We start from the raw sequence: 227482 nt of genomic DNA, 5'->3' as shown, positions 1-227482 counted from the left end.
ATAGGCGCCGCGCTGATCCTGCTGATGGCCATGACACGTGGTCAACATTTCGCCAGCGTCGAGAATCTGCCCAGCGCCAGCTGGTCGATCTTCTTCCTGGCCGGCTTCTACCTGCGTTCGCGCTGGATGTTCGTGCTGCTGTTCGCCGTGGCATCCGCGCTGGACTTCGGCTCTCTCGCCAGCGGCAGCATCAGTGACTGGTGCTTGTCGCCGGCCTACTGGGCACTGGTGCCGGCCTACGGCAGCCTGTGGCTGGCGGGACGGTTGTTCGCCGGCTGGCAGCGCGACGATCTGCGCAGCCTGGCCGTGCTGGCGCTGACGCTGCTGGTCGCGGGTTTCGTCGCCTACCTGATCTCCGGCGGGGCATTCTACTTCTTCTCCAGCCGCTATCCGGAGCCGACGCTGGCCGGCTTCCTGCCGCGCATCGCCCAGTATGTGCCGCGTCACCTGAGCAACCTGGCGTTCTACGTCGGCACGGCGCTGGTGCTGCATGTCGGTATCGTCTCGGCGCTGCGCCTGATGCGCGCGCGGGAGGTGCATTGATGGACGACCGCGACGCACGACACAAGGCACGGATGCAGCGCAAGAAGGCGGTGGTCGATGCGAAGATCGCCGAGGCCCAGGACGAGTACGGCCTGCTGCTGGTGCACACCGGTAACGGCAAGGGCAAGAGCAGCTCGGCCTTCGGCATGGTCGCCCGCGCGCTGGGCCACGGCATCAAGGTCGGCGTGGTGCAATTCATCAAGGGCGCGGCCAGCACAGGGGAGGAAAACTTCTTCCGGCGTTTCCCCGACGAAGTGCGCTATCACGTGATGGGCGAAGGCTTCACCTGGGAAACCCAGGATCGCCAACGCGACATCGCCAAAGCTCGCGAAGCTTGGGCCGTCGCGGCCGAGTTGCTCGGCGATCCGGAGATTGGGCTGGTGGTGCTGGACGAGCTGAACATTGCGCTGAAGTACGGCTATCTGGAACTGGAGCCGGTATTGGCCGATATCGAGTCGCGACCCATGTTGCAGCACGTGGTAGTCACCGGTCGCGGCGCGCCGCCCGGGCTGATCGAGGCGGCGGATACCGTGACTGAAATGAGCCTGGTCAAGCATGCGTTCAAGGCAGGTGTGAAGGCCCAGAAGGGCGTGGAATTCTGATGTCTGCGATCCAGACATGCGTAGGGTGGATGACGCTTTTTTCATCCACCGTTGGCGTTGGTGGATGGGTAGAGCGTCATCCACCCTACGATGATCAGAGGCCGCGATGAATAGCCGAAGCTGCCCGGCACTGCTGATCGCCGCGCCGGCGTCCGGCCAGGGCAAAACCACCGTCACTGCCGGCATGGCGCGCTTGCATACACGACTGGGCAAGCGCGTGCGGGTGTTCAAATGTGGTCCTGACTTTCTCGATCCGATGGTGTTGGCGCGTGCAAGTGGCCATCCGGTCTACCAGCTCGATCTCTGGATGGTGGGCGAAGCCGAGAGTCGCCGGCTGCTATGGGAAGCGGCCGGCGAGGCCGATCTGATTTTGATCGAAGGGGTGATGGGGCTGTTCGACGGTACGCCGTCGGCCGCCGATCTGGCGCGGCACTTCCGCATTCCTGTATTGGCAGTGGTAGACGGTTCGGCCATGGCGCAGACGTTCGGCGCATTGGCACATGGTTTGGCCAGCTATCAGCCGGACCTGCCATTTGCCGGTGTGCTGGCCAATCGAGTAGGCAGCAGCCGTCATGGCGACATTTTGCGGGACTGCCTGCCGGAGCGAATGCATTGGTTTGGCGCCTTGCCGCGCAACGAATCCATAAATTTGCCGAGCCGGCATCTGGGGCTGGTACAGGCGCAGGAGCTGGCGGATCTTGATGCTCGGCTCGATGCGGCTGCCGATGCGCTGGCGGCGAGTGCAGACGGCGCACTGCCGGAAAAGGTGTGCTTTCCACCGCCGGAGCCCTTGACCATCCCGCCGCTGCTGCAGGGCGTGCGGATCGGTGTCGCGCGGGATGCCGCCTTCGCCTTCATCTACCAGGCCAATCTCGATCTGCTGCATTCGCTTGGCGCCGAGTTGCTGTTTTTTTCTCCGCTCCATTTTTCCAAGCTACCCGCGGTGGATAGCCTATATCTGCCAGGCGGTTATCCCGAATTGCACATGGAGACCTTGGCTCGCAATCGCTCAATGGGCGAGGCGATCAGGGCGCATCACGCGGCGGGCAAACCGATCCTCGCCGAATGTGGTGGGATGCTTTACCTGCTCGACGGGCTGACCGATCAGGCCGGCACGCGCGAAGACATGCTCGGCCTGCTGCCTGGCGAAGCGAAGATGCAGAAGCGCTTGACCGCTTTGGCGCTGCAGGAAGTCGAACTGCCGGAAGGGCGCTTGCGCGGCCACACCTTTCATCATTCTTCACTCGATTCGACCATGCAGCCCATCGCCCGTGGCGAGTGCCCGAACTACAAACGCACCGCCGAAGCGGTGTTCCGGCAGGGCCGGCTGACGGCCTCCTATATTCACTTCTATATGCCGTCCAATCCCCAAGCGGCTGCGGCGTTATTCAAGCCATGAGCGAGCACGCCTTCACCGAGTTAGAGCGCGCGGGTGTCTATCGCGCCATTGCCGAGCGGCGCGACATGCGGCATTTCAGCGGCGGCGACGTCGCACCCGAGCTGCTTGCGCGATTGCTCGAGGCCGCGCATCAGGCCCCTAGTGTCGGTCTGATGCAACCCTGGCGATTCATCCGTATCCGGCGCGCCGAGCTACGTTCGGCCATCGCTGAGTTGGTGGAGCAGGAACGTGTGCTGACTGCCGAGGCGCTGGGCGAGCGTGGCCGTGAATTCATGCAATTGAAGGTCGAGGGCATTAGGGATTGCGCCGAACTGCTGGTGGTCGCGTTGATGAACGGGCGCGAAACCCACGTATTCGGCCGTCGCACCATGCCGCAGATGGACCTGGCCTCGGCGGCCTGCGCGATCCAAAACCTCTGGCTCGCCGCGCGCGCCGAAGGATTGGGAATGGGCTGGGTGTCATTGTTTGATCCGCAGGCACTGGCCGAACTGCTAGAAATGCCCACCGGTGCCGAGCCGGTGGCGGTGCTCTGCCTCGGGCCTGTCGATGCGTTCTATCCGGCGCCGATGTTGGCGCTGCAGGGCTGGACGCAACCTCGGCGGTTGCAGGAATTGCTGTTCGAAGACGGCTGGGAGGAACAGCCTTGAGCGTGGTGCTGAGCTGCCTCGCCGGGGTCGGGCTGGATGCGTTGCTGGGCGAGCCTCGGCGCAGTCATCCGTTGGTGGTCTTCGGCCGGCTGGCTGATCGATTGGAACAGCACTTCAACGGCCCGGACGGCCGCGGTTGGCGTAGCCATGGCGTCACCGCCTGGTGCCTCGCGGTGTTGCCGCTAACGGTCATCGCATGGCTGCTGAGTCTGTTGCCAGGCGTTGGTTGGCTGGTAGAAATCCTTCTGCTGTATCTCGCGCTCGGCCTGCGCAGCTTGGGTGAGCATTTGATGCCGGTTGCGCTTGCCTTACGCAGTGGCGATCTGACCGAGGCGCGGCGACATGTCGGTTTCATCGTCAGTCGCGACACAAGCGAGCTGGACGAGCAGGACGTGGCCCGCGCGGCGACCGAATCGGCGCTGGAGAACGGCAGCGATGCAGTTTTCGCGGCGCTGTTCTGGTTCGCGATTGCCGGTGCGCCTGGTGTCGTGTTGTACCGCTTGAGCAATACGCTGGATGCCATGTGGGGCTATCGCAGCGAGCGCTTCGAGCGTTTCGGCTGGGCCGCTGCGCGCATCGATGACGCGCTCAATTTCATTCCCGCCAGACTGGTCGCGCTGACCTACGCCGTGCTGGGCCAAACGCGCACAGCCTGGCGCTGCTGGCGACGTCAGGCACCCTTGTGGGACAGCCCCAACGCCGGGCCGGTGATGGCCGCGGGTGCCGGCGCGCTGGGTGTGTCGCTGGGCGGGCCGGCGATCTATCACGATGAGCTGCATCAGCGCCCGACCTTGGGCGAGGGCGAAGATCCCAGCGCGCGCGACATCGAGCGCGCATTGGATATGGTCTGGGCTGGCGTCGGCCTCTGGTTGTTGGCATTGCTGCTGGGAGGCTGGCTGCATGCTTGAACATGGCGGACGGCTGCGGGCAGCGGCGCGCGATTTCGCTATCCCGCTGACGGATTGGCTCGATCTGTCCACTGGCATTGCACCTTATGGATTCAACCTACCAGTCGTCCCCGCTGATGCCTGGATGCGGCTGCCGGAAACCGAGGACGACTTGGCCGCTGCGGCCCGCGATTATTACGGCGTCGAGTCGCTGCTGCCGGTGGCAGGTTCGCAGGCGGCGATACAGGTGTTGCCGCGGCTGCGTCGGTCGCTTCAGGTTGGCATCGTATCGCCTTGTTATGGCGAGCACGCCGAGGCCTGGCGTCGGGAGGGGCACTGCGTCAGCGAGTTCAGCGAAGGGTCCGTACCGCGGGCGCTCGATCAGCTCGACGTCCTAGTAATGGTCAATCCGAACAATCCCACCGGGCGCCTATTGCCGCCCGAACAGCTGCTTGACTGGCATGCGCGGTTGGCAGCACGCGGCAGCTGGCTGGTGGTCGACGAAGCCTTCATGGACCCGACGCCGGAATTCAGTCTGGCAACTCATGCGCACCTGCCGGGGCTGATCGTGTTGCGCTCGTTCGGCAAGTTCTTCTCCATGGCCGGTGCGCGGCTCGGCTTTGTCCTGGCTGAAGCCGAGATATTGCGTGCAATGGAAAATGCGTTGGGCCCCTGGCCGATCGCCGGGCCGTCACGGTTTGTCGCCACGGCGTTGCTCGCTGACCGCGAAGGTCAGCATCGACAGCGTGCCCGACTGCTGGCAGACGGTGAGCGGTTGGCGCGGCTGCTGTCATGTTCCGGGTTGCCGCCTACGGGCGGTTGCGGCCTGTTCCAGTGGGTCGTAACCGAAGAGGCGGCTCTGCTGTACGAGTTTCTCGCTTGTCAGAGCATTCTGGTTCGCCGTTTTCACTATCCACCGAGCCTGCGTTTCGGTCTGCCGGCAGACGAACCGGGCTGGGCCCGCCTGGCTTGCGCGCTGGCCCATTACAGAGAAATTAGCGCATGAGCACTTTGATGATTCAGGGCACCACTTCGGATGCCGGTAAAAGCACTTTGGTGACCGCGCTGTGCCGTTGGCTTCGCCGACAAGGCGTGTCCGTAGCGCCGTTCAAACCGCAGAACATGGCACTCAACAGCGCGGTCACCGCCGAGGGCGGGGAGATCGGCCGCGCCCAGGCGGTGCAGGCCCAAGCTGCCGGGTTGGCGCCGCACACTGACATGAATCCGGTGCTGCTCAAGCCCAACAGCGATATCGGTGCGCAGGTAATCATTCACGGTCGCGCCGTCACGAATATGGATGCCGCGGCGTACCACGACTACAAGCGTGTGGCGATGGACGCGGTGCTTGAATCGCATCGGCGCCTCGGTGCTGCGTATCAGGTCGTGGTGGTCGAAGGTGCCGGTTCGCCCGCGGAAATCAACCTGCGGGCCAACGACATCGCCAACATGGGCTTTGCCGAGGCGGTGGATTGCCCGGTCATCCTCATTGCCGATATCGACAAGGGCGGGGTCTTCGCCCATCTGGTCGGCACGCTGGAACTGCTCAGCCCGAGCGAACAGGCGCGGGTGCGAGGCTTCGTGATCAACCGTTTTCGCGGCGATATCGCGTTGTTACAACCGGGCCTGGACTGGCTCGAACAGCGCACCGGTAAACCGGTGCTGGGCGTGTTGCCCTATCTGATGGATTTCCATCTGGAAGCCGAAGATGCAATCGACGTGCGCCAATCCGCCAAAGCGGAGCAGAGCCTGAGGGTGGTGGTGCCGGTGCTGCCTCGCATCAGCAATCACACCGACTTCGACCCGCTACGCCTGCATCCTCAGGTCGATCTGCGTTTCGTCGGTCCCGGCCAGGCAATTCCGGGCGCGGACCTGATCATCCTGCCGGGCTCCAAGAGCGTCCGCGCCGACCTTGCCTGGTTGCGCGATAACGGTTGGGAGGCTGCGATCCGTCGTCACCTGCGCTACGGCGGCAAGGTGCTCGGAATTTGCGGCGGGTTGCAGATGCTCGGTGAAAGCATCGCCGATCCCCTTGGGCTCGAAGGCGCGGCGGGGCAGAGCGATGGGCTCGGGTTGCTGGCCTTGTCGACCGAACTGGCTGCTGAGAAACAATTGCGCAACGTGCGCGGGCGACTCTGTCTGGGCGATGCCGACATCAGCGGCTACGAGATCCACGCCGGGATCAGCAGCGGCCCGGCACTCGAACGAGCCGCCGTGCACCTCGACGACGGCCGAATGGATGGAGCTATCAGCGAGGACGGTCAGGTACTCGGCACTTATCTGCACGGTTTGTTCGAATCGCCTGCGGCCTGCGAAGCGCTATTGCGCTGGGCCGGGTTAGAGAACGCGCAGCGGGTGGATTATCACGCGCTGCGCGAACGTGACATCGAGCGCTTGGCCGACCTGGTCGAGGCGCATCTGGATACCGCACGGCTGCACGAACTCTGTGGGCTGGGAGGCGAGCATGCTTGAGCTGATCCTCGGCGGCGCGCGTTCCGGCAAGAGCCGCCTGGCCGAACGCCTGGCCGCCGAAAGCGGGCTGGCAGTGACCTACATCGCCACCAGCCAGCCGCTGGATAGCGAGATGAGCGAGCGTATCGCCCATCACCGCGCGCGACGACCGTCGAACTGGGCACTGGTGGAGGAACCGCTGGCGCTGGCCTCAGTGCTGCATGAGCACGCCGGCGCTGATCGATGCCTGCTGGTGGATTGCCTGACGTTATGGCTGACCAACCTGCTGATGCTGGACGACCCGGCGCGTCTGGCCGAAGAGCGCGACGCACTGCTCGAATGTCTGGCGGAGTTGCCGGGGCGCGTACTGCTGGTCAGTAACGAAACCGGAATGGGTGTGGTGCCGCTGGGTGAGCTGAGCCGGCGCTACGTCGACGAAGCCGGTTGGCTGCACCAGGCTCTGGCCGAGCGCTGCGAGCGGGTGGTGTTCGCCGTCGCAGGCCTGCCCATGATTTTGAAAGGAGAACCGTTGTGACCGAACATTGGTGGCAAGCGCCTTGCCACGCCCTGAATGAACGTGCTCGCCAGGCGGCGCTGGCGCGCGATGCGCAACTGACCAAGCCGGACGGTGCTTTGGGTCGCATCGATGCGTTGGTGCCGCAGCTGGCGGCATTGCGGGGGCACGAGCGTCCGAGCGTGGACCCGGTCTGGATCAGTATTTTCGCGGGCGATCATGGCGTCGCCGCAGAAGGTATTTCCGCGTATCCGCAATCGGTGACCGGGCAGATGCTCGCCAACTTCGTCAATGGCGGCGCTGCGATCAGCGTGCTGGCTCGTCAGCTCGGCGCGAAGCTGGAAGTGGTCGACCTGGGGACCGCTTCGCCGATCGGCCCTTTGCCCGGCGTTCGTCACTTGGCGCTAGGAGCGGGCACGGCAAACTTCGTCGAGGCGCCGGCGATGAGTACGAAGGTCTGTCTACAGGCGATGCAGGCCGGGCGCGAAAGCGTAATGCGTGCACACGGGGAACAGTGCGCATTGTTCATTGGTGGGGAAATGGGCATCGGCAATACCACCACCGCAGCCGCTCTGGCCTGCGCACTGTTGGCATGTGATCCCCGCGATCTGGCTGGGCCTGGGACGGGCCTGAATGCGGCCGGCGTGGCGCACAAATGCGCCGTGATCGAGCGCGCACTGGCGCTTCATGCCGGTTGTCACGATACCTTGGGTTGGATGCAGCGCCTGGGTGGCTTCGAACTGGCGGCGCTGACCGGCGCCTATCTGGCCTGTGCTCAGCAAGGCATCGTGGTGTTGGTGGATGGCTTCATTTGCAGCGTGGCGGCGCTTTGCGCGGTACGTCTGAATCCCGCCTGTCGCGACTGGATGCTGTTCGCCCATCGCTCGGCGGAGCCCGGCCACCTGGTGGTACTGGAAGCACTCGATGCCCGGCCCTTGCTCGGCCTCGGCCTGCGGCTGGGCGAGGGCAGCGGCGCAGCGTTGGCCGTCCCTCTGCTGCGGCTCGCCTGCGCGCTGCACAAGGAAATGGCGACCTTCGCCGAAGCAGCCGTCGCCGGGCAGAGCGCATGAGCCTGCATCTGGACATGCTGCGTCACGGCGAGACGGTTTGCGGCGGCGGCTTTCGCGGGCGTCTGGACGACGCGCTCACGGAGTTTGGTTGGTTACAGATGCGCCAAGCGGTCGCCGGCGCGGGACCCTGGGACCGGATCATCAGCTCGCCCTTGCGTCGCTGCGCAGCCTTCGCCGTGGAATGGGCCGAGCAGTGCAAGCTGTCGCTGGAACTCGAACCCGACCTGCGCGAACTCGACTTCGGCGATTGGGAAGGGCGTACGGCTGCCGAGCTGATGGTCGATCAAAGCGACGCCTTGGGTCGCTTCTGGAGCGATCCCTACGGTTTCACGCCGCCAGGCGGCGAGCGGTTGATCGAGTTCGAGGCGCGTGTGCTGACGGTGATCGAGCGAATCACCGACCGCTTTGCAGGCGAGCGCATCCTCTTGGTCACTCATGCCGGCGTGATGCGCCTGCTGTTGGCCGAGGCGCGTGGTCTGCCGCGCGGGCAGTTGCTGCAGGTCGAGGTGAGCCATGGCGGAATGTTCGGGCTGAAAACCGGCTTCGCCGACGCCACGCTCTGGTTGGAAGAAGCATGCAGCCCTTTCTGATCGCGCTGCAGTTTCTCACCAGCCTGCCGGTGCGGCTGAGCGGTATGCCCGCGCCGCAGGCGGTTGGCCGATCGCTGCTTCATTACCCGCTGGTGGGGTTATTGCTGGGGGCGATTCTCTGGCTTGGCAGCTTCGCAATCGGAGGGGCTGCGGTGCCGCTGCAGGCGGCATTGTTGCTGGCAGCCTGGGTGGCGCTCACCGGCGCGCTGCACCTCGATGGCCTTGCCGACAGCGCCGATGCCTGGCTCGGCGGTTTCGGCGATCGCGAGCGCACCCTCGCGATCATGAAAGACCCGCGCAGCGGTCCGATTGCCGTGGTGGTTCTGGTGTTGCTGCTGTTGCTCAAGTTCGTCGCGCTTTGGACGCTGCTCGCACAGGGCGACCAGCTAGCCCTGTTGCTTGCACCGTTGCTCGGGCGAAGCGTATTGCTGGGGTTGTTTCTCACCACGCCATACATGCGGCCCGGTGGCTTGGGCCAGGCGCTGACCGACCACCTGCCGCGTGGGCAGGTTCGCGTCGTGTTGATGGTGATCTTCGCGTTCTGCTTGGCGCTTGGCGCGAGTGGCTGGTTGGCGCTGCTGGTAACGATGGTCATCGGGGTGCTGGCGCGGCGTGCTATGTGCCGCCGTCTGGGCGGTACAACTGGCGACACGGCCGGTGCGCTGCTGGAGTTGGTGGAGTGCGGCGTGCTGGTCGCGCTGGCGTTACAGGTGTGAATCTCAGCCGAGCAGGGCGACGGCCTTGATCTGCGCCCATAACGCTTTGCCTTCCACGACGCCAAGCTGATCCGCCGAGCGGCGGGTGATACGCGCCAGCAGCGGCGTGCCTTGGGCATCCAGGCGCACCAGAACGTGCGCGGGCGTATCGGCATCGGCGATCTGTTCGACGCGGGTCGGCAGCAGGTTGCTGATGCTGGTGCCTTCGGCGCGTTCCAGCGTCAGGCTGACGTCCCGCGCATGGACACGAAAGCGCAGGCGCTGGCCGATCGCTTCATCACGCTGCCCCACCAGCACTTCGCCGCCGGTAAACACCAGGCGTGTGAGGTGATAGGCCGGGTCATGTTCTGCAACCTGCGCCTCGATGACTACGCCCGCGTCTTCACTGAAGGCGGTCGGCAAGTCGAGGCGGGCAAGGGTTTCCAGCAGTCCGCCCTGAGCAATCGCGCGCCCATTTTCCAGCAGCACCACATGATCGGCGAGTCGCGCCACTTCGTCCGGCGAGTGGCTGACATAAAGGACGGGAATCTCCAGCTCGTCATGCAGCCGTTCCAGATACGGCAGGATTTCCTGCTTGCGTTTGAAGTCCAGCGCCGCCAGCGGCTCGTCCATCAGCAACAGTCGCGGGCTGGTCAGCAGAGCGCGGGCAATGCCGACACGCTGTCGCTCACCGCCCGACAGGCGTTCGGGCATGCGGTCGAGCAGATGACCTATACCGAGCAGTTCGACCGCCTGCTCCCAGATCACGCGGCGCTCGTTCCGCGCGACACGCTTCATGCCGAATTCCAGGTTGCGCTTCACCGAAAGATGGGCGAACAGGTTGGCGTCCTGAAACACATAGCCGATCGCACGCCGGTGCGGCGGTACGAAACAGCCGCTGGCCGAGTCTTGCCAGCACTCGCCATTGATCTCGATCAGCCCGGTTGCGTTGCGCTCCAAGCCCGCGATGCAACGCAGGCAACTGGTCTTGCCGGAGCCCGAAGGGCCGAACAGGGCAGTCACGCCGCGTCCGGGCAGCTTCAGATCCACGTCCAGCCGGAAGCCGGGATGGTCCATTCGCAGCTGCGCCTGAATGCTGCTTGATCCGTTCATCCGCGCCACCCTTGCTTGAGGCGGCTGTTGTACAGCGCGAGCAGGACCAGGAAAGAGAACAGCAGCATGCCGCCCGCCAGCCAGTGCGCTTGCGCATATTCCATGGCCTCGACGTGATCGTAGATCTGCACGGACAGCACGCGGGTTTTCTCGGGGATGTTGCCGCCGATCATCAGCACCACGCCAAATTCCCCGACGGTATGGGCGAAGCCGAGGATGCTGGCCGTGACGAATCCAGGGCGAGCGAGCGGGAGAACGACGCTGAAGAAGGTATCCAGCGGCCCGGCACGCAAGGTCGCGGCAGCCTCCAGGGGGCGTTCGCCGATGGCCTCGAAGGCGTTCTGCAGCGGCTGCACGACGAAGGGCATCGAATAGAACACCGAGCCCACCACAAGACCCGCAAAGGTAAACGGCAGAGTGCCGAGCCCGAGGCTTTGCGTCAGCTGTCCGACCGGACCGTTCGGGCCCATGGCGACCAGCAGATAGAAGCCCAGCACGCTTGGCGGCAGCACCAATGGCAGCGCCACCACCGCACCGATCGGCCCCTTGAGGCGTGAACGGGTACGCGCCAGCCACCAGGCGATCGGCGTGCCGATCACCAGCAACAACAGCGTGGTAATGCCGGCAAGCTTGAGTGTCAGCAGGATGGCTGCCAAGCCTGCGTCGTTCAGCGGCATCATGGCGACGTCATTCCAGGCTGTAGCCGTATGCCTCGATCACCTCGGCGGCTTTTGCGCTTTTGAGGTATTCGAGCAGAGCCTGAGCGGCGGGGTTGTCGCGGCCCTTGTTCAGCAGAAGGGCATCCTGGCGAATAGGTGGATGAAAAGAAGCCGGTACGATCCAGCCGGAACCTTCGCCGATCACACCCTTGTCTACGACCTGAGAGAGGGCGACGAAACCGAGTTCGGCGTTGCCGCTGGCCACGAACTGATGCGCCTGGGCGATGTTTTCGCCTTGCACCAGCCGGCCACGCGTTGATTCGGTCAGGCCGAGCTTCTCTAGCGTGGCCATGGCCGCGGCGCCATACGGTGCGGTTTTCGGATTGGCGATGGAAAGATGTCGATAGGGTTGCCGAGTCAGTGTGGTTTGGTCATCGATGTAATCGCTGCGTGCCGACCACAGCACCAGTGTGCCGATGGCGTAAGGGAAGCGGCTTCCGGCAACGCCCAGGCCCTCGCTTTCAAGCTTGGCTGGGACCGCTTCGTCAGCAGCCAGCAGCACGCCGAACGGCGCGCCGTTGTGAATCTGCGCATAGAACTTTCCGGTCGCGCCAAAGGCGAGCACGGCTTTGTGCCCGGTGTCCTGTTCGAAGCGTTTGGCGATGGCCTGCATCGGCTTGGTGAAGTTCGACGCCACCGCGACCTGCACCTCAGCGGCGTGGCCGGCTATAGGCAGCAGCGCAATCGTAAACAGGGCGGCGATTGTGCAAAGACGTTTCATCCGTATTTCCTTAGTCCACGGCGATGATGACGTGAGACGCCTTGATCAGCGCCGTACAGGATTGTCCGAGTGCCAGGCCCAGCTCCTCGGCGCTCTCGTTGGTAACGACCGCGCCCAGCGTGCGGTTGCCGGGCAGCAGCAACTTGACCTCGCAGTTCACCGCGCCGGGCGTCAATCCGTTGATGGTGCCGGTCAGGCGATTGCGGGCGCTAATTTTCACCGCCGGGTCGGGCGACAGCAGCACGAAGCTGGCCTTGATCAGCGCCATCGCGGTCTTGCCTGGCGCCAGGTGAAGTTCGTCGATGCTGTCGTTGGTCAGGGTTGAGGTAATCGTCTGGCCTTCACCGATATCTAGGCTCAGGCTGCCGTTCACTGCGCCTTTTTCGACACGGGTGATGCGTCCGCGAAACTGGTTGCGCGCACTGGTTTTCATGGCGATTGCCCGGAGTAGTTTGTCGATGTCGTCGAAGCCTTCGATGCCATGTGCCACCTGGGCGAGAAAGCGTTCGTATTCCTGTTGCATGCGCTGCCAGACGTGCAGCATTTCGCGACCGAAGTCGGTCAGCTGGGTACCGCCGCCTTTGGCGCCCCCAACTGCGCGAATCACCAGCGGCCGTTCCGAGAGATTGTTCATCGCGTCCACAGCATCCCAGGCGGCCTTGTAGCTGAGGTTAATGGCCTTTGCCGCGCGGCTGATCGAGCCGGTCGCCTCGATCTGTTCCAGCAGTTCGATGCGTTTGCCGCCGAGATAACCCTTCTCGCCGCGGTTGAACCAGAGTTGCCCGTCGATGCGCAATGGCCCGAGATGCTGTGGATCGTTCATGTTTGGCCCTCGTGAATGCGGGCCATTCTGCCAATCGTTATATAGATTTGTATATAGCGTAAACGAAGCTGTCTGGAATTTGCTGCGTTGGCTGAAAAGGCAGGCGTTGCCGGTTGGATGGCTCAGGCGTAGCGTGTGGCGACCCTGCTCGGAGATTTGCCATGAGAATCCAACTAATCGTTGCCTCACTCGCCCTCACGCTGCTGGCCGGCAATGCCACGGCGGATCAGTGCCCGGCCTTGCTGCAGCATGACCTGCCGAAACTGCGTTCGAAGGAAACCATCGATCTTTGCCAGCAGTTCCAGGGCAAGGCGTTGGTGGTCGTCAACACCGCCAGCTTTTGTGGCTTCGCACCACAGTTCAAAGGCCTAGAAGCGCTTTATCAGCGATACAAGGACGAGGGATTGGCGGTTCTAGGTGTGCCGTCCGATGATTTCTTTCAGGAGTCGGACGATGCTGCCGAGACGGCTGAAGTCTGCTATGTCAATTACGGCGTGACCTTCCCGATGGCGCAAACGCAACCGGTGCGCGGTAGCGATGCGACGCCGCTGTTCAAGGAATTAGCCGAGCAGGCCGGAGGCGCGCCGCGCTGGAACTTCTACAAGTACGTGGTGGATCGCAACGGTCAAGTGGTCGACTATTTTTCCAGCAAGGTCGAGCCGGATGACCCTGAGCTGATCGCTGCGGTGGAAAAAGCGTTGGGCAAATAGCGGGGGGATGCCCCGACCGAGCGGCCGGGGCGGGGTGCATCAGAAGCGGTAGGTCATGGCTGCGCCGAAGCCATGGGCGCTGTTTTCGTAGGTGGCGTTGTAGGCGCCATGCGTAGCGCTTGCCTGACTGATTTTGGTGTCCTCTTCCCATAGATAAGAGTAGGCCAGATCAACAGTCATATCGTCGGTTGGGTTCCATGCCAGACCAAAGCTCACCGCCGTGCGATCGCCAGTCGGGATGCGCGGGGAGCGGTGGGTATTGTTGGTCGGGCTCTGATCAAGCGCCACGCCAGTACGCAACGTCCACTGCTTATTCAATTTGTAAGCCGCGCCGAGGGCGTAGGACCAAGTGTCATGCCAGTCCTGTTCTTCGGAAATCGTTCCGAAAAGACCTGAGGCTGGGCCAGGCGCCACACCTTCGTTTTCCACAACGATCGATTCGAGACGGCTCCAGCGGGTCAGCGTTGCGCCGCCGTAGATCGTCCATTGATCGTTCAGCTCATGGGTGAGTGAGAAATCGATGGATTCCGGCGTCTCCAGATCAAGCGAGGCATCGTATTTGCCATAGGCGCCAAAAGATCCCAAAGCCAAATCGCTTCCGGTGATCTCGGTATCGCCCTCTAGCTTGTAGTCGACTTTTGAGTGATAGGTTAACCCCGCCCGTGTATGCGGGCTGAACTCGTACAGCATGCCGATGTTGAAACCAAGGGCGGTATCGTCGCCTTTGATTTTTACTCGGCTATCGCTCGCACCAAGCACGGGTGGTACTGCACTCTCCAGCTGTCCATCGATACGGTTGATCGTCGGGCCAAAGCCGACCGAGAATTTCTCGTTGAATCGATAGCTGACGGTGGGCTGTACGGTGATTACACGTACTTCGCTGTAGTCACCGAAATAACGGCCTTGAAAGCCATTTTCATAGTCGGTAATCAGCCCGAATGGAACATAGACGCCTAGACCCAGCGCCCATTTATCGTCGATTGGCTTGACGTAATAGCCCATCGGAACGGCTGTTACCGGGACCATGTCACCGTCATTGCTGCCAGTAGGCGGAACGCCACTGGCATCCTTAATATCTGTCTTGGCATTGATCGCAGCCATGCCGACGCTGACCTGCTCGCGCTTGAGCAGTGCCATACCTGCAGGGTTACCAAAGACCGTAGTAGCGTCATCGGCAGAAGAGGAGCGACCTGCGAATGAGGTGCCCATGCCGCTGACGCTCTGCTCGTTGAGGGCGAAACCGGCAGCGAGAGCCTGAGTGGAAAGCGCACCTACAGCCACCGCTATCGCGGTCTTCAACCATGTTGTTTTCATTGTGGACTCCTGGGAAAAAGCGGGTCGGACCCTACCAAGGTTTTCAGATTCCTCGCAAACGGAAGAGTGCAATTTTTCGTAAATATCACGACGATCGGCAGAGATTTATTCCGAAATTCGTTAAAACCGTTTGGGCAGAATATGACCGATAAGCCACCTTCCGGCAGAGCGAAATTCACGCAACGGGCCGCTGCGAATCGGTGATCCACTCGCTCCAAGACCCTGGATACAGTTTCGCCAAGGGATATCCAGCCAGGCACAGCGCAAACAGGTTGTGACACGCGGTCACGCCCGAACCGCAATAGGCCACCAGCGATTCAGGTGACCTGTCGGTCAGTAGCTGATCGAAACGAGAGCGCAACTGATCGGATTGCAGAAAGCGCCCCGTGGCGTCCAGGTTTTCGGTGAATGGGGCGCAGCTTGCGCCAGGAATGTGGCCCGCAACCGGGTCGATTGGTTCGACTTCGCCAAGAAAGCGCGGCAGAGCGCGTGCGTCGATAAGGGTCAGTTCTGGCGTCTCGAGCCGATTCGACAGCTGAGCTGCTTCTATGATCAGGCTGTCATCCGGGTGGCCTGAAAAACTACCGACTCTATCAGCAGGAACGCTCGCATCCAGCGACAGCCCGGCCTCGCGCCATGCCTTGAAACCGCCATCGAGCAGATAGACACCGTCACGCTTGCCCAGCCAGGCCAGCAGCCACCACGCCCGAGCGGCGAACGCGCCTGGGCCGTCATCGTAGAGCACGATATCGCTGTCGTTGTGCAGTCCCCAATTCCTGAACTTCTCTACCAGATCCTGCGGCCGCGGCAGCGGATGCCGGCCGGTAACGCCTGGGACTATTTCTCCTGACAGGTCGCGTTCGAGATCGGCATAGCGGGCGCCAGGAATATGCGCCTCGGCATAGCTGCGCCGTCCATATCCAGCGTCGTCGAGGGCGAAGCGGCAATCGAGAATGCGTAGACCTGATTGTTGCAGACGCTTGGACAAATGTTCCGGACTGATCAGTTGAGCGATGGGCATGGTGGGGCTCCTTCTGTAATCGCGAAACGTTAGCACGCAGGTCCTCGCCGATGTTTGCGCAGCGATTAGACGGTCGCGATATATACTGCGCGCCTCTTCGATCGGACGCCGATCGCAAGCCGAATAACAAAGGAGGGCCTAGTGGCCATCGAAACTCAATGGGTCCTGGATAACGCTCATCTGGCCCGCCTGTGCGCCGAATGGCGCCAGTTGCCATATGTCGCGGTGGATACCGAGTTCATGCGGGTCGATACCTTTTACCCGATAGCTGCCTTGCTGCAGGTTGGCGACGGGCGCTGTGCCTATCTGATCGATCCATTGCTGATTACCGATTGGGCTGCCTTTGCCGGTTTGTTGGAAGACCAGGCGGTGGTAAAGGTTCTACATGCCTGCAGCGAAGACCTCGAAGTGCTCTGGCGTCTCACTGGCAGCTTGCCGACACCGTTGTTCGATACGCAGCTGGCCGCCGGTTACCTGAATATCGGTTTTTCCATGGGTTATTCGCGGTTGGTACAGGCGGTGTTAGGTCTCGAATTACCCAAAGGAGAGACGCGTTCCGATTGGCTGCAGCGACCGCTCAGCGAGACCCAGATTCAATACGCCGTCGAAGATGCGCAGCACCTGGCCGAACTGTACGAAGCGCTGATGCCAAAGCTATCCGAAGACAAGCGCGCATGGGTGCTGGAGGACGGCGCTGAGCTGGTGACGAACCTGCAGCGTGAAACCGATCCTGACGAGGCTTACCGTGAGGTCAAGCAGGCCTGGCGCCTCAAGCCGAAACAACTGGCGGTGCTGCGCGTCTTGACTGCGTGGCGTGAGCGCCAGGCGCGAGAGCGCAACCAGCCGCGGAATCGGGTCCTGCGCGAGCATAGCCTGTGGCCGCTGGCTCGTACCCAGCCCTCCGATCTGGTCGGCCTGGCGCGCATCGAGGACATGCATCCGCGCACCGTCAGGCAGGATGGCGAAACGTTGCTCGAACTGATCCGTACCGCTGCCACCACGCCTGAGCAGGATTGGCCCGAGCCTTTACCCGAGCCCTTGCCGCTGGACGCATCGGGCCTGTTGAAAAAGCTCCGTGCTGTTGGACAGCATGAAGCTCAGACTCTGGATATCGCTCCCGAGCTGATGCTGCGCAAGAAAGTGCTCGAAGCGTTGTTAAAAAGTGGCTATCCCGATGGCCCCTATCGCTTGCCCGAGTCGCTGCGGGGATGGCGCCGTGAGCGAATGGGGCAAGCCCTTCTCGATGTACTGGAAAAGAAGTCATGAAACGCATTTGCTCTATTTATAGAAGTCCGCGAAAAAACGAGATGTATCTGTACGTCGAACGCAGCGAGGCGCTGGCGCGTGTACCCGAAGCGTTGCTTACCGCCTTCGGTCCGCCGCAGCACGCCTTCGATATTGTTCTGACTCCGGAGCGCAAGCTGGCGCGCGAAGACATCGCGACGGTGTTCGATAACCTGGATAAACAGGGCTACCACCTTCAGATGCCACCGCCTGAGGAGGAATACATCGAACATTTGCCAGACGAACTGCTGCGCCGCAACGACCCTGTGTAATGTCACGAGCAGGCACAGCCGCCGGTCGGCTGCCGGCCTTCTTAATCGCTCCGCGCGCAGCCAAGCTTGACAGGCCATATGGCGACGGATAGCAGGCCGTTGAAACGTAGGCGAGGCAGGCAAGACAAGGCAAAAAACAGCCGAAAAAGCGGAGTTTACGTACTGTAAATGAGCATTTTGAGGCTGTTTTTAACGCAGTATTGCCAACGTAGGTAGTTCTCCAACGGCCTGCTAGACTCGCGTCTTTTAATGAGACGGCAATTTCATGGCGGCAAAAGTCGAACCCTTCTGGAAGCGCAAAACCCTCGCCGAGCTGGACTCGGCCGAATGGGAGTCGCTTTGCGACGGCTGCGGGTTGTGCTGCCTGCAAAAGCTAGAGGATGAGGAAGACGGCAGCGTCTACTACACCCGTATCGCCTGCAAGCTGCTTGACCTGAAAACCTGCCGCTGCACCGATTACCCCAATCGGCGCGCCAGCGTGCCTGATTGCGTTCAGTTGACTGCTACCGATGCAGCTCAATTCAAATGGCTGCCGCCCACCTGCGGCTATCGACTCGTTGCCGAAGGCAAGGACCTCCCGCTTTGGCATCATCTGGTTTGCGGCGACCCGGATGCCGTGCATGTCGAGCGTATTTCCCAGTCCGGACGAATGATTGCCGAGGGAGCGGTCTCCGAGGATGACTGGGAAGATCATCTGATTTTCCGGGCCGGTTGAATCAACATCTGACCGCGTCGTCATAGCACTGAATTTTATCTGGAGCCGCTCGATGTCCCTCCGTCAACTACCGCTGCTAGCCGTTCTGTTGTTGCTGTTCACCGCTCAGGCGCAAGCGGCCAAGCGCGTCGATCTGGATTTCAACGTCAAGTTCGTCCCTGAACAGGGCGTGGCTGAGGTCGAGCTGATTGTCGAGGACGGCAGTGCCATCAGATACCTCGATTTCAATCTCGGCGACGAGGGGCTTTATAGCGGTTTCGAGACCAACACCGAAGGCGGTTGGCAGGAAGAGGGTGGTCGCGGCGTTTGGCGGCCAGGTGCTGGTAAAGCTCGGCTGAGCTATCGGATGAAAGTCAGTCATCAGCGAAAAAGCGGCCGCTTCGATGCGCGGATGACCGATGACTGGGTGTTGCTGCGAGGCGACGATCTCATACCTGCCGGTCGCGTCGATCAGCAGGACGGCGTCAGGCTGATCTCGCGTATGAAGATTGAACTGCCTAAGGGCTGGAAGAGTGTAGAAACTGGCTGGCCGCGGGTAGGCGAAAATCGGTTTCGCATCGATAACCCCGAGCGCCTTTTCGATCGCCCGACCGGTTGGATTCTTGCCGGCAAGCTTGGCAGCCGCCGGGCCAGACTCGGTGAAACCGACGTAACGGTAGCCGGCCCGGTAGACGAAGGGCTGCGTCGGATGGATATCCTCACGCTGCTGACGTTCGTCTGGCCCGAGGTTCAGAACGTATTTCCCCGTGATCCGAAGAAGTTGTTAATTGTCGGTGCCGGCGACCCTATGTGGCGGGGCGGCCTTTCTGGCCCGAATTCCTTGTTCATGCACGCGGATCGTCCGTTGGTCAGCGAGAATGGCACTAGTTCGCTGGTCCATGAATTAGTGCATGTGTTCAGCCGAATCACCGATGCCGATCGCAGCGACTGGATCAGCGAAGGGTTGGCCGAGTACTACGCCATCGAGTTGATGCGCCGCGCAGGCGGCATGAGCGAGGATCGCTACCAACTGGTTCGTGAGCATCTGACAAAGTGGAGTCGTAAGGTCGACAGCCTGCGCACAGAACGTTCCAGTGGTCCCGTCACGGCCAGGGCGGTGTTATTGCTGCAGGAGCTGGACCGCGAAATCCGACAGCGCAGCAAGAACCGTCACTCTCTGGATGACGTCGCACGCGGGCTGATGCGCCTCGACAAGGTCACCACTGACGACTTCGTCAATATCACCGAAACGATGTTGGGTAGAGGCTCGGCCGTTCTGGATACCCGCCTGTTGCGTTGAATTGGGCGAACCTGGCACCAATGCATCAGCGGTATGAGTTCCAATCCAATAAGGAATTGCCATGAGTCTCATCGATCTTCGCAGCGATACGGTCACCCAGCCCACTCCGGGTATGCGCGAGGCGATGCTGAGCGCACCGACGGGTGACGACGTCTATGGCGAAGATCCGACGATACGCCGGCTGGAGCAGACCCTGGCGGCGCAATTGGGGATGGCCGCGGGCTTGTTCGTGCCCAGCGGCACCATGAGCAATCTATTGGCGCTGATGTCGCACTGCGAGCGCGGAGACGAATACATCACCGGCCAGTTGGCCCATACCTACAAATACGAGGCGGGTGGCGCTGCGGTGCTGGGCTCGATCCAGCCCCAGCCGGTCGAGATGGAAGCTGATGGGTCGCTGGATCTGGAGCGAGTGGCCGCCGCGATCAAACCGGACGATTTCCACTTTGCGCGCACCCGTCTGCTGGCGCTGGAAAACACCATGCATGGCAAGGTCCTGCCACTGACTTATCTGGCCGAGGCGAGAGCATTCACGCGCGAACGCGGGCTTGCCTTGCATCTCGACGGTGCTCGGATGTTCAACGCCGTAGTCAAGTTGAAATGCACGCCACAGGACATCAGCCGCCACTTCGATTCGGTATCGGTGTGTCTATCGAAAGGCTTGGGTGCGCCGGTCGGTTCAGTGCTTTGCGGCGACGAGGCCTTCATCGCAAAGGCAAGACGGCTGCGCAAGATGGTTGGTGGCGGCATGCGTCAGGCTGGCGTGCTGGCTGCCGCCGGGCTCTATGCACTGGAGCATCAGGTGCAGCGTCTGGAGCACGATCATCAGCGCGCCCTCGAAATAGCCAAAGGCCTTGAAGCGCTAGGGTACGTCGTCGAGCCGGTGCAGACGAATATGGTTTATGTGCAGATGGGGGCTCGGGCCGGGGCGCTTAAAGCGTTCTGCGCGCAGCGCGGAATAATCCTCACTGCAGCACCGCGGTTGCGAATGGTGACGCACCTAGACGTGCTTCCCGAGCATGTCGAATCCATTCTTGAGAGCTTCGCCGCATTTACCAGGGCATAGGCCAGAATTGCTGTCGAATAGCTTGATTCAATCTTACTTATCCTCTATGCGCGCGGCGTAGGCCCGATATAATGCGGCCCTTTGCCGGCTATCCATTGGGATAGTTGCGAACCGGCTCCCGGTGCCGCCTCGCCGTGTCGTTTTGCAGCCGTTCGGCCGCAGTCTTCTGGAAGAAATCTATGAAAAGCGCAGAAATCCGTGAAGCCTTCCTCCGCTTCTTCGAAGAGAAGGGCCATACCCGTGTGGCCTCCAGTTCGCTGATTCCGGCGAACGACCCGACCCTGTTGTTTACCAACGCCGGCATGAACCAGTTCAAGGACTGCTTCCTCGGCCTGGAAAAGCGCGCCTACACCCGCGCCACGACCAGCCAGAAATGCGTACGAGCCGGCGGTAAGCACAACGATCTGGAGAACGTCGGCTATACCGCGCGTCATCACACCTTCTTCGAGATGCTCGGCAACTTCAGCTTTGGCGACTATTTCAAGCGCGACGCGATTAGCTATGCCTGGGAATTTCTGACGTCTGAGCAGTGGCTGAACCTGCCCAAGGAAAAACTCTGGGTTACCGTCTACGCCAGCGATGATGAAGCCTACGACATCTGGACCAAGAACGTCGGCGTGCCGGCCGAGCGCATGGTGCGCATCGGTGACAACAAGGGCGCGCCATACGCTTCGGACAACTTCTGGGCGATGGGCGACACCGGCCCCTGCGGTCCTTGTACCGAAATTTTCTTCGACCACGGCGAACACATCTGGGGTGGCCCGCCCGGTTCTCCAGAAGAAGATGGCGACCGTTACATCGAGATCTGGAACAACGTGTTCATGCAATTCAACCGCACCGCGGACGGCGTCATGCACCCATTACCGGCGCCAAGCGTGGATACCGGCATGGGGCTGGAGCGCATCAGTGCGGTGCTGCAACACGTCAACTCGAATTATGAAATCGATTTGTTTCAGAGCTTGCTCGATGCGTCCGCGCAAGCCATCGGTTGCGGCAATGACGGTCAAGCTTCGCTGAAGGTCGTCGCCGACCATATCCGCTCCTGCGGTTTCCTCATCGCCGATGGCGTGACGCCGTCCAACGAAGGCCGCGGCTACGTGCTGCGGCGGATTGTCCGCCGTGCCTGCCGACACGGAAACAAGCTCGGCGCCAAAGGCAGCTTCTTTTACAAGATCGTCGCCGCGCTGGTTGCGGAAATGGGCGAAGCGTTCACCGAACTAAAAACCCAGCAGGCACATATCGAACGCGTGCTGAAGACCGAGGAAGAGCAATTCGCCAAGACACTTGAGCAAGGGCTGAAGATTCTTGAACAGGATCTGGCAGAGCTGAAGGGAAATGTCATTCCGGGCGAAGTGATTTTCAAGCTTTACGATACCTACGGCTTTCCCGTCGATCTCACCGGTGACATCGCGCGGGAGCGCGAACTGACGCTGGACGAAGCAGGCTTCGAACGCGAAATGGAAGCTCAGCGCGAGCGCGCGCGTTCGGCCAGCGCCTTCGGCATGGACTACAACAATCTGGTCAAGGTAGAGGGTGAGACCCGCTTTACCGGTTACCTGAGCACTGCCGGCCGCGGCAAGGTGCTGGCGTTGTTCAAGGAAGGCATGGCCGTACAGAGCCTTTCGGCGGGCGAGGAGGGCGTAGTCGTTCTCGACGAGACGCCATTTTATGCTGAATCCGGTGGCCAGATCGGCGACTGCGGTTTCCTGTCAGATGAGGGGCTGCGCTTCGATGTTCGCGATACCAGCAAGGCGGGCGGCGCATTTCTCCACCACGGCATTCTCGATAGCGGCAGTTTGGCGGTGGGTGCGACAGTCGATGCCACCGTCGACGCTTCGGTTCGCCAGGCGACAGCGCTGAACCACTCGGCAACACATCTGCTACATGCAGCGTTGCGGCAGGTTCTCGGTGAGCACGTCAGTCAGAAAGGCTCGCTGGTGGATAGTCAACGTCTACGCTTTGACTTCAGTCATTTCGAGGCGATCAAACCTGAACAGCTTAAGGCGCTCGAGGACAAGGTAAACGCTGAGATTCGCGGCAACTCCGTCGTTGAAATCGAGGAAACCGACATCGAGACGGCCAAGGCGAAAGGTGCCATGGCGCTGTTCGACGAGAAGTATGGCGATCAGGTGCGGGTCCTGACTATGGGTGGTGGCTTCTCGGTCGAGCTCTGTGGCGGTACCCATGTCAAGCGTACCGGCGACATCGGCCTGTTCAAGATTGTCAGTGAAGGCGGGGTCGCGGCCGGTGTGCGTCGTATCGAAGCGGTCACTGGCGAGCAGGCGTTGGCCTATCTGAATGGTGCCGAAGACCAGTTGAAAGAAGCGGCCGCACTGATCAAAGGCAGTCGCGACAACCTATTGGATAAGCTGGGTTCAGTGTTGGAGCGCAATCGCCAGCTGGAGAAGGAGCTCGAGCAGCTCAAGGCCAAGGCAGCCAGCGCTACCGGTAACGACCTTGCCGGCTCTGCTGTCGATATCAAAGGCGTGAAGACGCTGGCCTCGAGGGTGGACGGCCTGGACGGTAAGGCATTGCTGGCATTAGTCGACCAGCTGAAGAACAAGCTCGGTAGCGGCGTGATCCTTCTTGGCGGTGTGCAGGACGAAAAAGTCGTGCTGGTGGCTGGGGTGACTCAGGATCTGACCGGCCGGCTGAAGGCGGGCGATTTGATGAAGCAGGCAGCTGCCATTGTTGGCGGCAAAGGCGGTGGTCGGCCTGACATGGCGCAGGGTGGCGGGACCGATGCCGGCCGCCTCGATGAAGCGTTGGCGCTTGCCCAGTCCTTCGTCGAGCAAAGCCTGTAGCCAGCAGTACAAGGCCGGCTAGAAAAGTATTACGACGTATGGCGCACCGGGCAGGCCGCTGTCCGGTGTACTTGGCGGCTTGGGTTGATTGTTTAATGAGCGCCCGTGACGGGCTTAGGCGGCTATGAAATGGCTTTGATCGTACAGAAGTTTGGAGGTACCTCGGTGGGCTCCGTCGAGCGCATCGAGCAAGTGGCGGCAAAGGTCAAGAAATTCCGCGACAACGGCGACGATATTGTTGTAGTGGTCTCGGCAATGAGCGGTGAAACCAATCGCTTGATCGATCTGGCCAAACAGATCATTGAGCAGCCAGTAGCTCGTGAGCTGGATGTGATGGTTTCGACCGGCGAGCAGGTGACTATCGCCTTGCTGGCGATGGCGCTGATCAAGATTGGCGTGCCGGCGGTGTCTTACACGGGCAGTCAGGTTCGTATCCTGACCGATAGCGCTCACACCAAGGCCCGCATTCTCCAGATCGATTCGCAGAGCATCCACAAGGAGCTCAAGGCGGGCCGTGTTGTTGTGGTCGCCGGTTTCCAGGGCGTGGACGAAGGCGGCAACATCACTACGCTCGGACGTGGTGGCTCGGATACCACGGGTGTAGCGCTGGCCGCGGCGCTGAAGGCCGACGAATGTCAGATCTATACCGATGTCGATGGCGTCTACACAACCGATCCCCGTGTCGTTGCAAAGGCCCAACGCCTCGACAAGATCACGTTTGAGGAAATGCTCGAGATGGCGAGTCTCGGCTCCAAGGTGCTGCAGATCCGCGCCGTGGAGTTTGCCGGTAAATACAGCGTGCCCTTGCGCGTGCTGCACAGCTTTCAGGAGGGTCCGGGAACCCTCATTACCCTTGATGAAGAGGAATCCATGGAACAGCCCATTATTTCCGGCATCGCTTTCAATCGTGACGAAGCCAAGCTGACCATTCGTGGTGTGCCGGATACGCCCGGAGTGGCCTTCAAGATTCTCGGGCCGATCAGTGCGGCGAACGTCGAGGTCGACATGATCGTGCAGAACGTCGCGCACGATAACACCACCGATTTCACCTTCACTGTGCACCGGAACGACTACCATAACGCGCTACAGGTGCTCGAAAGCATCGCGCGAGAAATGGGTGCCCGCGAGGTCATCGGCGATGTTGATATCGCAAAGGTGTCGATCGTTGGTGTGGGCATGCGCTCACATGCGGGCGTCGCCAGTCGCATGTTCGAAGCGCTGGCCAAGGAAAACATCAACATTCAGATGATCTCCACCTCAGAAATCAAGGTGTCGGTGGTAATCGAAGAGAAGTATCTAGAGCTGGCGGTGCGGGCGCTGCACACCGCTTTCGAGTTGGACGCTCCGGCTGGAAAAGTGGAGTGATTGGCAGAAGGTGCGACCAATTCGCACCTTCCGTCGATTTGAACAGCGTAAAAGGAACTTTAGACTCGTTCCTACTGGTCAATAGCTGGTGAAAGGCTCTAGGGTCGATGTCTCACGGAACATTATCCGTTTTTATCTTTGCAGACTGTTTACTGAATTGAATCCGTTTTTAAGGAGAAAGGAATGCTGATTCTGACTCGCCGGGTCGGAGAGACCCTGATGGTGGGTGACGATGTGACTGTCACTGTACTGGGTGTTAAGGGAAATCAAGTGCGTATAGGAGTGAATGCACCCAAAGAGGTAGCGGTGCATCGCGAGGAGATTTATCAACGGATCCAAAAAGAGAAAGATCAAGAACCAAGCCATTAATTTTTATCTGCTTTTTGGCTTTGCAAGCGGGGTAAAGATGGGTATTATGCGCCCCGTGTTGCGGAGAGGTGGCCGAGTGGCCGAAGGCGCTCCCCTGCTAAGGGAGTACATCTCAAAAGGGTGTCGGGGGTTCGAATCCCCCCCTCTCCGCCATTTGCATAGTCGGATCGTGAGTTGGTTTAGCAATGAAATTTGATGAGAAATCATTGAATTAAAGAACTTGACCGATAAAATCACGAACTTATAATGCGCACCCTCAGTGCACTCATAGCTCAGCTGGATAGAGTACTCGGCTACGAACCGAGCGGTCGGAGGTTCGAATCCTCCTGAGTGCACCATATTAAAACAAGTCGCAGAAATGTGATTTGTTGCTGTAACCAGCGGTGATCTGGTTTATCAAGCGCTAATGCACTCATAGCTCAGCTGGATAGAGTACTCGGCTACGAACCGAGCGGTCGGAGGTTCGAATCCTCCTGAGTGCACCAAAAAATGAAAAAGGGCCTGCAGCGATGCAGGCCCTTTTTCGTTTGCGCTTCTTTCAGCGCTTGCCGCGAACGCATCCATGCTCATCGAAGCTGACGGTTCTTGTCCGGCCTTTGTCAGCGATGTAGCGATACTGCACCTGTCCGTTGCGGCCGGTGACAGTGTCCGGTGTGCCGAAAGTGCTTTCGATGTCGGCGCGGGTCATGCCGGGAAGGGCCTGCTGGCTAATCATTGCATGGCGTCTTGCGCTGCCCGTCACGCGGTTACCACACCCGTCGTCCTGTATGCCTACGACGGTGAGCGATCTGTCTGGTTCTGCGTGGCTTATCTTGCGTCGCGGTTTTGGCTTTGCCATGGGAACGGCCTTGCCGGAGCTTGGTGTTGGATTCAATGCTTCTTGTAACTGCCCAGACTGATTCGTTGGACAGCCTTGTCGGGTGAAGGTCAGGTGACCTGCTTCGTCGACGCAGCGATAAATGTTTACGGCGAACGTTGGGGTGGCAGTGAGAAGCAGCGCGCAACAACTTGCTGTGAGTAGATTGTTCATTAGTTGTCCTCCTTGACGATTGCCGAGCCAGCCTAGCTAATAATTTCTGTCGCTGCAGTCGTGCCTTCCTGCAACGTGAATGCGTCGACACTGGTAGTAAGCAATCCTTACTGAGATTGCGGTGCAAGCGATTGTATTGCTTGTATTTCGTGGTCTGGCTTGGCGGTTGCGGTGGTATTATTGCGCGGTCCGCCCTTCCGGGTTTCTGGATTCCTCTCATGGATTTGCCCAGTAGTCGTATAAAAGTTTCGCTTGCCAATCACGAATCGAATGATTGATCCCCTGGCGCGCTCCGACCGCTGGGGGTGGAGTGCGCCATGACTGAAGTAGAAGCAAAAAAACCGCAAGAAAGTCTCCAGGATCGCCTGGCGCAAGTCGTCGAGCTGCTTCATCGCCATAAGATCGTTGAAGATCTGGCTCATCGCCAGGGGCAGGAAGGGCAGCATCAGGAGTTGGTCGAGAATCTGGTGCATCGCCAGAACCTCGTCGAACTACAGCGCAAGCTGGAAGCACTACACCCGGCCGACATCGCTCATATTCTCGAAGCGTTGCCGCTCGATGATCGTCTGACGGTATGGCAGCTGGTCAAATCGGACCGGGACGGCGACATTCTGCTTGAGGTCTCCGACGCGGTTCGCGAAACGCTGATCGCCGACATGGACGATCACGAACTCCTCGCCGCTGCCAAGGAAATGGACGCCGACGAGCTGGCGGATCTAGCGGCGGAGCTGCCTCGCGACGTTGTTCACGAACTGATGGAAACTCTCGACGCGCAGCAGCGTGAGCGTGTCCGCTCGGCCTTATCCTATGAAGAGGATCAAGTTGGTGCGCTGATGGACTTCGAGATGGTCACGATCCGAGAGGACGTGAGTCTTGAGGTGGTTCTGCGCTACCTGCGACGACTGAAGGAATTGCCTGGGCATACCGACAAGCTGTTCGTAGTTGATTACGACGGTGTGCTCAAGGGGGTTCTTCCCATCAAGCGGCTGTTGGTCAACGACCCCGAGAAGCAGGTCGCCGAGGTAATGGCCAGCGATCCGGTGACCTTCCATCCAGACGAGGATGCCTACGAGGCGGCGCAAGCATTCGAGCGCTACGACCTGGTTTCAACGCCTGTGGTGGACAAGAGCGGTAAGCTCATTGGCCGTTTGACCATCGATGAGATGGTCGATCTGATTCGCGAAGAAAGCGAAAGCGAAGTGCTCAACATGGCCGGTCTGCGCGAAGAAGAAGACATCTTCGCCTCGGTCTGGAAGTCGTTGCGCAACCGTTGGGCGTGGCTGGCGGTGAATCTAATCACGGCATTTATCGCCTCGCGCGTGATTGGTCTTTTCGACGGTTCGATCGAAAAATTGGTGGCACTCGCCGCGTTGATGCCGATCGTTGCCGGGATTGGCGGCAATTCGGGCAATCAGACCATCACAATGATTGTCAGGGCGATGGCGCTAGACCAAATGGGGACCGGCAACAGTGCTCGCCTGCTGCGTAAGGAAGCGGGTGTTGGCATGCTGAATGGCCTGATATGGGGTGGGGTTATCGGCACCGTGGTCTATTGGCTGTATGGCAGCTGGTCGCTCGGTGTCGTGATGACGGCAGCAATGACGCTCAACTTGCTGCTGGCAGCACTGATGGGCGTTCTGATTCCGGTGACTCTGGCCCGCATGGGGCGGGATCCTGCGTTGGGTTCCAGCGTAATGATCACAGCTGTAACCGACAGTGGCGGTTTCTTCATTTTTCTAGGACTGGCGACACTTTTTCTTCTTTGATTCCTTCAGTTTGCTGCAGCTTGGCGTTTACCTTGTATCTGTTTTTCGGGCTACCGATCAAGCGAATAAGCAGTTCGCAACCGGAATGAAGAATAACGCCTGTATCAATAGATGCGGACATTCGTACCTGACGGCCCTCGGAGCGGTGCTCAGGTTTTCCTGGATGATCTGGGCGGCTAGGAACAGAACTTCAGGAGCCAAACGACAAACGCCCCGACCGAAATCGAGGCGTTTATGACAGTATTCCGCAGGCTGGCATTCAGGTGAACCGTTTAACCACCCCTGAATGGTTAATCGTCTTCTTTTGCGGCTTCGGTGTCTTGCGCAATCAGAGCGATAAGAGCGTTCTGCTGGCGATGGGCAAGCTGACGGAAACGTTGAAGCAGCTCGCGCTCGTGAAGCGTCAGTTCCGGGCTATCCAGGCGCATGTTCAAATCATCATCGAGCGCACCTTCTTGCAGAAGGCTTTGCTCCAAACGGGCGATAATTTCTGAATTCATGCTGCGATGATGGTTACGTGCAACCTCAGCGATACGCTCACGCATTCCGTCTGGTAGCCGAACCACGAATTTGTCAGCCGTGCGGCTGGAATAAACTGCCTGCTTCATAGGGCGCATATTAAACCGGTTAGTCAGGTGGACGATGGTGGCTTATTGCCGTTCTAGTCACCGGTCTGACAACCAAACAGCGCTCGCTGTTCCACGACCTGTAAAAAAGATACTAGGCGGCTTAATGACGCCAATTATACGGCGACAAAAAAGCGAGTAAAGGCACTGTGGTGTCAAATTGCCTTTACTTGTGACTTACCTCTGATCTTTTCACTTCAATTGGCTTTACTAGCGCATCACGGGATCGAATTTGAAGCGCCGACCGACCAGCAGGGATGCGGCAAATAGCGTTCCGAAAAGCACCGCACCACTTTTAGCGGCGATCTCCCAGGCACCAGAAAGATCGACGCCGACACTCAACACCCCACAAGCGATGCTAAGCAAAAAGAACACGAAAGCATAAATCGACATTTCCTTATCTCCTGATAAACCTTCGACGGCAAAAAATTGTCTTTAAAACCCAGCGACGTGATCGCCATTCATACGCCAATAGTTGTTCTGAGCCGGCGACCGTTGGATACGCAAGAGCGAATTTGCTCGGTCTGGTTGAGCTGTGAACGATCCATGCCAAGGGTCGTGTCTTCCCTATTGAGCTACCGCGACAAAAGCCAAATATGCACAAGCAAGGTGGGCGTAGCATCAATGCCTTCGCTAATGGTCGGCTTGACTTAAGCATTCCACATGCCAGCTTTTCAGCCGGTAAAATCCTTTAATTTACAGTGGCTTGGTGATAGGGAGGCTTAGACTGATAATGCGCTTTGCATGTTTTGGCTAGGTTTTTCGTGCATTTTGCAATTTCGCGCTTCGACTGCGGCGATGCAGTGAGACGGTCCTGTCCGGCTGCACGGCAGGCTTTATGCCGGCCGCGTGCATGACAAATGCATGCAGGCTCGCTAACATGCTGCCCCGCCTAATACGTCCCAGTAGCTCAATTGGATAGAGCATCCCCCTCCTAAGGGGAAGGTTGTGAGTTCGAACCTCGCCTGGGACGCCAAGTTTTCATATCCATTTTTATACGAATCGCTTCATCGATGCGTGTTCGCATGATAGGCATGACCATGGCGGAAATTGCCCTGGGGTTGTCCAGCGCGAAGCTCTGCTTATTGGATGCTGGAGATGATAGGTTGGAACTAGTGGCCAGCTAGTTCTGAAAGATCTGCACGACACGTCGACTATCTGGGGTGTCAACTGAAGCGATCAGCCGCCTGGTCGCGACGTGCTTCGCGTTGGAGTTGATAGACGAATCGTTCAATCTGGCGTTGCGTCAGGCCGCTAATACGGTAGAAGCGCATGCCACAGAAGGTTACGTCGAGCTTCTCGTCGAAGACGAGGTGCCGAAGCTCTGCTGCTGTTGTGATGGTGCCGAAGGGCAGCTTGGCGGAAAGCTGTTCATAGACACGCCCAGTCTGCAGGCCGCTTTGTACATCTCCCTGAAAGCTCAGCTTGCAACCGGTTGCCGACATATCCAGCAGTTTGCCTTCCAATGGCTTTTTGATTGCCTTGCCACTTAGCGCTGCGCTGATAGGCTGTCCTAGTAGCGGGGCGCGATAGGCGTTACGACGTTGGTGATAGAGGATTTCGCCAGGTAGCGGAGCCCAGTAGCAACGCGCATCGTCCAGCTCACCGAGGTGTATCGGATGGTTGTTTTCCCAAGCGATACGCACGCCCTCATAGAAGCCTTCGGCATGGAACGATTCGCCGGAAAGTAGCAACCGTTCACCGTCGCTCGGTATCAGCTCGTCGAATGCGATCCAGCCCTTCTCCCGATTTACCTCCACCAGATAAGTCTGATAGCGCTGGCTGCGTTCGGCGAAGCGGACCAGTAACGGGATGTGATTATCCAGAAGAAGCCGCAGGTTGGCATGAACCTCAACCGCAGTTTTGAGGGTTTGCGGAGGCTGGGGGCCTTCTTCCTCTATAAAAGGGTTAGACACTTTGCGTTGCTCTCCGGCACATAACGAACACTAGCCGCATAGTAGCATTTTGCCTCTATTGGCTGCGTGTTTGTGCTTTAAGCCTGGCTAAGTGGGCGATGATGCGCGCTTTTTGCGGCAGCGCCTCGGCGATCGTACAAGTCTGGCGTCTGGTTACTGCCCTGCAATAGCTGCAGCATGCTGCCAACTGCGCTCTGGTTCGCGCGGATAAGTTTGCCGTTGCGCTCATTGGAGCTTCTGCAGGCTTCAAGGATGGCATCGAGCTGTTCTGCCTGGACCATGATTTCCTGAGCTGCCTTGGATTCTTTGACAAATGCTATCAAGCCGCTCCGATCAGCGCTGAGCTGTGCCTTTGTAAGCGCCTGGCTGCGGAGGGTGCCGTGTTGCCCCAGCAGTGCTAGTAGCGCCTGCTTTTGCGTGAGTAATTGTTCCAGGCCCGAGAGATCGCGCTCGGCGAGTGCCTGATACTCCGCATTGGTGAGCTCCAGAAGTTTTCTGGCAGTGTCGATATCCTCAATGAGCTGCTGAAGCAATTCGGTATCTTGCATAGTGGCCTCTGACGCGTTGACGCTTGGTTACCACTTATCGCCAAGGCTTCAACGCTGGCTTTCGAACGCTAGCAGCTTCGACGCTACTCGCTGATTATCTATCTGGTAGCTTCCATCGGCGATGGCTTGCTTGATTTGAGCTACACGCTCCTGATCGACGGAGGGCTGCTGATTCAGCTTTTCCGTTGCTTGTTGCAGACGCTGCGCTTCAGGGCTCAGTTGAACACTCTCGCCGGTTACCGGTGCGCTGTCGGCCGTGCTTTTGGTCGCTTCAGTCGTTGGGTTCTGCTGGACTGTCGATCGCTCAGCGTTCTGGACGCTACTGTTGCGTCCGCTGCTCGGTGGATTGGCGGCGCTATTTGGCCGGTTGAAATCGATAACCATGATCGAAACCTCGAATAAGTCAGGACGCTTGCCTGCTTTTCGGCAAAGCTGCTAGAAACTTTAGCCTTTTTTTTTGTGAGCGGATGCGGCATAGCATGCGTCGCCCTACATCGCCACTTGTACCTGGCCGGGGCCGGTTACTCGCGCTTTGATCACTCTCCCGGATCGTTGGTTTTTGACCCGGATCTGGCTTCCAAGTGCACCGTCGGATAAAGCTTCGCCCGGCATTCTCACATCTATCGTCGAGTTTTGCGCGCTGATTACCACCTGGTCGCCTTTGTGCACCACCTCCGCAAGTGAAACATAGCTTGGTGGAAGCACTTGATCGGGAAGGGCGCTACGGGTGAGTTTGTTGCCCAGTACCTGATCGAATGCCGTCAGGTAGCCCTGGGTCAGTAGGCTAACGTCCCGTTCGGCAAGCATGACGTCGGCTTGCTCAAGAATGCTTTCACGTTTTAGTGGCCGTCTTGCGACTATCACCTCACGGAACAAATGGACCTGTCCGGGGACGAAAACGGACCAGGGCGAGGAGCCCCGGCAGCTGACCCGCACAGTGGTGCGTCCGACCGGCTGTGCCGGGCTTTCGAGTTCAGTCGTCAAAGGCTGATCGCATGCCGCCAGACGCAAGCGCGGATCGAGTCTGTTGACTTCGATCTGGTGGCGAGCCTGGATTTGGCTACGCTGCAAGTAGTCGCTCACTTCGCGCTCAAGAAACCCACGGGTCGCGTCGATAAGCTGTTCGGGCCGTGTAACGGTTGCCGAATCAGCATACTGGCTCAGCCCACATAAAGCCGGTAAAAGGATTGCGCGGCAAAGGGCTTTACAAGGTCGCCGGAAAAAAGTCATCTGTTCGCTCATGGCAGACAAGAAGCAAGGGGCGTGCCGTTATGTCCCCCGTTGCCACAACGTCTGAATGCCTATCTCGCAAGCAAGAGGAAAACTGGCATGGCCGGTGTATTGGATTCGGTTAACCAGCGTACCCAACTGGTCGGGCAAAACCGCCTGGAGTTGTTGTTGTTCCGTTTGGATGGCAAGCAGCTCTATGGCATCAATGTATTCAAAGTCAAGGAGGTGCTGCAGTGCCCCCGGCTGACTATCATGCCCCGGTCGAGTCCGGTTGTTCGCGGAGTTGCGAATATACGAGGCAGCACGCTTTCCATCCTTGATCTCTCTCTGGCGACTGGAAAACCTGCGCTGCTGGATCTCAATAACAGCTTTGCCGTTATTGTCGAATACAACACCAAGGTGCTCGGTTTTCTGGTGCGCTCCGTAGAGCGGATCGTCAACATGAACTGGGAGGATATCCTTCCGCCTCCTAAAGGCGTTGGGAGTGATCATTATTTGACGGCTGTGACGCACGTCGATGATCAGATGGTCGAAATCATCGATGTGGAAAAAGTGCTAGCCGAGGTGGCTCCTGTTTCGGAGCTATTGTCTGTCAGCATCGCGGACGAGGAAACGCACACCAAGGCGTCGTTCAGTCGCGTCCTGGTCGTTGATGATTCTTCCGTTGCGCGAAAGCAGATAATCCGTTGTCTACAGAATCTAGGCATCGAAACAGTCGCACAGAACGATGGTCGCCAGGCGCTGAACTATCTGAAGGGACTCATTGCTGACGGCAAGAAGCCGTCCGAGGAATTCGTGATGATGATTTCCGACATCGAGATGCCGGAGATGGATGGCTATACGCTTACGACCGAGGTTCGTCAGGATCCGGTTATGCGTGATATGCATATTCTGCTGCATACCTCGCTTTCTGGTGTGTTCAACCAGAGCATGGTCAAGCGCGTCGGAGCGGATGATTTTCTCGCCAAGTTCCGTCCAGACGATCTGGCTAATCGAGTAATAGAACGGATCCGAGCTGCGGACGGAAACTGAGGCGTTGTCCTCTCAATTGACTGGTGGGGCATTATTAGTGTCAGGTGATCCGGATTTCGATCAGTTCCGAATATTCCTAGAGAAAACTTGCGGCATCCTTCTGGGTGGTAACAAGCAGTACCTTGTGGCCAGCCGGCTTAACAAACTGATGGAGCAACAAGGGCTCAAGAGTCTGGGAGATCTGGTCAGGAAAATTCAAGCTCAGCCACGCAGCGGTCTGCGCGAGCAGGTCGTCGATGCGATGACGACTAACGAAACGCTCTGGTTCCGCGATAGCTATCCGTTCGAAGTGCTCAAGAGCCGTGTCTTGCCGGAGCTATTGAGAAGTGCGGCGGGTCAACGCTTGCGTATATGGTCGGCCGCCTGTTCGTCAGGGCAGGAACCGTATTCGCTATCAATGACGATCGACGAATACGAGCGCAGCAACTCTAATCAACCAAAACCTGCGGTTCAAATCGTAGCGACTGAGCTTTCCGGTGCCATGCTTGCGGCCAGCAAGGCGGCCGAATACGACAGCCTTGCGATTGCGCGGGGATTGTCGAGTGAGCGCTTACAGCGCTATTTCGACGTCAAGACGCCGGGTCGCTGGGCAGTCAAGCCGCCGATACGGAGTCGGGTGGAGTTCCGCGTGCAGAATCTTCTCGACAGCTATGCCGTGTTGGGTAAATTCGATGTGGTCTTCTGCCGGAATGTGCTTATCTATTTTTCCGCAGATGTGAAAAAAGACATTCTCAAACGCATCCATGCCACGCTCAAGCCTGGCGGTTATCTATTCCTGGGTGCCTCCGAGGCGCTCAACGGCTTGCCTGAGCTATATCAGATGGTTCAGTGCAGTCCGGGTATCATTTACAAGGCCAAATAAGCCTTCGCTCAATTTCGTGATCTGCTGTTTACAGTGAGGCGGCGGCAGAAATCTGTCGGAACCGGCGAATCGGGCGGCAAAAACATGGAAAAGCTTTGCCGCTTTTGACGCGAAATTGATTCTTTCCTCATAAATTCCCTTATTTTCAGTAACTTAACTAAATGGCACGGCCTTTGCTGCTGGTTTGCTAAGGCAGACTTGTATCCGGCAGAGGGCCAGATCATGAGCATCAGTTTCGACAAGGCACTTGGCATTCACGAAAAGGCGCTCGGCTTCCGCGCTCAGCGTGCCGAAGTGCTCGCCAACAACATCACCAACGCCGACACGCCTAACTACAAGGCGCGCGATCTAGAATTCAGCGCCGTTCTCGCTGCGCAGAACAGCAAGAGCCAGGGCGGATTCGGTCTTAGCGTCACGAGTAGCAAGCACATCGCCGCCGAGGGGATGGAAATTGCCGATCCGGGCCTGCGCTTCCGTACGCCAGCACATGCCTCGTTGGATCAGAACACCGTCGATGCTCAAGTTGAACAGGCGGCCTATGCCGAGAATGCCATTGACTTCCAGGCAAGCTTTACCTTGCTCAACAGTAAGTTCAGGGGGCTGATGAGCGCCCTGCGCGGCGAATAAAAGGAGCGAAGCCCATGTCCCTTAGCAGCGTATTCAACATTGCCGGCAGCGGCATGAGTGCCCAGAGCACTCGCCTAAACACCATTTCCAGCAACATCGCCAACGCCGAGACCGTTTCGTCTAGCGTTGATCAGACCTATCGTGCTCGGCATCCGGTTTTCGCCACCATGTTGCAGCAGGCAAACGGGCAGCCGGACCAGTCTCTCTTCGCCGAGCAGAATCAGGCCGGTGCCGGAGTTCAGGTGCTCGGCGTGGTCGAGGATCAGAGTGAGCTGCAGGCTCGTTATGAGCCCAACCATCCGGCCGCGAACGAAGAGGGCTATGTCTACTACCCGAACGTCAACGTAGTGGAAGAAATGGCCGACATGATTTCGGCTAGCCGTTCTTTCCAGACCAATGCCGAGCTTATGAACACAGCCAAGACCATGCTGCAGAAAGTGCTGACCCTGGGCCAGTAACCCTTTACGAGAGATTGCCATGAGCACAACAGGCGGCGTCAGCGGTACCGGTTCGGTACTCGACCAATACCAAATCAAAGATCGCGAAGTTAAAAGCAACGATCTCGGCAAGAACGAGTTTCTCGAGCTGCTGGTGACTCAGTTAAACAACCAGAACCCGCTGGAGCCTCAGGAAAACGGCGAGTTCATCGCACAGTTGGCGCAGTTCAGCACAGTGGAAGGTGTCGAGAAGCTGAACTCCAGCATGGAAACCATGCTGTCGGGTTATCAGTCTTCGCAGGCCTTGCAGGCGTCTTCATTGGTTGGTCGCAAAGTCATTGTGCCCACCGAAAAGGCTGTCGTCGACACTAGCGAAACCTTCAAGGCCAGCTTGGTATTGCCAACTACCAGCAGCAACGTATCCGTCAACGTGTATGACAGTGCCGGTACGGTCGTTAACCGGATCAACATGGGTCAGCAGGAAGCCGGCAACGTTTCGTTCATGTGGGATGGCAAGGACTCGAGCGGCAATACATTGCCGCCGGGGACCTATCGATTCGAAGCACAAGCCACTTACCAAGGCGAGACCAAGGGCCTATATACCTTGCTCCCTGCCAACGTAGACAGCGTTACCCTCGGGCAAAACGGCGGGGAGCTGATGCTCAACCTGGCCGGTGTTGGCAGCATTGGGCTGTCGCAAGTTCAGGTCATCGGTCAGTAACTGCCGGCACATCCGGTAACAGGAGCAAATCATGTCGTTCAATATCGGCCTCAGCGGCATGCGTGCCGCCAGCAAAGATCTCAATGTGACAGGTAACAACATCGCCAACGCCGGGACTGTTGGCTTCAAGCAGTCACGTGCGGAGTTTGCCGATGTATATGCCTCTTCCGTGCTCGGGACTGGCAAGAATCCGCAGGGAAGCGGCGTTCTGTTGGCCAACGTGTCTCAGCAGTTCAACCAGGGCAATATCAACTACACTCAGAACGCGTTGGATTTGGCTATCAATGGCAACGGCTTCTTCCAGGTCAGCAATAACGGCGCGCTGAGTTATACCCGTGCAGGTTATTTCGGCACGGATAAGGAAGGTAATCTGGTCGATAACTTCGGTTATAACCTTCAAGGATATTCGGTTGATGGCAACGGCAATATTCAAACCGGCCAGGTGAGTGATCTGAAGATTCAGACCGCCAGTCAGGAGCCAAAGGCGACAACGCAAATCACGCAGGGCTTCAATCTCAACTCGACGAATAACCTACCTGCCAATACGCCCTTTGATCCTGCGGATCCGTTGAGCTACAACTCGTCGACTTCAACCAATATCTATGACGAGCAGGGTAACGCGCATGTCATGACTCAGTATTTTGTTAAAAGCCCGACGGCTAATACTTGGCAGATGAATGTGTTAATCGACGGGCGTAACCCGCAGACGCCTACGGACCCGGTAAGCGGGACCACACCGAGCTCGATTACCCTTGAATTCAGTCCGTCTGGCAGCTTGATCACGCCGGCCAGCGGCAGCATGGCGATAGCGGGATGGCAACCCGCGGTGGAAAACAGCGATGGTACCTGGTCGTTGAACAACGCGGCGCCAGCGGGGGGGTTGAACATGACTCTGGATATGCGTGGGTCAACGCAGTACGCCAGCTCATTCGCCGTCAACCAAGTCAGCCAGGATGGCTATACCACTGGCGAGCTGGCAGGACTGGAAATTAGCGAAACCGGTGAAATTTTTGCCCGCTACACCAACGGTCAATCCAAGGTTCAAGGGCAGATTATTTTGGCCAATTTTGCCAATGTTCAAGGTTTGACTCCGGTAGGTAAGACCCAGTGGGTACAGTCCTTCGAATCGGGTGAGCCGGTTCGCAACCCGCCGGGTAGCGGCACGCTCGGTGCATTGCAAGCCGGAGCGTTGGAAGACTCCAACGTTGAGCTATCGGACCAGTTGGTCAATCTGATTGTTGCTCAGCGCAACTACCAGGCGAACGCTAAAACCATCGAAACCGAAAGCGCGATCACTCAGACGATCATCAACCTACGCTGATCATTATTCGCGACGGCAATCGTCGCATGGCGGGATTCTGCCGCTTCGCTTTTTGAAGGCCCTTCGGGGCCTTTTTTTTTATGAATATTCCAATATAAATCAAATAGTTAGCCGATTATCTGGGCGTTGGCATGTGCATTGCTTCCTAAACCTCCATAGAACAGCAAGCGTCAATTCCTGCGTCTCGGAGGTTCGATGGACAAGATGCTCTATGTGGCAATGACGGGTGCGAGCCAGAACGCTCGCGCGCAGCAGGCCCATGCCAACAACCTGGCGAATATCTCGACCACCGGCTTCCGTCGTGACTTTGAGCAAGCGCGGTCGATGCAGGTTTTCGGCGACAGTTTTCCGGCACGCGTATATGCCATGACTGAGCGTCCAGGCACGGATTTCAGTGCCGGTGCGCTGCAGGAAACCGGGCGGGATTTGGACGTGGCCGTGGAAGGCGATGGCTGGATAGCGGTGCAGGCGCCTGATGGCAGCGAAGCCTATGCCCGAACCGGCAGTCTCAACATCGACACCCTGGGCATGCTGCGGACCGGCGATGGTTTGCCGGTGCTCGGCAATGCCGGGCCGATTGCCGTGCCGCCGGAAGAAAAAGTTGAGATTGGCGCTGATGGCTCCATCAGCATCCGCGCGCTAGGCGAAGATCCGAATGTGGTGGTGACGGTTGATCGACTCAAGTTGGTCAACCCGGACCCGAAGCAGCTGGAGAAGGGCACCGATGGCCTTATTCGCATGAAAGATGGCCAGCCCGTCGAGGCGGACGCCGCAGTTCGCGTGGTCTCTGGCTTTCTCGAGGCGAGCAACGTCAACGCGGTGGCGGAGATGACTTCGATGCTGGCGCTGTCCCGACAGTTCGAGCTTCACGTGAAGATGATGCGTACCGCCGAAGAAGATAGTGCCGCTGCGGCTCGAGTCTTGCAGATCAGCTAAGTAAACAACGCGCTGCGCCCGAATATCGGCGCACGAGGAGAAGAACATGCTTCCAGCACTTTGGGTGAGTAAGACCGGTTTGTCCGCCCAGGACATGAACCTGACCACCATTTCCAACAACCTGGCCAACGTTTCAACCACGGGTTTCAAGAAAGATCGTGCCGAATTTCAGGATCTGCTTTATCAGATTCGCCGGCAGCCGGGCGGCCAGTCGACCCAGGACAGCGAGCTTCCCTCCGGTCTTCAGCTGGGTACGGGTGTGCGCATCGTCGGTACGCAAAAGCAGTTCACCGCCGGCAGCTTGCAGACCACCGAGCAACCGCTCGATATGGCAATCAATGGCCGTGGCTTCTTTCAGGTCTTGCTGCCTGATGGCACCGTTTCCTACTCACGTGACGGTAGCTTTCATCTGAACGCCGATGGCCAGATCGTGACCTCTAATGGATACGCGTTGGAGCCCGCGATTGTCGTACCGCCGGAAACCCAGACGTTCACCGTAGGTGAGGACGGAACCGTTTCCGTAACCACGCTCGGTAATCCGGCGCCTCAGATCATCGGCAACCTGCAGACCGCCGACTTCGTCAACCCGGCCGGCTTGCAGGCCATGGGCAGCAACCTGTTCCTGGAAACCGCGGCCAGCGGTGCGCCGCAGGTCAGTACTCCCGGCCTCAACGGACTTGGCACGGTGCTGCAGAACACCCTGGAAAACTCCAACGTCAGCGTCGTCGAGGAGCTGGTGAATATGATCACCACGCAGCGCGCCTACGAGATGAACTCCAAGGTCATCTCTACGGCCGACCAGATGCTGTCCTTTGTTACCCAGCAGCTGTAATAGCTGATCAGCCGCTGGATTGAGGTGAATATGCGCCGCTTGTTGACTGTCCTTCCGTTGATGTCCGCTGTGATCCTTTCGGGATGCATGGCGCCTGCGCCGAAGGCGAATGACCCCTACTACGCGCCGGTGCTGCCGCGCACGCCGCTACCGGCCGCGCAGAATAATGGCGCAATCTATCAAGCGGGTTTCGAGACCAATCTCTACGATGATCGAAAGGCCTATCGAGTCGGCGACATCATCACGATCACGCTCAATGAAAGGACTCAGGCAAGCAAGAACGCCAGCTCGCAGCTCTCCAAAGACAGCAGCGCCAATATCGGACTTGGGTCGCTGTTCGGTGGCGCCGTTTCGATGGCCAACCCGCTCACAGGCAACAGCATGAGCCTTGGTGCTGAATACGAGGCGGCCCGTGATACTTCTGGCTCCGGCCAGGCAGGACAGAGCAACAGCCTATCCGGCTCGATTACCGTCACCGTGTCGGATGTGCTGCCGAATGGGATTCTCGCTATTCGCGGCGAGAAGTGGATGACGCTCAACACTGGCGACGAGTTGGTGCGCATTGCAGGCCTGGTGCGTTCGGACGACATCGCCACCGACAACACGGTGCCGTCGACGCGCATCGCTGATGCCCGCATCACTTATTCGGGTACCGGCGCTTTCGCCGATGCCAGCCAGCCCGGTTGGCTGGATCGTTTCTTCATTAGCCCGTTGTGGCCGTTCTAAGCAGGTGCAGGCAATGAAACTGTTCAGCTCGATCGTAGTTGCCTTGCTGTGTCTGGTCGCCGTCCCGGCCCAAGCCGAGCGGCTCAAGGATATCGCCACCATTCAGGGCGTTCGTAGCAACCAGTTGATTGGCTACGGCCTGGTGGTCGGCCTCAACGGCAGCGGCGACCAGACTACGCAAACGCCGTTCACGGTGCAGACCTTCAACAACATGATGGCGCAGTTTGGCATCAAGATGCCGGCGGGTGGCAACGTCCAGCTGAAGAACGTCGCGGCTGTGTCCATTCATGCTGATCTGCCGCCCTTCGCCAAGCCTGGCCAGACCATCGACATCACCGTTTCGTCGATCGGTAACGCCAAGAGCTTGCGCGGCGGCAGTCTGTTGATGGCGCCACTGAAGGGGATCGACGGGAACGTCTATGCGATCGCCCAGGGTAATTTGGTGGTCGGAGGCTTTGACGCCGGCGGCGCGGACGGTTCGCGCATTACCGTGAACATTCCGTCCGCGGGCCGTATACCGAACGGCGCGACGGTCGAGCGGCCGGTGCCGAGCGCTTTCAATCAGGGCAACACGCTGACGCTGAACCTCAACCGTCCAGACTTCACCACCGCCAAGAATATCGTTGACCATATCAACGAGCTGCTTGGCCCAGGAGTCGCACAGGCGCTTGACGGCGGTTCGGTGAGCGTCAGCGCGCCACTGGATCCGAGCCAGCGCGTTGACTATCTGTCGATCCTGGAAAACCTGGAAGTCGACGTCGGTCAAGCGGTCGCCAAGGTGATCATCAATTCGCGTACCGGCACCATTGTCATCGGACAAAACGTGCGTGTGCAGCCTGCGGCAGTGACCCATGGCAGTTTGACCGTGACCATTTCCGAAGACCCGCAGGTCAGCCAGCCAAACCCGCTGTCGGACGGGCAGACGGTGGTCGTTCCCAATTCCACAGTGAAAGCGGAGCAGGAAGCCAAGCCGATGTTCAAGTTCGGTCCTGGTACCACGCTTGATGAGATCGTTCGGGCAGTGAATCAGGTGGGCGCAGCGCCCAGCGACCTGATGGCCATTCTCGAGGCGCTCAAGCAAGCCGGCGCGTTGCAAGCCGATCTGATTGTGATCTGAGGACGACCAGATGGAAAATCGACTGGGACTTGGCCGGCGCACGCCTGACAGCGGTAGCTATTCCGACCTGAATCGCCTGAATCAGCTCAAGGTGGGCAAGGACCGTGACGGCGCGGAGAATGTGCGCAAGGTCGCGCAGGAGTTCGAGTCCCTGTTCATGAACGAGATGCTCAAGTCGATGCGCTCGGCCACTGAGGTGATGTCCAAGGACAATCCGTTTAACAGTCAGGCCAGCAAGCAGTACCAGGACATGCACGATCAGCAACTCTCGGTCACCCTATCTAAAGAAGGCGGCGGCATTGGTCTGGCCGACGTTCTGGTTCGTCAGCTGAGCAAGCTGCAGGAGCCCAGCGAAAAGCCGAATCCGTTTGCTCAGGTAGCGCGGACCGAAGGCGCAAAATGGTCGAGTAATCCTAACGCCGCCGTGGCGCCGGTAGACCCAGCGCGAAATGACTCGCAGTTGCTCAATCAGCGGCGGCTTGCGCTGCCTGGCAGGCTCGCGGAGCGTCCACCTGCCGAAGCCGCAACAAATAGCTCCGACGCCGAACAGGCGGGTAAGCCACAGCCGCTGGTAAATCTCGACTGGAAACCTGCAACGGCCTTCGCTGCGCCCCAGGATGCACCGCTAATCGTCAACGGCGTCGAAGCGACGGTGCCGAGCGCACCGAGCAAGACGCGTTTCAACTCGCCGGAAGAATTCATCGCCACCATGCTGCCCATGGCTGAAAAGGCCGCAAAACGGCTTGGCGTCGAACCGCGCTTTCTCGTGGCACAAGCTGCGTTGGAAACCGGTTGGGGCAAATCGATGATTCGCCAGAAGGACGGCAGCAACAGCCACAACCTGTTCGGCATCAAGGCCAACGGCTGGGATGGAGAATCCGCCCAGGTGAAAACCACCGAATACATCAACGGCAAGGCAACCAAGCAGATGGCGGGCTTCCGCGCGTACGACTCGTTCGAGCAGAGCTTCAACGATTACGTCCGTTTGCTCGAAAATAACGACCGATACCAGTCGGCGATTCAGGTCGCGAGCACGTCCGGCGACTCAAAGCGCTTCGTCAACGAATTGCAACGGGCTGGTTACGCAACCGACCCGCAGTATGCGAACAAGATCAATCAGATCGCCCGCAAAGTGCAGACCTATCAGACAATCGCCGACGCCAGTTCGGCTCCCGCCATGCGGACTAGAGGCTAATCATGGCTGACCTACTGAATATCGGCCTGTCGGGCCTGAGCGCGAGCAAGACTCAACTATCCATCACCGGCCACAACATCAGCAACGTCAACACCCCTGGCTATAGCCGTCAGGATGCGTCCCAGGCAACCCGCACACCGCAATTCAGCGGCGCCGGTTATATAGGCTCGGGCACGACGCTGGTGGAAATCCGCCGTACCTACAGCGAGTTCCTGACCAGCCAGCTGCGCAGCAGTACGTCGCTGAGCAGCGACGTCGAATCCTATAAAAGCCAGATCGACCAATTGGATTCCCTGCTCGCCGGCAGTACGACCGGTATTACCCCATCACTGCAAAAGTTCTTCTCAGCCCTGCAAACGGCGGCGGAAGACCCCGCCAATATCCCGGCACGCCAGCTCGTCTTGGCGGAGGCTGAAGGGCTGGCGCGTCGATTCAATACTGTTTCGGATCGCCTGACAGAACAGAATAACTTCACCAACAAGCAGATGGCGGCGGTGACTGATCAAGTCAACCGTCTGGCGGGAACTATAGGTAGCCTCAACCAGGCTATCGCGACCGCTTCCGCTAATGGCAAGCAACCCAATGATTTGCTGGACGCTCGGGATGAAGCGGTGCGTCAGCTTTCCACCTATATCGGTGTCACCGTAACGCCGCAAGACGATAACAGTTTCAACATCTCGGTCGGAACCGGGCAACCGCTGGTAGTTGGCAATAGTGTCAGTCGCTTGGAAGTGGTGCCTGGGCAGAGCGACCCTAATCGTCACGAGATACAGTTCGTCAGTGGCGGTTCGCGTCAGGGCATCACCTCGCAGATCACCGGAGGTGAGCTGGGCGGTCTGATTCGCTACCGCGAAGAGGTCCTGGACTCGACGATGAACTCGCTCGGCAGGCTAGCGCTTGCGGTAAGCGATCAGATCAACGCTCAGCAAACTCAGGGTCTGGATCTGAAGGGGGAGGTAGGTGCAGCGTTGTTTGGTGATTTTAATGCCGCTTCGTTGATGGACCTGCGCGCGACACCATTCAGTGGAAATACCTCAGCAGCCGATGCATCTCTCCAAATTACCGACACCGGCAGCCTTACCATCAGCGATTATCGTCTGGAGTTCGACGGCACCAATTACTCTGCGAGACGCTTGAGTGATTCCGCCAGTATTGCGGTTACGCCCAACGCCGGACCGCCAGCTTATCTGAGCTTTGCCGACAGCGCTGGCAACGATCAGGGCTTTACCGTTGCAATCAGCGGCACGCCGCAAGCGGGTGACAAGTTCTCATTGCAACCCACAAGGCGCGGCGCGACCGATATCACATCGGTGCTGGACCAGGCTGATCAGCTTGCATTCGCCGCGCCTGTACGAGCACAAAGCGATCTGCAGAACGCTGGCACTGGCGTTATCAGCCAGCCGGAAACTTCTGAGTCAGTTGATATGGCAGCGTTGAAGGCAGCGCTTCCGGCTGACATTACCTTGACCTATAACAATGGCACTCCCCCAACCATTAGTGGTGCTGGTGTAACCCAGGTAAGCCCTGCCGTATTTACCCCAGGGCAAACCAACGAGCTAGCCATCACCATAGATGGCCATAGCTTCACTTTCACAGTCAGTGGCCGCCCTCAGGAGGGTGACACGTTCACCATCGGTTTTAATCAGCATGGCGTTTCGGATAACCGCAACGCTCTGAAGATGGTTGACCTGCAGACCCGCCAAACAATCGGCGCCGACGCGAACGTACCCGGTTCTGGAAAGAGTTTTACCGATGGATACGGCGAGCTGGTAGAGCGCGTGGGGACGCTGACCGCCCAGGCAAGAATGGACAGCGAAGCGACGGGCGCAATCCTTAAGCAAGCCACCGATAATCGGGACTCGTTGTCTGCGGTCAATCTAGACGAAGAGGCGGCGAATTTGATCAAGTTCGAGCAGTACTACAACGCGTCCGCCCAGATCATTCAAGTTGCCCGCACCTTGTTCGATACACTGATCAGCACCTTCAGGTAACAGGCCCGCCCATGCGCATCTCGACCTTGCAAGCATTCAACAATGGCGTTAACGGCATACAGCGAAACTATGCCAACGCAACGCGTACCCAAGAACAGATCAGCACCGGGAACCGCATTCTCACGCCAGCAGATGACCCGGTTGCTTCGGTACGCCTGCTGCAGTTGGAGCAGCAACAGAGTGTGCTGAGCCAGTATGACGCCAACCTGACGGCTGCTAAGAACAGTCTGACCCAGGAGGAGGTGACGCTAAACTCAGTCAATACCGTGCTTCAGCGTGTGCGCGAGTTGGCCGTGCAGGCCGGTAACGGTTCGCTCGATCCACAAGATCGCAAGGCCATTGCTGCCGAATTGGGTGAGCGTGAGGACGAGCTTTTCTCTTTGATGAATACTCGCAATGCTCGCGGCGAATATCTTTTCTCTGGTTTTCAAGGCAAGACGCAGCCTTTCGTGCGGAGCGCGGATGGAAGCTACAGCTACGCTGGCGATGAAGGCCAGCGAACATTGCAGATTGCCAGCTCGTTGAACATTCCCATTAGCGATAATGGCAAATCGATCTTCGAAAGCGTAACCAACGCAGGTCGTTTGCAGGCTGGTTTCGATAACACGCTTACACCTGGTTCATCGCTTGATGTCTCTGCACCACTGATACAGGACGAGGTGGCTTTTGCAGGTAACCCGTCATTCCCGGCTGCAGGTATTGGCATTCGGTTCACCTCTGAGACGGAGTATGTGATTTACGATTTGGATGCCCCACCAGCCGATCCGTCTGATCTGTCTGATCCATTGATTCTTGGGTCCGGAAAGCTGGACGGTGACTCGGATCGGACCGATAAGCTAGTGTTTCGAGGTGTCGCCTTGCAACTCGATGGGGCCGCCGTAGGTGGTGAGGTCATTGACGTCACGCTCACACCAGATTCGAACAAGCAGGGATTGCTCAACACTATCGCAGGGCTGAGAAAAGCACTGGAGGAGCCGGATACAGATGATGGCGGGGTGCGCGACGCTGTCGCCGTTTCCCTCACCAACCTCGACCACGGCATGGTCAGTGTCGACGCGGCGCGCGGCAATATCGGGGCGCGGCTGAATACGATCGAGACCACGCAAACGGATAACGAGGATGTCACGCTGGTCAACAAAGGCGTCCAGGCCGAGCTGCGCGAAGTGGACTACGCCGAGGCATTGTCACGGTTGTCGATGCAGACTGTCGTGCTCGAAGCAGCGCAGCAGAGCTACGTGAAGATTGCCGGTCTAAGCCTGTTCAACGCTATGCGATAGGTCGTCTAGCGGGGCGTGGGTCACAGAACCGACGCCCCAATTTGACTTGCCAGTGTTGCGGCTTAAAGTGTCGATGCGGCGCATGGAGTACCGCGCCGGATAATTCCGACACTCAAAGGGACGTGAACCAATGACCAAGTCTTTTCTCTCCGCAGCGGTCTTCGTACTGCTCACCAGCATTTCCGTCGGCAGCTACGCTGATAAAGCACAGCCTGCCGTCGAACCGGTAAAGGTTGCGGTAGCCGAAGCTGCGGCAGTTAACCTCAACGCGGCCGACACCGACACCCTGACCCGTGAACTCAAAGGCATCGGTGCGACCAAGGCCAAAGCCATCGTTGAATACCGCGAAGCACATGGCCCATTCAGTTCGGTCGATGAACTGCTGGAAGTCAAAGGCATCGGCGCGGCGACTCTGGAAAAGAACCGAGCCAAGCTGAGCATCAACTGATCAGGCGAGCCAGCGACAAAAAAAACCGGTCTTTCGACCGGTTTTTTTATTTAAGCATTAATCCCAAGGCTGATAATTCTTGGCTACTCAACCGCCGCGAAAGCCTGAAACATTACGTAGCTGCGAACATAGCCAGTTCTGGCGTTGTCCCTGTTAGAACGCTAAGAGGGTTCTGTGCGGGCTCTTTGACGCCAAAATCGCCTTAGAAAAATATTGACATGTTACGGTTATGCACATTCTGAGGTCGGCTCGTTGCAAACTTTCACTATCGCTAAGTTTGTTAGCCGATGAATTCTTAAGCTATTGTTTTTTAAAGATTTTACTGGGGTGAGCAAAAACCCATCGATCTGATTGAAACCCGCATCAGGCGGGCGTTTGAGGCAATCATCCAGAATCTGTTCACAAGGTTATCCACAGCTTTTGTGGATAAGCCGCTAGGCCCAAATATGGCGGGCCTTTGAGAGAGGTAGCAGATGAAAGCACCTTGGAAATTTATGAAATATCTGCCGGTCGCACAGCGTGTTCTCGCCCATGGACGACTACCGGCGGTGCTCATTGCTGTAGCACATAAGAGTTCGTCTCGTGGTGGGTTCGTCAAAGGACTCAAGGAAGACTTAGGTTTACTCCAGGCGCTATGCGTAGCCTGGTGGAAAGGCGAGTACCGAGCGATTAGCAGGCCGGCCTTGGTAGCTGCAGTCGCCGGACTGCTGTACTTCCTTTCGCCCTTGGATGCGATACCAGACTGGCTTCCAGGGCTTGGATTCATTGATGACTTGGCTGTCCTTGGATGGGTGATGCGTAAGTGGTCTGATGAGTTGCAGGCGTTCCGCATTTGGCGAGATAGCCAATCGGCTGAGGTACAGGCAGAGATTGATCGCCTGCCAACGTCGGACGAGCCCATGGCTAAGGAAGTCAGCAGGCGCGAGCAGCGGCCGAACGTGAAGCGATACGACGAGAATTAATCCTTTAGTGCACTTAAATGCGCACGTCCCTTTCACTCTTTAGTGCGGTCTCTTTGGCTAAAAATACACGCACAGGCTGTTAATATCCGTTTTTGGATTGAGCAGTGAGCGAAGTAGGAAATGAACCTTCAGGTCATCATGCGTGACGGTATGCCGGAGTATGCCGTACTGCCTTGGGATGAATATCAGGCTCTTCTGAAGGCCGTTGGCAGACCTGCTGCGGCGTTGGCCGACACTGGGGCTCCAGTCGCTCTGCCACGTTTCAGTGAACTATCCGCCATGCGGGAGGCCAAGGGGATAAGCCAGGGGGATTTGGCTCGTTCCGTCGGCATCAGCCCTGCCTACCTGGCACTTATCGAAAGCGGTGATCGTGACCCCGATGAGGCCATACGCCGCGCACTGGCCCGCGCGATGGAGATTACGGGATGGGAGCAGGAAGCCTGAGAGACGCTGCGGCGTCGATTCGCATAAGTCGACCGCATTGGCAGGCCTTGCTGGATGAGCTGGCTGGCGCGCGGCGGCAACGTCATCTGGTTACCTATCGTGCTCTGGTCGAGCGACTTGAGCTTCCGGTGCCCGCCATGCAGACATTGACGGCTGCGCTAGAACACTTGGCGGCGCTTGATGCGCGCGCTGATCGCCCGTTGCGCAGCGCGCTGGTGATCAGTCAAGGCGCCAGCAGGCTACCTCGGACAGGCTTTTTTGAATGCGCCGCTCGCCTCGGGCGATTTTCAGGTTCTTCGGATGGGCCGGCTGCTGCCTCTTGGCATGCCGGAGAAGTCGCACGGGTATTTGAGTTCGATTACCCGGAGGTGCCGTGATGCTGCAGAAAATTCGGGCCCGAGCCGGTTACGTGATCGCACGCAAACTGATGGGCGCGCGCTGGGCTGTGCAGCAGCCAACGCTGTGGCGCTGGATGGAAGGCCAGTTTTCTCGCATGGCAGCGATCGGAAATACGAAAGCACAAAGTTTTTATGGCCACATCCTGCTTTTTCGCGGGCAGGGATACGGGGCCAGGAAAGAAGGCATCCGCTTGCTTCGCCTGGCTGCCGAGGGTGGTGACGCCAAAGCGGCTTATCAAATGGGCGTCGTCAGTCTCAGTGAGGACGCTACACATGGCCCGGATGGCGTTCAAGCGGCGCATTGGTGGTCACTTGCCGTCAAGGCTGGACATCCTTTGGCCGCGACCCGTCTGGCTCAGCTGTACGCAGTTGGCGGTCACGGGCTTACGGCTGATAAACAACAGGCGGAACGCTACAAGGCCAGCGCTGCGAAACTCGGACTTTGATCGCCAGGCTGGCGCTGCTCCGCATCGATAGTGTGAAGACTAAAGCCGGGCTTCTGTTTGGCCTGGCGCTTGGCTTCGGAGGCCAGCGCGGCGAGGCATGCGGCGTCGAGTTCGGCAACGGGATTTGGTCTGAGATGCACGGCACCAACCGAAAGTGAAAGCAAAGGATAGCGCTGCTGGCCGCCTTGCCGTCCCTCGGCAATGAAGCAACCTTGTGCGAGATGTTCGTTGCGGTAGAACGGCCGGCAACGCCGCTCGAACGCTTCGAACAGCCCGCGGATTCTTACTGGCCAGTCCTTTGAATTCATTACCAGCATGAAGTCATCGCCACCAATGTGGCCGACGAAGTCACAGCTCGAATCGACCTGCTCATCGAGGCAATGAGCAAGACACAACAGGATTTCATCACCCTTGGCGTAACCGTAGAGATCGTTGAAAGGCTTGAAGTGATCAATGTCCACGTAGCAGATCACTGCTTCATGGCCTTGTCGTAACAGGCGCATCAGGCACTGCTGAATCGGCACGTTTCCGGGTAGCAGAGTTAGCGGATTGGCGTGGCGCGCCTGTTGGATCTTCATTTCAGTGATCAGCTTGAGCACGTCGATTACTCGCCCCAATCCGTGATAACAACCGTTGCAGGTGATCACGAAGTCTTCGTCGATGCGCTGCCGGGCTCGGCTGGTCAGCAGCCGACTGACTTGTTGCAGGGATTGGCCTAGTTCTACCGCGAGAAAGTCATCGCTCATCAGTCTGCTGATGGGTTTGCGCGCCAGCAGGTCGGTTGCGAAGGGCTTGAGCAGGGCGTCGGACAGCAGGCTTCGATGGACGATGCCTACTGGAGTGTTCATCGCGTCGACCACCGCGACGGAGTTCAGATTCGCCTGCAGACGGAACAGCTCCAGCACATCGGCTATCGGGTGCGAGGCGGCAACCGAAGATTGTTTCAGTACCAGCGCGGACAGGTCTGGACTGTCCTCGTCGAGCCCCCCGCCGTTGTTGTCGGTGTTCGGAAGGAGAACGGCTACATCGGTGCCTGGTTCTTCTACGGGTCGACCCAGCAGATAACCCTGCACCAGATCGATGCCCATGTCCGACAAGATCCTGAGCTCTTCGCTCAGCTCGATACCTTCGGCAATTACCTGTGCTCGCGACGCTCTCGCAATCTTCATGATCGACTCGACGAATTCGCGTTTGACGGCGTCCCGGTGAATACCGTCGATGAAGTAGCGATCGATTTTGACGTAATCCGGGCGCAGCTCCGACCACATGCGCAGGCTGGAGTAGCCGGCGCCCAGGTCATCCAGCGCGATGGAGAACCCCATGTCGCGATAGTGATGCAGGGCCGCGTCAAGCAGTCCGAAATCGTCGGTAGGTGTCTGCTCGGTCAGCTCGATCACTACCTTGGCTGCAGGGATGCCATATTTCTGCAGAAGCTCCAGGGTGCGGCCCGGTTTATGGGTGGCGTCGAGCAAGGTTTCCGGCGACGCATTGAGGAACAATTTTCCCTGCAGCTGTTGCTGGCTGTAGCGGCGGCAGGCATTTTCGCGGCAAGTCATTTCCAGGTCGTTGAGCCGACCCGCGTGGCGAGCTGCAGCGAGCAGATTGATTGGCGAGTGAAGCGGCGTATTTGAGGGGCCGCGTGTCAACGCCTCGTAGCCGAGAATACGTCGCTCGGAGAGCGAAACAATGGGCTGGAAGAGGGTGGTGATGTCGCCGTGAGCGAGGATGTTATCCAGCGTGCTCAACTGCTCGGTGACGGTCATGGTGGTCTCGTCGGGGGTTGTTGAAATGCAAAAGGCCGCACAAATGGCGGCCCTTCGTATTTCACGACGCGATGATGTCATTTTGATGACATTGCGGTGCTACCGCTCGACAGAACCGTTCTTGGCCATCGCGTCCTGAAGCCCTAGATAGTCCAGCAGGATTCGCCCGCTCTCGGAGAGATAGGCGTCATCCTCGGGCTTGATCTTCTTTTCTTCAATTTGCGGTGTTGTTTCATCTTCCCGTTCGAGCTTGGCCAGCGGTTCCTCGCCTTTGGCCTTGCGCAGTGCGTTTTCGAGCGCAAGCTGGCGCTTCTCGATGCGCTGCTGCTGCGCCCGTCGTTTCTCTTCGTTGAGGCTCACGCTGGTCTCGTGCATGAGTTCCTGAGTCAGGGCGAGACGATCACGGGTGAATACGAAATCGGGGTTGTCACCGGTGCGTGCCTCGTGGCGCGCCTTGAGCTCAGCAAGAAATGGTTTGAATGGATTTATGTCCGGGTTGACTGCGGCGCGAATGCTGTCCCATGGCAGCGCCTCGGGTAGCGCGCTTTCGCCGATTTCCTTGGTGTCGACTTCGGCCGGATAAGAGATGTCCGGAATCACGCCCTGGTGCTGGGTGCTTTGCCCCGATACTCGATAGAACTTGGCGAGCGTGAGCTTCAATTCACCATGATTGAGTGGCTGCACGGTCTGCACGGTGCCCTTGCCGAAGGTCTGGCCACCGACAATCAGTGCTCGATGGTAGTCCTGCATCGCGCCAGCGAAAATCTCCGAGGCTGATGCTGACAGCCGGTTCACCAGTACGGCCAGCGGCCCCTTGTAGAAGGCTCCGACCTGCTCGTCCGCAAGTACATCGACACGACCATCACTATTACGAACCAGCACGGTCGGACCCTGATCGATGAACAGGCCGGTCAGCTCGGTAGCTTCTTGAAGCGAGCCGCCGCCATTGTTTCGCAGGTCAATGACGACGCCGTCGACCTTTTCCTCCTCCAGCTCGGTCAACAGTTTTTTTACGTCCCGGGTAGTGCTCTTGTAATTCTCGTCTCCGGCGCGAAGTGCTTTGAAGTCGAGATAAAACGCCGGAATCTCGATGATGCCAAGTTTGTACTCTCGGCCGTCGTGCTCGAGGTGGAGCACCGATTTCTTCGCCGCTTGTTCTTCGAGCTTGACGGCCTCGCGGGTAATGGCCACGACCTTGCTGCTTTGATCGTTAGGCGCGTTGCTTGCCGGAATGACTTCGAGACGAACAACCGAACCCTTGGGTCCACGGATCAGTTTTACTACCTCATCAAGGCGCCAGCCGATAACGTCGACTATCTCTTCGTTATTTTGGCCAACGCCGATGATCTTGTCGGCGGGCGCAATTTGCTTGCTCTTCTCGGCAGGTCCGGCTGGAACCAGGCGCACCACCTTGACGTGCTCGTTATCGCTCTGCAGCACGGCGCCAATGCCTTCCAGCGATAGGCTCATATTGATGTCGAAGTTTTCCGCATTGTCGGGCGAAAGATATTGGGTGTGCGGATCGTAGGATTGCGCGAACGCATTGATGTAAGTTTGAAATACATCTTCGCCACGGGTCTGCTCCAGGCGCGATAGCTGGTTCTTGTAGCGCTTGGTGAGTAGCTCCTCGATGGCCTTGGGTTCCTTGCCAGCGATCTTCAATCGCAGCACCTCATCCTTGACGCGTTTGCGCCAGAGCTCATCGAGCTCGGCAGCATTTTTGGGCCAGGCGGCATTCTCGCGATCGACGAGCAATTCTTCGTCAATGCTGAAATCGAAGCTGTCCACACCTTTTTCAAGCAGGCTCAGAGCGTATTGAAGTCGGCCTTGCAGGCGCTCCAGATGGACCTTGTAAATTGCAAAGCCGGGCTCTAGGTTGCCGTTCTTCAGAAAATTGTCGAATTCGCTGCGCCAGGCCTCGAACTCCGCCAAGTCGCCGGCTGTGAAATAGCTGCGCGATGGATCGAGCATTTCGATATAGCTGTCGAAGATCTTTGCCGAGCGGGCGTCGCTGAGCGGCGGCTTGTTGTAATGATGGCGCTTGAGCAGCTCGACCACGTTGAGGCTGGCAATGACCTGGTCACGGTCGGGTTGCAGATAATCCCAGTCATGTCCGTCGGCTGGTTTGGCCAGGATAGAGCTGGCCTGAAGACCTAGCAGCAGGGCTAGAAAACCAGCAGTCAATGATCGTTTCATTTCCAAGGGGCGACGCAAGGCTGGGTAATAACGCATATTAGGCCATCAATCAGGCGCCGGACGGGGGCCGCCCAGCGGAAAAAACAGCAGCCCGATGGTACCTGGCGGCTAGCACGCCGTGATGGAGATCGCGCCAGGCTGACAGGGCGAACCCCGGCCAAGACCTTTACCGGATCGGTAAACGATGGTTTTAGACGGGTGTAGCGCTATGTAGCCTGACGCAGCATTCATCAGCGGCCTGCACTGCCGACGAGTAACGGTTGAGCGGGCGCAGGTACGAACCACTATGGAGGCAGCATGAAGGCATTGCAAGGCGTTGAAGGACAGGTCGAGTGGGCAGAGCGCGTGGCTCCGGCGTGCGGTGAAGGGCAGGTGAGGATTCGGGTGGCGGCGGCGGGCCTGAACCGGGCGGATCTGTTGCAGCGCGCCGGTCATTATCCACCACCACCGAGCGTGACCGATATTCTTGGCTTGGAATGCGCCGGGGTGATCAGTGAAGTAGGTGCCAACGTTTCGCACAAGATTGGCGACCGGGTTTGCACATTGCTGGCAGGTGGCGGCATGGCGGAGGAGGTCGTGGTCGACGGCCGTCACGTGCTTCCGGTTCCGCAGGGACTATCCCTGACGGAGGCTGCGGTGATCCCAGAGGTCTATTCCACCGCCTGGCTGAATCTGTTTCGCCTGGGCGCGCTACAGCCTGGCGAAAAGGTCCTGCTGCATGCTGGTGCCAGTGGCGTCGGTTCGGCCGCGATTCAGCTCTGCAAAGCGTTCGATAATCCGTGCTGGGTCAGTGTCGGTTCGGCTGAACGTCTGGCCTATTGCGAATCGCTGGGTGCGCGTGGCGGCGTGCTGCGAGAGGAGTCGCTAGAAGCGCTTCGCGATTTCGGGGCGTTTGACATGATCCTCGATCCGGTCGGCGGCAAGTACGCGGCAATCAATACACAGCTGCTCGCAACGGACGGGCGTTGGGTAATCATCGGTCTGATGGGCGGGCGCAAGGCGGAGATGGATCTGGCCGGTCTGCTGGCCAAGCGCATCCAGCTGATTGGCTCGACGCTGCGCAGCCGCGACGCCGATTACAAGGCCGGCTTGCTGGCGGAAATGTACGAGAAGTTGTGGCCGCTGTTTGCTGACAAGACGCTTTCGCCTCAGCTGGAGCGGAGTTTCCCAATTCGCGATGCGGAGGCCGCATTCGCTGCCTTGGCTAGCAATCAGGTCTCGGGCAAGGTTGCGCTGGTGATTGACGGCAGTCTCAAGTGAGCGACCCGGGCACGGATTACGTGCCCGGATGTGCGCTGGTCAAGGTAGCTCAGTGCTCGAATAAAAGGCGCTGAGCACTTTGACCAGGTGTGCCAGATCTTGACTACCAGCCAGCTCTCGAATGGAGTGCATGCCGAAGGTCGGCAGGCCGATGTCCACGGTTCGCACGCCAAGCTGGCTGGCCGTGATGGGGCCGATGGTCGAGCCGCAACCCATGTCGCTGCGGGTGACGAAGCTTTGTACCGATACCTCGTTCTCCAGGCAGAGATGACGGAAGAAGCCTGCGGTTTCGCTGCTGGTGGCGTAACGCTGATTGCTGTTGACCTTGATCACCGGACCGGCGTTTAGTTTCGGCCCGTGGTTGCCGTCGTGCTTGTCGGCGTAGTTGGGGTGCACCGCATGCGCGTTATCGGCCGAAATCAGCAGTGAGCGGTTGATGCTGCGCTGAAATGCTTCGCCTTCGGGCAACACGCGACGCAGCACCTGCTCCAAGAAAGGCCCGTCCGCACCGCACATCGAGGTGGAACCCACTTCCTCGTGATCGGTGCAGACCAGCACGCAGGTTTCGTCCGAGCCGGCCCGCAGCAGCGCTTGCAGCCCGGCGAAGCATGACAACAGGTTGTCCAGTCGGGCACCGGCAATAAACTCACCGTTGAGGCCGATGACCGCGGCGGACTGGGTGTCGTAGAAACTCAACTCGAAGTCCAGCACCACGTCGGCGACCAGGCCGTGTTCGCGGCTGAGCTGGTCGGCCAGCAATGCCCGGAAATCTGGGCTTTCCTCGCTGGCGATTTGCGCCAATATCGGCGGTAGCTCGTTCTGCGGGTTGATCGCCCAGCCCTGGTTGGCTTCGCGGTTCAGGTGAATGGCGAGACTTGGGATCACGGCAATCGGTAGCTTGAAATCGATCAGCTGGCTTTCGATCCGACCGTCGCGACTGTAGGTGACGCGCCCGGCCAATGACAGATCGCGGTCGAACCAGGGCGCCAGTAGCGCGCCGCCATAGACTTCCACGCCCAGCTGCCAAAACCCTTGGCGCTGCAGTTCCGGCTGCGGCTTGACCCGCAAGCAGGGACTGTCCGTGTGGGCGCCAACCAGGCGCATCCCATGCTCGATAACCGACTTGCTGCCAAGCTGGAAAGCAATGATCGCGGAGTCGTTACGAGTGACGTAATAACGACCGCCAGGCTCGGTGTGCCACGTCTCGCTTTCGTCCAGCGCCTTGTACCCGGCTGCCTGCAAATTGCGGGCGAGACTACGAGTGGCATGAAACGGTGTGGGAGAGGCCTTGAGGTAATCGATCAGACCCTGGTTGAGTTCTTCGCGCATGATTGGCTCCAGACGGCAATGGCTTGGAGTTTATCGTATTGGGAAGCCTCAGGAGGCTAGGGACTGCGCAGAACGCATCAGGCAACGAAGATATGGGCTGCCTTTTGTTCAGCCTCCAGCCTCAGCGGCTTCCTAGAAGGGTGCCGGGCAATCGAAGCGTAAACGCACGCCCGTTTGCGGGTGGGTCAGAGCGAGCATGCTGGCGTGCAGGCATAACCGATCATGTGCGGCCAACGCTTGTTCGTGTGCATAGAGGCGGTCGCCGAGCAGCGGATGACCGATCGATAGCATATGCACGCGCAGCTGATGCGAGCGTCCGGTGATCGGTGTCAATTCGACTCGACTGTAATGGCCGCAGCGTTCGAGCACGCGCCAGTAAGTCAGTGCGTGCTTACCCAGCTCATGGTCTACGACGTGCCGCGGTTTGGTCGGCGGATCGTAGCGCAGCGGCAGGTCGATGCTTCCACTGTCCTGTTCCGGCTCGCCCCAGCACAGCGCGGTGTAGGCCTTTTCCGTCTCGCGATCGTGGAACTGTCGTGACAGCTCGCGATGAGTGTCCGCGTCGCGCGCCAGCACGATCAGGCCGGAGGTTTCCCAGTCCAGACGATGGACGATACGGGCTTCCGGGTAGCCGTTCTCCTGCAAGCGGGTAACCAGGCAATCCTTATTGTCATCGGCGCGGCCGGGGACGGAGAGGAGCAGGGTGGGTTTGTTGATCACCAGCAGGGCGGGGTGCTGGTGGACGAACTGGATATTGCTCAGAGGCATCTTGGAATTCCGGAAACGAAATCGGCGACCGAAGTCGCCGATGAAACCTGTCGCAGCACAAGCGAGCCTGCCGCTGCCAGGGATCGATCAACGATCCGGCAGGGTGATGTTCAGCTCGAGGATCGAACAGCTGCCCTGATCTTCCAGGGCGACCTGAACTTGATCGCTGTCGATGTTGACGTACTTGCGAATCACCTCGACCAGTTCCTTCTGCAGGGCTGGTAGGTAATCCGGCTGTGTACGCTGGCCGCGCTCATGGGCGACGATGATCTGCAGGCGTTCCTTGGCGATGTTGGCAGGCGTTTCCTTCTTCTTGCGTTCACGAAAGAAGTCGAGGAGGTTCATTCGCGGCCTCCAAACAGGCGTTGCAGGAAGCCCTGCTTCTTCACGTCAAGGAAGCGATGATCCACATCCTTGCCCAGCAGTCGGTCGACGGCGTCGCTATAGGCCTGGCCGGCGTCGCTCTGGTCATCGAGGATGACCGGTACACCCTGGTTGGATGCCTTGAGTACAGCTTGGGATTCAGGGATAACGCCCAGCAGGCGGATAGACAGGATTTCTTCGACATCCTCGACGCCGAGCATTTCGCCTTTGACTACCCGTTCAGGGTTGTAGCGGGTCAGCAGCAGATGTTCCTTGATCGAATCTTCACCGTTTTCAGCGCGGCGGGACTTGCTCGCCAGCAGACCGAGCATACGATCCGAATCGCGAACCGAGGACACCTCGGGGTTGGTCACGACGATGGCTTCATCGGCGAAATACATCGCCAGGTGTGCGCCTTTCTCGATACCGGCAGGGGAGTCGCAAATGACGAACTCGAAGGTTTTGGCCAGCTCGTCGATTACCTTGCCGACGCCTTCGAGTGTCAGAGCGTCCTTGTCACGAGTCTGGCTGGCGGCCAGTACATAAAGGTTCTCGAGACGCTTGTCTTTGATCAGGGCCTGGGTGAGGGTGGCGTCGCCCTGAATGACGTTGACGAAGTCATACACTACACGGCGCTCGCAGCCCATTATCAGGTCCAGGTTACGCAGGCCAACGTCGAAGTCGACGATGACGGTCTTGTGGCCGCGCAGGGCGAGGCCGGTACCGATGGCGGCGCTGGTAGTGGTTTTACCGACGCCACCTTTGCCGGAAGTGACTACGAGGATCTTGGCCAAGGTGATTCACCCTAAATATGGAAATCGGGACCGTAGCCGATTCGGCTCACGGTAAGCCCGTTTTGGTGCTTGAAAATTCGCGGAAGTATCCGTTAAAGGCGGGTGATGTTCAACACGTCGCCAGATAGCTTCATCTGTACTGCTTCGGTCCATAAAGGGTCGCGTCGCAGGTCTTCTGCGACCTTGTACTGACCGGCGATGGAGACCATCTCGGCGGCAAGCTGCTGACAGAATATTCGCGCGTTGGTGTCGCCCTTGATGCCGGCGAGGGCGCGACCGCGCAACGGACCGTAGACATGGATGTTTCCATCGGCGAGAAGTTCCGCGCCTGGGCTGACAGCGGCAAGTACGACCAGATCGCCACCCTGGGCATAGACCTGTTGGCCGCCGCGGATCGGCGTGGTGACGACGCGAGTAGGCCGGTAGGCCGGTTCGGCGGGCTTGGCCGGTTGCGCAGCGGCCTTGCTGGAGATGTCCAGCTTGCGTTCCTTGGCTCCAGACGGCGGCAATACGGGTAGATCAAGCGTGCCTGCTGCTGCGATGATCTGCGGGTCGCCGGCACGCAGCGCCAGAGTGCGCAGGCCGTGCTTGCGGCAGAGAGCGATGAGCGCGGGAAGATCGAGATCGCAGTTGGCCGGAAGCTTGTCCAGCGCGAGCACCAACGGCGTGTTGTTGAAAAAGTCCGGTGCTTGTTCGACCTTCACGGCGAGCTGCCGATCGAGACGCTCCAAGTCGTTCTGTGCCAGTTCCAGTATGGTGATGGCCAGCATGCTGCCCTTGAGCTGGAATACGGGGGCTTGGTCGGAAAGATCGGCTTGGCTCATGGTCTGCCTGCTGCGGTAAATGGCGAGGACTTATAGCGGGGCAAGCCGCGGCCTGCAAGTGCCGTCAGCCTGATCGGACGGATGCCGTGCATCGAGACGCAGCCGCATGCGTAGGCGATTTATCGCTAGAATGCGCGCTTTTACCGGTTCGAGCTTGCTGATGGATCGTCCTCGTTTTCACACATCCTTTCTTCATCCACGTTTCTGGCTGCTTTGGCTGGGCCTGGGTTTGTTGTGGCTGGTGGTCCAGCTGCCTTATCGGGCATTGCTGCTACTTGGGCGCGGCCTCGGTGCGCTGATGTACCGCGTTGCCCGTTCGCGTCGACATATTGCGCGGCGCAACCTGCAATTGTGTTTCCCCGAGATGAACGAGAAAGAGCGCGAGCGGCTGTTGCGCGAGAACTTCGCCTCGACCGGTATCGCCTTTTTTGAAATGGCCATGAGCTGGTGGTGGCCAAAGGCGCGCTTGCAGCGATTGGCGCAAATCGAGGGTCTGGAGCATCTGCAGCAGGCGCAGGCCGAGGGGCAGGGCGTAATCCTCATGGCGCTGCATTTCACCACGCTGGAAATCGGCGCAGCCTTGTTGAGTCAGCGTCACACCATCGACGGCATGTATCGTGAGCACAACAATGCGGTGTTCGACTTCGTCCAGCGACGCGGGCGCGAGCGGCACAATCTAGATGCCAGCGCCATCGAACGTGAAGACGTACGGGCGATGCTCAAGGTACTGCGTGCCGGTCGGGCTATCTGGTATGCGCCGGATCAGGATTACGGACGCAAGCAAAGCCTTTTCGTCCCCTGGTTCGGCATTAATGCAGCAACCGTGACGGCTACTACCAAGTTTGCCCGCCTCGGCAAGGCGCGTGTCGTTCCGTATACGCAGGAGCGCCTTGGCGATGGCTCCGGCTACAGATTGGTGATTCATCCGCCGCTGGCTGATTTCCCCGGTGAAAGCGAGGAAGCCGACTGCCGACGCATCAACGAGTGGGTCGAAGACGCGGTTCGGCAACGTCCTGAACAGTACCTTTGGGCTCACCGCCGCTTCAAGACGCGCCCGGTGGGTGAGCCGAGTCTTTACCGTAAGCTGCCGAAAAAGCCCATCACTCCGTAAGAATGCCGTCGCGGAAATCGCGCAAGGCCTGTTCGATCTCCTCCCGGCTGTTCATCACGAAGGGACCGTACTGGACGATCGGCTCGCCTATGGGGCGGCCTGCCAGAAGCAGCACACGAGCCCCCTGGCCGGTTGTCAGCTCCAGCTCGCCCTGCTCGGACAGCCTGGCCAGCTGATTCCTGGCAATGCTTTGCCCAGCAACCGAAATTTCGCCCTCGAACACATAAAGCATCAGCCGATGCCCATCGGCAATTCTCGGGCTTATGCGAGCGCCGGCAGGCATGTGCAAATCGAACAGCTGCGGGTCGGTGTCTGGTCGTTGCACTGCGCCTGGCTGCTCGATGCCTTCGGCCTGGAATCGCCCAGCGATGATCACCGCTTCGACGCCGCTCGACAGCCTGACATGAGGTATTTCCGCAGGCGCGAAGTCCCGGTAGTCCGGGTCGCTCATCTTGCTTTTCGCCGGTAGGTTCAGCCACAGCTGAAAGCCACGCATCACGCCGCGTTCCTGCTGCGGCATTTCACTGTGAACCACCCCGCGCGCCGCAGTCATCCATTGCACGCCGCCGCTTTCGAGCAAGCCGACATTGCCCAGGTGGTCTTCGTGGCGCATGCGGCCCTCGATCATGTAGGTGATCGTTTCGAAGCCGCGGTGCGGGTGCGGCGGGAAGCCAGCGATGTACTCATCCGGGTTGTCCGAGCCGAACTCGTCGAGCATCAGAAAGGGATCGAATCGCTCCGGCGTGGCGCCGCCGAACAGGCGGGTCAGGCTTACACCGGCGCCGTCAGAGGTGGCGCGGCCGGTGCTGATGGCGAGAATTTCACGTATGGGCATGACAGGTCACTCCGCTGCTGATTGAGCGAAGATTACCTCTCACTAGCCGATCGAAAGATGCGAAATTCCTGTGCTTCCTATCGAAGCATTCGATTACTCCTCGATTTGCAGCTCCCGCGCCCGAGTGTAGACGTAGCGGACTTTTTCATACTCGAAGGGCGAGTTGAGCTGGCCATAGCGAAGATTCGTGGTGTGACGGATGTCGATCAGCCGCAGCGCGGTAAGGCCGAACTCGCCGCCGCTGGCCTCGGCGTAGTTGAAATAGTCGACCTGCTGCTCGATGCCGAAATCTGCTACCTGCCCGGCGGTGTCCCGCAGGTTCGACGGGCCAAGCGCCGGAAGAATCAGATAGGGCCCGTGCGGGACGCCATAAAAGCCTAGTGTCTGGCCGAAGTCCTCGTTATAACGTGGGAGCCCCATCAACGTGGCCGGGTCCCAGATGCCGCCTACGCCGAGGATCGTGTTGAACAGCAACCGCGCCGTGGTACTCATCGCGCGCTCGCCCTTGAGTTGCGCAACGCTGTTGAACAGTGTCGGTATCTCGCCGAGGTTGTCGAAAAAGTTGCTCACGCCGGTGCGCACGATACGCGGGGTGACATAACGGTAGCCGCGGACCACCGGCAGCATCACCCACTGATCCAGGCGATAGTTGAAGTAATACATGCGCCGGTTCAGCGACTCCCAGGGATCATAGATGTTCAGGGCGTCGAAGGTGGCGCGCTCGAACTCCTGCTGGTCCAGCCCCGGGTTGAACTCCAAATTGCGCAGCGGATGGGTGAAACCGTCCTCATCGGCAATTGGCGTCTGGGCATGGGCGATGCCGCTAGCCAACAGCAGCAGTGCAAGCAGTTGACGTCTAACCACGGAAGAACTCCAGCATGTCTTGGGCGTTGACCCGGTAATTGAGGTTGCCGCAATGGCCTCCTCGTGGGTAAAGCGTCATGCGGTCGCCGAATGTCCGTCGCAGGAAGCCGAGATCGCCGGCGCCGAGGATGATGTCGTCAGCGTTGTGCATGACAGCAATCTTCGGGCTCGTACGCAGGTAATCTTCCAGTGCGTAAAGGCTGACCTGATCTATTAGCTGTGCCAGGCTGCCGCCGTCCTGCTGTGCGCGCCACATGGGGATGAGCTGTTCGGTGATGTAGCAATCGAAGTCACAGAGCAGTGAGCGGCGAAAGAACGGTTCGAGGCTGGTGCCCTCGTCGATCGGGTACTCGGGTGGCACGATCAGTCCGCGTCGGTTGATCAGATCGGAGGTAAAGACAATGTCGGCAGCGGAAAAGCGGAACACCGAGCCGATCAGCATCGCCATTTGCTCGTCGGTCAGTCGCAGGGCCGATTGCTGGAAGTCGAATAGCATGGCCTCATCGAGGTTGATCGCACCTTTCTCACGGTAGTAGCGCGTGAGCTTTTCCAGAATGACCTCATAAAAGGTGGTGGTGCTGTCGATCGCCTCGACCTGGGTCTGCACCAGCTTGTCGAGATTGTTGATGGAGGTGTAGAGGTTCACCGGCGGGTTGAGCATCAGCACCCGCTTGAAGTTGAAGCTCTGTCGGGTCTCGTCGAGTTTGCTGACGAAAGCCGCATTGAGAGCGCCGAGGCTGTAGCCGGTGAGATTGAATTCGGTTACCGGCAGGTCATGCTGCTGCGCCCGGACCGCCTGCATTACTCGATACAGGTCCTTGGCATCGCCAGGGCTGTAGCCTGGGGTGGCGTAGCGCGAGGCGGCGGCGATGAAGTCGAAGCTGGTCGGCGAGGACAGCTGTACCACGTGGTAGCCAGCCCCGTAGAACAATCGCTTCAGCGACTCGGTTTTTGCCGACGCGTAGCTCGCACCAGTGCCGGAAATGATGAACATCAGCGGGGCTGGGCCGGGTTGCCGAGCCAAGCGGTAGGTCAGCCGCGTAACTGCCCAGAAGTTTTCCGGCAGGATGAATTCGCGTTCGGGGCGCAACCGCAGGCTGTAGTCCGCCTGATCGATGTCGTCATCACTGGGTACGTCGGCGCGCAACGCGGCGGGAGTCGTGGCGATCGTCGCTTCGAATGGGTTGCTCAACGGGTAGCCATACTCCTCGATGCTGATATCCGCAGCGTGGGCAGGCATTACGACCAGCGTGAGCAACGCGGTCAGGCACAGCAGCAATCGCATGAAAGGGTTCTCCGGTGACGGCTTTGAGTGGTCGAAAAGCTCGGGATGCTTCGGGTTCAGCCGCTGATTGTACGGGTTGTAGTCGTCGCCGAATCTTGGCGTGGCAGGCTTCGGGCGACGCCATCAGCGTTCTGGTCATTGAGCCCTTGCGATAGCACGCTCGGCGCAAGCGCGCCCATCATTGACCACAATTAAGCCGTCTGGTTGCGCTGAGTGCCAGCCGAGATGGCAAAAAGCCTGTTCACGGTGCGCTACGACTGAGACCGTAGCGATTAACGAAGCTGGAAGGCTAGGGCGCATCTACCCAAGCCGCGTCCTATTTGCCGCCGCTGCGAACCGAATCAGGCCTGATGATGCAGCCAGGCATGGGCGGGAATTGCGCCGCGCGCGCGCTGACGCTTATCCAGGCGCTGCCAGATCTTCTCGTGAAAATAGAAGCCCACCGAATTGCAGAGCGGTTCGATCGCCGCTACCAGACCACCCGCAGCGAGGCTTCCCGTCAAGGCATAGGTCACCGAAAAGGCGATGCAGAAGTGCATCAAAGTGAAGGTTATGGTCTTGGTCATGGGCGGCTCCGAGCGGTAATCGAGAATAGTTCTCTGTTGTTGTGAAGTCTGGCCCCGCCATGCTGCGGTGAGAAATCGTCGCGTTTGATACCCGGCATAGGCGTGCTCTATACCGACTCACAATGCTGCTAGATGCGTCTATTCCGGCTGTTTCGCAAAAGAAAAACCAGACTATGGTCGAGTGGTGTTCGCTCTGTCGGGCTCTAAAGTAGCCGCCCTGCCCTCATCAGTGGGCGGAGATCGTGTGGAGACAATCAATTGAATAACGAAAATATCTACCGGCAGATCTATGCCAATCCGCGCTTCCAGGAACTGGTCACAAAGCGCAACCGTTTCGCATGGCTGCTGTCGGCCGTCATGCTCGGTGTCTACCTCGCCTTCATTCTTGTGATCGCGTTCGAACCCGCGATTCTCGGTGTTCCGCTTGCCGCCAATACAGTCACCACCTGGGGCATCCCGGTGGGCGTCGGTGTGATCTTCATGGCGTTCATTCTCACGGGCGTTTACGTCAAGCGCGCCAATGGCGAGTTCGATCATATCAACCAGGAAATCCTCAACGAGGCTCAGCAATAATGATTGTGCGTCTATTGATGGCAGCCGCTCTGCTGGCTGCCTCGCCCATGTTGTTCGCCGACGCCCTGACCGGCGACGTGCAGAAGCAGGCGATCAACTACACGGCGATCGCCATGTTCGTTGCGTTCATCGTGTTCACCATGGGTATCACCAAGTGGGCGGCCAAGCGCAACACGTCCACCTCCGACTATTACACCGCTGGTGGCAGCATCACAGGTTTTCAGAACGGTCTGGCGATTGCCGGCGACTTCATGTCCGCGGCGTCCTTCTTGGGTATTTCTGCGCTGGTTTACACCAGTGGCTACGATGGTTTGATCTACTCAATCGGATTCCTGGTCGGCTGGCCGATCATCCTGTTTCTGATGGCCGAACGCCTGCGTAACCTGGGCAAGTTCACCTTCTCGGACGTGGCGTCCTATCGCCTCGGCCAGACCCAGATTCGCATTCTGTCTGCATTCGGCTCCCTGATCGTGGTGGCCTTCTACCTGATCGCGCAGATGGTTGGCGCCGGCAAGCTGATCCAGCTGCTGTTCGGCCTCGACTACTACGTGGCGGTGGTTCTGGTTGGCGTGCTGATGGTCATGTACGTGCTGTTCGGCGGCATGCTGGCAACGACCTGGGTGCAGATCATCAAAGCGGTTCTGCTGCTGTCCGGTGCCAGTTTCATGGCAATCATGGTGATGAAGGCGGTCAACTTCGACTTTGGCAGCCTGTTCGCCGAAGCGGTGAACATCCATGAGAAAGGCGCTGCGATCATGAGCCCTGGCGGCCTGGTTTCCGACCCGATCTCCGCAATCTCTCTCGGTCTGGCGTTGATGTTCGGCACCGCGGGTCTGCCGCACATCCTGATGCGCTTCTTTACCGTTGCCGATGCCAAGGAAGCGCGCAAAAGCGTGTTCTACGCCACCGGCTTCATCGGCTACTTCTACATCCTGACGTTCATCATCGGCTTCGGCGCGATCCTGCTGGTCAGCACCAATCCGGAATTCAAGGACGCAGCGGGCGCCATCGTTGGCGGCACCAATATGGTTGCCATCCACCTGGCCAACGCCGTTGGCGGCAACCTGTTCCTCGGCTTCATCTCCGCGGTGGCCTTCGCAACCATCCTAGCAGTGGTGGCTGGCCTGACCCTGGCGGGCGCCTCGGCGGTTTCCCATGACCTTTACGCCTGCGTGATCAAGAAGGGCAAGGCCAAGGAAGCGGAAGAGATGCGCGTCACCAAGATCACCACGCTGACTCTGGGCGTCGTGGCGATCCTGCTGGGCATCATCTTCGAGAAGCAGAACATCGCGTTCATGGTGGGCCTGGCGTTCTCCATCGCGGCCAGCTGCAACTTCCCGGTGCTATTCCTTTCCATGTACTGGAAAGGCCTGAGCACTCGCGGTGCGCTGATCGGTGGCTCGCTGGGCTTGGCTACCGCGCTGATCCTGACCATCATCAGCCCGACCGTATGGGTCGACGTGTTCGGTTATGCCGAGGCGATCTTCCCCTACAAGTATCCAGCGCTGTTCTCGATGATCGTCGCGTTCGTGGGGATCTGGTTCTTCTCGGTCACCGACAAGTCCAAGGCGGCGGGTCTCGAACGCGAGCGTTTCTTCGCGCAGTTCGTCCGTTCCCAAACCGGCCTGGGTTCCAGTGGCGCAGTAGCCCACTGATAGCGGGTCGAGCATCGAACGAAAGGCAGCCTGCGGGCTGCCTTTCGTCGTTTTCGGCACTGGCGAAGACGCTCTGGGCTGAATGTCGGTAGCGTCAATCGGGCGCGGAACATGCCCGTCATTCAGCATTTCGATAGAGGCCGGAGCCGGCGTCCGCTTTCGCTAGACTCGGTGCAACCCAACGAACAAAAGGTTACAAACGATGCAAAACCGCATGATGGTCACTGGCGCCGGTTCCGGTCTGGGTCGCGAGATTGCCTTGCGCTGGGCGCGTGAAGGTTGGCAACTGGCGCTTTCCGATGTTAATGAGGCCGGCCTGGCCGAAACCCTGAAAATGGTTCGTGAAGCGGGTGGCGATGGCTTCACCCAGCGCTGCGACGTGCGCGACTACAGCCAGCTGACGGCGTTGGCTCAAGCCTGCGAGACCAAGCTCGGCGGTATCGACGTGGTGGTGAACAACGCCGGTGTCGCATCTGGAGGCTTCTTCGAAGAGCTGTCGCTGGAAGACTGGGATTGGCAGATTGCAATCAACCTGATGGGCGTGGTCAAGGGATGCAAGGCCTTCCTGCCGCTGGTGCAGAAGAGCCAGGGCAAGATCATCAATATCGCGTCCATGGCGGCGCTGATGCAGGCGCCGGGGATGAGCAACTACAACGTGGCCAAGGCCGGTGTGGTGGCGCTTTCCGAGAGTTTGTTGGTTGAGTTGAAGCAGCAGGACGTCGGTGTCCACGTGGTTTGTCCCTCATTCTTCCAGACCAACCTGATGGACTCCTACCGGGGCCCGACGCCGAACATGAAGGCGCAGATCAGCAAGCTGCTCGAAGCGTCACCGATTACCGCCGCCGACATCGCTGACTACATGTACCGTCAGGTTGCCGAAGGTGTGTTCATGATCCTGCCTCACGAAGAAGGGCGCATGGCCTGGAAAATCAAACAGCAAAACCCGCAGGCAATCTACGATGAGATGGCCGCGCTGGCGGAGAAGAAGCGCGGCAAGAGCAAAACCTGACTTGTGAGTCCATGAGGCTTGCCCGAGCAGTGGGGCGGGAGTAGGGTTGCCAGTCCGCTCCGCTCCTAACCTCATGGATTAACAGTGAAAAACCCATCCCGCTGGCTGCTCATGCTGGCCTTGGTGCTTGCCGCCATCAATCTTCGTCCCGGCATCACGTCCTTTGCGCCCCTGATCGAGCGCATCGCCGAAGCGCTCGACCTCAGCCGCGGACTGATCAGCCTGACCACGGCCTTGCCAGTGCTGCTGATGGGCTTGCTGGCACCGCTGGCGCCTCGCCTGGCAGTGCGGTTCGGCCTGGAACGGACCATCGCGATGTGCCTCGGTTTGATCGGCGTGGCGCTGACCCTGCGCCTGTTTGGCGATAATGCTGTGGTGTTAATTGGTACCGCGGCCATTGTCGGTGCCGGTATCGCCATCGCCGGGCCGCTGCTGTCGGGCTTCATCAAGCGCCACTTCCTGGAGCGTATGGGCAAGACCGCCGCGTTCTATTCGCTGAGCATGGCGGTGGGCGGCACCATCGGCGTGGTGCTGACCGCACCGGCGACGGAGTTGCTGGACCAACGCTGGACCTGGGGGTTGGCGCTCTGGGCCATCCCGGCCGTGCTGGCGCTGGCAATCTGGTGGCGGTTGCCGAATCAGCCGGAAGCGGCCGTCGAGCATCGCGCCGGATTGCCTTGGGGCGAGCCGCGCGCCTGGCTGGTCAGTATCTACTTCGCGCTGCAGGCCGGTTTGTTCTACGCCCTGGCCACCTGGTTGGTGGCGCGCTACCACGAGGCCGGTTTCAGCTTGCTGCAAAGCAATGCATTTTTCAGTGGCTTCATGTTGATCGGTTTGCCGAGCGCTTTCGCTATGCCCTGGTTGGCCCAGCGCTTCGGCAAGCGGCATCTGTTGATGGCCTGTTGTGGCGTATTGGCGACGGTTTGCTTGTTGGTGATCGCCTGGGTTCCGCAGGTCCAACCTCTAGTGGTCTGCATGCTGTTGGGCGTGGCCCTGAACGGCACTTTTTCCATGTCGCTGGTGCTGCCGATGTATGAAGCAAGCACGCCGCTGGCGGTGAGTCGCCTGACCGCCATGATGCTCTGTACCGGCTATTGCCTGGCCTGCTTCACGCCGGTGCTGACCGGGCTGGGGCGGGACATAGCTGGTGATTACCGCTGGCCCTTCCTGGTGTTGGCGATCATGTCGGCGGTAATGTCGATCCTTGCCTTGCGCCTGGCTCCGCGGCGCGATCTGGCTGCCGCTACTGCCGCCTGAAGAGACTGACTACAGTTGCGCGGTGTGGCCTGCGTCACTACTGCGCAGCACGAAGGTGGCCATGTCGGCACCGGGTGCTGGAACGCAGCGCGTAATTGTTTGAACATGTTGGGCTTTCGCCTGGAGTGAGTGACCCTGTGGAGCCGGAATCCATTGTCTACGGCAGCATCCGTGACTGGCCATCAACCGACGCAGAGCAGTGCCGGCTGCGCCGCGCGGTCAACCGCCGTGCACTGGACGGCCTGCCGCAAGGGGAGGGCTGGCCCTTCATCGGCCGGGAAATGTTTTCCTGCTGCGCGGACGAGGGCGTGTATCAGACGCAGGTGATCCATTTCGGCGCCAGCTATCGCGCCGTGGAATACGAGTGGGCGCTGTGGGTACGCAATTTCGAAGCGTTGCTCGATGAACTCTATTGGACCAGCGCAGTGGTGCATCTCGAGACCGAACTCAACGGCATCCATACCTTCCGCTGGGAAACCGAAAGCGGCTCGCACAGCCCCCACCAGCGCGATTTGCGCATGCGTTGCGCGTGGGAGCGCGACGGTGGCGTGCTGGGCTGAGGCTCGGTTTTCACTTAGTCTTCCAGCCACTCCTTCGGCACGTCGCGCCTGAGCGCCAGTTGGCATTGCTGGTGATCCGCATCGAAGACGATCACGGCTGTACCCTTGCCCAGCGCCTGGCGTACCCGTTCGACACGAGTCTCCAGCGGCGTCTCGTCACCGTTGTCGGTGCCGTCGCGCGTAACGAAGTCTTCGATGAGACGGGTGAGTGTGTCGGGTTCGAGCTGGTCGTGAGGGATGAGCATAAATTCACATCAGGTGGGATGGCGCAAGTCGGGTTCGGTTATCGGAGCGCCGAGAAAACGATCCAGGCAAGCATAAAGCTGCTCGCTATCCAGGGGCTTGCCGATGAACTCATTCATCCCCGCATCGCTACCTTGCTGGCGGTGATCCTCCAGGACATGCGCGGTGAGAGCGACGATCGGCACTGGCGTGAGCCCCTGCTCAGCTTCGAGGCGGCGAATCTGTCGGCTAGCCTCGAAACCGTCGAGCTCCGGCATTTCGCAGTCCATCAGGATCAGCTGAACGGCCGCAGGATTCTCACTGTAGGCCGCGACGGCCTGACGACCGTTTTCTGCGACCACGACGTCATAACCTCGCTTGCGCAGCAAGCTCGAAACCACCATCTGGCTGACCGGGTTGTCCTCGGCGGTGAGGATTCTTGGGCAGGACGCCATCTCGTTGCCTTCGAACTCAATCGAATCGGATTGTGCAGTGCGCGGGGGTTGATAGAGCCGATGCAGCGCATCGCGCAGCGGGCCGAGCAGCAATGGCAACGGCAGGCTGGCTAGGCGCAAGGTCGGCGCCAACACCGGATACTCGCTCTGCGGTGGATAGAGAAGCATCACGCGTTGGTTCGGTTCGAGCTGGTTGCTCAGCGCGGTCAGCCAGTCCTGCGGCTTGCCGCGCCATGGCGCCATGACGACTAGCAGCGGAGCTGTGGCGTGGTCGTCGAGGTAGTGCGGCAGTCGTTGCGGCTCTTCGCAGCGCACGACCCGCATACCCCAGCGTGTCAGCAAATTGCTCATGGCATCCAGCGCGTGGACATCCTGAGAGGCGATCACGGCGGTGCGACCTTCGAGCAGCGCCGTGAGCGGGTCATGGTTGCCGCCCGCACCGCGCAGCGGAATATCGAAGCTGAAGCGGCTGCCTTGACCAGCCGTGCTCTGCACGTCGATTTGGCCGCCCATCATTTCCACCAATTCCTTGCTGATTACCAGCCCGAGACCGCTGCCACCATAGCGCCGCGTGGTGCTGGAATCGCCCTGAGCGAAGGATACGAACAGCTGAGCGAGCACCTCGGCACGCATGCCGATGCCGCTATCGATAATGGAGAACACCAGACGTCGTGCATCGGCCGGCCCTTGGCGATTGATCTCCAGCATGACGCCGCCGTTCTCGGTGAACTTCAGCGCGTTGCTCAGCAGGTTCAGCACGACCTGCTTGAGCCGGGTCGGATCGCCACGTACCCGCCGCGGCACGCCCGCCGCAAAGCTAACATGCAATCTGAGTTGCTTTTCCAGTGCCTGGGCTGTGAACAGGCTGACCGCCTCGGAAACCAGCGCTTCGAGATCGAACTCGATATCTTCCAACACCAGCTTGCCGGCACCGATTCGTGCGTAGTCGAGGATGTCGTTGATGACCGACATCAGTGAGGAGCTGGAGCTGGAAATGGTGTCGAGGTAAAAGCGTTGATTGCGATCCAGCGGTGTTTCGCGCAGCAGTTGCAGCATGCCCAGAACGCCGTTGAGCGGCGTGCGGATCTCGTGACTCATCTTCGCCAGGAAGCGGCTTTTTGCTTGATTTTCACTTTCCGCCCGCTCGGCTGCCTGGCGCGATCGAAAGCCTTCTTCCTTGAGCAGGTTGATACGGTCGGCAAGACCGATGGACAGAGTGATCAGCTCGAAGGCGATACCAATCTTCACGATCGAAGCGCCATACAAGCCAAGCAGATTGACGCCCAGGGAGCCGGCCGTGACGATGGCGAAGGTTGCCAGCAGTACGCCCCATGCCAGTGTGTAATAGAGCCCGTAACGAACGCCGCGCCGCCAGACGAAAGCGCCCGTCAGCAATAGCCCGATGGAGGTGCTGATTACCATGACGCTGGCCAGAATGCTCCAAACTTGCAGCTCCAGGACCAGCCCGGACAGCAAGGCGCCGAAAGATGTCAGCAGCGCCACACGCAGCGCGAAATCAAGGCGTGGAAAATATTCGCGGGTGTGCAGGAAGTGGCGGCTGAACTGTATAGAGACCAGGCAGTGGCTCAGCATCAGCGCATAGATGCCCACAGCCACCACGCCGCCGACATCGGTGAGCCACTTGACGAGCATGCCGTCAAAGCTGAGCGCGAATAGCCCGACATTGAGGTTGTAGATCAAATACCAGAAATAAGCCGGTTCACGAAGCGACAGGAACAGGAACAGGTTGTAACAGAACATCGCGAAGAGGACGCCGTAGAAGGCACCCGCGAGACCCATCGAGTCTTCCATGGCGGCAGCGTTCGCCCCGTAGCTGCTGAAGTACAACGGGACATACAGGGTGCTGGTGCTCTTCACCCGCAGTAGCAGCGTCGAGGTACCGGGTTCCAGGTCGACGGGAAACCAGAAGTTGCTGACCTTGACCGCGCGTTCATCGAATGGATGGCTGTCGCCGGCTTGCTGCCGGATGAGACGGCCGTCGGGGTGCTTCAGGTACAGCTCGATGTGGTCGAGCAGCGGATAGTTGATCTCGATGAAGCCGCCAATGGATTTGGTCAGCTGATTATCCAGGTCTACTCGAAACCACCAGACGGCGTTGTTCTTGCCTTTGTTGGCATGCACGCCGGTGACCGGCTCGAAGGTCTTTTCCGGCAGGCCGAACACCTCCGCAACGCTCAGCTCGGCGGCAGGATCGCGGAGGAAATAGGTCCAGTTGCCAAGCGATTGGCGAAAATCCTCCGACTTCACCGGTACGGGGTCGAACGCCCAAACTTGCGTGGAAAAGCAGTACAGGAAAATGGCCAGGCAAAGACGCGGCAGCATGTTAGAACCCGGATCGTGCAAAGTCGCAGGCGGATCAAGCGGAACAGCGCTAATCACGGACGATGCGCGGTTTTCAGTTACGCGAAATGGCAAGCCAGGTTCGCCTGATGCCTAGCGTGGCCAGGCAATCCATAGATTTCAGATACTTGCGACTTTGCCTTGATCGAAGCCGCCTCGCAATCGGCAAATGCGTCAACTTGGCGGCACATCATGAAACTCAAAGCTCAACTGGTCGAATCGTCGGCCTGCTTATGAAGAATCGAATCGACTGGCGGCACACGGGTGTCATTTTCCATCTGCGTCTCGTGTTCGAGTTGGTGGCTGAAGCTCTCGAGTGAACCCTTGCCTGCGTGAGCATCGCTGGCAAACACCGGAGGGCTGAGCAGGTAGGCGCAAACCAGGCGGCTCATTGCCGCGAGGCTGTCGATGTGAGTCCGCTCATAGCCATGAGTGGCATCGCAGCCGAACGCCAATAATGCAGTGCGAATATCGTGGCCGGCGGCGATCGCCGATTGCGCGTCGCTGTGGTAGTAGCGGAACAGGTCGCGGCGCACCGGTATCTCGTGATTATCGGCCAGCTTGATCAGATGTCGCGACAGATGGAAATCGTAGGGGCCACCGGAGTCCTGCATCGCGACCGTGACCGCATGCTCGCTGGATTCCTGGCCTTTAGCGGTCGGTGCGATATCGATGCCGACGAATTCGCTGACATCCCATGGCAGCGCGCCCGCCGCGCCGGAGCCGGTCTCTTCGGTAATGGTGAACAATGGGTGGCAGTCGATCGGTAGCTCATGGCCGCTCTCGACTACGGCTTTCAGTGCGGCCAATAGCGCGGCAACGCCGGCTTTGTCATCCAGGTGGCGCGCGCTGATATAGCCGCTATCGGTGAATTCCGGCATGGGGTCGAAGGCGACGACATCACCGACATTGATCCCTAATGCAACCGTATCGGCGCGGCATTTGGTATAGGCATCCAGACGCAGTTCAACGTGGTCCCAGCTGATTGGCATCTCGTCGACTGCCGTATTGAATGCGTGCCCCGAGGCGAGCAGCGGTAACACGCTGCCGCGAATTACGCCGGTATCGGTAAAGACGCTGACACGGCTGCCTTCGGCAAAGCGGCTCGACCAGCAACCGACCGGTGACAGTCCAAGACGACCCGTTTCATGAATTTCGCGCACGCTGGCGCCGATGGTGTCCAAGTGTGCTGCGATCGCGCGATCCGGGCTGTCTTGGCGACCTTTCAACGTGGCTCGAATGGTGCCGCGGCGGGTGAGTTCGAAAGGAATGCCCAGTTCTTTCAGGCGCTCGGCAACGTAACGAACGATGGTATCGGTGAAGCCGGTGGGGCTGGGGATAGCCAGCGTTTCCAGCAGTACACGTTGCAAATAGTTGAGATCGGGTTCGGGGAGCTTTGCAGACATGGTCACTCCTTGGGACAGGTGATGGCTGCCGCCGTGCGTTCAATGAATGCGAGCTGTGATGCCGCAAGCGGCCTGGCGCAGCATGAGGCGACGCAGGGCCGCCTCCGTGATGCGTTCTGCCTAATTGGTGTTATGGCTTAGCGGGAACAGCAGGTCGATGAAGCGCTCCGCGGTGGGTTGCGGATGATGGTTGGCGAGGCCGACGCGCTCGTTAGCCTCGATGAACACGTACTCCGGCTGGTCTGCCGCAGGCACAAGAAGGTCCAGCCCGACCACCGGAATATCCAGCGCACGGGCTGCGCGGACGGCCGCGTCGATCAGCTCCGGATGCAATTGATCGGTCACGTCATCGAGCGTCCCGCCGGTATGCAGATTAGCGGTACGTCTAACCGCCAGATGCTGGCCGCGCGGCAGAATGCTGTCGTAATCGAAGCCGGCATCTTCGATGCAGCGCTGGGTTTCTTCATCCATCGGAATTCGGCTCTCGCCGCTAGTGGCGGCCTGGCGCCGACGGCTTTGGGTTTCGATCAATTGGCGAATGCTGTGATTGCCGTCACCGGCGACTTCAGCCGGGCGACGGATAGCAGCGGCGACGACTTCATAGCCGATCACCACGATGCGCAGATCGAGCCCGGGATGGTAGCTTTCGATCAAGACACGCTGGTCGAACTGCCGTGCGCGGGTAATGGCCTGTTCGACGTCTTCGATGCTACGCAAATCCACCGATACGCCATGGCCCTGTTCGCCATCGACCGGTTTGACCACCACGCTGCCATGCTTCGCAAGAAACGCCTCGTTATCTTCGGCGGGTCCCGCCAGTTGCTGGGCGGGTAGCTTGAGGCCGGCGCGCGCAAGGGTGCGGTGGGTCAGGCATTTATCCTGGCACAGGGTCATGCTTACGGCCGAAGTCAAATCCGACAACGACTCACGGCAGCGCACACGGCGACCGCCTTGGGTAAGCGTGAACAGACCGGCCTCGGCATCGTCGATAGTGATCTCGATGCCGCGTCGCCGAGCCTCGTCGACGATGATTTTGGCGTAGGGATTCAGTTCCGCTTCCGGGCCTGGGCCGAGAAACAGCGACTGGTTGATGGTGTTCTTGCGCTTGACCGTGAACGTTTGTAGATCGCGGAAACCGAGCTTGGCGTAGAGCGCCTTGGCCTGCTTGTTGTCGTGCAGTACCGACAAGTCGAGATAGGCCAGACCACGACCCATGTACTGCTCGATCAAATGGCGGACCAGCGCTTCGCCGACACCGGGGCGGGTACAGCTCGGTGCCACCGCCAGACACCATAAGCTGGAGCCGTTCTCGGGATCGTTGAAAGCCTTGTGATGGTTGACGCCCATGACGCTGCCGATGATCTGCCCCGCGTCGTCATCCTCGGCCAGCCAGTAGACCGGCCCGCCTTCATCGCGTGGTGTGCACAGCTCCGGATTGACCGGCAACATGCCGCGTGACTGGTACAGGCAATTGATCGCTTTCCAGTCCGCCTCGCTCTGCGCTCGGCGAATGCCGAAGCCGCGAAAGCTGCGGTGCGCCGGACGGTAGTCGGTGAACCAGATACGCAAGGTATCGGACGGATCGAGAAATAGCTGTTGCGGTGCATACGCAAGCACTTGGTGAGGGGCGGCGACATAAAGGGCGATATCGCGCTCACCAGCCTGCTCGTCGAGCAGGTCGGCGGCCAGATCGGCTGGATCGGAATAGGTGTGGCCGACCAGAATCCGGCCCCACCCACAATGCAGCGTTACCGGACCTCGGGACTCTTCCTGCCCGTCCTCGGCGAGGCGCGCCTGCAGCCGTTCGTAAGTCGGTGTCTGGCCGCGCAACAATCGCTGTCCGTAAGCTTGGGACTTCTGCATGGTGCTTTCCTTGGGGCTTTTCATGGCGCGGCGGATGGCAGGCGGAATGCCAGCCTGCGCACGGAACCGCGCCATCAGGTTCTTATAGGCCTTGTTCGCTCAACCATAGGTTGACTGCCGCCAACTGCCACAGTTTCGAGCCGCGCAACGGCGTCAGCTGACCCTCTGGATCGTTGAGCAGCTTGTCGAGCATCGCTGGGTTGTACAAACCGCGATCCTGGCTCGGGTCTGTCAGCAGTTCGCGTACCCAATTCAGGGTGTCGCCCTGCAAATGTTTTAGCCCCGGCACCGGAAAGTACCCTTTCGGCCGATCGATCACTTCCGCGGGTATTACCTTGCGTGCCGCTTCCTTGAGCACGTACTTCCCGCCGTCGGGCAGTTTGTACTTGGCCGGAATGCGCGCAGAGAGCTCAGCCACGTTGTGGTCGAGGAATGGCACCCGCGCTTCCAGGCCCCAGGCCATGGTCATGTTGTCGACGCGCTTGACCGGGTCATCCACCAACATCACCGTGCTATCGATCCGCAGGGCTTTGTCGACCGACGCGTCGGCCCCCGGTTGGGCGAAGTGCTGGCGAACGAAGTCGCCGGAGAAATCACCCTTGGCCCACTGCTGCTGCATGGTCTCGGTGTATTCCTCATAGCTGCGATCGCGGAACGCCGCTAGATAGGCCGCGACCGGATCCTCGGCACCGTCGACCTGCGGATACCAGTGATAGCCGGCGAACAGCTCGTCGGCACCCTGACCGCTCTGCACCACTTTGCAGTGCTTCGAAACTTCGCGGGACAGCAGGTAGAAAGCAATACAGTCATGGCTGACCATCGGCTCGCTCATGGCGCGGAATGCGGCCGGCAACTGCTCGAGAATTTCCTTCTCTTGAATGCGCAGCTGGTGGTGGCGCGTCTGGTAATGTTCGGCGATCAGGTCGGAATATTTGAACTCGTCACCGCGTTCGCCGCCAGCATCCTCGAAGCCAATTGAGAAGGTCAGCAAATTATCCGCCGCCCCGGCTTCACGCAGCAGGCCGACCAGCAGGCTGGAATCGACGCCGCCCGATAGCAGCACGCCGACGTCGACCGCTGCCCGCTGACGAAGCGCCACGGACTCGCGCAATGTCGTTAAGGTACGTTCCTGCCAATCCTCGAAGCTGTACTGCTGTTCTTCTTCTGAAGCGCCGAACTTCAGTGTCCACCAGCGGTGCTGGCTGGCCTTACCACTCGCGTCGACGCGCATGAAGGTGCCCGGCGGCAGTTTTTCAATGCCGGCGATCAATGTGTCCGGTGCTGGCACCACGGCATGGAAGCTCATGTAGTGATTGAGCGCCACGGGGTTCAGCACGCCAGCAATATCGCCGCCCTTGAGCAATGCGGGCAATGTCGAGGCGAAGCGCAGGCGCTCGCCGTTTCGCGACAGATACAGCGGCTTGATACCCAGGCGATCACGCGCAATGAATAGCTCCTGCACGTCGCGCTGCCAGATGGCGAAGGCGAACATGCCATTCAGCCGGGGCAGCAGAGCTTCCCCCCAGGCATGAAAACCCTTGAGCAAAACTTCGGTGTCGCCACCTGAGAAGAAGCTGTAGCCCAGCGCCTCGAGCTCGGCGCGCAGTTCGGGGTAGTTGTAGATGGCGCCGTTGAAGACCATCGAAAGGCCCAGCGCCGAATCGATCATTGGTTGGCCGGAGGCCTCGCAAAGATCCATGATTTTCAGCCGCCGATGCCCCATGGCCATTGGGCCGGCGCTATGGAACCCGCTCGCATCGGGACCGCGGGCGGTGAGGTGTTGGGTGATGCGTTCAATCGCCGCTAAATCAGCGGGACGGTTATCGAAACGAAGTTCGCCAGCTATGCCACACATAAGATCCTTACCGGTATTGCCGTTGGGGAGTGTGACTGACGCGCGGATTGCGAAGTTCAGGTTTTCGGACCAGCGTGCGCCGCTCTGGAGCGCTGCTCGCCGGTGCAGTCCGCGCCGCGCGGATCGCGTCCTGCGGGTCAGTCGGGCTTTACACCAAAACAGACAAAGTGTGTTCAGGTCAAACCAGATCGCTCGTAGGGTGGGCTCAGGGTAGGGTGGGCTTCAGTTCGTAGGGTGGGCTTCAGCCCACCAAGCCGCAACGGTCAGACCGACAAAAGACAGCCGGCGTGGTGAGCTAAAGCGGAGCGCCGCCCGGCCCACCCTACAGGTGATGCCGCAGCCAAATTGGGTGAGCCTCCGCCCATCGCACTAGGCCTAGATACGAAACCCTTCGACGATATGCTCGGCCAGGGTTTCGCTCACCTGCGATTGGTTATGTTCGCTGCGTAGCAGGACGATGCTGCTCAGCGGCAGCTCCGGCATTCCCTCGGCTTCGCCCAACTGGCGCATATCCGACGACACCAGGCTTTGCAGCTGCGCGGTCACCGCCAGCCCGGCATTGACCACCGCCAACAGCGCCGACAGGCTCGGGCTCGTATAGGCAACTCGATAAGAAATATCCAGGCCGTCCAGAGCATTGCATGCCCAGGCTCGGCAGAAGCAGGTGGTATTGAACATCGCCAGCGGCATCGGCCGTTGCTCATGGGTATTGAAACCCGGAGCTTCGGCCCAGACGAAGCGCTCACGACGCAGCAATTGGCCGATCTCCGTGCCTGGTTCACGAGTGACGATGGTCAAATCCAGATCGCGGCGTTGGAGCAGTTGGTAGGACGGCTCGCAGTGCACCTCCACTTGTACCAGCGGATAGGCCTGGGCGAAGCGCGAAAGAATCCCGGGCAGAAACCGCATCACGTAGTCGTCCGGCGTGCCAATGCGCACCGAGCCGACCATATGCGGCTCGCGCAGCGTGGTGAGCACTTCGCCGTGCAGCTTGAGAATCCGTCGCGCATATCCGAGCAGTATTTGCCCCTCTGCCGTGAGGCGAACCTGACGACCGTCACGCTCGAACACGGCCCGCTGCAGCACATCTTCTTCCAAACGCTTCATCTGCATACTGATCGCGGACTGCGTGCGATTGACGGCATCGGCCGCGCGGGTGAAACCGCCGTAATCGGCAATGGCAACGAAGCTGCGCAGCAGTTCGGCATCGATACTAGGATAGTTGGCCATTGATCAATCTCCGAGATGTATGCCATCAGAAACATTCGTTGGATTGATCTTAAACTCAGCAGGAAACTGGCGCCATCCAGAAGGAGGTGCATCAGATGAAAAGCCATGCTGAGGTTTTGAAAGTTCGCCACCTGCGTTACGCCGATGGCGTCTCGCTTGCCACACTTTTGCACGCGTCCTGGCAACAGGTACGTCGCTGGCAGGCCCTATATCGCCAGAGGCAGCAGCTTGCCTCGCTGAGTGACGGCATGCTCAAGGATATCGGTCTGAGCCGAGCCGATATCGAAACGGAATCGAACCGCCCGTTCTGGGATGATCCATTGCGCCGCGGCTGATATTTGCCGAGCTGTCGCTGCCCACCCGGACCGCGGTTCGTGGTGGGCAGTAACGTCGGCTCAATTGGTTCGGCGGATGACCTTGCGCAGCAGGAATCGATTCGGGTGGCAGGCCTCGGCGATAGCCCGCGGCAGCGGCAGCGGTTCGCCGTCGAGCCAGGCGGCCAGCAGCTCGCCGGCAAGCGGCGTGGTAATCACACCGCGCGAGCCATGAGCTGTATTGACGTAAAGCCCATCGAGCCAAGGGCAGGGCGTGTCGGGCACTTGACGCGCGTCTTTGCCCAACGCCGCGTAATCCCTGGCAAATTGTGCGGCTTCGGCCAGCGGTCCGACGATCGGTAGATAGTCCGGGCTGGTGCAGCGGAAGGCGACGCGGCCGTGCAGGTCGTCAGTCGGTCGCGTATCGGCTCGCAAGCGTTGATACAGATCAGCCGAAATTTCCTCGAGCATGTCTAAGTTGGAGCGGTGTTCTGCTTCGCTAGGCGCCGGGTCGTTAGTGGCAAAATTAAAGCTCGCGCCAAGCGTATGCAGGCCGTCGCGCGCCGGCGCAACATAGCCCTTGGCGCACACTACGGTGCGCAACGCGACGCTTCGTGCGGTTGCAGGAAGTCCTGTGATCTGGCCACGAATGCGTTTGAGTGGCAGCCAGGCGCTTTGACTGAAGCGCGCGGTGTCTGCCGCGCCTGCCAGAATCACCACGGGCGCCTCGCCCAGTACCTCGTCGCCGTCCAATGCCAGCCAATTATCACCATTGCGGCGCAACTCGACGGGTTGTCTGTGCCTGACCAGTTCGATCGCCGATTGCTCAATCATCCAGCGGCATATCGCCGGCGGGTGGACCCAGCCGGCCTCTGGGTAAAACAAACCACCGTTGCGCAACTCGACGCCGGCCAGTTGCTCGGCCTGTTGACGATCCACCGCATGGAGCAGTTCCGGTGGGAACACATCTGCAAGCTCGGCCTGGCGTTCGGCTTCCTTATCATCGAAGGCGACCTGCAATACGCCGCAGGCGTCCCAGTCGTGGCCTTGTTGCAGGTGGCTCAGCAGTCGGCGGGTGTAGCCGAAGCCGCTGATCACCAGTTGCGAAAGTGCCGTGCCGTGTGCCGACAGCTTTAGATAGAGCACGCCCTGAGAGTTGCCGGAAGCCTCCTGGGCGACATCGCCGTGCCGCTCGAGCACTGTCACTTGCCAGCCTCGTGCCGCCAGGCTCGCGGCACTGGCACAGCCGGCGAGGCCGGCGCCGATTACCAGCGCCTTGCGCTGTGCCGGCTTAAATGTGGTGCGGGCATACCAAGGCTTGGCCGATTGCGTCGGCTCGCCAGCAAAGCGCCCTTGCAGGCTTTCCCATTTATGGCCGAAGCCGGGGATGCGCTTGACGACGAACCCGGCCTTCTTAAGCCCGCGGCGCACGTCTCCGGCGCTGCTGAAAGTGGCCAGCGTCGCTGCGGGTGCGGACAGCCGCGCCAGTTGAGCGAATAGCTCCGGTTGCCACATCTCCGGGTTCTTCACCGGGGCGAAGCCATCTAGGAACCAGGCATCGATTTGCGCGTCCAGGGTGCTAAGACAGTCGAGTGCATCGCCTACGAGTAGCGTCAGCACCACGCGTCCGAAACGAAATTGCTGGAAGCCAGGATTTACCGCGACGTACTGCTTGAGCAACTGCTGTGCCTGGTCTTGCAGTTCGGGCCATAGCGCTAGAGCGCGCTGCAGATCTTCGCGCTTCAGCGGATGCTTTTCGACGCTGACGAAATGCAGTGCGGCGTCTGGCGGCGCGGTACGTTCGAACAGCTGCCAGGCGCAGAGAAAATTCAACCCGGTGCCGAATCCCGTCTCGCCGATGACCAATCGCGCTCCCGCCGCCAGCGCCGTGAAGCGCTCGGAAAGTGCGTTCGGTTGCAGGAAGACGTGATGGGTTTCTGCAATGCCCGAGGTGCGGGAAAAGTACACGTCACCGTACTGACGCGATTGCGGCTGACCGTTCGCGTCCCAATCAAGCTCGGCGTGCTGGAAACCGGTGGTGGAGTGGGCGGGCATCGTGCGCATCCGAACGAAAAAGTCGCGATTCTAACAGCCGCGCGAAACCTGCCGCGGGCAAGCTTTGTCGCCTCAGCATGCCTGCTAGGTTTAGCATGGTCGACCGGACCAGCACCAAGATCGCCCCTTGGACGTTGGTTGAGGCCAACGACAAACGCTTCGCCAGGGTCAAGGTGCTGCGCCCTCAACGATGCGCTGGCGGCTGCCATCGGAGAAAAATGACGGAGCGATGGTTGACCATATCCCCGCTGAATGGTCGTCGCCTTTGGCGAATGGCTGGAACTATGCTCAGGCCATCACCAACAGGCAGATCGCTGAGTAGCTAGCGCAGTGGCGTTGCGGTCTGCCCAACAATTCGAGGTATGCCATGCGTGAAGTAGTGATCGTCGACAGCGTACGGACCGGCCTGGCCAAGTCCTTCCGCGGCAAGTTCAACATGACCCGCCCTGATGACATGGCGGCCCATTGCGTCAACGCGCTGCTGTCGCGCAACGATCTGGACCCCCGACTGGTCGAGGATTGCATCGTCGGGGCCGGCTCCAATGAAGGTGCGCAGGGTTACAACATCGGCCGCAACGTGGCGGTGCTGTCTAGCCTGGGCATTCAATGCGCAGGCATGACGCTCAATCGCTTCTGCTCGTCCGGCCTGCAAGCGATCGCCATTGCCGCCAACCAGATCGCCTCCGGCTGCAGTGACGTGATCGTCGCCGGTGGGGTTGAATCCATCACCCTGACGGCCAAGAGCAAGAACACAGACAATCTGTTCAATCCTGTTTTGCAAGAGCGAGTTCCAGGTCTCTATCACAGCATGGGCCAGACCGCCGAAATGGTCGCGCGTCGCTACAACGTGACCCGCGAGCAGCAGGATATTTACTCGCTGCAGAGCCAGCAGCGCACCGCGCGCGCGCAGGCCGAAGGGCTGTTCCAGGACGAAATCGTGCCGATGAACGTCCGTTACTTCACCGAAGACAAGGCCACCGGCGAGCGCACCGAGCACGAGGGCGTGGTCGATCGGGACGATTGCAATCGTCCCGACACCACTCTGGAAAGCCTTTCGGGCCTCAAGCCGGTATTCGCCGATGATGGCTCGGTAACCGCTGGCAACGCTTCGCAGCTGTCCGACGGAGCCTCCATGACGCTGGTGATGAGCTTGGACAAGGCCATCGAACTGGGCCTCAAGCCGCGCGCCTTCTTCCGTGGCTTCACCGTGGCCGGTTGCGAGCCGGAAGAAATGGGCATCGGCCCGGTGTTCTCGGTACCGCGTCTGCTCAAGGCCAAGGGGTTACAGGTCAGCGACATCGACCTGTGGGAACTCAACGAGGCTTTCGCCTCGCAGTGCCTGTACTGCCGTGACACGCTGGAAATCGACAACGAGAAATTCAACGTCAACGGCGGCTCGATTTCCATCGGCCACCCGTTCGGCATGACCGGCTCGCGCACCGCCGGCCACCTCATCCGTGAGTTGCAGCGCCGCAACCTGCGTTATGGGGTGGTGACCATGTGCGTCGGCGGTGGCATGGGCGCCTCGGGGTTGTTTGAGGCGGTGCGCTAATAGAGCTGAAAGTCGCGTTGGGCTGCGCCGGACGTGCCGGCCGGAATACCGTGCTGGTGGGCTGAAGCCCACCCTACAGCTGAAGCCCACCCGAAACTACTGCCGTAGGGTGGGCCGGGCGGCGTTCCGCTTCAGCCCACCGTCTATGGCACGAGCAGCGGACGTCCTTTCAGATCACCCGCGACTGGATTCCAGCATGGTTTCCGGCCGCACCCACTGGTCGAACTCTTCATCGGTGAGGTAGCCAAGCTCCAGCGCCGCTTCACGCAAGGTGAGGTTTTCGGCGTAGGCCTTCTTGGCAATTTCCGCAGCTTTGTCATAACCGATATGCGGATTCAGCGCGGTTACCAGCATCAACCCACGTTCCAGATGCTCGGCCATGCGCGCAGCGTCCGGCTCCAGGCCGACGATGCAGTGCGTGTTGAAGTTACGGGAGCCATCGGCCAGCAGGCGGATCGATTGCAGCATGTTGTGCACGATCACCGGTTTGAACACGTTGAGCTGTAGATGCCCCTGACTGGCGGCGAAACCGATCGTCACGTCGTTACCCATTACCTGGCAGGCGAGCATCGACAGCGCCTCGCATTGGGTCGGATTGACCTTGCCCGGCATGATCGAACTGCCTGGCTCATTGGCTGGTAGCCGTACTTCGGCGAAGCCGCCACGTGGCCCCGAGCCCAGCAGACGCAGGTCGTTGGCAATTTTCATCAGTGCGGTGGCCAGGGTTTTCAGCGCGCCGGAGAGGGCGACCAGCGGTTCATGCCCGGACAGCGCCGCGAATTTGTTTGGCGCGGAGACGAAGGGCAAGCCGGACAGTGCAGCGAGCTCGGCGGCAATCGCTTCGGCAAAGCCGTGCGGCGCGTTGAGGCCGGTACCGACCGCGGTGCCGCCCTGCGCCAGTTCAAAGACCGCGGGCAGGGCATGACGGATCGCCTGTTCGGCGATGTCGAGTTGTGCGACGAATGCTGATAGCTCCTGGCCGAAGGTCACTGGCGTGGCGTCCATCATGTGCGTCCGCCCGATTTTGACCAGTTGCCCGTGCCGCGCGGCTTGCTCGGCGATACCACCGGACAGCTCGGCAATCGCCGGCAGCAGGTCGTCGTGGATCGCTCGCGCGATGGCGATGTGCATGGCTGTTGGAAAGCAGTCGTTGGAACTCTGCGCGCGGTTGACGTGATCGTTGGGGTGCACCGGGTTCTTGCCGCCGCGAGTGCCACCGGCCAGCTCGTTGGCCCGCCCTGCAATCACTTCGTTGACGTTCATGTTGCTCTGGGTGCCGCTGCCGGTCTGCCAGACCACCAGCGGAAACTGGTCGTCATGTTGGCCATGAAGGATCTCGTCGGCGGCTTGTTCGATTAGACGGGCAATGTCCGGAGGCAGATCGCCGATGCGGTCGTTGACCCGGGCGGCGGCTTTCTTGATCAGCGCCAGCGCGTGGCAAACGGCGAGCGGCATGCGTTGATCGCCAATGGCGAAGTTGCTCAGCGAGCGTTGGGTCTGCGCGCCCCAGTAGGCCTGCTCTGGTACTTCCACTGGGCCCAGGCTATCGGTTTCGGTGCGTGTCATGCCGTGCTCCATCGATGAGGTCTCCCTGTTAGGTCGCCGGCTGACGATACTGGTTCAATCTGCCGGCCTGCTGTTCCTTGAGCGATTGGAACTCCGCGCGCAGAATGTGTCCATTGAGGCTCACCTATCGTTCGACAAGGATTATCCAATGCACACTCTCGGGATAAATGGGCTTCGTACTTTCGGGCTTCGCACATTCGGGCTTTGTGGTGCCTTGTCGATAGCTCTGCTCAGTGGTCAGGCCAGCGCCGACAGCGCCAGCCATGCGACCCAGGCTGAACGCTTCCTTGAATTGGTCAACGCTGACCGCCTGGCCGTGCCGGTGTATGCCCAGGTGCAGCAAATGTTTGCCGAGCGCTTCGCGCAGACCCAGGCTCCGGAGAGCAAGCGGGCGCTGCTGGAAAGCTATCAGTCCAAGGCGGATGCCGCGCTCGACAAGGCGATCGGCTGGGAAAAGGTCAAGCCTGACCTGGTCGCGCTATACACCGAGGAATTCACCGAGCAGGAGCTCGGTCAATTGAATGAGTTCTACGAGTCTGAATTAGGTAAGAAGATGCTCACAAAGCTGCCGAAACTCAACGCCCGCTCGGCGCAGGTGACCCAGGCCAAGCTGGAAAGCGCTGTGCCGCAAGTGAACAAATTACTGGCCGACATGACGGCTGAACTCGACACTCAGAAGAAGCCCTGACGGAGTCTGCTAGGCATGACCAAACTATTCGCGATTGAAACCGCGCTGCAGGCCACCCTGCAACCTGTGTATCTGCAAGTGCTGGATGAAAGCCATATGCACAGCCGCGGGCAGGAAACTCACTACAAGGCCGTCGTCGTCAGCGAGCAATTCTCTGGACTGAGTGCGGTCAAGCGCCACCAGAAGGTATATGCCGCGATGGGCGAGCTGATGCAGCAGGTGCATGCCCTCGCGGTGCATACCTATACGCCGGAAGAATGGGTTCAGCAGGGCAGCGCGCCGGCCTCGCCAGTGTGCGCCGGCGGCCACAAGTAACCACCGCCCGATGGCTTGAAGCCTGCCGCTGGTTTATTGATAGAATGCGCGCCGCGCCGGCTCACGCCGGCGTTGTCGTTTTCGCATTCCCGGTCCGCCCTTTACGTGGGCGACCACTGGAGGAAGTACCGCATGACCCAGAACATCGTCGTCGCGGCGCTGTACAAGTTCGTCTCCCTGCCGGACTACGTTGCGCTGCGTGAACCCCTGCTTGAGATCCTTGAGGCCAACGGTATCAAGGGCACGCTTTTGCTCGCCGAAGAGGGCATCAACGGAACGGTATCAGGCACTCGCGAAGGCATCGACGCGCTGCTCGCCTGGTTCGGGATTGACGCGCGGCTGGCCGATATCGACCACAAAGAGTCGTATTGCCAGGAGCAGCCTTTCTATCGCACCAAGGTCAAGCTGAAGAAAGAAATCGTCACCCTCGGCGTGCCGGGTGTCGATCCCAATCAGCGCGTCGGCACCTATGTCGAACCGCGTGACTGGAACGCGCTGATCGACGATCCGGAAGTGCTGCTGATCGACACCCGCAACGATTACGAAGTGTCCATCGGCACTTTCGACGGTGCGATCGACCCGCAAACCAAGTCGTTCCGCGAGTTTCCCGAGTACATCAAAGCGCACTACGATCCGGCCAAGCACAAAAAGGTCGCGATGTTCTGCACCGGCGGCATCCGCTGCGAAAAGGCTTCGAGCTACATGCTCGGCGAAGGGTTCGAGGAGGTTTATCACCTCAAAGGCGGCATTCTCAAATACCTCGAAGAAGTTCCGCAGGAAGAGACGCGCTGGCGCGGTGACTGCTTCGTCTTCGACAACCGCGTGACCGTGCGTCACGACCTCAGTGAAGGGGATTTCGACCAGTGTCATGCCTGCCGTACGCCGATCTCGCTGGAGGATCGGCAGTCGGAGCACTACGCTCCAGGTATCAGCTGTCCGCATTGCTGGAACACCCTTAGCGAGAAGACCCGCACCAGCGCGCGTGAACGGCAAAAGCAGATCGAACTGGCGCTCAAGCGCAATCAGCCGCACCCGATCGGTCACAACTACCGCAAGCAGGGCGCGTAGCAGCACCTGCATTGCTGAATTACGGTGCGCAACGTGCGCTCCACCCGATAGAACCGGAGCCTCGATGAGCACTCGACTGATCTACGTGATGGACCCGATGTGCTCCTGGTGCTGGGGCTTCGCTCCGGTGGTGCAATCGCTAGTCGCTCAGGCAAAGGAGCAGGGAGTCGGCGCTGACCTGGTAGTCGGCGGCCTGCGCCAGGAGCGAACCGCGATGGATCAGGCCGGCCGGGAGCGCACCGCATCGTACTGGCGCGCGGTGCATGAGGCGAGTGGTCAGCCATTCAACTTCGATGGCGGGCTGCCGGAGGGCCTGGTCTACGACACCGAGCCTGCCTGCCGGGCGCTCGTAGCCGCACGCAGTCTCGATGCGAAATTGGCCTGGACATTGGCCGGGCTGATCCAGCACGCGTTTTATGTCGAAAGCCGCAACGTCACGCTGCCGCCGGAACTGGTCGACTTGGCGGAGGCGGTGGGCATCCCGCGTATCGAATTTTCCGACCGTTTCGATTCTCAGCCGGTGCGCGACGCCACCGCAGCCGATTTCAACTGGGCGCGCAATCTCGGCATTTCTGGCTTCCCCACCTTGCTCGCTGAGCACAACGGTCAGCTGGCGCTGTTGACCAACGGCTTTCAGCCGCTCGACGTGCTGTCGCCCTTGCTGGCACGCTGGTTGGACCACAACGCCCATGCCTGATCAGCTCAGCTGGGCGGAGATCCGCCGTCTTGCGCTGCATCATCGCAAGGCGCTGGTCCTCGCCAATCTGGTCGCCGTATTAGCAACGCTGTGCAGCGTGCCGATTCCCTTGCTGTTGCCGCTGCTGGTCGACGAGGTGTTGTTGGGGCAGGGCGATACGGCGCTGCAGATCATGGACAGATTTCTGCCGACGGGCTGGCAAACGGCAATTGGCTACATCGGGCTGATGCTCTGCGCAACGCTGCTCCTGCGGGCTTCAGCGCTGATCTTCAACGTTCTGCAGGCGCGCTTGTTCGCTCGGCTGTCGAAGGATCTGGTCTATCGCATCCGTATAAGGCTGATCGAGCGGCTCAAGCGTATCGCCCTCAGCGAATATGAAAGCCTCGGCGGTGGTACGGTCGCTGCGCACTTGGTCACCGATCTGGAAACCATCGATAAATTCATCGGCGAGACGCTTAGTCGTTTCTTGGTGGCACTGCTTTCAATCGCCGGTACGGCGGCGATTCTGCTCTGGATGCACTGGCAATTGGCACTGCTGATCCTGTTGTTCAACCCGCTGGTGATCTACGCCACGGTGCAGCTGGGCAAACGCGTCAAGCATCTGAAGAAGTTGGAAAATGACAGCACTTCGCTGTTTACCCAGGCGCTGACCGAGACCCTGGATGCGATTCAGGAAGTACGCGCCGGCAACCGCCAGGGGTATTTTCTCGGGCGCCTAGGCCTGCGCGCCCGGGAGGTACGTGACTATGCCGTGGCCTCGCAGTGGAAGACCGATGCCTCCAACCGCGCCAGTGGACTGCTGTTTCAGTTCGGCATCGATATTTTCCGGGCGGCGGCAATGCTCACAGTGCTGTTATCCGATCTGTCGATCGGCCAGATGCTGGCGGTGTTCAGCTACCTGTGGTTCATGATCGGGCCGGTGGAGCAGCTGCTGAATCTACAGTACGCCTTCTATGCTGCCGGCGGCGCGCTCAGCCGCATCAATCAATTGCTGGCGCGTGCCGACGAGCCGCAGTACGCCGGCGGCAACGACCCATTCGCGGGGCGAGACACGGTGGATATCGACGTTTGCGGGCTGCGATTCTCTTATCAGGATGAACCCGTGTTGGAAGGCCTGGATCTGTCGATCGCGGCGGGTGAAAAAGTTGCCATCGTTGGTGCCAGCGGTGGCGGCAAGAGCACGCTGGTGCAGTTGTTGCTGGGCCTATATCAGCCGCAGGCGGGGCAGATTCGCTTTGCCGGCGTGGCGCTGGAAGAGATCGGCCTGAGCACCGTACGCGACAATGTCGCGGTGGTGCTGCAACAGCCCGCATTGTTCAACGACACGGTACGCGCCAACCTGTTGATGGGGCGGGAGCGGGACGATAAAGCCTGCTGGCAGGCGTTGGAGATCGCCCAGTTGGCCGACACGATTCGGCAATTGCCGGCCGGGCTGGACAGTATCGTCGGACGTTCGGGAGTGCGCCTGTCGGGCGGCCAGCGACAACGCTTGGCGGTTGCACGGATGGTATTGGCCGAGCCCAAGGTAGTAATTCTCGACGAGGCAACATCCGCCCTGGATGCCGCCACCGAATATGCCCTGCATCAGGGTTTGAACCGTTTCCTTCAGGGCCGCACGACCTTGATCATCGCCCACCGTCTGTCTGCGGTTAAGCAGGCCGATCGGGTATTGGTATTCGACGATGGACGCATCGCCGAACAAGGTGATCATCAGCAGCTGATTGCCGACGGCGGGCTCTACGCCAAGCTTTACGGGCATTTACAGCAACATTGACGCGGCCTTTTTCGCTCTTGATGTGCGCCCCCTCCAACTCTTTAGATTGATCGCTGGCTAACGGCCACCATGCCCTGTTTAATTGTTCCGCTTTTCGCACTCAACTTTGGTCGCGACCTGCCGACTCCATAAGCGTGCTTACTTTTTTCTAGGAATTCTCTGATGCAGTCCGTCGATATATTCGCCAACCTTTCCGTGGGCAAGAAGCTGCTGCTCGGCTTTGCCATGGTGCTGTTGCTGACCCTGGGAGTCGCCGGAACCGGCTTCTACGCCGTGGATTCGATCGTGAGCCGCTCGTATCAGACGAACCAGCTGTCCAGTATCAACGCCGAGATCCTCAGGGCGCGCGGTCAGGAACGCGATTACGCCCTGACCCGTAGCGAAGACTCTGCAACGGCGTTGCGCGATACGCTCGACAAGCTCAATAAGAAACTGGACGAACTCGCTGACAATTCTTCCGCCGAGGAGCAGGAGCTCCTGCAGCAGATCCGCAGTGATGCGGCCGTATATGCCGGAGAGTTCACCGAATATGGCCTGCTGATCGGCAGAGGTGCGGAATTGCGTAAGCGCATGGCCGATGCGGCGCAGGCCAGTCGCGAGGAATTCGAGTACATCGAATTGGATATGTACGACGCGGTGCGGGTATTGCGGCTGGAAGGTGACCATCTCAAGGGCAGTGATCCGCTGACGATCGCCGAAGCCGCGTCTGGTCTGACCAAGCGCATTCTCGATCTGCGCACGTTCGAAAATATTTTCCTCGGCGACAACACCCAGGCGGCGGTAGACAGCTGGAACGAGGTCTACGGTGACGTGACCACCATCGGCAATAGCTTGAAAACCTGGCTCAACGACGAGCAGAAGACCACGATGGACGGCGCGCTATCTGCTCTTGCCAACTATGAGCAGGCGTTTGCCGAGTTCCGCCGCAACCGGACTGAACGGATCACATCGGAACAGGCCATGATCGACCAGGCACAGCGTATCCTCGATACCGCCAACCAAGCCTTGGCCGATGCCAACGAAGCGATGCAGGATCAGCGCCGCAACGCATACTTGCTACTCGCCGTCATCACCGCCCTGGCTATCGTCATTGGTCTGGCGGCGGCCACTGCGATCTCCCGCATGATCGTCGTTCCCCTGCGCTACACCGTGCAGTTGGCGCAGCGGGTTGCCGAAGGCGATCTGACTCAGTCGCAGAAGACTACCCGGCGTGATGAACTGGGGCAGTTACAACAAGCCATGTGCGACATGACCCAGAGCCTGCGTACCCTGATTGGCCGTATCGGAAGCGGCGTCGGGCAAATCGCCACAGCGGCCGAGCAGCTGTCGGCGGTCACCGCGCAGACCAGCTCCGGGGTGCAAAAGCAGCGTGAGGAGACCGATCAGGTCGCCACCGCGATGCATGAAATGGCCGCGACAGTGCAGGAAGTGGCACAGAACGCCGAGCAGGCATCGCTCGCCGCTCGTCAGGCTGACCAACAGGCCCGTCAAGGCGACCTAGTCGTCAAGGAAGCAATCGGCCAGATCGACAGCCTGTCCGGCGAAGTCGAAAATTCGGCCCATGCCATTGAAGAGCTGAACACCGAGAGCGGCCGCATTGGTAGCGTGCTCGAAGTGATTCGTGCGGTTGCCGAGCAAACCAACCTGCTCGCGCTCAACGCTGCGATCGAAGCCGCCCGCGCCGGCGAACAAGGCCGCGGCTTTGCCGTGGTGGCTGACGAAGTTCGCGCACTGGCTCGCCGCACACATGATTCCACCGAAGAAATCGAAGGCCTGATCAGCAACCTGCAGCGGGTAGCACAGAAAGCCGTCGAGCAGATGCAGACCAGCCGCGATCTGACCCAGCGCACGGTCGATCTGGCCAGCGAAGCGGGTACCGCGCTTGGCCGCATCACCGAGTCGGTGTCCACCATCGAGCAGATGAACCAGCAGATAGCCGCGGCTGCGGAAGAGCAGAGCGCGGTTGCAGAAAACATTTCCGAGAGCGTGACGCGCGTGCGTGACATCGGCGAACAAAGCGCCAGCGGCAGCGAGCAGACCGCCGGTGCGAGTGCTGAGCTGGCACGCCTCGGTGTCGAGTTGCAGGGACTGGTTGCCCGTTTCCGTACCTGATTCACTGCATTCAACCAAAAGCCCTGGCCAGCGCCGGGGCTTTTGCGTTTCAAAGGCTGAACTCCCTCGGACCGGGCCAATCTAGAACAGGAATGCGGCTGTCGCCGTGCGCCCGGGAGCTCTTCCATTGCAATCGTTGATCGCAACCTCTTTCGCCGAGTCGGGGGAGGGTCATTCATGAAAACTACGGCATTCGTTGCCGGCGAGTCTCGTCTTCGGCAGGCAATCACAGGTCCCGCACTGTTTCTCTTCATTCTCGGTGATGTGCTGGGCGCTGGCGTCTACGCCCTGGTGGGCAAGATGGCCGGTGAGGCGGGTGGTGCAGTCTGGGTGCCGCTGCTGATCGCCCTGGGTTTCGCCATGCTTACCGCGGCGTCTTACGCCGAGTTGGTCACCAAGTATCCCAAGGCGGGCGGTGCGGCAGTGTTTGCCGAGCGGGCATTCGGCATGCCGCTGGTGTCGTTTCTGGTCGGCTTCTGCATGCTTGCAGCGGGCGTAACCAGCGCGGCCGGGCTGTCGCTGGCATTTGCCGGCGATTATCTCGGTGCTTTCCTCGACACACCGACGGTGCCGACGGCATTGGTGTTTCTGGCAGTAATCGCTCTGCTCAACGCCCGAGGCATCAAGGAGTCGCTGGGAGCCAATGGGGTGATGACCGTGATCGAAGTGTCCGGTCTGTTGCTGGTGGTATTACTGGCCGCACGGTTCGTCTTGGATGGGAACGGTGAACCGGCGCGAGTGATGCAATTCACGCCAGGCGTTTCGCCAGCTATCGCGGTGCTCGGCGCGGCGTTGATAGCCTTCTATTCATTCGTTGGCTTCGAGGTGTCGGCCAATGTGGCCGAGGAAGTCAAGGATGTTCGGCGCAACTATCCGCGCGCCTTATTCGGCGCTTTGCTGGTGGCGGGGCTGGTTTACATGGGCGTGGGCGTCGCCGCTACAGCGGTCCTGTCACCGGAGGTGTTGGCTCAATCATCGGCACCGCTGCTGGATGTCGTACGGGCGACCGGTTACGCAGTACCCGGCTGGTTGTTCGCTGCCGTGGCGCTGGTTGCTGTGGCTAACGGCGCGCTCCTGACCATGATCATGTCCAGCCGTCTTGCCTACGGCATGGCAGACGAAGGCCTCTTACCTACGATTCTGACGCGGGTCTTGCCGGAGCGGCGTACGCCTTGGATGGCGATCCTGATCACCACGCTGCTGGCGATGATTCTCACCGTCACGGGAACCTTGACCGCGCTCGCCGAAACCGTGGTCCTCCTGCTGTTGTTCGTGTTCATGAGCACCAACGTTGCGGTGTTGGTGCTGCGCAAGGATCGGGTCGCGGAACCGCATTTCCGCACGCCGACGATTCTACCGGTGCTGGCGATCGGGTCCTGCCTGTTGCTGCTCTCCCAGCAGAGCGGCGGTACCTGGCTGCGTGCCGGTCTGCTGATGGCATTGGGCGCCGTTCTATATGCGCTAGGCCGCTGGCAGAAACGCCGACGGTCTAGCGCGCGTTGAGATCTGCCGCCCACTCGGCGAGTGGCAGGTCGGGTTGTTGTTGCCAGATGCGTCGCCAGATGAGCTTCAAGCGGCTCATGTCGCCGCGTTCGGCGGGCAACCGCTCGACATAGGGAATCAGCCGCCAGTTCTCCCCATCGCGCTCGGCAAGGGCAAAACGAAAGGGGTGAAAGCCGGTCATGCCAAGCCGCAGATCCGTTACCAGAATTTGGCCGCCAATCTCGTCGTAGCGCAGTACATCGTCGGTGAACCATTGAAGGCGGGCATGCTGCGGCGATTCGGCGAGGATGCTGGCCAGTCGCTCGCCACGCGGGATGCGCACCAGCTGCGGCGGCGTATCGTCGAACCAGCTCACCAACGCTTCGTAGTAGACGTCGCCGTCCACCAGAATCACTCGCCACAGAAAACTGTTGAAGGGCGTCGGGGTGCTGAAGATGCGGGCGTGCTCAATACCGCTGTGGGCCATGGCGTCTTCCACCCGTTTCTCGGCCATCTGCTTACCTGCCAGGGTAAAGCCCAGGTAAAGCGACGACGCCACCAGCGCGACGGTCGGCCAGCGGGCGGTGCGCCCCTGCAGACCGAAGATCGCGGCAACCAGCACCGCCAGCAGCAGCGGAACGCTGTACAACGGGTCGATGATGAATACGCTGGACCAGGCCACGGGTGGTGTCGTCAGCGGCCAGAACAGTTGAGTGCCGTAACTGGTGAAGGCGTCCAGCACGACGTGCGTCACCAGCACCAGCCAGATCGTGAAAAACAGCCGCATGCCGGTGTAATTCGGGTCCGGTCGTATTCGCCTCGCCAGCCACGCCAGCGCAACGGCAAGTACGCTGACAACGAACAGCGAGTGACTGAAGCCCCGGTGATAAGTCATGTCAGCGACCGCATCGCCGTAATCGATCACCACGTCGAGGTCGGGCAGGGTGCCAAGCACTGCGCCGTACAGCAGCGCCTTGCGGCCTTGCCAGCGGCCAAGTAGAGAGGCTTGAACGGTGGCGCCGAGAAGGGCTTGGGTAATCGAGTCCATGCAGATTCCACTTGCTGCGAGCGGGCTACAGTAGCCGAACCGGCTCGCCTGTAGCGGCTCGAAATCATATAAAAACGTGTCCGCGCTGTCCGGCTCGTGGACAATGTCTATTCATTTTTGATTCACGAAGGGCCGATGCTCGACATATCCAACAGCGTGCAGCTACCCGACAGCGAGATCGAGCTGACCGCCATCCGCGCCCAGGGTGCCGGCGGTCAGAACGTCAATAAGGTGTCCAGTGCGCTGCATCTGCGCTTCGATATCAACGCCTCCTCCTTGCCATCCTTCTACAAGGAGCGCCTGCTGGCGCTGCGTGATAGCCGCATTACCAGCGACGGGGTAATCGTCATCAAGGCGCAGCAGTATCGTACTCAGGAGCAGAACCGGGCCGATGCGCTCGAGCGGCTGGCCGAGCTGATTCGCAGTGTGGCGAAAGTCGAAAAGGCGCGACGTCCGACCCGACCTACTCTGGGTTCGAAAAAGCGCCGCCTGGAAGGCAAAAGCAAACGCGGCGCGATCAAGGCCGGGCGCGGCAAGGTGGATTTCTAACGGGCAGTTTTTCAGCGCCGGGTGGCGGAAGGGCCCTGATCCTGCCCGGCGCTGAGATAAATGTGTTCAGTAGATTGGGGCTGCACTCATCTCGCTCAGTGCGTTCCCGTGCGCCGCTCTACGATGTCCTCGTCGAGCGTGTCGTCGACGCTCTCTGATTCGGTGGTTTCGCCTTCCGGCGTATCGGGCATCAGCTCCAGCACGGTATGGCTGGTACGCAGCATCGGCGTGAAATGGCCGTGGGGCTCGGTGACCAGATCGAATACCCGACGAGAGCGAAAGTAGGAATAAATGGCCAGAAATGCCAGCGTAACGGCGAAGAACACCGGCAGGGCCTTGGGCCCGAAAAAGCTCATCAGGCCGCCGGCGACCACCGGGCCGAAGGCGGCACCGAAGCCGTTAGCCAGCAACAGGCCGCTGGAGCCGGAAAGGATTTCGTCCGGGTGCAACTGGTCGACCATCTGCGCCACGGCGATCGAGTAGATCGAAAAAGCCAGTCCGCCCCAGAGAAACATCATTCCGAGCAGGAGCGGGCCGGAACTCAACGGTGTAATCAGGCCGCCGAGTACCGCTGCGATCGCGACGACCCAGAGCATTACCAGGCGGCGGTCATGCTTGTCGGAAAACAGCCCGATCGGCCATTGCAAAACGGCACCGCCCAAGATGGTGATACTCATCAGCAGACCGACGCCAGATGCATCGAAGCCACTCTGCGAGGCGTAGACCGGTGCCAGTCCCCAGAAACCGCCCAGCGTCAGACCCGAGACACCGGCGGCCATCAAGGGTAGTGGCGCGATGCGAGCCAGTTGCAGCAGGTCGGTGGCCGGCATGTCCGGCTGTGCCGGCTGTGCCTGGCGGGTCAGGGTGATGGGCATGAGCGCGGCGCAAATGAGGATGGCAGCGAGCGCGAAGAGCGTGAAATTCATCGGGCTGTCCAGGCTCAGCAATTGCTGCGCCGCCGCCAGCGCGCCGAGGTTGACCGCCATGTACAGCGCGAACACCTGGCCGCGTTTTTCGCCGCTGACCTGGGCGTTGAGCCAGCTCTCGATGACCATGTACAGCGTCACCAGTGCAACGCCATAGAGCACTCGCAGTACCAACCATACCCAGGGATTGACGATGAGCACATGCAGCAGCACCGCAACTGCGGCGAGAGCCGCATAGAAGGCAAAGGTACGGATGTGACCAACGCGCCGGATGAGCGACGGAGCGAGCCAGGTGCCGACGAGAAAACCAGCGAAATAACCCGACATCAGCAGGCCGATCATTCCGGTGGAGTAGCCCTCCGCGATGCCGCGGAGCGTCAGCAGGGTATTCAGCAGGCCGTGGCCGAGCAGTAGTAATGCAACTCCGCCCAGCAGCGAACTGATGGGGGCTAGTAAGGACGTCATGGCAAACAACCTTAAGCAAGTAAATCTGAAATGGCGAGTTGCCTTGTTAGGGGAGCTCACCGTTAAAGCATGTAAGTGACTGACTTGATTGAATTATTGTCAGTCGTTGCGCTCAGCACATGCAGCTTGGGCAGCATTTTCCGCTGAGGATTCAAAACCCTGGATAATTTCCAGCGAAGCGTGCTGGACGACTTCGCGCGCCATTCGTGCTGCGCTCCTTACCGGTCACGCCTGACGAATATCACTGCTCATGCGTTCAGCTTGGCTCAGGCTTTCATGTTTGTCCCGGCATGAGCGTTGCGATCAACGCCCTGACGCTGCCAGGCAGAGCGTTCAGTTCGCGGACCAGAATGCTGCGTTCACGCACAGCCCAGGGCTCATCCAGCTCGACCATGGCCAGGCGCATGGTGCGGCTATGCCGGCAGGCGGCGGATTCGGGGATGATGCCGATACCGACATCGGCCTCGATCATCCGGCACACGGCTTCGAAACTCGATAGCTGGATACGCAGGGAAAGACTGCCGCCGAGTTTCTCCACCTGATCGCGCAGAAAGGTCAACAGCGTGCTGCCTTCGTGCAGACCGATATGTTGGTAGCTCAGCGTCTGGCGCAGCGTCACGCGTTTTTCCGCGGCCAACGGATGGCCGACGGGCACCGCCAGCAACAGGCGATCGGTGCTGAAATGGAGGACTTGCAGTCCTTCGGCCTGTACTGGCCCAGCGATGATGCCCATGTCCGTGCTGCCATCCAGCACGCCGCGAACGATGTCACGGCTCAGACGCTCCTGCAGATCGACCGTCACACCAGGGCGCTTTGCGAGAAAGCCTGCCAACACTTCGGGAAGGAATTCGGTCACCGCCGTGGTGTTGGCGAAGATGCGGATATGCCCGGTCGAATCGGTGCCGTATTCGGTGAACTCGCTTTTCAAGTAGTCCACTTGGCGCATGATCAGCCGCGCGTGTTGCAGCAGTTTGTGCCCCGCCGGCGTCAGTTCTACGCCACGGCTGTCGCGGTATAGCAGGCGGCTGTCCAGCTGCGTTTCCAGCGCCTTTATTCGTGCGCTCGCGGATGCCGGTGACAAATGCGCACGGCGTGCGCCCTGGGTCAGGCTGGGAGATTCGGCGATATGAATAAACAGGCGCAGATCGGGCAGATCGAAATGCATGGCAGGTTCCATAGGTTTTTGTAGGCGTCAGGGAGACGTTGAGTCCTTGCTGGCGAAGCTTTTGCGTGGCTGCGATTCGCGAGCAAGCTCACTCCTACAGATGGGTACGAGGTGAGTGAGCGTTCAGAATATCCGAACACTGGTGTAGGTAAATACAAATTCTCAGAACGCTTGCGTCGTTGCATGCTGTGGCGAAACAAAACAGCCGGAAATCCGCCATGACCGACGTATCTGCCTGGATAGGCCGCACCGAAGAAGTTCACGATCAGCTCAGCCGCAATTTGCTGATACGCGTCGCCGCGACGCTGGGCGAGGCAGTTCCGGCCGATGGCGAGGCACTGCCTCCGCTGTGGCAGTGGTGCTTCTTCCAGGAGCCGATCGCCGAAAGCGGTCTTGGTGAAGATGGCCACCCGGCCCGCGGCGGCTTCCTGCCGCCGGCCGATAATCGCAATCGCATGTGGGCAGGCGGGCGTGTCGAGTTTTTCGAGCCGCTCACCGCAGGTGCCGAAGCGACGCGTGTATCGACCATCAAGCACATCGAGGAAAAGCACGGGCGCACCGGCGCGCTGCTGTTCGTCACCGTGCAGCACGACTATCTACAGGACGGCCGCTTGGCCATTCGCGAAGAGCAGGACATCGTCTATCGCGAGCCTAGCCCACCGAAAGCCAGCAGCGGCGAGCCGATGGTCGCCGGTCATTGGCGCGAGGCGGTAACGCCGACTCCGACGCTGCTGTTCCGCTATTCGGCAGTCACCTTCAATGGCCATCGCATTCATTACGACTGGCCCTATGTCACTGAAACCGAAGGCTATTCCGGGTTGGTAGTACACGGCCCGCTGATCGCCACGCTAAATCTGCGCGCCTTCTGTCGCGGTAATCCCGAGGCGCGGGTCAAGCGCTTCGCCTATCGCGGGCTGCGGCCTCTGGCCGCGCCGGAGCCTTTCGAAGTGGGTGGGCGCATCGTCGCTCCCGGTAAGGCAGAGCTGTGGGCCGGCGATCACAACGGTCTGGCGCAGAAGGCCGAAGTGGAATTCGAGTAATACCAAGTCTTACAGCGTAGGAGCGAGCTTGCTCGCTAACCAGGCGAACGTGATTCGCGAACAAGCTTGCTCCTACAGGCGCATGAATCCGAGGAACCGAGATGAACCCGAGCAAGATTGAAGAACTGAATTTCATCCGCGAAGGCGTGCGCGCCCTCTGCGCCGAATTTCCTGCCGAATACTGGCGCAAGATCGACGAGGAAAAGGGCTTTCCCGAAGCCTTCGTCAAGGCGCTGACCGAAGCCGGCTGGCTGTCGGCGATGATTCCGGAAGAGTACGGCGGCTCCGGTCTGGGTCTGGCCGAGGCCTCGGTAATCCTCGAGGAAGTGAACCGCTGCGGCGGTAACTCCGGCACCGTACACGGGCAGATGTACAACATGTTCACCCTGCTCCGAAACGGCAGTGAGGAGCAGAAGCGCTATTACCTGCCCAAGCTTGCCAGCGGCGAGCTGCGCCTGCAGTCCATGGGCGTGACCGAGCCGACTACCGGCACCGACACCACCAAGATCAAGACAACCGCAGTGAAGCAGGGCGACAAGTACGTCATCAACGGGCAGAAGGTGTGGATCTCGCGTATCCAGCATTCCGACCTGATGATCCTCCTGGCCCGCACCACGCCGCTGGCCGAGGTGAAGAAGAAATCCGAAGGCATGTCGATCTTCCTGGTCGATCTTCGCGAAGCCATCGGCAACGGTCTGACCGTCCAGCCGATCGCCAACATGGTCAACCACGAAACCAACGAGCTATTTTTCGACAACCTGGAAATTCCTGCCAGCAGCCTGATCGGCGAAGAAGGTAAGGGGTTCCGCTACATCCTTGACGGCCTCAACGCTGAGCGCACATTGATCGCCGCCGAATGCATCGGTGACGGTCGCTGGTTTATCGAGAAGTCCGCGCAGTACGCCCGCGACCGCGTGGTGTTCGGCCGCCCGATCGGGCAGAACCAGGGCGTGCAGTTCCCGATTGCCGAGGCGCATATCGAGATCGAGGCGGCGGACCTGATGCGCTGGCGCGCCTGCGAGGAATACGACAGCGGCCGCAACGCCGGCGCGGCGGCCAACATGGCCAAGTACCTCGCGGCCAAGGCCAGCTGGGAAGCGGCCAACGCCTGCCTGCAGACCCATGGCGGCTTCGGCTTCGCCAACGAATACGACGTCGAGCGCAAATTCCGTGAGACGCGTCTGTATCAGGTAGCGCCGATCTCAACCAACCTGATCCTGTCGTACGTGGCAGAGCATCTATTGGAGCTGCCGCGCTCGTTCTAATGGGTCAGAAGCTGTGGGCTGAAACGGAACGCCGTCCGACCCACCCTACAAATTCGACACTCGTAGGGTGGGCTTCAGCCCACCAAAACGGGCGAAACGCCAACGAAGGAGAGACGCCATGCAGGTCAGCCACCTCGATCACCTTGTGCTGACCGTCGCCGACCTCACCGCAACCGAAGATTTCTATTGCCGCGTGCTTGGCATGCAGGCGGTGACCTTCGGCGAAGGGCGAAAGGCGCTCGTCTTCGGGCAGCAGAAAATCAACCTGCACCAGGCAGGTCGCGAATTCGAGCCCAAGGCCGAGCGGCCAATGCCGGGATCGGCGGACCTCTGCTTTATCGTCGCCACGCCCCTGGATGAGGTGATTGCTCACCTCGAAACTCAGGGCGTTGCCATTATCGAAGGGCCGGTGAAACGCACTGGCGCCACCGGGGCGATTCGTTCCGTCTATGTGCGTGACCCCGACCTCAATCTAATCGAACTGTCCAACCCGCTGGAGACCACCGTATGAGTCAGCACACCCAGGCCCTTACAGAGTTTCTTGCCGGACTGCGCTATGAGCAGATCCCCGAGCCGGTGCTCGCCCGCACCGAAGACCTTTTTCTCGACTGGCTGGGCTCGGCTTTGGCCAGTACCGGTTCGCATCCGATCCCGCTGTTCGAGCGCTACGCGCAGAAAATGGGGCCGACCGATGGGCCGGCGCGTGTCTTCGTCAACCGCACGGGTAGCTCGGCTTATTTCGCCGCGTTGGTGAACGGGGCGAGTTCGCACCTGGTTGAGCAGGATGACTTGCACAACAGCTCCGTACTGCATCCGGCCACGGTGGTGTTTCCGGCCGCGCTGGCCGCCGCGCAAGATCTGGGCAAATCCGGTCGCGAGCTGCTGTTGGCTTCGGTTGCCGGCTACGAGGCGGGGATTCGCATAGGCGAATTCCTCGGCCGTTCTCATTACCGCATTTTCCATACCACGGCGACGGTCGGCACTCTGGCCGCTGCGGTCGCCGTGGGCAAGCTGCTCGACTTCAACCAGGCGCAATTCACCGACTTGCTGGGCAGCGCCGGGACTCAGGCTGCCGGGCTCTGGGAATTCCTGCGCGACGCCGCTGACTCCAAGCAGCTGCATACCGCCAAGGCGGCCGCCGATGGCCTGCTCGCTGCCTACCTGACTGCGGATGGTCTAACTGGCGCGAAGAACATCCTCGAAGGCGAGCAGGGCATGGCTGCTGGCATGTCCAGCGATGCTGATCCGACGAAGCTTTCCGACCGGCTCGGCACGCGCTGGGCGCTGGCGGAAACCTCGTTCAAGTTCCACGCCTCCTGCCGCCATACGCATCCGGCGGCCGATGCGCTGCTCGATCTGATGCAGCGTGAGGGGCTCAAGGCCAACGACATTGCCAGCGTCACCGCTCGTGTGCACCAAGGCGCCATCGACGTGCTCGGCCGCGTGACAGTCCCGCAGACTGTGCACCAGGCGAAGTTCTCCATGGGTACCGTACTCGGGTTGATTGCTGTGCACGGCAAGGCGCAGCTGACTGAGTTCCATGGTGTAGCGTTGACGGATCCGGACGTCTCGGCTTTCCGCGACAAGGTATGCATGCAGCTCGATCCAGAAGTGGACGGCGCCTATCCGGCGCGTTGGCTCGGCCGGGTCGAGGTGAACACGGTCGATGGCCGCCAACTGAGCGCTGCCATCGACGAACCTAAGGGCGATCCGGGCAATACGCTGAGCCGCGATGAGCTGGAGGACAAGTTCCGCCGGCTGGTGGCTTTCTCCAGTGCACGCAGCGCGCATGAGGCGAGCGAGTTGATCGACAAGGTTTGGCGTTTGCGCAAGATGGATCGACTAGACCAATTGGCTTGACGGCATTGCAGTGACTCGGTGGGCTGAAGCCCACCCTACGGAGCTAAGCACGGAAAGCGGTGGGCTGAAGCGGAGCGCAGCCCGGCCCATCCTACGGGCTTACTCAGTTCGTAGGGTGGGCTTCAGCCCACCAAGACGGCGATAGACGAACAAAAGAAAACAACCCGTAGGAGCGACCTTGGTCGCGAATGGGAGCTGAAGCGTTTGCGAGCAAGGGCTCGGCGTCCCCCTGGCTCCTACAAAAAGCCCGGTGCGTGAAGCACCGTCTGGCCTGAACCGAATTGGCAGGAAACGATATGAATACAACCCAGCAACCCCGCCCGCTAGACGGCATTACCGTGGTCAGTCTCGAACACGCCATTGCCGCGCCGTTCTGCACCCGTCAGTTGGCCGATCTTGGCGCACGCGTGATCAAGATCGAGCGTCCCGGTTCAGGCGATTTCGCCCGCGGCTATGACGAACGCGTCGATGGCCTGGCCTCGCATTTCGTCTGGACCAACCGCTCCAAGGAAAGCCTGACCCTGGATGTAAAGCAGGATGCCGCCACCGAGGTGCTCGACCAATTGCTGGCCAAGGCGGACGTGCTGGTGCAGAACCTCGCACCGGGCGCGGCGGCGCGCATGGGACTGTCGTTCGAGACGCTGCATGAACGCTTCCCGCGGCTGATCGTCTGCGACATCTCCGGCTATGGCGAAGGCGGGCCGTACGAGCAGAAGAAGGCCTACGACTTGCTGATTCAGAGCGAGGGCGGCTTTCTTTCGGTTACCGGCGGGCCCGGCGAGACCGAGATGGCTAAAGCCGGCTGCTCCATTGCCGACATCGCCGCCGGCATGTACGCCTACACCGGCGTGCTTTCGGCACTGATGCTGCGTGACAAAACCGGCGAGGGCAGCCGAGTCGACGTCTCCATGCTGGAAAGCCTGGTGGAGTGGATGGGCTACCCGCTGTATTACGCCTACAACGGTGCGCCGCCGCCGCCGCGTGCTGGCGCCGCGCACGCCACCATCTATCCGTACGGGCCGTTTCCCACTGGCGATGGCGGCACCGTGATGCTCGGCCTGCAGAACGAGCGTGAGTGGCTGTTGTTCTGTGAGAAGGTGTTGCGTCAGCCAGAGCTGGCCAGCGATGAGCGCTTCTCGGCCAATTTCAAGCGCTCAGAGAACCGCGACGCGTTGCGCACGATCATCGTTGAGACCTTCGCCAAATTGAGTGCCGAAGAAGTCATCACTCGCTTGGACGACGCCCCGATCGCCAACGCCCACGTTAATGATATGGCGGGCGTCTGGGCGCATCCGCAGCTCAAGGCACGCCAGCGCTGGAGCGAAGTGGACAGCCCATCGGGTCGCCTGCCGGCCTTGCTGCCGCCGGGCCGCAACGCAGCCTTCACGCCGCGCATGGACCCGATTCCGGCGCTCGGTCAGCACACCGACATGCTCCTGGCGGAGTTGGGCTACGCATCGGCCGATATCCAGCGATTGCACGAGCAGGGCGCGGTATAGGCCGCTGCGCTACATTTAATCCGATAGGGTGGACGCGGCTCACCTGAACAGGCCGATGAAATCCAGTTGTGAAGCCGAAGCAAGCGTTATCCGGCTCACCATTAAGAAAAAGAGATAGCCATGATTCCAGGTATTGTCCGCTCCGCATTGTTCGTCCCGGCCACTCGTCCGGAACGGATCCCCAAGGCATTGGCCACCGGGGCCGACGCGGTGATCGTCGATCTTGAAGATGCCGTCGCCGAAAATCTGAAGCGGGACGCGCGAGACTATCTCGACGCCTTTCTCGCTGGCGATTCGGCTGCCCGCGTGTTGGTACGCATCAACGCGCCGGGGCATGCGGAGCAAGCCGAAGACCTCAAAGTGTGCGCGGCCCATCCTGGTGTTATCGGTGTGCTGCTGCCTAAGGTCGAAAGTGCGGCTCAGGTGGCGGTCGCGGCTGCATGCGGCAAGCCGGTATGGCCGATCATCGAGAGCGCGCGAGGCCTGGTTGCGCTGGCTGAAATTGCGGCGGCCGATGGTGTCGAGCGGCTGTCCTTCGGTGCGCTGGATCTGGGCCTCGATTTAGGCTTGACCAGCGGCAGCGAGGCGGCTGAGCGCATACTCGATCAAGCGCGCTATGCACTTTTGCTGCACTCACGGCTGGCGAATCTGGCGCCGCCGCTCGATAGCGTATTTCCTGATATCAAGAACCTGCATGGCCTAGCCCAGATGGTGGCCGATGCCCGCGACATGGGCTTCGGTGGGCTGCTGTGCATTCACCCCAGCCAAGTGGCTGTGGTGCACGAAACGTTGATGCCCAGTGCCGATGAACTGGCCTGGGCGGAACGCGTCCTCGCTGCCGGAGCTTCCGGCGATGGGGTCTTCGTGGTGGACGGACAGATGGTCGATGCCCCAGTGCTAGGCCGTGCCCGCCACCTGTCGCAACGTGCCGGGCAAGCGGTTTCCTGATCGCTGCCATCGCTCATAAAAGCGTACCAACCGACAAAAACAAAAGGGGTGCTACCAAATGTTAAAAATGAATCTCAAGGCGCTCGCCTGCGCGCTTTCCCTAACCATCACCGGCCTCGCTCAGGCCGCCGAGACGGCGTCCGCTCCCATTGTTATCAAGTTCGCTCACGTGGTGGCGGATAACACGCCGAAAGGGCAAGGGGCGTTACTGTTCAAAAAACTTGCCGAGGAGCGTTTGGGGGATCGGGTCAAGGTCGAGGTCTACCCTAACTCCTCATTATTCGGCGATGGCAAGGAGATGGAGGCACTGCTGCTCGGTGATGTACAGCTGCTGGCGCCTTCTCTGGCCAAGTTCGAGCATTACTCCAAGCCCATCCAGATCTTCGACCTGCCGTTCCTGTTCGACGATATCGCAGCGGTTGACCGCTTTCAGGCAAGCCCGCATGGTCAGGAGCTGCTGAGCAGCATGGAGGACAAGGGCATCACCGGCCTGGCTTACTGGCACAACGGTATGAAGCAGTTGTCGTCCAACAAGCCAATGTACGAGCCCAAGGATGCGCGCGGCCTGAAATTCCGTGTGCAGGCCTCCAACGTGCTCGACGAGCAGTTCAAGGCGTTGCGCGCTAACCCGCGCAAGATGAGCTTCGCCGAGGTTTACCAGGGACTGCAGACCGGTGTGGTCAATGGTACCGAGAACACCTGGTCGAACTACTTCAGCCAGAAGGTGCATGAAGTGCAGCCGTACTTCACCCACTCCGAGCACGGCGTGATCGACTACATGGTGATCACCAATACCAAGTTCTGGAAGGGGCTTCCGGATGATGTTCGTAGCGAGCTGAAAGCGATCATGGAAGAGGTCACCGTCGAGGTGAACCGCCAGGCGGACGACCTGAACCGCGAAGCGCGTGATGCGATCGCGAAGGCAGGCACCAGCGAAATCATCGAACTGACCCCCGAACAGCGCGCCAAGTGGCGCGAAGCGATGCAGCCGGTGTGGAAGAAGTTCGAAGGCGAGATCGGTGCCGATCTGATCAAGGCGGCGCAAGCGGCTAACAAGCCGTAAGGCGAAGAAGGAGCCGCGGTGCATAACGTTGCACTGCGGCTCTGGATGCCGAAACTAGGATAAAAAATCCTCCGCTCAACGCGGAACCGGCGGTCGATCCGATGTAGCGAGGGGCTTGGCCTTCCGTTAATCGTGGTTTGACCGCCGTTGCCGCGTAACACCCAGCGCTCTCCCACGCAGAAAATCGTCACCGCTTTCACACTTGCGGATTCCTGCGGTGGGTTTTGTTATTCCCGTCATTATTTCCAGCAGAGCCTTCAGAACTCGGAGCGGCTTGGACCGCGCCATTGGAACAAGCGACGCGGCATGGCTTATGGCTTAGTGCCGGGGGCTTTCTTCGGGCATGGTCAGCAGCTGCTTTTCCATATTCCAGTCGAACGGCTCTTCGTTCTGCTCGGCTTCGTAGCGGCGCTCTTCCAGCCTTTGGAATACTTCGATTTCTTCATCTGGCATGAAATGCAGGCAGTCACCTCCAAAGAACCACAGCAGATCGCGCGGGACGAGGTGAGCGATTTGAGGGTAGCGATGGAAGACCTGGCAGATCATGTCCTGGCCCATATGCCTTTCCTCTGGCACATCTTTGAGATTCATGATCAGTTCGTCGAAGCGTTCGAGAAACAGCGCATGGCTCTCTTCGGATACCTGTTCTGTTTCACCCATGGCAAGCAGGATGCCGCGCAGATGGGCCAGTAATGCCAGGTTGTGATCGTGATAGGGGTTGGCCATGGTTCACCTGTGTCGGGTTGGGCGCGCGATTATAGAGGCTCGGCGCGTTTGGTTGGATGTCTTTAATTGACCCGCGAGCAGGGCGCGGGGTTCGGTACGCGTGGGGGCGTTGTAGCCGCGGTGTGACCGATGGACGACCGAGGCGCCTGGCTTGCATGCCCACGGGCGTGGGCACAATCAGGCAAGAGCGCGGCATCACCTCGGGGCGAGGTTTTGCTTTCCGAGGCAAGCCGAACAGCTATCGAATCCGGCCGGCTGGTAGTTCAAGCTCCTCCTTGCTGAAATCGTCTACGTCGATGACTTTGCGTCTGGCGGCTTCGGCGCTGCGCAATTGTGCAGCTTCGTCATCGTTGAGTACGCCGGCCGCCACAGCTGCAGCGACCGGGTCTTGCGCCGCGGTCGGTTTGAAATCTCCATTCTTGAACGCTTTGTGCAGCTTCTTCTGTATTGGCTGTGTGGCGGCTAGCGTGTCGAACGCGTTTCGCAGCGCCCCGAAGGCTTCATCGGTACCTTGAGGGCGGTATACACCCTGCAGAATTTGCTCCAGTGCTGGATCGCCCTCCGGGCGCCCGAGGATGGCGGCAACTTCGGCATCGAGCTCATCGGACGGCCCCTTGTGTCGTGCACCGAAGGGGAACACCAGCACGTGTAATACGCCACCAAGCAACCGGTTAGGGAAGTTGGCCAGCGTGCCGGCCAGCGCTTCCTCGGCTTTGCACAGGCAATCTTCCATAGCCCAGCGCAGCAGCGGCGCTTGCTCCACTGGATGGCCAAGATCGTGGTAGCGCTTGAGTGCCGCGGATGCCAGATACAGGTGGCTGAGTACATCACCGAGACGGGCCGACAGGCGTTCGCGGCGTTTCAGCTCACCGCCCAGGAGCATCATGGAAAGATCCGCGAGCATGGCGAATGCCGCTGCAATCCGATCTAGTGCGCGGAAGTAGGGGCGGGTTAGCTCAGTCCCCGGCGCTTTGCCGAACAGACCGAAGGTCAGCCCGAGCACCAGAGTGCTGGCGGTGTTGCTGACAGCGAAACCGATATGCTGCATCAGTAACTTGTCGAATTTCGCCACCGCAGCATCGCGGTCGGGCTCGTGAACCAGCTCCATTTCTCGCAGCACGTACGGATGGCAGCGAATCGCACCCTGGCCGAAAATCATCAGGTTGCGCGAGAGAATGTTCGCGCCCTCGACCGTGATGGATATCGGCGCAGACAACCACAGGCGGCCAAGGTAGTTGTTCGGGCCCATGATGATTCCCTTGCCGCCATGAATGTCCATGGCGTCGGTGACGCATTCGCGGCCGCGTTCGGTCAGGTGATATTTGAGGATGGCCGAGAGGACCGAGGGTTTCTCGCCCAGATCGACCGCGTTGGCCGTCAGGATTCGTGCGCTGTCCATCAGCCAGGCGTTGCCGCCTATGCGAGCCAGCGGTTCTTGGATGCCTTCGAAAGCGGCCAGCGGCACGTTGAACTGTTCACGAATCTGCGCATAGCGGCCACTGACATAACTGCATGCCTTTGCGGCACTGACGCCTGTTGCCGGCAGCGAGATGGAACGGCCAACGGACAGGCAGTTCATCAGCATCATCCAGCCTTTACCGATCATGTCGCGGCCGCCAATGATGGCTTCCAACGGTACGAATACGTCTTTGCCCCAGTTCGGCCCGTTCATGAAGGCGGCACCCAACGGCAGGTGTCGACGTCCGATTTCGACGCCAGCGGTATCGGTGGGAATCAATGCGAGGCTGATGCCGAGCTCTTCCTCGTCACCTAGCAAGTGTTCGGGGTCGTAGGTCTTGAAGGCGACACCCAGTAGGGTCGCGACCGGGCCGAGCGTGATATAGCGTTTTTCCCAGTTCAAACGCAGGCCGATGACTTCCTCGCCTTGCCACTGGCCTTTGCAAATCACGCCGCTGTCATTCATGGCGCCGGCGTCGGAGCCGGCATAGGGGCCAGTCAGGGCGAAACAGGGGATGTCCGTGCCGTTGGCCAGGCGTGGCAAGTAATGGTTGCGTTGTTCATCGGTGCCGTAGTGCATCAGCAATTCGGCTGGGCCGAGTGAGTTAGGCACCATCACGGTGCTGGCGAGATCGCCGCTGCGTGTGGCCAGCTTCATCACGATCTGCGAGTGCGCATAGGCTGAGAAACCTCTGCCGCCGTATTCCTTGGGAATGATCAGCGCGAAGAAGCCTTCGGCCTTGATGTAGTCCCAAGCTTCCTGCGGAAGATCCAGGCGCTGGCCGACGACCCAGTCGTTGACCATGGCGCAAAGCGTCTCGGTCGGGCCATCGATGAATGCCTGTTCTTCTTCGGTAAGTGTTGCTTTCGGGAAGCCGAGGAGGGTGTCCCAGTTCGGTCGGCCGCTGAACAACTCGCCATCCCACCAGACGCTGCCAGCATCAATGGCGTCGCGTTCGGTATCGGAGATGGGTGGCAGGACTTTGTTGAACCAGTCGAACATCGGCCCGCTGAAATATTTGATGCGCAGGTCGGTGACCAGCAGCGGCACCGCGACGGCGATCAGTGCTAGCCAAAGGATCACCATCAGCCAGGCTGGGGGTTCGTCGGCTGCGCCCATAAGCACCAGATACGCCGCCACCATGGCCAGCGCGGGTACGGGCGACACTCGAAAATGAGCGATCAGGGCAATGCCGAGCAGTAATACGAGCAGCCAGAGCAGGGTCATAAGATTTCCTTGTGAGCGAATGGCGTCCTACTTGAGCATAGGCTTTCGGGGTAAATCGGATAAGAACGGTTGATGCGATTGATTTCAAGTAATGACCGGACCGGGCAAGATGAGTTCTGAAATGACCCGGGGTGGGACGATAACTGCAGAAGCGAGCGGATCAGAAGCGAGAGGAGTTGCGGCGAAACGGATTTCCGTTGCATTCAGCGACGCAGAGCATCTCGGGCTGTATTCCGAGAACCAGTAAGTGGCTGCGGGAAATCCAATCTCGGTGGAAGGTTTGGCATGGCTGGGTATTGTCGAAGGGGCATCGTAGTTGCAATCGATCGCTGCAGCCCTTATCTATTCTGAATCTCTCCGCGTTGTGTGTATTTTTCTATGAGTACTGCTCTGTCCATTCGGCAGTTGACCAAGGTTTACGGAAATGGCTTCGAGGCCCTCAAGGGTATCGATCTTGATGTGGCCGAAGGCGACTTCTTTGCGTTGCTCGGGCCTAACGGCGCCGGCAAGTCCACCACCATCGGCATCCTTTCTACCCTGGTAAACAAGTCGGGTGGCACAGTGAATGTCTTCGGGCATGACCTTGATCGTGACCCCGGCAAGCTCAAGCGTTGCTTGGGTGTGGTGCCGCAGGAATTCAACTTCAACCAGTTCGAGAAGGCCTTCGATATTCTCGTTACGCAAGCGGGGTACTACGGCATTCCGTCGAAGGTCGCCAAAGAGCGCGCCGAGCAATACCTCAACCAGCTGGGCCTGTGGGACAAGCGCGACGTATCTTCGCGGATGCTCTCCGGCGGTATGAAGCGGCGCTTGATGATCGCGCGCGCGCTGATTCATCGTCCGCGCCTGCTGATCCTCGACGAGCCCACCGCTGGTGTGGATATCGAGCTGCGCCGCTCGATGTGGTCGTTCCTCACCGAACTCAATCGCGAAGGCATCACCATCATTCTCACGACGCACTACCTGGAGGAGGCCGAGCAGTTGTGTCGCAACATCGGCATCATTGACCACGGCCAGATCGTCAAGAACACCAGCATGCGCGAGCTTCTCAAGCAGCTACATGTCGAGACCTTCCTGCTCGATCTGAAGGAATCGCAGCTGGTGCCGCCGGAGCTGGGCAATTATCCGGCGAGGCTGGTCGACCATCACACGCTCGAGGTGCAGGTAGACAAGAGCCAGGGCGTGACCGACCTGTTTCGCCTGTTGGCGGCGCAAGGCATCGAGGTACTGAGCCTGCGTAACAAGACCAATCGGCTGGAGGAATTGTTCGTGTCGATGGTGGAAAACAATTTGCCCAAGGTGGCCAAATGAACGCTGAATTTCGGCCCAACCTGGTTGCCCTGCAAACCATCGTTCATCGCGAGATCCGTCGTTACACGCGCATCTGGCCGCAAACCCTGCTGCCCCCGGCCATCACCATGGTGCTGTACTTCGTTATCTTCGGAAATCTGATCGGCGAGCGAATCGGCGAGATGGGCGGCTTCACTTACATGGAGTACATCGTGCCCGGGCTGATCATGATGTCAGTGATCACCAACTCATATAGCAATGTGGTCTCCAGCTTTTTCAGCAGCAAATTCCAGCGTTCCATCGAGGAATTGCTGGTCTCGCCGGTCTCGCCGCATGTGATTCTGATCGGCTTCGCGCTGGGCGGTATCACCCGTGGCCTGGCGGTTGCGCTGATTGTGACCTTACTGTCGATGTTCTTTACCGATCTGCAGGTCCATCATCTCGGCGTCACACTTCTAGTGATTATGCTGACATCGACAATCTTCGCTCTGGGCGGCTTCATCAATGCAGTATTTGCACGAAATTTCGACGACATCTCGATCATTCCGACCTTCGTATTGACGCCGCTGACCTATCTGGGCGGCGTGTTCTATTCGATCAATCTGCTATCACCGTTCTGGCAGACGCTGTCACTGGCCAACCCCATCCTGCACATGGTCAATGCGTTCCGTTACGGCATTCTGGGCGTGTCGGATATCCGTATCGGTATTGCCATCACCTTCATGGTGGTTGCCACGGTGCTGATGTATCTGTGGTGTATCCGGCTGCTCCAGAGTGGCCGTGGAATGCGCCAATAGCAACGTTGGCTAATGTCATGTTTAGTTGCTAAGAGGCGATGCAATCGTTGCTTCGCCTCACAGCTATGTGCAGCCTTTTCGACTGGCTTCGCGGTGATAAACCTGGCGAGAACCGCTACACTTGCGATCGTTTTTCGTACAGGTTCCTGTCATGCAGCACCCCGCCGAACTCTCGCCGCTGGGTAAATCCAGCGCCTATGTCGCGAACTACAGCCCCGAGCAACTGTTCCCCATACCGCGCGCGCCCAAATGGGCCGAACTAGGACTGACAGCCGACACGCTGCCATACCGCGGCGTGGATATCTGGAATTGCTACGAGCTGTCCTGGCTGCTGCCATCAGGCAAGCCGGTCGTTGCCATCGGTGAATTCGCAATTCCGGCCGACTCGCCGAATATCATCGAATCCAAGTCGTTCAAGCTCTATCTCAATTCGCTGAATCAGTCAGTATTCGAGAGTCGCGAGGCCTTGGTTGCGGTGATGACGAACGATCTCTCCGCGGCGGCTGGAAAGCCCGTCGAGGTACGGCTGCGCACGCTGGATGAAGTTGCGGAAGAAGGGATTGCGCGGCTACCTGGACGGTGCATCGATGAGCTGGATGTAGCGATGGATCACTACGACTCGCCAAGAACCGATCTGTTGCGCTGCGATGCCGAGCGTCAGATTGAGGAGTGCCTACATAGCCATCTGCTCAAATCCAATTGCCCAGTCACCGGGCAACCGGATTGGGGCACAGTTGTGGTCGATTATCGCGGCGCAGCGCTAGACCCGGCGAGTCTGCTCGCTTATCTGGTGAGTTTCCGTCAGCACGCGGATTTCCATGAGCAGTGCGTGGAGCGCATCTTTCTTGATCTTCAGCGTCTGCTGAAGCCGGAGCGGTTGAGCGTTTACGCGCGTTATGTACGACGCGGCGGACTGGACATCAACCCTTACCGTAGCAGCGAGGCTATGTCGCCAAGCAATGGGCGGCTCGTGAGGCAGTAATCAAACGGGAGGCGAGACGATCGCAATAGGCCTTGCGCCATTCCCGTCCGGCTTTCGTGCTTATATCCCCATATTCGCCAGTGTTTGCATGATGTTGCGCAGCGTCATGGCGGTATTGGGGTGGCTGACCTCGAAGCGCTCTACCGCCAGGTTGACGCCATCGACCAGCGAATCGTTCTGGTCTACCACGCCCTGGTTCGCCAGGCGCAGCTCAATGTCCTGGGCAATCGCTTGCAGCGACGCACGTTCTTCTTCTGTCAGCGGTGCGTCCTGGGCCAGTTGACTACGCAACTCTAGAAGCTGCGACTGCAAATCATGTTCCGGCATATTGCTTCCCTCTGGTGGTTTCGGGGCGATTATTCGCCAGCTTTTGATGGAAGAAGGGTAGACCAGCGGTCTGGGGCTGTCTTTTCTTTGACGGGGCGAGGGGCAATGAAGTTCGTTGACGATCGGTCCGCGTGTCTGCCGGCTGCCGGAAACCTTCGGAATGGTTTTATACTGCTGCGCTTTGATGGGCAGACGCCACCATTCGAATAAGGGGAAGGCAGCGATGCAAGTGATCAGCAAGGATTGGATCGGATATTTCAAGGTCACGCTCGTTGCAGCGCTGGCGGTGCTTGGTGCATCGTCGTTGCAGGCTGCCGAGGAAGATCCGTGGGAAGGCGTCAACCGCGTGGTGTTTCGTTTCAACGACAAGCTAGACACCTACACCCTCAAGCCGCTGGCTCAGGGTTACCAGAAAGTAACCCCGAACTTCCTCCAAGACGGCATCGGCAACGTATTCAGCAATCTGGGTGACGTCGTGGTGCTGACCAACGACCTGCTGCAGGGCAAGATCCGCGACGCTGGCATCGACACCAGTCGCATCTTGTTCAACAGCACCTTTGGCGTGCTGGGCTTCTTCGACGTAGCCACCCGTATGGGCCTGCAAAAAAACGATGAGGACTTCGGCCAGACGCTTGGCGCCTGGGGGCTGGGCAGCGGCCCCTACGTCGTGTTACCGCTGCTAGGACCTAGCACCGTACGCGACGCGACGGGACGTGTGCCTGATTCGCTCCTGCAGCCTTACCCCTACATGGATCACGTGCCGACCCGCAACGTGACGCGAGTGGTGAACGTGGTCGATCTGCGAGCAGGCCTACTCTCGGCCGAGAAGATGATTACTGGAGACAAGTACATCTTTGTCCGCAACGCCTATCTGCAAAACCGCGAGTTCCGTACGCAGGACGGTCAGGTCGAAGACGACTTTTGATCGACACGCCGCCCCCAAACGACTGACTCACCAGCGCTTGGGGGCGGGGCACGACGCAAAAACGCCTCGGCGCGGAGTGTTCATTAGCTCATCGACAGGATCGCCAGGCCGAGACTTTGCCGGCCATCGTCATGCGAACCGATTCGCACAACTTCTGTTTCAGCATCCAGTCCCTTCAGTTCGTTGTGCTCGGAAGGAATATGTACCCGGACTTTGTCACCCATCTGCAAGCTGGTCGCGGCGAGCACCTGCATGCCGGTGCTTGAAAGGTCCAGACAGACCGCATCGTAGCTCTGATCGCCATGCACAAGCGTCATGGCCGTCTCGATCTGCATACGGATGAAGTCGCGTTTTTCACTGTAGTCCCGATCACCCTGGGTCATTATTTTTGTCCTTCACGTTTTGGTTTCGCCAGTTCTTATAACGCCCGTTGATTGAGCCTGTAAAGCACAGGCGGAGCGGCGGCGCCTGGCTTGAAACAGATGTCGTATGGGAGTACCGTCTGCGCCTTGAAAAGATCCCATGCCCAGCGCTCGCGCGGGGCCGATGCTTTCGCCAATCATCCTGGCGATACCGCCTGGTAGGAACATGCACAACCCAAGCGCGACGCTACTGATCATAGATGACGACGATGTGGTACGAGCCAGTCTGGCCGCCTATCTGGATGACAGTGGTTTCAAAGTTTTGCAAGCACCCAACGGGCCGCTGGGCATGGAGCTGTTTGACGCCGAGCACCCGGATCTGGTGATTTGCGATCTGCGCATGCCGCAGATGGATGGCCTGGAGCTGATCCGGCTGATTAGTGAACGTCAGGCCGACCTTCCCGTCATTGTAGTGTCCGGCGCCGGCGTCATGAGCGATGCTGTCGAAGCGCTGCGACTCGGCGCGGCTGACTACCTGATCAAACCGCTCGAAGATCTGGCGATGCTCGAACATGCGGTTCGTCGCGCGCTGGATCGTTCACGGCTGCGTCTGGAAAACCGACGCTATCGAGAGCAACTGGAAACGGCCAACCGCGATCTGCAAGCCAGCCTGCATTTATTGCAGGAAGATCAGGATGCCGGTCGGCAGGTTCAAATGAACATGTTGCCGGTCACTCCTTGCAGCCTCGATGATTTCCAGTTCGCCCACCAGATCATTCCATCTCTCTATCTCTCCGGCGATTTCGTCGATTATTTTCGTGTGGACGAGCATCGCATTGGCTTCTATCTGGCCGATGTTTCGGGCCACGGCGCCTCGTCTGCATTCGTTACGGTCCTGCTGAAATTCATGACCACGAGGCTGCTGTACGAGTCTCGTCGGGGCAGGACACTGCGTGAATTCAAGCCGTCCGAGGTGCTCGATCATATCAATCGCGGGTTGATCAACTGCAAGCTTGGCAAGCACGTCACCATGCTTGGCGGGGTGATCGATCAGGAGCGCAACGTGCTGCATTACAGCATCGGTGGCCATCTGCCGATGCCGGTGCTGTACACCGGTGATACCGCGAGCTATCTGGAAGGACGGGGATTGCCGGTTGGCCTGTTCGTTGAAGCGACCTACGATAACTATGAGATCGAGCTACCGGATTGTTTCAGCCTGACCCTGCTATCGGATGGCATTTTGGACCTTTTGCCGGGGGAGGCGCTCAAAGATAAGGAAGCAGGGCTGCCTGGGCTGATTCTTGAAGCAGGCGGTACGTTGGATGGACTTCGGCGGGTGTTTGGCTTGGCCGATCTGGAGGATATGCCCGATGACATCGCGTTGCTGGTATTGAGCAGGAACCTTGCATGAGCACAGGTAAAATCCAGTTCGCCGAGCAGGACGGCACTTTCGTTCTCAAGTTCGTCGGCGAAATCAGGCTGACGCTTTGCTCGGCGTTGGACGCGACAATCGAGAAAATTTTCTCATCGCTGAATTTCTCATCGATCGTTATCGACCTCACCGAAAGCCGTAGCATCGACAGCACGACACTCGGCCTGCTAGCCAAGCTATCGATTCTCTCTCGGCAGAAGGTCGGCATGCTACCGACCCTGGTCACCACCCACGCGGACATCACCCGCTTGCTGCAGTCGATGGGTTTCGATCAGGTCTTCAATATCGTCGACCAGCCGTTACCGTCGCCCGAGCAATTGGCGGACCTGCCCAGCCAGGATCAGTCGGAAGAGATTGTAAAAAACAAGGTGCTTGAGGCTCACCGTATCCTGATGAGCCTCAATGAATCCAACCGCGAGGCTTTTCGCGACCTCGTGACTGCGCTGGAACGCTCCTGATTTAGCGTTTGGCCTCGAGCAGAGCCTCGAGCTTTTCCTGATCACGAGCGAACTGACGGATACCCTCGGCCAGTTTCTCGGTCGCCATTGGATCTTCATTCAGCCCCCAGCGGAAGCTGCCTTCGTCCATTGCAATGCGCGCCTCGGATGGACGGCCTGGCGACAGCTTACGTTCCAGAGGGCCTTCTTCCTGCGCTAACTGTCCGAGTAATTCGGGACTGATCGTCAGACGATCGCAGCCTGCCAGCGCTTCGATCTGCCCCGAATTGCGGAAGCTCGCGCCCATCACCACCGTTTTGTAACCGTGCGCCTTGTAATAGTCATAGATGCGGCTGACCGACTGTACGCCTGGATCTTCATCGCCGATGTAATCGCGGCCTTCATGTTTCTTGTACCAATCGTAAATACGACCCACGAACGGCGAGATGAGGAACACGCCAGCTTCGGCGCAGGCTACTGCCTGGGTGAAGGAGAACAGCAGCGTCAGGTTGGTCTGGATGCCTGACTTTTCCAGCTGCTCGGCGGCACGAATACCCTCCCAGGTTGAAGCCAGTTTGATCAAAACCCGATCTCGGGATACGCCAGCCTGCTCATATAGGCCGATCAGGCGTTCGCCGCGCTGCACCATCGCCTGGGTATCGAACGAAAGTCGTGCGTCGACTTCAGTAGAAATTCGTCCAGGAATCAGCTTGAGCACCTCCTGGCCGACCGCGACGGCAAACAGGTCGCAACCTAGGCCGATGTCGCCAGCACAACGAGACATCGCTGCTTGCAGATGTTCGGCGTAACGGGGCAGGGCAGCGGCCTTGAGCAGTAGCGACGGATTGGTGGTGGCGTCGACCGGCTGCAGACGGGCGATGGCATCGAGGTCGCCAGTATCGGCGACGACGGTGGTGAATTGCTTGAGTTGTTCCAGTTTAGACGTCATGGGTGCGCTTCATCCTCTGAGTTGGCATGACCTTAACCCTAGGCGACCGAACCGCTCAACGAGCGGGCGGCCGGGCGGGACAGCAGTTGGATTGAAAATGATCCCGAGTGTTCCTTGGTTGCAAGTTATCAGCGGCCTTCGAGCAGGCTAGTCGCCTGGTCTAGAAGCGCCAGAGGATCCTTGGTCTTGTGAATGTCGACGGAAAGCAATTGGCGGAAACGTCGCGCACCGGGAAAGCCTTGCCCCAGCCCCAATACGTGGCGAGTGATGTGATGCATCGAACCGCCGGCATCCAGATGCCGTTGAATATACGGCCGCATCCGCCTCAATGCATCGGCGCGGCTGGTAACCGGCTCATTGCTGCCGAACAGTCTGGCATCCACCTGAGCGAGCAGATAAGGGTTGTGATACGCCTCGCGCCCAAGCATCACACCATCAAAGTGCTCCAAGTGCGTTTCGCATTCATCCAGGGTCTTGATGCCGCCGTTGAGAATGATCTCCAGATCGGGAAAATCCTCCTTGAGCTTGGCAGCGACGTCATAACGCAGCGGTGGAACCTCACGGTTTTCCTTCGGCGACAGTCCTTCGAGAATGGCGATGCGTGCATGCACGGTAAAGCTCCGACAGCCCGCTTCACGCACCTGGCCGACGAAATCGCACAGCTCGGCATAACTGTCGCGCCCGTTGATGCCGATACGGTGTTTGACTGTTACATCGATCTCTACAGCATCGCGCATCGCTTTCACGCAGTCGGCAACCAGTGCCGGATGACCCATGAGGCACGCGCCGATCAGGTTGTTCTGCACCCGGTCGCTGGGACAGCCGACGTTGAGGTTAACCTCGTCGTAGCCGGCGCCTTCGGCCATTTTCGCACACGCTGCGAGATCCGCCGGCACGCTGCCACCGAGCTGCAAGGCGAGGGGATATTCCGTCTCGTCATGACGCAGAAAGCGCTCGGCATCGCCATTGATCAGCGCGCCAGTCGTAACCATCTCGGTATAGAGCAAGGCATGCCGGGATAGCTGCCTGAGAAAGAAACGGCAGTGCCTGTCAGTCCAGTCCATCATGGGCGCAACGGAAAAGCGGCGAGAGGGCGAAAGGCGCATGGTTGCTGGGTTTGAAGCTGGGTTCTCTGGCATTCTGGCTGTTCGATTTACCACTGTTTCGTCTGTTTTTACCATTTTACGTACATCGTAGAACGTGAAATTTCAGCCCCGAGGGGAGGCAGAGACGATACAGCGCGCGGCCACGGAGTGGCGGGGTTGGGTATACCGCGCAGGTCATTATCAAGCGCGAAGGCGCGGTAGTTTATCAAGAAAGCTAGACCTTCGATCGCAAGCAATCCGCACGTGTCTATCAAGCGTCGCAAGGCGCTAGCCGGCAGCCTGACGCCCAAAAGGCGATCGAAAAGTCATGCAGATGACAAGCATTTGTATTTGACAATCATTCGCATCTAAACTAGCCTCTTCGAACCTTGATAGACAGGCAAGAGGGTGCAGCGCCTATGACCGATTCGCCATACGATTTCATCGCCATAGGCGTCGGGCCGTGCAATCTGGGGCTGGCTTGTTTGGCTGCTCCGCTGGAAGGCGTGCGCAGCCTGTTTCTTGAGAAGAAGCGAAATTTCAGCTGGCACCAGGGCATGTTGCTCGACGGCACGACACTGCAGAATCCTTTTCTCGCCGATCTGGTGTCGATGGCCGATCCCACCAGTCCCTTGAGTTACCTCAACTACTGCAAGCAGCAAGGGCGGCTCTATAGCTATTACATTCGGGAAAACTGGTACCTCGGGCGGCAGGAATTCGACCGTTACTGTAAATGGGCGGCCGCACAGTTGGACAACCTGCGCTTCGGACATGAGGTGCTGGAGGTCTATTACGACCCGAGCCAGCCGGGCTACGTGGTTTCCGGGGTGGCGGACGGTGCGGCGTTCCAGTATCGCTGCAAAAAGCTGGTCATCGGCATCGGTGGTGTGCCTCACCTTCCGCCGTGCTGCGACTCGGACGGTGCCAGGCAGCCGGTGCATACATCCGCTTATCTCGCTAACAAAGCTGCGCTCCAGCGTTGCCGGAACATTACGGTAGTCGGAAGCGGGCAGAGCGGTGCGGAGGTCTACCACGATTTATTGCAGGCCTCCGAGCAGCACGGCTACAGCCTCAACTGGGTGACTCGCGCATCACGTTTCTTCCAGATGGAAAGCGCGAAGCTAACTCTTGAACTCATCACCCCCGACTACGGCGATTACTTCTATGACCTTGCTTCCGAAGTCAAGGCGCAGGTTATCGATGACCATCGCACCATCTACAACGGTATCAACCAGTCGTTGATCGAAAGCCTGTACGGCCTGCTCGATGAGCGTCGTCACCACCAGGCGCCGGCCACGCGGCTGTTGACCAACCTGGCCCTCGAGCGTTGTGTCCCGCTACCGGATGGCCAATGGGAACTGCACTTCACACACACGCAACTTGGTCGCCGTTACCGTCACGTCACCGACGGGCTGGTGTTCGCCACCGGCTACCGTTATCAGGTGCCGCGTTTCGTTGAGGGCATACGCGAGCGCATTCGCTGGGACGAGGCGGGCCGCTACGCGCCGTCCCGGCACTGGGCGGTCGATCATGAGAATCGCGAGATCTATGTGCAGAACGTCGGCTTGCACAGCCACGGGCTCGTCAACCCCGACCTCGGTCTGGCGTGTTTCCGTAACAGCCGTCTGTTGCTGGAACTGACCGGCAAGGACGTTTATCCCCGCGAGCCGCAGACCGCCTTCCAGGACTTCGTCCCTCGCGATGGCAGCGGCTTTTCCCCGCTGGAGTCGCAGGTGGGCCGGCCATGACGTTGCGTACCACCATTCTGATCATGTCTGCGTTCGGCGTGATCAGCGATTCGATCCTGATCGCCTTCTATCCGCAGTTCTTCGAGTTGCGTTACGGCCTAACCAGCAAGGTGCACGTTGGGGCTTACATTGCAGCCATCTCCATCGCGGTGATGTGCATGCTGCCGGTCTGGGCGCGTGTGGCACGGCGTGTGGAAACCATGCACCTGCTGCTGTACACCCAATTCGCAGCCGCGATGTTTTGCGTGCTCGCGGCCTGGGCGCCGAACGCCCCGACGTACTGGCTGCTGACCATGCTGATGTTCATGACCAAGGCCAGCTATCTGTTGATGTTTCCTTACCTGATGCGCCTGGAGCCGTCGGAGAACCACAGCGCCACCATCGGCCTGCTATCGGTGGTCATCCATATAGGTGCGATCTTTGGGGCCGCGGTTGGCGGGCTGGCGCTGCAAGCCTATGGACCGCAGTTTTGCGTCCTGCTGATGGCGGCGGGTGACTTCGCGCAGATGGGCTTGTGCCTATACCTGATCCGAACCGGCAGGGTGGTCAGGGTTCTCTCTGCGGACGAGAACGCCAGCGCGCCGGCTCCTCGGCGAACTCCAGAGGCCTTGTCGGCCCTGCTCAAGCTCTGCCTGTTGATGTTTTTGTTCGACTTCAGCGCGTATCTGGTGCGCCCGTTCTTTACCGTTTATTGGGAGGGGCGGACCGGTTTGCAGGAGCAGATGCTGACCGGCGTCGTTTTCGCCATTCCTGGCATCGTGGCGCTGGTGGCTCTGGCCATCAAGTATCTGGTCAAGAGCCCGCCGCGCCTGCTTGACCACACGCTGTTCAACCTGTTGCTCGGCGCCGTGGGCTTGGCGTTGCAGGCCAGTCCCTCGATGGTGCTGATCATCATAGGCCGCTGCCTCTATGGCTGGGCTCTGTACCAGGTGATCGTCAAGCTCGAAGTGACCCTGTTCAAGGTCAGCACACCTGACGTCTATGCCCGAGATTTCGGGGTAACCAACTTCTTTCAGAACCTGGGCGTGCTGCTGTCCTCGTTCAGCGCTGGCTATCTGGTCAGCCTGGTCGGCGTGCCTCTGACCTTCATCATTGCCGCGGCCGGCATGGTGCTGACTGCCGCAATCGACCGCGGCTGGTTCGGTGTCGACCGGCGCCACGCCCCGGTCCAGGAGTCTTGCCATGCAACCTGAACTCATCGCGCCGGCAATCAGGCGTCCCCAGACCCATCGCGACTTCGCCATTCGCCCGCTGCGCCTCGAGGAGGACGTGGCAGTGATTCAGCCCTGGTATCAGATGGATTATGCGCATTACTGGAACATGCAGAACATGAGCGTGGAGGCGACCCGCGACTTCTACATAGAGGCCGCCGCCAGCCACGGTCTGCAGGCGTATATGGGCCTGTATCAGGACGCGCCGGCGTTCGTCATGGAATGTTATGACCCGCGTCGCGATCCGCTGGGCGAACGTTACACGGCGGAGCCCGGTGACATCGGCATGCATTTTTTCGTCGGCCCCGCCCGTCAATCCGTCCGACATTTCACCCGCGACGTGCTGCGCACCGTCATGGCGTTCCTTTTCGACGACCTGGGTGCCCACCGCGTAGTGGTCGAGCCGGACGTGCGCAACACCAAGGTTCATCGCCTCAACCATCTGGTCGGCTTCGTTGACGCCGGACTCATCGAATTGCCCGGCAAGACTGCTCAGCTGGCGTTTTGTACACCCGCAGACTTCGCTCACTCACTGGAAGGACAAACCCCATGATGCCGACCCCGTGCCTAGAAAGCCCCGCCTCAGCCGTCACCCATCTGAATCCTCAGGTGTGGCGCAAGGTCAACCGCCTGCTGGTGCGTAAAGCCATCGCCGAGTTCGCCCATGAGCAGGTATTCAGTCCTCGTCGAGTCGCGGCGTCTACACGTGCAGGCTGGGCTTGCTATGAGCTGCAGGCCGACACCCAGGGCTGCCTGTATCGTTTCGAGGCGCGCACGTTGGCGTTGCGTCACTGGCATGTGGATCCCGCGAGCATTGAATGTCGCTGCGAGGGGCAGGTGCGTGAGAACCTCGATGCGCTGACCTTCGTCAACGACTTCAAGCACACCCTCGGCATCCCGGCCGACAAACTGCCGGTCTACTTGGACGAGATCAGCAGCACACTATTCGGCGCAGCCTACAAGCACGGGCGCTCGGCCCTGAGCAGCGCCGAACTGGCGGACGCCGATTACCAGACGCTCGAGGCGGCGATGATCGAGGGCCATCCCGGTTTCGTCGCGAACAATGGCAGGCTGGGCTTCGATGCCATCGACTATCACAGCTACGCGCCAGAAACCGGCGCGCGGTTCACCATCGTCTGGCTGGCCGTACATAAGGATAACGCCCACTTCGCTTCCGTCCCGGAGCTGGATCACGAGGCGCTTTTGCGAGAGGAGCTGGGTGATCGGCAGCTCATCGCCTTTCGCGGTCAGCTCGCCGAACAAGGGCTGGATCCGGCGGACTACCTGTTCATGCCGGCCCATCCCTGGCAGTGGTTCAACAAGCTCAGCATCATGTTCTCCGCTGACATCGCCATGCGGAAAATCGTCGCGCTCGGTACCAGTGAGGACCAGTACGTCGCGCAGCAATCGGTCCGGACCTACTTCAACCAGTCCCAGCCGCACCGCTGCTACGTTAAAACGTCGTTGTCGGTACTGAACATGGGCTTCATGCGCGGGCTGTCGCCTTACTACATGGCTGGTACCCCGGCGATCAACGCCTATCTGGATCGGCTCATCTCCAGCGACCCAGTACTGCGTGACTACGGCTTCGGCATCCTGCGTGAAGTGGCCTCGGTGGGTTATCGCAACCGCTATTACGAAGCGGCGCTGGAGCAGGACAGTCCCTACAAGAAGATGCTGTCCGTGCTGTGGCGTGAAAGCCCAATGAGTCGCCTGCGTTCTGGCGAGCGGCTGATGACCATGGCCGCGCTGCTGCATGTCGACCCCGAGGGGAGCGCCCTGCTGCCCGAGCTGATGCGACGCTCGGGGCTGGCCCCCGTTCAGTGGCTGCAGCAGTACCTCAAAGCATTCCTGCAGCCATTGATCCACTGCTTTTACGCCCATCATCTGGTGTTCATGCCGCACGGCGAGAACCTCATTCTGGTACTCGAGGGACACGTGCCGACGCGTGTATTCATGAAGGACATCGCCGAGGAATCGGCCATCCTCGACAAGGATGCCCAAATGCCCCAGGGCCTCGAACGGCTCGCGGTGGACGTCCCGGAGGATTACAAGATTCTCGGCATCTTCATCGATGTGTTCGACGGAGTGTTCCGCCACATGAGCCAGATCCTCGATGAGAACGGTTGCATGACCGAGACGGAATTCTGGCGCACCGTCGCCGAGTCCGTCATCGACTACCAACACGCGCACCCCGAATTGCAGCATCGCTTCGATCGCTACGACTTCTTCGCGCCGACTTTCCTGCATTCGTGCCTCAACCGTCTGCAGCTGAAAAACAACCTGCAGATGGTGGACCTGGCCAACCCCGCCGGCAGCCTGATCATGGCCGAGCCGCTGGAAAACCCGGTGGCGCCTTTCGCGCCATCCCGCCAGCGAGCCGCACAAAGCGGCGAGGGTGTGCTCCAGCACTAGCACTTTGGATGTACCGGCCCCCATCGGGGGCCAACAGTTGAACCCCATGGCGTCGCCAGGCGGGGAAGGGGCTCGCATGCCTTGCGAAACCTCCCGGCGATCGTCCCGGATTGCCTCGAAGATGCCGGACGGCCCGGCGTAAGGAGCATCTGCATGTTCAATCCCAATCGGACCGGTCGGCTGGACGAGGGCTCGCCTGCCGAGCTGGCGCCCGCGCCGCAGCTACCGATCCGCGGTTACTGTGATCCAGCCATTTATGAGCGGGAGCAGGCGCTGATCTTCCGTCGCAGTGCCCGCTACATCGGTCACGAGAAAATGGTGCCTGAGCCAGGCGACTGGTACGCCCTGCCTCATGAAGACCATGCCCGCATTCTCGTGCGCAACGAGCACGGAGTGGAGCTGATTTCCAATGTCTGCCGTCATCGTCAGGCGCTGATGCTTGGCGACTTCAGTGCCGGCACGCCCGAAACGGCTATCCGTCGCGGCAATCTGCGCGCCACTGGCAACCGAATTCTCTGCCCGCTGCACGCCTGGACCTACGACAGCCAAGGGCTGATCGTCGGCGCTCCGAAATTCCCCGAACGGCCCTGCCGCAATCTGCCGCGCTACCCGCTTTTCAACGTGGGAGGCTTTCTGTTCGAAGGCGAGCGCGATCCCGCCGTCGATATCGGAGGCCTTTTCGATCGGCCGGAAATGGATTTCCGCGATTACGAGCTCGACCACGTCGAGATGCATTCCTGCAAATGCAATTGGAAGACCTTCATCGAGATCTACAACGACGACTACCACATCGCCTCTTTCCACCCCGGGCTACGCCGCTACGTGAACAGCGGTGGGCTGAGTTGGAGCTACGGCGATTGGTACAGCCTGCAGCGGATCAATGTGAGTTCGAATCTGGCGCGCGCCGGCACCGATGCGTATCGGACTTGGCACGAGGGCCTGATGGCCTATCACGGCGGTAGTTCGCCGGCCTTCGGTGCGATATGGGCCAGCTATTACCCCACCCACATGATCGAGGTATTTCCGCACGCGCTTGTGCTGTCCACGGTTTACCCCAAGGGCGTGCACGAGACGCTCAACGTCATCGAGTTCTATTACCCCGCCGCCCTGCGCGAATCCAACCGCGAACTCGTCGAGGCGCACCGCGCCGCCTACATGGAAACCGCGCTCGAGGATGACGAAATCGCCGAGCGCACCGATGCCGGCCGCCGGGCGCTGTATCAGCGCGGGATCGATGACAGCGGCCCCTACCAGATTCCCCTCGAAGAAGGCATGCAGCACTTCCATGGCTGGTACCGCTCGGTCATGGGGCCGGCGCTCGATGCGAAACCGGCGTGACCAATCGCTAGCACCCACCACAACCACAGGAACGGAATCCATGAACTGAGTCTTTTCGATCGCTGACCTCAACCGACCCCCTTTATTAACAACAAGACGTCAATCCAATGAACGACACTCACGGCATTGCGCCGGTGCGCCACCGAAACGCGCGCCCGGTATCACCCTCTTTTTCCACGTTGACTTTGGCCCTCTGCCTCGCGCCTGTTGCCTGGCTGACGGCGCCGCTGGCGCTGGCCGCCGAGCGCACGCAAATCAATGAAAATGACCAGTTGGTACTCGAGCCGGTGGACATCACCGCCGAGCGCGAAGCGGTTCCTCGCGTTACCGAGCAGGGCGACTCCTACACCATCGGCGCCACCAGCACCGCAACCAAGCTCGACCTGTCTCCACGCGAGACCCCTCAAACATCGGTCACGGTAACGCGGCAGCAAATCGATGATTTCAACCTCAACAGCACCACCGACTTGCTACAGGCTGGCGGGGTGAACGTTCAGCGTGTGGAGACCGACCGTACGTACTACTCGGTGCGCGGCTTCGACGTGTCCAACTTCCAGATCGATGGCCTGGGGCAGCCGTTCACCTCTCAAGAGCAGATGGGCGATATCGACACCTTTCTGTACGACCACGTAGAGGTACTCAAGGGCGCCAATGGCCTGACCGCCAATCCGGGCAACCCGGCGGCGACCATCAACTTCGTGCGCAAGCGACCGACACGCGATTTCCAGGCCGAAACGTCGCTCAGCTACGGTTCGTGGGACACCGGCCGCGCCGAGCTGGACGTCTCCGGGCCGCTGAATGATGCCGGCAACGTGCGGGGCCGGGCACTGGTGGCGAAGCAGGATGGTAATTCCTACCTGGACCGCTATTCGCTGAACAAGACGGTGTTTTCCGGCATGCTCGAGGCGGACCTGAACGCCAACAACACGGCCATCATCGGTTACTCCGAGCAGCGCAACCGGGCGGATGGAATCATGTGGGGCGCGCTGTCTCTGTATGACAGCGAAGGAGGGGAGATCGACTACAGTCGCTCGCATAGCAGCGCACCGGACTGGGCTTACTGGGATACCGACGACAAGCAGGTCTTCGCCGAACTGAACACCTGGTGGGGTGGCGGCTGGCAGAGCAAGGTGTCGCTTAACTACCGCGAAATCAGTGGCGACGCCGAGCAGTTCCTCGCCACCGGCGTGCCCGATGCGCAGACCGGGCTGGGCCTGACGACCTACGCTTCCAAGTACGATCGCATGGAGCGCCAGCTCCTTGGCGACGCCTATCTCAAGGGCCCGTTCGCACTGTTCGGGCGCACGCATGAGGTAGTGGTTGGCGCTAACTGGTCACGCAGCAACACCCGCTGGACTTCGTACGACGATGCTTTCGGTGTTCCCCTGCCGCCAGTTGGCGTGTTCGACGGCGACTTCCCACGCCCAGCGTTCGACAACGGCCTGACCAGCGAAAGCGACTACACCACTTATCGCCGCAGCGTTTATAGCGCCGGGCATTTCAGCGTGACCGACCGGCTCAAGCTGATTGCTGGCGCCAGCCATACCCGACTGGACAGCGACGGCTATCAGCTCAGCGATCCGCACGAGTTCAGCGAATCGAAGACCACACCCTATGTCGGCGCCACATACGACTTCAACGATCACTACTCGACTTATGCCAGCTATACGCAGATCTTCAGTCCGCAGTATCTGGTCGGCTCGTCCCTGCAACTGCTGGATCCGATCGAGGGCGACAGCGTCGAGGGCGGCGTGAAGGGCGAGTGGTTCGACGGACGCTTGAACGCAAGCTTCGCGGTATTCCGAACGGAACAGGAGAACACGCCTGAATATGGGGGCTTCGATTCTTCGGTAGGCGTTTCCTACTACGTCCCGGTGGATACGATCTCCAAGGGCTACGAGTTGAGCATTGCCGGACAGCTGACGCCCAATTGGGAGATCAGTTCTGGCCTGACGCACTTGTTTTCTCTTGAGGATGCCGAGGGGCGCAAAGCGCGCACTTACACGCCTCGTAACTTCCTTTTCCTGAGCACCACCTACCAAGTGCCACAAGTGCAGGGCCTGAAGGTTGGCGGCAGCATGATCTGGCAGGACGACATTTTCCGCGAGCAGGGCACCACCGCTGCCGGTGAGACGATCGTCAGCCGCCAGGATGCCTACGCGGTGGTCAACGCCGTGGCCAGCTACGACATCGACCGGCACTTCAATGTCGCGCTCAACGTCAACAACCTGTTCGACAAGAAGTACCTGACCAGCCTCTATTGGGAACAGTCCTATTACGCCGCGCCGCGCAATGCGACCGTGACGCTAAGCTGGAAGTACTGACGGGTCGCCCGTCCACCGTTTGCAAGTGTGGACGGGCCTCCTCTCAGCTGGAGGAGGGTAGGCTGAGCAGCGCCTCGGTGATGGACTCAGCCAGGTACTCGACGCAGAACACGCCGCCGTGGGTCCAGGTCGACCGCATGTCGGCGAAGCGTTGCTGCCGGACGAAGGGCATCGCTTGCCATAATCGGCTACCGAACAGACGGTCCTGACGGGGAAAGGGCTCGATGTGCAAAACCGCCCCATCCTCGATCTCGCCCAGCACGGCCACCGGCATCTGTATGTTGCCCCAGCGACTGACGGGTACCGGGTGGGCGGAACGCAGCCCGAGCAGCTGCATCGCATGCTGCGGCATGGAGTTCGGGCCGAATATGAGGACGGTCGTCGGCGAGGAGAACCGGACGACCGACAGGTCGGGCAGTTCGCCACCGAAATGTGCGAGCAGTCGCCCACGCATCTCGGCAATATGCGCCTCCATCTCTGCCAGCTGCGCCTGTGCACGGGCTGTGCGGCCCAGAAGATGCGCGAGCTCCAGGTAGTTTTCCCGCTGCATCACAAGGTTGTCGCGCTCCTGAGTGAAGTCCCCGAACGACACCACCGGCGCGATGCGCTCAAGTTTGGGGCGCAAGTCTTCGAGCAGCGGCGTGATCAGAATCAGATCCAGATTCAGCTGCGCCAGCAGCTCCAGGTTTGGCTCGGTGCGCGTTCCGACGCCAATCGCCGAGGCGGGCAGTTTCGGTCGCACCACCCAGGCGCGGTAATCGTCGGCATCGGCCACCGCGACCGGCTCGACGCCAAGCTTGAGCAGGTGCTCTACCGGCTCCCAGCTCAGCGCCGCGATACGTGGTTCTGCCGCCTGAGCGGTAGGCAGGCCGCCGAGCAGGAAGATCAGCGTCAATAGAGCGCGGCGAAACAACTTCACGACGAACGCTGCCGTGTCAGCAAAAAGATGAAATAGCTGCCGCACACCACCGAGGCGACGATGCCCACCGGAATTTCCAGGGGGAACATGAGCGTGCGGCCTAGCCAATCGGCGACCAGCATCAGCATGGCGCCGAGTATGGCCGAGAGCAGCACCTGCGGCAGAACCCGGCGCGCACCCAGCATTGCCGCCATATGCGGCGCCAGCAGACCGAGGAAGGCGACCGGCCCTAGCAGGCTGGTTACAAGCGCGCATAGCAGCGACACTAGCAACAAGAGCGCCACACGGGTGACTGAGACGTCGAGGCCGCGACTGAGTGCGACCCCGTCACCGATCGAGATCAGCGTCAGCGCTCGATGGAACAACAGGCTCAAGCCGGCCAGTATTGCGATCCCCAGGCTCATCATCAACGCTTGCCAGGCCGAGACCCGGTAGGTCGATCCGGCCAGCCAGCCGAGCAGTGCCAGGGCATCCGCCGAGCCGCGAGTCAGGCCGATCTGCAAGGCGGTATTAAGCAACGCCGCCAGCGAGACCCCAACCAGCACCATGACCGCCGGGGAATAGCGGTGACGTCGTCCGAGCAACAACAGCAGTATGAGGACAAGCAGGCTACCGACGAAGGCGGCCAGCGGCGCGATCAGCCAGAACAGCGCGCTACCAAACATCATCAGCGCCACCATGACCGCGAGCGTCGCGCCTGCCGTCAGGCCAAGAATGTCGGGGCTGGCCAGCGGGTTACGCAGCAGGCGTTGCAGCATCATTCCGGCGACCGCAAGCCCGCAGCCTGCTGTCACTGCTGTGAGCATCCTCGGCCAGCGCAACGACCAGACTAGGGCGGAGGGCCAGCCCAGAACCCAGCCGTCGGGGCCACGATTCAGGCACAGGCTGGCCAGGACGATCACGACGGCCGCCAGCCCCAATACCCAGCCGCGTCGTGGTGTCAGGCGCACGGCGCCGGGCGGCAGCGCCAAGGCATGTCGGTCTTCAGCCGAGAGCTGCCTGCGTGACAACCATAGAAGGGCCGGCGCGCCGATGAGCGCCGCTGCCGCGCCGCTCGGGATCAGCTCGGCAGTCCAGCGATTCACCAGCAGCGCCAGCACATCGGCACCCAATAACAGCAACATGCCCAGCAACGTGCTGTAGAGCAGCTCATCGCGCGAGGTTCTCGCCCCGCACAGGCGGGCAAGATTAGGAGTGATCAGGCCGATGAAGCCGATCAGGCCCACCGCAGTAATTGATGCGGCGGTCAACCAGAGCGAGGCGACGAACAGCGCCAGCATCACCGGCCCCAACGTCAGACCACGCGCCTGCGCGCCTGTACTGCCGAGTTGGAGCAGGGTGAGCGGGCGCGGGGCGAGGGCGACGATCAACAGCCCGACCAGCAGTTTCGGCCACAGCCAGGCCACCCATTGCCAGTCGATCTGGCCCAGATCGCCAGCGCCCCAGATGAACAGACCCCGCGTTTGCTGGTTGTGGACCAGCAGGATGCCGGTGGCGAGCGCGCCCAGTAGCAGATTCAGCGCCATGCCGGCGAGGATCACCGGCAGACCTGCAATGCCGTGACGACCGGCAATCAGCAGTGCGAGGCCGACCGCTCCCAGGGCACCGACGAGCGCCGCCCACTCGCCATGGCTGGCAGCGAAGGCGGGGAACAGCAGCGTAGCGCCGGTCAAACCAAGCCAGGCGCCGGAGGCCGCACCAAGAGTCATCGGGGAGGCCAGGCGATTCTGCGTCAACTGTTGCAGCACACTGCCGGCGAGTCCCATGGCTGCCCCTACCAGCAAGGCCATGACCAACCGCGGCAGTACCGATAGATGAAATTCCAAGGCGGCGAAACCATCGCCAACGGGCGGCAGCAAGGTCCAGCGATTAAGCGGCCACTGGGTCATACCGAGGTTCAGGTGCAATGCAACCACCGCCAGCAGCGCCAACAATGTCAGCAAGTAGCGCGCCTGGGTCCGGCCCAGCTGCGCCCAGGCAGGAATGGTGCGGGCCAGTGATATTTCCACTCAGCTCACCACGGCAATCTTGCGCCCCTGGCCGGGCTGATCGATCAGCTCGATATCGATCTCGTACAGCGCACTGAGGCGATCGCCGGACAGCAGTTGCTCGGCGGTGCCGTCAAAGAACAGCCGTCCCCCTTTCAGCGCGACGATGCGATCGGCATAGCGCGTCGCCAGATTGACGTCGTGCAGGATTGCGATGATGCCGCGGCCGGTTTCCCGATTGAGCTCGCGCAACAGCGCCATCAGCTGGTACTGGTGCGCGAGATCCAGGGCCGAGGTTGGCTCGTCGAGCAGCAAGAGTGGTGATTCCTGAGCCAGCAGCATCGCGATCCAGGCCCGCTGCCGCTCGCCGCCGGACAGGCTGTCGGCCAGGTGATCGGCAAGGTGTGCGATGTCAGTCTGCCGCAGCGCTCGCTCAATCACCTGGCTGTCCTCAGCCTGCCAGCGCCCGAGCAACCCTCGCCAGGGAAAACGTCCCAGGCGAACCAGTTCGCGAACGGTTAAACCGGCCACCTCCGGCAGGTGTTGCGGCAGGAAGGCGACACGCCGGGCGAATTCACGTTGGCTGTAAGCTCCGAGCGGCTTGCCTTCCAGGTCTATACGCCCTGTATCGGGTGTGAATTGGCGCGCGATGAGGTTCATCAGCGTCGACTTGCCCGATCCGTTGTGTCCAAGGATGACCGTGAACTGGCCTTCGGCGAGCTGCAGGTGATCTAGCGCCAGGATTATTCGGCCATCGCGGCGTACCTGGATGTCGTGCAGGTTCAGCATGCGACGATCAGCTCTTCGCGCAGGCGCCGTGTCCGCTCTTCCGGCTTGAGTTTCGGGCAACTGCTGCAGGGCTCGCCATCGGCACGACGAAAGTGTTGGCAGCAAACCTTGCGACCGAGTGCCAGGCATTGGCGACTATCGCTGAGGCATATCTCGACCAGCGAGCCACCACCAGGCAAGGCCATGGCCTCCAGCCAGCGCGCCTCGATCTCGTGCAAGGCCTCGTTGGTCACCGATGCGCGCGGCTGCACCAGCAACAACGCTGCGCGCAAGCAATCGGCGACCAGCAATTTCGCCATTTTTGGGTGGATCGAGGACACCTCGTTGAATTCAACGAGCTGGTCGTCGACGAACCGGCGCAGATGATTGGCGGCACAGGCGATCAGATCGGATTGGGCGCCACGGCATGGGCGGTGTTCCGGCAGGCGAAAACCGCAAACGGAGCCATCGCGCATCGATTGTCCCATCTGCGCCAGAGACGGCGCCCGAGCACAAAGATGAACCGCAAGCAGGCTGAGATAGATTGGTTGCCAGACCAGCAGCGACCAACTGCGTGCCGACCAGTAATGGGCGCCAGCCTCTGGATGGGCGTGTTGCCAGTGGGCATGAAGAGCGGCTACCCGCGCCTGATTGCCAGCGCTGCCGCACTGTAGCTGATCACTGCTCGCCGGCCCGACCTCGCCCGTTAGCCCGGGGAGCGCTCTGGCAGCGACATGTAGAAGTTCGATGAGGTCGTGGCAGTTCTGGGGCATCGTGTCGAACCCGACAGCGCCGACTGGCAGCGTATGGCCGCCGAGCCGATCATTGAAGACACGATCAGTTTACGCCTGTAATTGAGAATGATTCAAATCTGCGCTGATGTTGATTCACGCTATCGCAGTTACGAAGATCGGCCAGCGCCTTTGGATAAAGTCAATAGGGCTGCCGTCCCGTTGATACCTCACTCTGCTTTTCACGCGCCGACTTTGCGGCTACGGCAGCTGTTGGACAACGAAGCCGGCAACGATGGCAATTACGAGGCCGACGAGCAGACCCAGGCGCAAGGAGGGCCTTTCGGTGGCAATCGGCGGCGCCGCTTTGGCGCTAGCGCCGGGCGTAGCGGTGGCACGTAGCGGGTTTGGAGTGGCCGGTCGAGGTGTGGCAGGTTTTGCTTTGACGGCGACAGGCAGGTCGGCGGCGCGTATGAACAAAGTGGCATCTTCGTCGATCGTTTCCGGCACGGCGACTTTTGGCCCAATGACTAACAGCGTGGTGCTGCCCAGTTGTATCTGGTCGCCGGGTTGCAGCACGGTGGTTGTGACCGCCTGATGATTCACTTTCAAGCCATTGGCCGAAGCTAGATCCTTCACCTCGAGGATGTCGCCTTTGAGATAGAACTCCGCGTGCCGGCGCGACAATTCCGGATCACTGAAGCAGAGCTCGCACTTGGCCGAACGGCCAAAAGTCATCGATCCGGTGACGTGGTACTTGTGGCCCTGGTTTTCGCCCTGCACCACTTGCAGCAGCCAGCGCGGTGCTGCACCTGCTTTGACACCGGCTTTGGCCGGGTCGACGATCTGCAGTTCCAGTGTGCCCAGGCGCACAAGGTCGCCGGAGCGGACCTGGTAGCGCTCGCCAATTTTCTCTTCGTTGACGTAGGTGCCGCCTGGCGTGCCAAGGTCGGTCAAGTAATAGAAGCGGTTCTCTTGGTATAGCTCCGCGTGAAAGGCGCCGATGCCCGTGTCGTCGAGCACAAGGTCGTTGCCAGGGGCCGCACCGAAGGTGAAGCGTTCATCAGCGAGCCAGACGGGGGCCTGACGATTGTCAACGAAGTGAATTCTGAGCATCTTTACATTTACCTTGCACTGAAAGGCTTCTTCGGCTTGCGGGTTACGCCCGCGCCTTGGGTCACTGCTTGAATATTCGATTCCACAGACGCTTGATCGGATTGTTCGGCGCCTGGGGAGGTTGACTTGAAACCCGTGCGCTGTTCGATGAACGCGGGGCGGGAGCTCGTGCCGCCAGTTGAGTCGCGCGCGCTTTGGCGACCCGTTGCGGATGGCCGTCACGCAGCGCGACCAGCGTGTCGTTGCCCGGATCGGCTTCGAGCCCCTGCTGGATATATTCGAGCGCCTGGGCATAGTTGCGAGCACTGTATGCCGTTTCGCTGAGGTCGATATAACGCCGGGCGACCTGGTGCAGGCCTTCACGCGCAGATGTATTGTCCGGCGCCCAGCCGATCACCTGGCGGTAGTAGTGGGTGGCGCTGTCCTCGGCGGGCTCGAGCAACTGGTCATTGGCCAGGCGCTGCGCTGCCAGTTCCAGATACTCGGCGATGCGCGCCTCGAGGATTCGTTTCAAACCGTCGAGGGCCTGGGCATTGTCAGCATCCAGGCGCAAGGCCTCGCGGAAGTAGTAGTCGGCGTTATCAAACGCGGGCGTCAGCAGTTTGCCGTTGGCCAGCCGCTGCTCAGCGCGGACCAGGTAGTCGCTGACCTGGCTGTGCCGATACCACTGAAAACCACCGACGCCCATCGCGACCGTCAATAGCAGCACTGCAACTGCGGCTACCCAGCGGCGTGCATGTCCACCGTGAACGCGCCGCTTGGCCGGTCGGTTAATCGTCATGGCCGGCGCGATGCGGGTCAGGTCCATATCCGGCTCGGTGAGGGTATCTATGGCGGCCAGCAGTTCACGGCAGTTGGCGAAGCGAGCGTTCGACTGCTTGGCTAGCATGCGCTCAAGCAGCGATTGATAAGAGGCCAGTGCCGGCGGCAGTTGCGGTGGCGGCATCTGCACATGGTTGAGGACGGTCTGCGGATAGCTGGCAGCGCGAAACGGGTTGGTGCCGGTGAGCGTCTCGGCAAGGATTACACCGAGGCTGTAGATGTCGCTACGTGCATCGAGCGGCTCGCAGCGCGCCTGCTCTGGGCTGCTGTAAGCCGGGCTGCCGACGGCAATGCCGAAGTGGGTGAGTTCATTATCCAGCTCGACTGCCTTGGCCACACCGAAATCGGTGAGCACTACGCTGCCGTCGTCGCGAAAGAGGATATTGGCGGGTTTCACGTCGCGGTGAACCAGTCCGCTGTCGTGTACCACTGCCAAGCCACCAGCCAGTTGGCGGACGATGTCCAGTGCGCGCGACGGCGACAGTACGGTGCCGCGGTACTGCGCCAAGTCGCCGCCACCGAGGTATTCCATCGCCAGGTAATGGCGACCGTCGGCGATCTGGTCGATGTCGTGGATGGTTATGATCGCGGGATGGCGCAGTGAGGCGACAATGTGTCCTTCCTGGATGAAACGTTCGGTGAAGGCTTCGTCCTCAGTGTGCAGCAGCACTTTGAGCGCTACCTCCCGGTCCAGCGATAGCTGGGTCGCCAGATAGACTTCGGCCATCCCGCCTTTGCCCAAGCGCTTGTGCAGCCGATAGCCGGGTACCGCTAGCATCCGTTCCGTCATGAATTTCGGCTCTACTTCTACGACTTAAGAGGTTTAAAAAGCTTGTTGAGGAGCCGCCGGCCACGCGATTCGACCGCTGACGACGACATCGCATGTCCGAGCACGATGCAGGAGATATTGTCGCGCCCACCTTTAGCGTTCGCTTGCTCGATCAGTTGCTCGACCATGGCTTCGAGCGTATCGGCGGCGGTGCACTGGGCATGGATCTGGGTATCGGTGAGCTCATTGGTCAGGCCGTCGCTGCACAGCAGCAACAGCTCGTTGGCGTGTAGCATGCCGCTCGCAGCGCCGACCGCAAGGGCCTCGTCGCGACCCAGACACTGCAAAATGATGTTTTTCCAGCGGTGGTTTTGTGCATCGGTGGGGTCCAGCTCACCGGCATCGACCATCGCCTGCACCCAGCTGTGGTCGCGGCTCAGCGGCACGATATCGTCTGCGGTGACACGATAGGCGCGGCTGTCGCCGACCCAGGCGAGCTCAAAGCTGGTGCCATTAAAGTGCGCTGCGACGATTGTCGTACCCATGCCGTCTTGCGCTGCGGCTTCGAGCACGGCGCGGTTGGCAACATGAACAGCCGCCTCCAGCGAGTCACCTCCGGCCACTGCCTGTTCCAAGACCTGCAAAGCCAGGGTGCTGGCGATTTCGCCGTACTGGTGGCCTCCCATACCGTCGGCCACCGCCCAAAGACCAAGTGCCGGGCAGCAGAGGAGGGCGTCTTCATTATGGTCGCGCGTCCTGCCAGGCGAGGTAAGCCCGGCGAAGTCCAGCAACGAGGCAGATACGATACGAAGCATGCGAAGGCCAGTTCCTTGTTCCTGCGGCACAACTATCGGAAAGTCATGCCCAGCATGATGCTTCGGGCATACGCCACTGTCACCGCTTGCACGCCAGCGATACGGCAAACTGTTAACCAATCGGCCTCTTGGTGCTGCTGCGAAGGGAGGGCGCTCGTATGATCCGGTAGGTAAGCGTTCACTCAGCTTTGTTGCAGCATTGATTTGCAAGCTACGAAAACCGTTTCTCCTAAAGTCAGCTGTCTCCCGTGGGAATAATCGATATTCGACCATTTTTCTCTAAAATCGCGAACTTGATTTGGTCGAGGCGTGTAAGTCCATGCGAGTTACGAGCTGCCTCTAGAATATCGGACTCATCAAGGCGCGCCTTCTCGATCCGCCTTTTCAGTACTTCGCCATCCTGAACAATGATGATGGGATTGCCATCCATTACTTTGGCGATCCGGGGTGAACGGCGCTTGATTAAAGACAATATTATGTCCATTACAACCAGCGAGACTATGACCACGATGGCATTGGTCACGGAGAAGTCATCGCCCAGCAAGGCCTGCTGCGTCGCTTCGCCAATAACAAGAAGCAGCACGAAATCGAATGTTGTGATTTCAGAAAGTGTACGCCGACCGGCGATTCGAAAAATGACGAGAAGGGCCAGATATATCACTGCAGCACGAAGGACTGAATCCATTTTGCCGACCCTTTATGGATAGATGAACTGGCCAACCTCGACGCTCTGGTCACCAGAGCGGATGCTTGTTTTCACGGGACCTATCCCCGTCGCGCGCAACGCGAAATAGGCGGTTGCCCGGCCTTCGGAATCAGGTTTGAGCTCAAGTCTCATTCCGTCACCGAACCCCCCTGCATTGGCTGGTTCTGGTTGTATGCCTTCGACTGTAAAGCGCTGAAGTAGCGCGCCGTCGATAATGAGCCAGACCTTTCCTTGTTCATCCGCTTTCGCTTTCACGACCATCTCGTTGGACGCGCCGTTCCGATCGAATCGATCGTATTGAACCCTCAGCTCTCCATTGGACGAGACGGCTTCCGTCTTGCTCAACGGGCCTGTTCCGAACAAGCCCAGCAATGCCACGAGCACGACCAGAAAAAGCAGGCACCAGCCAATACGTTCGACCCGCCACAGCTTGACCTGCAAAGGCATATCTTCCTGGACAGGGAAGCTCCTACTGCTCAAGTCATCGTTTTGGCTAATCATTGTTTGGCTCGGTAGTTGATTATTGTCGGTAGAGCATGTGAGACGAGACGAAGTTCAGCCCTATGGAAGCTTCGTAAAGCATTGGCTACCGTTACGCTGCTTTACGGCTGACCAAGCCTAAAACCCGCATGACCTTTACGTATTGCTCTGCTAACCCAATATTAATTGGTGAGCGACGCTATCGTTTTTGATGACGAGCCGGCTGCTGGACGTGGAAATTTTCATAGAGTTCGGCTTCACTGTCGCTGAGGGGCAGGACCGCGGATCTTCGACCGAACCTCGGATGAAACAGCGTTTATATAAGAAATGCCAATTCAGATAATAATAAAGCGATGGAGAATTTTATGAGCGATGCGTTGAAGTTTGAAGATGCCTGCCGAATACTCGAAGCATCCTTTGCGCCCTTGCGATGCTCATGCAAAAGAGACGAGGCCGGTAAGGTTGCGATAAGGATATTTGACGTTTCAGATGTAACCAGATACTCAATAAGTGACATTGAAGCTAAGCGCTTAGCTTCAATAAGAGGCGTTGCGCAAATGGCGCTTGAATTGAGGCAAGCACTATCCGCGAAAGAAGTCAGCCAAAGGCATAAGAAACTAAAAGCTTAGAGGGTCTTTCAGGCCAGAAAAGCGGCGGTAATTTTGCCAATGGCCGCGAAAAAGCATCCGAGCCAGCAAGAAAAGGTGGCCAAACAATCATGGCGGTGGCCGCAACTCATAGCGTCGCTTAGCCGCACGAATGGAGAGCCCGCTTATTTGCGGGTTCTCTTCGCTGAGTGCATTCGAGACTAGCTGGACGAAAAATTGAACCGGTACTGCAATGCGGTGCATTGTGATTTAAACGTGGCAATTCGACGCTGCGTTGCGCTCGGCCTCGTAGCAGAACTGACGTATACCGCCTCTTTGGCTGAACGCGGTAGCCGATTACGCTCAGCGGCTCATGCCGCACCTAGCCGCTAATAGCAGCTAATACGCCGACAACGCTGAACAGGCCACCAAGGGGCATCACCCAGCGTTCCCGCCATGCGAGTGTCAGGCTAACCACCAGCCCAGCGAACATCAGTTGTCCGAAGCAGACGACCAGACCGATCGATATCCCTAACGATTTCGAATCCAGGAGGAATGAGCCGAGCAACGGTCCCATCGCCAACACACGCAGCCAGTTCTGCCGATTGGGTGTCGGGGCGGTATTGAAAAGCACGCGGTGATGCCGCGTCATTGCAAGGCAGAGCATCAACATTCCCAGATAGGCCAGGGCGAAAGCCAGCGTGGTCATCGTGTCAGCTCCTGCTCTGGAGTCACCGAGCGCATTCGTGCGGGGTTTCGCCCGTGCCGGCGACGAAGCGAGCTCCAAGCGCACAGCGCACCCACCATCAACAACACCATATCAACTCCAGCTAGCATCAGATCGCCGCGGGCGAGGCTCGCCAGCAGATGTCCCTCCGGTGCGGTCAGGCCATTGAGCAACGGTAAACCCAGCGCAAGTGCCGCCAGCAGAGCCAACATCTGTCGCGACAATCTAAGCGAATGCCGGCGCCCAAGATAGGCGACGACAGCCACGGCTAGCCAAGTCAGCGAGAAGCACCAGGCCTCGGCGGAACCACGCGCGGTCATTGCATCGGGCAATAGACGATTCGCCCAGAGCAATACGAGGGAGGCGATTGGTAAGCCGAAGAAGACCGCACCGTTGAGCGCCCGGACGACGTTCAGCCCTCGAATCTGGCGCCCCTCTCGCTTACGCAGCCATAGGCCGGTGCCGGCAATCAGCATGGCGCAGCCCGCCAGCCCTAACAGCCCGTACAGCACCCGCACGATTTGCCCACCGAACTGCGCCATATGCAGTCCGATCAGCCATGTATAAGCTCGATGGCCGGCCGGTGCCTGCTGTTGGTGGAGGAGCTCGCCGGTGGTCGCGTCGTAATTCAACGTATCCTGCGGCGAGCCGATGCGCGACGGATCGCGGCGATAGACGCTGACCACTGCGGACGCATCTGCCGGATGCTCGACGATAATCCAGCCGGGCTCACCATTTCCCCAGTGCTGACGCGCATTGGTGATCAGTTCGTTCAACGGAACCATTTTCCCAGCGGGCTGGTGTAGTTCATTACGGTGGTAGCCGCCTTGTACCTCTTCGAAGAAGGCGAGTGGATCACCTCCATACGCCACCAGCGCGCCGGCGGGCATGTAGGACGCAACGAACACCGCCACGCCGGTGTAGGCAAGTATCAAATGGAACGGTAGGCCAATGACGCCGAACAGGTTATGGGCATCGAGCCAGGCGCGCTGGCCGTTGGCTTGCGGGCGCAGGGTAAAGAAGTCCTTGAAGATTCTTCGATGAATGATAATTCCCGATACTAATGCCACCAGCATGAACATGCCGGCCAAGCCAACGATGTACATGCCGATCGAACCGGCTTGCAGGTTGTAGTGCAGCGTAAAAAAGAATTCGCCGCCCACTGTTTCGGGTATCGGCTCGCCGCTGCGGGGATCGAATGCGACGCGGCCGCGGGCTCCGGATGCATCTTCCTCCCAGCCTAGCTTCCAATAAGGTTCACGCTCGGTCGGGCCGTGCAACCAATAGGCGTGCAGCGGTTCGTGAACATTCGCCTGGACCCAGGCATTGACGTGATCGGCTGTGATTGCCGTCGCCGTCGGGGTGTGCAGGGCAGGGCGCATCCAGCGTTCGATCTCCTTATCGAAACAGGCGAGCGTGCCGGCGAAAATAATCACGAACAACAGCCAACTAGGCAGCAGTCCGCCCCAGGTATGCAGTCCCGCCATCGACTGACGCAGGGTCATGGCCGGCTCCTCCATTCGACAGGGAGATAGGCCGCCAGGCAGAAAACCGCGGCCAGCCCCGCAAACAACACCCAGGCGCGCATGGCGCTGCGGGCCGCGAACGCATAAATCGCCGCGGCTACCCAGACCGCGAAGCACAGCAAGCTGGCGGTTACCACTCGATCCGGCCTGGACATCGGTAGGTACACGGAAAAGAACGCCGTGAAACCATAGGCCAATGCATAGCCGCCTAGGAGGGCCGCCGAGATGCGCCCAGCCAGGCTGGCGCGGCGGGAAGATACAAATGTATTCATCGGTCTTGTCTCCCGTGCCGGCCCATCAGAAGCTGTAGCTTGCAGTGCCGGCTACCGTGCGGCGGCTGCCGAGGAAGCAATCGCCACGCGACAGGCAGGTGGTGTAGTAGGACTCGTCTTCCAGGTTGGTGGCGTTGAGCATGAATGTCCGGTCCTGATAGCGGTAGCCGAGCATGGCGTCGAAGAGAGTAGTTGAGGGTGTTTTAAGCGTGTCGGTACCGCCCCAGCTTGCGCCGACGTAGCGCACGCCTGCGCCCGCACTGAAGCCAGGGATACCGAACAGTTCGAAGCGATGCTGCGACCAGAGCGAGACCATGTCTTCTGGAATTGTCGCCAGGGGGCGGAACATGGGTATCTCCAAGTCCATTTATTGTTAGGGATGCGGATATTAATGCGAATACGTTGTATTTGTAACTATGAATTCAGATAAACCCGGTTATCTGATCACGCTCCACCAGCCGTGCAGATGAGAGAGAACTTCATTCCTGCCGCTGTGCTTTGCTGTTCCGACTGGCGGCTTTGCACCAATCGAGGCTTTGTAGCTCGAACCTGAAGAGGCCATTGGGGGCCTCACTGCGAGGTGAAGCATGCGAGGTGAAACCATGGATTTTCCAGCTCGGCTGCAGGCGGCAAACGATTCTGGCGCGGATGCGCCTCTGCCTGGGGATCCTGATGGTGCAAGCATCAACGATGCTCCGATGTCCGATCCCGATGAGACGGAAGTCACGGATGAGGACATCGACATGTTCGAAGACGACCCGACTATTCCAACCGAGTAGCCAGCTAAAAGCCCCGGAGTTAAACGGGGCTTTGTTTGCCGGTGGCTGAGACCGAAGCCGGAATGTGTAGCGGCCCCCACGGTTTGGCAGGCTTATCATTCGCTTCCAGGCTCGATGATTGTTATATGCAAAAAAAAACCGCAGCCGCCCGAAGGCTGACCGCGGTTTAGCGAGACCAGGTCGTTCGTCCTGATCTCTATAGCGTCATTAACGGCTGAAAGCTGCACCTGTGCCGACAACCGAAGCGGACGGCAGCAGCTGGCTGATGAAACGGTTCCAGCGAGTGATGCCGGCTGGACCAACGAACACTACGTCCTGCGGTTGGAGCGGAAAGCTCTTGGCCAGGGCGAAGGCGGTTGGGGATTTGGCATCAAGCTGGAAAACCTTGGCCTGCTCGGTCGCGATGCTTTCGGCACCGCGGATCACATACACCGCTTCGCCATCCGCCGTTTCCTGGCGAATACCGCCAGCAGTACCGATCGCGTCCATCAGGTTGAAGTTCGATGCCTTGAAGCTGAGCGCCTGCGGCTCCGTGACTTCGCCCAGCACGTAGATCTTCTTCTGATCGTTGTACGGCAGGTGCAGCTGGTCGCCGTCCTTCAGGTAAACCTGATGCAGCCAGGAATCCGGGCGGTTCAGATCGTCGAGGTTCAGCATGTATTCACGACCGTCCCGCTTGAGCATCAGGCTGGAAAGGTCAGCGGTTTCGGTATCGACGCCGGCCTGACCAATGGCCTGGACGATAGTCATCGGTGCGGTGGTTACTGGTACTTCGCCCGCAGTATTGAATGCGCCTGATAACACGACGCGCTGGCTACCGTAGCGAAGCAGGCTGACGTCTACTTGCGGGCTATCGATGTAGTTGGCGAGGCGGCGTGCGATCTCAGCGCGCAATTCTTCGATGGTGCGACCCGCGGCGTTGACATTGCCGATATAGGGGTAGAAGAGGGTGCCATCAGGACGGACAAGACGGCCATTGGCGTCGAGCTGTTGCTGCGCTCCGGACGGCGCGGTCAGTTCAGGGTGATCCCAAACGGTGATAAAAAGCAGATCGTTGGGACCAACGCGATACGCCTCGGGCTTGTAATCAAGCAATTCCTGCTTGCTGGAAGTGCCCATATCGGAAGACAGCTCGCCCTTGAGCATGTCGGGGGTGATGCGGATCAGCTGTACGGTGCCGTTCTCCGCTTCCGCGCCATTCTTGAATTCATCCGGATCAAGATATTGGCCAGGCGAAAACACACATCCCTGGAGCGCCAGTGCAGAAGAAAAAGCGAGAGCAAATAATGGTTTCATGATCTTCATCCTTGACGGAATAGTTGTTTTTACAAAGTGAAACGGCTGGATCACTTTTACTAAAGGAATGAGCGGAAATTGAATCGTCTATCGCCAACCGACAATGACATCTGTGAAAGCGTATAAAAACGAACTCAATATCTGCTTCTCCTGTGTCGCTACCGCAAGCTTGTCGAGGAGCTGTCCTCGGCTCACTAAGGGTGAGACCTGTTTCGGGCAAGCTACTGGTATCTTTCTGCTCACCCTTGCGTAACGCCTTTCACGAACGACAGAAACAAGTGCTTACTGCTCACAGTAGCCATAGACCGCTGCGTCTCTCTTGGGTTCAAGACGCCAGCACAAATGAATTGCCTTTGCGTCGTGGCGCTGGCACAAGAAAGACTGGAGTGTCGAGAAGAGATAGAAGGATTAAGCTGCGCCTAGCGAAGAGAGTTAATTGCGCATGAGTTTCGCATTCTGTGCCAGTCGCCATTCGGTGCCGGGACGCCAATATTTAACCCTTGCCAAGATCGTCTGGCCCGCTTCCGTTGTCATACTTGGAAAACTGAAGAGGCCTAATTAGGATGAAGGCGCTTCTATCATCCAGCGCAGCGTGTCGCGCAGCTCGATCTGAGGAAGCTCACCAATAAGCGAGTTCAGCTTGGCTTTGCAGCCGGATAACTTCTTGACATCGGCACTGCGAACGAAGGCTGGATTGACCCGGACTTCAAGATGGTGACCGGATATGATGCCAGCCTGCTCGAGAACGTACTGCAGCGTGTATGCCGAGCCAGAGCAGATATTGACGGTTTCGCCAATCGAAGCGGGAGTCTCAAGAAGTTGCCGATAGGCTTTTACCACCTGGCGCACATCACAGAAGTCTCGTGCGATATCCAAATTTCCCAACTCGATAACTTCCGCGCGGTGACGTATGTGCGCGACGATTTTCGGAATTAGGAATTGTTCGGCCTGGCCAATACCGGTGTAGTTAAACGGTCTGGTGATGATCAACGGCAAGTGCCCGTAATACAGCCTCGCCATGAATTCCATTGCAGCTTTGCTGACTGCGTAATCATTGGCCGGAGCCAGCACAGCTGATTCGTCCAACACGCCCTCGGTGGCGTTTCCGTAGACGTTCGCGCTACTGGCCAGGAGAACTCCTTCCAGATCTGTCGCAATTGTGCGTAATGCTTCAAGTAGATGGCGAGTGCCGAGCAAGTTGGCGTTGTATATCGCGTCAGCATCGCTATGCGCAACGAAGGACACTGCAGCCAGATGCACGACATAGGTTGGCCGGATTTCCGTCAGTAGGTTTCGCAGCGCTTGTGAGTCGTTCAGCGAGCAGCAGTGGATGGCTGAAATACACGCAGGCAATTCGCCTTTGGGTTGCCGATAGCTGAGGCCATGAACCTCGTAGCCACGTGCCGCGAGTTCTTCTGCCATATAGCGGCCAGTGAAACCGGTGATGCCCGTAATCAGCACTTTACGCATGATTTTCTCGATAGGATGAAATCCGCCCCAACGGAGTGGTTATTCCCGGTCTATGCATGGAATGTTGCGCCCGGTTAGGGTCGGCTAGGATGACGATACTGGCTTGTTCAAGCGGCATATTTTTTCACCTAATACCAGCTCCGCCTGGGTATTCAGTTGATCGAGCAAGCTGAAGATAGGCGTAACGGAGCATCTGGTACTGGGCTGAAGTGAAGCGAATGCACAGGGCAAAGGTACCGGTTGCTCTGTGCTGTTCGCTGTCAAAAACTTCAGCGCACCAGCTGTATTCGCCTATGACGACGTCAGTCGTTCAGGTCGCTCGCTATCAAAACGAAAAGCCTTGCTGATTGCGACGTAGGTCGGCATCTACCATCATGCGGCACAATTGTTCCAGCGAGGTTTTAGGTTCCCAGCCCAGCACATCCTTGGCCTTCTGGGGATCGCCAATCAGCAGATCGACTTCTGCAGGACGATAGAATTTCGGATTTACCCGCACAACGACTTTGCCGGTCGCCATGTCGATCGCCAGCTCCTGTTCGCCGGAGCCTTCCCATTGCAATTCGATATCGACTGCCTTGAAGGCCAAGGTCACGAAGTCGCGTACGGTTTCGGTACGGTTGGTTGCCAGCACGAACACATCGGGCTCATCGGCTTGCAGCATGCGCCACATCCCTTCGACATACTCCTTGGCAAAGCCCCAATCGCGCTTTGCGTCGATGTTGCCCAGTTCGAGCACATCCAGTTGACCCAGTTTGATCTTAGCTACCGAATCGGTGATTTTGCGGGTCACGAATTCACGACCGCGAAGAGGCGATTCGTGATTGAACAAGATGCCGCTGCAACCGAAGATTCCGTAAGACTCCCGGTAATTGATGGTCATCCAATGCGCATAAAGCTTGGCGACGCCATAGGGACTACGAGGGTAAAACGGGGTGGTTTCCGCTTGCGGAATTGCCTGGACCTTGCCGAACATTTCCGAGGTGGACGCCTGGTAAAAGCGAATCTTGGGATTGACGATACGAATGGCTTCCAGAAGGTTCACCGCGCCTGCACCGGTAATATCCAGCGTCGTCAACGGCTGCTCGAACGAAACACCAACGAAGCTTTGTGCGGCGAGGTTGTATACCTCGGTTGCGCCTGTGGTTTGTAGCAGACGGATACTGGAGGAAAGGTCGGTAAGATCGTATTCGATGAGATGCAGGCTGGGATGCTTGTCGATACCCAACTCTTCGATTCGCCAGAAGTTAACCGAGCTGGTACGACGAAATGTGCCGTATACGGTGTAACCTTTTTCCAGCAGAAGCTCTGCGAGGTAAGCACCGTCTTGTCCTGTAATGCCCGTGATGATTGCTTTCATTTTCTTCCCTGCTATTAGATGACTTTCAAAGTGGTGTCGCACCGCTCTAATGCCGGCGCGTTTGCGCTCGAAGAGTCGGACGCGATGATCGAAAAGCTTGCAGCGGCTACTTGGCTTCGCCATTGCAACTGCAATCGATCAAGCTATTTTAAAAATATTGTGTTCGTAGCTGATCAAGACTCCTGCTTGGCGGGGCTGGCCTTTTGCTTAGAGCTTTTTTCACGCAAATAAGCGGGCAAAATGTATATCGCGTCGATGAAGTACCGCTTGGCCAGCCTGCGCGGTTCGAGACACATCCGATGAAGCCATTCGAGTCTGTACTCGCGCATCCAACGCGGAGCGCGTTTGATGGTGCCGGTAGCAAAGGAAATCGAGGCGCCAATGCAAAAACCCATTCCTGATCTTTCTTGGGGTTGGGTCAATCCCGCCAGAACTTCTCCGCGGGGCGTTCCAACTGCATAGAGCACCAAGTCGGATGGATTATTTCGAACGAACTGCAAGCAACGTTGCACTTCTTCCGGCTTTTTGATGAAGCCCATCGGTGGGTTGTAGTGATAAAGATCGATGCCAGGATAGATTTCCCGAAGCCTGTCGGCTTCCGCCGTCGCAGAGCCGATGAGCACGACGCGCAAGCGATCCTGGTCGGCCCACTTGAGCAGATCAAGGGTCAGGTCACTGCCAGGAATAGCTTCGTCTATATGTACGCCCAGACGACTTACCAGCGATAGCAAGATGCGACTGTCGCAAAGCCTCCAGCGCGCTTTTGCATAGGCATTACGCAATTCTTCGTCGCTTTCCAGTTGAACGAGGTGGTCAACATTGGGCGTTACCACAAACGAGTAAGGCTGCTTGATGCCCTCCCGAATGCAGGTCAATAAAGCTTTCTTATTGCCGGAATAAAAGTCGATTCCGAACGCTGTAGTATCACTTGACACTCATTGCTACTCCCTTGAAGGCGCCTTTGATGCCCGACCAGACGAGGGTTGGGTTTCTGAATTCCTTTATCGTCGTAACTGCCGAGAGGAGAAATGCGGAAGTAAGGGCGAAGACCGGTCCGTAGAAACGTTTGTTAAAACGAGTGGCTGCGCGGTTGCGATAGTAATGATAAAACGCTGAGCGGCTACCCAGGCTGAGTGAACCATAATGAAACAGACGGCTTTCAGGGATTACTTTTATCGAAACGCCAAAACGCCTAGCGCGATATTGCCAATCAACTTCTTCGAAATACATGAAATACGTTTCGTCCATCAGGCCGATTTCTTCGGTCAGTGCAGCTGAAAACGCAAGGCTGCAACCCATTAAATAATCCGGATTGTGCTTAGTGTCCTGGAGTTGCACCGCTTCGATGCTCTTGTCCTTTCCGAGCAGGCGGGCTTTGCCCAGGATTGGATATAATTTTCCGCCGCCATAGCATTCCAGGCGCCCGGTGTCGGCACTCAGCACTACCGAGCCGACGAATTGCCTATCGTCTCGCTGTAATGCCTCAAGTAGCGGCGAGAATGCGTCGCTATCGACATAAGTGTCGTTATTGACGACCCAAAAATATGTGGGCTGCAAATTTTCCATCGCCCAGCGCAGGCCGTAGTTGTTGCCCCCTGCATAGCCGCTATTTTCCGGATTGCTTAGCAGCGTTACCTTCCGGTACTTCTTTTCATCCAGCCATTGCTGAAAGGCGAGGGCGGATCCGTCCTGTGAGTCGTTGTCGACAATGACAATGTGGTCGACTGTCGAACAATGAGCGAGCAGGCTTTCAGCGCAGCTGATGGTTTCAGTAGCAGCTTTGTAGTTGAGAATAAGTGCGACGTTCATGTACTCGTTCCTTGCTGCGAAGATGGCGTGCTCTTAGAGCGTGTATCACGAAAAGCATGACAATGACCGGTTGCAGGTATTCAAATAGTCCGTTGAGTGGCCAAATAACAAAGAAAGCGAGCATCACGGAATAGCTGAAACTCATATCAGGATGTATGTTGCGAGCGATACGCTGGTAAATATAGAGAGTCAGCGGCACCACCAGGAAGGTCAATAGCCCGAAGCGAAACAGCGTGCCTAATATCCCGACATCTGACAGGAAAAAATGTTCGCCAAAGTAGGGAATGAAGCCGTCCTGCCACATCAGCGAAAGCGATCCACTAGGCAGCCAGTTGACGAGATCCAAATGGCTAAATATCGATGCGATCGTATTGGAGCGCACGCTGTCTTCGATATCGCCATCTAGACTGCTTTCGTAGAAATCGAGATTCAAACCAAAATGTTCTAACAGTTCGGGGTAGAAAAAAACCGGCGATAATAGCAAGCAGAGGGATGCAGCCCACACAATGGCTTTGGCCCTAAGACAGAAAAGCGTAAAGGCCAGGCAGAGTACGATGAGCTGGCGAGTCTGCGTCGCGAAAACCAGCGTCAGTAGTAAAATCACTGCAATTAATAGATAAAAGTTTTTCTGCCGTTGTTCGCCGTTGATGGGCGATACTCCTTTTGACCACACCTGAATGCAATAGAAATAGGAAAAGCAAATTAAGAAAGGACCGATTGACGAGCGATCGGGGCGATCCCACGATGTTTGTTCTTCACGCCAATCAGGTAACAGGCCGAACTTGAAACACCACGAAAGGAATACGGCGATGAGTGCGGCATAAAGGATTGAGCGCTCGAACTGTAGAGTACTCAAGTGCTTTGCAAGCAATAACAAAGGCACGAAACCAAAGGCGAACAGGATTCGCCGTTCCTCGATCAGACCATAGGTTATCGGTTGGCCGTAGGTATAAAAAGAAAATATCGCCGGCAACACGGTAAACACCAGAACACTGTAGAAGGCGTAATACATCAGGACGCGGAATTCTCTGGAAGCGTCCTCGGTGCTGGCAAGAATCAACAGCAGCGATGCCCCTAAGCAAACGGCTAGATAAGCCTCGTTGAGAAATTTGATACCGATAGGGTTGTGCGTGCTGTCGCCAAAAACAGAGAAATGCAGAACGACTACCAGAACCATCAATGGCAAATAAAAGAGTTTTGAGCTGATGTTTGTCATCACCTGAGTCCTTAGGTGCTTTTCCATGATCCAAACTAACTTAACCGCAACAAACTAAAGCTTTTTTAACATTGCCATGCTGATGCCTTCGATGCGTCGGTACGCTACGAGTCGTGCGGGTGGGTCAATAAATCCCCGACTCCTGTGTGCGCTTGTGAGCGAAGCGTTCATAGCCGCCGGGTTCGAATTCCGCTCGGATTAACCCCGCTATGGCTCGTTCGCAATGTTGGACAACCAGCCTCATGGTTGGGTTGCGTAGAATGTTCAGGATTTTTAGGCTTTTCCCAAGTTTTTTGACTGGTTTCGCATCGTTGTCCTAACCAAAGGTTATTTGACTGGAAGATGCGAAACGGCATCGGATGCTAGCGCCGAGCCGGCATATCGCTTATTGAGGAACCTGCGTTCAGGTGCATGTTACGAACGCGGTGTCGGCCCGAATTCCGAACACTTGTTGGGAATATTCTTCAATAGAATCTCCATCTGCGGTCGGTCCTTGCCACCGATGGGCTCGACCGCCAGCACATACTTGCCCCAGCCGGGGCCGCCGGCCCAATAGGCACTGGGAATACAGTTTTCGTTGAGGTAGGCTAGCAGGTTGTCCATGGCAGCAAGCATCGATTCGGAATGTCCGGGTACACCGTATTCGCCTAGAAAGCCTTTCAAATCATGTTCTTTCAGCCACTCTACGAAAGGTCGGGCACGTTCCACGCCTAGCATTGGATCGATGGTTTCGTCGGCTGCGTAGCGACCGGAAAAATCCTTGTCGAAGTACAAATGACCCTCATAGACGATCTTGTCCGCCGGGTCGTCGATCAGAAAGTCTTCATTTACGTTTCGCCAGTGAAAAGTACTGGCCCATCGGTCGCCTTCGACAAATATCAGCGTTTCCATGTCCACCTCGCGGATCGCGTCGACCGCAGCCTGCGCGGCGGCGGGCCATAGTCCCTTGGTGGAATGTGGCTCATTCATTATGTCGTAGCCCAGCAGCGCTGGATGGTCCTTGAACGTTTCGGCGAGCTTGCGCCATACATTGGCGTAGGCCTTGTAAGGTACGTCGGGAGAGCCAATCAACTCGCCTTTGTATCGAGCATAGTTATGCATATCCAGAATGATTTTCTGATCATGCTGTGCTGCAAAATCAAGCGTTCTTTTTAACAGGCGGATCTGATCGAAGTTAACACCCTTGTCCAGGTCGTGCTGCAACCGTTCCCAAATGAAAGGAAAGCGGATCAGGCGAATATTCTTGTCTGCGTAATACTTGAAATATTTTTTTTCTGGGTAGAAGTAGTTGGTGCCGAGTTTCCCAGGCGTTATATGTGGCGCAAAGTTGGCGCCCGACATATTGATGCCGACCAGATCGATCCCCTTTTTTTCTCCGCTGGGTTGAGCCTGCGCGCATACCGCACAGCTAATCAGTGTCAGGCCAGCAACGAGTCGTATTGCACTGAACAAAGGGGAAAGAAAATTACGTTCCATACTTACCTTGATCTCCAATGAATTCGTAGCGGCTCGGCTAGCACTCGGCTTGTGCAAATAAAAAACCGACGCGAGCAATTCCTGCGACGAAAGCGTCTGAATGGTCGTTACGGATCATTGATAGCAGACATGCTGTTGCCCGACATGCAGAGCATGTCGGGCGCACGCATCACTTGCTTTGATATTCGTACTGGTAGTAACCGTATTCGCTATAGTTCGACGCCTTGCGAATCACGGCGTTGAAGATCACGCCCTTGACCAGCAGACCGTTCTGCTCGAGACGGCGCTTTGCAAACTCGATTTCCTTGACCCCGTTCAGGCCGTAGCGAGTCACCATTAACGTGGTCCCTGCCTGGCTGCCGACGAGGGCGGCATCGGTAACGGCGAGAATCGGTGGGGTGTCGAAAATCACCAGGTCATACATGCTGCTGATTTCCTTGACGAAGCGAGAGAAATTCTCGTGCATCAACAGCTCTGACGGGTTTGGCGGCACCTGGCCGTGAGCAATCACGTGCAGATTGTTCAATTGAGTTTTCTGGATGGCGTCGAACAGAGTGATGCGGCCCGACAGGATATCCGAAAGCCCTTTTTCACCTTGGCAGCGCATGACCTTGTGCAGGTAACCCTTACGCATGTCGGCGTCTACCAGAAGAACCTTCTTGCCGGACTGCGCAATCACCGCAGCGAGGTTGCTGGTCACGAATGACTTACCCACTGCCGGGCTGGGTCCGGTGATCATCAGGATGTTGTTCTTCGCCTCGATCATGGCGAAGTGCAGGCTGGTGCGCAGGCTGCGCATGGCTTCAGCCGCCAGATCAGCCGGATCATTGATCGACAGCAAATACGAGGCGTTGCTCTTGTCACGCTTGAAGTTGGCCAGTCGCTTTTCCAGCAGGCCCTGCTTCTCGCTGAAGGGGATTGCCGCGTAAACGGGGATGCCGACGCGCTCGATTTCTTCCGGGTTCTCCACGCCACGCTTGAGCGCCTCGCGGATGTAGACGAATGCTACCGCAAGTATCCCGCCGAGCAGGGTGGCGACGATCACGATCAACGGCTTGTTCGGCTTCACTGGGTCGTCGATGTCCGCAGCCGCGTGGTCGACGATATGGACATTGCCCACGGTGCCGGCACGGATAATGTCCAGTTCCTGAGTCTTATTCAGCAACATGGCATAGGTTTCGGACGACACCTCGACGTCACGGTTCAGGCGCAGCAGCTCCTGCTGGGTCGAGGGCAGGGTGCCGATCTGCTTCTCCAGTTCAGCCTTCTGCGTCTGCAGCTGATTGATCTGGTTCATCAACGCCTGGAAGTTCGGATGCTGCCGGGTGAAGCGTCGCTCCATCTCTGTGCGCTTGAGGTTCTGCTCGGAAATCTGCTTTTCCAGATCGACGATCCGATCAAGTACCGACTGGGTCTCGGCTGAAATGTCCACGGAACGATTGCCGGTCTGGTATTTGTTCAGCGCCGTCTGTGCGGCATCGAGCTTTCTGCGAACTTCCGGTACTTGCTCGCTGAGGAATTCCAGGCTCTGGGTCGCTTCGGCGGCATTGCGCGCAATGTTCTGGTCCACATACCGCTGGGCCACTTCTTCCAGAACCAGAATGGCCTTCTCTGGATCGGCATCTTCGAGGGTCACGCTGACGATACCGGACTGCTTGCCACGCTCACCGGCAGCCAGGCGTTCCTGATAATTTTGCGTGGTGGCGTAGGTGCGGTTCTTAGTCACGCTGAACGTTGTACCCGGACGGGCATTGAGCTCGGCGACGGTGATGCCGTATTCCGGTGTTTCAACCGGCTCGCCAACCACGCCCTGAGCAACCACCTCACCGTCGGGATCACGCAGGATGAAGCCATTGTTCTCCGCGGCTTCCAGCGTAAGTTCTTCGCCATGCATCTGGTCCGGCACGATCAGTTGAGTGACGCGTAATGATTCACCGCCCCAGGCATAGGATTCGAAACCAGCTGGGTACCAGCCCAGCTCGTTTTCTTCCGACGGCTCGAAACGGCGGAAAATAAAGCCGCCGACAAGAGGGAAGTGGTGCGGTTCGATGATGATGTCGAGATTCAATGCTTCCACCGCGCCGCCGACAACGGAGCGCGATTTGAGCAGCGCAATTTCTGTTTGCGCCGGGGAAACTGCCGGAGCAGCGCCAACTACATCGGTAAGGCTCGGCAGACCGTTTTTGGGCTCGATCTGGATCATTGCACTGGCCAGATACACCGGGGTGGCAAGGAGTGCATAGGCCACACCCAGCGCCGCGAAGAAGCCGGTTATGGTGAGAATCAGGGCCCGGTTGTTGAGAAACGTATCAAAGAGGTGGGCCAGATCAATGTCTTTATCCTCTTTGGTTTCATAGATGGGTCGGGGCATGGTTGTCATTGAAGTTCCTTCTTCTTATTTCAGGTAAGGAAGCCAGCTTTCGACAGACTGTGTCAGAAGGCTGTGAACGTGTTCGAACGCGGGCTTGGATTGACGAAACGGATCGGGTATTTCCATGTCGTCTAGCCATTTGCCCATCAGAAAGGTCTTGCCATGTACTTCGGGCGCTATCTGGCGGATGTGCTGGATATGGCTCTGCTCCATGGCGAGGATCAGATCCGCCCGGTGCAGCATGTCGCTATCGACCTGCCTGGCACGATGGGCCGTATGTGCCAACCCGTGGTCCTGCAGCACCTCATGTGCGTTCTTATCCATTGGATTGCCTACTAATGCACCTATGCCTGCCGAACTGATCGCCAAGCCTTTTCCCTGAAGTCTGTGGATCAACAATGCTTCGGCCGCTGGGCTTCTGCAGACGTTGCCGACACAGACGATCAATATGTTCTGGAACATGTCGCTCAGCCTCGCAGCACTAAATGCGTGGGCGGGTTGGCGTGCTTAACGCAGAACGCAAATCTGATATTGGCTCGCTTCATTAGTTCAATCTTCCTGCTGCGCTCACGCATGAGTTTGTTTGTCGCTGTGATGGGGCTGGTCAATGCGTGCGGCAGTCAGTAGACGTCCCTGTTGAACAGCAGAGCGGGGATGGTCCGAGCGAGGATGTAGATGTCGAACCAGACCGACCAGCGCTCGATGTAGTCCAGATCGAACTCGACGCGCTTCTCGATCTTTTCGAGAGTGTCGGTCTCGCCGCGGTAACCATTGATCTGTGCCCAGCCGGTGATGCCCGGCTTGACGCGATGGCGCGCGGAGTATTCTGAAACGGCATCTTCGAACAGCACGCCAGCGGCTTTGGTGGCGGTCGCATGGGGGCGCGGGCCGACCATCGACATGCTGCCGAGGAACACGTTTAACAATTGTGGCAACTCGTCGAGGCTGGTTTTGCGGATGAAACGGCCAACGCGGGTGATGCGATCGTCGCCTCGGGTTGTCTGGCGTTCGGCATTGGCGTCGGACTTGGCGTGATACATCGAACGGAACTTGAAGACCTCGATCAGCCTGTTGTTGTAGCCGTAGCGCTTCTGCTTGAACAACACGGGGCCGGGCGAGTCGAGCTTGATCGCCAGTGCCAATAGGAGCATCACCGGAGCGGCGGCGAGCAACGCCAAGCTGGAAAGAATGATGTCTTCGATACGCTTGAACATCGGCGACCAGCCACGCAAGGGCAGGTCGGAAGCGATGAGCGTAGGCAGGCCGCCAACTTCAGTGATGCGCTTGTTGGCGTGACGGAAGGCGACCATGTCCGGAACCAGCAGTACGTTGACTGGCAGCTTGCGTAGTTCATTGATCACCTGGCCGATACGGCTGTCGGCGAACCAGGGCAGGGCGACCAGCACCTGAGTGACCTTTTCTTCACGGATCATCTGTTCCAGGTCGCGTGTATTGCCAAGCAGCGGCAGGTCGGCGAGCGTCTTTGGCAGGCGCTCCAGGCGATCATCGATAAAGCCGAGCACGCCCGTGCGAATGTCGCGGTGATGGGCCAGGTACTCGGCGACACGCACGCCATTATCAGTGCCACCAAGTATGACGGCGTTCTGCAAATACACGCCTTTCGCCATCAGGCGGCGAAACAGGGCGAGCATCATCAGGCGCTCGGCGCCGAACAGGACGATGCTAGTGACGAACCAGAAGGTCAGATGCTTGGCTTCCAGATAGCTGAACATCCCCAAGCCCTGATGCATGAAAATCAGCAAGCTGAACGCCGCGGCCCAGGCCACCAGCATGGTGCGAAAGCGCAGCAGCGTGCTGAACACTTCCTCGCTATAGATACCGACCGATTGGAAAATGACTACGCTGATGACGCCAAAGAACATTAGGAACGTGCTGAAGGTCCCTCCCCCAACAGGCAGGCCGAGCGGCAAAAACAGCAACAGTAAAACCCCTGGCAATACCGCAGTCAGCCCATGAATCAGGCGAACACTGGCAAGAAAATAATCAACGAAACTGGGGTGGGCGTACTCAAGGGTTCCAACGGACTGTAAGCGCATACAAGGCTCCTTCCTTCGGCTATTACTAGCTCAATACTCGTTTTGTCGCCGCGATCCGCGGTTCTGATGGCAGGCCGCTATCGCAACCTTCAACTGGACAACTGCTCCGACCGCCTGCCAAGGAATGAGTTCATCGATAGGGAGCAAAGTGACAAATAGCCGACAAGGATTAAATTGGCCGGATAACCTGCTGATTTAGCTAAATAAACACTATTCTTAAACATTGGATCGGGCCTTTTTGGCTGCGCGCCTCTGACAGGTGGTCGATGCGCCTAAGCCTTCGGCTTAAGCCGTCTCGGCGTCTGGCCCACAACTTTCCTGGGCCTAGGCAGGTCTATTGCCGGATACCGAAATGGAAGCGATTGGCATGAAAGAATCCAAAGCGTTGCTGGTCCTTCACGGGAAGCAGGCACTCAACGATGAAGTGCGTTCGGCTGTCAGCGAGTGGCGCCGGATTGGAAAAGAGCTGGCCGTGCGGGTGACATGGGAACCTGGCGACGCCGGGCGTCTGGTACAGGAGGCATTAGCGGCTGGATATCGGACGCTGGTTGCCGGCGGTGGCGACGGCACGCTGCGCGAAGTCGCGCTGGCGCTCTTGGAGAGCGGCGTCGATGCGAGCCTGGCATTGCTGCCACTTGGTACCGCTAATGACTTCGCGCATGCCGCCGAGATCCCGCTGGAACCCTTCGATGCTCTGACGTTGCTCAATCGGGACCCTGTGCTGGTCGATGTCGGCGAAATGAACGGTGAGCCTTTTCTCAACATGGCGACCGGTGGCTTTGGCTCTAAAGTGACGGCCACCACATCGGAGGAGTTGAAAAAGGTTCTGGGAGGGGGCGCTTACCTGCTGACCGGCTTGTCCCGGTTCAGCGAATTGCACGCTGCTTGGGGACGCTTTGTCGGGCCTGACTTCGCCTGGGAGGGCGATTTCCTCGCATTGGGTATCGGCAATGGGCGTCAGTCGGGCGGCGGGCAGCTACTGTGCCCACAAGCTTCGGTCGATGACGGACTGCTCGATTTATGCATCGTCCCGGCACCGGCCGATACCGTGGGAACCTTGGGGACTTTGCTGAGCGGCGGCCTTCTGGGGATCGACACCGTTTCGGTCAAGGCGCGTGTGCCATGGCTCGAGGTCGAGGCGCCGCGTGAGATCGACATCAATCTTGACGGTGAGCCCACCGCAGCGAAGCGCATGCGTTTTTCGGTGCGGTCCAAGGCGCTGCGGCTGCATCTTCCTCCAGACAGTCCGTTGCTGCGTGGTGAGCCGTTGGTTGCGAAATGATGCGACAACCCGGTAAGACGCAGGGCCGGCCGGGATTGTGTCGCGCCGCTGGTCGACCGGGTTGCTTGGTCCCATAAATAATTGCGCTGGCGGATAAAGGGTAGGGCGTTGCGGCCGATAGCCACCTTAGTCGTTTTAGACCCGTAGTCCCGTAATCACCAAGGAGCCCGCAATGGCCGGCATTCTAGAATCAGTCGATCAACGCACCCGATTGGTGGGGCAGAATCGCCTGGAAATCCTCATGTTCAGGCTCTCCGGCCGTCAGCAATTCGCAATCAACGTCTTCAAGGTGCAGGAGGTGGTGCAACTGCCGAAGATGACGCTGATGCCGCACCGCCACGGTTCTGTCTGCGGAGTAATCAACCTGCGCGGGCAAACGTTGCCGGTTATCGATTTGTCGCGTGCCATCGGACTGCGTCCGTTGGTTCCGGATGAGCGCAGCACCATCATCGTGACCGAGTACAACCGCTCGATTCAGGCCTTTCTGGTCGGCGGCGTCGACCGCATCCTCAACCTTAATTGGGAAGAAGTGCTGCCTCCGCCAGTAACAGCGGGACGCCAGCATTACTTGACGGCCATTACCAAGGTCGACAATCAGCTGGTCGAAGTCATCGACGTGGAAAAAGTGCTCGCTGAGATCGTTCCATACAACACCAGTATCGCGCCAGAACGCTTAACGGACCCGGTGCTCGAACGCGCCAGAGGTCGCGAAGTGCTCTGTGTCGACGATTCAACGGTCGCGTTGGCACAACTGCGCGAGACCCTGAGCCAACTCGGCATCACAGTACATTCAGCCAGCGACGGCATGAAGGGCTTGAACAAGCTCAAGGCCTGGGCCGATGCCGGTGAGGTGCTCACCGACCGCCTGCTGATGGTATTCACCGATGCCGAAATGCCGGAAATGGACGGCTACCGGCTCACCACCGAAATCCGTAACGATCCGCGCCTGCGTGATCTGCATGTGGTGTTACATACCTCTCTTTCCGGTAGCTTCAATCTGGCAATGGTGCAAAAAGTCGGCTGCGATAACTTTCTTTCCAAGTTCCAGCCGGAGAAACTGGTGGACGTCATTCGCGAGCGTCTGTTGCTGGACGAAACTCGCTGACCCAGCCCATCCGATCGAGGCACCTGCATGCACCTTTCCTCGTTGTATCGTTTTCCACTCAAATCCGGTTCCGCTGAATTGCTTGATGAGGGAAGGTGCGACGAGCTCGGTCTGAGTGGCGACCGCCGCTGGATGGTGGTGGAAGCTGCAACCGGAAAATTTCTGACGCAACGTGCATTGCCGCAGATGACACTGCTGCATGCCCGCTGGCAGGGAGAAACGGCATTGTTGCTGAGTGCGTCCGGCATGGACGATCTGCTGGTCCCAGTTCCCGACTCGGCGAGCATTGCTCGTGGGGTGCTGGTCTGGCGTGAAAGCCTGCAGGTTCCTGATGCTGGCGACGCGGCGGCCGCTTGGCTGACTCGCATGCTCGACCGCCCGTGTCGGCTGGTATACCTACCGGCTAACCAGGGTATTCAAGTCGATCAGGACTATGCTCGTCTTGGCGAGCGGACGACGTTCAGTGATGGCTTCCCATTTCTACTGATCGGTCAGGCATCGCTCGATGATCTTTCCGCCCGGGTAGGGCGGTTGTTCGACATGCGCCGGTTTCGGCCAAATCTGGTGATTTCCGGTGCTGCGCCATACGCGGAGGATGGCTGGCGTCGCATCCGCATAGGCGAGATTGAATTTCGGGTGGTCAAGCCTTGCTCGCGCTGCATCATCCCGACCATCGATCCGCTCAATGCAGAGCGCAGTCCGGACCGTGAGCCGCTGGCCACGTTGATGAGCTACCGCAAGGGTGAGGGCGGTGTGTTCTTTGGCCAGAACCTGATCGCCGAGGGCATCGGCGAGTTGAAGGTCGGTATGCCGGTAGAGGTGCTCGAATAGCGCCGGTCGCTTAGCAGACTGACTGTACCAAGCGTGACCCGACGGCGGAGCTGCTAGCTTCCACCCCTAAAGCGTTAGGCCTGGGCCAGCCATCCGATCGATTCATGGAACGGGGCGGGCGGTGCAGGGGTTCGACGCATCATTGACCATCGAAGTAGCGCTCGTGCCACTCGACCAATGACTGTGGTGCGTTGAGCTTCTGCCCGTAAATGACCGCATAGGTCAGCACGTTCTGCACGTACTGGCGGGTTTCATCGAACGGGATGTTTTCGACCCAGACGTCAAAGGGCAAATGCTCGGCGTTTTTCAACCACTGCCGGACGCGGCCTGGGCCGGCGTTATAGGCAGCCGAGGCCAACACCCGATTGCCATTGAACTGACCGTAAATTTGGCTGAGGTAGGCCGCACCCAACTGGATGTTGACGTTAGGATTGAGCACCTGCCGCGGTGATGACAGCGGGATGTCGAAGCGCTTGGCGGTCTCCTTTGCAGTGGCCGGCATTAATTGCATCAGTCCTGTGGCGCCGACAGGGGATCGTGCATCAGCCATGAACCCGCTTTCCTGACGGGTGATGGCAAATACCCAGCTCGGATGAATCTCCCGCGCTTTTGCTGCATTCACCAGGCTGCTGCGATGGGCCATGGGAAAGCGGATATCCAGATCGTCCCAATACTTCGCCTGGCTGATAGTGCGGATTGCCGGGAAATACCATTCCATCTCATAGGCCAGGCGCGCCTGGGCTACCAGCTCGTCGCGGCTGAACAAACGGCTGACGTGATACCACTCGCGACGACCGTCGACGATTTGCCCGCGGGCATGAAATTCCATGGCGCGACGAATGCCCGCGGTATTGCGGACCTTCTGCACCAGCTTCGGATCGAGCTCCAGTGGCTGGTGGTTGAGCTTGTAGGGTGCCTGAATGCGGTCCGCAGCAAGGAATCCGTAAAAGTCCCGCTCGCTGGCAACCGGCTGGTATAGCTGGGCGGCCTGCTTGCTGTTGGGCTGCGCCAGCTCCAGGCTCCGCGCCTTCCAGTAGCGCCAACGGTTGCTGCTGGCGAGTTCTTCGGGGAATCGCTGAGTCAGCGCGTAGACATCATCCCAGCGTCCCAAACGTAACAGCAGGCGAGCACGCCATTCACTGACGGTGTTGTCGCGTAGCTCCGGGTCATACTCAGCCATTACTTTCAGCGCGCGCGCGTCGAAGCGTTTGGCCAGGGTGAGGCCGATCTGTCGGGCGATCGCGACTTTCTCGTCCGCTGAAAACGACATGCGTCTGGCATAACTGTCGAGCAGTTCGAGCGCCTGTTCCGGATCCTTGCGCGCCAGCCGGCGCAGACCAATCGAGACGATATCGCCCATGGCTGGGGTGGCCGGCGTGAAACGATCCGGGTGACTGAGCATTTGCGGCTTCTGCGCGACATCGATGAGCAGCTCGCCCTGCTTTTTTAACGTCGGTAGGCTTTTTACCAGGAAGTTGGCCAAGCCGTAATTGCCGCTCTCGACCGCGAGCTTGGCGCGGTTCCAGCGCAACTCCTCGGTGAGCTGTCCCGCGTCGGCCCAGCGCTCGAATAGCGCATCGCAGGCTTTGTGCTGCGACTTGCCGACCAGCCAGAGCCGCTCGGCCGTCTCGTAGCCCTGCTGCTTCTGCCCGCTCGCGAGCTGGTACTGGCCGAACAAGCAGTCCAATTCAGCGAAATTCATTTTCGGATCGTAGTGCGCGACGAATGGGCGCCAATCACCGCGAGCAGCCAGCAGTCGCAGCCAGCGCAGCTTCATCCAGCTGGCCTGAGGCAGGTCGCCATGTTCGGCGAGAAATTTCTCGACTTCGTCATTACTGGCGGTCTTGAGACGTGCCGTCAACTCGTCGTAAGCCAGGTAAGGTTCGAGCGGATAATCCCGAAGCGCGCTGGCGTAGCGACGGTACGGCCCACTGTCGCCCTTGGCCAAGGCCCGCTTGGCCTCGTCGTAGTATTGACGTTGCTGTTGGAGGCTGGCGGCTTGAGTGGTTTCGAGAGTGAGAGCAGTGAACAGCAGGTAAAAACAAATACAGGAGAGTCGACCGCGCATGAGACTTCCGAGGACGGGGACAGGGGGATTTCTTCGGCTAGCTTAGCGCGGCCCATCGGGCAGTTAAAATGCGGATTAAGCTCTTGAGCCAAACAAAGCGAGACTTCCGACGAACGTACATCAGAACAGGCGCAACAGCTCTGGATGGCCCCCTGAACAGCGACGAACGGTCGTGTTCGAAGCGTACAAACTGGCCGGCCTCAGGCGTTCGGTAGCGCCCGGCTGATAGGCGCCTTCTGCTAGACTGCGCGCCCTGTTTTCCGGAGGTAATCATGACCCTGCTCAAGTTGACCGATGTGTCCCTCGCCTATGGCAACAATCCATTGCTCGATGGAGTGTCCTGGCAGATTGCGCGGGGTGAGCGGGTTTGCATTATCGGCCGCAACGGGACCGGTAAATCCAGCATGCTGAGCCTGGTCAAGGGTAGCCAGTTGCCGGACGATGGCGAGATCTGGCGCGCGCCGGGTCTGAAGATCGGCGAGCTACCCCAGGAGCTCCCGCTTGCCGACGCGCGCACCGTATTCGACGTGGTGGCCGAAGGGCTGTCTGGGGTCGGACAATTGCTTGCTGAGTACCATCACCTGAGCCAGAACATCCAGAACGAAGCCGATCTGGACAAGCTCATGCATGTCCAACAGGAACTCGAAGCGAAGGACGGTTGGCGCCTGCAGCAGCTAGTCGACAGTACCCTGAGCCGCTTGCAGCTACCGGCCGATAAAACCCTGGCCGAGCTTTCCGGTGGATGGCGCCGACGCGTCCTGCTGGCTCAGGCGTTGGTATCCGAGCCCGATCTGCTGTTGCTGGACGAGCCGACTAACCACTTGGATATCGGCGCCATCGCCTGGTTGGAAGAGGCATTGACCGGCTTTAACGGTGCCGTGCTGTTCATCACTCACGATCGCGCGTTCCTGCAGAATCTGGCTACCCGCATCCTAGAGCTGGATCGTGGGCACATGATCGACTGGAACGGCGATTACGCCAGCTTCCTGGTGCACAAGGAGCAGCAGATGGCGGCCGAAGAGACCGCCAATGCGCTATTCGACAAGAAACTTGCTCAGGAAGAAGTGTGGATTCGCCAAGGGATCAAGGCCCGCCGCACCCGCAACGAAGGGCGCGTCCGCGCACTGAAGGCATTACGTGCCGAGCGTAGCGAGCGCCGTGAACATCAGGGCAAGGCCAATATCCAGATCGATGCGGCGGAGAAGTCCGGCAAACAGGTAATCGTCGTCGAGCATGCGAGCTTCGGTCATCCCGGTGGGGAGCTGCTCATCCGGGACTTTTCAATGGTGCTGCAGCGCGGCGACCGTATCGGTTTGCTTGGTGCCAACGGAACCGGCAAGACAACGTTGCTCAAATTATTGCTCGGCGATCTGCAACCTACCAGCGGTACAGTCGAGGCCGGGACCAAGCTTGAAGTGGCGTATTTCGACCAATTGCGTCACCAACTGGAGCTGGAAAAGACCGTTATCGATAACGTTGCCGAGGGCCGCGACTTCATCACCATCGATGGTCAGAACCGTCATGTTCTCAGCTATCTCGGTGACTTCCTGTTCAGCCCACAACGTGCGCGCACCCCAGTCAAGGCGCTGTCTGGCGGCGAACGGGCACGGCTCTTGCTCGCCAAGCTGTTCAGCAAACCTGCCAACCTGCTGGTGCTCGACGAACCGACCAACGATCTCGACGTGGAAACCCTCGAGCTTCTGGAAGAGGTACTGCTCGGTTTCCAGGGTACGGTGTTGATGGTCAGTCACGACCGGGCATTCCTCGATAACGTGGTCACCAGCACCTTGGTATTCGAAGGTGGCGGGCTTGTCCGTGAGTATGTGGGCGGGTACCAGGACTGGCTGCGCCAGGGCGGTTCGGCAAAGCTGCTCGGCATAGCGGAGACGAAGGAAGCGAAAGCCGAAACGCCGAAAAGCAAACCGGCGACGCAAGCGATCGCCGAACCCGCACCGGCAAAGAAGAAGCTCAGCTACAAAGTGCAGCGCGAATTGGAGGCGCTCCCAGGAAAAATAGACGCAGTCGAAAAAAACATTGCCGCCTTGCAAGCGGAAATTGCGCAACCGACGTTCTATCAGCAGACTGCCGAGCGTACTGGCGAAACGGTAGCTCGCCTTGAAGCACTGCAGAAGGAGCTCGACGAATTTCTAGAGCGCTGGGCCGAGCTGGAAGAATGAGCCGAGCAACCGTGGCCTGGCTCGCCACGGTTCAGCGCCGCACCTGCCTTTTGGTGCAGCGCGTAAAGTTACTCCGCAGCATCTGCGCAGCGTGACGCGGGACCGTCACGAAGATCTCAACTACATCTGTCAGCACTCTACGATGGAGCATAGATGGCAATTGATTACCGCATCGTCCTCGACGACGAGCACGAGTTCAGTTACCGGATCGAGCTGGACCGTGCCTACGATCACGAGGCAGCCATGCAGGCGCCCAGATGGACGCGCCTCGATCACCAGCAGTGCAACAACTGTCCGCTGAGCCGGGACAACTTCACCCATTGCCCCGCCGCGGTAGATCTGCATAGGGTCATTGAGGATTTCCAAGGTCTGCCAGCCGTAAGGAAAGCGCAGGTGCGCGTACGCACGCCGGAGCGTGAGTACAACAAGTTAGTAGGGCTGGAAGAAGGGCTGCGGGCATTGCTCGGCGTGATCATGGCAACCAGTGCCTGTCCGGTCCTGGGCAAGCTCAAGCCGATGGCGCATCAGCATCTGCCGTTCGCCAGCAATCAGGAATTCGTGCTGCGGGCGGTATCGCTTTACCTGGCCCGGCAGTACTTCAACCTGCGCGAAGGACGGCATGCCGATTGGGAGCTGCGCGGATTGGTACGTTCGTTCCAGCAACTGCAACTGGTTAACCAGGCGTTCTGGCAGCGTATTCACGATACTTGCCATGGCGACTCGAATCTGAAGGCCTTTCTGACCTTCTTCTCCATGGCATCGAGCCTGACCTATTCGCTGGAAACCCAGCTGCAAAAAATCAGGCCATTGGTGATGAGCGCTGGCGAGGGCGCGGAAATTGCCTGAGCCGTTCAGACTCAGGCGCTCGTATCGGGCTATTCGGGTTTCTTCAAGCGTACCGCGAGAACGTCACATGGCGCTCCGTGGAGAATGTCGTTGGCGGTGGAGCCGAGCAGTAATGACAACCCGTGGCGGCCGTGGCTGCCGACCACGACCAGATCGCAACCCTGCTCCTTGGCCAGGCGGTGAATTTCCTGACGCGGTTGGCCATATGCGAGGTGCCGTTGTTCTGCGGTCAGGCTGGGATAGCGATCGGCGAAATCAGTCAAGCGCTCCCGGGCTTGATCGAATTGCTGTTGCTGGAGCATCGACAGATCCATCGGAACATCGCCGCCAAACGCCATGGCCATGGGTTCGATGACATGGACCAGCGCCAGTTTCGCACCGCTGGCTGTCGCCAGCGCCTGAGCGCGCGCTACGACCGGATGGCATTCGTCGTTCAAGTCAGTGGCGACCAGAATATGCTGGTAGGTCATGATTGCTCTCCTAAATGTGTCAGATGCGACAAGTATGGCTTCTTGACGCGTAATTGGGGGCTGATGGCCCTTTTTGTTTTCAGCGTTTATACGGCGTTGAATGCATCATGACCAGCGTGTCATCACATCGCTTGCTGGCAGTCAGCAGGCTCGTGGCTGTTATCATGCGCGGCGTCAAGCGCCGGTGTGCGCGTCCGGCCTATACAAGAGATCGTCATGTTCCTACTCGCTAATGAATACCTGCTCGCCTGGACAGCCTATGGGGTTGCCGCGCTGGGTTGTTTGCTGGTGTGGTTCCGCATTACCCGACCCATGTGGCGGTGGCTGCGCGAGCCGCTGCGATTGCTTGTTGCCGTGCTGCTGTTGACGCCGACTATCGTCGACCCTGCGAAAGAGCTGTTCGCCCCGGCAGTGGCAGTCACCGCACTCGATGTGCTGTTCAATGTCGGCAATAACGCTTGGCGCGCGGTGGCTGATCTGGCGCTCTATGGTCTGATCTCATTCGCACTATACGCAGCGCTGGTGGCAGTGCGCTGGCCAATCGAGCGGCGGCGCAAACAGCGACGTGCGGAGTCGGCGTCCGGTGAGGATCCGCGTACCCTACGCGAGCGACTGGAGGACGACGAGAACGACGATTACCGTCCCGTAGGCCGCTACCAGACGCGGACCGAACCCAGGCTGTGATGTGAAACCATGGTCTGAATCAATGCCATAAGACGCTGCGGAGATCGCGCATGTGTGAACTGCTCGGCATGAGCGCCAACGTACCCACTGATATCCATTTCAGCTTCACCGGACTGATGCAGCGCGGCGGTCGCACTGGGCCGCATAAGGATGGCTGGGGTATCGCGTTCTACGAAGGCCGCGGTTTGCGCTTGTTTCAGGACCCTGTAGCCAGTTGCGAATCGGAAGTGGCGAAGATGGTCCAGCATTATCTGATCAAGAGCCAGGTCGTGATCGGTCATATCCGTCATGCCAACGTCGGCAAGGTCGCGCTGGTCAATACCCATCCATTCGTACGCGAACTGTGGGGGCAGCACTGGTGCTTCGCGCACAACGGTCAGCTCGCAGATTTCAACCCGGCGCTTGGGTTTTACCGACCGGTCGGCGATACGGACAGCGAAGCGGCGTTCTGTGATCTGCTCAACCGTGTACGCACCGATTTCCCCGAGCGTGTCAGCGCTGAAGACCTGCTGCCTCGTCTGCTCGATGCCTGCTCCGGCTATCGTGCGAAAGGGGTTTTCAATTGTCTGCTGAGCAACGGGGAATGGTTATTCAGCTTCTGCACCACCAAACTCGCACAAATAACACGCCGTGCGCCTTTCGGCCCAGCGCAGCTGAAGGACGCCGAGTTGACCGTTGATTTCACAGCCGAGACCACGCCGAACGACGTGGTGACCGTGCTGGCTACCGAGCCTTTGACCGATAACGAGCAGTGGGACGTCCATCAGCCAGGCGAATGGACGCTCTGGCGACTTGGCGAATGCGTCGCGCGCGGGCAGGTGCAGTGATGCTGAGAAGCCATCTGCGATTGACCCTGTTTGCCCTTGGCTTGCTGGTCGGTATTCAGGTGCCGGGGTTCATCGATGCATACGGGAACCACGTTGAGGCTCGTCGGCTCGAGGCTCAGCAAGGTCTGGCAGGTTTCCAGGACACCGCCGGGCGTTTCTTCGAGGGCAATCTGAATGCGTTGGTGGAGCACTATCGCGCCAGTGACGATCCGGTTATACAAAGTGATGCGCGCAGTGTTGCGGCGCTCGTCGAGCGAGCACGGTTACTCGATCGCGAATGGCGGATCATGCAAGGACCTTGGTATGCGCGCGCCTGGCATGTGCTGATTGGTGCCGATCAAAGCTTGAGAGGGCAGGTCTGGAGCAGCTATCGCTTCCAGGTGATGTTGGCGCCGGAGGCGATCGCTTGGGGCCTGAGCTGCGCTCTTCTTCTGGCCTGGATTGCCGAAAGTATCTTCGTACTGATTCGCCGGACGTTGTTTCCGCAGCGCCGCCGACGCCAGCGGCGCACCGCTCAGGTAGTTTCGTCCAGCAAGCGACCCGAGTAGGTCTCTGTTCGGGCAGGTCGGCGGTCTGCTGCAGTATGAGATCAATCCAGCCCAGGTGATCCGACTGGCAGCCAGCCGCCGAATACCTCTCGGCAAGCAACCACGGCCGAGGGGTAAGTCGTAGAAGCGCTCAGCGGTTCAGTCGGGCTTGCAGCTATTTAGCTAGAAACTTCATCCCTTCTTCTAGCCCGCTCAATGTCAGGGGATACATCCGGTCCTCAAGCAGCTCACGGATGATTCCAGTGGATGAGGTGTAGCCCCAGGTGTCTTTGGGGTAGGGGTTGATCCAGATGAGTTTCTTGTATTTCTCCATGAAGCGCTGCATCCAGACGTAACCGGCCTCTTCGTTCCAATGTTCGACACTGCCGCCGGGCTGGGTAACTTCGTATGGGGCCATCGCGGCGTCGCCTACGAACACCACCTTGTAGTCGGCGCCGTACTTGTGCAGCAGGTCGAGCGTCGAGGTGCGCTCGGAGGTGCGGCGGAAGTTGTTCTTCCATACCGATTCGTAGATGAAATTATGGAAATAGAAATACTCCAGATGCTTGAACTCGGTCTTGCAGGCCGAGAACAGCTCTTCGCATACCTTGACGTGAGCGTCCATGGAGCCGCCGATATCGAACAGGATCAGCAGCTTCACCGCGTTGCGCCGCTCTGGGCGCATCTGAATATTCAGCAAGCCACCGTCGCGGGCGGTGTGGTCGATGGTGCCGTCCAGGTCCAGCTCGTCCTGCGCGCCCTGGCGGGCAAACTTGCGCAGGCGGCGTAGGGCAACCTTGATATTGCGTGTGCCCAGTTCGACCTGATCGTCGAGGTTCTTGTACTCGCGCTGGTCCCAGACCTTCACCGCCTTGCCCTGGCGCTTGCCGGCGTCACCGATGCGGATGCCTTCGGGATTGTAACCGCCCGAGCCAAAAGGGCTGGTGCCGCCGGTGCCGATCCACTTGTTGCCACCGGCATGCTTTTCCTTCTGTTCTTCCAGGCGCTTCTTGAACTCCTCGATCAGCTTGTCGAGCCCGCCGAGGGACTCGATCTTGGCGCGCTCCTCGTCGCTCAACGAGCGCTCAAATTCCTTGCGCAGCCACTCCTCCGGAATCAGCGCCTCAATGTGCTGATTGAGGTTTTCCAGCCCTTTGAAGTAGGCGCCGAATGCCCGGTCGAACTTATCGAAGTGGCGCTCATCCTTGACCAGGATGGCCCTCGACAAATAGTAGAACTCGTCCATGTCGGCAAAAATCACGTTGTGTTTCAACGCGTTGATCAGATCGAGCAACTCGCGTACCGACACCGGCACCTTTGCGGCGCGCATCTCATTGAACAGCCCAAGCAGCATGGCAAAACCTCAGGAGGTGCCGTCGTAGCAGCACCATTACGTTTGATAATCAGCGGTCTTCGTCGTGTTCGGCGAGCCCATCGCGGATCTCATACCAGTCAGCCTTGGAGCCGACGAAGATATGTTCCTGCGGCGGAACCGGCAGCGGCGAGTCGAGCGTACCGGCCGCGACGCCGACCTCGTGCTCGCGATTGTCGACGAACTGCAGATTGGAGCCGCAGCGTATGCAGAACGTCCGCGTCACGTGTTCGGAAGAGTGATAGACACCCAACTGATCCTTGCCCGAGAGGAAGTGAAACGCATCCAGCGGCACGCCCGCATAGGTCGCGAATGCCGCACCGTGTGCCTTGCGGCACATCTTGCAGTGGCAGTGAGTCAATTCGTCTATCGGGGCATCGATGCGGTACCGCACGACGCCGCAGAGGCAACTACCGGTATGCGTTTGCATGGCTCTTCTCCAGTAATGTGACGCAGCGGCTCCGCCTGAAGCCGCCGCCGTTCAGCGACTGGCGCGACGACTCATGAACGCCAGACGTTCAAGCAATTGCACGTCCTGCTCGTTCTTCACCAATGCTCCGGCCAGCGGCGGGATGGCCTTGGTCGGATCGCGTTCGCGCAGTACGGCTTCGCCGATATTGTCGGCCATCAGCAGCTTCAGCCAGTCGACCAGCTCACTGGTGGATGGCTTCTTCTTCAAGCCCGGCACCTTGCGAACATCGAAGAACACATCGAGGGCTTCGGCCACCAAATCCTTCTTGATGTTCGGGTAATGCACGTCGACGATCTTCTGCAGCGTTTCACGATCCGGGAATGCGATGTAGTGGAAGAAGCAACGGCGCAGGAAAGCGTCCGGCAGCTCTTTTTCGTTGTTCGAGGTGATGATGATGATCGGCCGTTGCTTGGCCTTGATGGTTTCATTGGTCTCATAGACATAGAACTCCATCTTGTCGAGCTCTTGCAGCAGGTCATTGGGGAATTCGATATCGGCCTTGTCGATTTCATCGATCAGCAGGATCACCCGCTGCTCGGACTCGAAGGCTTCCCACAACTTGCCCTTCTTAATGTAGTTGCGCACGTCGTGCACCCGGTCGGAGTCCAGCTGCGAATCCCGTAAGCGGCTGACCGCATCGTATTCATACAGGCCCTGATGGGCCTTGGTAGTGGACTTGATGTGCCAAGTGATCAGTTTCGCGCCGAAGGACTCCGCCAACTGCTCGGCGAGCATGGTTTTGCCGGTGCCTGGCTCACCCTTGACCAGCAACGGGCGTTCCAGAGTGATGGCGGCATTGACGGCAAGTTTCAGGTCATCGGTGGCGACGTAGGACTGGGTGCCTTCGAACTTCATCGGGATTTCCTTGATCGGGCCTAGCGTGCAGGCACTTCATGTTTTGGTAGACGACCGACTATAAGTGATGGGCGCCTCACTGTGAACGCGAGTGGATCATTCAGTCATTGAATGGGCGCGACCGCATCTACTGTTCGGTTTTACTCGTCCTCTTCGCTCAGCGAGCGCTCGAAGCGCGCCGAGAAGGCTTCGACGAAGGCGTTTCGCAGGATCGCGACAAATGCTTGGAAGGGACTGACGTCGGTGTTTTTTGTGCTGCCGGAAAGCTCGACGCGCGTCGCGAACTGCTCTTTGCGCTGGTTCTGCAGCACTTCCTCACCGCCACCGACCACGGCTTCCCAGATGCCGCGGAAAAAACCCTTGTCCTCGTTCTTGACGTCCTGCTCGAAGTCGAAAACTTCCACATTGTGCAGCAACGGTTTGATATAGCCATCCAACTGACCGCCGTTGGCCTCGACTTCCATGACCAGATCACCCGTGCCGGCCGCGAAATCGAAGTTTCCATAGGCATTGCTGAAGTCGTTCAGCTTGGTCAGATTCAGGCCGGTCAGCCGCAAGTCGAGATCGAAATCTTGCCAATCGGTAAAGGGGTTGAAATGCGCGGAGGCTTCTATCGGAGCTTGATTAAAGAACTTCGCCGTGCCTTCGAAAGTGGCGACGCGTCCTTGCTTACGGTCGGCTGTATTGGTCAGGTTGTACAGGCTCGCGTTGATCGCGTTCGCATAGACATGCACTGGCGGGTCGGCATCGAAATTCCGAAACGACAGCTGGCCGTCGACCACACGTAGCTCATTCAGAGTGAATGGTATCAACGCTTCGACGCGCTCACGCCAATCGACGCCTTCACCTGTCTGCGAGTCCTCGGCTTCTTCGCCATCGACGAAATTCAGCTGCGGTTGTTCCAGAATTACCTCACCAACCAGCGCCTGATCCTGCCAGAGCGCGCGCCAGCTCACGCCGATATCGATCGAGGGAGCCGTGAATAGCGGAGCCTGGACCTGCTCGTTCTTTTTCTCGATAACGAGCCCATCGACTTTGTAAGCGCCGCGCCACCAGGCCAAGTCGACATCTTCGACATGACCCCTGTATTCGCCCATGTCGGCGAGCTTGTCGTTCAGGAAGTTGAGCACCAGATGAGGCAGCGCGAGATGAGCGATCAGCAATAGCAGGGCAAGCGACAGGAATATCCACAACGGAAATTGGTAGCGTTTTTTCATGACAGGCCTGGTTTGGTCGAGGATTCATCATGGAACTGCTTACCTGTTGGTGGACCCCAGCACGCATCGGTGAGTTCGGCTGGACGAGCCCTGAGACTGCGCTTAGGCTCAGCAGTCTGTTTTTCTTCTCGCAGGACACAGTCATGAGCCGCATCTTTGCTGACAATGCACAGGCCATCGGTAACACACCGCTGGTCATGATCAATCGGCTGGGCCCCAAGGGCGTCAGCATCATGGCCAAGATCGAAGGCCGCAACCCGGCTCACTCGGTCAAATGCCGGATTGGCGCAGCGATGATCTGGGACGCCGAGGAAAGTGGCCGCCTCAAGCCGGGCATGACGCTCATCGAGCCGACTTCCGGAAATACCGGAATCGGTCTGGCGTTCGTCGCCGCGGCACGCGGCTACAAATTGATGCTGACCATGCCGGCATCGATGAGCCTGGAGCGGCGCAAGGTGCTGAAGGCGCTCGGGGCGGAGCTGGTGCTCACCGAGCCGGCGAAGGGCATGAAGGGCGCTATCGAGAAAGCGGCTGAAATCGCCGCGTCGGATCCCGAGCGCTATTACCTCCCGCAGCAGTTCGAGAACCCATCGAACCCGGCGATCCATGAAAAAACCACCGGGCCGGAAATCTGGAACGACACCGAAGGCAATATCGATGTGCTGGTTGCAGGTGTTGGCACCGGAGGAACCATCACCGGGGTTTCACGCTATATCAAGAACACCAAAGGCAAGAAGATTCTTAGCGTGGCGGTCGAACCAACCAGCTCTCCGGTGATCAGCCAGACCCTCGCCGGCCAAGAGGTCAAACCCAGCCCTCACAAGATTCAGGGGATCGGTGCCGGTTTCGTGCCGAAAAATCTCGATTTGACAATGGTCGACCAAGTCGAGCACGTTGATGACGAAGAGTCCAAGGCGATGGCGCTGCGATTGATGCGTGAAGAGGGCATCCTTTGCGGTATTTCCTGCGGCGCTGCCATGGCTGCGGCGGTGCGTCTGGCCGAGCGTCCTGAAATGCAGGGCAAGAATATCGTGGTGATTCTCCCTGATTCCGGCGAGCGTTATCTGTCCACCATGCTGTTCGCCGACATGTTCGGCGAGCAGGAACTGCAGCAGTGAATTTCGCTGCGCCGGCCTGTCTTGGCGGATTTGGCGCAGCGCAGCTATAGTCTTTTTTCCTCGTTTCGAGATCGGTATGAACAACGTAGCCTGCGGCACCAGCGCTTATTGCGGAAGCCCGTTCCTTACGGGCGGTTCTGCAGTGCCTACGTTCATGCCGATCATCCTGTCCTGCCTGCCTGCGAGCCCGCCACCGGGCTTGCCACTGGCTCCGCCACCGCCACCTTCCGCGCTGGCCTGAGCTACGCCGGTTCGCCGGCACCCCCCGTCACTGCGTTTGCCATTCGCTGGCGCAGTCTCGTATTGCCTTTCCCAAAGGTGGCAGGATGATTTCGTTCTCACGCAACAACCTGGTCGCGTATGCGACTACGGTACTTTTCGTGCTGCTCTGGAGCAGCGGTGCAATCGTTTCAAAATGGGGCCTGGCCTACGCTTCGCCCTTTGCCTTTTTGCTGGTTCGTTTCATGATCGCACTCGTTGCGTTGGTGACCGTGATGCGGCTGGCTTCGCTATCGTTGCCTGAGAGCAAGGGGGAGCGCTGGTTTGCGTTGGCGACTGGCGTGGTGCTGCTGGGGTCCTATCAGATCTTTTATTTGCTGGCGCTGGATCTCCAGATGACGCCGGGTGTCATGGCGACATTGTTAGGTGTGCAGCCGATCCTCACGGCGGTGTTGCTAGAGCGCAAGGGGCTGCGGCCGATGCGACTGCTCGGTTTGTTGCTCGGGCTGTGCGGTCTTGTACTGGTGGTTTATCAGAGCCTCGGCGTAGGTGGGCTGTCCTGGGCGGGCGTGGCTTGCGCTCTGCTGGCGCTGCTGAGCATCACGCTGGGCTCGATGATGCAAAAGCGCGCACACGGCGATCCGCTTCGCGCCATGCCCTTGCAATACTTCGCCGGGCTGCTGCTCTGTTCGCTGTTCGTGCCTTTTCAGCCTTTCGAGATCACCCCGGCGCTGGGTTTCTGGATACGGTGTTGTGGATGGGGCTGCTGATATCCGTGGCAGCGACTTTGTTGCTGTATCGACTGATCGCACACGGGGATCTGGTCAACGTGACCAGCCTGTTCTACCTGGTGCCGGCAGTTACCGCGCTGATGGATTATCTGGTGTTCGGTAACGTACTGCCGATGCTCAGCCTTATCGGCATGCTGTTGATCGTACTCGGGCTCGTTCTTGTGTTTCGGCATTCGTCCGGCCAGCGCTAGCTGCGCTGGATTTCTGGCGCTGCCACGGTTGTGGTCGGCGCCTGTTTCAGCACCAGCCAGAGCGCCACCGCAATCAGCGCACCACCATAGAGGTAGGCCCAGGACAGCGGTTCGTTGAGCAGTAGGGCGCCCCAGAGTACGCCAAAGGGCGGAATGATGAAGGTCACCGTCAGCGTGCGGACTGGGCCGATATCAGCCAACAGCCGGAAATAAAGGATATAGGCGAAGGCGGTGCAGACGACGCCGAGCCCGACAAGGCTGAGCCAGACCGTACCGCCGCCCCAGGATATTGGCGGGGCCGTCAGCAGCGATATCAGGAACAGCGGCAACAGGCACAATGCCGCGCCCATCTGGCTACCAAAGGCTACTAGCTCGCTTTTCAGCCCGCCGTGCTGGTTGATCCAGAGGCGTGTCAGGAAACCGCCGAAACCGTAGCAGGCGGTTGCACCCAGGCATGCAAGCGCACCAATCAGCAGGCTCGCGTCGAATGCCACGGGGCCGGTACGCGTCAATAGCGCTACACCGCTCAGGCCGCAAAGCACGCCGATCACCTTCGTCGTTGTCAGCTCCTCGGCGAAAAACAAGGCGCCGATGATCACGCCCATCATCGGCGTGGTGGCGTTGAATATGGCTGAGTAGCCCGTCGGCAAAAACTGCGCGGCCAGCGCATAAAGCGCGAAAGGAACGCCTGAATTGATCATCCCTAAGATAAGACACAGCTTCAGTTTGCCGTGAAAGTCCCAGCGAATCCGCATCATCGCCAGTATCCCCAGCAAGCCGATACAGGCGAACAGTACACGGAGAAATGCGGTGGGAAAGGTTCCGAGTTCCGGCGCGATGATGCGCATGAACAAGAAGCTGGCGCCCCAGATTGCAGCGAGACTGAGCAGACGCAGAAAGTCTAAAGGGCGCATGAGCTGGCTCCGGTGAGGGGATGACAAAGTGTTGGTGAGACTTGCTCATCTCGCAACTCGAAACACGCTTTCAAACTTTTTCCGATCTCGTTGCAGCGCTTTCATTGCCATCGGCCGCTGGATAAGCTCGGGTTTTCGTTGCTGCAGAGATAGTCGACATGGTGCAGACATCGTCCGACGCCGAGATTGCGCGGCAGATCCTGCTGGGCTTCGATGATTATCGTGAGCACTTCAGGCGGATCACCGCGGGCGCAAGGTCTCGCTTCGAGCAGGCGCAGTGGCAGGACGCCCAGCGTGCCTCGGCGGCACGTATCAATCTGTACGAGCAAAAAGTCGGCGAAACCGCTGCGGCCCTGCGTGCGGCATTCGAGCGTGAGGTTCTGCTGGAAGTGCAGCGCTGGCCACAAATCAAAAGCGCTTATATCGACCAGATCAACCCGCGCTTCGATGATGAGTTATCCGAGACCTGGTACAACTCGATCTTCTGTGCGCTGTTCAGTCACGACTGCATCAGCGACGGCACCATGTTCATCCATACCACCCGGCCATCGAGCCGTATCCATGAGCGGATGGCACAGACGCGTCGGTACAGGCCTGAAGGTGACCTTCATAGTGCGCTCGTGCAAATCCTCGATGACTTCGCCTTCGCTGTGCCCTATGGCGACCTGAGTGGCGACCTACGGCGCCTCGATGCGCAGCTGCAATTGTCTTTGCCAGACTGGGTATGCAAAGACCCTGAACTTACCGTCGAGCTCTTTTCCTCGGTGCTCTACCGCAACAAGGGCGCCTATCTGCTCGGACGGATCTTCACGCGCGACGAACAGTGGCCGCTGGTGATTCCGTTGCTGCACCGCGAGGACTTGGGCATCGTCGCCGATGCGCTGATCACGGATGAGGCGGAAGTCTCGATTATCTTTTCCTTCACCCGTTCATACTTCATGGTCGAGGTGCCGATTCCGGCGGAGTTCATCGGCTTTCTACAGCGCATCATGCCGGGCAAGCACATTGCCGAACTCTATACCTCCATCGGTTTTTACAAGCATGGCAAATCTGAGTTCTACCGCGCGTTGATCAATCATCTGTCAACCACCGATGATCGCTTCATCATGGCGCCGGGCGTGCGTGGAATGGTGATGAGCGTGTTCACGCTGCCGGGTTTCAATACGGTATTCAAGATCATCAAGGACCGGTTCTCGCCAACCAAGAACGTCAACCGCGCGACCGTCATTGAAAAGTATCGTCTGGTGAAAAGCGTCGACCGGGTAGGGCGCATGGCCGATACCCAGGAGTTCGCTGATTTCCGTTTTCCTCTGTCGAAGTTCGCCCCTGACTGCCTGGCCGAGCTGTTAGAAGTTGCGCCGTCAACGGTCGAGGTGCAGGGCGATACGGTGCTGGTGCGTCACTGCTGGACTGAGCGGCGCATGACGCCGTTGAATATTTACGTGGAAAACGCCAGCGAGCAGCAGGTCCAGGAGGCATTGGAAGATTATGGCTTGGCGATCAAGCAACTCGCTGCTGCCAATATCTTTCCCGGCGATATGCTGCTGAAGAATTTCGGCGTGACTCGTCATGGTCGGGTGGTGTTCTACGACTACGACGAGATCTGCTTTCTCACCGAGGTGAACTTCCGCTACATCCCCGAGCCCCGCTATCCGGAGGATGAAATGTCTTCCGAGCCTTGGTATTCGGTCGGTCCGAATGATGTCTTCCCGGAAGAATTTCCGCGCTTTCTATTTGCCGATATCAAGCAGCGCCGGTTATTCGCCAAGCTGCATGGCGAACTGTATGACGCCGACTACTGGAAAGGTCTGCAGCAAGCGATAACCGATGGCAAGGTAATCGATGTTTTTCCGTACCGGCGAAAAGAGGAACCTGCTTAATAAGCGACCGCCAGGTGATAAACGCTGAACGCTCAGCTTTTGTTCCGGTCGCAATTTATAGAGCCGGGTGGAGGTACTCCGCCTGAATAAACTGCAACATCTGCCGCAGGCGGCTATGCAGTTCTTGGGTTATGCTCATATCGAAGCCCCAAGGCTCCACCAAGACCCGTTACAAGCAGGAGGGTTAGACCATGAAAGCATGGCTCAGTAGTGTGTGCTGGAATCTGGCAGTGGCGCTTGGCTTTATCGAACCGCCTCGCCTGCAACCCATTCCGGTTCGCGCCCAGCGAAGCAAATCAGCGACGCCGCGCCGCTGATTCGATGACCGATCGATCCGGGGGCTGAATTCTTCAGCGCCCTGGCATAACTGAACCGCCTCGTTCTACGGCTCGTTGATAAGCGGGGCGGTCATGTATTCGTTGTAAGAAGGCCGTCAGCCGAGGACGGCTTGCATCCAGTCCGGCGCGGGCTCGGGCGGCTTCCAGCGGAAAGCTCATCTGAATATCCGCAACGCTGAATTCCTCTCCCGCGAACCATTGATTTTGCTCCAGCTCGCTTTCCATATAATCCAGATGCAGCTTTAGTTGCGGGCCGATGAATGCCCTGTCGGCACCCTTGGCGATTGCCCGCGCTACAGGGCGGATAAAAAATGGCATCGGCCCCTTGGCGACGCGGTCGAATACAAGTTTGAGCAATAGCGGCGGCATGGCCGAGCCCTCCGCATAATGCATCCAGTAGCGAAAGCGCAGATATTCCGGGGAGCCTTTTGGTGGGGTCAGTCGGCCGTCGCCGTAGCGCTCTACAAGGTATTCGAGAATCGCAGCTGACTCGGCCAACGTCAGTTCACCGTCGGTGATAACGGGTGACTTGCCCAGCGGGTGCACTTTTTTCAATTCAGCTGGCGCCAGCATTGTTTTCGGGTCCCGCGCGTAGCGTTTGATCTCGTAAGGCAGCTGCAACTCTTCCAAAAGCCAGAGCACGCGTTGCGAGCGGGAATTTTCCAGATGGTGCAGCGTAATCATCGGTACGTGCCTTCTCGTTATCATGAAGCGACCAGCATAGCCTGCCGCCACGTTTTCACTCGATGTGGCAGACTTCGCCTCCCTGCAGGAGCCGCCATGTCCCGTCCGCAATGCCCGCGCTGTCAGCGTCCGTTGAGCCACTGTCTGTGCTTGCTGATCCCTTCGCTTGCCAGTAGAACGCAAGTACTGATCTTGCAGCACCCGAGCGAAACCGGACATGCGCTGAATACGGCTCGTCTGGCAGCGCTTGGCCTGACCAATGCCGAGTTGCGCGTGGGGGAATCGTTCGAGGATCTGCCTGTCGATGATGGCACGGACAGCTTCCTGTTATTTCCTGGCGTTGATGCCGTGCCGCTCGAGCAACTGGCGAAGAGGGTCGAGCCGTTGCGATTGATCGTGCCAGACGGCACCTGGCGCAAGGCCCGCAAGTTGTTGCACCTCAACCCAAGTCTCACTGCTCTGCCACGCGCCGCGTTGCCGGCGGGGCTGATGTCTCGTTATCGACTGCGCAAGGCGCCGATGCCCGGTGCGCTGTCGACGCTCGAAGCGATAGTGACGGCATTGAATACGCTGGAAGGAGCCGGACGCTTTGATCCCTTGCTGCGGCCATTCGAGGCCTTGATCGAGGCGCAGATCGACGCTATGGGGGCAGAGATCTATCAGCGTAATCACGGGAACCGCCAGCAAAGCTGAGCGCTTAGCGTGGTGGAAGGGTTTTCAGACGGAGGACATACAGCGTCACCAACGTTGCACTGATAAGCATGCCGAGCCGCGCCCAGAACAGCGGCACCAGCCAGCAGGACAAGCCGATGCTGAACCACATCGTCGAGATCGTGTAAATTTTCGCCTTCAGCGGAATGCCGTTGCCCTCCAGGTAATCCCGGAACCAGGGCCCGAGCCGTGGATGCATCACCAGCCATTCGTAGAAACGCCGCGAGCTGCGTACGAAACAGGCAGCCGCGAGCAGGAGAAACGGCGTAGTGGGTAGGATCGGCAGGAAAATACCGATGACGCCGAGGGCGACGCTCAGCCAGCCGATCACCAATAGCGCGTAACGCGCTACCGGGTTGCGATACGTCGGGATATCGCGGTGGGCCAAGAGGCTATCCGCGTATCAGTGCCGGCGCGGCTTGAGTAGCGCTGGCTTTTCTTCGGGGGCGTGGCAGATCAGATAAAGCGCTGTGAGGATCTCGGGAATCTGCGAGACCATCTCATCGACCAAGTCCGGGTCTGCGGCGATGTCGCTGAACTCGGGTTGCTCATCGAACAGCCCGGAGCCGACCATGATCGGCAACAGCAGCTCGCTGACTTCTTCCTCGGACTCTTCGAACCACACTGCTTCACGCATGAACACGCCTTCCATGAAGCCGATGCACCAGCCGCGCATATCGGATTCGTCCGGCTCGTCACCCATTTCCAGTTCGCAGGGCAGCTCCATGTCTTCATCGCTGGCCAACTGCCGGGCGATATGCGCCTTGAGTTGGATGAGCGTCGCCTCGATGGCTTCGCGCTCGGTGTCGTCAGCGTACTTCGGTGGCTCGGCGAACAGCGCGTCGATCCATTCACGCTCGGGCACCTGCTCCGAGCAGATGCACAGGGCGGTCAGGTAGCCGTGCGCGGCGATGTAGTCCAGCGCCTCTTCATGCAGGTCATCTGCATCTAGAAACACTTGCAGGCGGGCGAGTTGCTCGGCGAATGACATCGATGACTACCTTGGATTGGAAACAGCGGTGATTCTAGACGAGCCGTGGACCTCCGGCTACCGCGGGCTATCCGCGCCGCAGCGGCCTCGTCAGTTTTTTTCAGCCCTACGCCTTCGACAGATGGAAATATCGTTCCGGAGTTCCGCCGCAACGGACCTAGCAGTCTTGCACGTCCGACCATCGCGTCGTGAGGGTGTTCCGCCTGAACGCCGCGCTGGTGTCGCGTATACTCGCGCGTCTTGTTTCGGAGACCGGCATGCTCGATCAGGCACAGCGCATTCTCAAAGATGTTTTCGGCTACGACGCGTTTCGTGGCAACCAGGGTGCGATTATCGAGCGCGTAGCCAATGGCGGCGACGCCCTGGTGTTGATGCCGACCGGTGGCGGCAAGTCGCTTTGCTTTCAAGTGCCAGCGTTGCTTCGCGAGGGCCTGACGGTGGTGGTGTCGCCGCTGATCGCGTTGATGGACGATCAGGTGGCTACGCTCGAGGAGCTTGGCGTCGAGGCCGTGGCGCTCAATTCCACACAAAGCCCCGAGCAGCAGCGCGAGATCGCCGATCGCTTGCGTCGCAACGAAATCAAGATGCTTTATCTCGCGCCCGAACGGCTGGTTCAGCCGCGCATGCTGGCGTTTTTGCAGCGCTTGCAGATTGGATTGTTTGCCATCGACGAAGCGCATTGCGTCTCGCAGTGGGGCCATGATTTCCGCCCCGAGTATCTTCAGCTCGGGCAGCTTGCCGAGTTCTTCCCCAACGTGCCGCGGCTGGCCCTGACGGCGACAGCAGACAAGCGAACGCGGGAAGAGATCGTCCAGCGGCTGCATTTGGAGAGCGCGGAACGCTATCTATCCAGCTTCGACCGACCGAATATCTTCTATCGCATCGTGCCGAAGGAGCAGCCGCGCAAGCAGTTGATGGCCTTTCTCAGCGAGCGCCGTGGAGATGCAGGCATCGTCTATTGCCTGTCGCGCAAGAAGGTCGATGAAACTGCGGCGTTTCTGACCGAACAGGGCTTTCCCGCGTTGCCTTATCACGCCGGGTTGCCAAACGATCTTCGAGCTTTTCACCAGAAGCGCTTCCTCAATGAGGAAGGTCTGATCATGGTTGCGACCATCGCTTTCGGCATGGGCATCGACAAGCCCAACGTGCGCTTCGTCGCGCATCTGGACTTGCCCAAGTCGTTGGAGGCTTACTACCAGGAAACCGGTCGTGCGGGTCGTGATGGCCTACCTGCCGATGCCTGGATGGCGTACGGCCTGCAGGACGTCATCTTCGTCAAGCAGATGCTCAACAATTCCGAAGGCGACGAGCGACACAAGCGCATCGAGCAGCACAAACTCGACGCTATGCTGGCGCTGTGCGAGGAAACCCGCTGTCGCCGTCAGGTGTTGCTGGCGTATTTCGACGAGCAGATGCCGGAGCCTTGCGGCCATTGCGACAACTGTGTCGATGGCGTGCAGACCTGGAATGCCACCGAGCCCGCGCGTCAGGCGCTGTCTGCGATCTACCGCAGCGGTCAGCGTTACGGTGTCGGGCATCTGGTCGATATCCTGCTCGGTCGCGACAATGAGAAAATTCGCAGCCTTGGCCATCAGCACTTATCGGTGTTCGGTGTCGGCAAGGCGTTGTCGGAAGGGGAATGGCGCTCGCTGTTCCGCCAGCTGGTCGCGCGCGGTTTGGCCGATGTGGACCTGGACGGTTTCGGCGGACTGCGGCTCAGTGATAGCTGCCGCGCATTGCTGCGTGGGGAAGTCACGTTGGAGCTGCGTCGCGAGTTGACTACCAAGACGCCGAAGTCAGCCGCCAGCGCGGCGAGTCAGCTGGTGCGCAGCGAAGAGCGCGAAACCTGGGAGGCGTTGCGCACCTTGCGTCGCAAGCTGGCCGAAGAGCATGGCGTGCCGCCTTACGTGATCTTCCCGGATGCGACCTTGCTGGAGATGCTCCGCAGCCAGCCAGGCGCTCTCAGTGACATGGCGCGCATCAGCGGCGTCGGCGCGCGCAAGTTGGAGCGGTATGGCCAGGCTTTTCTTGAGGTGCTGCAAGGCACAGCAAGCGTGGTCAGATCGCCGGCCGATGTTCGTCACGAGCTGATTACACTGGCTCGCGCGGGCATGACCCCGGCACAGATCGCTCGCCAGCTCGATTGCAGCGAGAAGAACGTCTACGCAATGCTCGCTGAGGCGATCGGCCAGCAGCAGCTCAGCCTGGAGCAGGCCCTCGACCTGCCTGAAGAGTTGCTCGGTGAGATCCAGGAGGCCTTTCTCGATGGCGAGGGTGAGCTACCGCCCGTTGCGGCGATAGCCGAGCTGTTTGCCGGGCGGGTACCGGAGGCCGTTTTGTTCTGCGTGCGAGCCTCTCTCCAAGCCGAGTTCGAGCTCTAGCGCGGTATCTCTTTAGTGCGGCGTATTGCCGCTGCGTTTGCCAATCACAGGGTCTGGAGCGGGCTTCGTGCAACCCACGGTTACGTTCTCGGCTGATGGTAGCCTTGCCAGTATTTTTGGGCTGTGGTTAGCTCACTAATAATTAGTTTTTCCAGGAAACCCGCGCCATGTACCCCGACCAACATCGCTTCGCCATGCAGCTGGCGCAACTTTCGCGTAGCTGGCGCGCCGAGCTGGATCGCCGGTTGGCGGATCTCGGCCTCTCACAGGCACGGTGGCTGGTTCTGCTTCATCTGGCCCGTTTCGATCACGATCCTACCCAGCGCGAGCTTGCACAGAGCGTTGCAGTCGAGGGGCCGACATTGGCGCGGTTGCTGGACGGCCTCGAAGCGCAGGGGCTCGTGCACCGCAAGCCTGCGCCCGAAGACCGCCGGGCGAAGCTGATCACCCTCGGCGCTCCGGCCCTTCCTCTTATTCAAAAGATCGAAGCGATCTCGAACCAGGTCCGGCAAGAACTCTTCGATGGCATCGACGAGGACGACCTGCGCAAGTGCCAGCAGGTGCATGCACGCATCCTGGCCAACTTGATCAAGCGATAAAACACGCCTCAGCCGGGCGTTCAGGGGCGCCCTGACGCATCTTCCCGCCCGGCCCTATCTTGGCGCGTGAACTCACATGCACTCCGAGCACTCGGCGTTAGGTCCCGCTCTGCGCTGCATCGCGTCCGTATCCAAGTAATTTAGTATCCAAGCGACCATATCTAGCGCCTTAGGTGGGAGACGGCGAAGCGTAGCCGTCTGTCTTTTGACGTTAGGCTCAAATTCGTCAATGATGGCACAATGCCTTTAGCGCATAGCCGACGGGCTGCATACATCTTTTCTTGTTTCCGTCGATAACTGTGTCACAGGTTGAGCGTTCAAACAGGCGAGCCGGCGATCAATCGCGCCGAGCGATGCCTTTATCGCGGAGGTCACATGGCCCTTGGTCGTCGAGTTTTATTGTTGGTAGCCTCCGGTTCGCTGCTCTATTCCAGCGTGGTATCGGCGCTGGGAATGGGCGATATCACGCTTCATTCGGCGTTGAACCAGCCACTGAGTGCTGAAATTGATTTGCTGGATGTGGGCGAACTCTCGGCAGAGGACATTCGCGTGGTGCTGGCATCCGGCAGTGACTTCGAACGCATCGGTGTCGAGCGCCTGGCATTCTTGCAGAACTTGACCTTTACACCAGTGATCGAAGGGAATCGCAGCCGTATTCGTGTCGCTTCCAACAAGCCGGTCCGCGAGCCTTACCTGAATTTTCTAGTACAAATCACGCGTGCCAACAGCCGACTGTTGCGCGAATACACGGTACTGCTCGACCCGATGCCTAGCGCGCCGCAGTTAGAGACCCGTGCGATTATCAGCGCCCCGCAAGCTGTAGTTTCGCCAGTGCATACCGCGTCGTCGAGTTTCGTGCCGCCGGCCGCTCTGCCGCAGGCGTCCCTAGGCAAGCGTCATCTCGTAGCGGGCGGAGAGAATCTGTGGACGGTTGCCAATGCGTATATGGCAGAAGGGAGTCAGAGCTCGTTGTCGCAATTCATGCACGACATCCAGGTACTGAATCCAAACGCTTTTGCCGATGGTGACCCGGGTCGACTCAATGCGGGTGCAAATCTGCTGTTGCCAGACGTCGCTGCGCAGCCTGCGATTGAGCAGGTGGAGCAAGTCGTTGAGTCAGCGTCGATCGACGCGCTGAATCCTATGCCTCAGGCAACCGAGATGACAGCGGCCGAAGACCAGGTTGCTGTTTTGCTCCGGCAGTTGTTCGAAGAGTTGGCTGCCAGCCGCGACGAAAATCAGCAGCTAAAACAGATGCTGGTTGAATTGCAACTTCAGCTCGAACGAGTCCATGCCCAACTTCAAAACCAGCGCAGCCTACCGGCGGCGGCCACTGAGCAGCCGTCGACAATAGAACCGTTAGCGCCCGTTGTCACAACGCCGACAACCGTTGAGCCGCAAAGCGCGATGGAGCGGCCCGATAGCGCAGCGCCGGTTGCCGTGATCAAAGCGGCACGCGACTTCGGATGGCGTGATTGGACGGTACCTGGCGCAGGTCTGCTGGCTTCGCTGTTGCTCGGGGGCTTGTGGTTCAGCCATCGCAGCAAGTCCGCGACCAAGGCGCTCGAGGTCGCACCAAGCAGTTCAACGCTGCCGAAGCGGCCACCGCCGTCGGCGCCCACGGCTGGCTCGGACATGCCACGCCAGCCGGCACATGCTTCGGTAAGCGAAACCGATGTGCTCGAAGCGGCTGATATCTATCTCACCTACGGCCGTCGTACTGAGGCATTTGACGTGCTGCAGCGGGGCATCGAGCGGGCGCCGGAACAACTGGATCTTCGCCTGCGCCTGCTCGGATTGCTGGCAGAGTCAGGTGATGTAGACGCGTATAACGACGCCGCAGCGGCCTACCTACAGGCAGGTGGCAGTGCGGCACAGTTGAACCAGTTAGTGGCGTTGCATCCTGCATTGGCCGCCGCCGTGACGCCGATAGCATCGTCGCAGGGCCCAGCGGAGACGGTAGCTGCCGAAGCGGAGTTCACTCTTACGCTGAACGAGCCCATGGCGGCGTCGCCCGTTTCGGCGGAGCATCGTTCCGTGACGGACGACCGGTCTGATGACAGCGTCGAATCATCTGCAGCCTCGCAGCCCTGGCTGAATGACTTCGACGAGGTGCTGACGCTGGGTGAGTTGCCAGCATTGCTGGAAGGCGCTGACTCGTTCGCGTCGATGCCTTTAACGGAGGAAATCCGCCAGCTGGAGCCGAACCCCGAACATCTGGTTCGCCTCAATCAAGCGGTGGCTTATATCAAGCAGGGAAACATGGAAAGCGCCTGCAGAATATTGGAGAGTCTCGCCACCGAGGGTGACGAGCAACAGCGGCAGCAGGTCAACGAGCTGCTCGCTCAGATCGCCTGAAACATCACCTCGATGGGTTAGCGCCTCTGGGCCTCAACCTCTGGCACACCGGATCAGAAACTGCGTCCGAGGTTCATATACAAGGCGCGCTCGGCTTCATCGTTGAGGCCGTAGCTGAAATTCAGTGGCCCCAGCGGCGTTTCGTAGCCGATAAAGATACTGCCCGCATTGATGTACCCGCTATCGAAGTCGTTATCATTGTTCCACGCGCGCCCACGTTCCAGTGATGCACCCAGGTACAGCGGAAAATCCAGCGGCAGGAATGAGCGTGGCGTCATCCGCCGGAAATAGATCATGCGCGCCAGGCTGATGTTCTGTCCGGAGAGGGCATCCTGGCGAAACCCCGATAGTTGCCTCGCTCCACCGAGCAGAAAGCTCGACGTGACGACCTCCGCATCGTCCAGCGTACGCCCATAGCGGCCACCGAAGACCAGCGTATCCACGCCATGGCTAACCGCCTTGTCCAGACTGAACTCCCACTGTCGGTAACGTTCGTCCGAGCCCAGACCGGGGTCATACTGGCGTAGCGTAAGCCCGATATCCTCACCTTCACGGGGGAAGTCGACGTTATCCACCGTGTCGAACGAATACTGAAGCTGGTAGTAGCCTTCCTCGAAACTGAATTCCGGCAGTTGTTGATCGCCAACACGCACATCCGCCTCGCCCCATGCCTGGCCAATACCAAAACGGATCTCGCCATTGTTGGCGATCTGGCGGCCAAGGTTGAGCCCATAACCGTAGCGTTGCAGGCGGTATTCGGCGATGGGGTCGTTATCGATTATCGATTCTACGTTCTGGGTCTCGGCAAACAGGTTCGGCGCGACGAACCAGCGTGAGCCGGCATCCAGCGGCTGATAGAACTCGCTGAAGAGTTCCTGGTGATCACCCAGCTGCAGGCGCGTCAGCCACTCGGCGCCTAGCTCATTGATGCCGTTCTTGCGATAGCTGCCGCCAATGTTGAACGCACTGTCGCCGCCGAAATCATCCGAGAGGTTGATGCCAAGGCGTAGATAGTCGGTCCCGGAGCGCTTTTCGCGGGTAGTGATGACTAGCGTGTTGCCCAGCGTGCCATGTACGACCCGGTATTCGACCTGCTCGAAATAGTCCAGTCCGTACAGAGTGCCCATGTCCTTCTGCAGGTCCTGCAGATCCAGCCGTTTGCCGACTTGCTGGCGGATGTGTCGACGAATAACCGCATCGCCGACTTTCGAGTCGTTCTCGATGCGTACCTCGGTAATCAGTGGCGTGCGCGGGTCGGCTGACCGGGCGAGGCTGAGCGCTAGATTGCCGCCGCTCTCGCTGCGCATCGCCGCGAGGCGGCCATCCAGTGCGCTGGCTGCGCGATAGCCGGCGTCGATGAGTTGCTCGGCGCGGCCAAAATCGGTCGAGCCGAACCCCGCCAGCATCGGCTGCACCAGCAGATCTTCCGAGCGTAGCGTCGCCAGCTGCTCTTCGGAATTGCGCCGCGTCATCATGGTGATCGATTGATTGAGCACGTCGACGACGGTGAGCAATTGCTCACGCGACTGCAACGGCGAGCCGATATCCACCACGATCAGCCGATCCACGCCCATGTCTCGGGCGACGTCCATGGGGATATTGTCGACCATGCCGCCATCGACAAGCAGACGGCCTTCGATCTCGACTGGGGCGAACACCGCCGGAATCGACATGCTGGCGCGGATCGCCTGGGGCAGATGACCGCTGCGAAAGATCACCTTCTTGTCGTTGGCGATGTCGGTTGCCACTGCGCGAAAGGGGATCGGCAGACGGTCGAAGTCACGCGTGTCGCTGGTATGCACCAAGAGACGTTCAAGCAGCAGGGCGAGGTTTTGGCCTTGAATCACGCCGAGCGGTAGACCGAGGCTGCCATCGTCGCGGAAGCTGAGTTTGCGTTTGACCAGAAAGTCGCGATCGTCCTGCTTGCGTCGGAACGGCACGTCCTGCCGCGGCGGATCGTCCGACAGCACCTGCTGCCAATCTAGACTGAGCGCCAGCTTCTCCAGCTCTTCAACGCTATAGCCCGCCGCGTAAAGCCCGCCGATTACCGCACCCATACTGGTGCCGGCAATTGCGTCGATCTGCACGCCATGTTCTTCCAGCGCTTTCAGCACACCGATATGCGCCAACCCGCGTGCCGCGCCGCCGGAAAGCACCAGACCGGTTTTGGGTTGGGTTTCGGCGAATCCTGCCAACGGCATCAGAAGGATCAGCATGAGCAATAGACGAGACATGGCAACACCGGCGGAGAAACGCGAAATGGCGGCTATTATAGGCGTCCCGCCAGCCGCCCGAGCGCCTCGTCATGCCCGATACCAAGCCGGAAGTCGTCATTACCTATTGCACTCAATGCCAGTGGTTGCTGCGTGCGGCCTGGTTGGCGCAGGAGCTCTTGTCCACATTTGCCGATGACCTCGGCAAAGTGTCGTTGGTGCCGGCGTCCGGCGGCACTTTCCATATCACCTGTGACGGGACACAAATTTGGGAGCGCAAGCTGGATGGTGGCTTCCCTGAAGCCAAGGAGCTGAAGCAGCGGGTGCGTGATCAGATCGATCCGCAACGGGACCTAGGGCATAACGACAGAAATTGATTGCAGGTGCCGCCCGGTGCCTGCGGCCACTACACGGATGCTGTCAGCTTGGCAGCTGCTCGGCCTGCATTTCCTCTAGCAGGAGCCGCGCGGCGGACGAGAGGCTGCTGCCGTGACGAACGATAACGCCGTAGGGCTCGCTGCGCGACTGCAGGCTCAGTGGCAATTGGCGGATCATGCCGAAGCCTTCGCTGAACTGCGCTACCGCCAACGGCATCACGGCCACCAGTTCAGGATCTTGCTGCAGCAGGCTGAGCATGGTGAAGGTGGAGGCGGTTTCTACTGGGTAGCGCGGAAATTCCAGGCCGGCCTGGCTGAACTCGCGCTCGAGTAACAAGCGCATGGGCATGTTCGCCGGGTAAACCACCCAACGGTAATTGCTGAGGTCGGCCAATTGCAGGGTCTGGGCTCCGCTGGCCGGATGTGCCGGGTGCGCGACAACGGCCAACTGTTCTGGATGCAGGGTCAGGCAGTCATAGGCGTCCGGTCGACGGCTGACACTGCTGCGACAGATCGCCAGATCGAGTCGACCCTCATCGATGAGTCCGAGCAGACGGGCGCTTGTGTCCTCGACGATCTCCACGGAAAGCTCCGGCTGCCTGCGCCGCAAGCGGCCCAACGCGCGCATTAGCAATGGCACAGCGCCCATGATCACGCCGACCGACAAACGTCCGCCATGGCCTTGGATAATCCCGACCATCTCTTCACGCAGGTGTGCCAGATCGCTCTGGATCAGTCGTGCGTAGCGAATTACGCAGCGGCCGAGGTCGTTCGGCTGCAAACCCTGGCTGGTGCGGATAAACAACTCGGCGCCAAAGGTGTTTTCGATCTCGTGCAGGGCCTTGGTTGCGCCGGGCTGACTGATCGATACCTGTTCGGCGGCGCGGTGCAGCGAACCCTGTTCGTCCAAGGCTATCAGCAACCGCAGCTGCTTGAGCCGCAGGCGGGAAACAATGGTGGGGAGGGCGGCGATCATGGGGATGACTGAAAGTTATCGCTTAATCAGAAGCTTTCATTAGGCACCAGTCAGGGTGGTTTTTAAAGTGATCGCAGCAAACGCCTGGGGTGTCGGGCGTCATTACAACAAGAGGAAGCGCGCATGCGGTTGATTCAATTCGAGAATAGGCAAGGCCAACGGCAGGTAGGCGTTGTCAACGGCGAGCGCATCGAGGTGCTTTCGGATGTGCACAGCACCCGAGCGCTGGCGTTGGCGGCGATCCGAGCGCGGCGCAGTCTGGCGGCCCAGATCGAAAATCAGGCGCGAGAAAGCGGCCCGCTTTATTGCGATCTGCTCGATGCCGGACGCGTACTGCCTCCTCTGGATCATGATGACCCTGCGCACTGCCTGATAAGCGGCACCGGCCTTACGCATTTTGGCAGCGCCTCGACACGCGACAAGATGCATCAACAGGTCGAACAAGAGGAAAGCAAGCTCACCGACAGCATGCAGATGTTTCGCTGGGGCATGCAGGGCGGCCGTCCGCAGCCGGGCACCATCGGAGCCCAACCTGAGTGGTTCTACAAGGGTGATGGCAGCATTGTGGTGCGCCCAGGGGCGGATTTCCCGGCGCCGGATTTCGCCGAGGATTATGGTGAGGAACCGGAACTGACCGGGCTCTACGTCATCGGTGATGACGGACTGCCTTACCGTCTAGGCTTTGCCCTTGGCAATGAGTTTTCCGATCATGTGGTCGAACGCAAGAACTACCTGTACCTGGCACACTCGAAACTGCGTTTCTGTTCGTTCGGCCCCGAGCTGCGGGTCGGTGAGCTGCCTGCGCATCTGGCGGGTATCAGCCGCATCCGTCGCGGCGAGCAGCTGTTATGGGAGAAAGAATTTCTTTCCGGTGAGGAGAATATGTGTCATAGCCTGGAGAACCTTGAATACCACCATTTCAAGTACACGCAATTTTTGCGTCCAGGCGATGTGCATGTACATTTCTTCGGCACGGCAACGCTGTCCTTCGCCGATGGCATCAAGGCGCAGCCGGGTGATCGATTCGAAGTCAGCCTGGACGCGTTCGGCGAGCCGCTGTGCAACGGCATAAGCGTTCGTCAGCCGATGATCACTCCAGGCGGCGTCAAGCAGCTCTGAACAACGGCCGGCCCGTCTTTGCCCGGTTCCGCAACAGCCCGCAGGTCTGCGCGAGAATTGACGGGCTTTGCTTCATTCGCGGGCCGACGGCCCATCTCCGCGCAGCGCGCGGGGTTCTGAACCCAGCAGGTCAAGGAGATACCCATGTCTACTATTCGCGGTCACAACTACATCGGCGGCGGCCGCAGCGCCGCTGGTTCGGTCACAGTACAGAGCCTCGATGCCAGCTCCGGGGAGGCGCTGCCGTACGAGTTCCATCAGGCCACGCAGGACGAGGTGAATGCCGCGGCCGAGGCTGCCGCTGCGGCCTATCCCGAGTACCGATCGCTTTCGGCGAGCAAGCGCGCCGAATTTCTCGAGGCCATTGCCGATGAGCTGGACGCCCTGGGCGATGATTTCATCGAGCTGGTTTGCCGCGAGACGGCGCTGCCGGCCGGGCGGATTCAAGGCGAGCGCGGGCGTACCAGCGGCCAGATGCGCCTGTTCGCCAAGGTACTGCGACGCGGCGACTTTCATGGGGCGCGCATCGATCGTGCATTGCCGGAGCGCAAACCACTGCCACGTCCGGATCTTCGTCAGTGCCGCATAGGGCTGGGACCGGTAGCGGTTTTTGGTGCAAGCAATTTCCCGTTGGCGTTCTCCACGGCCGGTGGCGATACCGCCTCGGCGCTGGCAGCTGGTTGCCCGGTGGTGTTCAAGGCTCATAGCGGACACATGGTGACGGCCGAGTGCGTGGCCGATGCGGTGATCCGCGCGGCAGAGAAAACCGGCATGCCCAAAGGGGTATTCAACATGATCTACGGCGGTGGGGTTGGCGAATGGCTAGTTAAGCATCCGGCGATTCAGGCGGTCGGCTTTACCGGTTCGCTGCGCGGTGGCCGTGCTCTGTGCGACATGGCGGCTGCACGCCCGCAGCCCATACCGGTATTCGCAGAGATGTCCAGCATTAACCCGGTATTAGTCTTGCCCGAGGCGCTCAAAGCGCGTGGCGATGCCATCGCCAACGAGCTTACCGCCTCGGTGGTGATGGGTTGTGGTCAGTTCTGTACCAACCCCGGCATGGTGATCGGTATCCGATCACCGGAATTTAGCGCATTCGTGGATCGGCTCGCTGCGTTCATGAGCGAGCAGCCGGCGCAGACCATGCTCAACGCCGGGACGTTGAACAGCTACGGCACAGGGTTGCAGCATCTTCAGGCTCATCCTGGCATTACCCATCTGGCCGGCGAGCCGCAGCAGGGCAACCAGGGCCAGCCGCAACTGTTCAAGGCTGATGCCAACCTGCTGATCAAGGGGGACGAGCTGCTACAGGAGGAGGTTTTCGGTCCGACTACGGTCGTTGTGGAAGTGGCTGACAAGGCGGAGCTGCTGCGTGCGCTGCAAGGCCTGCGCGGTCAGCTCACCGCTACGCTGATTGCCGAGCGGGCCGATCTCGCGGCCTCCGCCGACCTGGTGGCGCTGCTTGAACAGAAGGTCGGACGGCTGTTGCTCAACGGCTATCCGACGGGTGTCGAAGTGTGCGATTCGATGGTGCATGGCGGGCCGTACCCGGCAACGTCCGATGCCCGCGGCACCTCGGTAGGAACCTTGGCGATCGACCGATTCCTGCGGCCGGTGTGCTACCAGAACTTCCCCGACGAGCTGCTACCGGATGCTCTGAAGAATGCCAACCCGCTGGGCATCACTCGCCTGGTTGATGGCGAAACCACTCACGCCTCGCTCTGAGGCCGAGGCTGGCAAGGAGCGATGAGCAATCCTTGCCGGCCTAAACCATCACACGGGGTTTACCTGTATCAGATGACTCTTTTTGACCTGTCGGGCTAATCCCGACAGATTTTGCGCCATGCCTACACGCACTGAACCGTCTAGCCTAACGACATTTGCCGGGCGGTAGCACGCAGCAGGTCCAGCACGTTGCGCGCCGCGGGAGAGAGCAACTGCTGATTTTTTGTAATGATGCCGTAGGCCATCAGGCCCTGATTCAATTCGGCCTCGATGCTGGGGTCGACATCGATCTCTGCAAGCATGCCGTAGCGCGCATAGTGCGCCAGCACGTCACGCGGCAGCACGGTGAGTACGTCGTTCTTTTCCACCAGCGTGGTAACCATCAGCAAGTTTTCCGCGTTGACCACCTTGGTTGGCGGACGCATACCGACGCGCTGGAACAGCGCATCGAACTCCTGACGTAGCACGCTACCTGCCGGCGGCAGAACCCAGTCGGCGGCGTTCAATTCGGCGCGCGACAGCGGCCCTTGAACAAGCCCGGCACGCGCACAAATCCGCAGCGGTTCCTCGGCCAGCGGCTCGAAGTTCAGATCGTGCTGCTGGCCGCCTGCAAAAAAGCGCGCTACCAGGAAATCCAGCTCGCCGTCGTCGAGGATCGCCATCAAATCACGGCTCGAACCCGTGCGAATGCTCAACTCCAATCCTGGAAACCGCTGCTTGGTGAGGCCGATCACTTCTGGCAACAGCTCGGCGCATGGGGTGAGTATGGTGCCGATGCGAACATGGCCCTGTTGCCCTTGGCGCAGCGCATCGACCTCGCTATAGACGCTTTCCAGAGTGTTCTGCAGGCGTCTGGCGTGACGAATCATCGTCTCGCCGTAAAGGGTCGGCACCACCCCGCGCGCATGTCTTTCGAACAGAGCCACGCCAAGGCCGTCTTCCAAATCCTTCAACAGCTTGGAGATGGCTGGTTGAGAAATCCCCAACCCCTCGGCCGCACGGTTGAGATTGCCGGTATCGCCCAGCGCCACCAACAGAGGGATATGGCGGTTCTTCAGGCGGGCTCGAACGAACCAATTGCTGTTGATCGGCTTCATGTCAGTTATATCCGTTTGGGTATCGGTCTGGCTTGATTTTGTATTTGTTGATGATGGCTGCGCCCTCTAGTCTTTTCAACGGCAGGACAGGCTTGCGTGTACAGGCTCTGTCATTGCGAACCGAAGATGCCGAATAACAATTGGAGCCGCTGATCAAACGCGCGCTTTAACAGGAACTGACGATGACTGGCAAACGCCCCCTGCGCTCTGCTCAATGGTTCGGCACCACGGACAAGAACGGTTTCATGTACCGCAGCTGGATGAAGAACCAGGGCATCCCGGACCACGAGTTTCAGGGCAAGCCGATCATCGGCATCTGCAACACCTGGTCGGAGCTGACGCCGTGCAATGCACACTTCCGCAAGATCGCCGAGCATGTGAAAAAGGGAGTACTGGAGGCGGGCGGGTTTCCGGTGGAATTTCCGGTCTTTTCCAATGGTGAATCGAACCTGCGACCGACCGCCATGCTGACGCGCAACCTGGCCAGCATGGATGTCGAGGAATCGATTCGCGGTAACCCCATCGATGCGGTGGTGCTACTCACCGGCTGCGATAAGACCACTCCGGCGCTGCTGATGGGTGCGGCCAGCTGCGACGTGCCGGCCATCGTCGTCACCGGCGGGCCGATGCTCAACGGCAAGCACAACGGCCGCGACATTGGCGCTGGAACCATCGTCTGGCAGATGCATGAGGCCTATAAGGGCGGGCTGATCAGCCTCGATGAGTTCCTGTCCGCCGAGGCCGGCATGTCGCGTTCGGCCGGTACCTGCAACACCATGGGGACCGCCTCGACCATGGCTTGTATGGCCGAAGCGTTGGGCACTTCATTGCCGCACAACGCGGCGATTCCAGCCGTTGATTCGCGTCGCTATGTGCTTGCGCATTTGTCCGGCATGCGCATCGTCGACATGGTCGAGGAAGACCTGCGGCTCTCCAAGGTGCTGACCAAGCAGGCATTCGAGAATGCCATCCGGGTCAACGCTGCTATCGGCGGCTCGACTAATGCAGTAATCCACCTCAAGGCGATCGCCGGGCGGATTGGGGTTGAGCTTGATCTGGATGACTGGACGCGCATCGGGCGGGGCATGCCGACTATCGTCGATCTGCAACCCTCCGGGCGCTTCCTGATGGAAGAGTTCTACTACGCCGGAGGACTGCCCGCCGTGATCCGTCGGCTGGGTGAAAACCAGCTGCTGCCGAACCCCGATGCGCTGACGGTCAACGGCAAGTCGCTGTGGGACAACTGCGCCCAGGCGCCCATCTACGGGCAGGACGAGGTCATTCGTACGCTGGATAATCCGCTGCGCGATGACGGCGGCATCTGCGTCCTGCGCGGCAACCTTGCGCCCAGCGGTGCGGTGTTGAAACCCTCCGCGGCGACACCGGAACTGATGAAGCACCGAGGGCGTGCGGTAGTCTTCGAGGACTTCGACGACTACAAGGCACGCATCGCTGACCCGGACTTGGACGTCGATGAAAGCTGCGTGCTGGTGATGAAGAACTGCGGCCCCAAGGGTTATCCGGGCATGGCCGAGGTCGGCAACATGGGCCTGCCGCCGAAGGTCCTGGCCAAAGGGATTACCGACATGGTGCGCATCTCCGATGCGCGCATGAGCGGCACCGCTTACGGCACCGTGGTGCTGCATGTTGCCCCAGAAGCCGCTGCCGGCGGACCGCTGGCGGTGGTGCGCAACGGTGATTTCATTGAACTGGACTGCGTTGCGGGCCGCCTGCACTTGGACGTTTCGGATGCCGAGCTGCAAGAACGTCTGGCTTCCTGGCAGGCCCCGCAGGGCTTGTTATGGGATGGCGGCTACCGCCGGCTGTTCGTCGAACATGTGCTGCAGGCGGACAAGGGGTGCGACTTCGACTTCTTGGTTGGGTGCCGCGGCGCCGAAGTTCCGCGCCATTCGCATTGATCGGCAATGGCCGCCTGGCGTCGGCGGCCATGTTGTCACTGCCGTCCTGGCGCCTACGGCGCCTTTGCGAGCGGCGAGGCAGCGTTCGTCACGGCTGGTGTTTTCAGGCGGCTGGTGATGACCGTGGCGAGGATGATCAACGCGCCGCCGAGCAGCATGCGCAAGGTGGGCTGTTCACTGAAAAGCCACCAGGCGAACGCGATGCCGTAAACCGGCTCGAGGGCGAAGATCACCGAGGTAGTTCGCGCTTTCAAAACCTTCAGGCTCGCTACGAACAGGCTGTGCGCGAGTCCCGTGCAGAACACGCCGAGCAATGCCAGCCATAGCCAATCCAGCGCCGGTACTGTCGGGAGCGACATCCAGGTAAACGGCAGCAGACAGAGCAGGATGGTGCCGTTCTGCCACAAAGCGGCCTGAACCGGGTCGACACCTCGCGTGACAGCGCGATTGAGTAGCGAAAGCAGCGCGAACATCAGGCCGGACAGAATGCCGTAGAGCAGACCTACCGTGCTGTCGCTGGCCAGATCGAAGTGCGGCGTGACCAATAGCAGGCCCGCGCAAACCAGGCCCACCATGGCGAACTCGACGGGGCGTGTCCGTTCGCGAAACAGCAGACCTTCGAACAGCACGGTAAAGGCCGGAAAACTGGCGAAGCCCAGCGTAGCGATACCGACCCCGGCGACCTTTACCGCGACGAAGAAGGTGAGCCAGTGTCCGCCCAGCAGCAACCCGCCGAGCAACAGGCCGCCGCGCTGACGCCAGCTTGGCTTTCCACCGCCGCTACGCAGAAACTGCGCCGCCAGTAGCAGCGCGATGACCGCGAACAATGCGCGACCGAAAGTGATCACCAGTGGCGTGCTTTCGGCCAGCTTGCCGAATACGCCGGACAGGCCAAACATCAGCGCGCCGAAGTGGATCGCCAATAGCGCATTGCGATGTGTCATGGTCGAACGCTCGGTATCGAGCGTGAACATTCGATGGGAAAAAATACGCAACCGATATGGATCATGGGGCCTCGCGATGCTGCGGTGACTGGCGCTGCCAGAAGCTTGATGCGCCCATGGTACGACCCGCGCTGCGGCCCGTCTGTCGCGTCAGTATCGCGAGTTGTCGAGCGACTCGCGGCGCAGCGCCCGCGGGGTAGTGCCGTACTCGCGGCTCAGTGCGGCGGTAAATGCGCTTTGTGAAGCGTATCCGACCCGGGCGGCAACCTCGCCAACTGCCAGGCGTGTGCTAATCAGCAACTCTCGACCCTGCTGCAAGCGACGGCACCGGACGAACTCCAGCGGTGTCAGGCCGGTTTCGCTGACAAAGCGAACATGGAATCGTGGAACCGAGAGCCCGGCCAGTCGCGCAAGATCCTGAACCGCGAGCGGGTGCGCCAGATGCCGGTCGACATGGGCGTAAAGCGCCGCGAGCGGTAGCGGACCGTTCTGGCTGACCGGCTCGCAGCCAGCGGAAAGACTGGCCAAGAGGAGGGCGGCGCCCTGTTCGCTAATGATCGGATCATTGATCGGGCTGGCCGCCAGCCAGCCGACCAGTTGGCTTTGCGTCGGGGTCAGACGCAGCGCCGCAGGCTGTTCCAGGATGCGGCGCGCCGGATCGGCATGATGAGCGAGACGTTGCCGCAGCCAGTTGTCGTCCGGGATATCCAGAATCAGGCATTGGCTACCAGCCGGGCTGCCACAGGCGTGACGAGTATCGCTCGGGACCACGGCGAGCAGTTGCTGCTGAATCCGGCTACCGCGCCCGTCGATTTCGAAGTCCAGCTGCCCATGAAGGCCAAACACCAGTTGGGTGTGCTGGTGGCTGTGGACGATCTGGTCGTGGTTGTAGTGGCGTAGGGAAAGGATGGGCGGCATTGATGACCTCGACTGCATCCCGACGGACGGCCGGCTGCGAGTGGTGCTATTCATTCGGATCGGTTCGACCTCATAGCATCCGGACCGAGACCGGCGCCGCCGATGCTTACATGATGACCTTGTCACGCAACTTGTCGGCAGCCTGGTTGAGCGCCTGGATCACACGCTCCTTATCGAAATTCTGTACGCCGTTGGTGTCCAGGTACATCGAGAAGCCCGGCAGTTCATGCTCGACGAAGCTGTTGGTCGCGCCCAGATCGCGTCTGAAATCCACCACTTGGTAGATCTGCACCGGACGGGTAAAGCCCTTGACGGTGATCTGGCCTTTGTCGCGGCACATGATCACGTCTTTGACCAGCGAATAGGTCTCGTGAGAGATCAGAATCTCGCCGGCTTCGGCGGAGCTCTCAAGGCGACTGGCCAGGTTCACTTCGCGTCCGATGATGGTGTAGTCCATGCGGGTGTCGGCGCCGAAGTTGCCGACCGTGCAGTAACCGGTGTTGATCCCCATGCGGATTTCCATCGGCTTGGTGATGCCTTGAGCGCGCCATTGCTGGCGCAGTACTTTCATGTGCTTACGCATGGCGATGGCCATGGATACTGCGGCTACGGCATCTTTTTTTGCGCCTTGGCTGGCGGGGTCGCCGAAAAACACCATTACGCAGTCACCCACGAATTTGTCGATGGTGCCACCGTATTTGAGGGTGATCTTCGACATCTCGTTGAGGTAGTTGTTGAGCAGGTCGGTGAGGGCTTCGGCTTCCAGCTCCTCGGCGAGCTCGGTGAAGCCCTTGATATCGGAGAAGAACACCGTGAGCTTCTTGCGCTGGGTTTCAAGCCGAACGCTGCGCTTGCCGGAGAAAATCGATTCCCAGACCTGTGGTGACAGGTACTTGGCCAGATTTCGCGCTAGGCGTGCGGCTTTGGCCTGCTGGGCTTCCACTTCGCTACGCGCCTGTGCCAGGCGAATCCCCTGCTGATGCACGTAGTAAGCCGTGATGCAGACGTACAGGGTGGTGAACAGAATGCTGATCGTCGATACCAGGGGCGGGGTCGCTCCGTTGAAGCGCAGAGGGACCACCATGGTAGTCAGCCCGATACCCACCGTGACCATCAACAGGGTCATCAGCAGGTGACGCAGGCTGCCGATCACCAACGCGCTGAAACCCAGCGTCAAAAGAAACATCAGGCTTGGCACGAGAGCGCAGCCGAGCAGCACGATGCCGGCGCCGGCATTTAACGCGTCAAGGCAGAGCAGGGTCTGCGATGTCCGTTCCGGGTGTTCGCGCTTGAAGCGATAGCTCACGTGATAGGCGAAATGGGGATAGAGCAAGGTGTAAGGCACCATCCACAATAGGCCGATCGCAAAATGTTGGGTATAGACGCCGGCGGCGAGCGTCGCGGCGCAGGTCAGGTATCCGAGAACCCGGGCGTAGTACTCGCGCAGCGGGCGAGTAGCAAGGCCATTACGCCGTTCACCGATCACGGTTGACATGTATGGTTACTGTCCCTGAAAGATTCCGGCGCTCTAGCATGCGCCATTGGAGGTGCGCAGCGCATCGGCCGGCGCTGCTCCGGGCGATCATAACCAAGTCGCCATCATTGCGCCAAACCACCCGTCCAATCCGTGACGGATGGCCGCTGCGGGTCGGGGGCGACCGCGTTCCTCAGAAGCGAATCTTGCCGGTCAGCATGTCCTTGAGCATCACCCAGTCGCCGAGAAAGCTGTACATCGGGTACTGAAACGTCGCCGGCCGGTTCTTTTCGAAAATGAAATGCCCGACCCAGGCAAACCCGTATCCGGCCAGTGGCATCGCCAGCAGCCACAACCATTGTTGAGTGATCAGCGCGTAGGCGAGTATTCCCAGCACCAGGAAGCTGCCGATGTAATGCAGCCGTCGGCAAGTGGGGTTGCTGTGCTCAGCCAGGTAGAACGGGTAGAAATCAGCAAAGCGGGTGAAACGCTCGGCGGTTTGCGTGCTCATGTCGCACCTCCTGTCATTGTGGTAGTGCAAGTCTAGATCCCTAGCGCTTCACGGCCATTGGCCGCAGGTGCCAGTTTAGTACCCTTGTGTACCGCGAGCCTGCGGTTGAAACTGCCGGATGGCGCCAAGCTCGTCCGTGGAAGCCATAACCAAGCCTGATCCGAGCAGATCGATTGATGACAGAACGCACCACTTCCTCAAGCTGGGCCTTGAGTATCGTTCAGGCACTGGAGCTGGACGGTGTCGATTGCCGAGCACTGTTTGCCGAACTGGGTCTCGATTACGCGGCCCTGAGCGATGCCGATGCACGCTTTGCCCAGGACGGCATGACCCGGCTCTGGCAACGCGCGGTGGATATGACGGGTAATGCCGCGATAGGCCTGAATCTGGCGAAGGTGATGCGTCCCGGTGCGATGCATGTCGTTGGCTACGCATTGATGTCCAGCAGCACGTTGAAGGAGAGCTTTCTACGGCTGGTGCGCTATCAGCGGATCATTGCTGAAGGCGCCGATGTGCGGTTCTTCCCGACCGAGCAGGGCTACTTGTTGACTCTGTCGATTCACGGTGACCAGCTGCCACCTGCGCGGCAAAGTGCCGAAGGCTCCCTGGCGAGCACGCTTGCGTTCTGTCGCTGGCTCACCGGCAAGCCGCTGGTGCCGTTGGAGGTATGTTTGCAAGGACCAACTCCGACCAACATCGAGCCCTATCGAGCGGTCTTTCAGGCGCCGCTGCGCTTCCACGCCGAATGTGATGGGCTGCTGATGCGTCACGCCGACATGGATATTCCGCTGCCTACAGCCAACGCCGAGCTCGCACAACTGCATGACCGTTTCGCTGGTGAATACCTGGTGCGGTTCTCCGATAGTCGGGTTACCCATCAGGCGCGTCAGGTCTTGTGTCGCCTACTGCCACAAGGCGAGCCACGACGCGAGACAGTTGCTCAAATGCTACATCTATCCGAGCGCACCTTGCAGCGGCGTCTGGGTGAAGAAGGTACGAGTTTTCAACAGTTACTTGACGACACCCGACGGGCTCTGGCTGAGCAATACCTTGCGCAGCCGGACCTGGCTTTGCTGGAGATTGCTTACCTGCTGGGCTTCGCTGATCCGAGCAACTTCTTTCGGGCCTTTAGACGTTGGTTCGCCATGACTCCCGGCGAATACCGGGCAAGGCGCTGAGGCTGCCGCGCTGGAACTTGTTCTCCGCCACAATGGCCTTATCTTCTAATCGGATGAGGCGGCGTACCCACCTCGCATCCCTTGCGATTGCACCTACTAAAGGAACGCCCAGCATTGGCCAGTAGCCTTCTTGCCCTGATCGACGATATCGCGTCGGTTCTGGATGATGTTTCACTGATGACCAAGGTCGCCGCGAAGAAAACCGCCGGTGTACTTGGCGACGATTTGGCGCTCAACGCCCAGCAGGTCACGGGAGTCAAGGCCGACCGCGAACTGCCCGTCGTCTGGGCCGTTGCCAAGGGATCGATGCGCAACAAGCTGATCCTGGTGCCGGCGGCGTTGCTGATCAGCGCATTCATTCCCTGGGCGATAACGCCGCTGCTGATGCTCGGCGGTGCGTTCCTATGCTTCGAAGGTTTCGAGAAGCTTGCGCATCGGTTTTTGCATCGGGACGACAATCATCATGCGCAGCAGATCGAGGCGCTGGCCAATCCGCAAGTCGATATGGTCGCGTTTGAGCGGGACAAGATCAGCGGCGCGGTGCGCACCGATTTCATCCTCTCGGCTGAAATCATCGCCATCACCCTTGGTACCGTGGCGGCAGCTTCCTTCACCGAGCAGGTCGCGGTGCTCGCCGGGATCGCGATCATCATGACGGTTGGTGTGTACGGGCTGGTTGCTGGCATCGTGAAGCTGGACGATGCCGGTCTGGCTCTGAGCAAAAGCGCCAGCGGCGCTACGCAGGCGCTGGGGCGGGGCATTCTGTCGGTCGCGCCGTGGCTGATGAAGTCGCTTTCGGTGATCGGCACTGCAGCAATGTTCATGGTCGGCGGCGGCATTCTTACCCATGGCATTAAGGCGGTACACCATTTCATCGCGGACAGCGCCCAGCACACGGTTGCGCTGCCTTATATCGGCTCCGTGCTGGCCGGGCTGCTGCCTACATTGTTAGACGCGGCGTTCGGCATTCTTGTCGGTGGTCTGGTATTTGCGGCCGTTACGCTGGGTGGCCGGCTATTCAAAGGCAGCTCCGACGCCGCCTGATCGACACATAGAGCGGATTGCGCACACGACGCCAACCATGTTTGAACGTTACGGGAGTAACACGATGGACGAATTCATGCAGGCGGCTATCGACGAAGCACGGAAGGGCCTTGCCGAGGGTGGCATCCCTATCGGCTCGGTGATCGTCCATCGCGGTCGGATCATCGGCCGAGGGCACAACCGACGGGTTCAGTCGGGCAGTGCGGTGCTGCACGGGGAAATGGATGCGTTCGAAAATGCCGGACGACAGCCGGCCAGCGTCTATGCCGAGTCGGTGATCTATACCACGTTGTCGCCGTGCTCCATGTGCAGCGGGGCCATCTTGCTCTACGGCATTCCAAAAGTCGTGATCGGTGAAAACCAGACCTTCATGGGCGAAGAGCTGTTGCTGCGCGGTCGTGGGGTCGATGTCGAAGTGCTGCAGGATGCGAGTTGCGTCGAGATGATGCGCAACTTCATCGCCAACAGCCCCGAGCTGTGGAGCGAGGACATCGGCGAGAAGTAATGTCGGTCAATGACGCCAGAAGGACGGGGTCAGCATCACCAGCACAGTGATGATCTCCAGACGGCCAAGCAGCATTCCGACCGACAGCAACCACTTCGCCGCATCCGGCAGGGTCGAGAAATTGCCCACCGGACCGATGATCGGCCCTAGGCCAGGGCCGACGTTGCAGACCGCCGAAGCCGCTCCAGTGAGCGCAGTGATCGGGTCCAGGCCCAGCAGCGCCAGGCACAGCGCCAGTACACCGATTGTCATGGTGATAAAGAACGAAAACGTCAGAATGGAGCGGACGATTTCTTCGTCGAGGTTGTGTCCGTTGTATTGCTGACGGATCACCGCTCGCGGGTGGACTAGTTGCTTGAGGTTCGAACGCAACAACGCATAGGCGACCTGAAAGCGGAACATTTTCAATCCGCCAGACGTGGAACCCGAGCAGCCGCCGAGAAAGGTCAGGTAGAAGAACACCATGACTGCGAAGCCGCCCCATTGGGTGTAATCGCTCACCGCGTATCCGGTGGTTGTGATTACCGACACCACACTGAAAGTCACGATACGCAGCGAGTCGAGCAGGCTGTCGTTGTGGTTGAGCCAGTACCAGCCGCTGAATAGCAAGCTGGTTACGGTCAGCATGAGCAAAAAGCCCCGAACCTGCTGATCGCGGAATAGGGCGCCGCGATTTCCTCGTGCGGTGGCGACATACAGGGTGAACGGCAAACTGCCCAGCACCATGAAAAAGATCGCGACCCAGTGTGATGCCGGGCTGAACTTGCCAAGCGAAGCATCTGAGGTTGAAAAACCACCCGTTGATACGGTCGACATTGCGTGGTTGATGGCATCGAAGGCAGTCATGCCCGCGAGCCAGAATGCGATGAAGGCGGCCAAAGTGAAGCTGAGATATATCGCGATCAGATACTTCCCGGCCATGTGCGAGCGCGGCATTACTTTTTCCGACCAGTCTGATGACTCGGTCTGGAACAACCGCATGCCACCGACTCGCAGCAGCGGCAGGATCGCCACGGCCATGCCGATGAAGCCGATACCGCCGAGCCAATGAAGCAGTGAACGCCACATCAACAGACCGGGTGATGCACTGTCCAAACCTGAAAGCACGGTCGCGCCTGTGGTGGTGATGCCCGACATGGTTTCGAAGAACGCATCGGTATAGCTGATGTGCTGGATCAGCATTAGCGGCAGCGCAGCGAAACAGCAAACGGCCACCCAGCTCACGGTGGTCAGCAAATACATGTCGCGGGGGCGCAGATTGGTGTTGGCCGGTCTGCCGGGGGCAGCAAGGGCAAAACCGCATCCGAAGGTGATCAGGCTCGCCCAGATAAAGGCGTGAAGATCGTCGGTGCGATCAAATGCCAACAACGCGATCATCGGAATGACCATGCTGACAGCGAGCGTGATCAGAAAAATGCCGAGAATAAAACCAATGATGCGCAGGGTCGGCAAGGCCATTTGTCGTTGGTGCTCGGCTCGAAATGAGGCCCGCCATTCTACGCGTGTAGCGGCGGCAGTAAACCGGCTATCGGTTCGTCGAAAATCTTTACGTTACGCTCTGGGAGGCTCTTCCCAAGTTCGTTGCGATGAATAGAATAGTCGCCCGGGCGCCGGCCCTTTCCCGGTTTCTGGGTGTTCACCTTCCATGTCGATCGACAATCCCTGCCTCACGTGCGGCGCTTGCTGCGCTTATTTTCGTGTGTCTTTCTTTTGGGGCGAATGTGCCTCGTCGGGCGGTGCCGTTCCTGATAGCGCGACCATACAAGTCAGCCCGTTTCACGTCGCGATGCGCGGGACGGAATCCAAGCCCGCGCGTTGCGTCGGGCTGATGGGCGATATCGGTTGCGGCGTGCGTTGCACCATGTATGAGCAGCGCTCGAGCACTTGCCGTGAATTCGAGGCGTCCTGGGCCGATGGTCAACACAACGCTCATTGCGATACGGCTCGAGCAGCCCATGGACTGCCGCCACTGACACCGCCTCTGGAGCCGCAACTGTCACCCGATCGAGTTGCCTGACCAAGCTCGCACGGCATTACTCACTGCAATCGGCTGCCAAACGAACGCGTCGGACCTCTAGAATGTCCGATTCGTTTTTGGAGGTAGTTGGATGGACGCTCTCGATCTGTTGCTCAATCGTGTTTCCGTTACACGACTTGCTGATCCTGCGCCGACCGCGGCTCAGCTGGATGTGATGTTTCGTGCGGCGCTGCGTGCGCCAGATCATGGGCAGCTTCGCCCGTGGCGCTTTCTGACTGTTCAAGGAGAGGCCCGAGAGCGGTTGGGCGAGTTGTTAGCCGAGTCGTTGCGCCTGCGCCAGCCGGAGGCCGCCGAGGAGGCGCTTCAGAAAGCGCGCAAGATGCCGCTGCGTGCGCCGCTGCTGGTGGTCGTTATCGCCCGCGTATTGCCACATCCGAAGATTCCAGAGTCCGAGCAGGTGCTCGCGGTCGGCTGTGCAGCGCACGGTTTGTTGCTGGCGGCGCACGCGCAGGGCCTGGGGGCAGTCTGGCGTACCGGCGAGTTTTCTTATGATCGGCACGTGGCTCAGGAGTTGGGGCTGGCAACTAACGAACAGCTGCTCGGTTTTATCTACCTTGGAACGCCGGAGGGTAACCTGCGGACGCCTCCGGAGCTGGAGCCTGGACATTTCGTCGGTCAGTGGGACCGGGTGCAGTAGCGGTCAGTCCGGGTGCTGCAGCTTTTCCACGGGCGAGTCCAGCGGTAGTTTCAGGCTGGCGATGAATCCGCCGTCGGGATGATTGCCCAGCAGTAGCTCACCGCCATGCCGCTCGGCGGCGCGACGTGCGATTGCCAGGCCCAGCCCATGACCGGCCGAGGTCTGTCCCGGAGCGCGGAAGAACGGCTCGCTCAGCTGCGCGAGATGCGTTTCATCCACGCCTGGCCCATGATCGCGAATGCTCAGCGTCAGCCACTCGGCGTCGGTGCTGGCGCGTAGCTCGATCGGCGCACCCTCGGGATTGAAGCGAAGGGCATTACGCAGCAGGTTATCCAGCGCGCGCTCGAGCATATCCGGCCAGCCATGCAGGACGATGTCTGTTTCCACCCGGCTATCGATGCGCTGAGCGGGCGATACGATGCGTGCGTTCTCTTCCAACTGCTGGAATATCGACGAAAGATCGACAGCGCTCGTTGCGCCTGGCTCCGCGTCCAATCTTGCCAATTCCAGAATCTCGCTGATCAGTGCTTCCAATCGATCGCATTCCTTGGCCAGCCGCGGCCAGATGAGTTCACGCTCCGTCGGGGTGGCCCTTTCGGCGAGCGCCAAGGCGATACGTAGACGCGCGAGCGGGGAGCGCAATTCATGGGAAACGTCACGCAAAAGCTGTCGCTGGCTGCCGATCAGGCTTTGCAGGCGGGCGCCCATGCGATTGAAGTCATTAGCCAACACGCCGAGCTCGTCGCGCCGGGTCGCCAGCCGGGCCAGGGAGTTTTGCTGGTAGGCGGTTTGGCCAAGGTCATGCACGGCACCACGCAGGCGGTCGAGCGGTCGGGTGATCGAAAGGGTCAGCAACAGGCTGAATCCGGTCAGCACGACCAGCGCGATGGCGATTGCACTGAGTGGCCAGAACAGACTGCCACGATGCCAGGCCTGCAGCTCCTGATTGGGGATGCGATAAATGAATAGGTAAGTGTTGCCGCTCTCGGGACTGGTGTAGTCAGTGGTCAGTCGGCGCCAAGGCAAGCGTCCATCGCGGTGTGCCTGGCGAGCTTCGAAAGCGGCGGCGCGAGCCGGGAAGGTGCCGCGGATGATGGGCTGGCCGTTTTCCGCCAGCACCTGCACATCGACACCGAAGCGATTGCGGTGCCGTTCGAGCAGAAACTGTGCGGTGATTGGGCCCTGGCGCTCATAGACTTTGGTCCACACTTCGGCCAGCCCGTTTACGCCGGGATGGCGATTGAGGATCCAGGTGTCCTGGTTCAATGCGTGGCCGAGTAGCATGGCCAGACCCGCCACCAGTGCGATGGCCAACCAGAATGTCGCGAGAATGCGCCAGAAAAGTGATCGCACTGGTTAAATACTCCACGGCAAAGCCCGGCGCGCACGGCTCTTTTCAGAGCGTGGGCCGGGCAGGTTGTCTTTCAATCGGAGATCAGCTCTTCTGGTCGCGTTCGGCTTTCCACTGCTCGAACTCGGCGCGTTCGGCGCGCTTGGCTTCCATCTTTTCGTGCAGCTCGTCGAACTTCTTCTGCTGTTCTGGCTTGAGCAGTTCGCGCATTTGCTTGTGAGTGTTTTCCTTGCTGGACTTCAGCTCGTCCTGCATGGCTTTGCGCTCGGATTCGGGCAGTTTGTCCAGGTAGCGCTGGGTAATTTCGCGACGGCTTTTCATCTGCTCGCCCATCAGATTGCGCATTTCGCTCTTCTGTTCCTTGGTCAGATCGAGTTGCTCGAACGGGGCATGCTTGCCGCCATGATGGCGCTGGCCTGCGTCGGGCATCGCCATGGCGATGGCCGGTAGGGTAGAAGCGAAAAGCACGGCGATAAGGGTCTTGCGCATCATGAGATTTCTCCTGTGTATGGATACCGATCACCAATTGCGCGTGTCGATTGCGCGTCTCAGCTGGCTTCGATCGGATGAGCTCAGTCTAGGGCGCGCAAGGTCAACGGCGGTCAGGGCAGGGTAAAGGCTCGGTAAAGCCAGTCATGATGCGTAAAGGTAGCCGCGGCTGCGCAGCGCGACGATGCGCTGGCGGCCGTCCGGGTGCGGGCCGAGTTTGCGCCGCAGGTTGCTGACGTGCATGTCCAGGCTGCGATCGTAGAGCGTCAGCTTTCGACCCAGCGCGAGCTGCGCCAGGGCCTGTTTGTCCAGCGGTTCGCCCGGTTGGCTGAGCAGCGCTTCGAGGATGCGGCCTTCGGAAAGGGTCAGGGTAACGTCATGCTCACCTACGCTGGCGACACCCCGGGCCGGGCTATAGCACAGGTCGCCCAGTTCGAGCTGGGTCGGTGTGCTGGCTGGCTGACTGCGACGCAACACGGCGCGCAGTCGTGCGGTGAGCTCGCGAGGATCGCATGGTTTGGCCAGGTAATCGTCGGCGCCGAGCTCCAGGCCAAGGATGCGATCCAGCGGCTCGCCACGGCCGGAGAGCATCAACACCGGCAAGTCGGGATATTCGCTACGCAGTTGCTTGAGCAATTCAAGGCCGCTACCGTCGGGCAGCATCACATCGAGTACCACCGCGGCGGGCTGATGTTCAGTCAGCGCCGCACGTGCGCTTTGGCCGTCATGGCAGGCGTGGGCGACGAAGCCTTCCTGCGCCAGCCAGCTGACCAGCAGCTCGCAGAGTTCCTGGTCGTCGTCTATCAGCAGCAGTTCGCTCATGCGTTCGCTCGTTCGCTTCAGTTCAGCCATTGCCGGCGGCGACGGCCACGTGTGGTCAGGACGCCAAGCAGAAACCCCAGCACGCCGACGCCCCCGCCAACCGCGAACCATTGTTGCTGGTCATTAAGCAGTTGCGGTTGCGCTTTCGACTGCTCTTGCTGCAGCTGCATGCGAAGATGGCGGTTTTCCTGGATCAGCTGTGCCAGCTGAGCCTGTTCGGCATCGGTCGCTGCGGTATCGAGATTATCGTTCAGCTCTTCGCGCTGCCGTTCGTCCTCGATCAGAGGTTGCTCCAACTCGGCCTGCTGCTCGGTGAGCGGGTCGGCCGCGCCTTCTTCGGCATGGAGCAATGGTGTGAAAAGACTCAGGGCAAGCAGCAGGGACAGCGAACCTTGGCGCATCGGAACTCCTATTTCCTCAACGGGCCGTGGAAATCCTACGACCTGACAGATACCTGACGGCGTCAGCCGATCGACTCAGGGATAGACTTGCTTGAACGGTTTGACCACCACTTCGCCATAGACGCCGGCAGCCTTGTACGGATCAGCCGCGGCCCATTCTTCGGCAGCCTGCAGAGATGCGAATTCGGCGACCACCAGGCTTCCGGTAAAGCCGGCGGTGCCGGGATCATTGCTGTCGACCGCCGGATGCGGGCCGGCCAGAACCAGGCGGCCTTCGCTCTTGAGTTGATCGAGACGGGTCAGGTGAGCCGGGCGCGAAGCCAGGCGGTTCTGCAACGAATCGGGTACATCGGTGGCGATGATGGCGTAGAGCATGTTTACTCCTATGATTCTTCAGATGTGGGTTGCATGTGGCGGACCAGATACACAGCCTGACCCGCTATGAACAGCAGCGTCAGGCCGAGGCTACCAAAGACTTTGAAGTCGACCCAGATGGCAGGGTAGACGAAGGCAACGAACAGATTGGCGAAGCCACAGACAAGAAAGAACAGGATCCAGGCGACATTTAGTTGCGTCCATTGTGCTGGTGGCAGTTGGACAGCGTGGCCCATCATGCGCTGGATAAGGGTTTTTTCGCCAATGAAATGGCTACCGATAAACGCCAGCGCGAACAGCCAGTTCAGTACCGGCGCCTTCCATTTGAGAATGGCTTCGCTATGCAAGGCGAGGGTCAGGCCGCCGAACAACAGGCAGGCAACCAATGTCAGCCACTGGCTCTTTTCCAGTCGGCGCTGGTGAATGAACAGTCCGGCATAAACGATGATCGAACTGGCGATAAGCATCGCTGTGGCGCTGAAAATACCGCCGACAGCAACGCTTAGGTCTGCCACTTCGACGGTTCTGGGCTCTAGTTTGTAGACAATGAAGAACAGCAGCAGCGGAATGAAATCGACGATTTGTTTCACGGAGAGAGCCAGCAGCGGTATGTGGCCGGCATAATAACAAACCGCGCTTTTGGCGGAACGCTGTACGCCGGCCATTTCCACGACCGGCGCAAGCTTTGGCGAATTTGATGACGGCACGAGCACCGGCCGTGGCGGTCAGAACAGTGTGCCGCCAAGCCCTGGAGAATATGTCCCGAATGATTGTTGATCTGCATTGCCACAGCACCGCCTCGGACGGTGTGCTGGCGCCTGCGGCGCTGGTGGAACGAGCCCATGCGCGTGGCGTCGGGCTGCTCGCGCTGACCGATCACGACACCTTGGAAGGTCTCGATGCCGCCCGCGCTGCGGCGGATTCGCTGGGCGTTCGGCTGGTCAACGGTATCGAGCTGTCATGCGTATGGAGTGGTGCGACCATTCACATCCTCGGCTATGCCTTTCGCCGTGATGCGGCCGCATTGCAGAAAGCCATCGCCGAGCTGCACGACGGGCGCTGGCGGCGGGCGGAACTGATCGCTCAACGCCTTGAGGCGAAGGGCATGCCGGGGGCGCTCGAAGGCGCGCGCGCGGTGCAGCAGGAACTGGGTGACAGCGGTAATGCTCCGGCTCGCCCACATTTCGCTGAATTCCTGGTGCGTGCCGGTCATGTTCGCGACCGCGCCGAAGCGTTTCGCAAGTGGCTCGGCTCGGGCAAGCTCGGCGACGTCAAGCAGCACTGGCCGAGCCTCGAGCAAACCGTGGCGACGCTACTCGAGGCAGGTGCGTGGGTCAGCCTGGCGCATCCGTGGCAGTACGACTTCACTCGTAGCAAGCGCCGCCGGCTGGTCATTGAGTTCGCCCAGGCGGGCGGGCATGCGTTGGAGGTCGTCAATGGCATGCAGCCGCTGGAGCAGGTCGGCGGATTGTCGATTCTCGCGCGTGAATTTGGCCTGATGGCCAGTATCGGCAGTGATTTCCATGCGCCCGGTGATTGGTCGGAATTGGGCCAGTATCGGGCCTTACCGGAAGACCTGCAGCCATTGTGGAGGCATTTCGATGATCGATCAGGCGAGACTGCTGCCGGCTGAACAGGGGGTTTTCATGAGCCAGTTTTTTCAGATACACCCGGAAAATCCTCAGGCCCGACTGATCAAGCAGGCCGTGGAGATCATTCGTGACGGCGGTGTGGTGGTCTATCCCACCGACTCGTCCTACGCCATTGGCTGCTCGATGGGCAACAAGGCCGGCATCGAGCGCATCCGCCGCCTGCGCCAGCTCGACGACAAACACAACTTCACCCTGGTTTGCCGCGATCTGTCCCAGCTCGGCTTGTTTGCCAAAGTGGATACAGCGGCCTTCCGCCTGCTCAAGACTCACTTGCCGGGGCCATACACGATCATTCTCAGCGCTACGCGCGAAGTGCCGCGTATGCTGTTGCATCCCAAGCGCCGCACCATCGGGCTGCGGGTACCGGCGCAGCCGATCGCACAGGCCTTGCTTGCCGAGCTGGGCGAGCCGCTGATGAGCGTCAGCTTGATTCTGCCCGGCGAAACCGAGCCGATGAGTGATCCCTATGAAATGCGCAATGCGCTGGAACACCAGGTAGACCTGATCATCGACGGCGGTTACGGTGGCGTCGAAGCCTCCACAGTGATCAGTCTGGTGGACGGTGATCCGGAAGTGGTGCGTGTTGGTTGCGGCGATCCCGCGCCTTTCGCTGCCTGATCCGGTCGCTTTCACTTCAACGAAGGAAACCCTTTTGAGCTCCATGGATTCGCAGCGACGTGTGGTCTCCGGGATGCGGCCCAATGGCCGTCTTCACCTCGGCCACTATCACGGCGTACTGAAGAACTGGGTCAAGCTGCAGCATGAATATCAGTGCTTCTTCTGCATCGTCGACTGGCACGCCTTGACCACCGACTACGTTGCGGGCGGTGATATAGCGCGCAACGTGCAGGAAATGACGGTCGACTGGTTGGCTGCGGGCGTCAGCCCGAGCTCGGCGACTCTGTTCATCCAGTCCCAGGTGCCCGAGCACGCCGAGCTGCACCTGTTGCTATCGATGATCTGCCCGTTGGCCTGGCTGGAGCGCGTGCCATCCTATAAAGAGCTGCAGCTCGATTCGCAGCAAAAAGATCTCGGCACCTATGGTTTTCTCGGTTATCCGCTGCTGCAAGCCGCCGACATCCTGGCCTATCGCGCCGGCGTCGTGCCGGTGGGAGCCGATCAGCTGCCGCACATCGAGTTCGCACGTGACGTGGCCCGGCGCTTCAATCACCTCTATGGCAGTGAAGAGGATTTCGAGGCGAAGGCCGAAGCGGCGATACGCAAGCTCGGCAAGAAGAGTTCAAAGCTTTATGCAAGCCTGCGCAAAAGCTATCAGGAACAGGGCGATCTTGAGGCGCTGAATACCGCCCGTGCGCTACTTAAGGATCAGCAAACCATCACCATCGGCGACCAAGAGCGTCTGTTCGGCTACTTGGAAGGCGGTGGCAAGCTGCTGCTACCTGAGCCGCAGGCGTTACTCAGCGACTCGCCGAAACTGTCGGGTCTCGATGGCGGCAAGATGTCCAAATCCAGCAGCAACTCGATCTTTTTGCGCGACACGCCTGGCGAAATCGAAGAGAAGATCAAGCGCATGCCCACCGATCCCGCACGCGTGCATCGCCACGATCCAGGCGAACCCACTCGTTGCCCGGTTTGGCAGATGCACCTCTCCCATTCGGGCGAGGAGGTCTGTCAATGGGCGGAGCAGGGCTGCCGAAGTGCCGGCAACGGATGCTTGGAATGCAAGGCGCCATTGATCGAGGCGATCAAGCTCGAACTGGCGCCGCTGCAGGAACGGGCCCAGGACTACGAGCAGAATCCAGATCTGGTGCGCAGCATCCTTGCCGAAGGCGCCGAGCAGGCCCGAGACGAAGTCCGCGAGACGCTTGTGGTGGTGCGTCAGGCCATGGGCTTGAATTATCGCTAGCAAGCCGTAGAAAACCAGCAGCGTTGAGCCCGTGCGAAAGCCGGCATAAGCTGTCGCGCTACCATTATTCGTTCCAGTGGAGAAAGCATGCAGGAACTCCCGACCGAGGCGGTCGTCAATCCGCCCGGCGAGCAGCTGCGGCTGGCGTTGGTCTACGGCGAGGCCTTCAACAGTCTGCCGCAGGATCTCTACATCCCGCCGGACGCGCTGGAGGTATTTCTCGAGGCATTCGAGGGTCCGCTGGATTTGCTGCTTTACCTCATTCGCAAGCAGAACATCGACATCCTCGATATTCCCGTGGCGGAAATTACTCGCCAATACATGGGCTACGTCGAGCTGATGAAGGCCGTGCGCCTGGAGCTTGCCGCCGAGTACTTGGTGATGGCGGCGATGCTGGCGGAGATCAAGTCGCGCATGCTGTTGCCGCGTTCGGCCGAGGTCGAGGAGGATGAGCTCGACCCGCGCGCCGAACTGATTCGCCGACTACAGGAATATGAACGTTTCAAGGCTGCCTCGGAGGATCTCGACCAACTGCCGCGGGTCGGACGCGATCTGCAGGTGCCACGGCTGGACGCGCCGGAAGCGCGGGCGCGCAAGCTGTTACCCGAGGTCAGTCTGGAAGAATTGCTGACTTCCATGGCGGAGGTGCTGCGCCGAGCCGACATGTTCGAAAGTCATCAGGTTACACGCGAGACGTTGTCGACCCGCGAGCGCATGAGCGATGTTCTGGAGCGTCTGAAGGGCGGCGCTTTCGTTCCCTTTGCGACATTGTTCACCCTCGAAGAGGGCCGGCTCGGCGTGGTGGTGACGTTCATGGCAGTGCTGGAGCTGATAAAGGAATCTTTGGTCGAGCTGGTGCAGAACGAGCCCTTCGCGCCGATTCATGTTCGAGCCCGTGTTGACGAGCGTGCGGTGGTGTCCTCCGCGCAATCTATGGAAGAACCGAGGTAGTCAAGGCCGTGAATCTTTCCGATCCCAAGGATCTTGCTTCGTTGCTCGAAGCCCTTTTACTGGCCTCGGGCAAGCCGATGTCGCTCGAGCGGATGGCCGAGCTGTTCGATGAAACCGAGCGGCCCACGCCAGCCTTGTTGCGCAAGGCGCTGGAGGCGCTCGGCAAGTCGTGCAAGGGCCGAGCGTTCGAGCTGAAGGAAGTCGCCAGTGGCTATCGCCTGCAGGTCTGCGAGCGCTTTTCACCCTGGGTCGGCAGGCTCTGGGAAGAACGGCCGCAGCGCTATTCGCGTGCGCTATTGGAAACCCTGGTTCTGATCGCCTATCGTCAGCCGATCACTCGCGGTGAGATCGAGGACATTCGTGGCGTTGCGGTCAACAGTCAGATCGTCAAGACCCTGCTCGAGCGCGAGTGGGTGCGTGTGGTGGGCCATCGCGACGTACCGGGCCGGCCAGCGATGTTCGCGACCACCAAGCAGTTTCTCGATCACTTCAACCTGAAGAACCTGGACGAGTTGCCGCCGTTGGCAGTGCTGCGTGAGATGGAACCCGAACCCTTGCCGGTGGACGTAGAAGAAGCGCCGGTGCCCGAGGCGTTGCAGGCCCGCGCGGACCTTGAACTGGAACCGGAGGTGCCACGTGAGCAGACCAGTTTCCGCAGCCTCTTGGCAGAGTTGGACAGCATGGAAACTGGGCTCAAGACCGACTTCGAAGATTTGCGCGACGAGGCAGAGGCGCAAAGCGAAAGCGTCCCCGACGAAGATCGCCGCGATTATTGATCGCCGGGTTTGTCCGTCTCCCGACCCGCCAGGTACGTGCTGTAATCAGGGATTCGGAGCGAGTGAGCCTGGTCCAGTAGCGGACTCGAAAGCAGATAGTCAGCACTGCTCTCGTTGGCCGCCAGCGGAATATTCCACACCGCCGCGACTCGCAGCAGGGCCTTGACGTCCGGGTCATGCGGCTGCGGTTCGAAAGGATCCCAGAAGAACACCAACAGGTCTATGCGCTGTTCGGCGATGCGTGCGCCGATCTGCTGATCCCCACCCAGCGGGCCACTGATCATGCATTCCACTGGCAGCGCCAGACGCCGCCCAAGCAGCAGCCCGGTGGTGCCGGTGGCGATCAGTTCATGCTGCGCCAGCTGTGCTTTGTGTCGGTCCGCCCACTCCAGCAAGCGCTCCTTGCAGTGATCGTGCGCGACCAGGGCGATGCGCTTGCGTGCCGGCAGTGTTGCGGTAACGAAATCGATGCGGTTCATCGTCTTCCTTGCGTTTCGCGTGGGTGGGCTGGATCCGAATTGCTGGTTACGGCGCTTCGTGTAGGGCGCGGCAGGTGTCCAGCATGCGATTGGAGAAACCCCACTCGTTGTCATACCAGGCCATCACTTTCAGCAGCCGTCCGCTAACCTTGGTGTGGTTGGTGTCGAATATCGAAGACATCGGGTTGTGGTTGAAGTCGCAAGAAACCAGCGGCAATGAGTTACAGGCCAGTATGGGCGAGCCCTGGCTGGCGTCCAGCATCAGCGCGTTAACCTCGTCGGCGCTGGTTTCACGGCTCAGCTCCAACGTCAGATCGACCAGCGACACGTTGATTACCGGGACCCGTACCGCCATGCCGGTTAGCTTGCCGGCCAGTTCGGGTAGAACCAGACCCACGGCTTCGGCCGCACCGGTCTTGGTTGGAATCATCGATTGCGTGGCCGAACGCGCGCGGTAAGGATCGCTGTGATAAACGTCGGACAGGTTCTGGTCGTTCGTGTAGGCGTGAATGGTGGTCATCAGGCCATGTTCGATGCCGTATTGGCGTGACAGCACCTGGGCGACCGGTGCCAGGCAGTTGGTCGTGCAGGACGCATTGGAAATGATCTGATGTGACTGGCGCAATATGTCGTGATTGACGCCATAGACGATGGTGGCGTCGGCGTCGGCGCCGGAGGCTGGAGCGGAGATGATCACCTTGCTGGCGCCGGCTTCCAAGTGAGCGCTGGCCTTATCGCGAGAAGTGAACAGGCCAGTACACTCGAATACCACATCGACCTTGTGCTGGCGCCAGGGCAGGTCGGCCGGGTTGCGAATCGCGGTCACGGCGATCGGATCGCCATTGACTACCAACTGATCAGCGCCGACTTCGATCTTTGCGTCGAAATGGCCGTGGACGCTGTCGTACTGCAAGAGATGGGCGTTCATTGCTGAGCTGCCGAGGTCGTTGATCGCCACGACCTGCAGATGTTCGCGATAGCTCTGGCTGTAAAGGGCACGGAGGACATTGCGTCCGATACGGCCGAAGCCGTTGATGGCGATGCGAATAGTCATAGGGAAGAGATCCTGGGCGGAATTTGTTGTGGGAATTACAAGATTATTCCTGTCAAAATAGAAATCAAGCCCAAATACACGACGTTTTGTTTGTAAAACTACAGATTCAGAGCAGGAGTGATGGCATGCACCCGCGGATTCAAGAAGTTACCGAACGTTTGATCGAACGCAGCCGGCCGACGCGGCAGCGCTACCTTGCACAGATGGCCGCCGCGGCGAGCGACGGGCCTCAGCGTGGCAAGCTGCAATGTGCCAACTTCGCTCACGGTGTGGCGGGTTGCGCTTCTTCCAGCGATAAGCAGAAGCTGCGCCTGATGAACGAGGCCAACGTGGCGATCGTTTCGGCCTACAACGACATGTTGTCGGCGCACCAGCCGTACGAGCACTTCCCGGAAATCATCAAACAGGCGTTGCGTGACGTCGGTTCGATCGGGCAGTTCGCCGGTGGTGTGCCGGCCATGTGCGACGGCGTAACCCAGGGCGAGGCGGGGATGGAAATGAGCCTGGCCAGTCGTGAGGTGATCGCCATGGCGACTGCCATCGCGCTGTCACACAACATGTTCGACGCGGCGCTCTATCTAGGTATCTGCGACAAGATCATTCCGGGTTTGATGATCGGTGCCTTGCGCTTCGGTCATCTGCCGGCGGTGTTCGTGCCAGGCGGGCCGATGCCATCAGGGATTCCGAACAAGCAGAAAGCCGAGGTTCGTCAGCGTTACGCTGAAGGCAAGGCCAGCCGCGAGGAGTTGCTGGAATCGGAAATGCTCTCGTATCACAGCCCCGGCACGTGCACCTTCTACGGCACGGCGAACACCAACCAAGTGGTGATGGAAATTATGGGGCTGCACCTGCCGGGCTCCTCGTTCGTCAATCCTTACACGCCGCTGCGCGATGAGTTGACCCGCGAGGCCGCACGCCAGGTGTCCCGCCTGACGCCGCAGTCCGGCAATTATCTACCGCTGTGCAAGATCGTCGACGAGAAGTCGATCATCAATTCGGTGGTGGCGCTAAACGCTACAGGCGGGTCGACTAATCACACCTTGCACATCCCGGCATTTGCCCAGGCCGCCGGTATCCACTTGACCTGGCAGGACATGGCGGACATTTCCGCCGTGACGCCGACCCTGGCGAAGGTCTATCCGAATGGGCAGGCTGATGTGAACCATTTTCACGCCTGCGGTGGCGTGCCGTTCATGGTTCGTACGTTGCTCGATGCGGGCCTGTTGCATGAGGACGTTTATACGGTCATGGGACAAGGACTGCGGCGCTATACCCAGGAACCGTTCCTTGAAGGTGATGCTCTGGTTTGGAAAGAAGGTCCGGCAAACAGCCTCGACGAGGCGATCCTGCGTCCTGTTGAGCGAGCGTTTTCGCCGGAAGGTGGACTACGCGTGCTGGAAGGTAATCTCGGCCGCGGCGTGACCAAGGTTTCGGCCGTCGCTCCAGAGCATCGCGTGGTCGAGGCGCCAGCGCGCGTCTTCGCCGATCAGAGCGAGTTGGCCCAGGCCTTCAAGAACGGCGAGTTGGAAAAAGATTTCGTCGCGGTGGTGCGTTTCCAAGGACCCAAAGCCAACGGCATGCCTGAACTGCACAAGCTGACCCCGTTCCTCGGCGTGTTGCAGGACCGGGGCTACAAGGTAGCGTTGGTCACTGACGGACGCATGTCCGGCGCATCCGGCAAGGTGCCGGCAGCGATTCACGTTAGCCCCGAGGCGCTCGACGGTGGCCCCCTGTGCCGAGTGCGTGACGGCGACATCATCCGCGTCGACGGCGAAACGGGTGAATTGCGCGTGCTGGTTGATCAGGCCGAGTTTGATCGTCGCGAGCGAGTGATAGCGCCGAGTGATCTTGGCATCGGTTGCGGTCGCGAGTTGTTCGGCTTTCTGCGTACGGCGTTCAGTCCGGCCGAGCAGGGCGCGAGCGTATTTACCGAGGGTCTGGAGGCGCTCAAGTGACGGCACTGGTTGGAGATATCGGTGGGACCAATGCACGTTTTGCGCTGTGGCGTGGGCAGCAGATCGAATCGGTGCGGGTGTTGCCCACGATTGATTACCCGCGTCCGGAAGATGCCATTCGGGCGTATCTTCAAGACATAGGACAGGGCGTCGACGCGTTGCAGGCCGTTTGCCTCGCTTGTGCCGGGCCGGTTTCCGGCGATGAGTTCACCTTCACCAACAATCACTGGCGTCTGAGCCGCCAGGCCTTCTGCGAAGACCTCGGCTTGAGCGATCTGTTGTTGATCAATGACTTCACCGCGATGGCTCTGGGCATGACGCGCCTGCGCGACGGCGAATTGATCGAGATCTGTGAGGGGCAGTCCGAGGCCGGTCGCGCGCGCTTGGTCATCGGGCCTGGAACCGGACTGGGAGTCGCTACGCTGCTGCCGTTGCGAGACGGCGGCTGGCGAGCCCTGCCGGGCGAGGGCGGGCATATCTGTCTGCCGATCGGGACGGCGCGCGAGGCGGCATTGTGGGCGCGGTTGCACGATAAATTTGGACATGTAAACGCCGAAGCGATCCTTAGCGGCGGTGGGCTGTTGGAGCTCTATCGAACCAGTTGCGCGTTGGATGGCGAGCCGTTGAAACTGACCACGCCGGCTGAAGTGACCTCGGCAGCGTTGGCGGGCGATCCATACGCGGCTGCGGTATTGGAACAATTCTGCGTCTGGCTCGGTCGGACTGCTGGCGACAACGTGCTGACCACAGGCGCGCAAGGCGGCGTCTACATTGCTGGGGGGATAGTGCCGCGCTTCGTCGAGTTCTTCATGCGTAGCGGATTTCGCCAGAGTTTCCGCGACAAGGGCGGGATGAGCCGGTATTTTGACAAGGTTCCGGTCTGGGTGGTGACAGCCGAGTACCCTGGGCTGGAAGGCGCGGGCGTTGCGCTGCAGCAATTGCTGGAGGGAACGTCCAGAGGGCACTGATCCGCTTCGAAACACTTAAAACAAGAGAAAGGACGCCAGGTGAGCCAGGCTGGAAGATCGATTCTGCTGGTCGACGACGATCAGGAAATCCGCGAACTGCTAGAAACCTACCTCAGCCGATCCGGCTTTCAGGTGCGCACCGTTGCTGATGGTGCGCAGTTTCGCGAGGCTATGGCCTGCGACCCGGCGGACCTGGTAATCCTCGATGTGATGCTGCCTGACGAGGATGGCTTTAGTCTTTGTCGTTGGGTGCGAGGCCATCAGCGCCTGGCACAGATGCCGATCATCATGCTCACCGCCAGCTCGGACGAGGCGGATCGCGTCATCGGTCTGGAGCTTGGCGCAGACGATTACCTGGGCAAACCGTTCAGCCCACGTGAGTTGCTGGCGCGGATCAAGGCGCTGCTGCGTCGGGTGAACTTTGGGCAGGAGCGCGGCAGCGATGTGCTCGCATTCGACGAGTGGCGCCTGGACATGGTCAGCCACCGGTTGTTCCACCAGGACGGCGAGGAAGTGCTGCTGTCCGGCGCCGACTTCGCCCTGCTCAAACTGTTTCTTGATCATCCGCAACAGATCCTCGATCGCGACACCATTGGCAACGCCACCCGTGGCCGCGAGGTTATGCCGCTCGAGCGCATCGTCGACATGGCTGTCAGTCGTTTGCGACAGCGGCTGCGGGACACCGGCAAGTGCCCGCGGTTGATCCGTACCGTGCGTGGCAGCGGTTATCTGCTCGCTGCCCAGGTCTCGCCGCACCATGACACGATCGGTTAAGCGCCGTTGGCTGCCCGTGCCGCGCTCGCTGCTCGGCCGGATGTTGTCTTTGACTTTGCTGGTCGTGCTGCTGGCGCAGGCCTTGTCGAGTTTCATCTGGGTGTCGCAGCTGCGTGCAAGCCAGATGGAGGGATTGTTGACCAGTGCTCGTAGCCTGGCGCATTCGATGTCCGCCAGCGTCAGCTACTTCCGATCCTTACCGCTGGGCTATCGGCCGCTGGTGCTCGATCAGCTGCGCAGCATGGGTGGCACGCGCTTTTTCGTGTCGCTGAACGACAAACCCCTGGAAATGCAGATCCTTCCTCCAACCGAGCGCAAGCAGGCGGTGCTGGCGGAAGTTGACGAGGTGCTGCGTGATCGCCTTGGCAAGAATGTCGATATATCGGTGCGCTTCGTCAGTCCCGACGACCTGCGGATTTTCAACGGCGGGCTGAAACTCGATGAACTGCCGCGCTCTTGGGCGCATTACGCGCTGAGCCTGGAACCGCTGAATCCACCCGTGCTGGTGACGCAGATCCAAATCGCCCCAGGCGAGTGGCTCTATCTTGCTTCGCTGATGCCGGCGCCCTACGTCAGTCTCGAGGATCAAGGGATCCCCAATCAGCAACTCTGGTTCATCTTCCTCACCACCAGCTTTCTGTTGTTGTTCATCGGCATCCTCGTTCACTGGCAGAGTCGCCCACTCAAGCAATTGGCGCGCGCGGCGCGAGAAATGTCGCTGGGTAGCGAGGTGGAATTGTTTCCAGAGGCGGGCGGTAGCGAGGTGGTCGAGGTCAGTCGCGCATTCAACAGCATGCGTGAACGCATCGGTCGCTATTTGACCGAGCGTAGCCAGTTGTTCAGCGCAATCTCCCATGATTTGCGCACGCCGATCACGCGGCTGCGGTTGCGGGTGGAGCTGCTGGAGGACGAAACGTTGCAGCGCAAATTCAGCCGTGACCTCGATGAATTGGAGTTGCTGGTCAAGGGAGCCCTGCAGTGCGTCAAAGACACCGACATTCACGAGAATATTGAGCCACTAGACCTCAACCTTCTGCTTGATTGCGTCACCGAACCGTATCTGGCGCCCTCTGGTAACGGTCGCGTCACGGTGAAAGGCAGAGCGCTCGCGCCGTATGCCGGCAAGCCACTGGCGCTCAAACGCTGCATCGGCAATCTACTGGACAACGCGTTGAAATATGGCGAGCGGGCACATCTGTTGATCGAAGACGATAAAGACATTTTTGTCCTGCACGTTGACGATGAAGGCCCAGGCGTGCCGGAAACGTGGCTGAAGCAGGTGTTCGAGCCGAACTTCCGCTTGGCGGCCAAGCAACCTGGCTACGGTCTTGGGCTCGGGATCGCACGCAATATTGCCCACAGCCATGGTGGCGAGATCAGTCTGTGCAACCTGCAAGAGGGTGGGCTGCGTGTGACCTTGTGCCTGCCCCGCAAGCCTGAGTGAATGTCACAGGACCGTGACAAAAGCGGGCGCTTTCGTTACCTGACGCGATCCGGGCGGCCGCTAGACTCCGGCAACGGTACGCTTGATCACAACCGGCCCAGCGACACGCAAATCACCTGCGCATCACGCTTCTGCCTTTGAACCGCCCGAACTCATTCTGGTGCTCACTGTCGCCACGCTGCCCGCTCATGGCGTTGGTGGAATCGGCGACGAGATACCCGCCGCATGGAACAAGAACAATGACAACACCTGCATTGAACCCCGACAGCTGGCTGCAGAAGCCCGCTCATCTGGCTTGGCTGGCTGGCGAAGGCATGCGCCTGCTGCAGTTTGCCCGGGCTTCGCGAGTGGACCAGGGGTTCGCCGCGCTCGCTGCGAACGGGCAACTCCAGGCGCAGGCCTGCGCTGAGTTGATCCACACCACACGCATGACCCATTGTTTCGCCTTGGCACATATCCAAGGTGTCCCCGGACACGCCGAGCTGGTCGACCACGGCGTCGCTGCGCTGCAAGGCGCCTTGCGCGATGCCGAATACGGCGGCTGGTTCGCCAACGCAACGGGCAAGGGTGAAAAGACGGCTTACTTGCATGCGTTCGTCGCTTTGGCAGCCAGTTCTGCGGCGGTTGCGGACCGGCCTGCGGCTCCGGCGCTGCTGGACGACGCGATAGCTGTCCTCGAGACGCACTTCTGGAGCGAAGAGGAGGGCGCTTTGCGTGAAAGCCTGAGCCGCGACTGGAAGCAGGAGGAGGCGTACCGGGGTGCCAACAGTAATATGCACGGCACTGAGGCATTTCTCGCCCTGGCCGATGCCACCGGCGACACGGTGTGGCTGCAACGTGCTCTGCGCATCGCTGAGCGTTTGATCCATGAACATGCGGCGGCACGCGGGCATGTGGTGGTTGAACATTTCGACTGCGACTGGAAGGCGTTGCCCGATTACAACGACGACAACCGCGCCGACCCATTTCGCCCCTACGGCAGCACGCCGGGCCATAGCTTCGAGTGGGCGCGTCTGCTGCTGCACCTCGAAGCAGCGTTGCAGCATGCCGGGCTCGCCGCGCCAGGATGGTTGCTCCAAGACGCTTGCGGGCTGTTCGCCAGTGCCAGCCGCGACGCCTGGCAGGCGGACGGAGCCCCTGGCCTGGTTTACACCCTCGACTGGGCGAGCCGGCCGGTAGTCCGTGCGCGCTTGCACTGGGTCCATGCCGAAGCCAGTGCAGCGGCTGCGGCACTGCTCAGGCGAACGGGAGAGCAGGTTTATGAGGATTGGTACCGGCGCATCTGGGAGTTCTCCGCGAGTCATCTCATCGATCTTCAGAGCGGTAGCTGGCATCATGAACTCGACAGTGACAACCAGCCGGCAAGCAGCATCTGGCCGGGCAAACCCGATCTCTATCACGCCTACCAGGCCGTGCTTTTGCCGCGCCTGCCTCTGACACCGAGTCTGGCGACAGCCCTGACGGCTGTGTAACGAAGCGGTGACACATGCGCATCCCTTCGTTACGTCTGCAGGTATCCACCCGACTTAGAATCCAATGCAGCTCAAGCATTAGGCTTGTATGCATAACAACAAGAAAAGGTATTCAAATGAACGCGATCACTCGCCTCGCCACTGTTGTTTCTCTTGCCTCTTTATTTCCTCTCTCTGCGTTGGCAGCTGACTCCAAGGGCACTGTCGAAGTCGTCCACTGGTGGACGTCCGGTGGCGAAGCCGCCGCGGTGAACGTGCTGCGCGATCTGGTCGACAAGGCCGGTTTCACCTGGAAGGACAGCGCCGTCGCTGGGGGCGCGGGTTCTGCGGCCATGACCGTACTGAAGACCCGCGTGGTATCCGGTAATCCACCGGGCGCGGCGCAGATCAAGGGCCCTGACTTGCAGGAATGGGGCGCTTTGGACCTGTTGAGCCCGCTCGATGAAGTGGCCGAGGCCAACAACTGGGATGACCTGCTATCGAAGACCGTATCCGACACCATGAAATACGATGGCCACTACGTGGCGGTGCCGGTGAATATTCACCGCGTCAACTGGTTGTGGATCAACCCGAAAGTATTTGAGAAGGCCGGTGTCGAGAAGGTACCCACCACCCTGGAAGAACTCTATGCCGCTGGCGACAAGCTCAAGGCGGCGGGCTTCGTACCGTTGGCCCACGGTGGTCAGCCTTGGCAGGACAGTACCGTCTTCGAAGGCCTCGTGCTGGGCATCATGGGGGGCGACGGCTTTCACAAAGCATTCGTAGAGCATGATGAGGCGACCCTCACCAGTCCGCAGATGACGGAAGTGTTTACCGCGCTGAAGAAACTCGAGAGCTACATGGACGACAACCGTGCCGGCCGTGACTGGAACCTCGCCACCGCCGAAGTAATTAACGGCAAGGCGGGAATGCAGATCATGGGTGACTGGGCGAAGAGCGAATGGACCGCCGCCGGCAAAGTGGCAGGCAAAGATTACAAGTGCGTTCCGATGCCCGGCACTGCTGGCAGCTACACCTACAACATCGATTCCATCGCCATGTTCAAGCTCAAGGACGAAGGCGACATCGCGGCGCAGCATGCCTTGGCCAGGATCGCCCTGGAGCCCGAATTCCAGTATGTGTTCAACCAGAACAAGGGTTCGATTCCGGTGCGCTCCGACCTGGACATGAGCAAGTTCGACAGCTGCGCCCAAGCGTCGATGGAAGACTTCAAGGAGGCCGACAAGAATGGCCAACTGGAGCCGAGCATGGCGCACAGCATGGCCACCAACCTGGCGGTACAGGGCGCCATCTTCGATGTGGTGACCAACTTCATGAGCGAGAAGAACGCAGACCCAAGCAAGGCTGGCGCTCAACTCTACGCAGCGATCAAATCCGCACAATAGGTTGACGCGGGCCGGCACCCGGCCCGTCTCCTTCGGCAATGCCCCGCGGCAGTACTTCAGTTCTGCCGGAGGGGACGTTCGGCCCGGATTTCACATCTCTGACTGGTAACGCCCGATGAGTGTCACGATGGTATTCCCCAAGGCCTCACCCTTGGATGCGCTGCAGCGCTGGCTTCCTAAATTGGTGGTGGCGCCGACCATGTTGGTGGTCTTGGTCGGCTTCTATGGCTACATCCTCTGGACGCTGGTGCTGTCCTTCACCAACTCCAGCTTTATGCCCAGCTACAAGTGGGTCGGCTTGCAACAATACGCCCGCCTGATGGAGAACGACCGCTGGTGGGTAGCGAGCCAAAACCTGCTGGTGTTTGGCGGCCTGTTTATCGGCATCAGTCTGGTGATCGGCGTGTTTCTCGCGGTGCTGCTGGATCAGCGCATTCGCCGTGAAGGCTTCATTCGTACCGTCTACCTGTACCCGATGGCACTGTCGATGATCGTCACCGGGACCGCGTGGCAGTGGCTGCTCAACCCTGGCCTTGGCATCGACAAGATGCTGCGTGACTGGGGCTGGGAAGGTTTTCGCTTTGACTGGCTGGTCGACCCGGACCGTGTCGTTTATTGCCTTGTGATCGCGGCGGTGTGGCAAGCCTCCGGCTTCGTCATGGCGCTCTTTCTCGCTGGCCTGCGCGGTGTCGACCAATCCATCGTGCGTGCTGCGCAGATCGACGGCGCCAGCCTGCCGAGTATTTACATGCGCATCATCCTGCCGAGCCTTCGACCGGTGTTCTTCAGCGCGGTGATGATCCTCGCGCACATTGCGATCAAGAGTTTCGATCTGGTGGCGGCTATGACCGGGGGAGGGCCCGGTTACGCCTCCGACCTGCCTGCGATGTTCATGTACAACTTCACGTTCAGCCGTGGCCAGATGGGCATCGGCTCGGCCAGCGCGATGATGATGCTGGGCGCGATCCTGGCGATTCTGGTGCCGTACCTCTACTCGGAACTGCGGGGCAAGCGCCATGAATAGAGCATTCAGCCCGAGCCGGCTGGCCATCCATGCCACGTTGCTGCTGGCGGTCGCGTTGTATCTGGTGCCGCTGGTGGTGATGCTGCTGACCAGCTTCAAGACCCCCGACGATATCCGCACTGGCAACCTGTTGTCCTGGCCCGAGGTGTTCACCGTGATCGGCTGGGTCAAGGCCTGGGGCGTGGTCGACGGCTTCTTCTGGAACTCGGTGAAAATCGCCGTACCTGCCGTGCTGATCTCGACGGCAATCGGCGCACTGAATGGCTACGTGTTGTCGATGTGGCGCTTCCGCGGCTCGCAGTTGTTCTTCGGACTGCTGCTGTTCGGCTGCTTCCTGCCGTTCCAGACCGTGTTGCTGCCAGCGTCGTTCACCCTCGGCAAGTTCGGTCTGGCCAACACCACGGCCGGCTTGGTGCTGGTGCATGTGGTCTACGGCATCGCCTTCACCACGTTGTTCTTCCGCAACTACTACGTGAGCGTGCCAAATGCGCTGGTCCGTGCAGCGCGCCTGGACGGTGCAGGTTTCTTCACTATCTTCGGGCGAATCCTGCTGCCCATGTCGACACCGATCATCATGGTCTGCCTGATTTGGCAGTTCACCCAGATCTGGAATGACTTCCTCTTCGGTGTGGTGTTCGCCAGTGGCGACGCCCAGCCCATCACTGTGGCGCTGAACAACCTGGTCAACACCAGCACGGGCGCCAAGGAATACAACGTCGATATGGCTGCCGCGATGATCGCGGGGCTGCCAACGCTGGTGGTGTACATCCTCGCCGGCAAGTATTTCCTGCGCGGGCTTACGGCCGGCGCGGTCAAGGGTTAGGAGAACGACCATGGCTGCACTTGAACTCTGCAATGTCCGCAAGAGCTATCCCGGAAGCGCCCACGACACGCTGAAAGACATTGATCTGAAAATTGACGACGGTGAATTTCTGATCCTCGTCGGTCCGTCCGGCTGCGGAAAATCCACGTTGATGAACTGCATTGCCGGTCTGGAGGACATCACCGGCGGCGAAATTCGAGTCGACGGCGCTGACATCAGTTCCGCCAGCCCGAAGGATCGCGACATCGCGATGGTGTTTCAGTCCTACGCGCTGTACCCGACCATGACCGTGCAGGAAAACATCGCCTTCGGCCTGAAGATGCGCAAGGTCCCGGCGGTGAAGATTGAGGAAGAAGTATCGAGAGTGGCCAAGCTGCTGCAGATCGAACACCTGCTTGGACGAAAGCCCTCGCAGTTGTCAGGAGGCCAGCAGCAGCGCGTGGCGATGGGGCGTGCCCTTGCGCGGCGCCCGAAGATCTATCTGTTCGATGAACCGCTGTCGAACCTTGATGCAAAGTTGCGTGTGGAGATGCGTACCGAGATCAAGCTGATGCACCAGCGCCTGAAGACCACCACGGTGTATGTCACCCATGACCAGATCGAGGCGATGACGCTTGGCGACAAGGTAGCGGTGATGAAGGATGGCATCGTCCAGCAGTTCGGCACGCCGAAAGAGATCTACAACAGCCCGGCCAATTTGTTCGTCGCAAGCTTTATCGGGTCCCCGCCGATGAACTTCATCCCGCTGCGCCTGAGCCGTGATGCTGGTGGCTGGCGAGCACTGCTTGAGAGCGGTCAGGATCGCTGCGAGCTGCCGCTGAACCTGGTCGATGCCGACTCGCTGGAAGGGCGCGAAGTGCTGCTCGGGATTCGGCCCGAGCAAATCAGCATCGGTGCGCAGAGCAGCCTGCCATCGTTGCGAGCCGAAGTGCAGGTCATTGAGCCGACCGGCCCGGATACGATGATTTTTGTCAGCCTCAATCAGACCAAGGTTTGCTGTCGCCTGGCACCGGACGTTGCGCCAAGCCCGGGCGAAAGCCTGACGTTGCAGTTCGAGCCCGACAAGGTGCTGCTGTTCGATGCCCAGACCGGCGAGCGGTTGGGCGTAGCGCCCGGCAATGGCTCGACGGGCCGCAACGGAACGGTTACGCGGCTGGTTGCCCGCTGAATGCGGTCATCGATTCGGTGTGGGAAAAAAGCTTGGTCGCGGGATATCAGCGTACCGGCGTAGAACCTGTCTGAATGTTATTGATGGTCCTGGTTTTTCAGCGGCCCGAGGCGAGTGCCCTAGGGCCGTAAAAGTCGAACCGTAGCACGCATGATGCGGGCTTGCGGATCGGAAGGAGAGCCTATCCCGGCTCGATCCAACGGCAGTAACAACAATAAGAGCTAATTGGAGCGGATATGAAAAAAACCACACGCCTGGGCCTTGCGGTGTCGCTGGCCAGTCTCGCCATGCCGTTTGCTGCGCAGGCACTGGACTTCAACGGCTATGTACGAAGCGGTATCGGCGAATCGAGCGCTAGCGAATCGCAAGCCTGTTTTCAGCTGCCAGGCGCACCGTCCAAGTTCCGACTGGGCAACGAGTGCGAACAGTATGCGGAGTTGGGTTTGCGGCAGGACCTGTTCACGCTCGACGACGGTTCGGTGCTAAGTGTCGAGGGCATGGCTGCGCTGTACAACGAATACGATCACACGCCTAAATTCACCGGTGATCATGGCTGGGCCCGGTTAGTTCAGGCCTACGCTGAGTGGAGCAAGGTGCCGGCGCTGAATAACGGCTCGTTTTGGGCAGGGCGGCGCTTCTACAAGCGGAACGACATTCATATTTCTGACTTTTACTACTGGAACCAGAGCGCAACCGGTGCCGGTATCGAAGATATGGAAATTGGCGGCTTGAAATACAGCTACGCCTTTTCCCGCAAGGACAACGTGTTCCAAGAAAATTACATCAATCGTCACGACTTCAACGTTGGTGGCTTCGACAGTAACCCTGGCGGAGAGCTTGAGTTCGGTGTCAGTTATATCGACGAACCGGACCGCGATGATGCCAACAGCGGCTGGTCGGTTACTGCTCAGCACAAACAAATCGGCTTTCTTGGTGGCAGCAACACTTTCGCCCTGCAATACGGCGAGGGTCCGGGTACCGGGCTTGGCTATACCGGTGACGTCACGTTAGACAGCAGCGCCAAGAGCTGGCGAGTGGTGGAATACTTTGATTGGCAGGTCACGCCGCGTTTCGGTGGCCAGTTCCAGGCGGTCTATCAGAAGGACAAGCGTCAGGATGGCGGAGATCAGGACTGGATTTCCGTTGGCGTCCGTCCAGTTTATGCGTTGACTGAGCAATTCAAGCTGGTTGCAGAGGTCGGTCATGATCAGATCGATGCGCCGGAGGGCACGCGCAAACTGACCAAATTTACCGTTGCACCGACCTGGTCGCCGGCGGGGCCGGATTTTTGGGCTCGCCCGGAATTCCGCCTGTACTACACCTACGCTCAGTGGAACGACGCCGCGCAGGAAGCGGCGAATCTGATGGCGGCCGGGAGCGCGTTGTCCGATACCGGCGCGTTCGATAATGCCCAGCACGGCTCCAATTTCGGTGTGCAGGTCGAATACTGGTGGGATTGATCGAGCCGATAGCCTAATTCCGTTAGAACCTCCAGACAGCGGGGGCCTCTACTGAGCGGTAAGCGGTAGGGCCCCAGCTAAACCGGAGGTGGTTTTTGGGCGATAAGGCGAAGAATCCATGCGTCAGCGTTTGCAAACTCAAAGACGATATCTGCATCGGCTGCGGTCGGAGCAGGGACGAGATGAAAGCCTGGAAGGGTATGAAGAACAAGGAACGCAAGGCGGTCAACGAAGTGGCCGCCAGCCGGCTCAAGGCGTTGGGCAAGGCAAAAAAGAAAAAGAAGTGATCAGCTGTCCTCGGTCGGATAGCGGGTCGCCATCAGACTTTCCTTTATCTTGCGCAAATGCGGTTGAAAATCGACGCCGCGCCGCAGCGTCACGCCAGCGGCCAATGCGTCGAGTACCGTTAATTGGATGATTCGCGAGGTCATCGGCATATATATGTCGGTATCTTCCGGCAGCGGAATATCCAGGCTCAGCGTGCAGACCCTGGCGAGTGGTGAATCCGCTGCGGTCAGCCCCAGTACGGAAGCACCGTTGTCACGGGCAATCGTCGCTGCTTCCACCAATTCTCGGGTCCGACCGGTGTATGAAATGATCACGAACAGGTCACCGGTATGGGCCACCGATGCGAGCATTCGCTGCATCAATACATCCACATGCGCGGTCACTGGCAGGTTGAATCGGAAAAACTTGTGCTGAGCATCCAGTGCCACGGATGCCGATGCGCCCAGTCCGAAGAAATGAATCTGGCGGGCCTGAATCATCAGGTCCACCGCATGGCTCACCACCAGTGGATCGATTGCGCGGCAGGCGCTGTCGAGGGACGCGATGGCGCTGCCGAAGATTTTTCTCGTATATGCCTCAGGCCCGTCATTTGCTTCGACCGCGCGGCTGACGTAAGCGGCACCGCTGGCCAGACTTTGCGCCAACTGAAGCTTCAGCGCCGGATAGCCTGCTGCACCAAACGATCGGCAGAAACGATTTACCGTTGGTTCGCTGACCTTTGCCGCCTGCGCCAGCGCTGCAATGCTGTAGCGGGTCGCTTCCTGGGGATCGCGCAGGATCACTTCGGCAACCTTTCGCTCCGCCTTGTTCAGCTCATCGAGCCTATTTTTTATCTGTTCCAAGAGATTTTTCATGCGATCCATGTCTCTTCCTTCAAGGGCTCGCGCCCGTGCCGCTGATAATAGCGAACTCGATGTGCGAAAAAATCGTTTGATGTTGTTTTAATAACAACATTTTGTGCTTAAACTGCGCAGATAAACCTGTCACGCAGCTTAATTTGGTTAATATAAAAATCATGCCTGCTATTACTGTTGACGCGACCAACTTTGCTTTGTTCGGCGCCTTGGGCGATCTGGCGCTGCGCAAGCTGTTTCCGGCACTTTACCAGCTCGAGCGTGCGGGACTGCTCAATAGCGATACACGCATCCTGGCGCTCTCACGCGACCAAGGTGAGCCGTCGACTCATCTCGAGCGAATCGACCAAGCCTTGCGTCGCTATGTTCCGGCGGCGCAGTTGGACGAAACAGCACTAACCCGGTTTCAGGCGCGGCTGCAGTACCTGACCATCGATTTCCGCAACGCTGAGGATTATGCAGCGCTGGCGCAAATGGTCTCCCCAGACATGCCGCTGATCGCCTATTTCGCCACGCCTGCGTCGGTTTACGGATCGATCTGTGAGCACCTCGCAGCGGCCGGATTGGCCGAGCAGACGCGCGTCGTGCTGGAAAAGCCGATCGGTCACGACCTTGAGTCTTCGCGGGTAGTCAACGATGCGGTGGCGCAATATTTTCCCGAGACGCGCATTTACCGGATCGACCACTATCTTGGCAAGGAGACAGTGCAGAACCTGATCGCGCTGCGCTTTGCTAACAGCCTGTTCGAGACGCAGTGGAATCAGCATCACATCTCCCATGTGGAGATCACCGTCGCGGAGACCGTTGGCATCGAAGGGCGATGGGGCTATTTCGACCAGGCCGGACAGCTGCGCGACATGATCCAGAATCACCTGCTTCAGCTGCTGTGCCTGATCGCGATGGACCCGCCAAGCGATCTCACGGCCGACAGTATCCGCGATGAGAAGGTCAAAGTACTCAAGGCGTTGGCGCCGATCACACCGGAGCGACTCGGCAAGCAAGTAGTGCGCGGCCAGTACGTCGCCGGTTCGGTCGCGGGCAAGGCGGTTCCTGGTTATCTGGAGGAAGAAAACTCCAACGCCGAAAGCAGCACGGAGACCTTTGTCGCGCTGCGCGCCGATATCTGTAATTGGCGCTGGTCTGGTGTGCCTTTCTATCTGCGGACCGGCAAGCGCATGGGCGAAAAGGTTTCGCAGATCGTTATCCATTTCAAGGAGCCGCCGTTTTATATCTTTGCCCCGGAACAGCGTTCGTTGATCAGCAACCGGCTGATTATTCGTCTGCAGCCGGACGAGGGCATCTCGCTGCAAGTGATGACGAAGGAGCAGGGGCTCGATAAAGGCATGCATCTTCGCAGCGGCCCTTTGCAACTGAACTTCTCCGAGACCTATAAGAGCTCGCGCATTCCTGATGCCTATGAGCGTTTGCTGCTTGAGGTCATGCAAGGTAATCAGAACCTGTTCGTGCGTAAGGACGAGATCGAATACGCCTGGAAATGGTGCGATCAGCTGATCGATGGCTGGTCACGTATTGGTGATGCGCCGAAGGCTTACCCAGCCGGATCCTGGGGCCCCGTCGCATCCATTGCCTTGATCACGCGTGATGGGAGGTCCTGGTATGGCGATCTCTGAGCTGGAGCTACCGTCGGATGTAGTCGCGCATAGCCTTGCCGGTCCTGAACAGCTGGCACAGGCGCTGGCCGAGCGGGTCGCGAAAGCGCTGGATTACGCCGTGAATTCCCATGGCAGCGCCAGTCTGGTGGTGTCGGGTGGACGCAGCCCTACCGCGTTCCTTGAGGCGCTCTCGACCCGTGAGCTGGACTGGGCGAAGGTGCAGGTCAGTCTCGCGGATGAGCGCTGGGTCGACGTAGCCGATCCAGATAGCAACGAAGGCTTACTGCGTCGCCACTTGCTGCAGAACGAGGCCGCCGACGCGCAACTGCTCGGCCTTTATCAGCCGGCCGATACGCTGGAGCAGGCGGCTAAGTTGGCAGGTGACAGGTTGGAAAGCTTCAAGCAGCCTATCGACGTACTGGTGCTCGGCATGGGCAACGACGGTCATACCGCCTCGTTGTTTCCAAATAGCCCGCTGCTTGCGCAGGGGCTCGATGTCGACGGAACCGACCATTGCCTGCCAATGCTGGCGCCTACCAGCCCGGAGCAGCGCATCACCATGACCTATTCGCTATTGGCGTCTGCCCGGGTCCAGTGTCTGGCGATCCAGGGGTCGTCCAAGCTCGAGACGTTGCGTCAGGCCATGCGGCTCGAAACCTTGCAGATGCCGATCCGCGCATTCCTGCATTCCCCTTTAGAGATCTACTGGTGCCCGTAAGGCCCGAGGACTTTTCCATGACTATGGACCAGAAAAACGCGCTGATCGAGAAGATCTGTACCGAAGCCCGCATCCTTCCGGTAATCACCATCGGCAGCGAGGATCAGATCCTGCCGTTGGCCGACGCCCTTGCTGCAGGCGGGCTGAAGGCGCTGGAGATTACCCTGCGCTCGAAGCACGGGCTCACCGCCATCCGGCGTTTGCGCCAAGAGCGACCCGAGCTCTGTGTAGGCGCCGGGACGGTGCTCGACAAGCGCATGATGGATGAGGTCGAGGCGGCTGGAGCCCAGTTCATCGTCTCGCCCGGTTCCACGGATGAGCTGCTACAAGCCGGGGTGAACTGTTCGGTGCCGCTGCTGGCCGGCATTAGCAACGCATCGGACATCATGCGCGGCTATGCGCTCGGTTATCGCCGCTTCAAGCTGTTCCCGGCCGAGGTGTGTGGTGGCGTCGCTGCGATCAAGGCGCTCGGCGGACCTTTCGCTGATGTGCGCTTTTGCCCAACCGGAGGAGTCAGTGCCGCTAACGCATCGCAGTACCTGGCGCTCCCCAACGTAATGTGCGTTGGCGGTACCTGGATGATTGATGCCGCTGCACTGAAGAACAACGACTGGGCAAGCATTCAGCAGGCCACAGCGGAAGCTCTGGCTGCGCTGGACAAAGCCTGAGAAAAGCAGACATCGCCGCGCGTGGAAGCTGGCCGCGCGAGGCTTGTCTGGGCTGCTAACCTCTCTAGTGCTTCACTGACCCGTTACGCGTATAGTGCGCGACCTTTCTATCGGAACTGCCACACCGGGAGGTGCCCAGATGACCGAACACGAAGATTCAACCCCTCATATTGCCCACGGCGAAAAGCTGCAGAAGGTCCTTGCCCGCATCGGCCTGGCTTCGCGGCGCGATGTGGAAAATTGGATTGCCGCTGGCCGGGTCAAGGTCAACGGTGCCATCGCGACTCTCGGCCAGCGTGTCGATCTGCATGACGCCATTGCAGTTGATGGGCGCCTACTCAAACGAGAAGAAGCCGCTGAAGTGGTCCGCCGCGTGCTGATCTACAACAAGCCCGATGGCGAGATTTGTACCCGTGACGATCCCGAAGGCCGCCCGACTGTATTCGATCGCCTGCCTCGTCCGAAGGAAGGTCGTTGGATCAATATCGGACGGCTCGATATCAATACCACCGGTCTGCTGCTGTTCACCACGGATGGCGAGCTGGCCAATCGCCTGATGCATCCTTCGTACGAGATGGATCGGGAGTATGCGGTGCGGGTACGTGGTGAGGTTGATGACGAAATGATTGAGCGTCTGAAGACCGGCGTTATGCTCGAAGACGGTCCAGCGCGCTTTACCGATATTCAGGAAGCACCTGGGGGGGAAGGCTTTAACCATTGGTACCACTGCGTGGTGATGGAAGGCCGTAACCGTGAGGTTCGCCGTCTCTGGGAATCCCAGGGGTTGGTAGTCAGCCGTCTGAAACGCGTGCGGTTCGGCCCGGTATTCATGACATCCGATCTACCGATGGGGCGCTGGCGCGAGATGTCCCAAAGCGAAGTCGACATTCTCAGCGAGGAGGTCGGCCTCAAGCCGATGGCTCTGCCGGGGATGAAGGCAAAGGCCAAGGACAAACTTGATCGTATGCAGCGCAAGGTGGCCAAGCCCATCGGACGCGGCGACCGTCGCCCTAGGGTGCTTCGCTCGGCCCATGATGCTGATGTGTCCAGTGATGGCGGCAAGGGCCGCGGTGCCCGCGGCGATCAGCCGGCACGCAAGCCGCGTGATTCCGACGAGCGCAGCAAGCCAAGCCGCGGTACGCCAGTGGCGGAGCGACCGAACGCTGCAGGCCCTGGTAAACGTCCTGGGCGTGTAGGCGGCAAGCCATCGTCGACCAAGCGCAGTGGCCCGCCGACCAGCGAGGGACAACGCCCTGGCTTCGGTCGTGGCGATCGCTCCAAGCGTCCATGATGACCAAAGCGTAATGCATAGAAAAGGGCGAGGCCGGTGGTGGCCTCGCCCTTTTTCGTTTTGTTGTTGTTTGGGTTACTGGGCGTCTAGTGCCTGTCCATTTACGCCAATACTATCCGCTCCCATGAGATACAGGTAAACCGGCAGGATGTCCTGCGGTAGCGGATTTACGACCGGGTTTTCGCCCGGATAGGCCTTTGCACGCATATCCGTGCGGGTCGCGCCTGGGTTGATGCTATTGCTACGCACGGAACTTACACCGTCGAGCTCGTCCGCCAATACTTGCATAAGCCCTTCCGTGGCGAACTTCGATACTGCATAGCCGCCCCAGTAGGCTCGGCCTTTTCGTCCAACGCCGCTCGACGTGAATATCACCGAAGCATCAGTCGACAATTTGAGCAGAGGTAGCAGCGTGCTGGTGAGCATAAAGGCAGCGTTGACATTCACCTGCATCACTCGCATGAAGTTTTCGCCGGACAGTTGTTCGATCGGCGTGCGCGGGCCGACAATTCCTGCATTGTGTAACAGGCCGTCCAGCCGTCCGAATTCACGCTCGACCGTTGCTGCGAGCTCGTCGTATTGATGCGGCAGCGCGGTTTCCAAATTGAACGGTATTACGGCTGGTTGCGGCCAGCCGGCGGCCTCGATCTCGTCGTAGACCCTGTTGAGGTTTTCTTCATTCTTGCCCAACAGCAGAACGGTAGCCCCATGGGCTGCGTAGGCTTTTGCTACGGCTTCGCCAATTCCGCGACCAGCGCCGGTCACTACGATGATCCGATCCTTTAGCAGGTCGGGGCGGGCTGAGTACTCGAACATCTAAAGCCTCATTTATTCAGAACTAGGGCGATTACCCAGCGGTTGTTAACAAAAAAGGGAGGTATGGGCAGTCAGCTGCTGCCAAGCGCATTAGCCAACACGGCACGCAGTTCGAGCGGGTGATCGACGACCACGTCCGCGCCCCAGGTGTCCGGGTTGTCTTCGGGGTGAATATATCCATAGCGTACCGCAGCCGTTCGGCTGCCAGCTGCACGTCCCGATTCGATGTCGCGCAGGTCGTCACCCACGAACAGAACCGTCAGTGGGTCGAGACCCAGTTGGCTGCATGCCAGCAGCATCGGCTCCGGATCTGGTTTACTTCTGCTGACATGATCGGGACAGACCAGCACTGCGGAGCGGGATGCCAGGCCCAACTGTTGCATGATTGGCTCGGCGAAACGCAACGGCTTGTTAGTCACGACGCCCCATAGCAGGCCCGCCCGCTCGATATCGGCCAGCAGTTCCGCCATGCCGTCATAGAGCTGGCTTTCAACCGCGCAATGGTCTTGATAGCGGTCCAGAAACTCCAGGCGTAGGGTTTCGAACTCGTCTGATAGCGGGTCGATATCGAAAGCACTGAGCACCATCGCTCGGGCTCCTCCAGAGACGACGTCACGAACCTGCTGATCTGGAACACGATCAAGGCCGCGGGCGAATCGCATGGCCTGGGCGACAGCAATAAAATCGGGCGCGGTATCGAGTAGCGTTCCGTCCATATCGAATAAAACAGCGTGCAGACGCATTAGACCTCCCGTAGCGTCTGGACCATGTAGTTCACATCTACGTCCGATGAGAGTTTGTAGTGTTTGGTTAAGGGGTTGTAAGTCAGGCCAATGATGTTCTTGACTGCAAGCCCGACTTCACGGCTCCAAGCGCCGAGTTCTGAAGGGCGAATGAACTTTCGGTAATCATGGGTACCGCGCGGCAGAAGTTGTAGCAGATATTCTGCCCCGATGATGGCGAAAGCATAGGCCTTAGGGTTGCGGTTGATGGTGGAGAAAAATACTTGCCCGCCAGGTTTCACCATCTTATAGCAAGCGCGGATCACCGAAGCTGGATCGGGTACGTGCTCTAACATCTCCAGACATGTCACTACATCGAACTGTTCCGGACGTTCTTCGGCAAGCTCTTCTGCGGTGATCTGCTGGTAATCGATTTCGAGGCCTGATTCGAGCAGATGTAGCCGGGCAACCGATAGAGGGGCTTCGCCCATGTCGATGCCGGTCACCGTAGCGCCGCGCTGGGCCATGGCTTCACTGAGAATCCCGCCACCGCAGCCCACGTCTAGAACCTTCTTGCCAGCCAATGGAAAATGTTCGTCGATCCAGTTCACCCGAAGCGGATTGATCTCGTGCAGTGGCTTGAACTCACTTTCACGGTCCCACCAGCGGTGAGCAAGGGCTTCGAATTTGGCGATTTCGGCATGGTCGACGTTGCTCATGATCTATTCCGTTTGAAAGCTTGAAGGAGAAGCTTGAGCCGCAAATGCTCATGTTGCCAGCTTCCATCAGACGAAGGGGCTATGGTGAGGTGCATTGTGTACGTCAATTTGTCACGGGGCGCCGGTCCTGTTTGGGCTCAGCGCTTGGAACCAATCTTCTTTCCCCACTCTTGGGCTGTTGCTATAAGACGATCTTCGTCCATGCGCGTCAGCTGACGATCATCTAATAGTTGCTTGCCGCCCACCCATACATGGCGTACACAGTCTCGGCCGCTGGAGTAGATCAGCTGGGATACCGGATCATAAATAGGCTGTTGCGCAAGGCGCGACAAATCGAACGCCACCATGTCGGCAAACTTTCCGATCTCTAGCGAGCCAGTATGCTCGTCCAGCCCAAGCGCGCGGGCGCCATTGAGCGTAGCCATGCGGAGTGCTCTGTGAGCGTCGAGCGCTGTAGCCGAGCCCGCGACGGCTTTTGCTAACAGCGCGGCGGTGCGTGTTTCACCCAGCAGATCGAGATCATTGTTGCTGGCGGCACCATCGGTGCCGATTGCGACGTTGATGCCAGCCTCCCACAAGCGCTCCACTGGGCAGAAGCCGCTTGCCAGCTTTAGATTGGACTCGGGGCAGTGGATCACACTGCAGTTGTTTTCAACCAGCAGGGCAATATCGCCGTCATCGATCTGGGTCATATGAACCGCTTGGAAGCGCGGGCCCAGAAGCTGCAGGCGGGCCAGCCGCGCGAGTGGCCGCTCGCCATGCTTGCTGAGAGCCTCTTCCACCTCGTGTGCAGTTTCGTGGACATGCATATGAATGCCGATGTCCATTTCCGCCACGAGCGTGCGGATGCTTTCTAGCTTATCGTCAGCGACTGAATACGGTGCATGTGGGCCAAAGGCGATGCTCAGTCTGGGATGATGTTTGAGATCATCAAACAGCGCTACGCCCTTGCGTAGCGCCTCATTGGCGTCTCGCGCGCCAGGGATTGGGAAGTCCAATACCGGAATGGTTATCTGTGCCCTGATTCCGTTGTCATGAACGAGTTGACTGACGACTTCTGGAAAGAAGTACATGTCGGAAAAACAGGTAATGCCGCTCTGTAGCTGCTCGGCTATCGCTAGCTCGCTACCCGCATGCACAAACGCTTCGTCGACCCACCTGCTTTCCGCCGGCCAAATATGCTCACGCAACCATGTCATCAGAGGTAGATCGTCAGCCAGCCCGCGGAACAAAGTCATCGCCGCATGGCCATGCGCATTGACAAGCCCGGGCGCTAAAAGCATTCCTGCAAGATCACGTGTCTCCTTTGTTGCGTACTTCGTGGCGGCCTCGCGCGGTGCGATCAATACGATGCGTCCGTCGCGGATACCCAGCGCATGGTTTTCTAAAACGACACCAGCCGGCTCGACTGGTACGAGCCAGCTAGGAAGCAGAAGTAGGTCAAGCGGGCCGGCAAGGGTATACGACATGTGGACCAACAAGCTGAGCAGGGGAGGCTGCCAGTGTAAAGCCTGTGGAACACAGTTTGAAGGTAACAGAGGAAACTCTAAGGATTGGACTGCCGTTATCAAACGTGCTGCCTATATGTGGATGAGCCTTAGCCTTGCGGCACTATTCTCCAATAAGTCCCCAAATACTGATTGACGCCTCGTTTTGAGCCCCTATAATGCGCACCTTCTCCGGCGCAGGTCTTTGGTTAAACCTCTTGTAAATCAA

At 59.4% G+C, this 227482-nt stretch carries 216 protein-coding genes, 4 tRNA genes and 3 pseudogenes (1 of these 223 cut by a window edge); 128 read left to right on the top strand and 95 right to left on the bottom strand.

The annotated features are described in order from the left end of the window. From D7241_RS16895 to D7241_RS16845, 11 genes are all read left to right on the top strand, one after another. On the top strand, window positions 1–543 hold the 3' portion of the coding sequence (locus D7241_RS16895; protein WP_408102506.1) for a hypothetical protein. It extends 33 nt beyond the left edge of the window; only the last 543 of its 576 coding nucleotides appear in the window; the start codon falls outside the window, past its left edge; its stop codon occupies window positions 541–543. Continuing rightward, complete coding sequence (gene cobO, locus D7241_RS16890) at window positions 543–1145, top strand: cob(I)yrinic acid a,c-diamide adenosyltransferase (RefSeq protein ID WP_408102505.1); 603 nt, start codon at window positions 543–545, stop codon at window positions 1143–1145. Before D7241_RS16895 ends, cobO begins: the two co-directional genes overlap by 1 nt. A gap of 106 nt (window positions 1146–1251) precedes the next feature. After that, complete coding sequence (locus D7241_RS16885; RefSeq protein ID WP_408102504.1) at window positions 1252–2544, top strand: cobyrinate a,c-diamide synthase; 1293 nt, start codon at window positions 1252–1254, stop codon at window positions 2542–2544. Next, on the top strand, window positions 2541–3191 hold the full coding sequence (gene bluB, locus D7241_RS16880; RefSeq protein ID WP_408102503.1) for a 5,6-dimethylbenzimidazole synthase: 651 nt from the start codon (window positions 2541–2543) through the stop codon (window positions 3189–3191). The genes D7241_RS16885 and bluB overlap by 4 nt, the downstream gene beginning before the upstream one ends. After that, window positions 3188–4099 carry an adenosylcobinamide-phosphate synthase CbiB gene (gene cbiB, locus D7241_RS16875; protein ID WP_408102502.1) on the top strand — a complete coding sequence of 304 codons (912 nt, stop codon included), beginning with the start codon at window positions 3188–3190 and terminating at the stop codon, window positions 4097–4099. Before bluB ends, cbiB begins: the two co-directional genes overlap by 4 nt. After that, entirely contained in the window at window positions 4092–5084 is a 993-nt protein-coding gene (gene cobD / locus D7241_RS16870) for a threonine-phosphate decarboxylase CobD (protein WP_408102501.1), read from the top strand. Before cbiB ends, cobD begins: the two co-directional genes overlap by 8 nt. Beyond that, complete coding sequence (locus D7241_RS16865) at window positions 5081–6547, top strand: cobyric acid synthase (protein ID WP_408102500.1); 1467 nt, start codon at window positions 5081–5083, stop codon at window positions 6545–6547. The genes cobD and D7241_RS16865 overlap by 4 nt, the downstream gene beginning before the upstream one ends. After that, window positions 6540–7061: a bifunctional adenosylcobinamide kinase/adenosylcobinamide-phosphate guanylyltransferase gene (cobU, locus tag D7241_RS16860; RefSeq protein ID WP_408102499.1), complete on the top strand. Its 522-nt coding sequence runs from the start codon at window positions 6540–6542 to the stop codon at window positions 7059–7061. Before D7241_RS16865 ends, cobU begins: the two co-directional genes overlap by 8 nt. After that, window positions 7058–8110, top strand: coding sequence for a nicotinate-nucleotide--dimethylbenzimidazole phosphoribosyltransferase (cobT, locus tag D7241_RS16855; RefSeq protein WP_408102498.1), 1053 nt, complete (start codon window positions 7058–7060; stop codon window positions 8108–8110). Before cobU ends, cobT begins: the two co-directional genes overlap by 4 nt. Then, on the top strand, window positions 8107–8700 hold the full coding sequence (locus D7241_RS16850; RefSeq protein ID WP_408102497.1) for a histidine phosphatase family protein: 594 nt from the start codon (window positions 8107–8109) through the stop codon (window positions 8698–8700). The genes cobT and D7241_RS16850 overlap by 4 nt, the downstream gene beginning before the upstream one ends. Then, the gene (locus tag D7241_RS16845; RefSeq protein WP_408102496.1) at window positions 8685–9416 is read left to right on the top strand and encodes an adenosylcobinamide-GDP ribazoletransferase; all 732 of its coding nucleotides are present in this window, start codon (window positions 8685–8687) and stop codon (window positions 9414–9416) included. The genes D7241_RS16850 and D7241_RS16845 overlap by 16 nt, the downstream gene beginning before the upstream one ends. A 3-nt stretch (window positions 9417–9419) precedes the next feature. On the opposite strand, the gene modC is transcribed toward D7241_RS16845, so the two are convergent. The 4 genes from modC to D7241_RS16825 are packed head-to-tail and all read right to left on the bottom strand — an operon-like array spanning window position 9420 to window position 12771. Then, a complete protein-coding gene (modC, locus tag D7241_RS16840) occupies window positions 9420–10508 on the bottom strand; it encodes a molybdenum ABC transporter ATP-binding protein (RefSeq protein ID WP_408102495.1) in 1089 nt (362 codons plus the stop codon). Beyond that, the gene (gene modB / locus D7241_RS16835) at window positions 10505–11185 is read right to left on the bottom strand and encodes a molybdate ABC transporter permease subunit (protein ID WP_408102950.1); all 681 of its coding nucleotides are present in this window, start codon (window positions 11183–11185) and stop codon (window positions 10505–10507) included. Before modB ends, modC begins: the two co-directional genes overlap by 4 nt. A gap of 10 nt (window positions 11186–11195) precedes the next feature. After that, the gene (gene modA, locus D7241_RS16830; RefSeq protein WP_408102494.1) at window positions 11196–11948 is read right to left on the bottom strand and encodes a molybdate ABC transporter substrate-binding protein; all 753 of its coding nucleotides are present in this window, start codon (window positions 11946–11948) and stop codon (window positions 11196–11198) included. Between the two features lie 10 nt (window positions 11949–11958). Then, the gene (locus tag D7241_RS16825) at window positions 11959–12771 is read right to left on the bottom strand and encodes a TOBE domain-containing protein (protein ID WP_408102493.1); all 813 of its coding nucleotides are present in this window, start codon (window positions 12769–12771) and stop codon (window positions 11959–11961) included. Window positions 12772–12932: 161 nt separating this feature from the next. On the opposite strand from D7241_RS16825, the gene D7241_RS16820 reads away from it, so the two are divergent. Next, entirely contained in the window at window positions 12933–13481 is a 549-nt protein-coding gene (locus D7241_RS16820; RefSeq protein WP_255978727.1) for a glutathione peroxidase, read from the top strand. A 39-nt stretch (window positions 13482–13520) separates the two neighbouring features. On the opposite strand, the gene D7241_RS16815 is transcribed toward D7241_RS16820, so the two are convergent. Both D7241_RS16815 and D7241_RS16810 read right to left on the bottom strand, forming a co-directional pair. After that, window positions 13521–14795, bottom strand: coding sequence for an OmpP1/FadL family transporter (locus D7241_RS16815; RefSeq protein ID WP_408102492.1), 1275 nt, complete (start codon window positions 14793–14795; stop codon window positions 13521–13523). Between the two features lie 175 nt (window positions 14796–14970). After that, on the bottom strand, window positions 14971–15816 hold the full coding sequence (locus tag D7241_RS16810; protein ID WP_408102491.1) for a sulfurtransferase: 846 nt from the start codon (window positions 15814–15816) through the stop codon (window positions 14971–14973). A 141-nt stretch (window positions 15817–15957) separates the two neighbouring features. Here D7241_RS16810 and rnd point away from each other — a divergent pair, with 141 nt between their 5' ends. The 11 genes from rnd to D7241_RS16755 all read left to right on the top strand — a co-directional run bounded on the left by rnd (window position 15958) and on the right by D7241_RS16755 (window position 25455). After that, window positions 15958–17082, top strand: coding sequence for a ribonuclease D (gene rnd, locus D7241_RS16805; protein WP_408102490.1), 1125 nt, complete (start codon window positions 15958–15960; stop codon window positions 17080–17082). Then, the gene (locus D7241_RS16800; RefSeq protein ID WP_408102489.1) at window positions 17079–17372 is read left to right on the top strand and encodes a YcgL domain-containing protein; all 294 of its coding nucleotides are present in this window, start codon (window positions 17079–17081) and stop codon (window positions 17370–17372) included. Before rnd ends, D7241_RS16800 begins: the two co-directional genes overlap by 4 nt. 265 nt (window positions 17373–17637) lie before the next feature. Then, the gene (locus tag D7241_RS16795) at window positions 17638–18087 is read left to right on the top strand and encodes a YcgN family cysteine cluster protein (protein ID WP_408102488.1); all 450 of its coding nucleotides are present in this window, start codon (window positions 17638–17640) and stop codon (window positions 18085–18087) included. Between the two features lie 52 nt (window positions 18088–18139). Then, a complete protein-coding gene (locus D7241_RS16790) occupies window positions 18140–19366 on the top strand; it encodes a hypothetical protein (RefSeq protein WP_408102487.1) in 1227 nt (408 codons plus the stop codon). A gap of 61 nt (window positions 19367–19427) precedes the next feature. Next, a complete protein-coding gene (gene ltaE, locus D7241_RS16785; protein ID WP_408102486.1) occupies window positions 19428–20432 on the top strand; it encodes a low-specificity L-threonine aldolase in 1005 nt (334 codons plus the stop codon). A gap of 179 nt (window positions 20433–20611) precedes the next feature. Then, a complete protein-coding gene (gene alaS, locus D7241_RS16780) occupies window positions 20612–23236 on the top strand; it encodes an alanine--tRNA ligase (protein ID WP_408102485.1) in 2625 nt (874 codons plus the stop codon). A gap of 129 nt (window positions 23237–23365) precedes the next feature. After that, window positions 23366–24601, top strand: coding sequence for an aspartate kinase (locus tag D7241_RS16775; RefSeq protein ID WP_408102484.1), 1236 nt, complete (start codon window positions 23366–23368; stop codon window positions 24599–24601). Between the two features lie 183 nt (window positions 24602–24784). After that, window positions 24785–24970, top strand: a complete 186-nt coding sequence (csrA, locus tag D7241_RS16770) for a carbon storage regulator CsrA (protein WP_003283978.1) — start codon at window positions 24785–24787, stop codon at window positions 24968–24970. Window positions 24971–25032: 62 nt separating this feature from the next. Continuing rightward, window positions 25033–25123 (top strand) — tRNA-Ser (locus D7241_RS16765). Window positions 25124–25231: 108 nt separating this feature from the next. Continuing rightward, window positions 25232–25308, top strand: a tRNA-Arg gene (locus D7241_RS16760). Between the two features lie 70 nt (window positions 25309–25378). Next, window positions 25379–25455: transfer RNA gene (locus D7241_RS16755), tRNA-Arg, on the top strand. A 53-nt stretch (window positions 25456–25508) separates the two neighbouring features. On the opposite strand, the gene D7241_RS16750 is transcribed toward D7241_RS16755, so the two are convergent. Continuing rightward, a complete protein-coding gene (locus D7241_RS16750; protein ID WP_408102483.1) occupies window positions 25509–26000 on the bottom strand; it encodes a DUF4124 domain-containing protein in 492 nt (163 codons plus the stop codon). A gap of 317 nt (window positions 26001–26317) precedes the next feature. Here D7241_RS16750 and mgtE point away from each other — a divergent pair, with 317 nt between their 5' ends. Next, complete coding sequence (gene mgtE / locus D7241_RS16745) at window positions 26318–27766, top strand: magnesium transporter (protein WP_408102482.1); 1449 nt, start codon at window positions 26318–26320, stop codon at window positions 27764–27766. Between the two features lie 290 nt (window positions 27767–28056). Here mgtE and D7241_RS16740 read toward each other — a convergent pair whose 3' ends face one another. Continuing rightward, complete coding sequence (locus tag D7241_RS16740) at window positions 28057–28383, bottom strand: Arc family DNA-binding protein (protein WP_408102481.1); 327 nt, start codon at window positions 28381–28383, stop codon at window positions 28057–28059. A gap of 219 nt (window positions 28384–28602) precedes the next feature. After that, the gene (locus tag D7241_RS16735) at window positions 28603–28785 is read right to left on the bottom strand and encodes a PA3371 family protein (protein ID WP_408102480.1); all 183 of its coding nucleotides are present in this window, start codon (window positions 28783–28785) and stop codon (window positions 28603–28605) included. A 506-nt stretch (window positions 28786–29291) separates the two neighbouring features. Here D7241_RS16735 and D7241_RS16730 point away from each other — a divergent pair. Continuing rightward, a tRNA-Arg gene (locus D7241_RS16730) sits at window positions 29292–29368 on the top strand. Window positions 29369–29558: 190 nt separating this feature from the next. On the opposite strand, the gene D7241_RS16725 is transcribed toward D7241_RS16730, so the two are convergent. From D7241_RS16725 to flgA, 4 genes are all read right to left on the bottom strand, one after another. Continuing rightward, on the bottom strand, window positions 29559–30308 hold the full coding sequence (locus D7241_RS16725; protein WP_255978693.1) for a flagellar brake protein: 750 nt from the start codon (window positions 30306–30308) through the stop codon (window positions 29559–29561). A gap of 77 nt (window positions 30309–30385) precedes the next feature. Then, on the bottom strand, window positions 30386–30856 hold the full coding sequence (locus D7241_RS16720) for a flagella synthesis protein FlgN (RefSeq protein ID WP_255978690.1): 471 nt from the start codon (window positions 30854–30856) through the stop codon (window positions 30386–30388). Window positions 30857–30904: 48 nt separating this feature from the next. Next, window positions 30905–31240, bottom strand: coding sequence for a flagellar biosynthesis anti-sigma factor FlgM (gene flgM / locus D7241_RS16715; RefSeq protein ID WP_408102479.1), 336 nt, complete (start codon window positions 31238–31240; stop codon window positions 30905–30907). A 105-nt stretch (window positions 31241–31345) separates the two neighbouring features. Then, entirely contained in the window at window positions 31346–32098 is a 753-nt protein-coding gene (gene flgA / locus D7241_RS16710; RefSeq protein WP_408102478.1) for a flagellar basal body P-ring formation chaperone FlgA, read from the bottom strand. Window positions 32099–32185: 87 nt separating this feature from the next. On the opposite strand from flgA, the gene D7241_RS16705 reads away from it, so the two are divergent. The 18 genes from D7241_RS16705 to D7241_RS16620 all read left to right on the top strand — a co-directional run bounded on the left by D7241_RS16705 (window position 32186) and on the right by D7241_RS16620 (window position 47858). After that, a complete protein-coding gene (locus D7241_RS16705; protein ID WP_408102477.1) occupies window positions 32186–33118 on the top strand; it encodes a chemotaxis protein CheV in 933 nt (310 codons plus the stop codon). Between the two features lie 37 nt (window positions 33119–33155). After that, entirely contained in the window at window positions 33156–33980 is an 825-nt protein-coding gene (gene cheR / locus D7241_RS16700; protein ID WP_408102949.1) for a protein-glutamate O-methyltransferase CheR, read from the top strand. Window positions 33981–34202: 222 nt separating this feature from the next. After that, window positions 34203–34607, top strand: coding sequence for a flagellar basal body rod protein FlgB (gene flgB, locus D7241_RS16695; protein ID WP_408102476.1), 405 nt, complete (start codon window positions 34203–34205; stop codon window positions 34605–34607). Window positions 34608–34621: 14 nt separating this feature from the next. Next, the gene (gene flgC / locus D7241_RS16690; RefSeq protein WP_222911445.1) at window positions 34622–35065 is read left to right on the top strand and encodes a flagellar basal body rod protein FlgC; all 444 of its coding nucleotides are present in this window, start codon (window positions 34622–34624) and stop codon (window positions 35063–35065) included. A 19-nt stretch (window positions 35066–35084) separates the two neighbouring features. Continuing rightward, window positions 35085–35765, top strand: a complete 681-nt coding sequence (gene flgD / locus D7241_RS16685) for a flagellar hook assembly protein FlgD (protein ID WP_255978675.1) — start codon at window positions 35085–35087, stop codon at window positions 35763–35765. Window positions 35766–35796: 31 nt separating this feature from the next. Then, complete coding sequence (flgE, locus tag D7241_RS16680; protein WP_408102475.1) at window positions 35797–37086, top strand: flagellar hook protein FlgE; 1290 nt, start codon at window positions 35797–35799, stop codon at window positions 37084–37086. 195 nt (window positions 37087–37281) lie between these two features. Then, entirely contained in the window at window positions 37282–38022 is a 741-nt protein-coding gene (gene flgF, locus D7241_RS16675; protein ID WP_408102474.1) for a flagellar basal-body rod protein FlgF, read from the top strand. Window positions 38023–38068: 46 nt separating this feature from the next. Next, on the top strand, window positions 38069–38854 hold the full coding sequence (gene flgG / locus D7241_RS16670) for a flagellar basal-body rod protein FlgG (protein WP_025241209.1): 786 nt from the start codon (window positions 38069–38071) through the stop codon (window positions 38852–38854). Window positions 38855–38884: 30 nt separating this feature from the next. Beyond that, window positions 38885–39580, top strand: a complete 696-nt coding sequence (gene flgH, locus D7241_RS16665; RefSeq protein ID WP_408102473.1) for a flagellar basal body L-ring protein FlgH — start codon at window positions 38885–38887, stop codon at window positions 39578–39580. A 13-nt stretch (window positions 39581–39593) separates the two neighbouring features. Beyond that, window positions 39594–40697: a flagellar basal body P-ring protein FlgI gene (locus D7241_RS16660; protein ID WP_408102472.1), complete on the top strand. Its 1104-nt coding sequence runs from the start codon at window positions 39594–39596 to the stop codon at window positions 40695–40697. A gap of 10 nt (window positions 40698–40707) precedes the next feature. Then, window positions 40708–41892 carry a flagellar assembly peptidoglycan hydrolase FlgJ gene (flgJ, locus tag D7241_RS16655; protein WP_408102471.1) on the top strand — a complete coding sequence of 395 codons (1185 nt, stop codon included), beginning with the start codon at window positions 40708–40710 and terminating at the stop codon, window positions 41890–41892. Window positions 41893–41894: 2 nt separating this feature from the next. Next, window positions 41895–43883 carry a flagellar hook-associated protein FlgK gene (flgK, locus tag D7241_RS16650; protein WP_408102470.1) on the top strand — a complete coding sequence of 663 codons (1989 nt, stop codon included), beginning with the start codon at window positions 41895–41897 and terminating at the stop codon, window positions 43881–43883. An 11-nt stretch (window positions 43884–43894) separates the two neighbouring features. Beyond that, window positions 43895–45160 carry a flagellar hook-associated protein FlgL gene (flgL, locus tag D7241_RS16645; protein WP_255978654.1) on the top strand — a complete coding sequence of 422 codons (1266 nt, stop codon included), beginning with the start codon at window positions 43895–43897 and terminating at the stop codon, window positions 45158–45160. Between the two features lie 130 nt (window positions 45161–45290). After that, entirely contained in the window at window positions 45291–45608 is a 318-nt protein-coding gene (locus D7241_RS16640; RefSeq protein ID WP_408102469.1) for a ComEA family DNA-binding protein, read from the top strand. 473 nt (window positions 45609–46081) lie between these two features. After that, window positions 46082–46570, top strand: a complete 489-nt coding sequence (locus D7241_RS16635) for a YkvA family protein (protein WP_408102468.1) — start codon at window positions 46082–46084, stop codon at window positions 46568–46570. Window positions 46571–46690: 120 nt separating this feature from the next. Beyond that, window positions 46691–47014 (top strand): multiprotein-bridging factor 1 family protein, encoded by a 324-nt coding sequence (locus D7241_RS16630; RefSeq protein WP_408102467.1) that lies wholly within the window; start codon window positions 46691–46693, stop codon window positions 47012–47014. Continuing rightward, entirely contained in the window at window positions 46996–47391 is a 396-nt protein-coding gene (locus D7241_RS16625) for a hypothetical protein (protein WP_255978642.1), read from the top strand. Before D7241_RS16630 ends, D7241_RS16625 begins: the two co-directional genes overlap by 19 nt. Further along, on the top strand, window positions 47391–47858 hold the full coding sequence (locus tag D7241_RS16620; protein ID WP_408102466.1) for a sel1 repeat family protein: 468 nt from the start codon (window positions 47391–47393) through the stop codon (window positions 47856–47858). The genes D7241_RS16625 and D7241_RS16620 overlap by 1 nt, the downstream gene beginning before the upstream one ends. Here D7241_RS16620 and D7241_RS16615 read toward each other — a convergent pair. After that, window positions 47825–49621: a bifunctional diguanylate cyclase/phosphodiesterase gene (locus D7241_RS16615; RefSeq protein ID WP_408102465.1), complete on the bottom strand. Its 1797-nt coding sequence runs from the start codon at window positions 49619–49621 to the stop codon at window positions 47825–47827. The two genes, D7241_RS16620 and D7241_RS16615, sit on opposite strands and share 34 nt — an antisense overlap. Window positions 49622–49720: 99 nt before the next feature. Then, window positions 49721–51817 carry a carboxy terminal-processing peptidase gene (locus D7241_RS16610; protein WP_408102948.1) on the bottom strand — a complete coding sequence of 699 codons (2097 nt, stop codon included), beginning with the start codon at window positions 51815–51817 and terminating at the stop codon, window positions 49721–49723. Between the two features lie 297 nt (window positions 51818–52114). On the opposite strand from D7241_RS16610, the gene D7241_RS16605 reads away from it, so the two are divergent. Continuing rightward, window positions 52115–53077: an NAD(P)H-quinone oxidoreductase gene (locus tag D7241_RS16605; RefSeq protein WP_408102464.1), complete on the top strand. Its 963-nt coding sequence runs from the start codon at window positions 52115–52117 to the stop codon at window positions 53075–53077. A gap of 39 nt (window positions 53078–53116) precedes the next feature. Here D7241_RS16605 and D7241_RS16600 read toward each other — a convergent pair whose 3' ends face one another. The 5 genes from D7241_RS16600 to minC form a co-directional block, all read right to left on the bottom strand. Next, window positions 53117–54406 carry a M18 family aminopeptidase gene (locus D7241_RS16600; RefSeq protein ID WP_408102463.1) on the bottom strand — a complete coding sequence of 430 codons (1290 nt, stop codon included), beginning with the start codon at window positions 54404–54406 and terminating at the stop codon, window positions 53117–53119. Between the two features lie 132 nt (window positions 54407–54538). Beyond that, window positions 54539–55174 carry an RluA family pseudouridine synthase gene (locus tag D7241_RS16595; protein ID WP_408102462.1) on the bottom strand — a complete coding sequence of 212 codons (636 nt, stop codon included), beginning with the start codon at window positions 55172–55174 and terminating at the stop codon, window positions 54539–54541. Between the two features lie 87 nt (window positions 55175–55261). Next, complete coding sequence (gene minE / locus D7241_RS16590) at window positions 55262–55519, bottom strand: cell division topological specificity factor MinE (RefSeq protein WP_019341568.1); 258 nt, start codon at window positions 55517–55519, stop codon at window positions 55262–55264. Next, window positions 55516–56331 (bottom strand): septum site-determining protein MinD, encoded by an 816-nt coding sequence (gene minD / locus D7241_RS16585; protein ID WP_255978625.1) that lies wholly within the window; start codon window positions 56329–56331, stop codon window positions 55516–55518. Before minD ends, minE begins: the two co-directional genes overlap by 4 nt. Window positions 56332–56423: 92 nt before the next feature. Continuing rightward, window positions 56424–57155, bottom strand: coding sequence for a septum site-determining protein MinC (gene minC, locus D7241_RS16580; protein WP_408102461.1), 732 nt, complete (start codon window positions 57153–57155; stop codon window positions 56424–56426). 160 nt (window positions 57156–57315) lie between these two features. Between minC and D7241_RS16575 the strand changes: the two genes are divergently transcribed. Continuing rightward, on the top strand, window positions 57316–58266 hold the full coding sequence (locus D7241_RS16575) for a lipid A biosynthesis lauroyl acyltransferase (RefSeq protein ID WP_255978619.1): 951 nt from the start codon (window positions 57316–57318) through the stop codon (window positions 58264–58266). On the opposite strand, the gene D7241_RS16570 is transcribed toward D7241_RS16575, so the two are convergent. The 4 genes from D7241_RS16570 to D7241_RS16555 all read right to left on the bottom strand — a co-directional run bounded on the left by D7241_RS16570 (window position 58256) and on the right by D7241_RS16555 (window position 61816). Beyond that, window positions 58256–59101, bottom strand: a complete 846-nt coding sequence (locus tag D7241_RS16570) for a pirin family protein (RefSeq protein WP_408102460.1) — start codon at window positions 59099–59101, stop codon at window positions 58256–58258. The genes D7241_RS16575 and D7241_RS16570 overlap by 11 nt on opposite strands. 93 nt (window positions 59102–59194) lie before the next feature. Next, on the bottom strand, window positions 59195–59950 hold the full coding sequence (locus D7241_RS16565; RefSeq protein WP_408102947.1) for a VacJ family lipoprotein: 756 nt from the start codon (window positions 59948–59950) through the stop codon (window positions 59195–59197). Between the two features lie 7 nt (window positions 59951–59957). Next, on the bottom strand, window positions 59958–61250 hold the full coding sequence (locus D7241_RS16560; RefSeq protein ID WP_408102459.1) for a serine/threonine protein kinase: 1293 nt from the start codon (window positions 61248–61250) through the stop codon (window positions 59958–59960). Between the two features lie 341 nt (window positions 61251–61591). Further along, on the bottom strand, window positions 61592–61816 hold the full coding sequence (locus D7241_RS16555; RefSeq protein ID WP_255978614.1) for a DUF2061 domain-containing protein: 225 nt from the start codon (window positions 61814–61816) through the stop codon (window positions 61592–61594). Window positions 61817–62074: 258 nt separating this feature from the next. Between D7241_RS16555 and D7241_RS16550 the strand changes: the two genes are divergently transcribed. The 5 genes from D7241_RS16550 to D7241_RS16530 all read left to right on the top strand — a co-directional run bounded on the left by D7241_RS16550 (window position 62075) and on the right by D7241_RS16530 (window position 66870). Then, window positions 62075–62389 carry a DUF485 domain-containing protein gene (locus D7241_RS16550; protein WP_408102458.1) on the top strand — a complete coding sequence of 105 codons (315 nt, stop codon included), beginning with the start codon at window positions 62075–62077 and terminating at the stop codon, window positions 62387–62389. Next, window positions 62389–64044 carry a cation acetate symporter gene (locus D7241_RS16545; RefSeq protein ID WP_408102457.1) on the top strand — a complete coding sequence of 552 codons (1656 nt, stop codon included), beginning with the start codon at window positions 62389–62391 and terminating at the stop codon, window positions 64042–64044. Before D7241_RS16550 ends, D7241_RS16545 begins: the two co-directional genes overlap by 1 nt. A gap of 202 nt (window positions 64045–64246) precedes the next feature. Beyond that, entirely contained in the window at window positions 64247–65053 is an 807-nt protein-coding gene (locus tag D7241_RS16540; RefSeq protein WP_408102456.1) for an SDR family oxidoreductase, read from the top strand. Window positions 65054–65164: 111 nt separating this feature from the next. Next, window positions 65165–66310 carry a CynX/NimT family MFS transporter gene (locus D7241_RS16535; RefSeq protein ID WP_408102946.1) on the top strand — a complete coding sequence of 382 codons (1146 nt, stop codon included), beginning with the start codon at window positions 65165–65167 and terminating at the stop codon, window positions 66308–66310. 137 nt (window positions 66311–66447) lie between these two features. Then, window positions 66448–66870 (top strand): hypothetical protein, encoded by a 423-nt coding sequence (locus tag D7241_RS16530; RefSeq protein ID WP_255979298.1) that lies wholly within the window; start codon window positions 66448–66450, stop codon window positions 66868–66870. 14 nt (window positions 66871–66884) lie between these two features. Here D7241_RS16530 and D7241_RS16525 read toward each other — a convergent pair whose 3' ends face one another. The 6 genes from D7241_RS16525 to D7241_RS16500 form a co-directional block, all read right to left on the bottom strand. Next, window positions 66885–67115, bottom strand: coding sequence for a YheU family protein (locus D7241_RS16525; protein ID WP_408102455.1), 231 nt, complete (start codon window positions 67113–67115; stop codon window positions 66885–66887). 9 nt (window positions 67116–67124) lie between these two features. Then, the gene (locus tag D7241_RS16520) at window positions 67125–69890 is read right to left on the bottom strand and encodes a 7TM-DISM domain-containing protein (protein WP_408102454.1); all 2766 of its coding nucleotides are present in this window, start codon (window positions 69888–69890) and stop codon (window positions 67125–67127) included. Between the two features lie 224 nt (window positions 69891–70114). Continuing rightward, the gene (locus tag D7241_RS16515; protein WP_255978600.1) at window positions 70115–71314 is read right to left on the bottom strand and encodes an osmoprotectant NAGGN system M42 family peptidase; all 1200 of its coding nucleotides are present in this window, start codon (window positions 71312–71314) and stop codon (window positions 70115–70117) included. 120 nt (window positions 71315–71434) lie between these two features. Next, on the bottom strand, window positions 71435–73177 hold the full coding sequence (gene ngg / locus D7241_RS16510; protein ID WP_255978598.1) for an N-acetylglutaminylglutamine synthetase: 1743 nt from the start codon (window positions 73175–73177) through the stop codon (window positions 71435–71437). Window positions 73178–73259: 82 nt separating this feature from the next. Next, window positions 73260–75032, bottom strand: a complete 1773-nt coding sequence (locus D7241_RS16505; RefSeq protein WP_408102453.1) for an N-acetylglutaminylglutamine amidotransferase — start codon at window positions 75030–75032, stop codon at window positions 73260–73262. Between the two features lie 375 nt (window positions 75033–75407). Continuing rightward, a complete protein-coding gene (locus tag D7241_RS16500) occupies window positions 75408–76262 on the bottom strand; it encodes a LysR substrate-binding domain-containing protein (protein ID WP_408102452.1) in 855 nt (284 codons plus the stop codon). A 95-nt stretch (window positions 76263–76357) separates the two neighbouring features. Here D7241_RS16500 and D7241_RS16495 point away from each other — a divergent pair, with 95 nt between their 5' ends. Further along, window positions 76358–76597, top strand: coding sequence for a DUF1127 domain-containing protein (locus D7241_RS16495; RefSeq protein WP_255978591.1), 240 nt, complete (start codon window positions 76358–76360; stop codon window positions 76595–76597). Between the two features lie 60 nt (window positions 76598–76657). Here the strand turns inward: D7241_RS16495 and mnmC are convergent, their stop codons facing one another. Further along, complete coding sequence (gene mnmC / locus D7241_RS16490) at window positions 76658–78631, bottom strand: bifunctional tRNA (5-methylaminomethyl-2-thiouridine)(34)-methyltransferase MnmD/FAD-dependent 5-carboxymethylaminomethyl-2-thiouridine(34) oxidoreductase MnmC (RefSeq protein WP_408102451.1); 1974 nt, start codon at window positions 78629–78631, stop codon at window positions 76658–76660. Between the two features lie 95 nt (window positions 78632–78726). Here mnmC and D7241_RS16485 point away from each other — a divergent pair. Both D7241_RS16485 and D7241_RS16480 read left to right on the top strand, forming a co-directional pair. Continuing rightward, window positions 78727–78853: pseudogene (locus D7241_RS16485) on the top strand (hypothetical protein); the annotation flags it as partial. Between the two features lie 145 nt (window positions 78854–78998). After that, the gene (locus D7241_RS16480; protein ID WP_408102450.1) at window positions 78999–80183 is read left to right on the top strand and encodes a thiolase family protein; all 1185 of its coding nucleotides are present in this window, start codon (window positions 78999–79001) and stop codon (window positions 80181–80183) included. 174 nt (window positions 80184–80357) lie between these two features. On the opposite strand, the gene D7241_RS16475 is transcribed toward D7241_RS16480, so the two are convergent. After that, window positions 80358–81749, bottom strand: coding sequence for a class II fumarate hydratase (locus D7241_RS16475; RefSeq protein ID WP_408102449.1), 1392 nt, complete (start codon window positions 81747–81749; stop codon window positions 80358–80360). Window positions 81750–81897: 148 nt separating this feature from the next. Here D7241_RS16475 and D7241_RS16470 point away from each other — a divergent pair, with 148 nt between their 5' ends. The 7 genes from D7241_RS16470 (at window position 81898) to D7241_RS16440 (ending at window position 89906) form a co-directional block, all read left to right on the top strand. Further along, complete coding sequence (locus tag D7241_RS16470) at window positions 81898–82437, top strand: DUF2059 domain-containing protein (protein ID WP_408102945.1); 540 nt, start codon at window positions 81898–81900, stop codon at window positions 82435–82437. 15 nt (window positions 82438–82452) lie between these two features. After that, entirely contained in the window at window positions 82453–82752 is a 300-nt protein-coding gene (locus tag D7241_RS16465; protein ID WP_408102448.1) for a BolA family protein, read from the top strand. 132 nt (window positions 82753–82884) lie between these two features. Continuing rightward, on the top strand, window positions 82885–83820 hold the full coding sequence (locus D7241_RS16460) for a rhodanese-related sulfurtransferase (protein ID WP_408102447.1): 936 nt from the start codon (window positions 82885–82887) through the stop codon (window positions 83818–83820). Window positions 83821–83884: 64 nt separating this feature from the next. Then, window positions 83885–84517 (top strand): DsbA family protein, encoded by a 633-nt coding sequence (locus tag D7241_RS16455; RefSeq protein ID WP_408102446.1) that lies wholly within the window; start codon window positions 83885–83887, stop codon window positions 84515–84517. Beyond that, the gene (locus D7241_RS16450) at window positions 84510–86291 is read left to right on the top strand and encodes an ABC transporter ATP-binding protein (protein ID WP_408102445.1); all 1782 of its coding nucleotides are present in this window, start codon (window positions 84510–84512) and stop codon (window positions 86289–86291) included. Before D7241_RS16455 ends, D7241_RS16450 begins: the two co-directional genes overlap by 8 nt. A 162-nt stretch (window positions 86292–86453) precedes the next feature. Continuing rightward, window positions 86454–88403: a methyl-accepting chemotaxis protein gene (locus D7241_RS16445; protein ID WP_408102444.1), complete on the top strand. Its 1950-nt coding sequence runs from the start codon at window positions 86454–86456 to the stop codon at window positions 88401–88403. Window positions 88404–88580: 177 nt separating this feature from the next. Continuing rightward, window positions 88581–89906, top strand: a complete 1326-nt coding sequence (locus D7241_RS16440) for an APC family permease (protein WP_408102443.1) — start codon at window positions 88581–88583, stop codon at window positions 89904–89906. Here the strand turns inward: D7241_RS16440 and D7241_RS16435 are convergent. Then, entirely contained in the window at window positions 89893–90933 is a 1041-nt protein-coding gene (locus D7241_RS16435) for a metal-dependent hydrolase (RefSeq protein ID WP_408102442.1), read from the bottom strand. The genes D7241_RS16440 and D7241_RS16435 overlap by 14 nt on opposite strands. A gap of 135 nt (window positions 90934–91068) precedes the next feature. Between D7241_RS16435 and arfB the strand changes: the two genes are divergently transcribed. Beyond that, window positions 91069–91482, top strand: coding sequence for an alternative ribosome rescue aminoacyl-tRNA hydrolase ArfB (arfB, locus tag D7241_RS16430; protein WP_408102441.1), 414 nt, complete (start codon window positions 91069–91071; stop codon window positions 91480–91482). Window positions 91483–91577: 95 nt separating this feature from the next. Here arfB and D7241_RS16425 read toward each other — a convergent pair whose 3' ends face one another. Beyond that, on the bottom strand, window positions 91578–92873 hold the full coding sequence (locus D7241_RS16425) for an MFS transporter (protein WP_408102440.1): 1296 nt from the start codon (window positions 92871–92873) through the stop codon (window positions 91578–91580). A 274-nt stretch (window positions 92874–93147) separates the two neighbouring features. After that, a complete protein-coding gene (locus D7241_RS16420) occupies window positions 93148–94038 on the bottom strand; it encodes a LysR substrate-binding domain-containing protein (protein ID WP_408102439.1) in 891 nt (296 codons plus the stop codon). A gap of 218 nt (window positions 94039–94256) precedes the next feature. On the opposite strand from D7241_RS16420, the gene D7241_RS16415 reads away from it, so the two are divergent. The 7 genes from D7241_RS16415 (at window position 94257) to D7241_RS16385 (ending at window position 101713) form a co-directional block, all read left to right on the top strand. Then, window positions 94257–95078 (top strand): MaoC family dehydratase N-terminal domain-containing protein, encoded by an 822-nt coding sequence (locus D7241_RS16415; RefSeq protein ID WP_255978561.1) that lies wholly within the window; start codon window positions 94257–94259, stop codon window positions 95076–95078. Window positions 95079–95179: 101 nt separating this feature from the next. Further along, complete coding sequence (locus tag D7241_RS16410; RefSeq protein WP_255978559.1) at window positions 95180–96343, top strand: acyl-CoA dehydrogenase family protein; 1164 nt, start codon at window positions 95180–95182, stop codon at window positions 96341–96343. A gap of 118 nt (window positions 96344–96461) precedes the next feature. Beyond that, window positions 96462–96854, top strand: coding sequence for a VOC family protein (locus tag D7241_RS16405; RefSeq protein ID WP_408102438.1), 393 nt, complete (start codon window positions 96462–96464; stop codon window positions 96852–96854). Further along, window positions 96851–98203: an MmgE/PrpD family protein gene (locus D7241_RS16400; protein WP_408102437.1), complete on the top strand. Its 1353-nt coding sequence runs from the start codon at window positions 96851–96853 to the stop codon at window positions 98201–98203. Before D7241_RS16405 ends, D7241_RS16400 begins: the two co-directional genes overlap by 4 nt. Window positions 98204–98499: 296 nt before the next feature. Continuing rightward, window positions 98500–99702 (top strand): CaiB/BaiF CoA transferase family protein, encoded by a 1203-nt coding sequence (locus D7241_RS16395; RefSeq protein ID WP_408102436.1) that lies wholly within the window; start codon window positions 98500–98502, stop codon window positions 99700–99702. A 120-nt stretch (window positions 99703–99822) separates the two neighbouring features. Continuing rightward, window positions 99823–100650, top strand: coding sequence for an HpcH/HpaI aldolase/citrate lyase family protein (locus D7241_RS16390; RefSeq protein WP_408102435.1), 828 nt, complete (start codon window positions 99823–99825; stop codon window positions 100648–100650). A gap of 58 nt (window positions 100651–100708) precedes the next feature. Further along, window positions 100709–101713, top strand: a complete 1005-nt coding sequence (locus D7241_RS16385; RefSeq protein ID WP_408102434.1) for a TRAP transporter substrate-binding protein — start codon at window positions 100709–100711, stop codon at window positions 101711–101713. A 318-nt stretch (window positions 101714–102031) separates the two neighbouring features. On the opposite strand, the gene D7241_RS16380 is transcribed toward D7241_RS16385, so the two are convergent. After that, window positions 102032–102439 carry a PA2817 family protein gene (locus D7241_RS16380; protein ID WP_255978547.1) on the bottom strand — a complete coding sequence of 136 codons (408 nt, stop codon included), beginning with the start codon at window positions 102437–102439 and terminating at the stop codon, window positions 102032–102034. Between the two features lie 238 nt (window positions 102440–102677). After that, window positions 102678–105125: an acyl-CoA dehydrogenase gene (locus tag D7241_RS16375; protein ID WP_408102433.1), complete on the bottom strand. Its 2448-nt coding sequence runs from the start codon at window positions 105123–105125 to the stop codon at window positions 102678–102680. Window positions 105126–105503: 378 nt separating this feature from the next. Here D7241_RS16375 and D7241_RS16370 point away from each other — a divergent pair, with 378 nt between their 5' ends. The 3 genes from D7241_RS16370 to queF all read left to right on the top strand — a co-directional run bounded on the left by D7241_RS16370 (window position 105504) and on the right by queF (window position 108194). Then, window positions 105504–106436, top strand: coding sequence for an ABC transporter ATP-binding protein (locus tag D7241_RS16370; protein WP_408102432.1), 933 nt, complete (start codon window positions 105504–105506; stop codon window positions 106434–106436). Continuing rightward, window positions 106433–107212, top strand: a complete 780-nt coding sequence (locus D7241_RS16365; protein WP_408102431.1) for an ABC transporter permease — start codon at window positions 106433–106435, stop codon at window positions 107210–107212. Before D7241_RS16370 ends, D7241_RS16365 begins: the two co-directional genes overlap by 4 nt. Before the next feature lie 151 nt (window positions 107213–107363). Continuing rightward, window positions 107364–108194 (top strand): NADPH-dependent 7-cyano-7-deazaguanine reductase QueF, encoded by an 831-nt coding sequence (gene queF, locus D7241_RS16360; protein ID WP_408102430.1) that lies wholly within the window; start codon window positions 107364–107366, stop codon window positions 108192–108194. Between the two features lie 60 nt (window positions 108195–108254). On the opposite strand, the gene D7241_RS16355 is transcribed toward queF, so the two are convergent. Continuing rightward, window positions 108255–108521: a DUF4404 family protein gene (locus D7241_RS16355; RefSeq protein ID WP_255979294.1), complete on the bottom strand. Its 267-nt coding sequence runs from the start codon at window positions 108519–108521 to the stop codon at window positions 108255–108257. Window positions 108522–108744: 223 nt separating this feature from the next. On the opposite strand from D7241_RS16355, the gene D7241_RS16350 reads away from it, so the two are divergent. Next, the gene (locus tag D7241_RS16350; protein WP_408102429.1) at window positions 108745–109446 is read left to right on the top strand and encodes a VacJ family lipoprotein; all 702 of its coding nucleotides are present in this window, start codon (window positions 108745–108747) and stop codon (window positions 109444–109446) included. A gap of 83 nt (window positions 109447–109529) precedes the next feature. On the opposite strand, the gene D7241_RS16345 is transcribed toward D7241_RS16350, so the two are convergent. Further along, window positions 109530–109829, bottom strand: a complete 300-nt coding sequence (locus D7241_RS16345) for a PilZ domain-containing protein (RefSeq protein WP_408102428.1) — start codon at window positions 109827–109829, stop codon at window positions 109530–109532. Between the two features lie 205 nt (window positions 109830–110034). On the opposite strand from D7241_RS16345, the gene rssB reads away from it, so the two are divergent. Together rssB and rssC are read left to right on the top strand one after the other, a co-directional pair. Next, the gene (gene rssB / locus D7241_RS16340; protein ID WP_408102944.1) at window positions 110035–111219 is read left to right on the top strand and encodes a two-component system response regulator RssB; all 1185 of its coding nucleotides are present in this window, start codon (window positions 110035–110037) and stop codon (window positions 111217–111219) included. Then, window positions 111216–111698: an anti-sigma factor antagonist RssC gene (gene rssC / locus D7241_RS16335; RefSeq protein WP_408102427.1), complete on the top strand. Its 483-nt coding sequence runs from the start codon at window positions 111216–111218 to the stop codon at window positions 111696–111698. The genes rssB and rssC overlap by 4 nt, the downstream gene beginning before the upstream one ends. 1 nt (window position 111699) lies before the next feature. On the opposite strand, the gene tal is transcribed toward rssC, so the two are convergent. Further along, window positions 111700–112626: a transaldolase gene (gene tal, locus D7241_RS16330; RefSeq protein ID WP_408102426.1), complete on the bottom strand. Its 927-nt coding sequence runs from the start codon at window positions 112624–112626 to the stop codon at window positions 111700–111702. Between the two features lie 128 nt (window positions 112627–112754). Continuing rightward, entirely contained in the window at window positions 112755–113765 is a 1011-nt protein-coding gene (gene dusA, locus D7241_RS16325; RefSeq protein ID WP_408102425.1) for a tRNA dihydrouridine(20/20a) synthase DusA, read from the bottom strand. Between the two features lie 365 nt (window positions 113766–114130). Here dusA and D7241_RS16320 point away from each other — a divergent pair, with 365 nt between their 5' ends. The 6 genes from D7241_RS16320 (at window position 114131) to D7241_RS16295 (ending at window position 122747) form a co-directional block, all read left to right on the top strand. After that, window positions 114131–115459, top strand: a complete 1329-nt coding sequence (locus D7241_RS16320; RefSeq protein WP_408102424.1) for a lysine N(6)-hydroxylase/L-ornithine N(5)-oxygenase family protein — start codon at window positions 114131–114133, stop codon at window positions 115457–115459. Further along, window positions 115456–116652, top strand: coding sequence for an MFS transporter (locus D7241_RS16315; RefSeq protein WP_408102423.1), 1197 nt, complete (start codon window positions 115456–115458; stop codon window positions 116650–116652). Before D7241_RS16320 ends, D7241_RS16315 begins: the two co-directional genes overlap by 4 nt. Continuing rightward, window positions 116642–117223 (top strand): GNAT family N-acetyltransferase, encoded by a 582-nt coding sequence (locus D7241_RS16310; RefSeq protein WP_408102422.1) that lies wholly within the window; start codon window positions 116642–116644, stop codon window positions 117221–117223. Before D7241_RS16315 ends, D7241_RS16310 begins: the two co-directional genes overlap by 11 nt. Continuing rightward, window positions 117220–119085 carry an IucA/IucC family protein gene (locus D7241_RS16305; protein ID WP_408102421.1) on the top strand — a complete coding sequence of 622 codons (1866 nt, stop codon included), beginning with the start codon at window positions 117220–117222 and terminating at the stop codon, window positions 119083–119085. The genes D7241_RS16310 and D7241_RS16305 overlap by 4 nt, the downstream gene beginning before the upstream one ends. Before the next feature lie 153 nt (window positions 119086–119238). Then, window positions 119239–120423 carry an aromatic ring-hydroxylating oxygenase subunit alpha gene (locus D7241_RS16300; protein WP_408102420.1) on the top strand — a complete coding sequence of 395 codons (1185 nt, stop codon included), beginning with the start codon at window positions 119239–119241 and terminating at the stop codon, window positions 120421–120423. Between the two features lie 107 nt (window positions 120424–120530). Beyond that, a complete protein-coding gene (locus D7241_RS16295; RefSeq protein WP_408102419.1) occupies window positions 120531–122747 on the top strand; it encodes a TonB-dependent siderophore receptor in 2217 nt (738 codons plus the stop codon). Window positions 122748–122790: 43 nt separating this feature from the next. Here the strand turns inward: D7241_RS16295 and D7241_RS16290 are convergent, their stop codons facing one another. From D7241_RS16290 to D7241_RS16250, 9 genes are all read right to left on the bottom strand, one after another. Then, entirely contained in the window at window positions 122791–123666 is an 876-nt protein-coding gene (locus D7241_RS16290) for an ABC transporter substrate-binding protein (protein WP_408102418.1), read from the bottom strand. Beyond that, a complete protein-coding gene (gene fhuB, locus D7241_RS16285; RefSeq protein ID WP_408102417.1) occupies window positions 123663–125675 on the bottom strand; it encodes a Fe(3+)-hydroxamate ABC transporter permease FhuB in 2013 nt (670 codons plus the stop codon). The genes D7241_RS16290 and fhuB overlap by 4 nt, the downstream gene beginning before the upstream one ends. Next, on the bottom strand, window positions 125676–126443 hold the full coding sequence (locus D7241_RS16280) for an ABC transporter ATP-binding protein (RefSeq protein WP_408102416.1): 768 nt from the start codon (window positions 126441–126443) through the stop codon (window positions 125676–125678). Next, entirely contained in the window at window positions 126437–127195 is a 759-nt protein-coding gene (locus tag D7241_RS16275; protein WP_408102415.1) for a siderophore ferric iron reductase, read from the bottom strand. Before D7241_RS16275 ends, D7241_RS16280 begins: the two co-directional genes overlap by 7 nt. Window positions 127196–127414: 219 nt before the next feature. Further along, window positions 127415–128269, bottom strand: coding sequence for an FHA domain-containing protein (locus tag D7241_RS16270; protein WP_408102414.1), 855 nt, complete (start codon window positions 128267–128269; stop codon window positions 127415–127417). Between the two features lie 61 nt (window positions 128270–128330). Next, window positions 128331–129881 (bottom strand): protein kinase domain-containing protein, encoded by a 1551-nt coding sequence (locus tag D7241_RS16265; protein ID WP_408102413.1) that lies wholly within the window; start codon window positions 129879–129881, stop codon window positions 128331–128333. A 17-nt stretch (window positions 129882–129898) separates the two neighbouring features. Then, window positions 129899–130675, bottom strand: a complete 777-nt coding sequence (locus tag D7241_RS16260) for a PP2C family protein-serine/threonine phosphatase (RefSeq protein WP_408102943.1) — start codon at window positions 130673–130675, stop codon at window positions 129899–129901. 235 nt (window positions 130676–130910) lie between these two features. Further along, window positions 130911–131360 carry a DUF421 domain-containing protein gene (locus D7241_RS16255; protein ID WP_255978362.1) on the bottom strand — a complete coding sequence of 150 codons (450 nt, stop codon included), beginning with the start codon at window positions 131358–131360 and terminating at the stop codon, window positions 130911–130913. A gap of 12 nt (window positions 131361–131372) precedes the next feature. After that, window positions 131373–131822 carry a hypothetical protein gene (locus D7241_RS16250; protein ID WP_408102412.1) on the bottom strand — a complete coding sequence of 150 codons (450 nt, stop codon included), beginning with the start codon at window positions 131820–131822 and terminating at the stop codon, window positions 131373–131375. A gap of 404 nt (window positions 131823–132226) precedes the next feature. On the opposite strand from D7241_RS16250, the gene D7241_RS16245 reads away from it, so the two are divergent. Next, window positions 132227–132490: a DUF1652 domain-containing protein gene (locus D7241_RS16245; RefSeq protein WP_408102411.1), complete on the top strand. Its 264-nt coding sequence runs from the start codon at window positions 132227–132229 to the stop codon at window positions 132488–132490. An 11-nt stretch (window positions 132491–132501) separates the two neighbouring features. Then, window positions 132502–132602, top strand: a pseudogene (locus tag D7241_RS16240) (general stress protein); the annotation flags it as partial. A gap of 228 nt (window positions 132603–132830) precedes the next feature. On the opposite strand, the gene D7241_RS16235 reads toward D7241_RS16240, so the two are convergent. From D7241_RS16235 to D7241_RS16220, 4 genes are read right to left on the bottom strand one after another with little or no spacing between them, the layout of a single operon-like run. Next, the gene (locus D7241_RS16235; protein WP_408102410.1) at window positions 132831–133157 is read right to left on the bottom strand and encodes a DUF3325 domain-containing protein; all 327 of its coding nucleotides are present in this window, start codon (window positions 133155–133157) and stop codon (window positions 132831–132833) included. Continuing rightward, window positions 133154–134680, bottom strand: a complete 1527-nt coding sequence (locus D7241_RS16230) for a PepSY-associated TM helix domain-containing protein (RefSeq protein ID WP_408102409.1) — start codon at window positions 134678–134680, stop codon at window positions 133154–133156. Before D7241_RS16230 ends, D7241_RS16235 begins: the two co-directional genes overlap by 4 nt. Further along, window positions 134677–134973 (bottom strand): DUF3649 domain-containing protein, encoded by a 297-nt coding sequence (locus D7241_RS16225; RefSeq protein ID WP_408102408.1) that lies wholly within the window; start codon window positions 134971–134973, stop codon window positions 134677–134679. Before D7241_RS16225 ends, D7241_RS16230 begins: the two co-directional genes overlap by 4 nt. A gap of 25 nt (window positions 134974–134998) precedes the next feature. Further along, a complete protein-coding gene (locus D7241_RS16220; protein ID WP_408102407.1) occupies window positions 134999–135322 on the bottom strand; it encodes a TonB-dependent receptor domain-containing protein in 324 nt (107 codons plus the stop codon). Window positions 135323–135575: 253 nt separating this feature from the next. On the opposite strand from D7241_RS16220, the gene D7241_RS16215 reads away from it, so the two are divergent. Then, entirely contained in the window at window positions 135576–135752 is a 177-nt protein-coding gene (locus D7241_RS16215) for a hypothetical protein (protein WP_255978348.1), read from the top strand. Window positions 135753–135959: 207 nt separating this feature from the next. On the opposite strand, the gene D7241_RS16210 is transcribed toward D7241_RS16215, so the two are convergent. The 10 genes from D7241_RS16210 to D7241_RS16165 all read right to left on the bottom strand — a co-directional run bounded on the left by D7241_RS16210 (window position 135960) and on the right by D7241_RS16165 (window position 148804). Continuing rightward, on the bottom strand, window positions 135960–137048 hold the full coding sequence (locus D7241_RS16210; RefSeq protein ID WP_408102406.1) for a polysaccharide biosynthesis/export family protein: 1089 nt from the start codon (window positions 137046–137048) through the stop codon (window positions 135960–135962). Between the two features lie 558 nt (window positions 137049–137606). After that, window positions 137607–138518, bottom strand: coding sequence for a GDP-mannose 4,6-dehydratase (locus tag D7241_RS16205; protein WP_408102405.1), 912 nt, complete (start codon window positions 138516–138518; stop codon window positions 137607–137609). A 325-nt stretch (window positions 138519–138843) separates the two neighbouring features. Further along, window positions 138844–139875 carry a GDP-mannose 4,6-dehydratase gene (gmd, locus tag D7241_RS16200; RefSeq protein ID WP_255978342.1) on the bottom strand — a complete coding sequence of 344 codons (1032 nt, stop codon included), beginning with the start codon at window positions 139873–139875 and terminating at the stop codon, window positions 138844–138846. 173 nt (window positions 139876–140048) lie between these two features. Then, window positions 140049–140810 (bottom strand): WecB/TagA/CpsF family glycosyltransferase, encoded by a 762-nt coding sequence (locus D7241_RS16195; RefSeq protein ID WP_408102404.1) that lies wholly within the window; start codon window positions 140808–140810, stop codon window positions 140049–140051. Then, the gene (locus D7241_RS16190) at window positions 140800–141684 is read right to left on the bottom strand and encodes a glycosyltransferase family 2 protein (protein WP_408102403.1); all 885 of its coding nucleotides are present in this window, start codon (window positions 141682–141684) and stop codon (window positions 140800–140802) included. Before D7241_RS16190 ends, D7241_RS16195 begins: the two co-directional genes overlap by 11 nt. Further along, window positions 141644–142900: a hypothetical protein gene (locus D7241_RS16185; RefSeq protein WP_408102402.1), complete on the bottom strand. Its 1257-nt coding sequence runs from the start codon at window positions 142898–142900 to the stop codon at window positions 141644–141646. The genes D7241_RS16190 and D7241_RS16185 overlap by 41 nt, the downstream gene beginning before the upstream one ends. A gap of 414 nt (window positions 142901–143314) precedes the next feature. Continuing rightward, entirely contained in the window at window positions 143315–144376 is a 1062-nt protein-coding gene (locus D7241_RS16180; RefSeq protein ID WP_408102401.1) for a glycoside hydrolase family 5 protein, read from the bottom strand. 169 nt (window positions 144377–144545) lie between these two features. Continuing rightward, window positions 144546–146756, bottom strand: a complete 2211-nt coding sequence (locus tag D7241_RS16175) for a polysaccharide biosynthesis tyrosine autokinase (protein ID WP_408102400.1) — start codon at window positions 146754–146756, stop codon at window positions 144546–144548. A 15-nt stretch (window positions 146757–146771) separates the two neighbouring features. Further along, complete coding sequence (locus D7241_RS16170) at window positions 146772–147209, bottom strand: low molecular weight protein-tyrosine-phosphatase (RefSeq protein ID WP_255978332.1); 438 nt, start codon at window positions 147207–147209, stop codon at window positions 146772–146774. Window positions 147210–147367: 158 nt separating this feature from the next. Then, on the bottom strand, window positions 147368–148804 hold the full coding sequence (locus D7241_RS16165) for an undecaprenyl-phosphate glucose phosphotransferase (RefSeq protein ID WP_408102399.1): 1437 nt from the start codon (window positions 148802–148804) through the stop codon (window positions 147368–147370). A gap of 367 nt (window positions 148805–149171) precedes the next feature. On the opposite strand from D7241_RS16165, the gene yegS reads away from it, so the two are divergent. From yegS to D7241_RS16150, 3 genes are all read left to right on the top strand, one after another. Then, entirely contained in the window at window positions 149172–150086 is a 915-nt protein-coding gene (gene yegS / locus D7241_RS16160; protein ID WP_408102398.1) for a lipid kinase YegS, read from the top strand. A gap of 172 nt (window positions 150087–150258) precedes the next feature. Beyond that, window positions 150259–151191 (top strand): chemotaxis protein CheV, encoded by a 933-nt coding sequence (locus D7241_RS16155; RefSeq protein WP_408102397.1) that lies wholly within the window; start codon window positions 150259–150261, stop codon window positions 151189–151191. A gap of 27 nt (window positions 151192–151218) precedes the next feature. Then, window positions 151219–152022: an MOSC domain-containing protein gene (locus tag D7241_RS16150; RefSeq protein WP_408102396.1), complete on the top strand. Its 804-nt coding sequence runs from the start codon at window positions 151219–151221 to the stop codon at window positions 152020–152022. 139 nt (window positions 152023–152161) lie between these two features. Here D7241_RS16150 and D7241_RS16145 read toward each other — a convergent pair whose 3' ends face one another. Beyond that, on the bottom strand, window positions 152162–154090 hold the full coding sequence (locus D7241_RS16145; protein ID WP_408102395.1) for a transglycosylase SLT domain-containing protein: 1929 nt from the start codon (window positions 154088–154090) through the stop codon (window positions 152162–152164). Between the two features lie 272 nt (window positions 154091–154362). Between D7241_RS16145 and D7241_RS16140 the strand changes: the two genes are divergently transcribed. Both D7241_RS16140 and D7241_RS16135 read left to right on the top strand, forming a co-directional pair. Further along, on the top strand, window positions 154363–156267 hold the full coding sequence (locus D7241_RS16140; protein WP_408102394.1) for an ATP-binding cassette domain-containing protein: 1905 nt from the start codon (window positions 154363–154365) through the stop codon (window positions 156265–156267). Between the two features lie 153 nt (window positions 156268–156420). Beyond that, window positions 156421–157113: a DUF6901 family protein gene (locus D7241_RS16135; RefSeq protein ID WP_408102393.1), complete on the top strand. Its 693-nt coding sequence runs from the start codon at window positions 156421–156423 to the stop codon at window positions 157111–157113. A gap of 29 nt (window positions 157114–157142) precedes the next feature. On the opposite strand, the gene D7241_RS16130 is transcribed toward D7241_RS16135, so the two are convergent. Beyond that, a complete protein-coding gene (locus D7241_RS16130; protein WP_255978315.1) occupies window positions 157143–157583 on the bottom strand; it encodes a universal stress protein in 441 nt (146 codons plus the stop codon). A gap of 216 nt (window positions 157584–157799) precedes the next feature. On the opposite strand from D7241_RS16130, the gene D7241_RS16125 reads away from it, so the two are divergent. From D7241_RS16125 to D7241_RS16115, 3 genes are read left to right on the top strand one after another with little or no spacing between them, the layout of a single operon-like run. Further along, window positions 157800–158267, top strand: a complete 468-nt coding sequence (locus tag D7241_RS16125; RefSeq protein WP_408102392.1) for an MFS transporter — start codon at window positions 157800–157802, stop codon at window positions 158265–158267. Window positions 158268–158317: 50 nt separating this feature from the next. Continuing rightward, window positions 158318–159094 (top strand): class II glutamine amidotransferase, encoded by a 777-nt coding sequence (locus D7241_RS16120; RefSeq protein WP_255978310.1) that lies wholly within the window; start codon window positions 158318–158320, stop codon window positions 159092–159094. Beyond that, entirely contained in the window at window positions 159094–159642 is a 549-nt protein-coding gene (locus D7241_RS16115) for a DUF2937 family protein (RefSeq protein ID WP_408102391.1), read from the top strand. Before D7241_RS16120 ends, D7241_RS16115 begins: the two co-directional genes overlap by 1 nt. Before the next feature lie 154 nt (window positions 159643–159796). On the opposite strand, the gene D7241_RS16110 is transcribed toward D7241_RS16115, so the two are convergent. The 4 genes from D7241_RS16110 to D7241_RS16095 all read right to left on the bottom strand — a co-directional run bounded on the left by D7241_RS16110 (window position 159797) and on the right by D7241_RS16095 (window position 163537). Beyond that, a complete protein-coding gene (locus tag D7241_RS16110) occupies window positions 159797–160975 on the bottom strand; it encodes a vWA domain-containing protein (RefSeq protein ID WP_408102390.1) in 1179 nt (392 codons plus the stop codon). A 49-nt stretch (window positions 160976–161024) separates the two neighbouring features. Continuing rightward, window positions 161025–161423: a GFA family protein gene (locus tag D7241_RS16105; protein WP_408102389.1), complete on the bottom strand. Its 399-nt coding sequence runs from the start codon at window positions 161421–161423 to the stop codon at window positions 161025–161027. Between the two features lie 51 nt (window positions 161424–161474). After that, window positions 161475–162320, bottom strand: a complete 846-nt coding sequence (locus tag D7241_RS16100) for a MoxR family ATPase (protein WP_255978301.1) — start codon at window positions 162318–162320, stop codon at window positions 161475–161477. Window positions 162321–162460: 140 nt separating this feature from the next. After that, window positions 162461–163537 carry a DUF748 domain-containing protein gene (locus D7241_RS16095; protein WP_408102388.1) on the bottom strand — a complete coding sequence of 359 codons (1077 nt, stop codon included), beginning with the start codon at window positions 163535–163537 and terminating at the stop codon, window positions 162461–162463. A gap of 143 nt (window positions 163538–163680) precedes the next feature. Here D7241_RS16095 and cysK point away from each other — a divergent pair, with 143 nt between their 5' ends. Both cysK and D7241_RS16085 read left to right on the top strand, forming a co-directional pair. Continuing rightward, window positions 163681–164655, top strand: coding sequence for a cysteine synthase A (cysK, locus tag D7241_RS16090; protein WP_408102942.1), 975 nt, complete (start codon window positions 163681–163683; stop codon window positions 164653–164655). Between the two features lie 326 nt (window positions 164656–164981). Further along, window positions 164982–165856: pseudogene (locus D7241_RS16085) on the top strand (DMT family transporter). Here the strand turns inward: D7241_RS16085 and D7241_RS16080 are convergent. Then, window positions 165853–166770, bottom strand: a complete 918-nt coding sequence (locus D7241_RS16080; protein ID WP_408102387.1) for a DMT family transporter — start codon at window positions 166768–166770, stop codon at window positions 165853–165855. The pseudogene D7241_RS16085 and the gene D7241_RS16080 overlap by 4 nt on opposite strands. A gap of 158 nt (window positions 166771–166928) precedes the next feature. Here D7241_RS16080 and aceK point away from each other — a divergent pair, with 158 nt between their 5' ends. Together aceK and D7241_RS16070 are read left to right on the top strand one after the other, a co-directional pair. Continuing rightward, window positions 166929–168650, top strand: coding sequence for a bifunctional isocitrate dehydrogenase kinase/phosphatase (gene aceK, locus D7241_RS16075; RefSeq protein WP_408102386.1), 1722 nt, complete (start codon window positions 166929–166931; stop codon window positions 168648–168650). Between the two features lie 191 nt (window positions 168651–168841). Next, window positions 168842–168967, top strand: a complete 126-nt coding sequence (locus tag D7241_RS16070) for a PA1414 family protein (RefSeq protein WP_408102385.1) — start codon at window positions 168842–168844, stop codon at window positions 168965–168967. Between the two features lie 33 nt (window positions 168968–169000). Here the strand turns inward: D7241_RS16070 and D7241_RS16065 are convergent, their stop codons facing one another. Next, window positions 169001–169672, bottom strand: coding sequence for a glutathione S-transferase (locus D7241_RS16065; protein ID WP_408102941.1), 672 nt, complete (start codon window positions 169670–169672; stop codon window positions 169001–169003). A 96-nt stretch (window positions 169673–169768) separates the two neighbouring features. On the opposite strand from D7241_RS16065, the gene D7241_RS16060 reads away from it, so the two are divergent. Continuing rightward, a complete protein-coding gene (locus tag D7241_RS16060; protein WP_408102384.1) occupies window positions 169769–170365 on the top strand; it encodes a tRNA-uridine aminocarboxypropyltransferase in 597 nt (198 codons plus the stop codon). Between the two features lie 4 nt (window positions 170366–170369). On the opposite strand, the gene D7241_RS16055 is transcribed toward D7241_RS16060, so the two are convergent. Further along, entirely contained in the window at window positions 170370–170771 is a 402-nt protein-coding gene (locus tag D7241_RS16055) for a YbaN family protein (RefSeq protein ID WP_408102383.1), read from the bottom strand. Between the two features lie 15 nt (window positions 170772–170786). Continuing rightward, window positions 170787–171374 (bottom strand): YecA family protein, encoded by a 588-nt coding sequence (locus D7241_RS16050; protein WP_255978287.1) that lies wholly within the window; start codon window positions 171372–171374, stop codon window positions 170787–170789. Window positions 171375–171631: 257 nt separating this feature from the next. Between D7241_RS16050 and recQ the strand changes: the two genes are divergently transcribed. From recQ to D7241_RS16035, 3 genes are all read left to right on the top strand, one after another. Beyond that, window positions 171632–173755 (top strand): DNA helicase RecQ, encoded by a 2124-nt coding sequence (recQ, locus tag D7241_RS16045; protein ID WP_408102382.1) that lies wholly within the window; start codon window positions 171632–171634, stop codon window positions 173753–173755. A 167-nt stretch (window positions 173756–173922) separates the two neighbouring features. Then, window positions 173923–174354 (top strand): MarR family transcriptional regulator, encoded by a 432-nt coding sequence (locus D7241_RS16040; protein WP_408102381.1) that lies wholly within the window; start codon window positions 173923–173925, stop codon window positions 174352–174354. Between the two features lie 375 nt (window positions 174355–174729). Further along, window positions 174730–176712 (top strand): FimV/HubP family polar landmark protein, encoded by a 1983-nt coding sequence (locus tag D7241_RS16035; protein ID WP_408102380.1) that lies wholly within the window; start codon window positions 174730–174732, stop codon window positions 176710–176712. Between the two features lie 53 nt (window positions 176713–176765). Here the strand turns inward: D7241_RS16035 and D7241_RS16030 are convergent, their stop codons facing one another. Further along, window positions 176766–178946 (bottom strand): patatin-like phospholipase family protein, encoded by a 2181-nt coding sequence (locus tag D7241_RS16030; RefSeq protein WP_408102379.1) that lies wholly within the window; start codon window positions 178944–178946, stop codon window positions 176766–176768. A 71-nt stretch (window positions 178947–179017) separates the two neighbouring features. On the opposite strand from D7241_RS16030, the gene D7241_RS16025 reads away from it, so the two are divergent. After that, window positions 179018–179302 (top strand): SelT/SelW/SelH family protein, encoded by a 285-nt coding sequence (locus D7241_RS16025; protein WP_408102378.1) that lies wholly within the window; start codon window positions 179018–179020, stop codon window positions 179300–179302. A 43-nt stretch (window positions 179303–179345) separates the two neighbouring features. On the opposite strand, the gene D7241_RS16020 is transcribed toward D7241_RS16025, so the two are convergent. After that, entirely contained in the window at window positions 179346–180278 is a 933-nt protein-coding gene (locus D7241_RS16020) for a LysR family transcriptional regulator (RefSeq protein WP_408102377.1), read from the bottom strand. A 123-nt stretch (window positions 180279–180401) separates the two neighbouring features. Between D7241_RS16020 and araD1 the strand changes: the two genes are divergently transcribed. Continuing rightward, complete coding sequence (gene araD1, locus D7241_RS16015) at window positions 180402–181397, top strand: AraD1 family protein (RefSeq protein WP_408102376.1); 996 nt, start codon at window positions 180402–180404, stop codon at window positions 181395–181397. Window positions 181398–181541: 144 nt separating this feature from the next. Then, window positions 181542–183122 carry an aldehyde dehydrogenase (NADP(+)) gene (locus D7241_RS16010; RefSeq protein WP_408102375.1) on the top strand — a complete coding sequence of 527 codons (1581 nt, stop codon included), beginning with the start codon at window positions 181542–181544 and terminating at the stop codon, window positions 183120–183122. Window positions 183123–183262: 140 nt separating this feature from the next. Here the strand turns inward: D7241_RS16010 and D7241_RS16005 are convergent, their stop codons facing one another. Then, the gene (locus tag D7241_RS16005) at window positions 183263–184219 is read right to left on the bottom strand and encodes a LysR family transcriptional regulator (RefSeq protein ID WP_408102374.1); all 957 of its coding nucleotides are present in this window, start codon (window positions 184217–184219) and stop codon (window positions 183263–183265) included. Between the two features lie 182 nt (window positions 184220–184401). Between D7241_RS16005 and D7241_RS16000 the strand changes: the two genes are divergently transcribed. Continuing rightward, window positions 184402–186138 carry an IlvD/Edd family dehydratase gene (locus tag D7241_RS16000; RefSeq protein ID WP_408102373.1) on the top strand — a complete coding sequence of 579 codons (1737 nt, stop codon included), beginning with the start codon at window positions 184402–184404 and terminating at the stop codon, window positions 186136–186138. 53 nt (window positions 186139–186191) lie between these two features. Here D7241_RS16000 and D7241_RS15995 read toward each other — a convergent pair whose 3' ends face one another. The 4 genes from D7241_RS15995 to D7241_RS15980 form a co-directional block, all read right to left on the bottom strand. Next, a complete protein-coding gene (locus tag D7241_RS15995; protein WP_408102372.1) occupies window positions 186192–187082 on the bottom strand; it encodes a DMT family transporter in 891 nt (296 codons plus the stop codon). Between the two features lie 150 nt (window positions 187083–187232). Continuing rightward, complete coding sequence (locus tag D7241_RS15990) at window positions 187233–188000, bottom strand: helix-turn-helix domain-containing protein (protein WP_408102371.1); 768 nt, start codon at window positions 187998–188000, stop codon at window positions 187233–187235. Between the two features lie 106 nt (window positions 188001–188106). Beyond that, window positions 188107–189495 carry an adenylate/guanylate cyclase domain-containing protein gene (locus D7241_RS15985; RefSeq protein WP_408102370.1) on the bottom strand — a complete coding sequence of 463 codons (1389 nt, stop codon included), beginning with the start codon at window positions 189493–189495 and terminating at the stop codon, window positions 188107–188109. A gap of 172 nt (window positions 189496–189667) precedes the next feature. Beyond that, on the bottom strand, window positions 189668–189985 hold the full coding sequence (locus D7241_RS15980; protein ID WP_408102369.1) for an Mpo1-like protein: 318 nt from the start codon (window positions 189983–189985) through the stop codon (window positions 189668–189670). Window positions 189986–190161: 176 nt separating this feature from the next. On the opposite strand from D7241_RS15980, the gene D7241_RS15975 reads away from it, so the two are divergent. The 3 genes from D7241_RS15975 (at window position 190162) to D7241_RS15965 (ending at window position 192712) form a co-directional block, all read left to right on the top strand. Continuing rightward, complete coding sequence (locus D7241_RS15975; protein ID WP_255978256.1) at window positions 190162–191163, top strand: AraC family transcriptional regulator; 1002 nt, start codon at window positions 190162–190164, stop codon at window positions 191161–191163. A gap of 114 nt (window positions 191164–191277) precedes the next feature. Further along, window positions 191278–192207 (top strand): DUF808 domain-containing protein, encoded by a 930-nt coding sequence (locus D7241_RS15970; protein ID WP_408102368.1) that lies wholly within the window; start codon window positions 191278–191280, stop codon window positions 192205–192207. Between the two features lie 64 nt (window positions 192208–192271). Further along, window positions 192272–192712: a nucleoside deaminase gene (locus tag D7241_RS15965; RefSeq protein ID WP_408102367.1), complete on the top strand. Its 441-nt coding sequence runs from the start codon at window positions 192272–192274 to the stop codon at window positions 192710–192712. A gap of 6 nt (window positions 192713–192718) precedes the next feature. On the opposite strand, the gene D7241_RS15960 is transcribed toward D7241_RS15965, so the two are convergent. Further along, a complete protein-coding gene (locus D7241_RS15960) occupies window positions 192719–194170 on the bottom strand; it encodes a TrkH family potassium uptake protein (RefSeq protein ID WP_408102366.1) in 1452 nt (483 codons plus the stop codon). Between the two features lie 187 nt (window positions 194171–194357). Between D7241_RS15960 and D7241_RS15955 the strand changes: the two genes are divergently transcribed. Beyond that, window positions 194358–194729, top strand: coding sequence for a YkgJ family cysteine cluster protein (locus tag D7241_RS15955; protein ID WP_408102365.1), 372 nt, complete (start codon window positions 194358–194360; stop codon window positions 194727–194729). A 91-nt stretch (window positions 194730–194820) separates the two neighbouring features. Continuing rightward, window positions 194821–195387 carry an NAD(P)H nitroreductase gene (locus D7241_RS15950; RefSeq protein ID WP_255978245.1) on the top strand — a complete coding sequence of 189 codons (567 nt, stop codon included), beginning with the start codon at window positions 194821–194823 and terminating at the stop codon, window positions 195385–195387. A 3-nt stretch (window positions 195388–195390) separates the two neighbouring features. Here the strand turns inward: D7241_RS15950 and D7241_RS15945 are convergent, their stop codons facing one another. The 6 genes from D7241_RS15945 to ispZ all read right to left on the bottom strand — a co-directional run bounded on the left by D7241_RS15945 (window position 195391) and on the right by ispZ (window position 199415). Further along, window positions 195391–196740, bottom strand: a complete 1350-nt coding sequence (locus tag D7241_RS15945) for a sensor histidine kinase (RefSeq protein ID WP_408102364.1) — start codon at window positions 196738–196740, stop codon at window positions 195391–195393. A gap of 82 nt (window positions 196741–196822) precedes the next feature. Then, a complete protein-coding gene (locus tag D7241_RS15940; RefSeq protein WP_408102940.1) occupies window positions 196823–197227 on the bottom strand; it encodes a Spy/CpxP family protein refolding chaperone in 405 nt (134 codons plus the stop codon). A gap of 144 nt (window positions 197228–197371) precedes the next feature. Then, window positions 197372–198049 (bottom strand): response regulator transcription factor, encoded by a 678-nt coding sequence (locus D7241_RS15935; protein ID WP_255978241.1) that lies wholly within the window; start codon window positions 198047–198049, stop codon window positions 197372–197374. A 17-nt stretch (window positions 198050–198066) separates the two neighbouring features. Further along, complete coding sequence (locus D7241_RS15930; protein WP_408102363.1) at window positions 198067–198450, bottom strand: hypothetical protein; 384 nt, start codon at window positions 198448–198450, stop codon at window positions 198067–198069. Between the two features lie 75 nt (window positions 198451–198525). Continuing rightward, window positions 198526–198825: a YciI family protein gene (locus tag D7241_RS15925; protein WP_408102362.1), complete on the bottom strand. Its 300-nt coding sequence runs from the start codon at window positions 198823–198825 to the stop codon at window positions 198526–198528. Between the two features lie 8 nt (window positions 198826–198833). Next, window positions 198834–199415, bottom strand: a complete 582-nt coding sequence (ispZ, locus tag D7241_RS15920) for a septation protein IspZ (RefSeq protein ID WP_408102361.1) — start codon at window positions 199413–199415, stop codon at window positions 198834–198836. Between the two features lie 176 nt (window positions 199416–199591). On the opposite strand from ispZ, the gene D7241_RS15915 reads away from it, so the two are divergent. From D7241_RS15915 to scpB, 5 genes are all read left to right on the top strand, one after another. Further along, window positions 199592–200458: a PHP domain-containing protein gene (locus D7241_RS15915; RefSeq protein WP_408102360.1), complete on the top strand. Its 867-nt coding sequence runs from the start codon at window positions 199592–199594 to the stop codon at window positions 200456–200458. Window positions 200459–200471: 13 nt separating this feature from the next. Beyond that, window positions 200472–201095, top strand: a complete 624-nt coding sequence (locus D7241_RS15910; protein ID WP_255978233.1) for an L-threonylcarbamoyladenylate synthase — start codon at window positions 200472–200474, stop codon at window positions 201093–201095. Between the two features lie 43 nt (window positions 201096–201138). Continuing rightward, window positions 201139–202344, top strand: a complete 1206-nt coding sequence (locus D7241_RS15905) for a tryptophan--tRNA ligase (protein ID WP_408102939.1) — start codon at window positions 201139–201141, stop codon at window positions 202342–202344. A gap of 87 nt (window positions 202345–202431) precedes the next feature. Beyond that, window positions 202432–203295 (top strand): segregation and condensation protein A, encoded by an 864-nt coding sequence (locus D7241_RS15900; protein ID WP_408102359.1) that lies wholly within the window; start codon window positions 202432–202434, stop codon window positions 203293–203295. 8 nt (window positions 203296–203303) lie between these two features. After that, window positions 203304–204071: an SMC-Scp complex subunit ScpB gene (gene scpB, locus D7241_RS15895; protein ID WP_255978231.1), complete on the top strand. Its 768-nt coding sequence runs from the start codon at window positions 203304–203306 to the stop codon at window positions 204069–204071. Here the strand turns inward: scpB and D7241_RS15890 are convergent. Then, on the bottom strand, window positions 204065–204550 hold the full coding sequence (locus tag D7241_RS15890; RefSeq protein WP_255978229.1) for a methylglyoxal synthase: 486 nt from the start codon (window positions 204548–204550) through the stop codon (window positions 204065–204067). The genes scpB and D7241_RS15890 overlap by 7 nt on opposite strands. Before the next feature lie 46 nt (window positions 204551–204596). Continuing rightward, window positions 204597–205604 carry a type I glyceraldehyde-3-phosphate dehydrogenase gene (gene gap, locus D7241_RS15885; protein WP_408102358.1) on the bottom strand — a complete coding sequence of 336 codons (1008 nt, stop codon included), beginning with the start codon at window positions 205602–205604 and terminating at the stop codon, window positions 204597–204599. Between the two features lie 125 nt (window positions 205605–205729). On the opposite strand from gap, the gene edd reads away from it, so the two are divergent. The 11 genes from edd to D7241_RS15830 all read left to right on the top strand — a co-directional run bounded on the left by edd (window position 205730) and on the right by D7241_RS15830 (window position 218364). Beyond that, the gene (edd, locus tag D7241_RS15880; RefSeq protein WP_408102357.1) at window positions 205730–207559 is read left to right on the top strand and encodes a phosphogluconate dehydratase; all 1830 of its coding nucleotides are present in this window, start codon (window positions 205730–205732) and stop codon (window positions 207557–207559) included. Then, window positions 207556–208527 carry a glucokinase gene (locus D7241_RS15875; protein WP_408102356.1) on the top strand — a complete coding sequence of 324 codons (972 nt, stop codon included), beginning with the start codon at window positions 207556–207558 and terminating at the stop codon, window positions 208525–208527. Before edd ends, D7241_RS15875 begins: the two co-directional genes overlap by 4 nt. A gap of 39 nt (window positions 208528–208566) precedes the next feature. Beyond that, a complete protein-coding gene (locus D7241_RS15870; protein ID WP_408102355.1) occupies window positions 208567–209301 on the top strand; it encodes a response regulator in 735 nt (244 codons plus the stop codon). Beyond that, entirely contained in the window at window positions 209285–210745 is a 1461-nt protein-coding gene (locus D7241_RS15865; protein ID WP_408102354.1) for an ATP-binding protein, read from the top strand. Before D7241_RS15870 ends, D7241_RS15865 begins: the two co-directional genes overlap by 17 nt. A 239-nt stretch (window positions 210746–210984) precedes the next feature. Further along, window positions 210985–212217 (top strand): AGE family epimerase/isomerase, encoded by a 1233-nt coding sequence (locus tag D7241_RS15860; RefSeq protein WP_408102353.1) that lies wholly within the window; start codon window positions 210985–210987, stop codon window positions 212215–212217. Window positions 212218–212333: 116 nt separating this feature from the next. Then, on the top strand, window positions 212334–213602 hold the full coding sequence (locus D7241_RS15855; RefSeq protein WP_408102352.1) for an ABC transporter substrate-binding protein: 1269 nt from the start codon (window positions 212334–212336) through the stop codon (window positions 213600–213602). Between the two features lie 115 nt (window positions 213603–213717). Next, window positions 213718–214626 (top strand): carbohydrate ABC transporter permease, encoded by a 909-nt coding sequence (locus D7241_RS15850; protein WP_255978215.1) that lies wholly within the window; start codon window positions 213718–213720, stop codon window positions 214624–214626. After that, on the top strand, window positions 214619–215449 hold the full coding sequence (locus D7241_RS15845; RefSeq protein ID WP_408102351.1) for a carbohydrate ABC transporter permease: 831 nt from the start codon (window positions 214619–214621) through the stop codon (window positions 215447–215449). Before D7241_RS15850 ends, D7241_RS15845 begins: the two co-directional genes overlap by 8 nt. 10 nt (window positions 215450–215459) lie before the next feature. After that, window positions 215460–216617, top strand: a complete 1158-nt coding sequence (locus tag D7241_RS15840; protein ID WP_408102350.1) for an ABC transporter ATP-binding protein — start codon at window positions 215460–215462, stop codon at window positions 216615–216617. 236 nt (window positions 216618–216853) lie between these two features. Further along, window positions 216854–218077 (top strand): carbohydrate porin, encoded by a 1224-nt coding sequence (locus D7241_RS15835; RefSeq protein ID WP_255978209.1) that lies wholly within the window; start codon window positions 216854–216856, stop codon window positions 218075–218077. Window positions 218078–218172: 95 nt separating this feature from the next. Continuing rightward, entirely contained in the window at window positions 218173–218364 is a 192-nt protein-coding gene (locus tag D7241_RS15830; RefSeq protein WP_255978207.1) for a DUF1289 domain-containing protein, read from the top strand. Here D7241_RS15830 and D7241_RS15825 read toward each other — a convergent pair whose 3' ends face one another. Continuing rightward, window positions 218365–219228 carry a MurR/RpiR family transcriptional regulator gene (locus D7241_RS15825; protein WP_272887263.1) on the bottom strand — a complete coding sequence of 288 codons (864 nt, stop codon included), beginning with the start codon at window positions 219226–219228 and terminating at the stop codon, window positions 218365–218367. A 152-nt stretch (window positions 219229–219380) separates the two neighbouring features. Between D7241_RS15825 and zwf the strand changes: the two genes are divergently transcribed. From zwf to rluB, 4 genes are all read left to right on the top strand, one after another. Next, window positions 219381–220850: a glucose-6-phosphate dehydrogenase gene (gene zwf / locus D7241_RS15820; RefSeq protein ID WP_408102349.1), complete on the top strand. Its 1470-nt coding sequence runs from the start codon at window positions 219381–219383 to the stop codon at window positions 220848–220850. Continuing rightward, complete coding sequence (gene pgl, locus D7241_RS15815; protein ID WP_408102348.1) at window positions 220837–221550, top strand: 6-phosphogluconolactonase; 714 nt, start codon at window positions 220837–220839, stop codon at window positions 221548–221550. The genes zwf and pgl overlap by 14 nt, the downstream gene beginning before the upstream one ends. A 17-nt stretch (window positions 221551–221567) precedes the next feature. Then, on the top strand, window positions 221568–222218 hold the full coding sequence (locus D7241_RS15810) for a bifunctional 4-hydroxy-2-oxoglutarate aldolase/2-dehydro-3-deoxy-phosphogluconate aldolase (RefSeq protein ID WP_408102347.1): 651 nt from the start codon (window positions 221568–221570) through the stop codon (window positions 222216–222218). Between the two features lie 139 nt (window positions 222219–222357). After that, window positions 222358–223509, top strand: coding sequence for a 23S rRNA pseudouridine(2605) synthase RluB (gene rluB / locus D7241_RS15805; protein WP_408102346.1), 1152 nt, complete (start codon window positions 222358–222360; stop codon window positions 223507–223509). A gap of 75 nt (window positions 223510–223584) precedes the next feature. Here the strand turns inward: rluB and D7241_RS15800 are convergent, their stop codons facing one another. The 4 genes from D7241_RS15800 to D7241_RS15785 all read right to left on the bottom strand — a co-directional run bounded on the left by D7241_RS15800 (window position 223585) and on the right by D7241_RS15785 (window position 227235). Beyond that, complete coding sequence (locus tag D7241_RS15800; RefSeq protein WP_408102345.1) at window positions 223585–224325, bottom strand: YciK family oxidoreductase; 741 nt, start codon at window positions 224323–224325, stop codon at window positions 223585–223587. 71 nt (window positions 224326–224396) lie between these two features. Beyond that, window positions 224397–225068: an N-acetylmuramic acid 6-phosphate phosphatase MupP gene (gene mupP / locus D7241_RS15795; RefSeq protein WP_408102344.1), complete on the bottom strand. Its 672-nt coding sequence runs from the start codon at window positions 225066–225068 to the stop codon at window positions 224397–224399. Then, on the bottom strand, window positions 225068–225766 hold the full coding sequence (gene ubiG / locus D7241_RS15790; RefSeq protein ID WP_408102343.1) for a bifunctional 2-polyprenyl-6-hydroxyphenol methylase/3-demethylubiquinol 3-O-methyltransferase UbiG: 699 nt from the start codon (window positions 225764–225766) through the stop codon (window positions 225068–225070). Before ubiG ends, mupP begins: the two co-directional genes overlap by 1 nt. A 137-nt stretch (window positions 225767–225903) precedes the next feature. After that, window positions 225904–227235 (bottom strand): TRZ/ATZ family hydrolase, encoded by a 1332-nt coding sequence (locus D7241_RS15785; protein ID WP_408102342.1) that lies wholly within the window; start codon window positions 227233–227235, stop codon window positions 225904–225906. Window positions 227236–227482: the final 247 nt, after the last annotated feature.

It is taken from the genome of Stutzerimonas sp. VN223-3, from assembly GCF_045999685.1.
Lineage (GTDB): Bacteria > Pseudomonadota > Gammaproteobacteria > Pseudomonadales > Pseudomonadaceae > Stutzerimonas > Stutzerimonas stutzeri_AR.
This window is presented reverse-complemented; position numbering and strand designations above follow the sequence as displayed.

Bases quoted from the DNA above. Each gene is read 5' to 3' on its own strand.
- D7241_RS16560 (WP_408102459.1), bottom strand. From the start codon at position 61,250: ATGCGATTGCTGCTGTGCCTGACCGCGTTGCTCACGCTGGTCGTAATG.
- D7241_RS16775 (WP_408102484.1), top strand. From the start codon at position 23,366: ATGGCTTTGATCGTACAGAAGTTTGGAGGTACCTCGGTGGGCTCCGTC.
- D7241_RS16800 (WP_408102489.1), top strand. From the start codon at position 17,079: ATGAAACGCATTTGCTCTATTTATAGAAGTCCGCGAAAAAACGAGATG.
- flgL (WP_255978654.1), top strand. From the start codon at position 43,895: ATGCGCATCTCGACCTTGCAAGCATTCAACAATGGCGTTAACGGCATA.
- cobD (WP_408102501.1), top strand. From the start codon at position 4,092: ATGCTTGAACATGGCGGACGGCTGCGGGCAGCGGCGCGCGATTTCGCT.
- D7241_RS16170 (WP_255978332.1), bottom strand. From the start codon at position 147,209: ATGTTCCAGAACATATTGATCGTCTGTGTCGGCAACGTCTGCAGAAGC.
- D7241_RS16390 (WP_408102435.1), top strand. From the start codon at position 99,823: ATGATTCCAGGTATTGTCCGCTCCGCATTGTTCGTCCCGGCCACTCGT.
- D7241_RS16185 (WP_408102402.1), bottom strand. From the start codon at position 142,900: ATGACAAACATCAGCTCAAAACTCTTTTATTTGCCATTGATGGTTCTG.
- D7241_RS16535 (WP_408102946.1), top strand. From the start codon at position 65,165: ATGCTGGCCTTGGTGCTTGCCGCCATCAATCTTCGTCCCGGCATCACG.
- D7241_RS16300 (WP_408102420.1), top strand. From the start codon at position 119,239: ATGTTCAATCCCAATCGGACCGGTCGGCTGGACGAGGGCTCGCCTGCC.
- D7241_RS16815 (WP_408102492.1), bottom strand. From the start codon at position 14,795: ATGAAAACAACATGGTTGAAGACCGCGATAGCGGTGGCTGTAGGTGCG.
- D7241_RS16095 (WP_408102388.1), bottom strand. From the start codon at position 163,537: ATGAAAAAACGCTACCAATTTCCGTTGTGGATATTCCTGTCGCTTGCC.
- D7241_RS16210 (WP_408102406.1), bottom strand. From the start codon at position 137,048: ATGAAACCATTATTTGCTCTCGCTTTTTCTTCTGCACTGGCGCTCCAG.
- D7241_RS16235 (WP_408102410.1), bottom strand. From the start codon at position 133,157: ATGACCACGCTGGCTTTCGCCCTGGCCTATCTGGGAATGTTGATGCTC.
- D7241_RS16525 (WP_408102455.1), bottom strand. From the start codon at position 67,115: ATGCTCATCCCTCACGACCAGCTCGAACCCGACACACTCACCCGTCTC.
- D7241_RS15955 (WP_408102365.1), top strand. From the start codon at position 194,358: ATGTCGATCGACAATCCCTGCCTCACGTGCGGCGCTTGCTGCGCTTAT.
- D7241_RS16140 (WP_408102394.1), top strand. From the start codon at position 154,363: ATGACCCTGCTCAAGTTGACCGATGTGTCCCTCGCCTATGGCAACAAT.
- flgM (WP_408102479.1), bottom strand. From the start codon at position 31,240: ATGGTTATCGATTTCAACCGGCCAAATAGCGCCGCCAATCCACCGAGC.
- D7241_RS16820 (WP_255978727.1), top strand. From the start codon at position 12,933: ATGAGAATCCAACTAATCGTTGCCTCACTCGCCCTCACGCTGCTGGCC.
- D7241_RS16000 (WP_408102373.1), top strand. From the start codon at position 184,402: ATGACTGGCAAACGCCCCCTGCGCTCTGCTCAATGGTTCGGCACCACG.
- D7241_RS16660 (WP_408102472.1), top strand. From the start codon at position 39,594: ATGAAACTGTTCAGCTCGATCGTAGTTGCCTTGCTGTGTCTGGTCGCC.
- modA (WP_408102494.1), bottom strand. From the start codon at position 11,948: ATGAAACGTCTTTGCACAATCGCCGCCCTGTTTACGATTGCGCTGCTG.
- flgG (WP_025241209.1), top strand. From the start codon at position 38,069: ATGCTTCCAGCACTTTGGGTGAGTAAGACCGGTTTGTCCGCCCAGGAC.
- ngg (WP_255978598.1), bottom strand. From the start codon at position 73,177: ATGCAGAAGTCCCAAGCTTACGGACAGCGATTGTTGCGCGGCCAGACA.
- D7241_RS15785 (WP_408102342.1), bottom strand. From the start codon at position 227,235: ATGTCGTATACCCTTGCCGGCCCGCTTGACCTACTTCTGCTTCCTAGC.
- flgF (WP_408102474.1), top strand. From the start codon at position 37,282: ATGGACAAGATGCTCTATGTGGCAATGACGGGTGCGAGCCAGAACGCT.
- D7241_RS16365 (WP_408102431.1), top strand. From the start codon at position 106,433: ATGAACGCTGAATTTCGGCCCAACCTGGTTGCCCTGCAAACCATCGTT.
- D7241_RS16150 (WP_408102396.1), top strand. From the start codon at position 151,219: ATGCACCTTTCCTCGTTGTATCGTTTTCCACTCAAATCCGGTTCCGCT.
- araD1 (WP_408102376.1), top strand. From the start codon at position 180,402: ATGCGGTTGATTCAATTCGAGAATAGGCAAGGCCAACGGCAGGTAGGC.
- arfB (WP_408102441.1), top strand. From the start codon at position 91,069: ATGCTCGACATATCCAACAGCGTGCAGCTACCCGACAGCGAGATCGAG.
- D7241_RS16470 (WP_408102945.1), top strand. From the start codon at position 81,898: ATGCACACTCTCGGGATAAATGGGCTTCGTACTTTCGGGCTTCGCACA.
- D7241_RS16465 (WP_408102448.1), top strand. From the start codon at position 82,453: ATGACCAAACTATTCGCGATTGAAACCGCGCTGCAGGCCACCCTGCAA.
- flgE (WP_408102475.1), top strand. From the start codon at position 35,797: ATGTCGTTCAATATCGGCCTCAGCGGCATGCGTGCCGCCAGCAAAGAT.
- D7241_RS16850 (WP_408102497.1), top strand. From the start codon at position 8,107: ATGAGCCTGCATCTGGACATGCTGCGTCACGGCGAGACGGTTTGCGGC.
- flgH (WP_408102473.1), top strand. From the start codon at position 38,885: ATGCGCCGCTTGTTGACTGTCCTTCCGTTGATGTCCGCTGTGATCCTT.
- D7241_RS16125 (WP_408102392.1), top strand. From the start codon at position 157,800: ATGTTCCTACTCGCTAATGAATACCTGCTCGCCTGGACAGCCTATGGG.
- D7241_RS16215 (WP_255978348.1), top strand. From the start codon at position 135,576: ATGGATTTTCCAGCTCGGCTGCAGGCGGCAAACGATTCTGGCGCGGAT.
- D7241_RS16520 (WP_408102454.1), bottom strand. From the start codon at position 69,890: ATGCTGCCGCGTCTTTGCCTGGCCATTTTCCTGTACTGCTTTTCCACG.
- flgC (WP_222911445.1), top strand. From the start codon at position 34,622: ATGTCCCTTAGCAGCGTATTCAACATTGCCGGCAGCGGCATGAGTGCC.
- mupP (WP_408102344.1), bottom strand. From the start codon at position 225,068: ATGCGTCTGCACGCTGTTTTATTCGATATGGACGGAACGCTACTCGAT.
- D7241_RS15975 (WP_255978256.1), top strand. From the start codon at position 190,162: ATGACAGAACGCACCACTTCCTCAAGCTGGGCCTTGAGTATCGTTCAG.
- D7241_RS16600 (WP_408102463.1), bottom strand. From the start codon at position 54,406: ATGCGCGAAGAACTCAACCAGGGTCTGATCGATTACCTCAAGGCCTCT.
- D7241_RS16445 (WP_408102444.1), top strand. From the start codon at position 86,454: ATGCAGTCCGTCGATATATTCGCCAACCTTTCCGTGGGCAAGAAGCTG.
- D7241_RS16025 (WP_408102378.1), top strand. From the start codon at position 179,018: ATGCCCGATACCAAGCCGGAAGTCGTCATTACCTATTGCACTCAATGC.
- D7241_RS16260 (WP_408102943.1), bottom strand. From the start codon at position 130,675: ATGCTTCGTATCGTATCTGCCTCGTTGCTGGACTTCGCCGGGCTTACC.
- ltaE (WP_408102486.1), top strand. From the start codon at position 19,428: ATGAGTCTCATCGATCTTCGCAGCGATACGGTCACCCAGCCCACTCCG.
- D7241_RS16295 (WP_408102419.1), top strand. From the start codon at position 120,531: ATGAACGACACTCACGGCATTGCGCCGGTGCGCCACCGAAACGCGCGC.
- D7241_RS16545 (WP_408102457.1), top strand. From the start codon at position 62,389: ATGATTGTGCGTCTATTGATGGCAGCCGCTCTGCTGGCTGCCTCGCCC.
- rluB (WP_408102346.1), top strand. From the start codon at position 222,358: ATGACCGAACACGAAGATTCAACCCCTCATATTGCCCACGGCGAAAAG.
- D7241_RS16010 (WP_408102375.1), top strand. From the start codon at position 181,542: ATGTCTACTATTCGCGGTCACAACTACATCGGCGGCGGCCGCAGCGCC.
- D7241_RS15810 (WP_408102347.1), top strand. From the start codon at position 221,568: ATGACTATGGACCAGAAAAACGCGCTGATCGAGAAGATCTGTACCGAA.
- D7241_RS16310 (WP_408102422.1), top strand. From the start codon at position 116,642: ATGCAACCTGAACTCATCGCGCCGGCAATCAGGCGTCCCCAGACCCAT.
- D7241_RS15950 (WP_255978245.1), top strand. From the start codon at position 194,821: ATGGACGCTCTCGATCTGTTGCTCAATCGTGTTTCCGTTACACGACTT.
- D7241_RS15855 (WP_408102352.1), top strand. From the start codon at position 212,334: ATGAACGCGATCACTCGCCTCGCCACTGTTGTTTCTCTTGCCTCTTTA.
- D7241_RS16505 (WP_408102453.1), bottom strand. From the start codon at position 75,032: ATGTGTGGCATAGCTGGCGAACTTCGTTTCGATAACCGTCCCGCTGAT.
- flgK (WP_408102470.1), top strand. From the start codon at position 41,895: ATGGCTGACCTACTGAATATCGGCCTGTCGGGCCTGAGCGCGAGCAAG.
- D7241_RS16440 (WP_408102443.1), top strand. From the start codon at position 88,581: ATGAAAACTACGGCATTCGTTGCCGGCGAGTCTCGTCTTCGGCAGGCA.
- D7241_RS16245 (WP_408102411.1), top strand. From the start codon at position 132,227: ATGAGCGATGCGTTGAAGTTTGAAGATGCCTGCCGAATACTCGAAGCA.
- mgtE (WP_408102482.1), top strand. From the start codon at position 26,318: ATGACTGAAGTAGAAGCAAAAAAACCGCAAGAAAGTCTCCAGGATCGC.
- D7241_RS16270 (WP_408102414.1), bottom strand. From the start codon at position 128,269: ATGCTCAGAATTCACTTCGTTGACAATCGTCAGGCCCCCGTCTGGCTC.
- D7241_RS16640 (WP_408102469.1), top strand. From the start codon at position 45,291: ATGACCAAGTCTTTTCTCTCCGCAGCGGTCTTCGTACTGCTCACCAGC.
- D7241_RS16265 (WP_408102413.1), bottom strand. From the start codon at position 129,881: ATGACGGAACGGATGCTAGCGGTACCCGGCTATCGGCTGCACAAGCGC.
- minC (WP_408102461.1), bottom strand. From the start codon at position 57,155: ATGAGCCAAGCCGATCTTTCCGACCAAGCCCCCGTATTCCAGCTCAAG.
- flgB (WP_408102476.1), top strand. From the start codon at position 34,203: ATGAGCATCAGTTTCGACAAGGCACTTGGCATTCACGAAAAGGCGCTC.
- D7241_RS16625 (WP_255978642.1), top strand. From the start codon at position 46,996: ATGGGAGCAGGAAGCCTGAGAGACGCTGCGGCGTCGATTCGCATAAGT.
- flgJ (WP_408102471.1), top strand. From the start codon at position 40,708: ATGGAAAATCGACTGGGACTTGGCCGGCGCACGCCTGACAGCGGTAGC.
- edd (WP_408102357.1), top strand. From the start codon at position 205,730: ATGCACCCGCGGATTCAAGAAGTTACCGAACGTTTGATCGAACGCAGC.
- D7241_RS16480 (WP_408102450.1), top strand. From the start codon at position 78,999: ATGCGTGAAGTAGTGATCGTCGACAGCGTACGGACCGGCCTGGCCAAG.
- aceK (WP_408102386.1), top strand. From the start codon at position 166,929: ATGGTGCAGACATCGTCCGACGCCGAGATTGCGCGGCAGATCCTGCTG.
- D7241_RS16885 (WP_408102504.1), top strand. From the start codon at position 1,252: ATGAATAGCCGAAGCTGCCCGGCACTGCTGATCGCCGCGCCGGCGTCC.
- D7241_RS16005 (WP_408102374.1), bottom strand. From the start codon at position 184,219: ATGAAGCCGATCAACAGCAATTGGTTCGTTCGAGCCCGCCTGAAGAAC.
- D7241_RS16450 (WP_408102445.1), top strand. From the start codon at position 84,510: ATGCCTGATCAGCTCAGCTGGGCGGAGATCCGCCGTCTTGCGCTGCAT.
- D7241_RS16790 (WP_408102487.1), top strand. From the start codon at position 18,140: ATGTCCCTCCGTCAACTACCGCTGCTAGCCGTTCTGTTGTTGCTGTTC.
- D7241_RS15930 (WP_408102363.1), bottom strand. From the start codon at position 198,450: ATGCGCCAAGGTTCGCTGTCCCTGCTGCTTGCCCTGAGTCTTTTCACA.
- D7241_RS15995 (WP_408102372.1), bottom strand. From the start codon at position 187,082: ATGACACATCGCAATGCGCTATTGGCGATCCACTTCGGCGCGCTGATG.
- D7241_RS16350 (WP_408102429.1), top strand. From the start codon at position 108,745: ATGCAAGTGATCAGCAAGGATTGGATCGGATATTTCAAGGTCACGCTC.
- D7241_RS15860 (WP_408102353.1), top strand. From the start codon at position 210,985: ATGACAACACCTGCATTGAACCCCGACAGCTGGCTGCAGAAGCCCGCT.
- D7241_RS16385 (WP_408102434.1), top strand. From the start codon at position 100,709: ATGTTAAAAATGAATCTCAAGGCGCTCGCCTGCGCGCTTTCCCTAACC.
- D7241_RS16425 (WP_408102440.1), bottom strand. From the start codon at position 92,873: ATGACGTCCTTACTAGCCCCCATCAGTTCGCTGCTGGGCGGAGTTGCA.
- D7241_RS16145 (WP_408102395.1), bottom strand. From the start codon at position 154,090: ATGCGCGGTCGACTCTCCTGTATTTGTTTTTACCTGCTGTTCACTGCT.
- D7241_RS16865 (WP_408102500.1), top strand. From the start codon at position 5,081: ATGAGCACTTTGATGATTCAGGGCACCACTTCGGATGCCGGTAAAAGC.
- D7241_RS16705 (WP_408102477.1), top strand. From the start codon at position 32,186: ATGGCCGGTGTATTGGATTCGGTTAACCAGCGTACCCAACTGGTCGGG.
- D7241_RS15865 (WP_408102354.1), top strand. From the start codon at position 209,285: ATGACACGATCGGTTAAGCGCCGTTGGCTGCCCGTGCCGCGCTCGCTG.
- D7241_RS16475 (WP_408102449.1), bottom strand. From the start codon at position 81,749: ATGACACGCACCGAAACCGATAGCCTGGGCCCAGTGGAAGTACCAGAG.
- D7241_RS16165 (WP_408102399.1), bottom strand. From the start codon at position 148,804: ATGCGCTTACAGTCCGTTGGAACCCTTGAGTACGCCCACCCCAGTTTC.
- D7241_RS15935 (WP_255978241.1), bottom strand. From the start codon at position 198,049: ATGAGCGAACTGCTGCTGATAGACGACGACCAGGAACTCTGCGAGCTG.
- D7241_RS15960 (WP_408102366.1), bottom strand. From the start codon at position 194,170: ATGGCCTTGCCGACCCTGCGCATCATTGGTTTTATTCTCGGCATTTTT.
- D7241_RS16460 (WP_408102447.1), top strand. From the start codon at position 82,885: ATGACCCAGAACATCGTCGTCGCGGCGCTGTACAAGTTCGTCTCCCTG.
- dusA (WP_408102425.1), bottom strand. From the start codon at position 113,765: ATGCCAGAGAACCCAGCTTCAAACCCAGCAACCATGCGCCTTTCGCCC.
- cobO (WP_408102505.1), top strand. From the start codon at position 543: ATGGACGACCGCGACGCACGACACAAGGCACGGATGCAGCGCAAGAAG.
- D7241_RS16130 (WP_255978315.1), bottom strand. From the start codon at position 157,583: ATGACCTACCAGCATATTCTGGTCGCCACTGACTTGAACGACGAATGC.
- D7241_RS16275 (WP_408102415.1), bottom strand. From the start codon at position 127,195: ATGCCCCAGAACTGCCACGACCTCATCGAACTTCTACATGTCGCTGCC.
- pgl (WP_408102348.1), top strand. From the start codon at position 220,837: ATGGCGATCTCTGAGCTGGAGCTACCGTCGGATGTAGTCGCGCATAGC.
- D7241_RS15910 (WP_255978233.1), top strand. From the start codon at position 200,472: ATGAGCCAGTTTTTTCAGATACACCCGGAAAATCCTCAGGCCCGACTG.
- D7241_RS16120 (WP_255978310.1), top strand. From the start codon at position 158,318: ATGTGTGAACTGCTCGGCATGAGCGCCAACGTACCCACTGATATCCAT.
- ubiG (WP_408102343.1), bottom strand. From the start codon at position 225,766: ATGAGCAACGTCGACCATGCCGAAATCGCCAAATTCGAAGCCCTTGCT.
- flgD (WP_255978675.1), top strand. From the start codon at position 35,085: ATGAGCACAACAGGCGGCGTCAGCGGTACCGGTTCGGTACTCGACCAA.
- D7241_RS16405 (WP_408102438.1), top strand. From the start codon at position 96,462: ATGCAGGTCAGCCACCTCGATCACCTTGTGCTGACCGTCGCCGACCTC.
- D7241_RS16415 (WP_255978561.1), top strand. From the start codon at position 94,257: ATGACCGACGTATCTGCCTGGATAGGCCGCACCGAAGAAGTTCACGAT.
- D7241_RS15840 (WP_408102350.1), top strand. From the start codon at position 215,460: ATGGCTGCACTTGAACTCTGCAATGTCCGCAAGAGCTATCCCGGAAGC.
- csrA (WP_003283978.1), top strand. From the start codon at position 24,785: ATGCTGATTCTGACTCGCCGGGTCGGAGAGACCCTGATGGTGGGTGAC.
- D7241_RS16115 (WP_408102391.1), top strand. From the start codon at position 159,094: ATGCTGAGAAGCCATCTGCGATTGACCCTGTTTGCCCTTGGCTTGCTG.
- D7241_RS16575 (WP_255978619.1), top strand. From the start codon at position 57,316: ATGGATCGTCCTCGTTTTCACACATCCTTTCTTCATCCACGTTTCTGG.
- D7241_RS16605 (WP_408102464.1), top strand. From the start codon at position 52,115: ATGAAGGCATTGCAAGGCGTTGAAGGACAGGTCGAGTGGGCAGAGCGC.
- D7241_RS16110 (WP_408102390.1), bottom strand. From the start codon at position 160,975: ATGCTGCTTGGGCTGTTCAATGAGATGCGCGCCGCAAAGGTGCCGGTG.
- D7241_RS16315 (WP_408102423.1), top strand. From the start codon at position 115,456: ATGACGTTGCGTACCACCATTCTGATCATGTCTGCGTTCGGCGTGATC.
- queF (WP_408102430.1), top strand. From the start codon at position 107,364: ATGCAGCACCCCGCCGAACTCTCGCCGCTGGGTAAATCCAGCGCCTAT.
- D7241_RS15925 (WP_408102362.1), bottom strand. From the start codon at position 198,825: ATGCTCTACGCCATCATCGCCACCGATGTACCCGATTCGTTGCAGAAC.
- D7241_RS15845 (WP_408102351.1), top strand. From the start codon at position 214,619: ATGAATAGAGCATTCAGCCCGAGCCGGCTGGCCATCCATGCCACGTTG.
- minE (WP_019341568.1), bottom strand. From the start codon at position 55,519: ATGAACCTCCTCGACTTCTTTCGTGAACGCAAGAAGAAGGAAACGCCT.
- D7241_RS16135 (WP_408102393.1), top strand. From the start codon at position 156,421: ATGGCAATTGATTACCGCATCGTCCTCGACGACGAGCACGAGTTCAGT.
- D7241_RS16420 (WP_408102439.1), bottom strand. From the start codon at position 94,038: ATGCATTTCGATCTGCCCGATCTGCGCCTGTTTATTCATATCGCCGAA.
- D7241_RS16100 (WP_255978301.1), bottom strand. From the start codon at position 162,320: ATGAAGTTCGAAGGCACCCAGTCCTACGTCGCCACCGATGACCTGAAA.
- D7241_RS16070 (WP_408102385.1), top strand. From the start codon at position 168,842: ATGAAAGCATGGCTCAGTAGTGTGTGCTGGAATCTGGCAGTGGCGCTT.
- cysK (WP_408102942.1), top strand. From the start codon at position 163,681: ATGAGCCGCATCTTTGCTGACAATGCACAGGCCATCGGTAACACACCG.
- D7241_RS16225 (WP_408102408.1), bottom strand. From the start codon at position 134,973: ATGAATACATTTGTATCTTCCCGCCGCGCCAGCCTGGCTGGGCGCATC.
- D7241_RS16030 (WP_408102379.1), bottom strand. From the start codon at position 178,946: ATGTCTCGTCTATTGCTCATGCTGATCCTTCTGATGCCGTTGGCAGGA.
- alaS (WP_408102485.1), top strand. From the start codon at position 20,612: ATGAAAAGCGCAGAAATCCGTGAAGCCTTCCTCCGCTTCTTCGAAGAG.
- D7241_RS16555 (WP_255978614.1), bottom strand. From the start codon at position 61,816: ATGACCAAGACCATAACCTTCACTTTGATGCACTTCTGCATCGCCTTT.
- D7241_RS16825 (WP_408102493.1), bottom strand. From the start codon at position 12,771: ATGAACGATCCACAGCATCTCGGGCCATTGCGCATCGACGGGCAACTC.
- D7241_RS16620 (WP_408102466.1), top strand. From the start codon at position 47,391: ATGCTGCAGAAAATTCGGGCCCGAGCCGGTTACGTGATCGCACGCAAA.
- mnmC (WP_408102451.1), bottom strand. From the start codon at position 78,631: ATGCCCGCCCACTCCACCACCGGTTTCCAGCACGCCGAGCTTGATTGG.
- D7241_RS16500 (WP_408102452.1), bottom strand. From the start codon at position 76,262: ATGGCCAACTATCCTAGTATCGATGCCGAACTGCTGCGCAGCTTCGTT.
- D7241_RS15800 (WP_408102345.1), bottom strand. From the start codon at position 224,325: ATGTTCGAGTACTCAGCCCGCCCCGACCTGCTAAAGGATCGGATCATC.
- D7241_RS16795 (WP_408102488.1), top strand. From the start codon at position 17,638: ATGGCGGCAAAAGTCGAACCCTTCTGGAAGCGCAAAACCCTCGCCGAG.
- D7241_RS16205 (WP_408102405.1), bottom strand. From the start codon at position 138,518: ATGCGTAAAGTGCTGATTACGGGCATCACCGGTTTCACTGGCCGCTAT.
- D7241_RS16035 (WP_408102380.1), top strand. From the start codon at position 174,730: ATGGCCCTTGGTCGTCGAGTTTTATTGTTGGTAGCCTCCGGTTCGCTG.
- D7241_RS16740 (WP_408102481.1), bottom strand. From the start codon at position 28,383: ATGCGCCCTATGAAGCAGGCAGTTTATTCCAGCCGCACGGCTGACAAA.
- tal (WP_408102426.1), bottom strand. From the start codon at position 112,626: ATGACGTCTAAACTGGAACAACTCAAGCAATTCACCACCGTCGTCGCC.
- D7241_RS16345 (WP_408102428.1), bottom strand. From the start codon at position 109,829: ATGACCCAGGGTGATCGGGACTACAGTGAAAAACGCGACTTCATCCGT.
- D7241_RS15990 (WP_408102371.1), bottom strand. From the start codon at position 188,000: ATGCCGCCCATCCTTTCCCTACGCCACTACAACCACGACCAGATCGTC.
- D7241_RS16255 (WP_255978362.1), bottom strand. From the start codon at position 131,360: ATGGATTCAGTCCTTCGTGCTGCAGTGATATATCTGGCCCTTCTCGTC.
- D7241_RS16455 (WP_408102446.1), top strand. From the start codon at position 83,885: ATGAGCACTCGACTGATCTACGTGATGGACCCGATGTGCTCCTGGTGC.
- flgA (WP_408102478.1), bottom strand. From the start codon at position 32,098: ATGAGCGAACAGATGACTTTTTTCCGGCGACCTTGTAAAGCCCTTTGC.
- rssC (WP_408102427.1), top strand. From the start codon at position 111,216: ATGAGCACAGGTAAAATCCAGTTCGCCGAGCAGGACGGCACTTTCGTT.
- D7241_RS16355 (WP_255979294.1), bottom strand. From the start codon at position 108,521: ATGCCGGAACATGATTTGCAGTCGCAGCTTCTAGAGTTGCGTAGTCAA.
- D7241_RS16175 (WP_408102400.1), bottom strand. From the start codon at position 146,756: ATGACAACCATGCCCCGACCCATCTATGAAACCAAAGAGGATAAAGAC.
- D7241_RS16305 (WP_408102421.1), top strand. From the start codon at position 117,220: ATGATGCCGACCCCGTGCCTAGAAAGCCCCGCCTCAGCCGTCACCCAT.
- recQ (WP_408102382.1), top strand. From the start codon at position 171,632: ATGCTCGATCAGGCACAGCGCATTCTCAAAGATGTTTTCGGCTACGAC.
- D7241_RS16615 (WP_408102465.1), bottom strand. From the start codon at position 49,621: ATGACCGTCACCGAGCAGTTGAGCACGCTGGATAACATCCTCGCTCAC.
- D7241_RS16180 (WP_408102401.1), bottom strand. From the start codon at position 144,376: ATGGAACGTAATTTTCTTTCCCCTTTGTTCAGTGCAATACGACTCGTT.
- D7241_RS16630 (WP_408102467.1), top strand. From the start codon at position 46,691: ATGAACCTTCAGGTCATCATGCGTGACGGTATGCCGGAGTATGCCGTA.
- gap (WP_408102358.1), bottom strand. From the start codon at position 205,604: ATGACTATTCGCATCGCCATCAACGGCTTCGGCCGTATCGGACGCAAT.
- D7241_RS16845 (WP_408102496.1), top strand. From the start codon at position 8,685: ATGCAGCCCTTTCTGATCGCGCTGCAGTTTCTCACCAGCCTGCCGGTG.
- D7241_RS16020 (WP_408102377.1), bottom strand. From the start codon at position 180,278: ATGATCGCCGCCCTCCCCACCATTGTTTCCCGCCTGCGGCTCAAGCAG.
- zwf (WP_408102349.1), top strand. From the start codon at position 219,381: ATGCCTGCTATTACTGTTGACGCGACCAACTTTGCTTTGTTCGGCGCC.
- D7241_RS16635 (WP_408102468.1), top strand. From the start codon at position 46,082: ATGAAAGCACCTTGGAAATTTATGAAATATCTGCCGGTCGCACAGCGT.
- D7241_RS16610 (WP_408102948.1), bottom strand. From the start codon at position 51,817: ATGAAACGATCATTGACTGCTGGTTTTCTAGCCCTGCTGCTAGGTCTT.
- D7241_RS16375 (WP_408102433.1), bottom strand. From the start codon at position 105,125: ATGACCCTGCTCTGGCTGCTCGTATTACTGCTCGGCATTGCCCTGATC.
- D7241_RS15915 (WP_408102360.1), top strand. From the start codon at position 199,592: ATGATTGTTGATCTGCATTGCCACAGCACCGCCTCGGACGGTGTGCTG.
- D7241_RS16280 (WP_408102416.1), bottom strand. From the start codon at position 126,443: ATGCTGAACCTGCACGACATCCAGGTACGCCGCGATGGCCGAATAATC.
- D7241_RS15980 (WP_408102369.1), bottom strand. From the start codon at position 189,985: ATGAGCACGCAAACCGCCGAGCGTTTCACCCGCTTTGCTGATTTCTAC.
- D7241_RS16570 (WP_408102460.1), bottom strand. From the start codon at position 59,101: ATGCCCATACGTGAAATTCTCGCCATCAGCACCGGCCGCGCCACCTCT.
- D7241_RS15985 (WP_408102370.1), bottom strand. From the start codon at position 189,495: ATGTCAACCGTGATCGGTGAACGGCGTAATGGCCTTGCTACTCGCCCG.
- D7241_RS15850 (WP_255978215.1), top strand. From the start codon at position 213,718: ATGAGTGTCACGATGGTATTCCCCAAGGCCTCACCCTTGGATGCGCTG.
- D7241_RS16040 (WP_408102381.1), top strand. From the start codon at position 173,923: ATGTACCCCGACCAACATCGCTTCGCCATGCAGCTGGCGCAACTTTCG.
- D7241_RS16735 (WP_408102480.1), bottom strand. From the start codon at position 28,785: ATGTCGATTTATGCTTTCGTGTTCTTTTTGCTTAGCATCGCTTGTGGG.
- D7241_RS16750 (WP_408102483.1), bottom strand. From the start codon at position 26,000: ATGAACAATCTACTCACAGCAAGTTGTTGCGCGCTGCTTCTCACTGCC.
- D7241_RS16050 (WP_255978287.1), bottom strand. From the start codon at position 171,374: ATGTCATTCGCCGAGCAACTCGCCCGCCTGCAAGTGTTTCTAGATGCA.
- D7241_RS16395 (WP_408102436.1), top strand. From the start codon at position 98,500: ATGAATACAACCCAGCAACCCCGCCCGCTAGACGGCATTACCGTGGTC.
- gmd (WP_255978342.1), bottom strand. From the start codon at position 139,875: ATGAAAGCAATCATCACGGGCATTACAGGACAAGACGGTGCTTACCTC.
- D7241_RS15940 (WP_408102940.1), bottom strand. From the start codon at position 197,227: ATGCGCAAGACCCTTATCGCCGTGCTTTTCGCTTCTACCCTACCGGCC.
- bluB (WP_408102503.1), top strand. From the start codon at position 2,541: ATGAGCGAGCACGCCTTCACCGAGTTAGAGCGCGCGGGTGTCTATCGC.
- D7241_RS16105 (WP_408102389.1), bottom strand. From the start codon at position 161,423: ATGCAAACGCATACCGGTAGTTGCCTCTGCGGCGTCGTGCGGTACCGC.
- D7241_RS16400 (WP_408102437.1), top strand. From the start codon at position 96,851: ATGAGTCAGCACACCCAGGCCCTTACAGAGTTTCTTGCCGGACTGCGC.
- D7241_RS16720 (WP_255978690.1), bottom strand. From the start codon at position 30,856: ATGCAAGATACCGAATTGCTTCAGCAGCTCATTGAGGATATCGACACT.
- rssB (WP_408102944.1), top strand. From the start codon at position 110,035: ATGCACAACCCAAGCGCGACGCTACTGATCATAGATGACGACGATGTG.
- D7241_RS16380 (WP_255978547.1), bottom strand. From the start codon at position 102,439: ATGGCCAACCCCTATCACGATCACAACCTGGCATTACTGGCCCATCTG.
- D7241_RS16080 (WP_408102387.1), bottom strand. From the start codon at position 166,770: ATGCGCCCTTTAGACTTTCTGCGTCTGCTCAGTCTCGCTGCAATCTGG.
- cobU (WP_408102499.1), top strand. From the start codon at position 6,540: ATGCTTGAGCTGATCCTCGGCGGCGCGCGTTCCGGCAAGAGCCGCCTG.
- modB (WP_408102950.1), bottom strand. From the start codon at position 11,185: ATGCCGCTGAACGACGCAGGCTTGGCAGCCATCCTGCTGACACTCAAG.
- D7241_RS16230 (WP_408102409.1), bottom strand. From the start codon at position 134,680: ATGACCCTGCGTCAGTCGATGGCGGGACTGCATACCTGGGGCGGACTG.
- D7241_RS15890 (WP_255978229.1), bottom strand. From the start codon at position 204,550: ATGAACCGCATCGATTTCGTTACCGCAACACTGCCGGCACGCAAGCGC.
- D7241_RS15825 (WP_272887263.1), bottom strand. From the start codon at position 219,228: ATGGATCGCATGAAAAATCTCTTGGAACAGATAAAAAATAGGCTCGAT.
- D7241_RS16190 (WP_408102403.1), bottom strand. From the start codon at position 141,684: ATGAACGTCGCACTTATTCTCAACTACAAAGCTGCTACTGAAACCATC.
- D7241_RS16155 (WP_408102397.1), top strand. From the start codon at position 150,259: ATGGCCGGCATTCTAGAATCAGTCGATCAACGCACCCGATTGGTGGGG.
- yegS (WP_408102398.1), top strand. From the start codon at position 149,172: ATGAAAGAATCCAAAGCGTTGCTGGTCCTTCACGGGAAGCAGGCACTC.
- D7241_RS16410 (WP_255978559.1), top strand. From the start codon at position 95,180: ATGAACCCGAGCAAGATTGAAGAACTGAATTTCATCCGCGAAGGCGTG.
- D7241_RS16060 (WP_408102384.1), top strand. From the start codon at position 169,769: ATGTCCCGTCCGCAATGCCCGCGCTGTCAGCGTCCGTTGAGCCACTGT.
- D7241_RS16065 (WP_408102941.1), bottom strand. From the start codon at position 169,672: ATGATTACGCTGCACCATCTGGAAAATTCCCGCTCGCAACGCGTGCTC.
- D7241_RS16515 (WP_255978600.1), bottom strand. From the start codon at position 71,314: ATGTCTGCAAAGCTCCCCGAACCCGATCTCAACTATTTGCAACGTGTA.
- D7241_RS15900 (WP_408102359.1), top strand. From the start codon at position 202,432: ATGCAGGAACTCCCGACCGAGGCGGTCGTCAATCCGCCCGGCGAGCAG.
- D7241_RS16810 (WP_408102491.1), bottom strand. From the start codon at position 15,816: ATGCCCATCGCTCAACTGATCAGTCCGGAACATTTGTCCAAGCGTCTG.
- D7241_RS16435 (WP_408102442.1), bottom strand. From the start codon at position 90,933: ATGGACTCGATTACCCAAGCCCTTCTCGGCGCCACCGTTCAAGCCTCT.
- D7241_RS16320 (WP_408102424.1), top strand. From the start codon at position 114,131: ATGACCGATTCGCCATACGATTTCATCGCCATAGGCGTCGGGCCGTGC.
- D7241_RS16220 (WP_408102407.1), bottom strand. From the start codon at position 135,322: ATGTTCCGCCCCCTGGCGACAATTCCAGAAGACATGGTCTCGCTCTGG.
- D7241_RS16595 (WP_408102462.1), bottom strand. From the start codon at position 55,174: ATGCCTCTGAGCAATATCCAGTTCGTCCACCAGCACCCCGCCCTGCTG.
- modC (WP_408102495.1), bottom strand. From the start codon at position 10,508: ATGAACGGATCAAGCAGCATTCAGGCGCAGCTGCGAATGGACCATCCC.
- D7241_RS16540 (WP_408102456.1), top strand. From the start codon at position 64,247: ATGCAAAACCGCATGATGGTCACTGGCGCCGGTTCCGGTCTGGGTCGC.
- D7241_RS15835 (WP_255978209.1), top strand. From the start codon at position 216,854: ATGAAAAAAACCACACGCCTGGGCCTTGCGGTGTCGCTGGCCAGTCTC.
- D7241_RS16495 (WP_255978591.1), top strand. From the start codon at position 76,358: ATGAAAAGCCATGCTGAGGTTTTGAAAGTTCGCCACCTGCGTTACGCC.
- D7241_RS15905 (WP_408102939.1), top strand. From the start codon at position 201,139: ATGGATTCGCAGCGACGTGTGGTCTCCGGGATGCGGCCCAATGGCCGT.
- D7241_RS15965 (WP_408102367.1), top strand. From the start codon at position 192,272: ATGGACGAATTCATGCAGGCGGCTATCGACGAAGCACGGAAGGGCCTT.
- D7241_RS16370 (WP_408102432.1), top strand. From the start codon at position 105,504: ATGAGTACTGCTCTGTCCATTCGGCAGTTGACCAAGGTTTACGGAAAT.